We start from the raw sequence: 230,686 nt of genomic DNA, 5'->3' as shown, positions 1-230,686 counted from the left end.
CGGCGTCGTCGGCGGCGTTGCGTAGTGACACGGACCGTGTCGAGAGCGGCGAATATCGGGGCGACACCGTAGTGCTTGTGTGACCCACATAACCCGCAAAGAGGTCTCTCGTTACGGAGAGTATGAACTACCCCCGTGAATTGTCACCGCCCCCGGTGTATCCCCCCACCCCGCCGGGTCTCGGGGGAGCCGGCCGGGACGTGTGGGTCGCGGCGGCCGAGAGCCCGCAGTTCGAGGAGCTCCGCGGCCGCCTGCTGCGATTCGTCCTCCCCGCGACGGCCGGGTTCCTGCTCTGGTTCTTCGTCTTCATCGGGCTCACCGCCTGGGCCCCCGGGCTGATGGGCACCAAGGTCGTCGGGGACCTCACGCTGGTGCTGGTGCTGGCCGTCGCCCAGTTCGTCTCGACCTTCGCGCTCACCGCCGCCTACGTCCGGTACGCGAACCGCCGGCTCGACCCGCTCGCCGACGAGATCCGCGGCCGGCTCGAGGGGGTCCGCACGTGAGCGACCCGATCCTCGCCGCGGCGGTGCCCGCACCGGGGGACCCGGTGCTGAACATGGCCGTGTTCACCGCGTTCATCCTGTTCGCCTTCGTCCTCGTGATGCGGGTCCGGCGACGGTCGGGGGTGGCGACCTCGGACTACTACACCGCGGGGAGCCGGTTCTCCGGGACGGAGAACGGGCTCGCCCTGTCCGGCGACTTCCTCTCGGCCGCGACGTTCCTGGGCATCGTCGGCGCGGTCGCCGTCGCCGGCCCGGACGGGTACATCTACGCGGTGGTGGCCTTCGTGGCCTGGCTGGTGGCGCTGTTCTTCGTCGCCGAGCTGCTGCGCAACACCGGCCGCTACACGATGGCCGACGTCCTGGGGTACCGGTTGCGGAAGCGGCCGGTCCGGGCCGCGGCAGCCACCTCGGCGGTGGTGATCTCGACGCTCTACCTGCTCGGGCAGCTCGCCGGCGCGGGCGGTCTGATCGCGCTGCTGCTCAACGTCACCGACCGCGCCGCCCAGTCCGCGGTGATCGCCGGCGTCGGTGCGGTCGTGATCGGCTACGTCCTGGTCGGCGGCATGGCCGGCGCGACCTGGATCCAGATCGTGAAGGCCTGCCTGCTGCTCGTCACCGGCCTGGTGATGGCGGCGTTCGTGCTCGGAGCCTCCGGCCTGAGCCTGCCCGCCCTGCTCACGTCGGCGGTCGAGAACCACCCCGGCGGCGAGGCGGTCCTGCAGCCCGGGCTGCTCTACGGCGGCAGCCTCACCGCGAACCTAGACCTGCTGTCACTGGCGCTCGGGGGAGTGCTCGGGGTGGCCGGGCTCCCGCACATCATGATGCGCTTCTACACGGTTCCCGACGCCCGTCAGGCCCGGCGGTCCGTGGTGTCGGCGATCTGGATCATCGGCACGTTCTTCCTGCTGGTGCTCGTCCTCGGCTACGGCGCCACCGCGCTGGTGGGCCCGCAGGCGATCCTGGCCGCGCCCGGCGGCGTCAACTCGGCCGCGCCACTGCTGGCGCTGCAGATCGGCGGGCCGGTGCTGCTCGCGCTGGTCTCGGCGGTGGCGTTCGCGACGATCCTCGCCGTCGTCGCCGGACTCATGATCACCGCGGCCGCGGCGTTCGCGCACGACGTCTACGCGCAGCTGATCCGCAACGGCAAGGCCACCGCCGAGGAGGAGGTCCGGGTCGCGCGCCGGGTCACGCTGGTCATCGGCCTGGTCGGCATCGCGGGCGGGATCCTCGCCAACGGCCAGAACATCGCGTTCCTGGCGGCCCTGACGTTCGCCATGGCCGCGTCGGCGAACCTGCCGACCCTGCTGTACTCGCTGTTCTGGAAGCGGTTCACCACCACCGGCGCGGTGTGGAGCATCTACGGGGGACTCACGGTCACCCTGACCCTGATCGTCTTCTCGCCCGCGGTGTCGGGCACGCCGGGATCGATGCTGCCCGATCTCGACTTCGCGTGGTTCCCGCTGAGCAACCCGGGCCTGGTCTCCGTACCGGCGGGCTTCCTGCTGGGCTACCTCGGCTCGGTGCTGGGAGCCGAGCGGCCCGACGCCGCGGGCTTCGCGCAGATGTCGGTCCGGGCGCTGACCGGGGCCGGGGTGCAGCGCGCGGTGACCGGCGACGCCGCCTCCCCGCCCCCGCTCGGACGGCACCGCCCCGGTGCACCCGGCCGGGACCCGGTGGCGCAGCGCGGCCACCCGGAACCGGCGGGGGCGAGGGGCCCGGCCGCCCCGGCCCGCGGCCCCGGGCGGCCGGGGGTCCCCGGCCCGGACCCCGCGCTCCGGCTGGGCCGGGACCGGCCGTACCGCCCCGGGGAAGGCGGACCCGGCGGATCCGGCGGACCGGCCGGACCGGGCGGACCGGGCGGACCTCGGCGGTGATCCGGTGCCGGCGTCAGGCGCCGCGCAGGCGCTTCAGGGCGCCGTGCACCTTCTCGACGTCGGTGGTCTCCCAGAACGGCGGCAGGCTGGCCCGGAGGAACCCGCCGTAGCGGGCGGTCGCGATCCGCGGGTCCAGGATGGCGACGACGCCGCGGTCGTCGGTGGAGCGCAGCAGCCGGCCCGCACCCTGGGCCAGCAGCAGCGCGGCGTGCGTGGCCGAGACCGACAGGAACCCGTTCCCGCCCCGGGAGTCGGTGGCCTTCTGCCGGGCCGCGACCAGCGGGTCGTCCGGGCGCGGGAACGGGATCCGGTCGATGATCACGCAGGAGAGCGACGGGCCGGGCACGTCGACCCCCTGCCACAGCGACAGGGTGCCGAACAGCGAGGTCTCCTCGTCCTCGGCGAACCGCTTGACCAGCAGCATCGTCGAGTCGTCGCCCTGGCAGAGCAGCGGGGTGTCGAGCTTGCCGCGCAACGCCTCGGTGGCCTGCTTCGCGGCCCGGGTGGAGGAGAACAGGCCCAGCGTGCGGCCGCCGGCGGCCCGGACGAGGCCCTCGATCTCGTCGAGCGTCTGCGGGGCCAGGCCGTCGCGGCCCGGGGCGGGCAGGCGCTTCGCGAGGTAGAGGATCCCCGACTTCCCGTGCGCGAACGGGGACCCGACGTCGAGGCCCTGCCAGCGCGGGGCCTCCGGATCCTGGACCGGGCCGTGTCCCACCGGCTCACCGGGCGGCGTGTCGCCGGCCTCCTTCGGCTGCGAGGCTGGCAGGCCCCACTGCCGGGCCAGCGCGTCGAACGACCCGCCGAGCGCGAGGGTGGCCGAGGTCAGCACCGTCGTCCGGGAGTTGAACAGGCGCTCCCGCAGGAGCCCGCCCACCGACAGCGGGGCGACACGGACCACCTTGTACCGGCTGCCGTCGGGGCCCTGCTCGCCGAGCCACACGACGTCGCGCCGCTTCGCGGGATCCGTCTCGGAGAACGTGTCGACCAGCCGGACGCAGGTCTCGGACACCTCGTCGAGCACGGCGAGGGCGAGCTTGCGGGCGGCGGCGCCGTCGGGATCGGCGTCGTCGGCGCGGCGCTGGCCTCCCATCGCCTGCCGGCAGCCCGCGGCGGCGGTGAGGATCGCGTTCAGGGCTCCCGACGCCGGGGTCGGCAGCGACTCCCAGCGGGCCGGCGGCAGATCCTCCAGGACCGCGCCGAGCCCTTCGCCGGCCTCGCTGAGCCGGTCGGCCAGTTCCTGGTCGACGAGCTTGCCGCAGCGCCGCGCCGCGGTCGCGACGGTGCCCGCGGTGAGCTCGGCGGTGGCGGCGCCGGTGACCCGGTCGACGAGCTCGTGCGCCTCGTCGACGATCACGACGTCGTGCTCGGGCAGCACCTGCGCCTCGCCCATGGCGTCGATCGCGAGCAGCGCGTGGTTGGTGACGACGATGTCGGCCCGGCCCGCCTCGGCCCGCGCCTTCTCCGCGAAGCAGTCCTCGCCGACCGGGCAGCGGCTCGCGCCCAGGCACTCCCGCGCGGTGACGGAGACCTGCCGCCACGCCGTGTCGGGGACGCCGGGGACGAGCTCGTCGCGGTCGCCGGTCTCGGTGTCGGAGGCCCAGTCGTGCAGCCGCTTCACGTTGCGGCCCAGCGCGGAGACCGCGAACGCGTCGAAGAGCTGGTCCTCGAGGGGGTCGTCGTCCATGTCGCCGTGGAGCTTGTTGAGGCACAGGTAGTTGCGGCGGCCCTTGAGGATCGCGAACGTCGGCTCCCGCCCGAGCACCTTCTTCAGGCTCGTCGCCACTCGCGGCAGGTCGCGGTCGACGAGCTGGCGCTGCAGCGCGATCGTCGCCGTGGACACGACGACCGTGGTGTCGCGGGCGATCGCGTGCCGGATCGCGGGCACCAGGTAGGCCAGCGACTTGCCGGTGCCGGTCCCGGCCTGGACGGCGAGGTGCTCGCCGGACGACAGCGACCGGCGCACGGCGTCGGCCATCCGGTCCTGGCCCTCGCGGCGGGAACCCCCCACCGAGGACACGGCGGTCTCCAACAGCTCGTGCACGCCGGGCAGGTCGCGGGTCTGCAAGGGAGCGGGCACACGAGGAGGTTACCGAGCACCCCCGACGGTCACGGTCGGACGGGGGAACCCGACACGCGCACGCTGTGTCACAGCGATGCTCACCACGTGTGATATCGGGCAGCCGGTGGCCGGTGAGCGCAGACACAGCGTCACGATGGAGGGCGTGACAGCTGCAACCACGACTGAGAACCCGACGGTTCCGCTGCCGGGCGAGTTCCCGGTGCTGATCGAGCACGAGGCGCGCTACGCCGACCTCGACCCGAGCCGGCGGATCGGCCGCGACGCGCTGGTGCGCTGGTTCGAGGACGCCCGGGTCGCCGTCGAGCGCGACACCTTCGGCGCCGACCTCGTCGCCCGCCTGCAGTCCCGGGTCCGCCTGCTCCTGGCCGCGATCCGGGTCGACGTGCTCGCCCCGCTGCGCGTCACGGGCTCCTACCGGATCGGCGTCGGCGTCTCCCACATCGGCACGACGTCGTTCTCCTACCGCTACGCCGTGTTCGCCGGTGACGAGTGCGTCGCCACCGGCGAGTCGACCTCGGTGCACACCGACGGTGAGAAGCCGGCCCCGCTGACCGACGAGGTCCGCGACGCGCTGGCCGCGCTGCGGATCGACGCCCCGGCCCCGGCCCGCCCCGAGCGCGGGGACGACCGCGCGGTCCGCGAGAACTACCCGTTCCGCTGGGACGTCCGCACCCGGTTCACCGATCTCGACACCAACCGGCACGTCAACAACGTCGCGCTGGCCTCCTGGTACCTCGACGGCCTGGCGGAGCTGCACTCCGACGTCCTCGGCTACCCGGCGGGCGGACCGCTGGACGGCCTCTCGCCGTCGTCGCTGTCGGTGCAGTACCTCGACGAGGTGCACTACCCGGGCATCTACCAGCTGCGGGTCGCGGTCTCCGAGATCGGCGAGGACACCGTCCGCTACGTCTGCGCGCTGTTCGACGAGCGCCGCCTGATCGGCCTCGCCGAGGCGGAGGGCTTCCACCACGCCCCCGGCGAGGACGGCGACCCGGTGCGGCTGGCCGAGGCGCTGGCCCCGTTCCGCTTCAGGGACTGACCCACCCCGCAGGGACCGACCCACCCCGCGTCGTGGAGCCGGACCGGCTCCACGACGCGGCCGCTCCGTCAGGCCGCCGGGACCAGCCGCACGACGACCCACTTCGAGGTGGGCGTGCCCGACTCCAGGGCCTGCGAGTCCAATGGCACCAGCGGGTTCGTCTCCGGGTAGTACCCGGCGACACAGCCCTTCGGGGTGTCGTAGGAGACGAGCCGGAACCGTGGGGCACGCCGCTCGATCCCGTCCTCCCACTCGGACACGATGTCGACGTGGTCGCCGTCGGCCAGGTCCAGCTCGCGCAGGTCGTCGGGGTTCACGAACAGCACGCGCCGGCCCGAGTAGATGCCGCGGTAGCGGTCGTCGAGGCCGTAGACCGTGGTGTTGAACTGGTCGTGGCTGCGGATCGTCTGCAGCACGAGCCGTCCCTCGGGCACCGTCGCGACCTCCAGCGGGTTGACGGTGAACACCGCCCGGCCCTGCGCGGTGGGGAAGGTGCGGGAGTCGCGCGGCGGGTGCGGCATCGTGAAGCCGCCGCGGCGGCTGATCCGCTCCTCGTAGCCCTCGCAGCCGGGCACGACGCGACCGATGCGCTCCCGGATACGGGAGTAGTCGGACGCGAAGTCCCGCCACGGGATGCCGTGGCGGTCGCCGAGCGTGGCGTGTGCGACACCGCAGAGGATGTCGACCTCGGAGCGCAGCAGCGGCCCGGCCGGCGTGGCCCTCCCGCGGGAGGCGTGCACCGCCGACATCGAGTCCTCCACCGTCACCCGCTGCACGAGCCCGCCGGTGCGGTCGGCCTCGGTGCGGCCGAGGGCGGGGAGGACGAGCGCGTCGCGACCGGCGGCCAGGTGGCTGCGGTTGAGCTTGGTCGAGATCTGCACGGTGAGGTCGGCGGACCGCAGCGCGGCCTCGGTGACCCCGGTGTCCGACATGGCCGCGGCGAAGTTGCCGCCGAGCCCGACGAAGACGCGGACGTCGCCGTCCCGCATCGCACGGACGGTGGCCGCGGCGTCGTGACCGTGCTCGCGGGGCGGGTCGAAGCCGAACTCGGTGCCGAGCGCGTCGAGGAACGCGTCGGGCGCCTTCTCCCAGATGCCCATCGTGCGGTCGCCCTGCACGTTGGAGTGGCCGCGCACCGGGCACAGGCCGGCGCCCGGCTTGCCGATCATGCCGCGGGCCAGCGTCACGTTGACGATCTCCTGGACGGTCGCGACGCCGTTGCGGTGCTGGGTGATCCCCATCGCCCAGCAGTTCACCGTCCGCTTCGACGAGGCGATGAGCCGGGCCGCCTCCTCGATCTCGGCGCGGGTCAGCCCGGTCGCGGCGAGGACCGCGTCCCAGTCGAGGTCGCGGACGTGCCCGGCCCACGCCTCGTAGCCGACGGTGTGCCCCTCGACGAACTCCCGGTCGATCACGCTGCCGGGGTCGCGCTCCTCGGCGGCGAGCAGCAGGTGCCCGATCGCCTGCCAGAACGCGAGGTCCCCGTTCGAGCGGATCTGCAGGAACAGGTCGGCCAGCTCGGTGCCCCGGCCGGCGAGCCCGGTGGGGCGCTGCGGGTTGTCGAAGCGCAGCAGCCCGGCCTCGCGCAGCGGGTTGATCGCCAGGATCGTCGCGCCGTCGCGCTTCGCGATCTCCAGGGCGGACAGCATCCGCGGGTGGTTGGTGCCCGGGTTCTGCCCGGAGACGATGATCAGGTCCGCCTCGTGGATGTCCTGCAGCGAGACCGTGCCCTTGCCGACGCCGATGGTCCGGCCGAGCCCGACCGAGGTGGACTCGTGGCACATGTTCGAGCAGTCGGGCAGGTTGTTCGTGCCGTAGGCGCGCGCGAACAGCTGGTAGACGAACGCGGCCTCGTTGGACGCCCGCCCAGAGGTGTAGAACGCCGCCGCGTCGGGTGAGGGCAGCTCCCGCAGGTGCCTGCCGACCAGGGCGAACGCGTCGTCCCAGGAGATCGGCTCGTAGTGGTCGGCGCCGTCCCGGCGCACCATCGGGTGGGTGAGCCGGCCCTGGCTCTCCAGCCAGTAGTCGGTGCGCTCGTCGAGCTCGGAGATCGGGTGCTCGGCGAAGAACTCCGGCCCGACGGTGTCGCGCTGACCCTCCCAGGAGACGGCCTTCGCCCCGTTCTCGCAGAACTCGGCGGTGTGCCGGTGTCCCTGAGGGTCAGGCCAGGCGCACGACATGCAGTCGAACCCGTCGACCTGGTTGAGGGTGAGCAGGTTCTTCGCCGTCCGGACCGGGCCCATCTGGCGCAGCGCCCGGGACATCGACACCCGCACGGCTTTCAGCCCTGCTGCGTGGTCGGCGGGGGCGCCGATGCGGAGGTCGGTCTCCTCCTCGTCGATACGGAGGTCGCCGGGTCCGTGCGGGGAAGGCGTGGCAGTCACGTCGGAAGTGTCCCATTTCCGGATCATGGCGGGTCGCTGTGCGGTGCCCGAGCGACGGCCGTCACAGCACCGCGCGGACGGCCCGCTCGAACCCGGTCACGTGCTCGCGGCAGATCGCCTCGGCCCGTGCGGCGTCGCCGTCGGCGATCGCGGTCAGCATGTCCCCGTGCTCGCCGACGTGCCGGTCGACGTGGTCGAGGCGCTCCAGGAACAGGCAGTGGATCCGGGTCGCGAGGTTGTGGTGGTGGGTCAGCGTGTCCTCGAGGTAGGGGTTGCCCGCGGCCCGGTACATCGACCGGTGCACCGCGACGTCCCACCGCATCAGCTCGGTGCGTCCCGTCCGTCCGGGGTCGAGCGCCCGGATCCGCTCCGCGAGCGCGCGGAGCTCCGCGCGCCGGGCGGGCGGGGCGGACTCCGCCGCCCGGCGCGCGGCCAGCGGCTCCAGCGCGGTGCGGACGTCGGAGACGTCGCGCAGGTCCGAGATGTCGACGGCCGTCGCGAACGTCCCGCGACGCGGGTAGGAGACCAGGAGCCGCTCGCTCTGCAATCTCTTGATCGCCTCCCGCACGGGGGTGCGCCCGAGGCCGAGCACGGCCGAGACGCCCTCGTCGTCGATCGGGGCCAGTGGCGGGATGACGAGCATGATCAGCTGGTCGCGGAGGGCGACGTAGGCGCGGTCGGCCATCGAGACCGGGGTGTCGAACTCCAGGAGGAGGTCGGGGTGGGCCGCGGAGTGGGGGAGCGCGGTCACCTCAGCACTCCACGATGGTGAGCGCGAGCCCGCCGCGGGCGGTCTCCTTGTACTTGTCCTTCATGTCCGCCCCGGTCTCCCGCATCGTTGTGATCGCCTTGTCCAGTGAGACGTGGTGCGTGCCGTCGCCGTGCAGCGCCATCCGGGCCGCGGTGATCGCCTTGACCGACGCCACCGCGTTGCGCTCGATGCACGGGATCTGCACCAGCCCGCCGACGGGGTCGCAGGTCAGCCCCAGGTTGTGCTCGATGCCGATCTCGGCGGCGTTCTCGACCTTCTCCGGGGTCGCGCCGATGATCTCGGCCAGCCCGGCCGCCGCCATCGCGCAGGCCGAGCCGACCTCGCCCTGGCAGCCGACCTCCGCCCCGGAGATCGAGGCGTTCTCCTTGAACAGCGCCCCCACCGCGCCCGCGGTGAGCAGGAAGCGGACGACGGCGTCGTCGTCGACACCGGGGACGAACCTCGCCGCGTAGTGCAGCACCGCGGGCACGATGCCGGCGGCGCCGTTGGTCGGGGCGGTGACCACGCGGCCGCCCGCGGCGTTCTCCTCGTTGACGGCCAGCGCGTAGAGGGTCACCCACTCCATGGCGTGCAACGCGTCCGGCTCGCCGGTCGCCGCCTCCAGGTGCGCGCGCAGCGCGGCGGCCCGGCGCCGCACGCGCAGCCCGCCGGGGAGGACGCCCCCCGTCGTCGTGCCCCGTTCGACGCACTCCTGCATCACCGACCAGATGTGCAGCAGCTCCGCGCGGACCTGCGCCTCGGTCCGCCAGGACAGCTCGTTGGCGAGCATGACCTGCGAGATCGGCAGGCCGTGCGTGCGGGTCAGGCCGAGCAGCTCGTCACCGGTGGTGAAGGGGTACGCGACCGGGGTGTCGTCCTCGACGAGGGCCGGGCCGTCCGCCGTGCCGGGGTCGAGGACGAACCCGCCACCCACCGAGTAGTACTCGCGGCGCTCGAGCACCGTGCCGTCGGCGGCGCGGGCGTGCAGCAGCATGCCGTTCGGGTGGAGGTCGAGACTCCGGTTCCGGTGCAGCACGACGTCGTCGTCGACCGCGAAGGCGATCTCGTGGGAGCCGCCGAGCCGGAGCCGGCCGTCCGCGCGGACGGCGTCGACCAGCGGGCCGGCCCGGACCGGGTCGACCAGGTGCGGCTCGTGTCCGGCCAGCCCGAGGACGACCGCCGGGACGCTGCCGTGCCCGTGCCCGGTCGCGCCCAGGGAGCCGAACAGCTCCACCCGGACCGACGCGGTCCGCGCCAGGAGACCGGACGCGGCCAGCCGGCCGACGAACAGGTGGGCGGCCCGCATGGGCCCGACGGTGTGCGAGCTCGACGGCCCGATGCCGACCTTGAACATGTCGAACACGGAGATGGTCACGAGGGCTCCCGTCGCCGCCGGACGCTGGACGTACAGAAGATACTAGACTGATATATCAAACCTGCCAAGAGTGTGCCCAGCACCGGGGCGGCGTCAGTGCGGGCGGTGCCTGCGGGGCTGCTCCATCGGGATCCCGTCCGCCGAGAGCGGTGGCGGTGGCAGGTCCGCACTGGAGGTCAGCGGAGCCGCGCCCGCCAGCGGCCTGCCCGCGGACTCCTGCAGGAACAGCACGCTGACCACGCCCACCACGCCCGCGCCGACCAGGTAGTAGCCGGGCCAGTCGAGATCACCGGTGGTGGTCACGGCGGTCTCGATGATCGTGGGCGCGGTACCGGCGAAGATCGAGACGAACAGGTTGAAGACGACACCGAGGCCGCCGTATCGGACCATCGTGGGGAACTGCGCGGGCAGCGTCGAGGGGGCGACGGCGGCGAAGCACGCCAGGATCGTTCCCACCATCAGCAGGCCGATCGTCTGGCCGAGCAGGCCGTCGCGCATCAGCCACACCGCGGGCAGGCCCAGCACGACCAGGGCGAGGCCGCCCGTCATGAGGATCGGCCTGCGGCCGATCCGGTCGCTCAGCCTGCCGACCGGGACGACGATGCCGAGCACGAACAGCATCACCGCCACCTGCATGGCCCCGGCGGCGCCGGTCGCGCCGTCCTCGCCGTAGCGGGGCAGGGTGCTCGTCAGGTAGGTCGGCATGTAGTTGGTGAGCACGTAGTTGGTGACGTTCCACGCGACGACGAGGCCGCCGGCCACCAGTGCCGGGGCCCGGTACCGGGTGAGCAGGATCTGCATCGCGCGCCGGTAGGGCATCGTCGAGAGGGCGGGGGAGCGGTCCATGAGCTGGCGGAAGGCCGGGGTGTCCTCCAGGCGCATCCGCAGGTAGATGCCGGCGACGCCCAGCGGCAGGGCGAGGACGAAGGGGATCCGCCAGCCCCAGGCGAGGAGGTCCTCCTCGGGCAGCACGGCGACCACCGTGCCGCAGACACCGGCCCCGAGTGTGTAGCCGGTGATCGTGCCGAACTCCAGCCAGCTGCCGAAGAACCCGCGCCGCCGGTCCGGTGCGTACTCGGCGACGAGGGTGAGCGCGCCGGTGTACTCGCCGCCGGCCGAGAAGCCCTGCAGCATCCGGATGAACAGCACCAGCAGCGGTGCGGCGATCCCGATCGTGTCGTGGCTCGGCACCAGGCCCAGTGCGAGGGTGGCCACCGTCATCAGCAGCACGGTGAAGGAGAGGACCCGGGTCCGTCCGATCCGGTCACCGAGCGGGCCGAACACGAACCCGCCCAGCGGGCGCACGACGAAGGCCGCCGCGAACGTCCCGAGGGTCAGCACGCCCGACCACTCGCCGGCCTCCGGGAAGAGCACCCGGTTCAGCACGACCGCGGCGAGGTAGGAGAAGAGCCCGAAGTCGTACCACTCGGCCACGTTCCCGATCGACGCCGCGGTGGCCGCGCGGCGGACCGTGCGCTCCTCCTCGACCGCCGGAGCGGGCCCGCCCCGCGGGCGTCTCCGCGGGCTGCTGGTCATGGGGTCCCCTAAGGTCGTAGGTGTTCGGGGTTGGTGCCCCGGATGCCCGGGACGACGGGGTGTGGCTGATGAGGTGTTGTCGCTTCGGTGGCTCGGAAGGAATGGCCGCCCCGTCGTGCTGGACAGGCCTGGCCACTGATTCGGATCTGTGCGGACCGTCGCTGATTAGGGACCTGATGGCGGGTTGTCCACGGGCGTGACCTGCAACGACAGGAGCCTGCGCGTGGCGCAACGGCCAGTGATCTGGATCGGGATCGACGTCGGGAAGAGGACGCACCATGCGTGCGCGATCGATACCGACGGCAAGGTGGTGTTCTCCCGCAAGGTCAGCAACGACCAGGCCGCGATCGAGGCGTTGCTGGCCCGCGCTGCGGAAGCGGCCCAGGACGTGCGGTGGGCCATCGACCTGACCTGCAGCTATGCGGCGCTGCTGCAGGTGGTCCTCACCGCGGCCGACCAGCAGGTGGTCTATGTCCCCGGTCGGGTCGTCGACCGGATGAGCGGCGTGTTCCGGGGCGAGGCCAAGACCGACGCCCGTGACGCGAAGGTCATCGCCGAGACCGCCCGCATGCGCGGCGCCGACCTCACCACGGTCACCGCCACTGATGAGACCACTGCCGAACTGGCCCGGCTCGTGGCCCATCGCGAGGACCTGATGGCCGACTGGGTGCGCGGGGTCAACCGGCTGCGTGACCTGCTCGGGTCGATCTTTCCCGGTCTCGAGGCGGCATTCGACTATTCCACCCGCAGCGCTCTGGTGCTGGTCACCGGGTTCCAGACACCCCAGGCCCTCCGGGACGCCGGCGAGGCAGGGGTGATCGAGTACCTGCGTGCCCATCGGGCGTGGGCACCGGGTATTGCTGCGATGGCCGCCACCGCGGTCGAGGTCGCCCACGCCCAGACCGTGGCACTGCCCAGCGAGACGCGGACCGCGATCCTTGTTGCCGGCCTGGCCCGACGACTGCTGGAACTCGACCGGGAGATCAAGGACACCGACAAGCTGATCACCACCGTGTTCCGCTCCCACCCGGACGCGGCGATCATCGAGTCGCCGCCCGGTCTCGGACCCATCCTGGGCGCGGAGTTCCTCACCGCCACCCACGGCGGTGTCGGCCCTGAACTGGGCGGATTCACCTCTCCAGGGCGGCTGGCCTCCTACGCCGGACTCGTCCCGGTGCCCCAGGACTCCGGCCGGATCAGCGGGAACCTGCGTCGCCCACGACGCTACAACCGCCGCCTGCGGCGAGTGTTCTACATGGCCGCACTGTCCAGCCTCAAGGTCAATGGCCCGTCCCGGGCCTTCTACCAGCGCAAACGCAGCGAAAGAATGCTTCATACCCAGGCTCTGCTCGCCTTGGCCAGACGCCTGGTCGACGTCCTGTGGGCCCTGCTGCGTGACCGGAGGATGTTCACCATCACCGCACCACAACCCGCTATCGCGGCTTGACACGGTCATTCGGATTCCTTCCGGCGCTGGAGGCACGTCGCGGCGCAGTGTCGCAACCCGGCCATCGTGGCCGACATGTCGTACGTGGTCCATCAGTGATATATCTTTCATCCGGTCGGCGGGGTCCTGCGGTCCGTGGCGCCGTGTGGTCCCCCGTCCGCCCCCGTCGTCGTCCGACGGCGAGCTGGTGAGCCGTGTCCCGAGTGGATCCCCTGGTGGCCGACCCCTTGTGCGACAGCCGGAGTCGATCCGGTGCGCCGGGCGGTCCCCGCGCGGCCGTCCGGGCGCCCGGACAGTCGGCCGACGCGGGGACCCGTGTGTCACCGGTCTGCTCCGGACGTGTGACGCCGGTGTTTCGGCTGCTCCGGACCCGGTCGCGCGGCGAAATCACTCGTTGACGACCGGCAGTGCCGGCCCCATCCTACGGTTGCGCATGAGATGGCGAGTTTCGCGATAGGCAACACAGGAGGAACCATGATCTTCGTGGGCGAGCTGTCCGACATCCCGGTCGGAGAGTCCGTTCGTGTCCTGGGGACGGTGGCGATCGCGGTGTTCAATGTCGACGGCGAGCTCTTCGCCATCGACGACACCTGCACCCACCAGGACGCCTCGCTGTCCGACGGCTGGCTCGAGGGCTGCGCGGTCGAGTGCCCGCTGCACGCGGCCTGCTTCGACCTCCGCACCGGCCGGCCGAGCGGCCCGCCCGCCAAGACACCCGTCCGCACCCATGCCGTGGTCGTCGACGACGACCGGGTCTTCGTCGACGAGTCCGTCCCGGCCGGCGCCGAGACGGCCGGGCTGGCGACCGGGGTCGCGCCCTGATGCGCGACGTGACCGTGGTCGGGGCCTCGCTCGCCGGGCTCGCGACCGTCCGGGCGTTGCGCGAGCAGGGCTTCGACGGCCGGATCGTGGTCGTGGGCGACGAGAAGCACGCCCCGTACGACCGGCCCCCGCTGTCGAAGGAGTTCCTCGCGGGCTCCGCGTCCGAGGAGGACATCGCGCTCGCCGGGCCGGACGACGCCGAGCCGGCGGCCGAGTGGCGGCTCGGCCGCACGGCGATCGCGCTCGACGGTCCGGGCCGGGTCGTCACCCTCGACGACGGCGAGCGCCTGGCCTCCGACGCCGTCGTCCTCGCCACGGGGGCCCGGGCCCGCACCCTCCCGGGCGAGCTCCCCCGGGGGGCGCACACCCTGCGCACCCTCGACGACGCCCGCGCCCTGCGGGCCGATCTCGTACCGGGCAGGCGGCTGGTCGTGATCGGAGCCGGGTTCGTCGGCGCCGAGGTCGCGTCGACCGCGGCCGGGCTCGGGCTCGACGTCGACGTCGTCGAGGCCGCCCCGGTCCCGCTGCACCGCGCGCTCGGTCCGGAGCTGGGGGCCGCCTGCGGCCTCCTGCACGAGCACAACGGGGTGCGCCTGCACCGGGGGACCGGCGTCGCCGGGCTCGGCGGGTCGCCCCGGGTGACCGCGGTCCGGCTCGACGACGGCCGGGAGCTCCCGGCCGACGTGGTGGTGGCCGGCATCGGTGCCGCGCCCAACGTGGAGTGGCTGGCGGGGTCCGGGCTGGAGCTCGACGACGGGGTCGTCACCGACTCCCGCGGGGTGACGGCGCTGCCCGGGGTCGTCGCGGTCGGGGACTGTGCCCGGACGCACCGCGACTACACCGGGAGCCGGCTGCGGCTGGAGCACTGGACCAACGCCCTGCAGCAACCCGCGGTCGCCATCGCGGCGCTGCTCGGGACCACGCACACGCTGCCGTCGCACCACGCCGTGCCCTACTTCTGGTCCGACCAGTACGGCCACCGGATCCAGTTCGCCGGGCACCGCGCGGCGGACGGGACGGTCCGGGTGGAGGAGGGCGACCCCGCGGAGCCCGCGGCGGGTCTCCTGGCGCTCTTCCTGGACGCCGCGGGCGAGCCCGTCGGCGTCGTCGGGATCGACCGGCCCCGCCCGTTCGGCCGGTGGCGCCGGGAGCTGGCCGGACGCCTGTAGCCGGTGGTCGCGCGTGTGGTGCAGGTCCCCGGCGGGCCTGCACCACACGCATGCCCGGGGCCCGCAGCAGGCCGCCCGGCGATGCGTCCGAGTCGCCCCTGACGGCCTCTTGACCGTGCAGAACCAGGCGTGCCAGTCTCGTGCGTGTTGATATATCAATCCTCTTGTTCAGATATGTGGAGGTGGCCATGACGACGTCCGCCGTGGACCGGATCGGGACCGGGCCGGGTGCGTCCACCGGCCCGCTGGACGGGTCGCTGCAGCACACCGACCCCGAGGTGCACGCCGCCGTCGCCGCCGAGCTCGGCCGCCAGCGGCGGACCCTGGAGATGATCGCCAGCGAGAACTTCGCGCCGCAGGCGGTCATGGAGGCGCAGGGGTCGGTCCTGACCAACAAGTACGCCGAGGGCTACCCGGGCCGGCGCTACTACGGCGGCTGCGAGCACGTCGACGTGATCGAGCAGCTGGCGATCGACCGGTTGACGGAGCTCTTCGGGGCCGGGTTCGCGAACGTCCAGCCGCACTCCGGGGCGCAGGCCAACGCCGCAGCGATGGCCGCGCTGCTCGACCCGGGCGACACGATCCTCGGCCTGGACCTCGCCCACGGCGGGCACCTCACACACGGGATGCGGCTGAACTTCTCGGGCCGGCTCTACGACGTCGCGGCGTACCACGTCCGCCCCGACGACCACCGGGTCGACATGGACGAGGTCGAGCGCCTGGCCCACGAGCGACGGCCGAAGCTGATCGTCGCCGGGTGGTCGGCGTACCCGCGGCACCTCGACTTCGCCGCGTTCCGGCGGATCGCCGACGCCGTCGGCGCGTACCTGATGGTCGACATGGCGCACTTCGCCGGGCTCGTCGCCGCCGGGCTGCACCCGTCGCCGGTGCCGTACGCCGACGTCGTCACCAGCACCACCCACAAGACCCTCGGCGGCCCGCGCGGGGGCGTGATCCTCGCCAGGGCGGAGCTCGCGAAGAAGCTGAACTCGACGGTCTTCCCGGGGCAGCAGGGCGGCCCGCTGGAGCACGTGATCGCCGCCAAGGCCGTGGCGTTCCGGCTCGCCGGGACGCCCGCGTTCGCCGAGCGCCAGCAGCGCACGCTCGACGGCGCGCAGCTCATCGCGTCCCGGTTGCTCGACGAGTCCGGCGTCGGCGTCGTCTCCGGGGGTACCGACGTGCACCTCGTCCTGGTCGACCTGCGCGAGTCCGAACTCGACGGCAAGCAGGCCGAGGACCGGCTGCACCGGGTCGGGATCACCGTCAACCGCAACGCCGTCCCGTTCGACCCCCGGCCGCCGATGGTCAGCTCGGGCCTCCGGATCGGCACCCCCGCCCTCGCCGCCCGTGGCTTCGGCGCCGGCGAGTTCGCCGAGGTCGCCGACGTCATCGCCCGCACGCTGCGCCCGGGCGTCACCGGGTCCGAGCTGGACGTCCTGTCCGGCCGCGTCACCGCACTCGCCGACCGCCACCCCCTCTACCCGGAGCTCTGACGCCGTGAGCACCACGACCGCGACCGCCGGCGACCCTCCCGGCGCGGACCTGCCCGAGCACCCCGACTTCCTCTGGCGCAACCCGGAGCCGAAGCGCTCCTACGACGTCGTGATCGTCGGCGGCGGCGGGCACGGCCTGGCCACCGCCCACTACCTGGTGCGCAACCACGGGATCACCAACGTGGCGGTCCTGGAGAAGGGCTGGCTGGCCGGCGGGAACATGGCCCGCAACACCACCCTGATCCGGTCCAACTATCTCCTGGACGAGTCGGCGTTCGTCTACGAGCACGCCCTGAAGCTGTGGGAGGGGCTGGAGGAGGACCTCGACTACCCGATCCTGTTCTCCCAGCGCGGGGTGCTCAACCTCGCCCACACCGAGCAGGACGTCCGCGACTCGGTCCGCCGGGTCGAGGCGAACAGGCTCAACGGGATCGACGCCGAGTACCTCGGCCCGGACGACGTCGCGAAGATCTGCCCGATCCTGAACGTCTCCGACGACATCCGCTACCCGGTGCTCGGCGCGACCTACCAGCCGCGGGCCGGGATCGCCAAGCACGACTACGTGGCCTGGGGCTTCGGCCGCCGGGTCGACGAGGCGGGGGTGGACCTCATCCAGGACTGCGAGGTCCTGGACTTCCTCACCGAGGGCGACGTCGGTGACGGCACCGCCCGGGTCACCGGCATCCGCACGTCCCGCGGCGACATCGCCTGCGGGCAGGTCGCGCTCTGCGCGGCCGGGCACACCTCCACGCTGCTCGACCGGCTCGGGGTGCGCACGCCGCTGCAGTCGCACCCGCTGCAGGCCCTGGTCTCCGAGCTGCTCGAGCCGGTGCACCCGACGATCGTCATGTCCAACGCGGTGCACGTGTACGTCTCCCAGGCGCACAAGGGCGAGCTGGTGATGGGCGCCGGCGTGGACTCCTACAACGGCTACGGGCAGCGCGGGGCCTTCCACGTCATCGAACGGCAGATGGCCGCCGCCGTCGAGCTGTTCCCGGTCTTCGCCAGGGCGCACCTGCTGCGCAGCTGGGCCGGAATCGTCGACGTCACCCCGGACGCCTCGCCGATCGTCGGCCGGACCCCCTACGCGAACGTGCTGGTCAACTCCGGCTGGGGGACCGGTGGCTTCAAGGTCACCCCCGGCCTGGGCTGGTGCCTCGCGCACACGATCGCCACCGGCGAGCTGCACCCCCACATCGCCCCGTTCGCCCTCGACCGGTTCGTCACCGGCGCGCTCGTCGACGAGCACGGCGCCGCCGGCGTCGCCCACTGACCCCGCACCGTCCACACAGGAGCCCACCGTGCAACTGATCACCTGCCCGTGGTGCGGGCCCCGCGAGGAGCTCGAGTTCCACTACGGCGGCCAGGCCCACGTCGCCTACCCGGAGGACCCCCAGGAGCTGACCGACGAGCAGTGGGCCCACTTCGTGTTCTTCCGGGACAACCCGAAGGGGCCCTTCCCGGAGCGCTGGGTGCACGGCGCCGGATGCCGGCGCTGGTTCAACGCCGTCCGCGACACCCGTACCTACCAGTTCCTCGCGGTCTACCGGATCGGCGAGGCCCAGCCGCAGATCCCGGGGGCCACCACATGAGCCGCGTCCACGGCTACGGCCGCGTCGACCGCACCCGCACCGTCGCCTTCACCTTGGACGGCACCACCTACACCGGCCACCCCGGGGACACGCTCGCGTCGGCGCTGCTCGCGCACGGTGTCCGCGCCGTCGGCAGCAGCGTCACGCTCGGCAGGCCGCGCGGGATCGGTGCCGCCTGGACCGACGACCCGACCGGCCTCGTGCAGATCGAGGAGCCCTTCCCCGAGCCGATGCTGCAGGCCGCGGTGGTCGAGATCCACGACGGCCTGGTCGCCTGCGGGGTGAACGGCCGGGGCCGGCTCGCCGCCGTCGCCGACACCGCCCGCTACGACCACCGCCACGCGCACTGCGACACCCTCGTGATCGGGGCGGGCCCGGCCGGGCTGCTCGCCGCCCGCACCGCCGCGCGGCGGGGTGACCGCGTCGTCCTGGTCGACGACCGCCCGGAGGCCGGCGGCAGCCTGGCGCCGACCGACCGCATCGACGGCCGGGCGGCCCTGCGCTTCGTCGCCGACGTCGTCGCCGAGCTCGACCGGCACCCCGAGGTCCTGCACCTGCAACGCACCACCGCGTTCGGCCACTACGACGACGGGTTCGTGCTGGCGCTGGAGCGGCGCACGACAGGAACGAGCACCGAGCACCGGGGGACCGACGAACCGCGGAACCCGTCCCGGCAACGGGTGCACCGGATCCGGGCCGGGCGGGTCGTCGTCGCGGCCGGTGCGATCGAGCGCCCGGTCGCCTTCGCCGACAACGACCGCCCCGGGATCATGCTCGCCTCCGCGGCGCGTGAGTACCTGCACCGCTACGGCGTGCTCGCCGGGCAGGAGATCGCGGTCTTCACCACCGACGACGCCGCCTACGCCGCGGCCGCCGACCTCGCCGGTGCCGGGGCCCGGGTCACCCTGCTCGACGCCCGCGGCACCGCCCCCGCCGAGCGCGCCGCGACCTGCCGCGAGGCCGGTGTCGAGGTCCGCACCGGCACCGTCGTGGTGGGCACCGACGGCGGCGCCGACGGTGCCGTCACCGCCGCGCACACGGCGGGCCCGGACGGCGCCGGGACGGTCCCGTGCGACCTGCTGCTCGTCTCCGGTGGCTGGACGCCGTCCGCGCACCTGTTCAGCCACGTCCGCGGTGAGCTCGTGTACGACCCGGCACTCGGGGCCTTCCGGCCGGGCCCGGCGCTCGCCGGCACCGAGGTCGTCGGCGCCGCGAACGGCACGCTCGACCTGGCCGGATGCCTGTTCGAGGGTGCCGGGGGCGACGCCCCGAGCGTGCCGCCGGAGCCGCCCCGCACGCCCACCGCGGTGCTGTGGCGGACCCCGGGCGACCCGGCCCGCCAGTTCGTCGACCTCCAGCGCGACGCGACCGTCGCCGACATCGAGCGTGCCGTCGGCGCCGGCATGCGGTCGGTCGAGCACGTGAAGCGCTACACCACCATCGGCACCGCACACGACCAGGGCCGGACCTCCGGGATGATCGCCTCGGGGATCACCGCCGAGCTGCTCGGCCGCCCGGACGGCGACCTCGGGACCACGACGTTCCGCCCGCCGTTCACCCCGGTCGCGTTCGCCGCGCTGGCCGGACGCGAGCGCGGTGTGCTGTTCGACCCGGTCCGCACGACCGCCGTGCACCCCTGGCACGTCGCGCACGGCGCGGTGTTCGAGGACGTCGGGCAGTGGAAGCGCCCGCGCTACTACCCGCACCCCGGTGAGGACATGGACACCGCGGTGCTGCGCGAGTGCGCGGCCGTGCGGCGCGACGTCGGGATCCTCGACGGCTCCACCCTCGGCAAGATCGACGTGCAGGGCCCGGACGCCGGCGAGCTGCTCGACCGCGTCTACACGAACATGATGAGCACCCTGAAGGTCGGCCGGGTGCGCTACGGCGTCATGTGCGGCAACGACGGCATGGTCGTCGACGACGGCACCGTCCTGCGGATCGGTCCGGAGCGGTTCCTGCTCACCACCACCACCGGCAACGCCGCCGCCGTCCTCGACAGCCTCGAGGACTGGGTCCAGACCGAGTGGCCGGACCTGCGGGTGCACCTCGCGTCGGTCACCGAGCACTGGTCGGTGTTCCCGGTCGTCGGCCCGCGCTCGCGGGAGCTGATCGCCGAGGTCTTCCGCGACCTCGACGTCTCGAACGACGCCTTCGGGTTCATGAGCTGGCAGGACACCACGCTCGACGGGGTCCCGGTCCGGCTCGCCCGGATCTCCTTCTCCGGCGAGCTGGCCTACGAGGTGAACGTCGACTCCCGCTACGGCCTCGCGCTGTGGGAGCGGCTCGTCACCGTCGGGGCGCTCTGGGGGATCACCCCGTACGGGACCGAGACGATGCACGTCCTCCGCGCCGAGAAGGGCTACCCGATCATCGGCCAGGACACCGACGGCACGGTCTCCCCGCACGACCTCGGCATGAGCTGGGCGGTGTCGAAGAAGAAGGAGGACTTCGTCGGGAAGCGGTCCTTCACCCGCGCCGAGAACCTCGATCCGCTGCGCAAGCAGCTCGTCGGCCTCCTCCCGACCGACTCCGCCACCCGGCTGCCCGAGGGGTCGCAGATCGTCGAGTTCGCCGCCGACGGCGCCCTGCCGCCGCCCCCGGTGCCGATGCTCGGCCACGTCACCTCCAGCTACCACAGCGCCGAGCTGGCCCGGCCGTTCGCGCTCGCACTGGTCGCGGGCGGCCGGGACCGGATCGGCGACGTCGTGCACGTCCCGTACCGCGGCGCGCTCGTCCCGGTGGAGATCACCGGAAGCGTCCTCGTCGACCCGGAAGGAGCCCGCCGTGATGGCTGAGACCCGCCCGCTGGAACCCGCCCGCCCCCTGGAGGCGTGGGAGCCGGAGTTCACCGCGCTGGCCCGGGAGACCGGCGGCGACCTGACGATCGAGGTCGAGGACGTCGGGCTGGCCACGAACCTTCGGCTGGACCCGGAGTCCCGCACCCGCGCCGTGGCGTCCGCGTTGCTCGGCGCGGAGATCCCGACCCGGCCGAACACCTGGGTCTCGACGTCCGACGGCGAGATCGTCTGGCTCGGCCCGGACGAGTGGCTCGTCACCAGCCGGCACGCCCGCCCGCACGCGGGGGAGGAGTCGCTGCGCTCGGTCGTCGCCGAGCACGGCGGGTCGGCCGTCGACGTGTCCGGGCAGCGGGTCGTGCTGCGGCTCCGCGGCCGCCTCGCCCGCGAGCTGCTCGCCCTCGGGTGCGCGCTCGACCTGCACCCGTCCGAGTTCCCGGCCGGCCGCTGCGCGCAGACCGTCGTCGCGCAGACCGGCGTGATCCTGGTGGCCCTCGGCCACGCCGACGACTACCTGCTGCACGTCCGCCCGTCGTTCGCCGGCCACCTCGCCGACCGGCTGCTCGACGCGGCGACCGAGTTCCGGGCCGCCCCAGCGCGGTGACCCGCCACCTCTCACCGGGCCGCCCGCCGCCCGCCGCCCGCGCGGCCCGGTGAAGAACAGGAGACCACCATGAACACGACCTCCCGTGTCGTCGTCATCGGAGCCGGGATCGTCGGGACCAACCTGGCGGACGAGCTCACCGCACGCGGCTGGACCGACGTCACCGTCGTCGACCAGGGGCCGCTGCCCCTGACCGGCGGATCCACCTCGCACGCCCCCGGGCTGGTCTTCCAGACCACCGGCTCGAAGACCATGACCGCCTTCGCGACCTACACCGTCGAGAAGCTGAAGGGCCTCGACACCGGCGACGGCGACGGCGGGTGGTGCTTCAACCAGGTCGGGGGCCTGGAGGTCGCGACCACCCCGGAGCGCCTCGCCGACCTGCACCGCAAGCAGGGCTGGTCGGTGTCCCGGGGCGTGCCGGCCACCGTCGTCGGGCCGGACGAGTGCGCCCGGCTGCACCCGCTCCTCGACCGCGACCGGGTGCTCGGCGGGCTGCACACCCCGACCGACGGCCTCGCCAAGGCGTCCCGCGCGGTCGTCGCCCTGACCCGGCGGGCGCAGGCCCGCGGCGCGGTGTTCCGCGGCTCCACCCGGGTCACCGGCATCGCGCAGGCCGGCGGCCGGGTGACCGGGGTCGAGACCGACGCCGGGGACACGATCCCGGCCGACGTCGTCGTGTCCTGCGCCGGGTTCTGGGGCCGCGAGCTGGGGAAGCTCGTCGGGATGCGGGTGCCGCTGCTGCCGCTGGCCCACCAGTACGCGCGCACCGGGCAGGTGGAGGACCTCGTCGGCCGCAACGACGAGCGGATCGAGGCCCGGATGCCGATCCTGCGCCACCAGGACGCCGACCTCTACTACCGCGAGCACAACGACTGCATCGGGATCGGCTCCTACGCGCACCGTCCGATGCCCGTCTCGATCGCCGAGCTGCCCGAGATCGGCGACGACGTCAGCGAGTCGGCCCAGCCCTCGATGCTGCCCTTCACCGAGGAGGACTTCGCAGCCCAGTGGGAGCAGAGCCGCGCGCTCCTGCCCGCGCTGCGGTCCGCGAAGGTCGAGACCGGGTTCAACGGCGTCTTCTCCTTCACCCCGGACGGCGGCCCGCTGATCGGGGAGTCGGCCGAGGTCGCCGGCTTCTGGATCGCCGAGGCCGTGTGGGTCACGCACTCGTCCGGTGTCGCCAGGGCGGTGGCCCAGCTGCTCACCGACGGCCGCAGCGACCTCGACCTGCACGGCTGCGACGTGCACCGGTTCGACGAGATCGAGACCACCGACGCCTACGTCGACGAGACCTCCCAGCAGAACTTCGCCGAGATCTACGACGTCCTGCACCCGCTGCAGCCCAAGCTGTCCCCGCGCGACGTGCGGGTCAGCCCGTTCCACGCCCGGCAGCGCGAGCTCGGCGCGTTCTTCCTCCAGGCGCACGCCTGGGAGCGCCCGCACTGGTACGAGGCGAACGCCGGCCTGGTGAAGGACCTGCCGCACGACTGGCGTCCGCCGTCGCGCGACCCGTGGTCGGCGATGTTCCACTCGCCGGTCGTCGCGGTCGAGGCGTGGAAGACCCGGACCGCCGTCGCGATGTACGACATGACCCCGCTCAAGCGGCTCGAGGTCACCGGGCCCGGCGCCTGCGCGTTCCTCGACGGGCTCGTCACCGGGAAGATGGACAAGTCGGTCGGCTCGGTGACCTACACCCTGATGCTCGACGAGGCGGGCGGTGTCCGCAGCGATCTCACCGTCGCGCGGCTCGGCGAGCAGCTGTTCCAGGTCGGGGCGAACTCCCACCTCGATCTCGATCACCTGCGCCGGTCACTCCCGGCCGACGGGAGCGCCCGGGTCCGGGACATCACCGGCGGTACCTGCTGCATCGGGGTGTGGGGCCCGCTCGCGCGGGACCTCGTCCAGCCGCTGACCGGCGACGACCTCTCGCACGAGGGCCTGAAGTTCTTCCGGGCGAGGGCCGCGCACATCGCCGGGATCCCGGTGACCGTGATGCGGCTGTCCTACGTCGGCGAGCTCGGCTGGGAGATCTACACCGGCGCCGAGTACGGGCAGAAGCTGTGGGACGCGCTGTACGCGGCGGGGCGCCCGCTCGGCGTCGTCGCCGCGGGCCGGGCCGCGTTCAACAGTCTCCGCATGGAGAAGGGCTACCGCTCCTGGGGTGCGGACATGACCACCGAGCACGACCCGTACGAGGCCGGTCTGGGTTTCGCGGTACGGCCGCAGACCAAGGGCGACTTCGTCGGGCGCGCCGCGGTGGAGGCGCTCGACCCGGAGGCGGTCACCCGGCGGCTGACCTGCCTGACCGTCGACGACGGCCGCAGCGTCGTCCTCGGCCACGAGGTCGTGCTGGTCGACGGCGAGCCCGCCGGTTACGTCACCTCGGCCGCGTACGCCTACACGCTCGGCGCCCCGGTGGCGTACGCCTGGCTGCCGGCCGGGCTGCCGGTCGGGGCCGGCGTCGAGATCCAGTACTTCGACCGCCGGATCCCGGCGTCGGTCGCGGCCGAGCCGCTGGTCGACCCGGAGATGACCCGCATCCGGCGCTGACCCGCCGGACCCTGCCCGCCGAACCCTGCCCGCCGCACCGCCTGCCCGCCGCACCGCCTGCCCGCCGCACCGCCTGCCCGCCGCACCGCCTGCCCGCCGCACCGCCTGCCCGCCGCACCGCCTGCCCGCCGCACCGCCTGCCCGCCGCACCGCCTGCCCGCCGCACAGCCGCACCGAAGGACCTCCATGCGCTCCGACACCCTCGACAGGTTCCTGTGGGACCTCGCCGCCCGCGTCCCCGCCCCCGGCGGTGGCGCGACGGCCGGCCTGCACCTCGCCCAGGCCGCCGCGCTGCTCGGCATGGTCGCCCGCTACAGCGACGGCGACCGCTACGCCCGCGACGCCGACACGATCTCGTCCGTGCGCAACCGCGCCGACGAGCTCCGCGTCGTCGGGATCGGGCTCGCCGAGGACGACGCCCGCGCCTTCGCCGCCGTCACCGCCGCCTACGCCCTGCCCCGGGGCACCGAGGAGGAGAAGGCGGCCCGGTCGTCGGCCATCGGGTGGGCGCTGGTCGAGGCGGGACGCGTCCCGGCCCGGGTCGTCCGGGAGGCCGGGCAGGTGGTCGACCTCGCCGAACGGCTGCGGCCGATCGGCAACCCGAACGTGATCACCGACGTCGGGGCCGCGGCCGACGCCGCCCGCGCGGCGGCGAGCACCGCCCGGCTCAACGTCGAGATCAACCTCGCGGGCATCACCGACCCGCTCGCGCGGATGGAGCTCGCCGAGGCTCTCGACGGGGTCGACGACGTCCTCCGCCGCGCCGACAAGGTCACCGCCGACGTACGGGAGCAGATCCGCCGATGACCACCACGTCCACGTCCGCGCCCGCCGCGGCCGTCCTCGACGGGACCGGGCTCGCGCGGGAGATCCGCGCGCGGGTCGCGGCCGGTGCGGCCGAGTCGGCCGGACGGGGCGTGCCGGTCCGGCTCGCCGTCGTCGTCGCCACCGACGACGAGGGCGCCGGCTGGTACGTCCGTTCGCTGTCCGGCGCGGCCGGCCGGGCCGGGATCGTGTGCGACGTCGTCGCGCTCGCCCCGGACGCCGACGCCGGGACGATCCGGCGCACCCTGGCCGGGCTGAGCGCCGACGACACGGTGCACGGGATCGTCCTGCAGACCCCGCTGCCCGACGGGGTGCGGGTCTCCGAGCTCGCCGCGGAGATCGTGCCCGAAAAGGACGTCGACGGGGCCAACCCGCTGTCCGTGGGCCGGCTCGCGGCGGGCCTGCCCGCCCACCCGCCGGCGACGGCGGCCGCCGTCCTGGCGCTCCTCGACCATCACGGCATCGCGCTCGCCGGCCGCAGCGCGGTCGTCGTCGGGCGGTCGCTGGTGGTCGGGAAACCCACCGCGCAGCTGCTGCTGCAGCGCGACGCCACGGTGTCGATCTGCCACCGGCACACCAAGGACCTCGCCGAGCACACCCGCCACGCCGACGTCCTGGTCGTGGCCGTCGGGCTGATCGGCCTGGTGCGCGCCGAGCACGTCGCGGAGGGCGCGATCGTCGTCGACGTCGGGACCAACACCGCCCCGGACGGCAGCCTCGCCGGCGACGTCGATGCCGCCGACGTCGCGACCCGGGCCGGGGGGATCACGCCCGTGCCGGGCGGGGTCGGCCCGGTGACGACGGCGCTGATCCTCGACCACACCGTGCGGTCGGCCCGGGCGCACGGCTGACCCGGTCGGGCGCGGTGGCTCAGACGACCGCGCGGATCGCCTTCTCGAACCCGATCACGTGGTCGCGGGCCCGCTGCTCGGCCTCGTCGGCCCTGCGCTCGCCGATCGCCCGGAGCAGGCCGGTGTGCTCGCCGACGTGCTGGTCGAAGTGCGACATCCGGTCCAGGAACAGACAGAAGATCCTGGTCGCCAGGTTGTCGTAACGGATCAGCGTGTCCTCGAGGTGCGGGTTCGCCGCGGCCGCGTAGATCGCGCGGTGCACGTGGAGGTCCCAGCGCATCAGGGAGTCGCGGTCGAGGGTCCGCACGTCGAGACCGTCGATCGTGTCGGCCAGCTCCACGAGGTCGGCGAGCACGGCGGTGCCCGCCGACTCGGCGGCCCGGCGGGCGGCGAGCGGCTCGAGCTGGACCCGGATCTCGGAGATGTAGGCGAGATCGGTGATGTCGACGCCGGTCGCGAACGTGCCGCGGCGCGGGTAGGAGATCACCAGACGGTCGATCTCGAGCCGCTTCAGCGCCTCCCGGACGGGGGTGCGGCCGACCTCCAGCGCCTTGGCCAGCGCGACGTCGTCGATCGCCGTCATCGGCGGGATGTCGAGCATGATCAGTCGGTCCCGGATCGCCGTGTAGGCCTTGTCGGCCAGGGAGGCGTACTCCGGCTCACTGACATCGGGAAGAGCGGTCACTACCGCATGGTAACCCCGCACACCGATCTGACAGTGCACCGTCAGTCCGCCGACTCTTGACGACAGTTGATATATCAATGCAGTATCTCCCGGGCGGGTCCTGTCGCCACGGCCCGCCCGGAGGACGCGGAAGCCCGAGGAGACACCGTGACCCGTTCGTTCATCCTGACCCTGAACTGCGCCAACCGCACCGGCATCGTGCGCGCGGTGAGCGCCTTCCTGTTCGAGCACGGCTGCGACATCGGGGAGTACCAGCAGTTCGACGACCCGATCCGCGAGCGGCTGTTCCTCCGCACCCAGGTCGTGGCCCCGGAGGGCGTCGACCTCGGCACGGTGGCCCGCGCCTTCGAGCCGGTGGCGACCGAGTTCGGGATGGACTACGCCTTCTCCGGCGACGCCCCGGCCCGGATCCTCGTGATGGTGTCCCGGCTGGGCCACTGCCTCAACGACCTGATCTTCCGGTGGCGGGCGGGCAACCTGGGCGCCGACATCGTCGCCGTCGTGTCGAACCATCCCGACCTGCGACCGATGGCGGAGGCCGCCGGCCTGCCGTTCGTGCACATCCCGGTGACGCCGGAGACGAAGCCGGAGGCCGAGGCACAGCTCCTGCGGACGGTCGACGAGTTCGACGCCGAGCTCGTCGTGCTCGCCCGCTACATGCAGGTGCTCTCCGACGAGACCTGCAAGGCGCTGCACGGCCGCGCCATCAACATCCACCACTCGTTCCTGCCCGGCTTCAAGGGCGCCCGGCCCTACCACCAGGCCTACGACCGCGGGGTGAAGCTGGTCGGTGCCACCGCGCACTACGTGACCCCCGACCTCGACGAGGGCCCGATCATCGAGCAGGAGGTCATCCGGATCGACCACGGTCACCACCCGACGGCGCTGCAGATGGTCGGCCGCGACGCCGAGGCCCTGGCCCTGTCCCGCGCGGTGCGCTGGCACTGCGAGCGCCGGGTCCTGCTGTCGGGGACGAGCACCGTCGTCTTCCGCTGACCCGACGCTCACAGGATCCGCTGACTCTCACGGGATCCGCTGACTCTCACGGGATCTGCTGACGCTCACGGGATCCGTGGACGCTCGCGCGATCGCGTGAGCAATACCGGGTTCGGTGAGCGTCTCGCCGGATCCGTGGTGCTTCGGGGCCTCGTCGACGCGCACCGGGTCCCGGACGCTCACAGAGCCTGTCGGCGCTCACGCGTTCCGCGGGCGCTCGCGGGATCCGTGGACGCTCGCGCGATCGCGTGAGCGGTGCCGGGTTCGGTGAGCGTCTTGCGGGATTCGTGGGTGCGACGGGACCTCTGACGCTCGGAGGGCCCTGGCCGCTCACGGGATCGGCGAGCGCGTCCGCGGGTTCTGCCGACGCTCGCGGGGCTGTCGACGCTCCCGGGGCCTGGCGACGCGCACGCGATCTGTCGGCGCTCGCGGGATCCGTGGACGCTCGCCCGATTGCGTGAGCAGTGCCGGGTTCGGTGAGCGTCTCGCCGGATCCGTGGTGCTGACGGGCCTGCCGACGCCCAGAGGATCCGCCGGCGCTCACGGATCCGCTGGTGCTCACGGATCCGCTGGCTCGCACGCGATCTGACGGCGCTCACCTGGTCTGTCGGCGCTCACACGATCTGTGGGCGCTCGCGGGATCCGCTGGCGCTCGCACGATCGCGTGAGCGACGGCGGGTTCGGTGAGCGTCTCGGCCGGCTGCGGAGCGGAGCCTGGGGACCGGAGGCAGGTGAGCTGGGGTGGGCGGGCGGGAGTGGGTCGGTGGGACTGGGCGTGGGGCGGCCCCGTCACTCGCCGGGGTGGCGGGTGACGGGGCCCTCGGGGGTGCTCAGCCGAGGCGCTCGCGCACCCAGTCGTGGAACTCGCCGATGTGGTGCTCGCTCGGGACCAGGACGCCGCCGTCGCGGTACGAGCGCGAGTCCATCGCCACCTGGCAGCGCTCACAGGCCTCGAAGTCCTGCAGGTTGACCCGGTGGAAGAGCTCGACGGACCGGTCGATGTCGGCGCCGGAGTCGACGACCTCGGGCAGGTAGAGCCAGTCGCAGACGACCATGGTCCGCTCCGCCGTCAGCGGGAACATCCGGTGGAAGACCACATGGTCGGGCACCAGGTTGATGAACACCTGCGGCCGCACGGTGATCGCGTAGTAGCGGCGGTCCTGGTCGGCGCCGACCCCCGGGATCGGGGCGAGCCCGGCCGAGCCGTCCACGGTGAAGCCCTGGACCTCCTCGCCGAACTCGGCGCCGTGGCCGACGAAGTACTGCGCGGCGAGGCCGTCGGCGAACTCGGGCAGCACCTCGGTGAGCTCCGGGTGGATCGTCGCGCAGTGGTAGCACTCCATGAAGTTCTCGACGATCTGCTTCCAGTTCGCCTTGACGTCGTAGGAGATGCGCCGGCCGAGCTTCAGGTTCTCGACGTCGTAGCCGACGATCGCGTCCGGCGAGCCGAGCCGGGCGGTGACGTCGCCGATCACCGTCTCCTCGAACGGCGGCGGGTCCTCCGCCAGGCACAGCCAGGCGTAGCCCAGCCACTCGCGGACGTGCACCGTGTGCAGGCCGTACTCGACCTTGTCGACGTCCGGCATCGCGGTCAGGTTCGGCGCGGCGACGAGCTTGCCGTCCAGGCCGTAGGTCCACGCGTGGTACGGACACTGGAAGGAGCGCTTCACCTCGCCGCTCTCCTCGGTGCACAGCCGTGCACCCCGGTGCCGGCACACGTTCAGGAACGCCCGGACCGCACCGTCGCGGCCGCGGGTCACGATGACGCTCTCGCGTCCGATCTGGACGGTCTCGAACCGGCCGGGCCGGTCGAGGTCTGCGCTCAGGACGGAGCAGAACCATCCTGTGTGGAAGATGCTGTCCTGCTCGGCCCGGAAGATGTCCGGATCGGTGTAGTAGTGGCCCGCCAGGGTCTCTCGCAGGCTCTCCGGCAGGGCCTGACCGCGGGTGGAGGGGGACAGCTCACCGGTCGTCATGGCAGTGCTCCTCGTGCAGGACATGGGTGCCCGCGGCTCGGGCCCGGGGCGGGGGAGAGGTCGATCGGGTGTGCGGGACCTGCACGCCGGTGCTCCGCGTGCGCGAGAAATGAGAAGGAAAAGCAGGGCAACCGTTGCGTGACAAGCAACCGGTCGCTCAATGTGCACCATGATGGGAGCGCGACCCCGGGGGTCCTGTCAAGAGTCGATTCGGGCGACGATCCGCAGGTCGTCGCGCCTGTCGTGGCAGATCGGGCCGGGACTTCCCGAGGGCGGTGTGGGACGCGTGGCGGCTCCCGGGTCGTCGGCGTCGGAGGGCGGGCGCCGACCTTGACCGGCGCTCGTGCCGGATCTTAGGCTGATCAGATATATTAGTCGAGTATCTGATGGGTGCCGTGAGGTGGCCCCTCCCCGGCGATCACCGCACGACCTCCCGGCACGCACCGCCCGCCCCGCTCCGCGCGGATCCCGATCAGCGTCGATCCGCCGCCCGGATTCCCGAACAGAGGTGGACACCGTCATGGCAGACGTCGAACCGCGGTCCCGGACCGCGGACCTCCCCGAGCCCCCGGTGAGCCCGGAGAGCCCGGTGACCGCGGGCCGCACCGACCGGACCGTCTTCGGCGTGGGCGCGGCCCTGGCGCTGCTCTTCGTGGTGTGGGGTGTCGCGGACCCGCAGGGGCTCGGCGACGCCGCGAGCACCATGATCGACGGCCTGATGCGGGCCGGGGGCTGGGGCTTCATCCTCGCCGCGACCGGCTTCGTCGCGTTCGCGCTCTTCCTCGCGTTCAGCAGGTTCGGCCGGATCAGGCTCGGTGCCGACGACGAGCAGCCCGAGTTCCGGACGGTGTCCTGGATCGCGATGATGTTCTCCGCCGGCATGGGCATCGGGCTGATGTTCTTCGGCGTCACCGAGCCGCTGTCGTTCTACGCGTCGCCGCCCCCGGGGTCCGCCGCACCGGGGACGACCGAGGCGATGCAGACGGCCATGGCGACCTCGCTGTTCCACTGGACGCTGCACCCGTGGGCGATCTACGCCGTCGTCGGGCTGGCCATCGCGTACTCGACGTTCCGCAGGGGGCGCCGTCAGCTGATCAGCCAGGCGTTCGTCCCGCTGATCGGGCGCCGGGCCGCGGAGGGTCCGGTCGGCAGGACGATCGACATCCTGGCGATCTTCGCGACGCTGTTCGGCTCGGCCGCCTCGCTCGGTCTCGGTGCCTTCCAGATCGGTGGCGGCATGCAGGCCGTCGGCTGGGTCGACGGCGACGTCGGCGCCCCGGTGCTGGCCGCGATCGTCGTCGTGCTGACCGCGGCCTTCGTCCTGTCCGCGGTCTCCGGCGTCGCCCGGGCATCCAGTGGCTGTCGAACACGAACATGGTGCTGGCCGCCGCGCTGGCGCTGTTCGTGTTCGTCGTCGGCCCGACGGTGCTCGTGCTGGACATGATCCCGACGTCGCTGGGCGCGTACTTCTCCCAGTTCTTCGACATGGTGGCGCGCACCGAGGCCGTCGGCGGCGAGCCGATGCTCGAGTGGCTGTCCGGCTGGACCGTCTTCTACTGGGCCTGGTGGATCTCCTGGACGCCGTTCGTCGGGATGTTCCTGGCCCGGATCTCGCGCGGGCGCACGATCAAGGAGTTCGTGGGCGGCGTGATCCTCGCGCCGAGCCTGGTCTCCCTGGTCTGGTTCTGCATCTTCGGCGGTACCGCGGTCGAGCAGGCGCAGACGGGCGCGCGGTTCTCCGGCGACGCGAACGTCCAGCTGTTCGAGATGCTCGGGGCCTATCCGTGGGCGACGGTGACCGGGTTGCTCGTGATGGTCCTGGTCGCGATCTTCTTCGTGTCCGGTGCGGACGCGGCGTCGATCGTCATGGGGACGCTCTCGCAGCGCGGGACCATCGAGCCGAGCCGGTGGGTGGTGGTCTTCTGGGGAGCCGCGACGGGCGCGGTGGCGGTGCTGATGCTGGTCACCGGAGGGGAGGACGCGCTCTCCGGGATCCAGGACCTCACGATCCTGGTGGCCGCGCCGTTCGTGGTGATCATGGTCCTGCTCTGCGTCGCCCTGCTGCGCGACGTCCGGCGGGACCGGGTCGTCCTCCGCAGCATCAAGAGTGTCGAGGTGATCGAGCAGGCGGTGGACTGGGCCACCGACAGACACGGCGACGACTTCTACGTGAAGGTCGGTGCGTTCACCACCGAGGGCGGCGAGGACGAGGAGGGCGGCGAGGACGGCGCGGACCCGGACGGCGCGGACCCGGACGGCGCGGACCCGGACGACGAGGCCCCACCCGTGCCCGCCGAACCGCAGGCGGAGCCGCCGCCTGCCGACCCGGCACCCGCCGACCCGGCACCCGCCGAGCCGGCGCCCGCGGTGGAGCCGGTCACACCTCGGTGACGGTCACCCCGGCCTCGCGCAGCTGGGCGAGGGCCCGGCCGGTCGTCTCCTGCGCGACCCCGGCGCAGTGCTCGAGCAGCACCGTCGTCGTCAGGCCGAGCCGGGCCGCGTCCAGCGCGGTCGCCCGGACGCAGTGGTCGGTCGCCAGGCCGACGACGTCGACCTCGCCCACTCCGCGGGCGTCGAGCCAGTCGGCCAGCGGCAGGCCCGACTCGTTCTCGCTCGCGCCCTCGAACCCGGAGTACGCGCTGGAGTAGGCGCCCTTGTCGAAGACGCACTCGATCGGCGCGACGTCCAGCGCCGGGTGGAACGACGCCCCGGGCGTCCCGGCCCGGCAGTGCGGCGGCCACGAGTCGACGAAGTCCGGGGTGTCGGAGAAGTGCGGGCCCGGGTCGACGTGCACGTCCCGGGTGGCGACGACGTGGTCGTAGGAGCCCTCGGCGGCGAGCCGCCCGATCCGGGCGGCGACCGCGGCGCCACCCGCCACGGCCAGCGCCCCGCCCTCGCAGAAGTCGTTCTGGACGTCGACGACGATCAGTGCTCGGGCCATCTCACCCCTCCGTGGCGGGCGTGACGAAGCTGGTCGGGATCGCGGGCTCGCCGCGGGAGAGCTTCAGACCCTCCCACGGTACGGCCACCAGCGCCGCGCGGAGCCGCTCGCGGGCGTCGGGCAGCGAGCCCGTCCCGTCGACCAGCTCACCGCCGCGGACGAGCGGCACCGGCAGCACGCGGTCGTGGTCGCCGAGCTCGGGCTCGGAGCCGTGCGGGAACACGACCTCCTCCACCGCGGTGCCGGTCGGCTTGAACCGGCGCAGCGCCGACTTCCGCCCGCCCCGCGACTCCTTCGCGCTGGACCGCTTGCTCACCGGGCGCCCGTCGACCTCGACGAGCTTGTAGACCATCCCCGCCGTCGGGGCACCGGACCCGGTGACCAGCGACGTCCCGACGCCGTAGGAGTCGACGGGCTCGGCGCGCAGCGACGCGATGGCGTACTCGTCCAGATCACCGGAGAGCACGATCCGGGTGCCGGTCGCGCCGAGCGAGTCGAGCTGGTCCCGGGCCTGCCGCGCGAGCTCGCCGAGGTCGCCGGAGTCGATCCGGACCGCGCCGAGACCGGTGCCGGCCGCCTCGACGGCGTTCGCGATGCCCTTGCGGATGTCGAAGGTGTCGACGAGCAGGGTGGTGCCCGTCCCCAGTGCCGCGACCTGGCTGCGGAACGCGGCGGGCTCGTCGTCGTGCAGCAGGATCCAGGCGTGCGCGGCGGTGCCGGCGGTCGGGATGCCGAACCGCTGCCCGGCGGCGAGGTTCGACGTCGTGGTGAACCCGGCGAGGTACGCCGACCGGGCGGCCGCCACGGCCGCCTCCTCGTGGGTGCGCCGGGACCCCATCTCGATCAGCGGGCGTCCGGCCGCGGCCGTGACCATCCGGGCCGCGGCGGAGGCGATCGCGCTGTCGTGGTTGAAGATCGACAACGCGAGGGTCTCGAGGAGGACGGCGTCGGCGAACGTCCCGGTGACGGTGAGGACCGGGGAGCCGGGGAAGTAGAGCTCCCCCTCGGGGTAGCCGTCGACGTCGCCGGTGAAGCGGTAGTCGCGCAGCCAGCCCAGGGTGTCGTCGTCGACGACGGTCGCCAGCGTCTCCAGGTCGGCGGGGCCGAACCGGAACCCGCGCAGGGCCTCGAGCAGCCGCCCGGTCCCGGCGACGACGCCGTAGCGGCGGCCGTCCGGGAGGCGGCGGGCGAAGAGCTCGAACACGCAGTGCCGGTCGGCCGTGCCGTCGGCGAGCGCGGCGGCCACCATCGTCAGCTCGTAGCGGTCGGTCAGCAGTGCCGTGCCCGGTGCCGGGGCGGGCGGGGGGACGGAGCCGGTCATGGGACGGAGCCTATGCCCGCCTGTGTCACCATGGTGCGCATGACCGCGCCGTCCCCGTCGCCCACCGAGCAGGTCTCGCCGGACACGGACGATGCCACCAGTCCTGACACCCCGTGGCAGGCGATCGTGTGGAACGATCCGGTCAACCTGATGTCGTACGTCACGTACGTCCTGCAGAAGGTCTTCGACTATCCCGAGCAGACGGCGAACGCGCTGATGCTCGACGTGCACCACAAGGGCAAGGCCGCCGTCTCCTCCGGTGACAAGGACACCGTCGAGGTGCACGTGGCGAAGCTCCACGCGGCCGGCCTGTGGGCCACCATGCAGCGCACATGAACGGCTGGAAGCGCAGCGGCCGCGGCGACCGCGTCCGGTTCACCTCCGGCTTCTCCGGGGAGGAGGCCGCGGTGCTCCGCGGCCTGTTCACCGAGGTCCGGCAGATGCTCGCCGACCGGGCCTCGCTGGCCCCCGAGGACGAGCTCGCCACCCTCACCGGCATCCGCACCGGGCCCACCAGCCGGCCCACCGACCGGGTGCTGGCCCGGCTGCTGCCCGACTTCACCACCGAGGACTCGGACCTCGCGGGTGGACTGCGCTCGCTGCACGAGCCGGAGCTGATCGAGGCCAAGGACAAGGCGGCGGAGACGGTGCTGGACACCCTCCCCGAGTCCGGCGGCCGGCTCGAGCTGTCGCCCGACCAGGCCGACGCCTGGCTGGCGGCGCTCAACGACGTCCGGCTCGCGCTGGGCACCGCGCTCGACGTCAGCGAGGACATGCCCGACCAGCTGCCCGACGACGACCCGCGGGGCCAGCACCTGGGCGTCTACCACTGGCTGACCTTCGTCCAGGACTCCCTGGTCCGGGTGCGCCTCCGCGCCTGACCGGGGGTCAGCCGCGCCCGATCCGGTCCGTCGGCGGTGCGGTGAGCCGCGGCGCCGCCCCCAGGTGGGCGACGAGCGCGTCCAGGTCGACCGGGCCGCCGACCAGGTCGGTGCCCGCGGAGAAGGCGTCGAATCCGTCGCCGCCCGCGGACAGGAAGTTGTTCACCGCGACCCGGTACGGGCGGTCGTCCGCGATCGGGACGCCGTCCACCTCGACGCGGCCCACCCGCTCCCCGGCCACGGCGTAGCGGACGTTCGACGACGTCTGCAGGACCGTCGGCCCGTCCTCCACCGTGAACTGCTGGTCCAGCACGGCCCGCAGCTGCGCGCCGGTCAGCGTCATCGTCTGCAGGACGTTGCCGAACGGCTGGACGGTGTAGGCCTGCCCGTAGGTCACCCGTCCCTCCGCGTCCGGGACCAGGTCGGCGCGGACGCCGCCGGGGTTGGTGAGCGCGAGCTGCGCGCCGTCGCCGCGGGAGGCGGCCAGGTGCGCGTCGGCGATCACGGTGCCGAGCGGGGACAGCCCGGACGGCGCCGCCGCCCGGGGGAGCGGTCCGGCGAGGGTGCCGACCGGGCGCTCTGCGAGCGGGGCCGACCCGGCAACGGCCCGGTCGACGATCTCCTGCGCGGCCGGGTCGGGCTCCACGTCGTGGGACACGATCTCGTTGCGGGCGGTGGTGGCGGCCCGGTCGACGTCGCCGTCGGCGGTGATCGTGAGGTCGAGGACGGACAGCAGCCTGCCGAACGACAGGCCCTGCACGAACGGGCGCGGTGCACCGGCCGGGTCGGTGGCGCTGCACACGTACTGCTGGTGCGAGTGGGCGGAGAGGACGGCGTCGACGTCGGCGGAGACGGCCGCGGCGATCCGCGAGCCCGGCCCGCCCGGTTCCAGCGCACAGGAGTCCGGGCCGCCGTCGGAGTCGTCGCCCTGGTGCAGCAGCAGGACTTGGGCCCGCACCCCCTGCGCGGTGAGGTCGCGGGACGCGGCGTCCACGGCGGCGACCTCGTCGCCGATCTCCAGGCCGCGCAGGCCGTCCGGCGAGACGAGCCCGGGCAGCTCGGTGAGCGTCGCGCCGATGATCCCGATCCGGGTGCCACCGGCCTCGACGACGTGGGTCGCCGGCAGCGCCGGGCCGCCGCCGTCCTCGGTGACGTTCGCGGCGAGGACCGGGAAGGACGCGCCGTCGAAGGACGGGGTGAACCGGCAGCCGTCGGACGGGTGGCAGCCACCACCCGCGATGCGGCGCAGCTCGGTGATGCCCTCGTCGAACTCGTGGTTGCCCGCCACCGAGGCCGCCACGCCCATCCCGTCGAGCACCTCGATCGTCGGCTCGTCGCGGAACAGCGCCGACGCCAGCGGGGAGGCGCCGATGTTGTCGCCGGTCGAGAGCAGCACCGAGTCCGGCTCCTCGGCGCGCAGCCGTTCCACGTGCGCGGCCAGGTAGGCGGCGCCGCCGGCGTCGACCTCGGCGCCGTCGTCGCCGGTCACCCTGGCCGAGGACCCCGTCGGCGGCTCGAGGGTGCCGTGCAGGTCGTTGAACGCGATGACCCGGACCGTGCCGGGATCGCCACCGGCGTCCGGACGGCCGGCCAGGGTGCGGGACTCGGCGGCGACGGCCACCACGAGGACCGACGCGAACACCGCTGCCAGGACGATGCCGGTCCGGCGGGAGGAGGAGGCGGGCACGCCGCGCAGTATCGCCGCGGCGCGCCCGCCGGCACCGTGGCGTGGGTCACGAACGGGGGCGTCCGGCGGATGAACGTTGTGAGCCGCGCCGAGCGATGTGCGACGGCCCGGACCGGGCCCGTATCCTCGGCTGCGTGCTGGCCATCCGAGCGGACCTCGTCGACGAGATCGTCGCGCACGCCCGGCGGGACTTCCCGCTGGAGGCGTGCGGTCAGCTCGTGGGGCCGGAGCACGGCGAGCACGCCGAGCGCTACGTCCCGATGACCAACGCCGACGAGATCGAGAGCGACTTCGCGTTCTCCCCCGTCGAGGACATCAGGCTGGAGCGCGCGCTCGACGCCGCCGGGGAACGCCGGATGCTCGTCGTCCACTCGCACACCCGCGTCCCGCGCCGCCCGCTGACCGACACCGGACTGCCCGAGGCGTACCCCTCGGTCAAGGACGTCGCGCAGATGGAGTGGACCCCCGACCAGCACTGGCTGATCGTCGGGCTGGCCACGGCCGACGGCGAGCCCGAGGTGCGGTCGTACCACCTCGCCGGTGGCGAGATCGTGGAGGACGCACTGCAGGTGGTGGAGTCCTACATGTTCTCCCACACCGGTTCCGACGACGTGCCCGACCGGGCCTGAACGACCCTCCCGCGCACCCGCGCCGGAGGTCACGCGGGAATGTCGCCGTACTCCGGTTGCGTTGTCGCGTGACGAAACGTCCACGGCAACGCAACCCCCAGGAGTGATCACCGAGATGGCCGTCTCCGTCTCCATCCCCACCATCCTTCGCACGCACACCGGCGGCGAGAAGACCGTCGAGGCGAAGGGCGACACCGTCGCAGGAGTCATCGACGACCTGGAGTCGCGGCACAGCGGCATCAAGGGCCGCCTGATCACCGACGGCAAGCTGCACCGCTTCGTCAACATCTACGTCGACGACGAGGACGTCCGCTTCGCCGGTGGCCTCGAGGCCCCGGTCAAGGAGTCCTCGACCCTCACGATCCTCCCGGCCGTCGCCGGCGGTCGCTGAGCCCATCGTCGGCGGGTGCCGGGCGGCGACGCCCGCCCGGCACCGCCCCGTGAGGAGATCGTCAGTGCGTTACGACTCGCTGCTGGACGCCGTCGGCGACACCCCGCTCGTCGGGCTGCCGTCGCTGTCGCCGTCGGAGGACGTGCGGCTGTGGGCCAAGCTGGAGGACCGCAACCCCACCGGCTCGATCAAGGACCGGCCCGCGCTGGCCATGATCGAGGACGCGGAGAAGCAGGGTCGGCTCACCCCCGGCTGCACCATCCTGGAGCCCACCTCGGGCAACACCGGCATCTCGCTGGCGATGGCGTCGAGGCTCAAGGGCTACCAGCTCGTCTGCGTGATGCCGGAGAACACCTCCGAGGAGCGCAGGCAGCTGCTCGCCATGTACGGCGCGCAGATCATCTCGTCGCCGGCGGCGGGCGGTTCGAACCAGGCCGTCGCCGTCGCCAAGCAGCTGGCCGCGGAGCACACCGACTGGGTGATGCTCTACCAGTACGGCAACCCGGCCAACACCGACGCGCACTACCGCGGCACCGGCCCGGAGATCCTGCGTGACCTGCCCTCGATCACCCACTTCGTCGCCGGGCTCGGCACCACCGGGACCCTCGTCGGCGCCGGTCGCTACCTGCGCGAGCAGAAGCCCGACGTCCAGGTCGTCGCCGCCGAGCCGCGCTACGGCGAGCTGGTCTACGGCCTGCGCAACCTGTCCGAGGGCTTCGTCCCCGAGCTGTACGACGAGACCGTCCTGACCGGCCGCTTCTCGGTCGGCTCCTACGACGCGCTGCGCCGCACCCGTCAGCTCGTCGAGGAGGAGGGGATCTTCGCGGGCATCTCGTCCGGGGCGATCCTGCACGCCGCGCTCGGCGTCGCGAACAAGGCGCTCGAGGCCGGGGAACGCGCCGACGTCGTGATCGTCATCTGTGACGGCGGCTGGAAGTACCTGTCCACCGGCGCCTACTCGGGCGACCTCGGTTCGGCCGCGCAGGGCATCGACGGGCACCTCTGGGCCTGACCGCCGCCCTAGTGGTGGTCGTGTCCGGCCCCGGCACCGCCCGGCGCCGGCGGCGGGACCGCCGCCGGGGCGCCCGGTAGCGGCGCTGCGGGGGTGGGCCGGACGCCGTCGGACCCGGGCGCGGCCGGCTCGGCCGGGACGGCGGGCACCGGGACGGCAGGGCTCCCGCCGGCCGGGGGGATCCCGGCCTCCGGAACGGTGGGCGCCTCGCTCGTGACGACGACGGCGCCGGGCGGCGTCCCGCCGGAGGTGCCGTAGAGCAGCCCGCCACCGGCGGCGGCCGCCACGACGAGCACGCCCGCGCCGAGGACGACCCGGCCGCGACGACGGCGGTCCGGCGCGGCCGCCCCGCTCCCGGCACCACTCGTTCCACCGGCCTCACCCGGATCCCTCGTTCCACCGGCACCACCCGGGCCGCCGGCACCGCCCGGACGATCGGCGCTCCCCGGACCACCGGCACGTCCCGGGGCACCGGTGCGCTCGGCGCCCCACGACGCGGCCCCGAGCGCGACGGCGTGCTCCGGGTGCCTGCCCACCGAGGGTGGCCTGCCCAGCCCGGCCACGGCCCCGGCCATCGCGGGGATCCGGGCGGAGCCACCCGTCAGCAGGACCGTGTGCAGGTCGTCCGGGGTCACGTCCGCCGAGCGGAGCGCGCGGCGCAGCACCGCGACCGTCGCACCGACCCAGGGCCGGATCATCTCCTCCAGCTCGCCGCGGGTCAGCAGGACCGCGGTCTGCACCGACGGCAGTACCACCGGGATCACCGTCTCGGTGTCGGTGGAGAGCGCCTCCTTCGCGAGGACGCAGTCCTGCCGGAGCCGGACGACGGCGGCGGCCGCCCGGGCGTCGGCCGGATCGTGCGCGGAGACCGCACCGTCCAGTGCCCGGTCGACGTGCGCGAACACCACGTCGTCGAGGCCCGCGCCGCCGAGTCCCGGTGCGCTCCCGGGCACGCCGAGGACGGTGGCCCCGGCACCGCCGACCCGCAGCACGGTCGCGTCGACGCTCCCGCCGCCCAGGTCGTGTACGGCGACGAGGGCACCGTCGGGCACCCGGCCGGTGGAGGCGAGGTGCGCGACGGCCGCCTCCGGCTCGGTCAGCACCCGGGCGTCGTCGATCCCGGCCGCCCGGTGCACCTGCCCGAACCGCTCCCGCTCGTACGGGCCCCAGGCCGCCGGGTGGGTCAGGGTGACGGTGTCCGGGGCGGCGCCCTCCTGCGTCCCCACCATCCGGAGGACGTCGCGCAGCTGGTGGGCCATCAGCTCCGGCACCGGGTGCGGGGTACCGCCGACGAGCACCGGGACCGGGTCGCCGAGCCGCGCCCCGACCCCGCGGACCACCCGGTCCGGTGCACCGGCGGCCCCGCGCTCGGCCGCGTCACCGGTCAGGACGGTCCCGTCGGGACGCAGCAGCACCACCGACGGCACGGCCGTGGTCCGGTCGCCCAGCGTCGCCGTCCCGACCCGGCCGTCCCGCTCCACCGCGGCGGTGGTGCAGGTCGTACCGATGTCGACGGCCAGGCCGTATCCCATCGCGCCCGCCCTCCTCCCCGGGGAGCCCGTCCGGCCCGGGGTCGTCACGCACCGTCCCGGCGTTGCCGGGTGCACGCCTGATTCGCCCGATCGGCCGCACCCGTCGTCGGTACCGTCGAGGCCATGACCGCTCTCCCGTCCGGCCGTGCTCGCGTGCGCGTGCTCCCGCCCGCTCCGGCACGGGCCGCGGCGATCATGCTGCTGTTCACGGCCGCGCTGTACATCGTCGAAACCGTGGATTCCGCCTCCGACGGCATGGTGGAGCGGGCCGGGGCGATCTACCCGCGCGACACCGACGGGCTCGCCGGGATCCTCACCGCGCCGCTGCTGCACGGCGACTGGGCGCACCTCGTCGCGAACACCGTGCCGTTCCTGGTGTTCGGCTTCCTCGCGATGTCCGGCGGGGTCGGGCAGTGGTTCGTGGTGACCGCGACGATCTGGGTGGTCAGCGGCGTCGGGGTCTGGCTGATCTCCCCGCTGCCGGTGATCGGGGCGTCGTCGATCGTGTTCGGCTGGTTCCTGTTCCTGCTGGTCCGCGGCTTCTACGCGCGCAACGGGCGGCAGATCCTGCTCGCCGTCGTGCTGTTCCTCGTCTGGGGTTCGCTGCTGTGGGGGGTGCTGCCGTCCGACCCGATGGTGTCCTGGCAGGGCCACCTGTTCGGCGCGGTCGGCGGCGTGGTCGCCGCGTCCTGGGTGGCGAAGGCCGACCGCCGCGCCACGCCTACCCTGGGGGTGTGAGCAGCGAGCGGGGGATCGACGCACCGATCGGGATCTTCGACTCCGGCGTGGGTGGTCTCACCGTCGCCCGCTCCGTGATCGACCTCCTGCCCGCCGAGCAGATCGTCTACGTCGGCGACACCGCGCACAGCCCGTACGGGCCCCGCACGATCGCCGACATCCGCCGGCTCGCGCTGCAGATCGGCGACGAGCTCGTCGAGTCCGGGGTGAAGGCGCTGGTCATCGCCTGCAACTCGGCGTCGGCGGCCTGCCTCGCCGACTTCCGCGAGCGCTACCCGGTCCCGGTCGTCGAGGTCGTCCGCCCCGCCGTGCGACGTGCCGTCGCCGCCACCCGCAACGGCCGGATCGGCGTCATCGGGACGCAGGCGACGATCGCCTCCGGCGCCTACGCCGACGCCTTCGACGCCGCCCGCGACACCGAGATCACCTCCGTCGCGTGCCCCCGCTTCGTCGACTTCGTCGAGCGCGGCACCACCAGCGGCCGGCAGGTGCTCGGCGTCGCCGAGGGCTACCTGGAGCCGCTGCAGCGGGCCGGGGTCGACACCGTCGTCCTCGGCTGCACGCACTACCCGCTGCTCACCGGGGTCCTGGAGATCGTCCTCGGCCCGGACGTGACGCTGGTGTCCTCGGCCGACGAGACCGCCCGCACCCTCGTGCGCACCCTGCACACCCGTGACCTGCTGCGCGACGACACCGCACCGGCGGCGGCGCACCGTTTCCTCGCCACCGGCGACCCGGAGCCGTTCCGCCGGCTCGGCCGCCGCTTCCTCGGCCCGGAGATCGGTGCCGTCGTGGGGCGGGCCGGGTCGGAGCCCCTCCCCGGGGCCGGGGTAACGTCCGCGCCGTGATCGGTGCGCTGGTCCTGGTGATCACGGTGGCCCTGTCGGCCACCGCGCTGTTCGGGCTGGTCACCACGGTGACGAACCGCCCCCCGGGCGCGGTCCACCGGATCGCGGTCGGGGTCTGCACGGCACTCGTCGTGGTGCAGGCGGCCATCGCCGCCTACCAGGTGCTCGTCGGCGGTGTCACCCTGCCGGAGCAGAGCACCTTCCTCATCTACCTCGTCGTCGCGATCTGCGTCCCGCCGGTCTCGTTGCAGTTCGCCACCGCCGAGCCCAGCCGGTGGGGCGGCACGGTGATCGCCGTCGGCGCGCTCGGCACCCTCGTCGCGGTGCTCCGCCTGCAGGGCCTGTGGGTGCCCGGTGCCTGAGCCGGGGGAGGTCCGCGCCACCGCGACCGGGCCCGGCCGCATCCTCATCGCCGTCTACGGGGTCTTCGCGGTCGCCGCGACCGCGCGGGCCGGCGTCCAGATCGCGGAACGGTTCGCCGAGGCGCCCCTGGCGTACACACTGTCCGGCCTCGCCGGGATCGTCTACGTCCTCGCCACGATCGGCCTCGCCGGGACCGGACCGGGCTTCCGGCGCCTCGCCTGGGCCGCCGTGCTGTTCGAGCTGACCGGGGTGCTCGTCGTCGGGGCCTTCACCCTGCTCGTGCCCGGTGACTTCCCGCAGGACACGGTCTGGTCCTGGTTCGGCGTCGGGTACGGCTTCATCCCGCTCGTCCTGCCGTTCGTCGGGATCTGGTGGCTGCGGCGCACGGCGCGATCGGGTTAGTGTCGCGCATGCGGCTGATCGTGCTCGGGTGCTCCGGCAGCGGTCCCGGTCCCGGCTCCCCGGCGTCCGGCTACCTCGTGGAGGCCGGTGCCACCCGGTTCACGCTCGACCTCGGCAACGGCACACTCGGTGCGCTCCAGCGGCACACCGACCCGTGGGGCCTCGACGCCGTCGCCTTCAGCCACCTGCACGCCGACCACTGCTCGGACTTCGCCTCGCTCGTCGTGCACCGCCGGTACCACCCGCGGCCGCCGTTCGACCCCGCCGGGTCCCCGTTGCCGGTGCACGCCCCGTCCGGCGCGCACGCCCGCTTCGCCCGCGCCTACGCGCCGTCGGAGGAGGAGCTGCACGGCACCGACCTCACGGACGTGTTCACGTTCCACGACCTCGCCGCCGGCGGCTCCTTCACCGTCGGCACCGGCGCGGACACGGTGACGGTCACCGCCCACCCGGTGGTGCACCCGTGCCCGTCGTTCGCCCTCCGGGTCGAGCACGCGGGGACGGTCCTCGCCTACTCCGGGGACACCGGCGCCTGCGACGGTCTCGTCGACGCGGCCCGCGACGCCGACCTGTTCCTGTGCGAGGCGAGCTGGCCGCACGACGACGCCAACCCGGCCGGCGTGCACCTGTCCGGCCGGGAGGCCGGGGCGCACGCCGCCGCGGCCGGCGCCCGGCGGCTGGTCGTCACGCACGTCCCCGCCTGGTACGACCGCGAGGAGCTCGCCACCGAGGCGAAGGCCTCCTTCGGCGCCCCCGTCGAGCTCGCCGCCCCGGACGCCGTGTTCGACCTCTGAGCGCCCCGGGACCGGAGCGGCCCGGCGGGCCCGGCCACGGGTTCCTAGGATGTCCGGGTGACACGATCTGAGGGCAGGACGGACGGACGCGCGGACGACGAGCTCCGTCCGGTGACGATCACCCGGGGCTTCCAGAAGCATCCGGCCGGATCGGTGCTGGTGGAGTTCGGGGACACCAAGGTGCTGTGCGCGGCCAGCGTGACCGAGGGGGTCCCGCGCTGGCGCAAGGGATCCGGCCTCGGCTGGGTCACCGCCGAGTACGCGATGCTGCCCTCGTCGACCGACACCCGGTCGTCGCGGGAGTCGGTGAAGGGAAAGATCGGCGGTCGCACCCACGAGATCTCCCGCCTGATCGGCCGGTCGCTGCGCGCCTGCATCGACCTGCGCGCGCTCGGCGAGAACACCATCGCGATCGACTGCGACGTGCTGCAGGCCGACGGCGGCACCCGGACCGCGGCCATCACCGGCGCCTACGTCGCGCTGTGCGACGCCGTCACCTGGCTCGGCGAGCACGGGAAGCTGACCGACCCCAAGCCGATCTCCTGCCAGGTCGCGGCCGTGTCCGTCGGCGTCGTCGACGGCCGGGTCCGGCTCGACCTGCCCTACGAGGAGGACTCCCGGGCCGAGGTCGACACCAACGTGGTGGCGACCGAGACCGGCACGCTCATCGAGGTCCAGGGCACCGGTGAGGGGGCCACGTTCGCCCGCAAGACCCTCGACGCGATGCTCGACTCCGCGCTCGCCGGGATCGCCGGCATCGCGCGGATGCAGATCGAGGCGCTCGACGCCCCGCCCCCCAAGCTCGAGGCGGAGAAGGCCGCGGCCGAGGCGGCGGAGGGCGCCGAGTGACCGCGGCCCGGATCCTGCTGGCCACCCGGAACGCCAAGAAGCTCGTGGAGCTGCGCCGGATCGTCGACGCCGCCGGGCTGGCCGGTGTCGAGATCGTCGGGCTCGCCGACGTCCCCGAGTTCCCCGAGGCGCCGGAGACCGGGGCGACCTTCGCCGAGAACGCGCTCGCCAAGGCCCGGGACGCGGCCGCCGCGACCGGCCTGCCGGCGATCGCCGACGACTCCGGCATCACCGTCGACGCGCTCAACGGGATGCCCGGCATCTTCTCGGCCCGCTGGGCGGGGCGGCACGGCGACGACGACGCCAACCTGCAGCTGCTGCTCGGGCAGACCGGGGACGTGCCGGACGACCGGCGCGGCGCCGCCTTCGTGTGCGCGGCCGCGCTCGTGACCCCGGACGGCGCCGCCGCGGACGCACCCGGCGCCGACGGCAAGACCCCCGGCCGGACCGTCGTCCACGGCACGTGGCGGGGCACCCTGCTGCGCGCGCCGCGGGGCGGGAACGGCTTCGGCTACGACCCGATCTTCGCGCCGGAGGGGGAGACCCGGTCCTCGGCGGAGCTGTCCGCCGCGGAGAAGGACGCGGCGTCGCACCGCGGGCTCGCGCTGCGCGCCCTCGTCCCGCACCTGCAGGCCCTGCTCGCCCAGGCGTGACACCGGCGGAACCGGCCCCGGGTCACTCCGGGGCCGGTTCCGCCAGTACCTGCTGGGCGATCTTGAAGGCGGAGTTGGCGGCCGGGACACCGCAGTAGATCGCGGTCTGCAGCAGGATCTCGACGATCTCGTCGCCGCTCAGCCCGTTGCGCCGGGCGGCCCGGACGTGCAACTCGAACTCGGCCCAGTGCCCGTGGGCGACCAGGGCGGTCAGCGTCACGGCGGACCGCATCCGCCGCTCCAGACCGGGCCGGGTCCAGATCTCGTTCCACGCGTAGCGGGTGATCAGCTGCTGGAACTCGGCCGTCGTGCCGTCGACCTTCGCCAGCGCCGCCTCGACGTAGCCGGCGCCGAGCACCTCGCGCCGCACCGCGAGCCCCTCCTGGTCCAGGTCGGCGGGATCCATTCCGTCGGTCGCGGCGCTCATGACGGCACCTTCTCACGGTTCCGCGGCCCCGCCGGTGAGCGGTGCGCCACCCGTTCCGGGACGTGACGACGGTCGCGGCGGCGTGCTGAGTACCGTGGCCGGAGTGCGGTGGTGGCGTCCTCTCCTGGCCTGTCTCGGGCTGGTGCTCCTGGCGAGCCTCGTCGTACTCGTGGCCCGCGCCTACGGGGTCTCCGTCGTCCCGCAGTTCGGTGAGGTGCGCCGCGTCGTCGAGGCCTCCGGGCCCTGGGGACCGGTCGTGTTCGTACTGCTCCAGGTGCTGCTGAACGTCCCGCCGTTCCCCCGCACGGTCTTCACCGTCTCCGCCGGTGTGCTGTTCGGCGCGGTGTCGGGGACGCTGCTGACCCTGGTCGCGACCGCTCTGGCCGCGATCGTGGCGTTCCTCCTGGTCCGGGTCACCGGCGGCCGGATGGTCGCGCGCTGGGCCGAGCACCCGCGGGCCGTGTGGGTGCGGCGCAGGCTCGACCACCACGGGACCCTGGCCGTCACCTCGCTCCGGCTGATCCCGATGGTGCCGTTCGCGGCGATGAACTACCTGGCCGGGCTGTCCGCCGTGCGGTTCTGGCCCTACCTGGTCGGCACGATCCTCGGCTCCGCTCCCAGCACGATCGCGATGGTCGCGCTCGGCGACGCGGTGACCGGGCACCTGCCGCCCTCGCTGCTGCTCGTCTCGGGGGTCTGCGCGCTCCTCGGACTGGGCGGTGTCCTACTGGCGGCCCGGCGCCCGCTGCCGGACGAGCCCGCGGCCTGACGAGCCCCGGCCTGACACATCCCCGGCCCGACTATCGGTCGCAGCGCGGCCGTGGGTGGTCGCCGGGCACCGGCCCGGCGACCACCCGACGTGTGCCGACGGCGGGATTCGAACCCGCACTGACACGGACCTAAACCGTGGGCCTCTCCCGTTGGGCTACGCCGGCTAGTTCTTACGGGTGCACCACGTCTCCGTGAGTGCATGGCAGTTCGGGCACAGGATACGGAGGTTCTCCAGCCGGTTGTCGGTGTGGTCACCGTTGACGTGGTCCAACTCGAACGGGATCGGGCGCCCGCGCCAGTCGAGGAGTCCGCACTCCTCGCACCGCTGTTCCTTCACGCCTTCGGCGATCAGCCGGCGACGCAGCGCGGCGCTGCTGTAGTAGGTCGAGCCCCGTACGAGTATCTCGGTGAGCGGGCGCGCGCGGCGCTGGAGCGGGAACCGTCTGCCCTCCGCCCACGCCTGTCCGGTGAAGTGTGAGGTGTCGAGACCGCGTGAGCTGATGTGGCTCCGGATGAAACGGTGCATACCCCCGCTCGGTGCGTAGCCCAGCCGCCGCAGCACCTCCGCGAACGAGACCGACGCCCGCACCGCCTCGGTGAGCTGCGCGTCCGTCCAGTGGTGGCGCCGTCGCGCCTCCACCGGCCCCGCCAGGTGACCCGCGTCCGCCCCGACCCGCTCGATGTGGGCCCGGAGCACGTCGTACCGGCCCGGCCGGATCCCGAGCCGCCGGCAGACCTCGGCCAGCGTGGCCGACGTCGCCACGGCCGCGACGAGCTGCTCGTCGATCCACCGGCGGGCGCGGGGCATCACCCACCGCCCGCCGGGCGGACCCGCGGCACTAGATCTTCCAGTCCCGCCGCAGCTTCGCCACGTGCCCGGTGGCCTTCACGTTGTACCGGGCGTCGGTGACCGTGCCGTCCTCGCCGATCAGGAACGTCGAGCGGATGACCCCGGTCACCGTCTTGCCGTAGAGCTTCTTCTCGCCGTAGGCGCCCCACGCGGTGAGGACCTGCTTCTCCGGGTCGGACAGCAGCGGGAAGGTCAGCCCCTCGGCGTCACGGAACTTCGCCAGCTTCGCCGGCGTGTCCGGCGAGATGCCGAGGACGTCGATGCCCGCCCCGTTCAGCTCGGTGAGGTTGTCGCGGAAGTCGCAGGCCTCGGTGGTGCAGCCGGGCGTGCTCGCAGCGGGGTAGAAGTAGACGATCACCCTGCGGCCGCGGTGGTCGGCCAGCGAGACGGGCGTGCCGTCGGCGTCGTCGAGGGTGAAGTCGGGGGCGGGGTCTCCCGCCTGCAGCCGGTCGCTCATGACGATCAGCCTGCCACCCGGTGTGCACGCCACCGTCCCGAGCACGCCGCCTGTGGACAACTCGGCCGATCGGGGGCCGGTTGTGGACAGGTGGCCGCGACGCGCCGCCGCCGGGTGGCCACGCTGCGCGCGGGGTGCGGGCGATGGCTACGGTGTGTGCCACGCCGCCCGCAGCACACCCCGGCGGGCGCGAGCAGCAGGAGATCCCGGGCGCGCTGCGCGTACCGGCCGAGTCGGAGGAGACGTGGTGGCCCGCGACCCCGAGAGCATCCAGCACGAGATCGAGCAGACCCGGGACGCGCTGGCCGAGAGCCTGGACGCCCTGGCCGACCGTGCGAACCCGAAGAACCTCATCGAGGGCGGCAAGGAGCAGGTCGCCGAGAAGCTCGCCGACCCCAAGATCAAGTACACGCTGATCGCGGTCGGCGCGCTCGTCGGGCTGGCGCTGGTCCGCTCGATCCTGCGCTGAGCCCCGCCGGGCCCGGCCGGCCGGGAGGCCCGGCCGGCGCCCCGGTCAGGACAGGGTGTCGCGGAACTCCAGCAGCGCGGCCCGGTCCACCCCGTCGGAGAGCGGCCTGCGGTAGCGGGCGATCAGCCGGGCCGCCCCGAACCCGGCGACCGCGACCAGGGTGTCCCCGCGCAGGTAGCCGAGCACGGTGCCCTTCACTGCGCCCCCGTCGAGGCCGTCGCCGTGCAGCGTCAGCACCTCGTCCGCCGCGCCCGGCCGTCCGATCAGCTGGATCTTGAGGCCGAACTGGTCGGACCAGAAGAACGGCACGGTGGCCGGCGGCGGGTCCCCGCCCGCGATGTCCGCGGCGACGGCTGCGGCCTGCTCGGCGGCCGACGTCCAGTGCTCGAGCCGTGCCCGGTCCCCGGTGCGCGGGTCGGTCCACGCCGCGGCGTCCCCGACCGCCCAGACACCGTCGAGCCCCTCGACCCGGCCGCGCTCGTCGCACGGGATGCCGCCGGACAGGTCCGGCCCGCTGCCCTCGAGCCAGCCCAGGTCCAGCCGCCCGCCGATCCCGACGACGGTCTCGTCCGCGGACACCGTCGAGCCGTCGGACAGCTCGGCCCCCGTCGCCGTCAGCGACGCCACCGACACCCCGGTCCGCAGGTCGATCCCGGCGTCCGTCATCAGCCGGGCCACCAGGGTGCCCCCCCGCTCGCCGAGCAGGCGCTCCATCGGCACCGGCGCGGTCTCGACGACCGTCACCGCCAGCCCGCGGTCGACCGCGGTGCTGGCCACCTCGGCGCCGACGAACCCGGCCCCGACGACCAGCAGCGACGAGGCGTCCGCCAGTGCGTCCCGCAGCCCGTCGGACTCGTCGACGCTGCGCAGCACGTGGATGGATCCGGGCTGGCCGTCGAGGGTGCGGGAGGTGACACCGACGGCGAGCACGATCGCGTCGGCGTGCAGGGTGGCGCCGTCGTCGAGCTCGACCTCGCCCGGCCGCAGCGCGACGGCGGCGCGCCCGAGGTGGGTGCGGACGCCGAGCTCCTCGAGGTCGTCCTCCGAGGCCAGCTCGATCCGCGACCGGTCCCACTCACCGGCGAGGTACTGCTTGGACAGCGGCGGCCGGTCGTAGGGGAGGTGCTCCTCCGCCCCGACCAGGCTGAGCCGGCCCTCGTAGCCCGCCCGGCGCAGTCCCTGCACGGTCCGCAGGCCGGCCAGGCCCGCTCCGATCACCAGCACGTGTTCCGGCACGCTCATCGCGCTCCTCCCGATCGCGCCGCGGCCAGCCGCGCCACCGCGGTCCCTCGCACAGGATCTTCGCCGACACCGGCCGGCCCCGTCCGCGCGGGGCGGGGTCTACAGCGTGCGGTCGTCGGGTTCGAGTCGGTTGCGCAGCCGGGACAGCGTCTGGGAGAGCAGCCGGGACACGTGCATCTGCGAGATCCCGACCTCGTTCGCGATCTGCGTCTGGGTCCGGTTCCCGAAGAACCGCAGCATGACGATCGTGCGCTCGCGCGGCGCGAGCTCGGCGAGCAGCGGGCGGAGCGACTCGCGGTAGTCGACGCGGTCCAGCTCGGCGTCGGCGTCGCCCACGAGCTCCCCGACGGTGGCGCCACCGTCCTCCGAGGACAGCATCTCGTCGAGCGACGAGCTGCGGTAGGCCTCGGCGGCCTCCAGCCCCTCCAGCACCTCCGGTACGGGCAGGCCGAGGTGCTCGGCGATCTCCGAGGGCCGCGGGGAGCGGCCCAGGGTCTGGGACAGCTCGGACACCGCCCCGTTGATCGAGACGTGCATGTCCTTGAGCCGGCGCGGGACGCGCATCGACCAGCTCTGGTCGCGGAAGTGCCTGCGGACCTCGCCCGAGATCGTCGGCACCGCGAACGAGAAGAACTCGCCGCCCTTGTCCGGGTCGAACCGGTCGATGGCGTTGATCAGGCCGACGGTGGCGACCTGGACGAGGTCGTCGAGCGGTTCGCCGCGGTGGTTGAAGCGGCGCGCGATGTGCTGGGCGACGGGCAGGTACCCGGTGACGAGCCGGTCGCGCAGCTGCTCCCGGCGCGGGTCGTCCACCTCGAGGCCGCTGTACTCCGACAGCAGCGGGGTGAGGTGTGCGTACTCGGGGTCCGCCGTCACAGGCCGGGTCCGGCGAGCTTGTGCAGCCGGATGGTGAGGGCGGAACCGCCCCCGTCCTCCTCACCGGTCTCGACCGCGACCTGGTCGGCGAGGGTCTGCAGCACCCGCCAGCCGAAGCTGTCGGTGGGCAGCTCCGCGTCCGCTCCGGTGTGCACCCGTGCGGAGACGTCGATCCGCTCGCCGTGGACGTCGAACGTGCAGCGCAGGGACGATCCGGGGGCGGCGAGCCCGACCAGCGTCGCGCACGCCTCGTCGACCGCCATCCGCAGGTCGGAGATCGCGTCGAGGTCGAAGTCCGCGCGCGCGGCGAGGTCGGAGGCGACTGCACGGACCGTCGGGATCAGCGCGGCGCGTGCCGCCGTCCGGATCTCGACGGTGGCGGCGCCGGATGCCTGGTCGGTGGGAGCGCTCGAGGTGTCCTCGTGGGCCACGCTGGGTCGTCCTTTCGGTCGGTGTCGCGCCCGGCGCCACCGGCGCCGGCCGTCGGGCGGGTCCCCGTCGTGCCGGGAGTGCCCCGCTCAGGGCCCGGGTATGCCGGTCTGGTCGGCCAGGACCGTGAAGAGCTGGGCGGAGCCGGTCACCTCGAGCGGTCGCAGGACCGCCCGGTTGGTGGCGACGACGTAGAGACGCCGGTCGTCACGGGCGGCCCGGCGTGCGGTGTGGATGAGGACGCCGAGCCCGCTGGACGCGAGGAACGTGACGCCCTCGAGGTCGACGGCGACGTCGCGGTCGTCGCCGTCGCCGTTCGCGGGACGGTCCAGCAGTTCGTCGAGCGCGACGCCGAGCCGGGGCGCGGTCAGCGTGTCGACCTCGCCGCGGACGGTGAGCACGGTGAGTCCCCGGCGGGGGGACGAGAACGTCACGCCGAGGTCGGCGCTGTCGTCCGGGTGCTCGACGCCGTCCCCGCGGGACGGCGGCGGGGATCCGGGCAGGGGGATCACCTCCGGGAACGGGCGCGCTGAGGCGCGTCGTCGGGGCGGGCGCCCCCGCCGTGTTCTCGACGGGGTCTCGCAGGTACGTGCGCGGGCTCCGCCGGGCGGGGCCGCGCGATCAGACGATACCGGCCGGTCCCGGCGCACCACGGACGGTGTCCGGCCATCGGCTCGCTGGGCCGTCCGGGTGGTCCGGGTCGCCGGCCGGACGGGGACCCGCCGGGTGGACGCCCCGGTCGCGCGGGGTCGGGCCGGTGGGTCCGTTGCCGCCGGAGGGGTGACGGCTCACCGGTGTGCCGTACCGCCACCCGAGGGATCACATCGACCGCCGGGCGGGCGTACGGCACCGCTCGACCGCCGGACCGCCGGCGGGGACCGGCGGCCGTCGGCGGCGCCGGGTGGTGCTGCGTACCAGCGGATGTGGTGGAGGACGGCGCCGTCCGAGATCCGCTCGCGGCGCGCGTGGCCCCACTCGTCCGTACGGGGCCCGGTCCAGCGCGCATCCGGGGCCGCCGCCGGGGTTCACTGTGGCGGAGAGAGCAGATCGTCCCGGAAGGCACGTGATCGTCGTGGTGCAGGACGTGGCCCGGCCGCGCAGGCTGGTGGCCGTCGCGCTCACCGAGTCCGAGTCCGCCCGGGCCGGGGGCGCCCTCGCCGAGCTGTCCGGCAGCGCGGGTGAGACCGACCTGCTCGTCGTCCGCAACGACCCGGCGGACCGGCTGCGTCGTGCTGAGCCCGTGGAGGCCGAGGACTACCCGGGGGACGACCCGGCGACCGACCCGGACGACTCACCGATCACGATGCCGGTGTCGCGGATCCCGTCCGGTCCGGTGCGGTTGCACCGGCTGGGTCTGCGCTGGGTGGTGCAGGACGCGGACGAGCCGGACCTCGTGGCGGCACTGTCCGAGCTCGTCGGCTTCGACCCGGACGGTGACACGTACTGCGTGGCGCCTGCCTCGACGGGCGTGGTCGCGGATCCGGAGATCGAGGTCGTGCGACGGGCGGTCCGCCGGGTGGCGCGGGTCTACGGGCTACCGGTCCTGCCGTACCGCGCTCCGGCTGCCGGTGCGGCGTCGCTGCCCACCTGGCTGGCCGAGGAGGCCCCGGGGGCCTGACCCCGGCACGGGACGGACGGGTGCGGCGGTCAGCCGGCGGCGGCGACGAGTCCGGGGGCCTCGGCCGCGATGTGTCCGGCGTCGCGGCGTTCGAGGATCGCCCGGCGTTCGGACTCGCCGAGCCCGCCCCACACGCCGAACGGCTCGCGGCTCGCGAGGGCGAAACGCCGGCACTGCTGGACCACCGGACAACCCCGGCAGACCTGCTTGGCCCGCTCGGTGCGCCGGGAGCGTGAGGGGTTCCGCTCGCCGTCCGGGTGGAAGAAGACCGCGCTGTCCATCCCGCGGCACGCGCCGAGGCGCTGCCACTCCCACTGGTCGTCCATCGGGCCGGGAAGCCGGGAAACATCGCTCACGTGCTCACCTCGTCGGTCGGGACCCGGCGGCCCGGGCTGACTTGTCTCCCGGTTCCCGAGGGCCGCGACGGGCAAACCTGCGGCCCGGGCCGATCGGTGCTATGAGGCCGTCCGGCGCGGTGGCGGGCCGGATCGGGCGACAGAGGGTCCCGAATTGTCGTCGCATGTCACGGGTGGTCTGCAGGTCCCCGCAGGTGGGCGTGACCGGGCGCCCTGACACGATGGTGTGATCTGGGTCACATCGTCAGGAGTCCAGTGCCGCCTGGACTCCCTCGTGGATGTCGAACAGGTGGTCCAGACCGGCGATGCCGAGCGGGCGCAGCACCCGTCGTTCGGCGCAGGCCAGCCGGAGCTCGACCCCGGCCCGGTGCGCCTCCTCGCGGATCTCGATGAGCGCCGCGAGCCCGCTGGTGCCGAGGAACTGCACGCCGTCCAGCTCCAGCACCACCAGCGTCGCGTCCGGGATCCGGGCGGTCACCGCGGTCCGGAGCCCCGGACCGGTGAGGATGTCCAGCTCGCCCTCGACCGCGATCACGACGACCCCGCCGGGCCGGGTCGTGGCGGCGAGCCGCAGCCCGTCGCCGCTGTCGGTGATGTCGGTGGCCCCGGTGTCCCCGGGGCCGGGTGCCGCCCCGGTCCCGCCGGATCGGCCGCGGGCGGTGCCGGGGCCGGGCGGACGCGAGTCGGTCATGGGCCGACGGTAGGCACGGTGCTGCGCCGCCGCCACTCGGAGCCGGGGACCGCGGTCCCCGGCGTCCGGTGTCAGCGGAGGCGGTGCCCACCCGACGGGGTCCGGACGGTCCGTCCGGTGCGCCCCAGCAGTTCCAGCAGCGGGACGACGACTCGTCTGCTGGTCCCCAGCGCCTGCCGTGCGGTGCTCGCGGTGAACTCCTCGCCGAGCCCGCGGAGCACCTCCAGTGCGCGCTCCGGGGCGTCGGGCAGCAGCACCACGTCGGGGGTCAGCCGCAGCAGCTCCCCGGCCCGCTCCAGCGCGGCGAGCTCGCGCTGCCCCAGGCCCAGCCCGGCCAGGCGGTCCGCCTTCGGCGCGGTGAACGGGCGCGCGGCGAGGTCCGCCCGCAGCGCCGCCGCGGCCGCGAGGACGTGCTCCGGCGGGCCCGCGTCGGCGGCCGGGCGGACGCGGCCGTCGCGCACCACCAGACGGGGTTCCGCGGCCCGGGCCAGCGCGGCCTCCACCAGCCCGGCGTCGGGCAGCCCGGCCTCCCGCCGGGCCGCTGCGAGCGGCAGCCCCGGGTCGAGCGGGTCCGATGCGTCGTGCGCGGCCACGGCCCGCTCCAGCGCGGTGACGGCCGCGTCGGCCGCGGCCGGATCGAGCAACCAGCCGGCCGCTCCCGGTACCCGGGTGCCCAGCGCGGCGACGGCGTCGCCCGGCACGCCCCACCGCACGAGGTCGGCCGCCGGTACGGCGCCGCGCCGGGCCAGCTCCGCCGCGGCGTCCGGAACGCCGGTCGCCGCCGCCAGCTCACCCGCCCGGCGCCGCGCGGCGCCGCGGCGGCGCAGCGGGGGCGGCGCCGGGTCCAGGACGGTCACCCCCGCCACGATCCGGTGCGCCCCGGGATCGCGCAGCACCGCGCGGTCGCCGATCCGCAGCGGCAGCGGGTGCTCCGGGCGGATCCGGACGACGTCGTCGCCGAGCGGCCGCACCCGGACCGGGACGGCGGCCGAGCCGGCGTGCAGGGTCAGCCCCGTCGGGGAGGTGAGCTCCGGCGGCGGCCCGCCGACGCCGTGCAGCCGGACGTCGGCCTCGGTGGTGACCGGCCACGCGCCGCGGGCGAGCAGGACGTCCCCACGCCGCACCCGGTCCCGCGGGACCCCGCGCAGGTTGAGCGCGACCCGGGCCACCGCACCGGCGGCGTCGACCGGGGCACCGAGCTCCTGCACCGCCCGCACGGTCACGACGTGCCGGCCGTCGGCGCCGTCGAGCTCCAGCTCGTCGCCGGTGCGCACGGTGCCGCTGCCGAGCGTCCCGGTGACGACGGTGCCCGACCCGCGGACGGTGAAGGCCCGGTCCACCCAGAGCCGCGCGGCGCCGTCCGGGGCGGCCGGGGGCAGCGCCGCGACCAGCTCGACGAGGGCCGCGCGCAGGGTGTCGAGGCCGTCCCCGGTGGCCGCGGAGACGGCGACGGCGGGCCACCCGCCGAGCCCGCGGGCGGCGAGCCCGGCGCGGGCGTCGTCGAGGGCCAGCTCGGGGTCGAGCAGGTCGGTCCGGGTCACGACGAGCAGCCCGCGGGTGATCCCGGCGGCGGCGAGTGCGTCGGCGTGCTCCCCGGACTGCGGCATCCAGCCCTCGTCGGCGGCGACGACGAACAGTGCGGCCGGGACCGGACCGGCACCGGCGAGCATGGTGGTCACGAACCGTTCGTGTCCCGGGACGTCGACGAACGCCACGGTGGCCGGCCCGCCCGGCCCGGTCAGCGTGGTCCAGGCGAAGCCGAGGTCGATCGTCATCCCGCGTCGCCGTTCCTCGGCGTAGCGGTCGGGCTCCATCCCGGTGAGCGCGCGGACCAGCGTCGACTTGCCGTGGTCGACGTGCCCGGCGGTGCAGAGGACGTGCACCTACCGGACCTCCCGCACCGCGCGGGCCAGGACGGCGTCGGCCGCCGGGGGCAGCGCCCGCAGGTCGAGCAGGCAGCGGTCGTCGGCGACCCGGCCGAGCACCGGCGGGTCCCCGGCGCGCAACGCCGCGGCGTAGCGGGCGGGGAGCGCGATCCCGGCGCTGGCCAGCTCCACCCCGGGGGCCCCGCCGCCACCGACCCCGGCCACGGTGTCGACGGCGGTGGCGTCGACACCGTCCGCGGCGAGCGCGGCGGCGAGCGCGTCCGCCCGGCCGCGCAGTGCGGCCGGATCGGCGTCGAGGAACTCCCGGACGGGGGTCGGCGGCCCGGCGACCGAGGCCTCCAGCGCGGCGAGGGTCAGCTTGTCGACCCGCATCGCGCGGGCCAGCGGGAACCGGCGGACGGTCTCGACCAGTGCCGTCCCGCGTTCCCCGCCGCCGAGCAGCAGGCCGGCCTGCGGCCCGCCGAGCAGCTTGTCGCCGGACGCCGTCACGAGGTCGGCGCCGTCGGCGAGGGTCCCGGCCGCGTCCGGCTCGTCCGGCAGCAGCGGGTGCGGGGTGAGCAGTCCGGAGCCGATGTCGGCGACGACCGGGGGCCCGAGCCCGGCCAGCTCGCCGATGCCCACCGTGGAGACGAAGCCGCTGACGACGAAGTTCGACGGGTGCACCACCAGCACGAACGCCGTGTCCGGGCCGATCGCGTCGGCGTAGTCGCGCAGGTGGGTGCGGTTCGTGGTGCCGACCGGGCGGAGCCGGGCGCCGGTCGACTCGATGAGCTCCGGGATGCGGAACCCGTCGCCGATCTCGACGAGCTGGCCCCGGGACACGACGATCTCGCGGCCGGTCCCGGCGAGGGCCGCGCAGACCAGCGCGAGCGCGGCGGCGCCGTTGTTGGCGACCCACGCGGCGCCCGCACCGGGGACCGCGTCGCGCAGTGCTGCGACGGCCCCGGCGCCGCGGGTGCCGCGCCTGCCGGTCGCGAGGTCCAGCTCGACGTCACAGGTTCCGGCGGCGGCACCGAGCGCGGCGACGGCGGCACCGGAGAGCGGAGCCCGGCCGAGGTTGGTGTGCAGCAGGACGCCGCTGGCGTTGAGCACCGGACGGATCGCGGTCGCCGCCGCCGGGAGCGCGGCCAGCACGTCCGTGGTGACGTCCGACGGGTCGATCTCGCCGTCGCGGGCGCGCTGCTGGGCCGCGGCGACGGCGCGCTTGACCCGGGCGCGGCCGAGCCGGTCGATCGCGCCGGCGAGCTCCGGTGCGGCGAGGACGGCGTCGGTCCGCGGGATCCGGCGGCGCGGGTCCGCCGCGGCGTGGCGCGCGGTGGTCATCGCCGCACGGTAGCGCTCAGCCGGGGCCGGTGTCCCCGGACGTCCGGGCGGGCTCGGCGTCCCCGGCCCGCGGGGTGCCCTCCGCGGCGGAGCCGTCCTCAGGGCCGTCCTCAGGGCCGTCCTCGGGGCCGTCCTCCGCACCGGCGACGGGCGCGCTGTCCGCCGCCCGCTGCTCGGGCAGGGACACCGCGGGAAGGTCCCCGGTCGCGGGCTCGGAGATCGCGGGCTCGGCGGTGGCGGGTTCGGCGGGGGCCGGCTCCCGCAGGGTGTGCGCACCACCGCCGCCCGGCGCGCGGGCCGGGGGGACCGCGGGCGGCGGGTCGGTGTCGCGGGAACGCCCGGGCGACGGACGCGCCGGCCCGTCGAGCCTGCCCAGCTCCGCGCCGAGCAGCGAGTGCAGCCGCGCGATCTCGTCGCGCACCGAGCTCCGCAGCTCGGAGACGTGCGCGTGCATCGACGCCGCGGTGTCGGCGACCAGCTCGGAGTTCCGGCGGGCCGCGACCCCGGCCGCCCGCTGCCGCTCGTGCTCACCGGCGGCGTCCACCGCGAGCCGCTCGGCCTCCGCCCGGGCCGCCGCGGTCGTCCGCTCGGCCTCGGCGTGCGCCGCCGCCGTGATCCGGGCAGCCTCGGCGAGCGCCTGCCGGCGCAGCTCGCCCGCTTCCTGCTCGGCGGCTCGGCGCCGCTGCGCCGCCTCGTGGTCGGCCATCCGGAGCACCTTGTCGGCGCGCATCCCGAACGTCTCGGCCGGCCGGCCCGGGCCTCGTCCAGCGCGGCGGCGAGTGCGTCGGCCCGGCGGACGGCCTCGTCCCGGGCGGCCTCGGCCCGGACACGGGCGCGCTCCGCGTCGGCGAGCCGGGTGCCGGGGTCCTCGGGTGCCTGCTCGCCGCCGGTCACCTCCGCCCGGGCGCCGTCCCCGCCCCGCGACGGGGACGGGCTGCGCCGGGGGAGATCGGGGGCGGTGTCCCCGGCGCGGGTCGTCTCGTCGTCGCGGACGTCCTCGGCCACTCCGTCGTTGTCGACCACGTCGCCGCTCGTCCTCCTGTCGTGCTCCGGTGCGGAGCATCGCCGGCCTGTCCGGCCGGGTCGTTCTCGTGCCCCGCGCTCACGGTGGGTCAGTGTCGTTCGCCGGACCGTGCCCGGACAGCCCCCGTTCGGCGGACGGATCCGGGGCGGCGACCGACGGCGCGCTCCCGACGGTAACTCCCGGGGGGCGGGTAGCGTTCCCGAGGTGACCAGGTCGTTTCCGAGGGGGGAACGCATGTCCGACCGTGCGACCACGCGCCGGCTCACCGAGTACAGCCACGGCGCGGGCTGCGGGTGCAAGCTCGGCCCGGGACAGCTGGCCGAGGTGCTCGCCGGGGTGACCCCGCCGTCGCACCCGGACCTGCTGGTGGGGACGGACACCGGGGACGACGCGGCCGTCTGGCGGCTGTCGCCGGACCGTGCGCTGGTCGCGACCACCGACTTCTTCACCCCGATCGTCGACGACGCGCGCACCTGGGGGGCGATCGCCGCGACCAACGCCGTGTCGGACGTCTACGCGATGGGCGGCACCCCGCTGTTCGCGCTGAACCTGGTGTGCTGGCCGTCGGAGGACCTCGGCCCGGACGTGCTCGCCGAGGTGCTCGAGGGCGGCGCCGGCGTCGGCCGGGACTGCGGGTTCGCCGTCGTCGGCGGGCACACGATCGACGACCCGGAACCGAAGTACGGCCTCGCCGTCGTCGGGGAGGTCCACCCGGAGCGGGTGCTGACCAACGCGGGCCTGCGCCCCGGCGACGAGCTGGTCCTGACCAAGCCGCTCGGGATCGGCGTCGTCACCACCGCCGTGAAGCGCGGTGTCCCGGCCGCGGTCGAGGCCGCCGTCGCCGCGATGACCACCCCGAACGCCGACGCCGCGCGGGCCGCCCGGGACGCGGGTGCGACCGGCTGCACCGACGTCACCGGTTACGGGCTGCTCGGCCACCTCACGAAGATGACCGTCGCCTCCGGTGTGGACGCCCGCGTCGACGCGGGCGCCGTGCCGCTGCTCGACGGCGTCCGGGAGCTCGTCGCCGGCGGCGTCGTCCCCGGCGGAACGCTGCGCAACCGGCAGTGGGTGGACGACCGGATCGTGCGCACGTCCGCGTCCGACGACGAGGTGCTGCTGCTCTCCGACGCCCAGACCTCCGGCGGGCTGCTGTTCGGCGCCGCGCCCGGCGCCGCGGGCACGGCCGTCCGGTGGCTGCGCGAGCGGGGGCACCCGGCCGCGGTGATCGGGTCCGTCACCGCGGGGACCGGTCTGGTCCACGTCTAGGGTCGGACGGGTGGAGCCCGTCGACCGCAGCTGTGCCCGCACCCGAGCCTGGACGGACGAGGCGATGCGCCGGGTCCAGGCCGACGCGAACCGCTCCGCCGACACGCACCTGCACGTGCTCGACCTGCCCGCCGAGTGGGGCGTGCACGTGTACCTCAAGGACGAGTCGGTGCACCCCACCGGGAGCCTCAAGCACCGGCTGGCCCGGTCCCTGTTCCTCTACGGGCTGGCGTCGGGCTGGATCACCGAGGGGACGACGGTCGTCGAGGCCAGCTCCGGGTCGACGGCGGTCTCCGAGGCGTACTTCGCGCGGCTGCTGGGGCTGCCGTTCGTCGCGGTGATGCCGCGCTCGACGAGCCCGGAGAAGGTCGCGCTCATCGAGCGCGAGGGCGGCCGTTGCCACTTCGTGGAGCACGGCGGCCAGGTCTACGCCGAGGCCGAGCGGCTCGCCGCCGAGTCCGGCGGCCACTACCTCGACCAGTTCACCTACGCCGAGCGGGCCACCGACTGGCGGGGCAACAACAACATCGCCGAGTCGATCCTGGCCCAGCTCGCCGAGGAGCAGCACCCGGTCCCGGAGTGGATCGTCGTCGGTGCCGGCACCGGCGGGACGTCCGCGACGATCGGCCGCTACCTGCGCTACCGGCGGCTGCCCACCCGGCTCGCGGTCGTCGATCCGGAGGGCTCGGCGTTCCTGCCCGGCTGGCTGGCGGGCGACCCGGCCCACGAGACCGGGATGGCGTCGCGGATCGAGGGGATCGGCAGGCCCCGGATGGAGCCGAGCTTCGTGCCGTCGGTGATCGACCGGATGTTCCCGGTGCCCGACGCCGCCAGCGTCGCCGCCGCCCGGCACCTGCGGGACCGCACCGGCCGCTGGGTCGGCGGCTCGACCGGCACCAACCTCTGGGCGGTCTACCAGCTGGTCGCCGAGATGCTCCGCAGCGGTCGCTCCGGCAGCGTCGTCACGCTGATCTGCGACGGCGGCGAGCGCTACCGGCACAGCTACTACGACGACGGCTGGGTCGCCGCGCAGGGCCTCGACCTCGCCCCGCACACCGCGGCCCTGGAGACGTTCGTCGCGACCGGACGGTGGGAGCCGCCCGCCTGACACCCGTCAGGAACCGCCGAGCAGCTCCGCGGTGGCCAGCAGCCGCCGCTCCGACCCGGGCCGTCCGACCAGCTGCACGCAGGCCGGCCCGCCCGCGGTGGGCACCGGCGCGACCAGCGACGGCAGTCCGGCGAGGTTCCACGCGGCCAGCCCGGTCGTCCCGGCCCCGGTGGGGCCCGAGGTCACGGGCAGCAGCCCGGCCTCGGCGCCGGCGTCGTCGAGCCAGCCGACCAGCCGCTGCCGCCAGGACGCGGGGGTGGCCGGGCGGAGCCCGCCGAGCCGCCGCACCCGGCGCCCGCGGCGCAGCGCGCTGCGCGCCGTGCGGGGGAGCCCGGCCGGATCGAGATCGAGGTCCTCCACCCGGCGGGCCAGCCCGGCGTGCCTGCGGCGCGCGCCGTGCACCGGCAGGACCGCGCGGTACGGCGGGTCCGCGGCGAGCAGCCGCACGGCGGTGGTGCCCAGCACCCGGATCGCGGCGTGCACGGCGGCCGCCGCGGCCGGGTCGGCGAGCCGGGTCCGGCCGGTGCGCAGCGAGCAGGCCAGCGAGCCGACCGGTTCCCCGCCGTCCGCCGCGGGGGCGGCCGCCGGAGCGGGAGCCGGGCCGAGGGCCGTGGCGCCGGGGAGACCGCCCGTCACGGCCGGGGCGCGGCGTGCGGGGGCGGCCAGCACGTCCAGCGCCGCCCGGAGGTCGGCCGGTCCGGCGGCGACGACGGTCGTCTCGGCCAGTCCCGCCCACCGCCGGTCCGCGCCGGGGGGCAGCGGGAGCACGCGGCGCCCGGGCTTCAGCGCGGCCAGGCCGTGCGCGGCCGCGGCGGCGCGCAGCGCGCCGTCGCCGTCCACCCCGATGCCGAGGGGGACGGTGCCCGTCGCGACGGCGGCCGCGGTGGCCCGGCCGCCGGGGGACCCGTCCGGGCCGATCCCGAACTCGGCGGTGCGCGCACGGCCCGCGACCAGCGCTCCCGCGCCGCGCAGCCGCCGTACCGGTTCGTCGCCGCGCCCGGTCGTCGAGATGCCCTCCTCGACGGCGACGAGCACGCCCGCGAGCGGCAGCGCGAACCGGTCGGTGCGCCGGTCCAGCGCGGCGGCCGCCGCGCGCAGCGACTCGGCGTCGACGGCGAGCAGCCCGGCGGCACCCCCCGCCCGGTCCAGCAGGGCACACGCGTACTCGGCCGCGGTGCGCTCGCCGGCCCGGACCGCACCGGCCGTGGCCGGAACGCCGGTCGGTGCGGTGCCGGGCGCGGGGAGGATGCTCATCGTCGATACTGCGGTTCTGCGGAGGCGGACGGGAATCGAACCCGCCTGGCCGAGGTACTCGGCCACGTCGGTGTTGAAGACCGCGGGGGCCACCAGGCGCCCATACGCCTCCAGGTCTCAGGCCGTGCGGAGTGCCTCCGGCACACCGTCGGCGACGTCGAACAGGGACAGCAGGTTCGTCGCCTCGAGGGCGCGGGTCACCGCGTGCGACCCGCACACCAGGCGCAGCCTGCTGCCGTCGCCCTCCGCCTTCTCCTTGGCCTCGACGAGTGCGGCCAGCCCGGCCGATCCCAGGAAGGTCACCCGGGTCAGGTCGACCACCAGCAGGCTCGCGGCCGGGATCTGCCCGGCCAGGCGTTGCCGCACGACCGGAGCGGTCATCGTGTCGATCTCGCCGTCGACGTGGACGACGACGGCGCCGTCCCCGTGCTCGACCACCTCGAAGCGGACGACCTCGCCGACGTCGGGGTCCTGGTCGTCCCCCACCCCGGTGGGCGTCTCACTGCTCATGTGTCTCGTGCTCCCTCGACAGTCGTCGCCGGTGGCTCGGCTCCCGGAATCCCGGGAGCTTCACCGTGAGTGACGACCGGCCGCCGTTGCTTGACGGGCCGCCCGTGCTGCTCCCGCTCCAGCCTAGTCAGGAGGACGTCCCACCCTACGACCGCGGTCGCGGGTCGCACAAACGTTCCGCGGCACCGGCCCGGCGGTCGCCCACGGACGGTCGGGGGAGATGCCAGGGTGGCGTCCATGAGCGCAGTGCAGCCCGGGCGGTTCACGGTCCGGATCGGTGTCCGTAGCTACGAGGTGGACGTGAACGGGCACGTCAACCACGCGGTGTACCACCAGTACGCCGAGCACGCCCGGATGGAGCACCTGCGGGCGGCCGGGTTGTCCCAGCCGGCCCTGGACGCCGCCGGGATCACGGTCGTCCTCCTGTCGACGACCGTGCACTTCCGGGCCGAGCTCCGCGTCGGCGAGCAGGTGGAGATCGACTCGGAGATCGGGTTCACCGAGCGGAAGCCGTTCACGATGCGTCACCGGCTGGTGCGCGAGACCGGCGACGGCCGCGAGCTCGCCGCGGAGGCGGAGTGCACGATGGGTGTGCTGGACGTCGCGACCCGGCGGCTCGTGGCCGACCCGTACGGCCGGCTGGTGGCGGCGGCGTCCGCACCGGAGGTGCTGGGGCCGGGCCCGGCCCGGCAGGCCGCGACCGGCGCGTGACGGGCCGCCTGCGGACCGGCGGCGGCCCGCGGGTGTGACGCCCGCGGTCAGGCCGGGACGACCGGGTCGGTGCCGGCGCGCTCGCCGTCCTCCGCCGGCTGCTGCCCGGCCGCCGGGAACGCGCCGGATGCGGTGACGGTCCGGTGCCCCGGCACGACGGCCGGTCCGACGAACCCCATCAGGGGCGGGACCGCACCGCCGGCGCGGCGCACCGCCCGCCGGGACTGCAGGTAGGCCCGCGGCCCGTTGAGCATGCCGCGGGTGCGGGTCTGGTCGGCGTCGGCCGGCATCGCGTCGCCGGCACCGGCCTCGCGGGCGGAGATGTGGCGCAGCCGGGCGACGGCGGCGGGCAGCCGGCGCAGGGCTGCGGAGCGGCCCTGCGGGGACAGCGCGACCTTGGCCAGGAAGCTGCCCAGGCCGACCGCGTAGCCCTCCATCTGCTTGCGCAGGGCCTCCTGGTCGGGGCGGTGGTGGTGCCACAGGTAGGCGCCGGGCAGGTAGCCCAGGACGTGCCCGGCCAGGATCATGCGGACCAGGAACTCACCGTCCTCGCCGCCGTGGGTGGGGGTGCCCGGGCCCATGGCCTCGTCGAAGCCGCCGACCGAGCGGGCGGCGGTGGCGCGCACGGCGAGGTTGGCGCCGATGCCGAGCAGGCCGGGGGCGAACGGGAAGATCGGGGAGTCCGGCGGGGGCGCGGCCAGGGAGAAGCGGCGGGCGGTGAAGCCCTTGTTCCAGGCCAGGGCGGTGTCGGCGGCGCGTTCCTCGGGGCTGCCCAGGCGGGCGGCGAGGACGGGGCCCGACACGCAGGCCAGGTCGGGGTCGGCGGCGAAGGCGCCGGCGATGCGGGAGGCCCAGGCGGGGTCGACCTCGGTGTCGTCGTCGGTGAAGGCGACCAGGTCGGTGCGGGCCTCGGCGAGGCCGCGGTTGCGGCCGACCGAGGCGCCGCGGCGGGGTTCGCGGACGTAGCGGACCCGGGGTGAGCCGGTGGCGGTGACGGTCTGCTGGGTGCGTTCGTCGTCGGGGTCGTTGTCGACGACGACGACCGAGAGGGCGGGGTGGTCGGAGGCGAGCACGGCGCGCAGGCAGCGGGCGAGGGACTCGGGGCGGTTGCGGGTCGCGACGACCACGGTGACCGGGTCGGACCCGACCGGCGCCGGCACGACCGCCTCGGGCGGGCCGAGCGTGATCAGGGCGGCGTTGAGCTCCGCGATGGTGGCGTGCCCGTTCCGCAGCGGCACGGTCACCTGCCCCTGCGGTGTGCCACCGACGGTGACCAGCAGACGGGCGGCGTGGAACCCGGGGCCGACCCGCAGGTCGCGCAGCGGCGCGAGGCGGTCGAGTTCGCCGACCCAGGTCACGGCGTCGGGCGTCGCAGACTTCCCTGACATGTCGGACAGTCTCGTGCACGCGCCCTGAGACCACACTGAGAGCGCCCGTCGGCCGGGATCCGGCTACGCTGCGTGCTCGCCGGTGGCCGGTTCACCGGTACCGGTGTCAGTGCTTCGTGTCGACGCAGGCCACGATCTCGTGAGCGTCGACGCGAGACCGGATCGGCCGCCCCGGGCGACCGTCCGACGCCGCGACGAGCGCGCTGCTTCGAGCGGGGACACGCTGTGTCGGCTCTGTCGTCGGCGTGTCCGACGGGACGGTTCGACACGAACGGGTGACCACACGTGCAGGCGCTCGGGTCCGGTGTCCCCACCAGCGTCGATCACGGTCGCGCTGACCACGATCGGGTGAGCACCGTGTCCGGTTCGGGGCTGTCCCGGGTGTTCTGCCCGGTTCGACCACCGCCGCCGGGTGGAACCGGGTGCCCCGCCACGCGCGCGGGTAGGTTCGGATCATGAGTGAGTCCCGCCCCACCGCGTCCGTGCTGGTCACCGGCAGCGAGCTGCTGACCGGCCACGTCGCCGACGCCAACGGCCCGTTCGTGGCGCGCTCGCTCGGCGACCTCGGCTTCGCTGTGCGCCGGGTGCTGCTGGTCGGTGACCGCCCCGAGGACCTGCGCACCGCGCTGGAGTTCGTGGCCGGCGACGATCTCGTCGTCACCTCCGGTGGGCTCGGCCCGACCGCCGACGACCTGACCGCGGACGTCGTCGCCGAGTTCGCCGGCGCGCCGATGGAGGTCGACACCGCGCTGCAGGAGCGGATCCACGCGCGGGTCGCGGGCTGGGCGGCGCGCGCGGGCTGGGACGGCCCGGCGCTGGACGCCGCGACCGCCAAGCAGGCGCGGGTGCCGCGCGGGGGCAGTGTGCTGGAGCCGGTCGGGACCGCGCCGGGACTGGCGGTGTCCCGCGAGGGCGGGCCGCTCGTCGTCGTCCTGCCGGGGCCGCCGCGCGAGCTGACCGGGATGTGGCCCGCGGCGCTCGCCGCGGAGCCGGTCGCGGCGCTGCTCGCCCGGACCCCGCACGCGGAGCCGACCCTGCTCCGGTTCGCCGGGCTGCCGGAGTCCGAGATCGCCGAGACGCTGCGGGTGATCGGCACCGATCTCGACCTGTCCCGGGTCGAGATCACGACCTGCCTGCGCCGCTCCGAGCTCGAGGTGGACCTGCACCCGCTTCCCGGCGCGGAGCCGGTCGCCCGGGACCTCGCGGAGCGGATCGTCGACCGGCACCGCCGGAAGCTGATCAGCGACGACGGCAGCACCACCGACGAGCTCGTCGCCGACGCGCTGGCAGGCCGGGGCTGGACGGTCGCGACCGGCGAGTCCTGCACCGGCGGACTGCTGGCCGGGCGGCTGGTCGACCGGTCCGGCTCGTCGGCCTACGTCGCCGGGGGCGTGGTCGCCTACTCCGACGCGGCGAAGACAGCCCTGCTGGACGTGCCGGCGGCGCTGGTCGCCGAGCACGGTGCGGTGTCGCCGGAGGTGGCCCGGGCGCTGGCCGACGGCGCCCGCGCACGGTTCGGGGCCGACGTCGGCGTCGGCATCACCGGTGTCGCCGGGCCCGGGGGCGGGACGGAGGCCAAGCCCGTCGGCTACGTCTGCTTCTGCGTCACGACGGCCGACGGCCAGGTGATCGCCCGCGACCCGCAGCTGCCCGGCGGTCGGGCCGACGTCCGGGAACGGTCGGTCGACCTGGCGATGCACCTGCTGCTGCGCGTGACCGGGGTGACGGGGCCGGACGCGCACCGCTAGGCCCCGGACACACGCGCGCCCCGCCCGGAACGGTCCGGGCGGGGCGTGGGCGCAGGCGGTGTCAGCCCTTCGCGGCGGCGAAGCGCTCGGCGGCGTCCGCCCAGTTGACGACGTTCCACCAGGCCTTGACGTAGTCCGGCTTCACGTTCTTGTACTGCAGGTAGAACGCGTGCTCCCACATGTCGAGCAGCACGATCGGGGTCTGCCCGGCGGGGAGCTGGGACTGCTGGTCGTAGAGCTGGTGGATCAGCAGCTTCTGCCCGAGCTGGTCGAAGCCCAGGATGGCCCAGCCGGAGCCCTGGATGGTGGTGGCGGCGGCGGTGAAGTGCGCCTGGAACGCGTCGAACGACCCGAAGTCGTTGTCGATCGCGGAGGCGAGGTCACCGGTGGGCTTGTCGCCGCCGTCCGGGGAGAGGTTCTTCCAGAAGGCGGAGTGGTTGACGTGCCCGCCGAGGTTGAACGCGAGGGTCTTCTCCAGGCCGACGACGGCGCCGAAGTCGTTCTTCTCCCGGGCCTCGGCGAGCTTGTCGATGGTGCCGTTGAGGCCCTGGACGTAGGTGTTGTGGTGCTTGGAGTGGTGCAGCTCCATGATCTCCGGCGCGATGTGCGGAGCGAGTGCGCCGTAGTCGTACGGCAGATCCGGGAGCGTGTACTCGGCCATCGGTTGTCTCCGACCTCCTCGGTCACGGAAAAGCGTGGCGGTCGGCCACGCACGAACACGTGCCACTATGTCGCACCACACCCCTACCCGCGACGGCGGACGACTACGCGTCCACGGACCGGAACGGCGGTGTGCGTCACCCCGGGAGTCACCCCAGGAGCTCGAGGAGCTTCCGGACCGTGGCCCAGTTCCGGGCGGTGCCGCCGCCGTCGGCGGCGCCGGTCCGCGCGGACAGCCGGGCGGCGAGCCGGCTGCGCCCGATCCCGTCGGGAAGGTGCAGGTAGACCACCCGCCCGACGACGGCGGCGTCGCCCGGGCCGCCCTGCTCCCGTTCGACGGCCAGCGCGGCCTCCAGCCGGGCCGTCCCGGCGTCGTCCGGGGGTTCGGCCAGGAACACCGCGTGCAGCTGCTTCGGCTCGCTCGCCTGCGGGAACGGGTTCGCCGCGACGGCGGCGGCGTACTCGTCCCGGCCGAACGCGACGACCGGGCGGTCGAGGCCGAAGTCGTCCTGCAGGATCCCGGCGATCTCGTCGGCGATCGTGCCGGGATCGGGATCGGTGCTGGTCAGGACCACGTTCCCGGACTGGATGTAGGTGGCGACGTCGGTGAACCCGCGCCCGGCGAGCACCCGCCGCAGGTCGGCCATCGGGACCTTGCCGGTCCCGCCGACGTTGATCCCGCGCAGCAGCGCGACGTGGGTGCGCACGCCGCGATCCTGCCGCAGCGCGGGTCAGGTGCGCAGCTCCCGGAAGAAGTCGCGCAGCTCGTCCACGAACACCTCCGGCTGCTCCATCGACGCGAAGTGCCCGCCGACGTCGGGCCGGGAGAACCGGCGCAGGTCGGTGAACCGCCGCTCCAGCCAGTGCCGCGGCAGCTTGGTCATCTCGTGCGGGAACTGGGCGACCCCGGTCGGGACGTCGACCTCCTCCAGCCGCCGGCGGGCGAAGCTCTCCCAGTAGAGCCGGGCCGAGGAGGCGCCCGTCCCGTTGAGCCAGTACTGCATGACGTTGTCCAGCAGCCGGTCCCGGCCGATCACGTTCTCCGGGTGTCCCGCGCAGTCGGTCCAGTCCCAGAACTTCTCGACGATCCAGGTGCACTGGGCGGCGGGGGAGTCGACGAGCCCGTAGCCGATGGTCTGCGGGCGGGTGGTCTGCTCGGCGGAGTAGCCGCTGCCGTAACGGTCGAACGCCTTGGAGAAGCGGATGTCCTCCTTCTCCTGCTTCGTCAGCACCCGGTCGTCGTCGTCCGGCTTCGGGGCGAGCGCCATCGTGAGGTGGATGCCGTACAGCATCTCCGGCGCCGCGGTGCCGAGCGCGGAGGTGATCATCGAGCCCCAGTCGCCGCCCTGCGCGGCGAACCGGTCGTAGCCGAGCCGGTCCATCAGCTGGGCCCACGCGACGGCGATGCGCTCGACGCCCCAGCCGGTCACCGCCGGCTTCCCGGAGAACCCGAACCCGGGCAGCGTCGGCAGCACGACGTGGAACGCGTCGGCCGGGTCCGGCGGGTCGGTCAGTGCGGTCAGGAGGTCGAGGAACTCGACGATCGAGCCGGGCCAGCCGTGGGTGAGCAGCAGCGGCATCGCGCCGGGGTGCCGCGAGCGGGCGTGCAGGACGTGCACCTCGACGGAGTCGTCGCCACCGCCGTCGAGCCCGGTGCGGTACTGCGGCCAGGCGTTGATCTCCGCCTCGACCCGGCGCCAGTCGTAGCGGGTGCGCCAGTACTCGCAGAGCTCGCGGGCGTAGTCCAGCGGCACCCCCTGGTTCCAGCCCTCCACGGTGGCAGGCTCCGGCCAGCGGGTCCGGGCGAGCCGCTCGCGCAGGTCGTCGAGCTCGGCCTCGGGGATCTCGATGCGGAAGTCGCGCACCCCGTCACGGTGGCACGGTCGGCGCCGCCGCGTCCCGGTGGCCGGGGCATCGGAACGATCACGATGCGGCGCCCCCGCGGGCCAGCGCCCGGCTGATCCCGCGGGCCGCCGCCCGGACCGCGGGGACCCAGGTGTGCGGGTTGGTGCCGTCGGCCGGGACGACGATCGACAGCGCCGCGACGACCGGCCCCTCGCCCGCCCGGACCGGCGCCGCCACCGACAGCGACACCGCCTCGATCTGCCGGTCCGAGATCACGAACCCGCTGGTACGGGCCCGGGCCAGCAGGGTGCGCACCCCGTCGGGCTCGCAGACGGTGTGCGCGGTGAACCGGCGCAGCGGGCGGGCCAGCACGGCCTCCGCCGCCTCGGGCACCGCGTGCGCCAGCAGCACCAGCCCCACACCGGTCGCGTGCGAGGGGAGCCGGGAGCCGGAGCGGGTGACGATCGAGACGGCGTCGTGGCGGGAGAGCCGCTCCACGTAGACGACCTCGCCCGGGTCGTCCGGGTCGAGGACGGCGAGCTGGACGTTGTGCCGGGTCACCTCGTGCAGATCCTCGAGGAACGGCATCGCCGCCTCGCGCAGCCCGTGGCTGGCGGGGGCGAGGTGGCCGATCTCCCAGAGCCGCAGCCCGATCCGGTAGCGGCCGTCACCGCCGCGGTCCAGCGCGCCGCCCGCGGCGAGCTCGCCGACGATCCGGTGCACGGTCGTCAGTGGCAGCCCGGTCCGGGTCGCGATGTCGGTGAGGGCGAGGACCGGTGTCGTCGCGCTGAACGCCCCGAGCACGTCCAGCACCCGCGCGGTGACCCCCGAACGGACCGGCCTCGATCCCATGACCGGGCATTCTTCCGCAGGGCGGAAGTCGTGTCGAATGCGGGAGCGCCGCTGCGGGAACGTCCCCACCATGACGACGCAGCGGCGCGAGCACCGGACCCGGGTCGGCATCGTGGGGGCAGGCCCCGCCGGGCTGGTCCTGGCGGCGCTGCTGGCGCGGGAGGGCATCGACTCGGTGGTGCTGGAGGCCCGCAGCCGTTCCTACGTCGAGGCCCGGGTCCGCGCCGGCGTCCTGGAGGCGCCGACCGTCGAGCTGCTGCGCGGGATGGGCGTCGCCGGGCGGCTCGACCGCGAGGGCATGCCGCACCACGGGATCTCGCTGCGGTTCGCCGAGGCCCCCGGTGAGCCGGCCCGCGACCACCGGATCGACTTCGCCAACCTCGTCGGGACCGGGATCACCGTGTACGGCCAGCAGGAGGTCGTGAAGGACCTGCTCGCCGACCGGGTCGACGACGCGGGCCTGCCGGTCGAGTTCGACGTCTCCGGGGTGGCGGTGCACGACGTGGACACCGCGTCGCCGTCGATCACCTGGACCGGCGCGGACGGCGCCGAGAACCTGCTGCGCTGCGACGTCGTCGCCGGCTGCGACGGGTTCCACGGCATCACCCGGGAGATCGTCGGGGACGGCGGGGGGCTCACCGTCGCCGAGCGCGTGTACCCGTTCGGCTGGCTGGGCGTGCTGGCGAAGGCCGCGCCCACCACCGACGAGCTCGTCTACGCCCACCACGACAACGGCTTCGCGCTCTACTCGATGCGCAGCCCCGAGGTCACCCGGCTCTACCTGCAGGTGCCGCCGGAGACCGACCCGGCCGACTGGTCCGACGCCCGCATCTGGGACGAGCTGCACACCCGGCTGGCCTGCGAGGGCTTCACCCTGAACGAGGGCGAGTTCCTGGAGAAGCCGGGCGTCACCGGGATGCGGAGCATGGTCGCCTCCCCGATGCGCCGCGGCCGGCTGTTCCTGGCCGGGGACGCCGCGCACATCGTCCCGCCGACCGGCGCCAAGGGCATGAACCTGGCGATCGCCGACGTCCGGGTGCTGGCCGAGGCCGTCACGCGGTTCCGCGCGGACGGTGACGAGACCGGCTTCGACGGCTACTCGGCGACCTGCCTGCGCCGGGTCTGGCGGGCCGAGCACTTCTCCTGGTTCATGACCTCGATGCTGCACCGCTTCGACCCCGCCACCGAGGCGGGAGACGCGTTCGGCGTCGGGTTGCAGCGCTCCCAGCTGCGCTACACCGTCACCTCGCGGGCCGCCGCGACCAGCCTGGCCGAGAACTACGTCGGCCTCCCGCACGGCGCCTGCTGACCGCGGCCCGAGCCCGAAACCCACCACGAGAGGCCCGCCGATGACGTCGTCCGTCACCCGCCCGGCCGGCTACCGGCCGGCCCCGGAGGGCACCCACGCGCCGCTGCTGTCCCCTGGCTACCGCAGCACCGGGCTGCGCGCCCCGCAGCAGCAGCCGGTGATCCTCCCGCACCGCCTCACCGAGGTCACCGGCCCGCTGCTCACCGGCCCGCTCCGCCTCGGCGACGACGACCTCACCCTCGGCGAGCACGGTGAGGCCCAGGGGCAGCGGATCGTCGTCTTCGGCCGGGTACTCGACTCCGACGGCCGCCCGGTCCCCGACACCCTGGTCGAGGTCTGGCAGGCCAACGCCGCAGGCCGCTACGCGCACCGGTGGGACGACTGGCCCGCGCCGCTGGACCCGAACTTCACCGGCGGCGGCCGGGTGCTGACCGACCCGCTCGGCCACTACTCGTTCACCACGATCAAGCCGGGTGCCTATCCGTGGGGCAACCACCACAACGCCTGGCGCCCCGCACACATCCACTTCTCGCTGTTCGGCCGCGCCTTCACCCAGCGCCTGGTCACCCAGATGTACTTCCCGGACGACCCGCTGTTCGCCCAGGACCCGATCTACAACTCGGTCCCCGAGGGAGCCCGCGGGCGCATGGTGTCCACCTTCGACCTCGACGCCACCCGTCCCGGGTGGGCACTGGCGTTCCGGTTCGACATCGTGCTCCGCGGCCGCGAGCAGACCCCGTTCGAGGAGCCGCACGCATGAGCCGCCACGACCCCACCCCGTCCCAGACCGTCGGGCCCTACCTGTCGCTCGGACTGCCGTGGCCCGACGGCGCGGACGTCGTCCCCGAGGGCACGCCGGGCGCGGTGACCGTCGGCGGCACCGTCCACGACGGCGACGGCGACCCCGTCGTCGACGCCCTGATCGAGACCTGGCAGGCCGACCCGGACGGACGCTTCGACCACCCCGACGACCCCCGCGGCGCGCGGAGGCCCGCGGTGGCCGGGTTCCGCGGGTTCGGCCGCGTCCCCACCGGCGACGACGGCTGCTGGAGCCTGCGCACCGTGCTGCCCGGTGCGCTGCCCGTCCCCGGCGAGGACGGCGTGTCCGAGGCCCCGCACCTCGACGTCTCGGTGTTCGCCCGCGGGCTGCTCGACCGCGTCGTGACCCGGATCTACTTCCCCTGCTTCGCCGAGGCCAACGCCGCAGACCCGCTGCTGGCGGTGGTGCCCGCCGAGCGGCGCGACACCCTGGTCGCGGTCGCCGAGGGCGCCGGCCGCTACCGGTTCGACATCCGGCTCCAGGGCGCGGGCGAGACGGTGTTCCTGCGGATCTGAGCGTCCGGACGGGTGGCTGTGTCACACGTCCCGCCGATTCGTCTCGTCCGGGCCGGGTAGTCCCTGCGAAGATCCTCGTGAGGATGTCCGTGGGAGGGCCGGTGGACGCAGCATCCACCCCGGGACCGGGGGAGGGCGGGACGGCTCGGGCCGGTGCGCCCGGCGGTGCCCGGATCCGCGCGGCCGCCCGCCGGCTCGGCGCCCGCCACCCGCTCGCCGTCCAGCTGGCCCGCTACGCGGTGATCGGCGGCGGCGCGACCGCGCTGAACGCGGCACTGTTCCTGCTCGTCCGGCCGTGGCTGGACGCGGTCCCGGCCAACCTCGTCGCGCTCGTCCTGACCACCGCGGTGTCCACCGAGGCGAACCGGCGCTTCGCCTTCGGCGGCGCCCGCGCGCACCGGCTCCGCGAGTGGGTGCAGGACGTCGGCACGGTCGCCTTCTACGCGACCTACACCTCCACCGTGCTGATCGGTCTGGAGTGGATCCTCGTCCGCCCGACGCCCGCCGAGGAGGCCACCGCGGTGGCGCTGGCGAGCGTCGCGGGCGGGCTGCTGCGGTTCGCGGTGCTGCGGTTCTGGGTGTTCGACGTCCACGGGGGACGCGCCGGTGACCCGATCCACCACCCGGAAGGAGCCGAGGAGTGTTCGGCGATTTCACCACCTTCGACCTGACCGTCGGCCCGGACCGCGTACCCGTCCACGGGGTGCGCGGCGGCGACGGCCCGCCCGTCCTGCTGCTGCACGGCTTCCCGCAGACCCACGCGATGTGGGCGCCGGTCGCCGAGGAACTGGCCCGCGACCACACCGTCGTCTGCACCGACCTGCGCGGGTACGGGGAGTCCGGCCGCCCGGAGTCCGGTGCGGACCACCTCGGCTACTCGTTCCGCGCGATGGCGGGCGACCAGGTCGCGGTGATGGCCGAGCTCGGGTTCGACGAGTTCGCCGTCGCCGGGCACGACCGCGGCGCGCGGGTCACGCACCGGATGCTGCTCGACCACCCGGCCGCGGTCACCCGCGCCGCGCTGCTCGACATCCTGCCGACCGCGTACGTCTACGGGCACGTGGACCGCGCGCTGGCGACGGCGTACTACCACTGGTTCCTGTTCATCCAGCCCGCCGACGTCCCGGAGCGCCTCATCGCCGGGGACCCGATCGCCTACCTGCACTCGCTGCTGGGCGGCTGGGGCTCCGGGCTGGACGCGCACCCCCCGGAGGCGCTGGCGTCCTACGAGCGCGCGTTCGCCGATCCCGCGGCGCGGCACGCGATGCTGGAGGACTACCGGGCCGGCGCGTCGATCGACCTGGAGCACGACGCCGCGTCGGTCGCGATCGGGCAGCGGATCGGCGCCCCCGCGCTCGTCCTCTGGGGCGGTGCCGGGGTCGTCGGCGCGAACGCCGAGAGCCCGCTCGACGTGTGGCGCCGCGAGGCGGTCGAGCCGGGTCTCGTCACCGGGCGGGGGCTCGCCGGTGCCGGGCACTTCCTCGTCGACGAGCGGCCCGCCGACGTCCTGGCCGAGCTCAGGACGTTCCTCACGTCCTGAGCCGCCCGGCGTTCCGGACAATCCTGGAACACTCGGACCCATGCGACGTACAACCCTGTCCCGGGCGGCGCTCGGCGTCCTCGCCGCGCTCGCCCTCGTGTTCACGACCGCCGGTGCCTGTGGTGGCGGTGACGCCGCGCCCGCTCCCGGCCAGCAGCAGGAGCAGCAGCAGGGCGACGACGACGGCGACGACCAGGACGACCAGGACGACGACCAGGGCGGCGGTCAGGAGGACGAGCAGGACGACTGAGCACCGGCCCCCGCCCGGCCACGGACACGACGAGGGCCCGGCACCCCGCTCACGGCGGGTGCCGGGCCCTCGTCGTCGTACCGGTCCTTCTCAGCCCTTGACGGCGTGCACGACGCCCCAGGTGAGCTTGCCGGCGTTGCCGCCGTCCACCCAGTGCTGCAGGCCCGCCTTCATGTTCGCGATGTAGGTGCCGGAGATGGCCGCGGCGAGCTCCTGCTCGCGGGCGACCAGCTCCTCACGGACCCGCCGGTAGTGCGTCGGCAGCTGCGCGGCGTGGTCGTGGAACGTCACGGACGTGAAGCCGCGCGTCTCGAGCCCCTCGGTGTAGAAGCCGGGGGTCGCCATCGTCGCCAGCTGGATGCGGTCCAGGATCGGCTGGATCGAGGACTGGTCGAGCCCGTCGACGGCCATCGGGTCGGTGAACACGACCTGCCCGCCGGGCTTCAGCACCCGGGCGACCTCGCCGAGCACGGTCTCCCGGTCGCCGGAGTGCAGGAACGCGTCCTGCGACCAGACGACGTCGACCGAGGCGTCCTCGACGGGCACGTCCTCGAACGTCCCGGTCGCCACCGTCACGAGTCCGTCGAGCCCCTGCTCCTTCGTGAGCCGGGCGTTGCGCTCGTTCTCGACGGGGGACAGGTTCAGGCAGTGCACGTGCGCGCCGAGGTTGCGCGCGAGCTGGCGGGCGGCGCCGCCGTAGCCGGAGCCCAGGTCGAGGACCCGGGTGCCGGACGTGATGCCCGCGATCTCGCCCATCCGCGCGACGGTCCGCCGGCTCGCGGCGGCGATCTCCTCGTCCGGGGTCTCGTAGAGGCCGACGTGGATGTCCTCGCCGCCCCAGACCCGGGAGTAGAAGTTGTCGGCGTCCTCGGAGTCGTAGTAGCTCCGTGCGGTGGTCTCCGCGGCCTGTGCCTGCGTCACGCCGGGACCTCCCCGTCGAGGGCCTCTTCCAGGTACGCCTTCTCCGCGATGTGGACGAAGAAGTCCGGCTCGTCGTCGGAGTAGGTCGACTGGAAGTCGCCGTAGGTCTCGATCTTCTGGAACCCGACCTCGTGCATGAGGCGGCGCGTGTAGTCCTTGCGCAGCGGGAACATGTTCAGGTGGTACTCGGAGCCGTCCGAGAACTGGTACCGGAACCGGGCCAGGCCGTCGTCGACGTGCTCCGGCTCCGCCACGACGCCGTCGCCGCAGTAGTAGTACTGGTGCTTCGACGAGAACCCGTTGTCCAGGATCGAGTCGTAGTTGCGCTGGTCCAGGATCAGGACGCCGTCGTGCTTGAGCATCGCGTAGAACTCGGCGAGCGCCTTGCGGCGGTCCTTCTCGGAGAACAGGTGCGTGAACGAGTTCCCGAGGCAGATGATCGCGTCGTACTCGCCGTGCACGTCACGGTTGAGCCAGCGCCAGTCGGCCTGCACGACGCGCAGGATGTGCCCGCCGTACTTCATGCCGTTGTCGAACGCCTTCGCGAGCATCTCGGCGCTGCCGTCGGCGGAGACGGTGTCGAAGCCCTCCTCGAGCAGCCGGACCGAGTGGAACCCGGTGCCGGTGGCGACGTCGAGCACGCTCTTCACGCCACGCTTGCGGAGCTGCTCGACGAAGAACTTCCCCTCGCTCTCGTAGCGGGCACGCCAGTCGATCAGCTCGTCCCACTTGTCGACGAACGTCTGCACGTACTCGTGCTTGTAGTGGGTGGACTCCCGGACCTCGGTCGGTTCGTCACCGAACTCCTGGACAGTCCTTCCGAGCTCGGGCAGCTCGCTCTCGGTGCGGTGGTCGGCCGTCATGTACCGCGTCTCCTCGACAAGGTTCGGGTGCAGCGGGTCGAGTCGACGTTAGATCGGGAGCCGCCGGTCCGTCCGGGTCCGGCGCGGGGGGCTTTATCGCTCGCCGAGGTTGTGTTATACGCAACTCACGCCCGATCAGGCGTGGGTTTCCTCACATTACGAGCATGTTTCCGGGCCTCGTGGTGGGGTGCGGAACCCGCGCTCCCACCAGTGTCGTTCGCCGGTCGTCGATCGCGGGGACGCGCCCGGGGTGCGCCCGGAGTCCGCGGTGAGGTCGCGCACCGCGACCGGAGGGCCCGTGGAGCCTGCGCGCGCCCGGAGAGACGGTGTGATACCGCTCACGCCATGGATTCGAGGTTCACTCGTTCGCGCCAGCGGTGCCACTCCACAGGACGTCGAGCGCACGCCGACGCTCGTCCCTGCCCAGGCCACGCAGGTCCGCGGTGCCCCGTTCGGTGACGACGACGTCGACGTCGTGTGACGGAGTGCTGACCGGCCCGCCGAGCCGCTCGACGAGCGTCGGCCCACCCCGGTGCGACGACGGCAGCGCGATCACCGAGAGCCCCGGCCCGCGTGCCGCCGCGGCCGCGAAGTCCGGGTGGCCGCCGATCATCCCGGCGGCAGACCCGGCGACGCCCTCGACGTTGACCTGCCCGTGGACGTCGATCTCCAGCGCGGTGTTGAGCGCGACCAGCGGGCCCGGGTCCGTGCTCAGCCGCGACAGGTCGTGGGTGTACTCGATCGGCCGGACGACACCGGACCGGCCGGGCCCGCCCGCCCAGGAGTACAGCCGCTCGCTGCCGCAGAGCGCGGTCGACGACGGGGTCCCGAGCAGCAGCCCCCGCTCGTCGAGATCGACGACCGCGTCGGCGAGCAGGCCCGAGTCGACGTGCACCGGGACGTCCAGGGCGGCGACCAGCGCCCCGGCCAGGCGACCGGGCCCGAACTGGATCCGGGCGCCCGCCGGGACGAGTGCGGCGACCTGCTCGGCGATCGCCCGGTCGGCGTCGGTCGGCGGGGGAGCCGTCACGACGTGCGGGAGCCCGGCCGGCCCGTCGACGCGGCCGACGACGGTGACGTCCGGCAACGGCGGCCCGGCCTCGGCGTGCGGCGCGGTCCCGGAGACGACCGCGGCGACGGGCACACCGTCGTCGGCGAGCCCGCGCATCCACGACGACTCGGCGCCGAACCGGTAGCCGTCGGCGTCGGCGACGACGGTGGCCAGCAGCAGGTCCGGCCGCAGCGGCCCGGCCAGCAGCGCCGGGACCGCGGAGAGCCGCGCCGGCACCCGCTGCGCGGCGCCCGAGTCGAGCAGCGCGCGGGCGCCCGGACCGCCGACGACCGTGCGGATGTCGACGAAGGCGGCCGGATCGAGGTCCGGTGCCGGGCCGGGGATCCAGCCGAGCACCAGGCGGACGCCGTCGCCGTCGTCGCGGCGGCGGGCGGCGACCCGGCTCAGCGGGCCGGCGAGGGCGTAGGGCAGGCCGCACGCGTCGGCGACCGCGACCCGGGCGCCGGGGCGCACCAGCTCGTCGAGCGCCCGTTCCGTCTCGTCGGTCATGCCGCCATCCGATCATGTCCGTGACCTGCACGGCAGTGTGTCCGCCACTACCGTCACCGACCATGGCGACCGAGCAGGACAGCGGAGAGTTCGTACGCGGGCCCCTCGGGGTCGCGGAGCGCATCACGGCGGACGGGTCGTCGCCGTGGCCGGTCGCGGCGGGCCGGTACCGGCTGGTCGGGGCACGGGCCTGCCCGTGGGCCAACCGGGCGATCATCACCCGGCGGCTCCTCGGCCTGGAGGACGCGATCTCGCTGGGCATCGCGGGCCCGCTGCACGACGAGCGCAGCTGGCGCTTCCACCTCGATCCCGGCGGGGTCGACCCGGTGCTCGGCATCGAGTACCTGCGCGAGGCCTACGAGACGGCGGTCCCCGGCTACGACGGCGGCGTCACCGTCCCGGCGATGGTCGACGTCGGCTCCGGCGCGGTCGCGACCAACTCCTACGCCGACCTCGAGTACGACCTGGCCACCCAGTGGCGGGAGCACCACCGCCCCGGCGCCCCGGACCTGTGGCCCGCCGCCCACCGCGACGAGATCGAGAGCCTGGGCGAGGGGATCTTCCACGACGTCAACAACGGCGTCTACAAGTGCGGGTTCGCCACCTCGCAGCGCGCCTACGAGCGGGCCTACCGCGCGTTGTGGGAGCGCCTCGACGCGCTGTCGGAGCGGCTGTCGACGCGTCGCTTCCTGGTCGGGGACACGATCACCCAGGCCGACGTCCGGCTGTGGGTGACGCTGGTCCGCTTCGACGCCGTCTACCACGGCCACTTCAAGGCGAACCGGCACAAGCTGACCGAGCTGCCGGTGCTGTGGGCCTACGCCCGGGACCTCTTCGGGACGCCCGGGTTCGGCGACACGATCGACTTCGAGCAGATCAAGCAGCACTACTACGGCGTGCACACCTCGGTGAACCCGTCCGGGGTCGTGCCGCTCGGCCCCGACCCCTCGGGCTGGCTCACCCCGCACGGCCGCGAGGAGCTGGGCGGGCGCCCGTTCGGTGACGGCACCCCGCCCGGCCCGCCGCCCGCGGGGGAGCGCGTGCCGGCCGTCGGCTGACCACCCGGCCGGGCGACCGTCCGCCGCTCGGTGGCGTCGTCCTGGCGGACCGGACGCCGGCACCCACCGTGTCGCCGCACGGGCGGGCGCCCGGTGCGTCACGATGGTCGGCGATGCGAGGACCAACCATCCGCCGCCGTCGCGGTGTCGGGCTGCTGACCGCGGCCGTCGTGGGCGCGCTGGCGGCGGGCACCGTGGCCGTCACGACGCCGGTGCTGACGGCGAACCGTGGTGACCCCGGGCCCGGTTCCGCGGAGCCGCAGGCCGCTCCGGCGAGCGTCGAGCAGGCCCCCGCCGACACCTGCGTCCCGATGGTCGCGGCACTGTCCACCCGGGACCGGCTCGCGCAGCGGCTCATGGTCGGGGTCGACGCCTCCGACCCGGCCGGCGCCGCGGCGATCGTGAAGGAGTCCCAGGTCGGCGGCGTGTTCCTCGGCGGCAACGAGACCGCACTGCTGCAGGGGAACCGGATGCAGGCCCTGCAGGACGCCTCGCGCACCCCGCTCGCCGTCGCCGTCGACGAGGAGGGCGGCCGTGTCCAGCGGATCGACGACCTCGACGGCGACATCCCCAGCGCGCGGGAGATGGCCGCGTCGAGGACCCCCGAGCAGGTCACGGAGATCGCGCGCGAGCGCGCCGGGCAGCTGAAGGCCCGGGGCGTCACCTGGAACCTCGCGCCGTCGGTGGACACCTCCGACCAGCCGCGCTCGTCGGTGATCGGGGACCGGTCGTTCTCCGACGACCCGGAGACCGCCACCCGTTACGCCCAGGCGTGGGCCGAGGGCCAGCAGGCCGGGGGCGTGTACGGCGTGCTCAAGCACTTCCCCGGGCACGGCCACAGCTCCGGCGACTCGCACAAGGGCTCGGTCACCACCCCGCCCCTGGCGGAGCTGGAGCAGAAGGACCTGAAGCCGTACGCGGCGCTCGTGGGGCCCGGCAAGCCGCTCGACGGCCGGATCGGCGTCATGCTCGGGCACCTGGAGGTCCCCGGGCTCACCGGCGGCAACCCGACCAGCGTCGACCCGGCCGCTTACCGGCTGCTGCGCGAGCAGTACCGGTTCGACGGCGTCGTCATGACCGACGACCTCGGCGCGATGAAGGCGATCACCGACCGGTTCGGGCTGGCCGAGGCGACCACCCGGGCGCTGTCGGCGGGCGCCGACATCGCGCTGTTCTCGAACGTCACACCGGTCGGCCCGCTGCTCGACGCCGCCGAGAAGGGCCTCGCCGAAGGCCGGATCACGCCGGAGGCGAACGACGCCGCCACCGCCCGCGTCCTGGAGTCGAAGGGCCTCTGCTCCCGCTCCTGACACCGCCGCCCCCGCACCCGGTGGGTGCAGGGGCGGCCGGTGGGGGGACGGGTCAGGAGGCCATGTCCAGGCCGCCGTTGACGCTGATCACGGACCCGGTCACGTAGCCGGCGCGGTCGTCGACCAGGAACGACACCGCGCGGGCGATCTCGTCGGCCTGCCCGAGCCGCCCGACCGGGATCTTCGCGAGGATCTTCTCCATCGCCTTCTCCGGCACGGCGGCGACCATCTCGGTCTCGATGAAGCCCGGCGCGACGCAGTTGACGGTGATGCCCTTGCGGGCGACCTCCTGCGCGAGGGACTTCGAGAAACCGATCAGGCCCGCCTTGGACGAGGCGTAGTTGGCCTGGCCGATCGACCCGGTCTGGCCGATCACCGACGAGATGTTCACGATCCGGCCGAACTCGTTGCCGGACATGTGCTCCAGCACGGCCTTGCTCATGTAGAACGCGCCGGAGAGGTTGATCCGCAGCACGGCGTGCCAGTCGTCGACGGTCAGCTTGCGGACGGTCTTGTCGACGGTGATCCCGGCGTTGTTGACCAGGTAGTCGACCCGGCCCCGCTGCTCGAGCACCTCCTGCACGACGCGGGAGCAGTCCTCCGGCGCGCCGACGTTGCCCTGGTGCACCGACACCGATGCGCCCTCGGCGCCGAGCTTCTCGCGCAGGTCGTCGGCGGCCTTCGAGTTCGACGAGTAGCCGGCGGCGACGTGCACGCCCTGGCGGGCGAGGGTGGTGGTGATCGCGGCCCCGATGCCGCGCGCCCCGCCGGTCACGATCGCGACGCGCTGCTCCGGGTTGGTGTCGGTGATGGCGGTCATGTCTGTCGTCCTCCAGTGGTGTCGCCGGTGCGGCGGTCGAGAGTGCGCTTCATGCCCCGTGCCACGGCGTCGGCCAGGTAGGGCCGCAGCTGGTCGGGGGTGACGATCCGGTGCACCGAGCCGACGCTCTGCGCCCGCTCGATGGAGTGCTTGGTGTCGAACTCGTCGGCGACCTGGCCGAGCTTCTCCGACCGGACGTCCGGGCGGAGCGCGGCGAGCTCGCCGCGCAACCGGGCCGCGACGGCCTCGTCGCCGGCCTCCGAGGCCTCGGCGATCCGGCCCTCCAGGACGGTGATCCGCTCGGCGGCGGCGACCCGGTTCTTGACCTCGCCGGCGAAGACGACGGCGGCAGCCGGCGCCCCGCCGAGCACGGAGGCGTAGGAACCGGTGATCGCGGCGACCTCCATGTTGTCGTTCAGCGTCCCGGAGAAGACGACGAACGCGCCGCCGTGGTACCGCGACACGACGCAGAAGACGATCGGCCCGTCGAAGTTGACGATGGCCCGGCCGATCTCGGCGCCGTTCTCCAGCTGCAGCCCGCGCAGCGACTCCGGCGAGCCGTCGAACCCGGAGAGGTTCGCCAGCACCACCAGCGGCCGGTTGCCGGACGCCGCGTTGATCGCCCGCGCGCACTTGCGCGACGAGCGCGGGAACAGCGTCCCGGCGGTGAACTGCGACGGGCCGTCCACCGGGCGCGGGCCGCGGCGCGGGATCGGCCGCGACTCGATGCCGACCATGGCGATCGGCTGGCCGCCCAGGTGCGCGTCGAGCGCGACGACCGACTCGGCGTCGTGCATGTCGGCCCAGCGCTCGGAGGTGACGTGGTCGGCGTCGGCGACGCCGCGCAGCACCGAGCGGATGTCGAACGGCTTCTTGCGCTCGCCGTTGGTGGCCTCCGCCCAGATCTCCCCGAGCGTGGTGAACTCGCAGTTCGGGCCGGCGTGCGGCGCGGTCGTGACGTCCCGGGAGACCGGGTCGGTGGTCGGCGCGGGCCGCGGGAACCGCTCGCCGGGCAGCGCCCAGGTGTGCGCGTAGTGGCGCAGCAGCACCTGCACCGCGCCGGACAGGTCCGGCGCCCAGTACTGCGCCTGCCCGTTCGGGCCCATGATCCGGTCGTAGCCGCCGATGCCGAAGTTGTCCTCGGCCGAGACCCCGCCGGAGTAGTCGAGCGACTGCTTGCCGGTGAGCACCATGGCCGAGTCCGGCGTCATCACCAGGATGCCCCTGGTGTGCATGAGCATCGTCGCCTCGGCGTTCCAGTAGGGCTGGGCGCCGACGTTGATGCCGGTGACGACGACGTTCATCTCGCCGCCCGCCTGGGTGAACTCGATGATCCCGCGCAGCACCCGGGAGATCCAGTCCATGTTCTCGGTGCCGGAGTCCATCGCGATCTTCGCGCCGGCGGAGACGGCGAACCACTCGACGGGCACGTCGAGCTCGCGGGCGAGGTCGATGGCGGCCAGCACCCGGCGGCACTCGGGCTCGGCGATCGCGCCGAGCGCCCGGGTCGGGTCACCGAGCAGCACGACCCGCTTCATGCCCTCCGGGTAGCGGCGGGTCGGCACCGAGACGACGCCGAGCACCAGGTTGGCCCGGTTGCCGCCGGGCGCCCGGTCGACCGGCAGCGGCCGTGCCGGGTCGTCCGGGTCGACCAGGTCGTACTCCTGCCAGGTGCCCTCGCCGGCGTCGATCGGGGCGGTGAGTAGCGGGACGATCTCGTACGGGTAGACCGCGCCGCGGCGACGGGCCTTGAGGACCTTCTGGTCGTAGTCGTCGAGCTCGCGCATCGGCTCGGTCGGCGGCTCGTCGAGCCGCAGGGTCAGCCCGGCACCGGGGGGCCGGGACATGCGCAGCAGCATCGACTTCTGGCCGCCCTGCCCGCCGGTGACCGACGCATCGGCCGTGCGGAACTCGACCAGCACCTGCTCCAGCCCGAGGTGCGCGGTGCGCGGCGCGAGCCGCCGGACCACCTGGTCGAGCTCGGCCAGCGGGACGTCGACCTCCGGCCAGACGTAGAGCGCGATCCGGTTCCACGACAGCCGGGCCAGGTTCCGGTCGTTCGCGCGGGCGGACCGCAGCGAGTTGATGCAGGCGTCGAGCGCGCGCTCGAACTGCGGCAGGGACCGGATCCGCCCGGTCTCCTCGTCACGGAGCACGGTCAGCTCGCGGACGTCCGCCATCGCGACCAGCCGGTCGTCGCCCGGGACCTCGCGGCCGACGGCGCGGAACAGGTGGACGTCGGTGGCGGCCGGCACACGGGTCAGCTCGAAGTTGCGGAAGCGCCACAGCCGCAGCCGGTCGGCGACCAGCGGGTGCATGCCGCGCAGCGTCCGGTCCTCGACGAGCTCGCCGGTCTCGTCGGGGCGGAAGGTGAACCAGGTCGGCGCCTCGGCCTCGGCCTCCGCGGTGTGCTCGGCACGCGGGTTCGGGCGGACGGCGACGGCGACCCGGTGCAGGATGGCGGGCACCCGGCCGAGCGCTGCCCGGACCCGCTCGGCGCGGGCGTCGGGGTCGCCGCCGTCGTCGGCCTTGGTGGAGGTGACGTAGAGGTCGACGAGCGCGGTGCGGTCGCCGTCGAGCTCGCCGACGCGGCGGCGCAGCTCCTCGGCGACCGCCACGGCGGCGGCCGGGTCGTTGTTGTCGATGACCGAGGCGAACAGCGTCCGGTCGTTGCCGAGGTGCTGGTAGCGCGCCGTCAGCAGCGGCTTGCCGGCGTGCTCGGTGAGCTCCAGGTCGCGCAGCGGCCGCACCCGGTAGTAGCGCCGGGTCATGACCTCCAGCAGGACGGCGTCGTGCCGCTCCCCGAAGACGCCGAGGATCGACTCCGACGACGCGACCAGCGCGTCGATCCGGCGGGCCCGGTCCGGCGTCGCCGGGTCGGTGGCCAGCACGTCCAGGCTCTCCCGGAGCTCGGCGAGCGCGTGCGAGCGCTCGGCCGCCACGACCGGCGCGTCGAACGCGCGGTAGCGGACCAGCCGTGCGGTGTCGCCGACGACGGGGTGCCGCAGCTGGGTGGCGACGACGAGCTCGTCGAGGGTCCGCAGGTAGTCCTCCCGGGCCGCGGACGACAGCCCGGCGAGCGAGCGGGGGTGCTCGAGGCGCCAGTTGAGCAGGTGCAGCACGACCGGCACCTGCTGCGGGGCGCGGCGGTGTGCCAGGAACATCCGGTACAGCGCCGGGCCGAGGTCCGGGTCGGACGAGATGTCGGAGACGCCGTAGTGCGCGAGCGCGGTGCGCAGCTTGGCCTGGAACGACTCGGGCAGGCCCTCGTCGTCGGCGTCGCGGCTGCGCAGGTACGCGTAGAGGTACTCCTGCGGGTTGCGCTCGGTCTCGCCGGTGACGTCGTCGGTCTCGGAGCGGTTCCGGGACAGCGCGCACAGGTCACCGAAGATCCTCAGGACGGCGACCTCGCCGGCGAGGACGGCCGGGTCGTCGTCGGCGAGGCGCGCGCGGGCCCCGGCGAGGCGGCGCATCTGCGGCCGGGCCTGGCTCTCGTCGACGTCGAAGCCGAGCACCTGGTAGCGCAGCGCGGACAGCGCGTCGGCGGCCGTGGCGGCGGGATCGTCGTCGGTGCCTGCCGCGGTGAAGGCGGCGAAGTCGGCGCGGTCGGCGGTGGGGGCCGCGACCGCCTCGGCGTCGGCCGAGGGCTCCAGCCGGACGAGCTTGGTGCCGCCGTCGACCTGGGTGTTGGCCGGGACGAGCAGCTCGGCGACGGTGCCGTCGAACGGCGCCCGCAGCGAGGTCTCCAGCTTCATCGACTCGACGATGGCGACGGTGTCGCCCTCGGAGACGACGTCGCCGGGGGCGACCGGCAGCGCGACGACCATCGCCGGGGCGGGCGCGCGCACGATGCCGGCCTCGCCGCCGGAGATGCGGTGCACGGCGCCGTCGACCTCGACCAGGTAGTCGGACTCCTGGGCGACCGACAGCACGGTCCAGCTCTGCTCACCGACGGTGATCCGGCGCTCGTAGGCGCCGTTGCGCTCGACGTCGACGTCGACCGAGGTCCCGTCGAGCTCGACGCGGTAGCGGCCGGCCCGGGTGCGGGCGACCCGCAGCTTGTACGACTGCCCGGCCACCGTCACGTCGGTCTGGTGCCAGGTCTCGTAGCCGACCTCGGGGCGGCCGGCCTCGGCGGAGCGGAACAGCCGGTCCTGCTGGCGGGCGACGTGGCCGTCGTGCGACTGGATCGCGGTGGCCAGCAGGGCGACGTCGATGCGGCGCGGCGGGGCGTAGCCCTGCGCCATCATCCCGTCGAGCCAGGTGGTCTGCACATCGCCGGCGCGCAGCTCGTCGCGGTCGAGCAGGTCGAGCAGGAACGCCTTGTTCGTGGAGCCGCCGTCGATCACCGCGGCGGTCTGGCGCAGCGCGCGGGAGAGCCGGGCGCGGGCCTCGTCGCGGTCGCGGCCCCACGCGATCACCTTGGCGATCATGGAGTCGAACTGCGGCGGGATGACGTCGCCCGCCGCGACGCCGGTGTCCACCCGGATGCCGGGGCCGCTGGGCAGGGCGAGGTGCTCGATCCGGCCGGGGGCGGGCGCGAACTCGCGCTCCGGGTCCTCGGCGGTCAGCCGGGCCTCGATCGCCCAGCCGGATCCTGCCGGCACCGAGGTCGCGACCTCGGCCAGCGCACCGCCCGCGGCGACGTGCAGCTGGAGCTTCACGATGTCGACGCCGGTGCACGCCTCGGTGACGGGGTGCTCCACCTGCAGCCGGGTGTTGACCTCGAGGAAGGAGAGCAGCTTCTCCTCGGGCTGGTAGAGGAACTCCACGGTGCCTGCGTTGACGTAGCCGGCGGCGCGGGCCAGGTCGGCCGCGGAGTCGCGCAGCAGACGCTCCTGCTCGGCGTCCAGCGCGGTCGACGCCGACTCCTCGATCACCTTCTGGTTCCGGCGCTGCACCGAGCAGTCCCGGACCCCCAGGGTCCACACGTCCCCCGTCGCGTCCGCGACGACCTGGACCTCGACGTGCCGCCCGCCGGCGACCGCGCGCTCCAGGAACACCGTCGCGTCGCCCGCCGTCCGCGACGCCTCGGACGCCGCCCGCTCGAAGGCCTCGTCCAGGTGCTCCGGGCCCGCCACGAACCGGATGCCGCGGCCGCCGCCGCCCGCGGTCGCCTTCACCATCAGCGGGTAGCCCACGGTCTCGGCGGCCTTGCGGGCCGCGTCGAGATCGGCGACCGGGCCGCCGGACCACGGGGCCATCGGCACGCCGACCGACTCGGCCAGCTGCTTGGAGGCGATCTTGTCGCCGAGCCGGCGCATCACCTCGGCCGACGGGCCCACGAAGGTGATCCCGAGCCGTGCGCAGAGCTCGGCGAACTCGGCCTTCTCGGAGACGAAGCCCCAGCCCGGCCAGACCGCCTCGGCCCGCGACACCCGCAGCGCCCGCTCGAGCTCGGCGAGGTCGAGGTAGGGGCTCGCACCCATGTGGTCCGGGTCGTCCGGTCCGATCAGGACGGCCTCGTCGGCCTCCCGGACGTACATCGCACGACGGTCGACGGCGGTGTGGAGCGCGATGGTGCGCAGCCGGCGGTCGGGTCCGTTCTCTGCGTTCCACTCACGGACGGCGTTGATCAACCGCATGGCGGGTTCGCCGCGGTTGACGATGGCGATGCGCGAGAACACGGGTTTCACTGCTCCTGGTGGCTGCGGCGGCGTTCGGTGACACGGGCGGTGCCCCCGGGCCGGTGACGGGACGAGGTTCGCTCGCCCTGTCCTACCGGTGGGGCCCCAACCCTGTCACTCGCCGAACGCGATACGGACGTCGTCGGACGTGGGGGCCGCCACGGCGGCCGCCTCGGGCGCGGCCGCCGGGTCGAGGACCACCTCCGGGGCCATGACGGCCGGATCGACCTCGAGCACCGCGTAGCCGCCGACGGCCCCGGCGCCGAAGCCGGGAGCGAAGACCCGGGTGCGGCCGGTGACGGCGCCGTCGGTGCAGGCGTCGTGGAGCGCGATCGGGATGGACGCCGCCGACACGTTGCCCATCGAGCCGATGTTGAAGTACAGCTGCTCCGCCGAGAGGCCGGCCTTCGCCGCGAGCTGCAGGATCATCGTCTTGTTGGCCTGGTGCGGGACGATCAGGTCGACCGCGTCGAGCATCGTGCCCGTGCCGTCCGGGCCGACCTGCTCGGTCAGCTCGCCGATCATCTGGGAGAGGTAGCGGGCGACGAGCGCCTTCACCTCGGGCCCGTAGACGGTGATGTCGTTGTCGAACTCCGGGTTCGGCCAGATGATCGAGTTGACCTGGGAGACGGGGCCCGACGCGTAGGTCTGGAGGAGGTCGACGTCGCCGCGCTCGCCCTCGGCCGCCGGTGCGACCACCATGGCCGCGGCGCCGTCCCCGAAGATCATCCGGGAGGTGCGGACGTTGCCGATCTTGTCGGAGAACTTCTCGACGCAGACCAGCAGCACCGGGCGCCGGACCTCCTGCAGCTGCCGGACGGCCTCGGCCAGGCCGTAGGGCAGGCCGGCGCAGGCGGCGACGATGTCGGCCGAGCAGTGCGTCTGCAGCAGCCCCAGCTGACCGGACAGCCACGTCGACAGCGACGGGATCAGCCGCTCGCTGGTGCAGGTGGCGACGAGCACGGCTCCGATCTCGGACCGGTCGCGCCCGGAGTGCTCCAGCGCCCGGACCGCCGCGGCCCAGGCGAGGTCCTCGATGTCCAGCTCGGTGTAGCGGCGCTGGTCGATGCCGGTCTTGGTGGAGATCTCCTCGGCGCTCATCGGCGACCAGGAGAACGCGGAGTTGCGCACGACGTCGTCGTTCGAGCAGACGTGCTCGCCGCGGACGACCGCGAGGGCCTCCACCTTCGGCTGGACCGCGAACGCCTCGCGGACCCGCACCGGCGGCAGCGGGCGCTCCGGCTCGACCGGCTCGGCCTGCGTCGCGATCCGGCCGCGGCGGGCCGGGCGGGCGCCGGTGGCGCGGTCGAGGAAGGCCGCCACGTCGCGGTTGCGCGGGTGGAACGCGATGACGTGGTCGTCGTCGCCGATCTCGTCGGCGGTGCGCAGCTCGGTGGCCGCGCGGTCCCACGGGTACTGGTTGTGCAGGACCATCGCCCAGCGGGTCAGCGCCTCGAGCTCGGGCCGTTCGGCGTGCGCGTCGAGGATCTCGCTCCAGGAGAAGACCGGGTAGTCCGGGTCGTGGTGCGGCACGACGAAGGTGCGGGCGCCCGGGGTGGTCAGGAACTGCTCCACCGTGGGCTTGACCGCCGGCAGCTCGGTCGCGTGGTGGCGACGGTTGCCGTAGACGTCGAAGAGCAGGTCGAAGATCTTCTCCTCGACGCCGTCGTCCCAGGTGGAAGGCAGCACCGCGAAGGCCTCCTGCACCGCGCGGACCTTCTTGTCGCCGTCACGCCAGGGGGTGAGGGTCGGGAGGAAGACGTCGCCCCGGTGCCGCGGCAGGTCGCGCCAGCGGGTGGGCCGCTTCTCGAACATGGTCAGCGTGTACCGGTTGACCCAGAACAGGTTCTGGCTCATGTCGCGCAGCAGCGCGAAGCGGCTCCGGTAGGCGCCGGTGGTGACGCGCTCCAGGATGTCGGTCCCGGTAGGGGCTTTCGCCTCGAAATCGCGGCCGACGATTGCGGTGAACTGTTCGAGATCGTCGATCACCGAAAAGTCGAGCTCGCCGAGGAAATTGGCGGGAAAGACCAGACGGTCGTGGCTGTTGACCACGAACGGCTTCATGTGACGACCTCCTGGAGCGGCGTCAGCCAGATGAATCACCAGGCCGGACGCGAATGCGGACCGGGTGATCGGATCGGTAGCGGTGCCGATGACGGTATCGGTGAACAGGCACGATCGGAATGTGATCCGGCCCCGGAGTGTGCGCGCTCACGCATTGTCGGTCAACTCGGACTGTTACCGGCGAGAATGTTACCCGCGGGTCTACTCGCGGGTTCTTATTACATTCTTGTTGTCTCCGCAGGTGGGCGCCCGCGCGGTGTCCACACTGGAATGATCACTGGACGTGCCCGCGCCGTCTCCCGGCGTGCACATGCAGCGCGGGGGTGTGGCGCGGTCGATGGCGACACCGGGTCCGCCGTAGGTCCGCGCCGGGCCGCGGGCCGCCGCGCGGCGGGCCGGGCGCAGAGGGATCCATAGTGGACGGGACGGTCACCGGACCGGCGTCCGTCCCGGTGCCCGGAACGCGACACGGACGCAATTCCCGTGACGGGTGGGAACGGTGGGCGGGACCGCGCCGGAACGCGGGTCAGGAGGCGGTGGTGACCGGCTCCCGCGCGACCGACGGCGCCGGTGTCAGGGCGACGAGGACCGTCGCCACCAGCGCCGCGACACCGGCCGCGGCGAACGAGATCGTGTAGGCCGAGGCGGCGGGCAGGGTGCCGCCGTCGAGGACCAGGGCCGTCGTCACCGCGGCGACGACGGCCGTGCACGAGCTCGTCCCCAGCTGGCGGGCGAGGGTGTTGAGGCTGTTCGCCGCGGCCGTCTCCGACTCCGGCACCGCCTGCATGATCGTCAGCGGGATCGCCGAGTAGGCCAGCGCCGCCCCGACCGCCGCGACGGTGGACACCAGCATGAGCAGCCACACGGTGCCCGGGATCAGGGCGAACCCGAGGTTGCCGGCGCCCAGCAGCAGCGTGCCGAGCACCAGCGTGGTGCGCGGCCCGCGGACCCGGGACAGCCGGGCCGAGGCCGACGAGAAGACCACCATCGAGCCGCCCATCGGCAGCAGGACCAGACCGGCGACGACCAGCGACAGCCCGAAGCCGTACCCGGTCGCGACCGGCGCCTGCAGGATCTGGGTGGCGAGCACGAAGCCCGCGAACATGGCGAAGCCGACCAGCACCGACGCGAGGTTCGTCAGGAGCACCGCCGGCCGCGCGGACACGCGCAGGTCCACCAGCGGGCCCGGCACCCGCAGTTCGTACCGCCCCGTCACCAGGGCCAGCACGACCGACGCGGCGAACAGGCCGAGCACCAGCGGCGAGGCCCAGCCCCAGTCGTTGCCCTTCGACACCGCCAGCAGCAGGCACACCAGGGCGGCGCCGACACCGAGCGCCCCGACGGTGTCGAACCGGCCGCCGCTGCGCAGGTTCGACTCGGGGACCAGCCGCCGTACCACCAGGATCTGGAACACGGCGATGACCGCGGCCCCGGCGAACAGCCAGCGCCAGCTGGTGAACTGCGCGACGACGCCGGTGATCGGCAGCCCGATGGCGCCGCCGAACCCGAGCGACGACGACATCAGCCCGACCCCGGACCCGACGCGGTCGGCGGGCAGGACGTCACGCATCAGGCTCATCCCGAGCGCGATGACGCCGAACGCCGCGCCCTGCAGCACCCGCGCCACCAGGAGGAGACCGATGCCGGGGGCGACCGCGCCGAGCAGCGAACCGGCACCGACCAGGCCCAGGGCGACCAGCAGCATCCGCCGCTTGCCGTACATGTCACCGAGCCGGCCGAGGACCGGCGCCGACACGGCACCGGCGACGAGGTTCGCGGTGATCAGCCAGGACGCCGTCGACGGGCTCACCGACAGCAGCTCCGGGAAGCGCGGCAGCAGCGGGACGACCATCGTCTGCACCAGCGAGACGAGCAGGCCGCACGAGGCGAGCACGGTGATCGCGACGGCCGGCCGGTGCCGTGCCTCCTGTGCGGGGGCTCCGGGGGACGCTCCTGCGGATCGACGGGCCCGGAACACACGACCTCCGACGCTGCTGTTGTGGATGTGCACGATCAGGTGAGCACGTCCCGCATGTCGGCGGCAACCGGGAAGTTTGCATTGCCAGCTTTCTCACCGGTGCCCGCCCGGCCGGGTTCAGCGGGGTGGCACCGGCTCCGGTGGCGGCGGGCCCACGTAGGTGGCCGACGGACGGATCAGCCGACGCTGCTCCGCCTGCTCCAGCACGTGGGCGCACCAGCCGACGACCCGGCTGGTCGCGAACGTCGGCGTGAACATGCTGCGCGGGATCCCGCAGCCCGCCATCACCACTCCGGCGTAGAACTCGACGTTCGCGTGCAGCGGGCGGTCCGGGCGGAGCTCGGCGAGGGTGGCGGCGACCCGGCGTTCGACGTCGGCGGCGCGGGCGGGCAGCGGCCCGCCGAGCCGCTCGGCGACCTCCCGCAGCAGCGCCGTGCGCGGGTCCGGCCCGCGGTACACGGCGTGTCCGAACCCCATGATCCGTTCGCCGGCGGCGAGCCGGTCCGCCACCCAGCGCTCGGGCGAGCCGCCGGCGTCGCGGTCGATGGCGTCGAGGCCCTCCAGCGCGCGGTCCGGCGCGCCACCGTGCAGCGGGCCGGAGAAGGCACCGGTCGCCGCCGTCACCGCGGACGCGACGTCCGCGCCGGTCGACGCGACGACGCGTGCAGTGAAGGTGGAGGCGTTGAACCCGTGGTCCAGCGTGCTGACCAGGTAGGCGTCGACGGCGCGGGCGTGCCCAGGGTCGGGTTCGGCGCCGGTGAGCATCCACAGCCAGTCCGCCGCGGGTTCCAGGTCCGGCCGGGGCGGCACCGGGTCGAGGCCGGACCGCAGCCGGTGCAGCGCGGCCAGGATCGTCGGCGTCGCCGCGCAGACGGTGAGCGCGTCGTCGGCGCCGCGCTCCGGGCCGGCGTCCCACACCGGTCGCATGCCGTGCAGCGGGCCGAGCACCGACAGTGCGGCGCGCAGCCCGGCGAGCAGGTCGTCGCCGCACGCCGCGGCGATGCCCGGCAGCAGCGCGGACAGCGCGGCGGGCAGCGCCCGGCGCTGCGCGATGCGGGCGGCGAACGCGGCCCGCTCGTCCGGGTCGGGCAGCCGTCCGCGGGCGGCGAGGAACCAGGCGCAGACGAACGTGCGGGTCCGGGCGAGCTCGACCGCGGAGTACTGGCGGTAGTGGTAGAAGCCCTCGTCGCCGCGGACGTCGCCGAGGGTCGTGGTGGTGACGGCGACGCCGCGCAGGCCCGGTGGGACCTCCGGCACGGCGGCCCTCTCGGTCGTGGTCATGCCGCGGACGGTCCGCCCGGCGACAACGCTTGTCAATATTGATCCGGTCAATGTTGATCCGGTCCCGTAGGGTGCCGTCGTGGAGTTCCTGAACGCCGCCGAGACCGCGGAACGGCTCGGGGTGAAGCGCGAGACCGTGTACGCCTACGCCAGCCGCGGGGGAGCCGGTTCGCCCAGGACGAGGTGGAGGCGCTCGCCGCGCGCGGCCGGGAGGCGGGCGAGCCCTCCGGCGCGGTCGAGCGGATCCGGACCCGGATCACACTCGTGGCCGACGGCGGTCCGTGGTTCCGCGGCGTGCCCGTGGGCGAGCTCGCCGTGGCCGGGACCCTCGGGGACGCGGCGGCCGTGCTCTGGGAGACCCCGGGCCCCGTCGCGTTCGACGCCGATCCGGCGCTGCTGCCCGTGGCCCGCGGTGCGCTGGCGGCGCTCCCGGGCGGGGCGCGCACCACCGACCGGTTCCGGGTGGCGGTCGCCGCGCTCGCCGCGGCCGACCCGCTCCGCGCCGACGTCGCGCCCGCTGCGGTCGTGCGCACGGCGTCCGGGCTGCTGGGAACGGTCGTCGACGCGCTGGCGGGCGGCGGGGACGGCCCGCTCGCCGCGCGCCTGTGGCCCGCCCTGGCCCGTGACCCGGACGGCGAACCCCCGCCCGCGGCGCTCGACCACGTCCGCGCCGCGCTGGTGCTGCTCGCCGACCACGGCCTGGCCGCGTCGACGGTGGCGGCCCGGGTCGCCGCGAGCACCCTCGCCGACGTGCACGCCGTCGTCTCCGCCGGGCTCGGCGCGCTCGACGGCCCGCGGCACGGCCTCGCGAGCGGGCTGGCCCACCGGTTCCTCGCCGGCGCCCTGGACGACCCCCGCGGCGCGCTCGCCGAGCGGCTGCGCGCCGGCGAACGCGTGCCCGGCTTCGGGCACACGGTGTACCGGGGCCCGGACCCCCGCGCGACGGTGCTGCTGGACCGCCTGCGCGACGACCCGGCCGCGGAGCGGGTGCTCGCGTGCGTGGACGCGGTGGCCGGGGACCTCGACCGCGGCGGCGAGGGCCCCGCCCCGAACGTCGATCTCGCGCTGGCCGCGTTGCTGCACGCCCACGGCCTGCGGCGCGACGCCGGCGAGCTGCTGTTCGCCACCGCCCGCACCGTCGGCTGGGTGGCGCACGCCCGCGAGGAGTACGCCGAGCCCGGCCTGCGGTTCCGGCCGTCCGGCGTCTACACCGGGCCGCGACCGGGGAGCCGGGAGCACCCGCCCGGGACCGCGGGGTGAGGATGGCCGGATGACGCGACGACGTTCCCTCTCCGACGGTGTGTCCGACCGCTTCCGCGAGCTCTGGTCGGAGCGCCGCCCGTGCGTCCTGGTCACCCCGCGGCGGGACGGCACGCCGCACGCCGTGCCGGTCGGGGTGACCGTCGACGTGGAGGACGGGATCGCCAGGGTCCTGTCCAGCGGCGGCTCGCAGAAGGCCCGCAACGTCGCCGCCGCCGGGCCGGACGGGGCCCGGGTCACCGTCACCGCGGTCGACGGCCGGACCTGGTCGACCCTCGAAGGGGTCGCCGTCGTGGATCCCACCCCGGAGGGGGTGCACGCCGCGGAACGCCGCTACGCCGCCGAGTACAAGGAGCCCCGGGTGAACCCGCAGCGGGTGGTGCTGCGGATCGTCGTCGACCGCGTCCTCGGCAACGCCTGATCCCCGCCGCCGCGCCGGCGGGGATACTCGACGGCGTGGACCTGCCGGAGACGACCTTCCTCGGGCACAGCACGCTGCGGCTGCGCCTCGGCGGGCGCACCGTGCTCACCGACCCGGTGCTGACCTCCGCGGTCGGGCCGCTGCGGCGGATGGCGCCCGCGGTCGATCCCGCGGGGCTCGACGGCGTCGACCTGGTCCTGATCTCGCACCTGCACGCCGACCACCTGCACCTGGGCTCGCTGGCGCTGCTGCCGCGCGACACCGAGGTCGTGGTCCCGGCAGGGGCGGCGGCGTGGCTGCGCCGGCGCGGCGTGGCCCGGGTGTCGGAGCTGGCCGTCGGGCAGCGGCGGACGTTCGGCGGGCTGCACGTCACCGGCACCCCGGCCGACCACTCCGGGCACCGCTGGGGCCCCCGGCTGACCCACGGCCCGCAGGCCGACGCGATGGGCCACCTGCTGGAGGGCGACGGCCTGCGCGTCTACGCCGCCGGGGACACCGGACTGTTCCCGGGCCTCGGCGACGTCGCCGCCCAGGGCCCGATCGACCTCGCCGCGCTGCCGGTGTGGGGCTGGGGCCCGAGCCTCGGCCCGGGACACCTCGACCCGGCCGGTGCCGCCGAGGCCGTCCGGCGGCTGGCGCCCCGGGCCGCGCTGCCGGTGCACTGGGGCACGCTCGCCGTCACCGGGCTCTGCTCGGTCCCCGGGCGGACCGGCGGGCGGATGCGGGAGCTCCTCGTGCGGCCGCCGCACGACTTCGCCGCGGCGGTCGCCGCGGCCGGGCCGCCGGCGCGCACCCTGGTCGTCCCGCCCGGCGCCGCGGTCGGGGCGGCGGTGTGAGCGTGCTGGGCGCCGTGCTGCAACCGGCCACCGAGGAGTGGTTCACCGCCGAGCTGAGCCCGGACGCCGGCCGGGTCGCCTACCTCGTCGTCGGGGGCGGGGTGCTGTTCGGCTCGATCCTGCCGGTGGTGCCGACCGGGGCCATCGTCGGTGCCGCCGCGGCGACGGCGATGACCTCCCCGGCGCTGTCGCTGCCGGTGGTGCTCGTGCTGGCCTTCGCCGCGGCGCTCGCCGGGGACCTGGTGACCTACGCCGTCGCCCGCCGGGGGAGCGTCCCGGTGCTCGACGCGGTGGCAGGCGGCCGGTTCGGCGGGGCGCGCACCGGCGAGCGGGTGGCCCGGGTGCGGGCCGCGTTCGCCGACCGCGGCTGGCTGCTGGTCCTCGTCGGCCGGGTCGCCCCCGCGGGACGGGTGCCGACCCTGATCGCGGCCGCCGCGTCCGGGATGGCCTGGTCGGTGCTGCTCCCCGCGGTCGCGGCCGGCGCGGTGCTCTGGACGCTGCTCTACGGCGTGCTCGGGGTCCTCACCGGCAACCTCACCGACTCACCGCTGGTGGCGGCGGGGCTGGCGGTCGGGCTCGTCGCCGTCGTCGGCGCGGTGACGGCACTGGTCGGCCGCCTGCGGTCCCGGCGCCGCGAGCGGCGGGCCCACTCGCCGGGAGAGCCCGCCCACGACCGGTGACGGGTGCGGTCAGGTCCGTCCCGCACGCTCCTGCAACGCGGCGTCGATCTCCTCCAGGCTGCGCCCCTTGGTCTCGGGCATCAGCCGGTGGAGGAAGACGAACCCGGCCACGCCGATCACCGCGAAGATCGCGAACAGCCCGGACTCCCCGAGCGTGGTGATGAGCGTCAGCGTCGTCGACGCGATCACCAGGTCGATGCCCCAGTGCGTCGTCGCGCCGAGCCCGGCGGCCTTGCCGCGGACCGCGGTCGGGAACACCTCGGAGTTCACCAGCCAGATCGCGATGCCCAGGCTCGCGGCGAACGCGGCGATGTACACGCAGAGCGCGACGACGACGAGGACCCCGACGATGCCGTCCTGTGAGGGCAGCAGGAACAGCACGACCAGCGCGACCAGCGCGGCGACGACGACGGCGAGCCCGCCGAGCAGCAACGGCCTGCGGCCCCACGAGTCGATCCGGGCCAGCGCCACCGCCGTGACGACCGTGTTCACCACCCCGATCCCCACCGTCGCCAGGAGCGCGCCGGTGTCGGAGCCGAACACCCCGGACAGGATCGTCGGCGCGTAGTAGATGACCGCGTTCACCCCGACCAGCTGGTTCACCGCGGCCACGCCGATGCCCAGGGTCAGCGCGGGACGCAGCTGCGGGCGGCGCAGGTCCGACCAGGTCCAGCGGGCCTCGTCGCGGGCGGCGGCGCGGATCTCGGCGATCTCGGCGTCGGCCTGCTCGGGCGTCCGGCCGGCGAGCGCGGCCCGCGCCTCGTCGACCCGCCCGCGCAGCACCAGCCAGCGCGGCGACTCCTGCGCCCCGGCCAGCCCGACGAGCATCGCCAGCGCCGGGACACCGGCCAGCAGGAGCGGCCAGCGCCAGCTCTCCGCCTCCGCGAACAGCGAGTTGACCAGGTAGGACAGCAGGATCCCGACCGTGATCAGGAACTGGTTCATCGAGACCAGGCGCCCGCGTGACTCCTTCGGCGCGATCTCGGCGATGTAGAGCGGCACGCAGACCGAGGACACGCCGATCGCCAGCCCCAGCAGCACCCGGGCGCCGAGCAGCACCCCGGTCCCCGGGGCCAGCCCGGAGAGCACCGCGCCGAGAAGGAACACCGCGGCGACGCCGACGAGCGTCCGCCGCCGGCCGAGTGCGTCGGTGATCGCCCCGCCGGCCAGCGCGCCTACCAGCGCGCCTACCAGCAGCCCGGAGACGAGCAGCTGCTGGCCGGCCTCACCGAGCCCGAACTCGGGTGCGATGAACAGCAGCGCCCCGCTGATCACCCCGGTGTCGTAGCCGAACAGCAGTCCGCCCGCGGCGGCGACGGTGGTCGCCAGGCCGATCCCGCGTCCCTGCCGCGTGCGGTGGCCGGTGTCGCCGGTGTCGCCGTGTGTCGTCATCGACAGCCCCTCCCGGTCGGGTCGCGCGACGGGTGCGCCACGCAACAACGGCGACCAGGGTTGCCGTATCGGTCCGTGACTGTCCACCGTTCGCCGCAATGCGGGCCGGAACCCACACGATTCCGGACACAGACGGAACCGGCCGGGCGCGACGGGAGGGGGTACGTCGCACCCGGCCGGAGACCGGTGGGGGAGGGGTCAGTTCCCGCCGCCCCCGAAGGGATTGATCCCGAACGGCGCGGAAGGTGCGGAACCGCCGCCCTGCCCGGAGCCCTCCGGCGTGGTGAGGGCGCCCTGCCGGGCAGTGGCCGCCTCGGTGTCCTGCGCGCTGCCGAGGGTCACCGGGACCTGGCGGGCGTCCGCCCCGCTGCCGATGGTCAGCGTGACCTGCTGGCCGGGGGTGAAGTTGCCGACCCGTGCGATCAGGTCCGCGAAGCTCGACACCGGGTACTCGTCGACCTTGGTGACGACGTCGCCCGCCGCCACGCCCGCGTTCGCCGCGGGCGAGCCGGGCTCGACGGCCGCCACCTGCGCGCCACCGGTGCCCGCGGTCTCGGAGCCGGAGGCCGACACCGACCCCTGGACGCCGAGCTGCGGCTTGGTCGCGACGCCGTCCGACATCAGCTCCTGGGCCACCCGCTTCGCGGTGTCCACCGGGATCGCGAAGCCGAGACCGATCGAGCCGGCGTTCTGCCCGCTCGTCGCGATCGCCGAGTTGATGCCGACGACCTGCCCGGCGAGGTTGACCAGCGGACCGCCGGAGTTGCCCTGGTTGATCGGTGCGTCGGTCTGCAGCCCGTTGTAGACGACCGGGGTGCCGCCGTCGCCACTGGCGGAGACGGTGCGGTTCAGCGCGGACACGATGCCGGCGGTGACGGTGCCGGAGAGCCCCTGCGGGGACCCGGTGGCGACCACCTGCTCGCCGACCTGGACCCCCGAGGACTGGCCGAGCGTGGCGGCCTTCAGGTTCGAGGCCCCCTCCAGCCGGATGACGGCGAGGTCGTAGCTGGGGGAGGTGCCGACGACGGTCGCGCGGTGCTGGGTGCCGTCGGCGGTCGAGACCGTGATCTGCCCGCCATCGCCCGCCCCGGAGACGACGTGGTTGTTGGTGAGGACCTCGCCGTCGGCGGTGAGGATCACGCCCGACCCCTCGGCGGTGCCCTGCGCGGTGCGGACCTGGATGTCCACCGTGCTCGGGGTGATCGCGGCGGCCGCGCCGGCGATGGAGCCGTCGGCGGCCTGGGCGGGGGTGCCCGGGGCGGCGGAGCTGGACAGCGTCGCGGTGCTCGAACCGGTGTCCCCGCCGAGCACGGCGTAGGCGCCACCGAAGCCGACGCCGCCCCCGACCAGTCCCGCCGCGACCGCGACGGTGACCAGGCCGGCGCCGAAGCGCCGCGGCGGCTTCGGGGCAGGGGCCTGCGCCGGGAACGGCGGGTACACCGAGGTGGGCGGGCTGCCGGCACCGTGCGCCGGGATCGTGGGGTTGCTCGCGGAGGCCCACGGCGGCGGGGCCTGCTCCTGCTGCCTCCGGTGGTCGGTGTCGGTCACGTCGGTCGCCTCCTGAGCGCTCCTGCCGTCGGCGTGCCCGGGGCCGTCCCCTGCCGCACGCGGATCGGGCCGGGTGGGGTCCGTGGCGCCGCCCCCGGTGGAGGTCTCCCCGTCGGCGCGCCCGCCGGTGCCCGGCCCGTACTCGGTCATGGGAGCAACTGTGCGGCGTGACCCTGAGACGAGCCTGTGATCGCGCTGGGAATCCCGCGCGCGTTCGGTGTGGACCGGTGGGGCCGCGCTCAGGTCCCGCGCCTCAGGTCACCGCGCCTGCGATCGTCAGGACCAGCCCCAGCAGGACGAGTGCGGCGCCGCCGCGGGCCCACCACCGCTGGCTGCGCCGGTCGGTGGCGGTCAGCTCGTCCTCGGTGCGGGTGGACAGGACGAACGGGTGGGACGTGTCCTGGGGGCCCGGATCACCAGCGGACCGTCACGGTCGTCGACCTCGCCCAGGACGTACATCCGCACGCCGGGGCGGAGCACCCACTCCTGGTTGCGGTAGCCGAGCGTGCGGTCGCCGCGGGGGCCGCGTTCGTCCGCCGGGTCGAAGCGGTCCAGCACCAGCTCGACCGGGTCGGGACGCCGCCCGCCCGGGTCGACGCCGATGGTGTGCCCGTCGCGCAGCAGCGGCCAGCCGTGCGGTGACACCCGCTCGGAGACGGTCTCGGTGTGGGTGGAGGTGCGCATCCGGCCCTCGGAGTCGCGCTCGCGGCGCTCGAACCGGCGCTCGACCCGGTGGGCGTGCCAGACGCACTCGACGCCGGCGAGCTCGGAGCGCAGCAGGCCGACCGGGGCGGGCGCGGCCTCGCCCACGACCTCGCAGACCTTCCGGAACCGGCCCGGCCCGCCGTTGAGGTCCGCGGCGATCCCCGCCTCCTCCAGCAGCCGGGGGACCGGCAGCGTCTCCGCCGCCATCATCGCGTGCACCCGGCGCTGGGTGTGGACGGCGGCCCAGAAGCACCCGGCACCGGCGAGCAACGCGATGATCCCGATCCACAGCACGACGGGAACCTAGCCGACGGTCACACCAGCTCGACGACCGTCGCGTTCGCCGTGCCGCCGCCCTCGCACATGGTCTGCAGCCCGTAGCGGATGCCGCGGTCGCGCATGTGGTGCACGAGCCGGGTCAGCAGGATCGTGCCGGAGGCACCCAGCGGGTGCCCCACGGCGATCGCGCCGCCGAGCGGGTTGAGCCGGGCGTCGTCGGCGCCGAGCTCCGCCTGCCAGGCCAGCGGGACCGGCGCGAACGCCTCGTTGACCTCGAACGCGCCGATGTCGCCGATCGCCAGCCCGGAGCGCTTGAGGACCTTCTGGGTCGCGGGGATCGGCCCGGTCAGCATCCGCAGCGGGTCGGCCCCGGACACCGCGCCGGAGTGGTAGCGGACGATCGGGGTCAGTCCCAGCTCCGCGGCCCGCTCCGGCGTCGTGACGAGCACGGCGGACGCGCCGTCGGAGATCTGCGAGCTGTTCCCGGCGTGGATCACCCCGGTCCCGGAGAACACCGGCTTCAGCGCGGCGAGGGTCTCGGCGGTCGTCCCGCGGCGCAGCCCCTCGTCGGCGGCGAACCCCGGCGCGCCCGGGACGTCGACGAGCTGCCCGTCGAACGCGCCCGAGTCGATCGCGGCGGCGGCCAGCTCGTGCGAGCGGGCGGCGTACTCGTCGAGCCGGGTCCGGGACAGCCCCCAGTCGCGGGCGATCCGCTCCGCGCCGACACCCTGGTTGAAGTCGTCGTTCGGGAACTCTCCCGAGGTCAGGTCCTCGCGGTAGCGGTCGCGCACCAGCGGGCCGTAGGGCCGGCCCAGCTCGCGGCCCGCGCCGAGCGGTACCCGGGTCATCGACTCCACCCCACCGGCGACGACGACGTCGTACTGCCCGGCGAGGACCATCCCGGCCGCGAAGTCGAAGGCCGACTGGCTCGACCCGCAGGCCCGGTTGATCGTCACGCCCGGCACCGTCTCCGGCCATCCGGCGGCCAGCAGCGCGTACCGGCCGATCTGGGCGGCCTGGTCGCCGACCTGGTTGACGCAGCCCCAGACGACGTCGTCGACCACGCCGGGGTCGATCCCGGTCCGCTCGGCGAGCGCGGTGAGCACGGCGGCCGACAGGTCGACCGGGTGGACCTCGGACAGCGATCCCTTCCGCTTGCCGATCGGTGTGCGGACGGCCTCGCAGACGACGGCCTCGGGCATGGCGGGTTCCTCCTCGGTCGGCGGTGACAGGGGCGGTGCGGTTGCTTCGCGACGCTAAGCCATCCCGGTCGGCACGTGCTGAGAGTGCGGTCACATCGATCCGCGACGGTCGAGCCGGACTGGATCGATGAGGTAACGTCAGGACCCGTACGCGAAGGGGAGTAGCTCCCAACGCTGCGCTCGACATACTGGTCCGCCCCGATCACGAGGGCCGGCCCGGGCGCAGGGCCTGGCCACCAGGTGAGCGAGACCTTCGATCCGGATGATCCGGATCGAGGTCACCCGTACCCCTCGATCCGGAGCGAGATCGAGGGATGGACATGGACGGATTCCTGGCTGCGTTCGCGGTCAGCTTCGGCGTCATCTTCGTGGCCGAGCTCGGGGACAAGTCCCAGCTCATGGCCCTCACGTTCGCGACGCGCTTCAAGGCGATCCCGGTGCTCGTCGGGATCACGATCGCCACGTCGGTGACCCACCTGGTGTCGGTCGCCGTCGGGTACGGCCTGGGCGCGTCGATCCCGACCGGCTGGATCGCGCTGGTCGCGTCGGTGGCCTTCGTCGCGTTCGGCGCCTGGACCCTGCGCGGGGACTCGCTGACCGACGACGAGGAGCAGAAGGCCAAGCGGGCTGGCGGGTCCGCCGTCGTCGCCGCGTCGGTCGCGTTCTTCCTGGCCGAGCTGGGCGACAAGACCATGCTCGCCACGATCACCCTGGCCACCCAGTACAGCTGGTTCGGCGTGTGGCTCGGTTCCACGCTGGGCATGGTCGCCGCCGACGCGCTGGCCATCGTCGTCGGCCGCAAGCTCGGCCAGAAGCTCCCCGAGCGGGTCATCTCCGTCGGTGCCGCGATCATGTTCTTCGTGTTCGGCGCCTGGCTGTTCGCCGAGGCCGTCCCGCAGGTCTGGGGCGACGACGCCTGGGCCCGGCTCGCCGACGCGATGGGTCACCAGGGATTCGGCTGGGCCGCGCTGGCGCTGGGTCTCGTCGCCGTCGGGACCGGGCTCGTCGTCCGCGGCCGGGCGCACCGGGCCCGCGGGGAACGCCGGCTCGACGTGGCCAGGGCCCCGGGCAGTCCGGCCTGGTGGGCGCGGACGCTGTTCGTCGTCGCCGCCGTCCTCGGCTTCGGTGCCCCGCTGCTGGTCGCGCTGGACGTGCTCGAGCCGATCTCGGTGCTGTCCCGGCCCGCCGTGGCGGTCGTCGGTGCCGGTCTGCTGCTGCTCGGGTTCGCCGTCGTCGCGGTCGCCATGCTGCAGCTCGGCACGGTGTGGCGGCGCAGCGCGACCGAGGCGGGCGCCGCGGCCGCCGGGGACCCGGACGCCGCGCGACGCCCGGTGCTCGCGACCGGTGGGCTCTACCGCCGCGTCCGCAACCCCGCGCTGACCGGGCTGATCGTCGGCTGCGCCGGGATGCTGTTCATGGCCCCGACCCTGCTCGGGGTGCTCGCCGGGGTGCTGATCCTCGTCGCGGTGCAGATCCAGGCCCGCGCGGTGTACGAGCCCGGGCTGGGCAGCGCGCTGGGGCCCGAGTACGACGCCTACCGGCTGCGCACCGGCCGGTTCCTGCCACGGGTCCGCCGGACCGGGGCGGACGGCGACGCCACGGCCGGGGACGACCACACCCGGGTCGGCTGACCTCGTCCCGGTACGCCGTACGGTAATTCCGGTACGGTGTACGACGTCAGGGGGCCGCGGTGGCGCGGCCCCGGCGTCGGAGGGAGAGCCCATGACGATCCTGGTGACCGGGGCGACCGGGAACATCGGCCGGCTGGTCGTCGACCACCTGATCGCCCGCACCGGTGAGCCCGTGCGCGCGCTCACCGTCGACCCGGTGCGGGCCGCGCTGCCCGACGGCGTCGAGGCCGTGCGCGGTTCGGTCCGGCGGCCGGCCGCGCTGGACGGGGCGTTCGACGCGGTCCGCGCGATGTACCTCGCCCCGTACGAGCCGACGGCGGCCGAGGTGCTCGCGGCGGCCGCGGACGCCGGGGTGGAGCACGTCGTGGCGCTGACCGGTGAGCCGGACAGCTGGTGGGGGACCGTGACGAAGGCCGTCGAGGCCGCCGGCCCCGCCTGGACGCACCTGTGGCCCGCCGACTTCGTCGAGAACTACGAGATGTGGCTCCCGCAGATCCGGGCCACCGGGGTCGTGCGCGAGCCGTGGCCTGCGCTGGCGAGCACGCCGACGGCGATGACCGACATCGCCGAGGTCGCCGCCGTCGCCCTGACCGCGCCGGGCTACACGGGCCGGGCCCTCACGCTGACCGGCCCGGAACCGGTCAGCCGTCGTGACGCGGTGGCCGCGATCGCCGAGGCCACCGGCGTCGGGATCGGGTTCGAGCAGGTCACCCCGGACGAGGCCGTCGCGGCGCTGGAGCCCTCGGCCGGCCGGGACGCCGCCGAGATGGTCGTCCACACGATCCTGGGTTTCCTGCACGACGCCGAACCGGCCCCGAACGGCGTGGTCGAGGAGGTGACCGGCCGTCCCGCGACGACCGTCGCCGCCTGGGCGCACTCCCACGCCGACCGCCTGCGCGCCGCGATCACCTGACACACCGCACCCGACCCCGCACCCCCGCTCCTCGGCCACGGCCGCGCTCACGGGGTACGGCCGCGCTCACGGGATCGGGCGAGCGTGGGCGGAACCGGTGAGCGTCTGCGGGCCTCGCAGCGCAGGACAGCGCGGGGCAGAGCAGGACGAGGCGGGGCGCTCACGCGACAGGGCCCCGCTCATGCGATCGGGTGAGCGCGGCCGGAACCGCTGAGCGTCTGGGTGCCGCGCCGGGCCGCTCACGGAATGCGGCCCCGCTCGTGCGATCGGGTGAGCCTGGCCTGAACCGGTGAGCGTTTGCGGGCCGGGCCGGGCCGGGCCGGGGCGGGCGCGGTGGCGGAGCGCCACCGCGCCCGGGTGGGCGGTCAGGTGTACCAGGTGGGCTGCGGCAGTTCGTCGCGCAGCAGGTGGGCGCCGACCTCGCGGCGCTTGTAGGCCACCGGATCGTGCAGGGTGTGCGTGCGCACGTTGCGCCAGAACCGGTCGAACGCGAGCTCCGCGGACGTCGCGCGGGCGCCGAGCCCCTCGAAGATCCCGGACGTGATCTCCAGCGCGACGTCGGTGGCCCGCGCCTTCACCGCGGCGACCCGGACCTCGTGCTCGCCACGCTGCTCCTCGGTGACGTTCCAGGCGTCGCGGTGGATGGCGAGCCCCTCCTCGGCGACGGCGTCGGCCAGTGCCTCGACGGCCCACAGCTTCGAGCGGTAGTCGCCGTAGAGGTCGAGCTGGTAGGGCTCGTCGACGGCGCGCTCGGCGTCGCCGTGCAGCCAGGGCCGGGTCACGGTGCGGGTGTACCGGGCGCCGGTCTCGAGCGCGCCCCGTGCGATGCCCAGGTAGAAGTTGACGAACACCAGCTGGATGGTCGGCACGTTGAGCGTGTTGTAGACCCGCGGCTGGAACGCCTTGTCGGTGAATCCGGCCGCCGAGGCCCACGGCACCCGGACGTCGGTGATCGTCACGCTGCCGCTCTCGGTGAGCCGCTGGCCGATGTTGTCCCAGTCGTCGTGGAAGACGATGCCGTCCTGCTCGCTGGGCACGATCGCGAAGACGTGGGTGTCGGTGCCCTCCAGCACCCCTTCCAGCACCGTGACGTCGGAGATCGTGCTGCCGGTGGAGAAGCTCTTCCGGCCGTTGTAGACGATCTCGTCGCCCTCGTCGCGGATCAGCAGGTCGGAGTCGCGGGGGTTGACCGCGCCGCCGAAGAACCAGCGGTTCCGGGTGGCGTCGGCCTCGACCGCCTCGATCTGCTCGGGCGTGCCGACCAGCCGGGCCGCCCAGAACCACAGCAGGTGGTAGCCGAGCAGCTGGCCGATCGAGCCGTCGCCCGCGGCGACCTCGCGGATCACCCGGTAGGCGGTCGGCCACTCCTGGCCGCCGCCCCCGTGCTCGACCGGGCCGAGCAGGGTGACGAGCCCGGACTCCTTGAGCAGGGCGACCTCGTCGTAGGGGGTGGCGCCGGCGCGGTCGCGGGCGGCGGCGTCGCGCTCCAGGATGCGGCGGACCTCGCCGGCCCGGCGCAGCCAGCCCGCCTCGTCGGTGGGGGCGGGCGCGGCGGTCCAGTCGACCACCTCGGCGACGGTGGCGGTGCCGGAACGGTTCTCGGTCGTGGTCATGCGTGTCTCCTCGTCGGGGAGAGAATGCGTCCGGGCAGGCGCCGGTCACTGTTTCCGCACATGTGACCCGGCGGTTCCGGGGTGTGCGGGAACGGTGATCCGGTGCCCGTCCCAGGACGGCGGGGATCCGTGTCGGGTGATCACCGGCGGGCGCGGCGGGAACCGGGCTCCGACGGCTGCGCCGCAGGTCGGCGACGGTGCGGCGCGGCGGTGATCAGCGACAGATCGACGAGTTCACGCGGGACAGGTCGACGTGGCGTCGACGGGTGAGCTCGGTGGACTGCACGATTCCCAGTGTTCGCGAGAATGCGCGAGGACGTCAATGGCGCGTCCCCCGCACTGGGATTCACGGGGGGTTGTCCGGACCGGTTCCGCGTCCGGACGCGGACGGGCCCGGCGAGCGTGCCGCCCGCCGGGCCCGTCGGTGGATCGGCTCAGACCGTGACCGGCCGCGGCTCGCGGGCGGCGAGCTCGGCCTCCTTCTCCCGGATGATGGGGAGGACCTTCTCGCCGAAGTACTCGACCTCCTCCTGGAAGTGCAGGAAGCCGAGCAGCAGCAGGTTGGCGCCGCGCCGCTTGTACTCGATGGCGCGGTCGGCGATCTGTTCCGGCGTGCCGATGAGCTGGCTCTTGAAACCGTCGTTGTACTGGACCAGGTCGGAGAACGACGAGTCCGCCCACATGCCGCGCTTGTCGCCGGTGGAGTTCCCGGCCTGCTGGACGGCGTCGCGGAAGCCCTCGACGGCGGGCTTGTTCGCCTTCTCGATGATCTCGCGCAGGGTGTCCCGGGCCTCCTTCTCGTCGTCCCGGGCGATCATGAAGCCGTTCAGCCCGAACCGGACGGGCTGCAGCCGCGGCGCGGTCTTCGCGTGGCCGAGGACCTCCTCGACCTGCTCGGTGAAGCCGTCGTAGTCCTTGCCGTTGGAGAAGTACCAGTCGGAGACGCGGCCGCCGTTGCGGCGGGCGGCCGTCGAGTTGCCGCCCTGGAAGATCTCCGGGTGCGGGCGGCCGGGGACGTCGACCGGCTTGGGCTTCAGGTCGAAGCCGTGCACCCGGTAGAAGTCGCCGGCGAACTCGGCGCCGCCGTCGCCCGCGGTCCAGATCTCGCGCAGCACCCGGATGAACTCGTCGGTGCGGCGGTAGCGCTCGTCGTGCTCCAGCCACGGCTCGCCCATCGAGGTGAACTCGTCCTTGAGCCAGCCGGAGACGACGTTGACCGCGATCCGGCCCTTCGTCAGGTGGTCGGCGGTGGCGATCCACTTCGACAGCACGGCCGGCTGCCACAGGCCCGGGTGCACGGCGGCGATGACCTTGAGCCGCTCGGTGGCCAGGCCCAGCGCGAGCGAGAAGCTCGTGGCCTCGTGCTGGTGGTCGGCGCCGTAGCTCGCCATGTAGCGGATCTGGGAGAGCGCGTAGTCGAAGCCGTTGTTCTCGGCGGTCTGCGCGAGCTTGACGTTGTAGTCGAAGCCCCAGTCGGTGCGCTGCTCGATGGTGCTCGTGACCAGGCCGCCGGAGACGTTCGGCACCCAGTAGGCGAACTTCAGCGGCTCACTGATCTGTGCGTTCAGTGTGGTGTCGAGATTGTCGGCGGTGGTGTCGGTCATGGGGGATGAACTCCAGGGTGTCGTCCGCCGGACATGCCGGGCATGCCGGGCATGCCGGACACGGCGGAGTGGGCGTGCTCGGACGCCCGTGGGAGGAAACGGAGGAAAGAGAGGAAACGGACCCGCGGATCAGCAGATCAACGACAGGCCTGGCTCGTGACGACCAGGTGATCGACGTGACGGCGTCGCGTCAGCAGGAAAGCGACCACACCACCACCGAACCCGCGGGTAGGTGCGTTGTCAACCGGTGGGGGGGCGAGGTCACCGCCCGGACGGGTCGGCCTGCCCGTCCGCGCAGGTCCGCAGGGCCTCGGCGTGCGGGCCGTCCGCGCCGCCGCCGACCAGCTCGACCACCCGCGGGTCGAACCCGCGCGCGCCGAGGAACCGGGCGGCGTCACGGACCGGGTCGCCACTGCGCCGGACGACGGGGGAGTGCCCGACCGGGTGCAGGATCGCCGCCGTCATCAGCAGGTCCCGGTCCAGGCCGCGCTCCTCGGCGAGCTCCCGGGCCCGGATCGCGGCCCGCTGCGCCCGCACCCACAGCTCCGGGCGCTGGTGTGCGAGCAGCGTCTCGGCGAGCGCACGGGCGGCGTCGAATCCCACCCGGCGAAACTAGCCCGCCAGGGACGCGAGCACGAACACGACGCAGGACAGCGCGAACCCGACCAGCGAGATCAGCGTCTTGATCACGCTCCAGGTCTTGAACGTCGTCGGGACGTCCATCCCGAGCAGCCGCCCGATCAGCCAGAAGCTCGCGTCGTTGACGTGCGGGAAGATCGAGGACCCGGCGGCCAGCGCCAGCACGACGGCGACGGTCTGCACCGGACCGAGCCCCGCCTCGACCACCGAGGCACCCAGCAGCCCGGCCGCGGTCGTGATCGTCACGGTGGCGGTGCCGAGCGCGATCCGCAGGATCGCCGCGACGAGGAAGACCGACACGATCACCGGCAGGCCGGTCGCGCCGAGCGTCCCGGCGAGCGCGTCGCCGATCCCGCTGGCGATCAGCACCGCACCGAACATGCCACCCGCCCCGGTGATGAACACGACCGGCGCGATCGGCTTGAGCGCGTTGTCCAGCAGGTCCTCGACGAAGGCCGCCCGGCGCCCGCGGCGCGTCGCCAGCACCCAGGTCGCCACCAGCACGGTGATCAGCAGCGCGACCGGGGTCGCCCCCAGGAACTGGGGAAGCACGACCCATGGGGCCTCGGGGTCGACGGCGCCGGTGTCCGCCAGGGTCGCGGCCAGCGTGTTCGCGAAGATGAGGACCAGTGGCAGCAGGAGCAGCCCCACCACGACCCGCGGCCGGGGCGGCGGGCCGGTCTCGTCGTCGTCGGTCTGCGGGCCACCGGTGAGCAGCTCGGGGACCGGCAGCACGATGCGGCGGCCGATCCAGACGCTGTAGAAGTACGCGCCCAGGTACCAGGTCGGCACCGCGACGAGGACGCCGATGAGCACGACCAGCCCGACGTCGCCGCCGAGCAGCACGGTCGACGCGACGGCCCCGGGGTGCGGCGGCAGGAACACGTGCATCGTGGACAGTGCCGCGGCCGCGGGCAGGGTGTGCACGAGCACGCCGCCGCCGACCCGGCGGGCGACCGTGAAGATGATCGGCAGCATCACCATGAAGGCGGCGTCGAAGAAGATCGGGAAGCCGAACAGCAGCGAGGCGACGCCCAGCGCGAACGGCGCCCGGCGGTCCCCGAACCGGCTCACCAGGGCGTCCGACAGGGCCCCGGCGGCCCCGCTGACCTCGGCGAGCCTGCCGAACATGGCGCCGAGCCCGACCAGCAGGGCGACCTCGCCGAGGGTCTCGCCGAAGCCGTCCACCAGCACGTCGAGGACCGCGTCGGCGGGGATCCGGGCCGCGAAGGCGGTCAGCGCGGAGACGACGGTCAGCGCCAGCAGCGGGTGGATCTTGAACCGGATGATGGCCACCAGCAGCACGACGATCGCGCCGAGCGCGATCCCGAGCAGCGGTCCGGTGCCCAGCGGCGATGTCCAGTTCTCCACGAGGTCCCTTCCGACGACGGCGTCGACCGGTCGTCGGGGAACAACGCGCCGGTGCGAGAGGTGACGTTCCGCTCGAAACGATCACTCCGTACCGCGTGGACGGTCCAGCTTGCGGACACGAACGACATTGCGGAACTTGTGGTCACGGCCGGGACGGGCCGGCGCTCCTCAGCCGAGACCCAGGCCCGTGAGCACCCGGCCGACGCGCTCGTCCTCGCTGCGCAGGAAGGTGCCGAACTCCGGGCCGGGCAGGTAGGCGTCCTGCCAGTTGTTGCGGCGCAGCACGTCCTGCCACTGGGGGGTGCGGACCATCGCGGCGAAGCAGTCGTCGAGCCCGCCCACCTGGCCGGGTGTCAGACCGGGCGGGGCGAGGATCCCGCGCCAGTTGGTCACCTCGAGGTCGATGCCGGCCTCGCGCAGGGTCGGCGCGCCGACGCCGGGGATCGGCGCGCCCGCGGTGATCGCGAGGATGCGCAGCGCGCCGGACGCGATCTGGTCGGCGAACTCGCCCAGCCCGGACACCCCGAAGGTGACCTCGTCGGCGAGCAGCGAGGCGAGCAGCTCGCCGCCTCCGTCGTGCGGGACGTAGCCGACGCGCCGGGGCGGGACCCCGGCACTCTCCGCGACCAGCATCGTCGCCAGGTGGTCCGGTCCGCCGGTCGACGACCCGCCCCCGACGGCGTTGCCCGCCGGGTCGGCGCGCCACGCGGCGAGCAGCTGGGGCAGGTCGCGGAACGGCGAGTCCCGGGCCACCACGACGATCTCGGTCTCGCGGGTCAGCCGGGCGAGCGGTGTCGCCGCGGTGAGGAGCCCGGTGGCGTCGGTGGAGCGGGCGGCGCCGACCAGGCCGAGACCCATGCTCAGCACCAGCCGGTCGTTGCCCGCCTCGTTCACCACCCGGCCCAGTCCCGCGATGCCGCCCGCCCCGGGCAGGCTGAACACCTCGGCCGGGCCGGTGATGCCGGCGTCGGACAGGGCCTTGGCCGCGCTGCGAGCGGTCACGTCGTACCCGCCGCCGGGCGCGTTCGGGACGAGGAACCGCAGCCCGCGGACGGGTTCCGGGCCGCCGCAGCCCGCGGCCGCGCCGGTCGCGAGCGCAACGAGCCCCGCGGCGAGGCCCGCGCAGAACGCCCGCCGGGACGGGCGGGCGGGACCACCGGTGGCGGTGTCGGTCATGGGCTGGGTCCTGTGGTCGGTCCGGCAGGGTGCGCCGGGCACACCCGGACCAGCCTAGTCTGGGCCGGTGGGACGGCGTGGCGGCACGAGGACCCCGCTGGCGCGCCAGTTCCTGGTCTGGCAGCTGGTGGTCGTCCTGGTGCTGCTCGGTGCGGTCGCGGCGCTCGCCGCCGTGCAGTCCGCGGAGTCGTTCCGCGAGACGCAGGGCCGCCGGATGCTCTCGGTCGCCGAGGACGTCGCGTCGGTCCCCACGGTGCGGGAGGCCCTGCAGCGCCGCCAGTACGACCTGCTGCCGTCGTTCGCGCGCAGCGCGGAGAACCTGTCGGGCGCCGACGAGATCGAGATCGTCGACGCGGGCCTGGTCGTGCGCACGTCGCCGGACCCGTCCCGGGTCCGCGAGCGGTTCGATCCCGGGGCGAGCACCGCGCCGGCCGGCCGGGCCTGGGTCGGCGCCCCGGACGGCCGCACGGTGGTCGCCCAGGTCCCGGTGATCGACGACCGGGGTGCGGTGGCCGGGCTGGTGTCCGCCGGGATCCGGGCGCCGTCGCTGTGGGAGTCGCTCGCCGGGGCCCGCACCGAGACGGTCGCGCTGCTCGGGCTCGCGCTCGGCGTCGGCGTCGCCGGGTCGCTGCTGCTCGCCCGCCGGGTCCGCCGGCAGACACTCGGCCTGGAGCCCGGCGAGATCGTCGAGCTGGTGCAGCGGCGGGAGGCGATGCTGCTGGGGATCAAGGAGGGCGTGGTCGGGCTGGACACCGCCGACCGGATCACCCTGCTCAACCCGGTCGCCCGTGAGCTCCTGGAGCTCCCCGGCGCCCGGCCCGGCGACCCCGTCGCCGATCTCGGCCTGGACGACCGGCTGCGCGAGGTGCTCACCGGCGCCGCCGCCGGGGAGGACCAGCTGGTGCTGCGCGACACCCGGGCGCTGGTGCTGAACCGGATGCCGGTGCGCCTCGACGGCCGCGAGGTCGGCGCGGTGGTCACCCTGCGGGACCGCACGGAGCTGACCACCCTGCAGCACCGCCTCGACGCCTCGCACACCGTCACCGACACGCTGCGCGCGCAGGCCCACGAGTTCTCCAACCGCCTGCACACCATCGCCGGACTGACCGAGCTCGGCGAGCACGAGGAGGTGCGGCGGTTCGTCGCGGGGATCGTCGCCGCCTCGGAGGGCTGGCGGCGGGAGGTGTCGTCGCGGGTGGGCGACGCGGCGACGGCGGCGCTGCTGGTCGCGAAGAACAGCCGGGCCGCCGAGCGCGGTGTCGAGCTGACGTTCGACCCGGACTCACGGCTGGAGCCCACCGACCCGGAGCGCGACCCGGACCTGTCCGCCGACCTCGTCACCGTGCTCGGCAACCTGATCGACAACGCGGTCGACGCGACGGCGGGCCGGTCGGGTGAGCGCCGCGTGCAGATCGGGCTGAGCGGTGGCGGGGACGACGACGGCGGCGAGGTCTGGATCGAGGTCCGCGACTCCGGCCCCGGCGTGGCCTCCGAGCTCGCCGAGGAGGTGTTCCGGGCCGGGTTCAGCACCAAGGCCGCCGAGATCGGCGGCCGGGGCCTGGGCCTGGCGCTCGCCCGGCAGGCGTGCCTGCGGCGCGGTGGGATGATCGCGGTGCAGGACGCGGCGGAGGGCACCGGAGCGGTGTTCGTGGCCGTCCTGCCGGTGGCCGGCAAACCGGCGACGACGGGAGAGGAGGTGCAGCGGTGAGGGTGCTCGTGGTCGACGACGACTTCATGGTCGCCAAGGTCCACTCGGGATACGTGGAGCGGATCGAGGGCTGCACCGTCGTCGGGGTGGCGCACCGCGGCGCGGAGGCCCTGGAGCGGGCGGCGGAGCTGCGCCCCGACCTGGTGCTGCTCGACGTGTACCTGCCCGACATGTCCGGCATCGAGGTGCTGCGCGGGCTCCGGACCGGCGCGGCGGACGACCCGTTCGTGCTGGTCGTGACGGCCGCGGACGACCCGGACACGGTGGCCGCGGCACTGCACGGGGGCGCCCTGCACTACCTGGTGAAGCCGTTCGACTCGGCGGCGCTGGCCGCGCAGGTGCACCGGGCCCGGCGACTGCGCCGCGACCTGGACCGGGTCCGCGGCCAGTCCGACATCGACCGCCTCTTCGGCGGCACCGGCGGGATGCCCGCCGGGTCCGCCGGTGGCCCGGAACGGATGCCGAAGGGGCTCACCACCCCGACCGCGGACCTGGTGGCGCGCACCCTGCGCGAGCACACCGGCGCCGGCGACGCCGACCTGTCGGCCACCGAGTGTGCGGAGGCCACGGCGCTGTCCCGGGTCAGCGCGCGCCGCTACCTCGAGCACTTCGTCACCACGGGCACGGCGACGGTGCGGCTGCGCTACGGCGGCACCGGGCGCCCGGAGCGCCGCTACCGCTGGGTCGGCTGACCCGGCGCTCCGGCGGCCTCGTCCTCGGCCTCCGCCGCGTGCTCCAGCAGCTCCCACGCGAGGGGCTCCAGCACCGCCGACGGCAGCGCGTGGCCCATCCCCTCGATCGACACGAGACGGACGGGCGGCGCGGCCCGGCGGCCCGCGATGCGCTCGGCGAGGAACGCCGCGTGCGGCGGCGGGTTCACCGGGTCGGCCGGGGCCTCGACGACGAGAGTCGGGACGGTGATCGACCCGAGCTCGTCGCCGCGGTCCAGCCCGCCCGGGTCGGCCTGGGCGTGCGCGGTCGGTGCCTCCACCCGGCCGGAGTGGGCCATCACGCGTCGTTCGAGCTCCTCGAACTCGGCCGGCTCGAACGGCAGCGCCCCGCCCGAGAGCCGCCGCCAGTGCTCGACCCGCCAGGCGAGCTCGCTGCGCTCGTCGCGCGGGTCGTGCATCTCCTGCCACATCCGCAGCACGTCCCGGGGCGGCCCGGGCAGGCCGGCGAGATCCGCGCCGAGCGCGGCCGTGCAGAGCAGCGCGGCGCTGGCGAGCCGGTCCGGCGCGTCCAGGGCGAGCAGCTGCACCAGCACCCCACCCATCGACATGCCGACGACGTGCGCGCGGCCGATGCCGCACGCGTCCAGCACGGTGAGCGCGTCCCCGGCGAGGTCGGCGATGCCGTACGGGTGGTCCTCGAACGCGTGCGAGGACCGGCCGGTGTCGCGGTGGTCGTAGCGGACCACGCGGTGCCGCTCACGCAGCAGCTCGACGAGGGCGTCGGGCCAGCCGATCCCGGAGGCGTTCGCACCCATCACGAGCAGGACGGGGTGCGCGGGGGTCTCGCGGTGGGCGGGGAGGTCCTCCACCCACAGGGTCACGCCCGGCTCGATCTCGACCTCGCGCTCCACGTGCGCAGCCTGCCAAAGGACGATCACGGGCCGGCGGCCGGGCCCGGACGCGCGACGGCCCGGTCCGCGGGAGGCGGACCGGGCCGTCGCGCGGCACCGGGCTGGCCCGGCGCCGGGTGGCGCTACGAGGGGTCGGTCAGCCGACCTTCTCGATCAGGGCCTGGCGCTGACGCTCGCCGAGACCGGCGGCGCGACGCGAGGCGTCGATGCCGGCCTCCTCCATGACCTTCGAGACCTTCGCCGGGCCCCAGCCCGGGACGCTCTTCAGCAGGTCGGCGACCTTGGTCTTGCCGACGATCTGGTCGGTCTTCGCGCGACCGAGCACCCCGGGGATCGTCTCCTCACCGCTGGCGATCTTGTCGCGGAGCTCCTTGCGGGCGGTGCGCGCGGCGGCCGCCTTCTTCAGCGCCTCGGCACGCTGTTCCGGGGTCAGGGTGGGCAGGGCCATCGCTGACGCCTCCTCTCGGTTCCCAACACCCCGTACCGGGGTGGATTCCCATCGCGGATCGCGGTACAGACTGGCAGAGACCCCCGCGCGACCTGCAGGAACCCCCTCCACGGGGCGTGTCGGACGCCCGCGGAGACCGCTTCCGGGCTGCTCGGCGCAGCTCGGCGACCGCCCGTCGCACCGTACGGGGGATTCCCTGTTCCCGCAGGTCAGAGGCATGAGTGCGGGACGACCGGTCAGAACCCCAGCGTGGTGCGGAGCCCGGCGACGTCCCAGAGGGTGCGGAGCTCGTCGATCCGGCCCTGCCGGACCCGCACCAGCTGGACCGCGTGGACCTCCACCCGGCGTCCGGTGGGGGCGACGCCCGGCAGCAGCCAGGGCAGCTCGTGGTCGTGGGTGAAGGCGAACCGGACCTCGTCGGCGATCCGGCGCACGTCGAGCGTGCGGGACAGCCGGGTCCGGGTGCCGCCGCCGGGCAGCGACGCGGCGACGACGGCGAGGTGCCCGCCCATCGCGTCCGGCCCGGTGCCGCCCGCGCCGGTCGGCAGCTCGGTCCACACCACGCCGTCGCCGAGCACCGCGGTCGCCGGGGCGGGATCACCGCGGTCGTAGAGGCCGTCGGCGGCGTCGTCCCAGAGCCGCGCGACGTCGCGCATGAGCGTCTGCATCGCCGGGGTCACCCGGGAACCGTGCCACGGCGCGGGCCCGCCCGGATACCGGAACGCCCGGGTGGCCGGTGCGGCCACCCGGGCGTTCCGGGACGGGGGAGGGGTCAGGCCGACGCGGCCGGCTTCTCCTCGGGCGGGGCCGGTGTGCCCGGCGCGGTGCGCGGGTCCACCTCGCTCCGGTGCTCGGCCTTCTCGGCGGGGAGACCGGCGTCGCCGTGGTGCGGCTCGGCCTTGTCGTACGACGCGGTCACGCTGATCAGGCGGTGGCCGCGGTAGCGGGCGTAGCGCAGCGACCGGACCCAGTTGTAGAGCGTCCCGAGGCGGTTGCCCCAGCCGATCAGGAACATGACGTGGACGTAGCACCACATCAGGTAGCCGAGCCAGCCGGTGAACTTGACGCCGCGCACGTCGGCGACGGCCTCGCGGGCGCCGATGGTGGCCATCGAGCCCTTGTCGAAGTACGTGAACGGGGCCGGGGTGGTGTCATCGCCCTTGGACCGGGCCTTGATGAGCTTGCCGACGTAGGTGCCCTGCTGCATCGCGACCTGCGCGACGCCGGGCAGCCGGTCGATGGTCGAGACCATGTCGCCGATGGCGAACACGTCGCGCCGGCCGGGCAGGCTGCAGTCCGGGTCGACGGAGAGCCTGCCCGCGCGGTCGACCTCGCCACCGGAGGCCTTCGCCAGCAGCTCGGCCAGCGGCGAGGCCTGCACGCCGGCGGCCCAGACCTTGGTGCGGGCGACGATCCGGTCGGTCCCCTGGGGGCCCTTGACGGTGATCGAGTCGGCGTCGATGTCGGTCGCCATGGTGTTCAGGCGGACCTCGACGCCCTTCTTCTCGAGGGTCTTGCGCGTGTAGTTCTGCAGCTTCTTCGCGAACGGCGGCAGCACGGCGGGCGCGGCGTCGAGCAGGATGATCCGGGCGTCGCGGGTGTCGATCGCGCGGTACTCGCGGGGCAGCACGTGGCGGGCCAGCTCGGAGAGCTGACCGGCCAGCTCGACGCCGGTGGGGCCGGCGCCGACGACGACGAACGTCGTCCAGGCCCGCTGCTCCTCCTCGGTCGGGGCGACCTCGGCCAGCTCGTAGGCGCCCAGGATGCGGGAGCGGAGCAGCCGGGCGTCCTCGATGGACTTCATGCCGGGGGCGTGCTCGGCCCACTCGGGGTGGCCGAAGTAGGCGTGCGTGGCGCCCGCGGCGACGACGAGGGTGTCGTAGGGCAGGTCGATGTGCTGCCCGTCCGGCGAGGCGGCGTGCACGATCTTGGTCTCGAGGTCGATCTCACCGACCTCGGCGAGCAGCGTGCGGACGTTGTCCTGCTTCTTCAGCACCCGGCGCAGCGCCGGGGCGATCAGGCCGGGGGACAGGATGCCCGTCGCGACCTGGTAGAGCAGGGGCTGGAAGAGGTGGTGATTGGTGCGGTCGACGATCGTCACGTCGACGTCGGCGCCCTTGAGGGCCTTGGCCGCCTGCACGCCGCCGAAACCACCGCCGACGATCACGACCTTCTGCCGGCCCGTGCCTTCGTCGTGCCCTGCCGTGCTCACCTGAGTCCGCCCCTCGTCGGTCGGTCCTGGCGCGGGGTCTCCGCGCTCTGCTCGGTGGCCGGTGCTGGGTCCTCGCCGCCGGAGGTGAGAGGGCGGTGAACGACGGCCGTACCGGCCGATGACTACGACGGTATTGACCGCGGGACCCCGGAGCAAACCTCATCGACCCGGAAACGCCTTCCAGAGTCCGAACTCACACGTCGATCATGCACAAGCGAGATGCGCACCCCTCGGGACATGGGACGATGGTCACCATGTGCGGGATCGTCGCCGCGTTCGGCGGGACAGCGGTGGGAGCACCGAAGGACTTCGAGAAGTACGAGCGGATGCTCGCCAGGGTGGCGCACCGCGGACCGGACGACACGGGTGTACAGGTCGTCGGGAACACCTGGCTCGGGCACCAGCGCCTGTCGATCATGGATGTGAGCGGCGGGCACCAGCCGATGTCGGACGCCGACGAGACGGCCTGGATCGTCGGCAACGGCGAGATCTACAACCACGAGCGCATCAGCAAGGCGTTCCCGGACGGCACCGTCCGCACCAAGTCCGACACCGAGGCCGCGCTGCACGCGGTCATGTGGGACGGGCAGGTCGCGGTGGCCTCGCTGAACGGCATGTTCGCCGTCGCGATGGGCCGTGAGGACGGGTCCGGCCTGGTGGCGCGGGACCCGTTCGGCGTGAAGCCGCTCTACTGGGTCCCGCCGGCCGACGTCGGCGGCACCGACGTGCCCTACACCGCCCCGGACCCCGAGGCGACCGTGCTGTTCGCCAGCGAGCTGCGCGCCTTCGACGAGGAGGACCGGCCGTACGTCGAGTCCTTCCCGCCCGGGTGCCTGTGGAGCCCGTCGTCGGGCCTGGTCCGGTTCGCCGAGGCGGTGCCGGTCGAGGTCCGGCCGTCGCGGCGCGCGATCCGCCCCGGCTGGGACGAGGCCGACCTGTCCCGGGTCCGCGAGGCCGTCGTCTCCGCGGTGCGCCGCCGGATGATGTCCGACGTCGGCGTCGGGGTCTTCCTCTCCGGCGGGCTCGACTCGGCGCTGGTCGCGGCGATCGCCGCCCAGGAGGCGCGGGCCCGCGGCGAGCAGCTGCCGACGTTCGCGGTCGGCACCGCCGACTCCGGCGACCTGATCGCGGCCCGCAAGGTCGCCGCGCACATCGGATCGGACCACCACGAGATCATCGTGACCGCCGAGGACATCGGCGAGGCCCTCGACCACGCCGTCGAGGTGATCGAGCACTACGACCCGGCGCTGGTCCGCAGCTCGGTGCCGAACCTGATCCTGGCCCGCGAGGCCGCGAAGAAGGTCAAGGTCGTGCTGACCGGGGAGGGCGCCGACGAGCTGTTCGCCGGGTACTCCTACACCCACACCGACGACTACGCCGACCCCGACACCCTGCAGGCCGAGCTGGTCCGCTCCCTGGAGCAGCTGCACCACCTGAACCTGCAGCGCTGCGACCGCACGACGATGTACTTCGGCCTGGAGGCCCGCGAGCCGTTCCTGGACTCCGGCCTCGTCCGCACCGCGCTGGCGCTGCCGCCGGAGTGGAAGCAGCGCACCGACGGCCGCCCCGAGAAGGCGATCCTGCGGGAGGCGTTCGAGGGCTGGCTGCCCGAGGACCTGCTGTGGCGGGGCAAGGAGCAGTTCGGCGACGGCTCCGGCGCCGGCACCGTGCTCGCCGAGCTGGCCGGCCGCAAGGCCGCCGAGGCCCGGGAGTCCGGGGAGACCCGGTCGGTGCCCGAGCAGCCGGAGTACTCGTGGCCGCTGCGCAGCGAGGAGGAGTACCTCTACTACGAGATCTGGCAGTCGCACTTCGCCGGGATCCGCCCGGACCGCGTCCTGGGCGCGTTCGCGACCGCGTGACCGCGCGCGGCCCGGACCCCGCCGGTCCGGGCCGCGACGGCACTCAGTCACGCGTGGCGCGTGCGGCCGCGGCCAGCTCCTTCGAACTCGGGACGCCGGACGGGTCCGCCCAGTCCTCCGGCCGCCACGTGCCGGACGTGCGCAGGGCCCGCCCGCAGTGCACGAACGTCTCCTCGACGTCGACGACGATCGCCAGCTCCGGCGGGTCCTCCCACAGCCCGAGCACCTCGGCGTCGCGCACCACCCGGCCGTGCCCGTTGACCCGCAGCACGTGCTCGACCCGCGGGACGCAGAACGTCAGCCCGATCCCGGACCGGTCCAGCAGGTTGCGCAGGCTGTCGAGGCGCCGGTTGCCGGGCCGCTCGGGCAGCGCGATCCGCCGTCCGCCGTCGAGGACGCGGGGGCCGTCGCCCGGCGGGTTGCCGCGCGGGGTCACCGTGACCGACCCGGAGGCGCCGACGGTGCCGACGAACGCGAGCGTCGCCGCCGCGACGAACGACGCGGCGACGTCGTCGATCCGGTCGGCGGACTTGTCCAGCACCAGCGGGTGCGGCTCCCCGACGACCTCCCGCAGGTCGGACTCGGTGCGCGGCCCCGGCCCGTCCGCGGTGCGCGGGCCGGCACCGGGGGCGGGGACGGGAAGGTGCCGTCCGGCAGGGACGACCATCGGCGTCCCCGTGACCGGGTCCGGCACGACCTGCGACTCCATCGCGAACACCCGCCGGACCAGGTCCACGGTCATCGTCGCCGCGGGCGGGCCCTCGGCGACGACCGCGCCGTCGCGCATCGCGATCAGGTGGTCGGCGTAGCGGCACGCCAGGTTCAGGTCGTGCAGGACGACGGCGACCGTCGTGCCCTCCGCCCGGTTGCGGTCGACGAGCAGGTCCAGCACCTCGACGGCGTGGGTCATGTCGAGGAAGGTCGTCGGCTCGTCGAGCAGCAGCACGCCGGTGTCCTGGGCGAGGACCATGGCGATCCACACCCGCTGCCGCTGCCCGCCGGACAGCTCGTCCACCGGGCGGTCGGCGAGCTCGAGCACCCCGGTCGCCCGCATGGCGGCGGCGACGGCGGCGTCGTCGGCGTCCCCGTGGCCGCCGAACCAGCCCTGGTGCGGTGACCGGCCGCGCTCGACGAGATCGGCGACGGTGATCCCGTCCGGCGCCACCGGGGACTGCGGGAGCAGCCCGAGCCGGCGGGCCAGCTCGCGGCCGCCGATCTCGCGGACGTCGGTGCCGTCGAGGGCGACGTGCCCGGCGGCCGGGGTGATGATCCGGCCGAGGCCGCGCAGCAGCGTGGACTTGCCGCACGCGTTCGGCCCGACGATCGCGGTGATCCGCCCGGGTGGCAGCCGGACCGTCAGGCCGTCGGCGACCACGCGGTCGTCGTAGCGCAGGACCAGGTCGTCCGCGGTCAGGCTCATGTCGTTCCCCTCGTACGGGCGCGGGCCAGCAGCCACAGCAGGTAGGGCGCGCCGACCGCGCCGGTGACCACACCGACCGGCAGCGCGACGTCGTTCACGAGATGGCGGGCCACCAGGTCGGAGACCAGCACCACCAGCGCACCGATGCCGGCGGCGTGCGGGAGCGACCCGTTCCCCGGCCCGGCCGCACGCGTCGCCAGCGGGCCGCAGACCAGCGCCACGAACGACACCGGCCCTGCCGCGGCCACAGCGGTCGCGACCAGGAGGACTCCGACCGCGATCAGGGCGAGCCGGGCCCGCCCGACCGGCAGCCCGAGCGCGGTCGCGGTGTCGTCGCCGAGCTCCAGCCGGGGCAGTGCCCGGGCCAGCACCAGCGCGAGCGGGACCAGCACCGCGCAGGCCGCGACGAGCGGCACCGTGCGCGACCAGTCGGCCTGGTTGATGCTGCCGGTCAGCCACACCAGGTTCTCCTGCGCGCTGGTCAGCGACGCGCGGATCATCAGGAACGACACGACGGCCAGCAGCCCGGTGCCGATCCCGAGCCCCACCAGCACGAACCGGACGCCGTGCAGGCCGTCGCGGTGGGTCAGGGCGAGGATCAGCACCGTCGTCGCGACCGCACCGAGCACCGCCGCCACCGACACACCGGCCGCGGACAGGCCCAGCAGCACGGTGCCGGCGACCGCGGCGGCGCTCGCCCCGGCACTGATCCCGATGATGTCCGGGCTGGCGAGCTGGTTGCGCAGCAGCCGCTGGAACAGCGCCCCGGCCAGCCCGAGTGCCGCGCCGACCAGCACGGCGGTGAGCGCGCGGGGCAGCCGCAGCCGGAGCACCACCAGCTCGGTGCGCGGCGATCCGGAGCCGAGCAGCGCGGCGACGACGTCGGCGGGCGGGACGAGCTGTGCCCCCGCCGAGAGCGTGACGACGAACGCGGCGAGCACCGCGGCCGCGACGACCGCTCCGGAGACCAGGACGCGTCGCCTCCGACGGGCACGCAGCCCGCGCAGGACCGCGACCCCGCCGGTCGCGTCGGTGGTGTCGGGCGGGGCGCTCACCGGACGAACTTCCGGCGACGCACCAGCGCCACGAACAGCGGCACGCCGACGACGGCGGTGACCACACCGGCCTGCACCTCGGCGGGCGGCACCACGACCCGCCCGAGGACGTCGGCGAGCAGCAGCAGCGACGGGCCCGCCAGTACCGCGAGCGGCAGCAGGGTGCGGTGACCGGGGCCGGTCAGCGCGCGCAGCACGTGCGGGACGGCGAGCCCGACGAACGCGATCGGCCCGGCCGCCGCCGTCGCCGTCCCGGCCAGCAGGACGAGCGCGAGCCCGCACACCAGGCGGTCGGCGCCGGGGCGGCGGCCGAAGGAGCGGGCGACGTCGTCGCCGAGCGCCAGCGCGTCGAGCCGCTGCCCGCAGGTCAGAGCCAGTGCCAGCCCGGCCACGACGAACGGGGCCGCCTGGGCCGCGATCGACAGGTCCCGGCCGGCGACCGAGCCGACCTGCCAGAACCGGTAGTCGTCGAACAGCGTCGGGTTGGTCAGCAGGAACACGGTGATCACCGAGCCGAGCCCGGCCGCCACCGCCGCGCCGGCCAGCGCCAGCGCGGCGGGGGAGACGGTGCGGCTGCTGCGCCCGACCCCGGCGACCCCGCCGACGACGACCGCGGCGAGCGCCGCCCCCAGGAAGCCGAACCACACGTAGCCGGTCAGGGTGGAGACACCGAACACCCCGATGCCCAGCACGACGGCCAGCGCCGCGCCGGTGTTCAGGCCGAGCAGGCCGGGCTCGGCGATCGGGTTGCGGGTCATGCCCTGGGCGAGCACCCCGGCGACACCGAGTGCGGCGCCGGCGAGCAGGGCGAGCACCGTGCGGGGCAGCCGGACGTCGGTGACGACCAGGCTCTCCGGCGTCACCGGCCCGTCGCCGAACAGGGCGTCGGCGACGGTCGCGGGCGCCAGCATCCCGGCGCCGACGAGCATGCTCGCCGTCACCGAACCCGCCAGCAGCACCACCAGCACGACGGCGGCGCGCCGCACCCGTGCCCGCCGGGCCGCGGCGGGCGGGGCGTCCGGCTCCGCCACGGCCGGCGCGGCCGGGCCGGCGGTCACGGTGCGGCCGCGGCCGCGTCCGCCAGGCGCGGCACCGTGCGGTCCAGCGCGAACGTCCAGCCCTGCACCGACGCGGCGGAGAACGCCTGCGACACGTCCCGGTCGGACAGCAGCACGCCGCGGCCGGCGGCGACCGACGGCACGGCCTGCCACAACGGGTCGTTCTCGATCTCGGTCGCGTCCTTGCCGATCGGCTGCATGACGGTGACGTCGGCGTCGAGCAGGTTCATGCGCTCCCGCGAGATCGGCGTCGAGAAGCCCTCGGTGGGCAGCGCGGCGATCTGCGGTGCCAGGGTCATGCCCAGCTCCTCCAGGAACTCCATCCGCCCGGAGCCCGCGGTGTAGGCGGCGTACTCGCCGAGGGTGTTGCGGGCCCCCGACACGACGGTGGCCCCGGCCAGCTGGGGGTGCTGCGCGCGGGCGTCGGCGAAGCGCTGCTCCAGGCCGGACTGCAGCTGGGCGGCCTCCCCGGGGCGGCCGACCGCGGCCCCCACCATGCGGAGCTGGTCGCGCCAGTTCGTCAGGTAGTTCTCCCCGCCGGCCGGGATCGAGACGACCGGCACGCCGAGCTGGGTCAGCCGGTCGTAGCGGTCCCGGGTGCCCGCGGCGCGGGTGTCGAGGATCAGGTCCGGGTCGAGCGCGGCGACGGCCTCCAGGTCGACCTCCAGGGTGCCGAGCACGGTCGGCGGGGTCGTGTAGTCCTGCGGCACCCACGGCCCGAGCCCGTCGCCGCCGACGGCGAGCCAGTCGGCCGCACCGACCGGCTCGACGCCCAGGGCGAGCGCGGTCTCGGCGTCGCTCCAGCCCAGCGCGACGACCCGCTGCGGTTGCTCGGGGACGGTGACCTCACCGAACGCCGTCGGGATCGTGACCGGGAAGGCTCCGTCGGCGGCGGGCGCGGTCGCGCCCTCGCCGCCCGGTGCGGGATCGGAGCCGGAACCGCAGCCGGCGAGGAGGGCGAGGGCCGCGAGGAGCGCGGCGAGGACGGAGGGCGTCCGACGGAGCACGGGGGGTCAGCCTTTCCGGTGATCAGGTTTCGCTTACCTAACCAAACCCGGACGGGCGAAAGGAAGGGAGCGTGTCGGTCGCCTCGGATCGGACGTCCGGAGCAACCCGGGCGGGACTCAGTACTCGTCGGGGCGGATGCCGCCGACCGGGCCGAGCCCGGTGGTCGTCGTGCCCGAGCCGGAGTCCTCGGCGCTCTCCGCCGCGCCCTGCTCCTCCTCGGACGGGACGTCGGCCGCGCCGGTGCTCGCGCAGGAGTCCTCCACCGACTGCGGGGCGGTCGAGGCCGGCTCCGGCGCGGCGGACGACGACGGTGCCCCCGACTCCGACGACGACGGGGCCTCCGACGACGGGGCCGCCGGTGCCGGCGCAGGTGCCGGGGCGGCGAGCGCCGGGTCCGGGGGCGGCGGCGGGTCGGCGATCGCCCCGCGGACGACCTCGCGCATGTAGTCGGCGTCCGGGTCGGCGGTGACGAAGTAGCCGGTCGAGGAGTTCGGGTCCGGCAGTGACGGGTCGAACGCGACGCTCTCCAGCCGGAAGCCCTCGTCGGCCAGCACCGCCAGCGACGGCAGCACCTGCTGCGGCATGTCGGTCGAGACGTTGTCCCGGGTCACCGCGGCGATGCTCTGGAACCGGCCGATCAGCTCGGTCGCGCTGGTCTCGCTGATCACCGCCTGGATCAGGCAGCGCTGCCGCCCCATCCGCTGGTAGTCGGTGCCGTCCCGGCGGGACCGGGCGAACCACAGCGCGTCCTCGCCGTTGAGCGTCTGCATGCCCGGGGGGATGTAGCGGTCGGGCGTGACGTACCGGCCGAAGGCGGTGACCCCGCCGACCGGGATCGGCTCCTGCCCGACGTTGACCGTGACCCCGCCGACCGCGTCGATCATCGACGAGAACCCGGCCATGTTGACCTCCAGGTAGTAGTCGATCGGGAGGCCCGTCATGTACGAGATCGTCGACTGCAGGAGGTTGAGGCCGGGCTCGGCGGTGGGCGTCGGCGGCGCGATCTCCGGGTTCTGCTCGCCGTAGGCGAAGACGCCGTTGAGCAGGTAGTCGCCGGACAGCGGCTGCGAGGAGTCGTGGAAGCCGTCCGGGAACTCCTCGGCTGCCGGTGACCCCGGCGGGAACTCGGCACGCTGGATGTTCCGGGGGAGGCTGAACAGGGTCGTCCGGCCGGACCGGGTGTCGATGCTGGCGACCATCATCGTGTCGGTACGGGTGCCGCTGCGGTCGTCGCCGGCGTCGCTGCCGAGGAGCAGGACGTTCAGCCGTGGCTTCCCGAGCGCCTCGGCCGCGGACGTCCCGCCGCCCTGGAACAGGGAGTCCAGCAGCCCGCGCTGGGAGTTCAGCAGCTCCACGCCGTACCCGAACGGCACGGCGACCGTGAGGCACAGGAGTGCCGCGGTCCCGGTGCCGATGATCTTCTGGCCCAGTGGCAGCGTCCGTGGCCGCGCGAGCGCGTAGGTGCGGGCGACCTGGGCGATCCAGCCGATCCCGCCGAGCACCAGCGCGCCCGCGATGACGGTCAGCGTGGTGGTCGACAGCAGGTTCTGCAGCAGGACGGACCGGCGCGTCAGCAGCACCAGGACCGCGAGCCCCACGACGACCGCCAGCAGCGTGCCGAGGATCAGCCCGCCGGTGCGGCGACGGCGCAGCGCGAGGTGCCCGCTGCCGGGGAGGACGGTCGAGGCCGCGGTGAGGCCGAGCGCGGCGCCGAGGGAGGCGCGCGCGGTGTCGAGGGTCCGCCGGCGGCCGGGGGGACGGTCGTCCTCCTGCCGGTCCTCGTCGGCGGCGCCCGGCCGGCCGGTGCGTCCCGGTGCGACGGCTCCGGGTGCGGCCCCGGCCGCGGCTCCGGCCACGGCGGTGCCGCCTCCGGCGCTCGCCGCGGCCGCGGCGGCACCCGCAGCGGGGGCCGCGCCGCGGGGCGGGCGGGCCGGCGCGGGGCGGCCGGGGCGGTCCGGCGGGCGCGCGCCGTCGGGACCGGGCTCGCGCCGGGTCGCGTCGGCGGGACGGGCGGGCGGGGCCGCCGCGGCGGCACGGGTGGGGGCGTCGGCCGGGCGGCCCCGGCCGGGAGCACGGGGACCGGGCGGGCCACCGGGTCCTGCGGGCGTACCGGTGGTGCCCGGTCCGCCAGAGCGACCGGGTCCGCCCGGTCCGCCAGAGCGACCGGGTCCGCCCGGACCACCGGACCCGCCGGGCCCACCGGACCCGCCGGGACCACCGGGCGCAGCGGGCCCACCGGACCCGCCGGGGCCACCGGGCGCACCGGGTCCACCGGAGGGCCCGCCGGGGCCACCGCCCGGACCACCGGGCCCGGGGGCCGGTCCGGGACGGCCGGCCGGTCCGCCGGGTCCGCCTCCGGGGCGCACCGGAGGTGCGCCGGGGGGCGCGCCGGGGCCGCCGTTCGGGGTGTTCGGGCGTGCGGGCGGGGGGCCCGCCGGGGGAGGGGGCTCCCGGCGGGAGCGGCGCGGGACCACCGGCAGCTCACCGCTCAGCCGGGCGGCGCGGTCGCGCTCCTCCGGCGGGACGTCGGGCTCGGCGGCGCGGTGCCGTCGTCGTTCGGCCGCGGCCTCCGGACGGCCGGGGGTCCGCAGGGTCTCGCCGATGCCGCGGCTGGCGGCGCGGATCGAGCGGATGTCGGTCGGGCGGCTGTCGCTGTGCCCGCTGGACGCCGTGTCGCGTGCCCGGCGGGACCAGGCCGCGGCCCGCTCGGCCTCGGCCGCGGCGTCGCGCTCGCGGCGGCGCAGCCAGGGTGAGTCGCCGTCGTCGTCCGCGTTGCCGGGGCCCTCCGGGCCACCGGGTCCGCGCCGGGGGCCGGGCGCGCGGTCCCGCCCACGTCCGGGGGGCGGAGTGCCGGGGCGCTGCTCCGGACCGGTCGCCGCCGGGGGGCGGGGCTCACCGGGGGACCGGCGGTCCCGCGGGCCACCGGACGGCGGCCGTCCGCCCGGGGGCGGGCCGGGACGTCCGTCGGGGGTGCCGCGAGGGGGCCCGGGAGGTCCGCCGGGAGCGTCACCCCGGGACTCGCCGCGCAGGTGCGGTCGGTCGTCGCGGCGCGGGCGCCCGTCGTTGCGGGAGCGGCCGGAGCGGCCGGGAGGAGGGGTGCCGTCAGGCGGTCGGTCGTCCACTCGGGCACCCCCTTCACTGATCGGCACGGATGGGTACCTGTGACGGCTGTGGAACCGGCACGGTGCGTGTGCCCGGCGACGGCTCCGGCGCCCGGGTCACCCGAGAGTACTTGCCGTGATCGTGATCTCGGTGGCCGCCCACCCACCCCTGTGGGTGTCTCCGGACAGGGTGGACATACCCGTCACTGGTAGGAGACGAAGACCGGTGACTCGGGGCGGACGTCGTAGGTCCGGCGGGGTGTGAACGTCGGTGTGTCCTCGTCGAGGAAGTTCTTCCAGCCCCACCAGAGGCCCTCCGGCCGGGGTGCCGAGTGCAGCACGTTCCAGGTGTCGAGCTTCTCCTGCGGGGTGCCGTAGCCGTCGGCGTGCAGCACGGTCGCGAGCTCGGGGTGCGAGGTGACGACCGCCTGCCGGTCGGCGATCATCGGGACGCGGAACTGGTGCATCAGGAACACCTTCTGCGGCAGCCCGCGTTCCCGGACCAGCCCGGCCAGCCACGCCGACGTGGCGTTGACCTCGGCCGCGTCCACCGATCCGATCTGGTCGCCGTGCCGCTGCCCGGGTTCGAGCCGCCACTCCGGATCCAGGGCCAGGCCGACGTGCGGCTGGGCCAGCAGCTCGGTGTAGCGCTTCGCCTGGGTGAGGAAGTCGGCGCGGCCCGGCTGGAGGTCGATGACCACGTAGACCCCGGCCTTCCCGGCCTCCGTGACCCACGGCCGCAGCTCGTCGACGCTCATCTCCGCCGAGTAGTCGCCGTCCGCCCCGGGGACGCTGTCGGCCACCGTGGCGATGATCTCGAACGCCGGGACGACGGGCTCGCGCACCAGCGGCTGGAAGTCCGCGGCGAGGTCCCGGGCGCGGGCGATCGAGCGGGGCAGGTCCTGCTCGCCGAGCACGCCCATCGACGGGGTGCCGGGATGACCGTAGAGGGCCGCCATCCGGCGTCCGGGGAACACCTCGGTGCCGCCGCCCGGTAGCTCGGGCACCGGCGGCGCGGCGTCGGCGGGCGGCGCGGCGGGCGCGGGCGGCGGGGGCTCCGCGGCGGCGGGTGGATCGGACGTGCAGCCGGCGAGGACGGCGCACAGCGCGAGCACCGCGGTGAGGACGGCGGCCGGCCGCACGCGGGCGGACGACCGGTGACGGAGGGAACGGGACACCGGGACACGAAGGAGAGACACCGGTCACCAGGTTAGGTGACGGGCCGGGTTCCGGCCGTGCGGAGCGTGACGGCGTGTCGCCGCTCCGGAGTCCACGCCGTCCGCAGCGGTGGCGGGGCCCTACCGGGGCAGGACGGGGCCGTCCGGCCCGTCCTCCGGGCCGCGCTGCGGCCGCGGCGGTCGTCCGCGCAGGATGCGCTTCAGCCCGGCGGTGTGGCGGCGGCTCACCGGCAGCTCGACGGCGGTCGGCCCGTTGCCGAGCCGCACGACGTAGCCCGAGCCCGCCATCCGCAGCTCCGTGATCAGCTGCAGCGCCACGAGGTAGGCCCGGTGGATCCGCACGAACCCGGCGTCGCCCCAGCGGTCCTCGAGCACCGACACCGGGATCCGCACGAGGTGGCTGCCCTCGGCGGTGTGCAGGCGGGCGTAGTCGCCCTGGGCCTCGACGAACCGGATCGACGACCGCGGGACCAGCTTCGTGGTGCCGGCCAGCTCGACCGGGACGACCTCGTCGTCCGTGGTGGCGACCGGGGCAGGTGCCCCGCGACGGACGGCCGGGCCGGGTGCGCCGTGCGGGACGGGCGGGGCGCCGGGGGGCGGCCCGGCGGCGTCGGCACGGCGCGCCGCACGCAGCGCGACGGTCCGGTCCAGCGACCCGGACAGGCGCTCGCTGCGCAGCGGCTTGAGGAGGTAGTCGACGGCGCCGACCTCGTAGGCGTCGACGGCGCGGTCGTCGTGGGCGGTCACGAAGACCACCGGCGGCGGGTCGGCCATCGCGTTGAGCACCCGGGCGAGCTCCAGGCCGTCGAGGCCCGGCATCCGGATGTCCAGGAACACGACGTCCACGCCGGGCGTGGAGCTGTCGGACTGCGAGCCGTGCAGGATGCGCAGCGCCTCGGTGGCGTCCGGCGCGGTCAGCACGGTGTCCACCCGCGGGTCCTCGCCCAGCAGGTGGGCGAGCTCGAGGAGGGCGGGCTCCTCGTCGTCGACCGCGAGGACGGTCAGCAGGTTGCCGGTCCCCGCGGGCGCCGGGGCCTGCGGCGGCTCGGGGCTGCGGGACTGCCCGGGCAGCCCGATCGGCCGGTGGTGGCTCGCGCCGTACTCGGGAGGCGCTCCGTACCCGGTGACGCCGGAGACGACCGGCGTCGCACCGGAAGCGTGCCCACCCCGCGCGTGGCTGTACACGGCTCCTCCTTGCCGCGGGCCCGTCGCCCGCTGACCGGTGACTGCGGGCACACCGTAGCGAGACTGCGCAGCGTCACCGACGGCCGGTCCTCCGTCCGGGCCTCCACGAACCGGGGTGGGCCGTTCCCGTGGCGCCGGTCGCGCTCCGTGAGATGGAGGTGCGGCGGACCGGGTGACGGTCCACCGGACGGTGCCCGGAGCCGTGCGGGGCGGCGTCGTGGCTGGTCGGGCGGACGGTACGGCCCCCGCCGATCGGACGGGGTACGGGCACGCCGGATTGTGGCACCGGGTGCCGAAACGATAGCGTGCGTGAAGCCCGTCACGTGACGACGTGACGTGACAGCGACCACGAGCACCACGGACTGCGAAGGGGCAGGCATGGCGAGCACGAAGGACTGGTTCGAGACGGTCGCGGAGGCGCAGCGCCGGGCGCGCAGGCGCCTCCCGAAGTCGGTCTACTACGCGCTGGTGGCCGGGGCGGAGCAGGGCATCACCCTCGCCGACAACGTGGCCGCCTTCGACGAGATCGGTTTCCGCCCGCACATCGCGGGCCTGCCGCCGCAGCGCGAGCAGAGGACGAGCGTCCTCGGACAGGAGATCGACTTCCCGGTCGTGATCTCGCCGACCGGTGTCCAGGCGGTCGACCCGGAGGGCGAGGTCGCCGTCGCGCGGGCCGCGGCGAGCTCCAACATCCAGAACCCGCTGAACCCCGAGCAGACGGTCTCGACGGCGATGGGCCTGTCGTCGTTCGCGTCGCGGTCGGTCGAGGACGTCTGCGCGGTCAACGACAAGGTCTTCTTCCAGGTCTACTGGGCCGGGTCCCGCGAGGACATCCTGGCCCGCGCGATGCGGGCGAAGCGGGCCGGCGCCAAGGGACTGATCGTCACCCTGGACTGGACCTTCGCCACCCGGCGCGACTGGGGCAGCCCGCCCATCCCGGAGAAGATGGACCTCAAGGCGATGATGCAGTTCGCGCCCGAGGTGATCAACAAGCCCCGTTACCTGCTGGACTGGGCCCGCTCCGGGAAGCTGCCGGACCTGAAGACCCCGAACATGGCCCCGCCGGACGGTGGCGACGCGCCCACGTTCTTCGGCGCCTACGGCGTCTGGTGGACCAGCCCGCTGCCGACCTGGGAGGACCTCGCCTGGCTGCGCGAGCAGTGGGACGGCCCGTTCGTGATCAAGGGGATCATGCACCCGGACGACGCCCGCCGGGCCGTCGACGCCGGCGCCACCGCGATCTCGGTCTCCAACCACGGCGGCAACAACCTCGACGGCACCCCGGCCGCGATCCGGGCGCTGCCCGCCGTCGTCGACGCCGTCGGTGACCAGGTCGAGGTGCTGATGGACGGCGGGATCCGCCGCGGCGCCGACGTCGTCAAGGCGCTCGCGCTCGGCGCCCGCGCCTGCCTGATCGGGCGTGCGTACCTGTGGGGGATGGCCGCGCAGGGCGAGCGCGGCGTCACCAACGTGCTGTCGATCCTCTACAAGGGCATCGACGAGGCGTTGCTCGGGCTCGGCAAGTCGTCGATCCACGAGCTGAGCCGCGACGACCTGATCGTCCCGGAGAACTTCACGCGGACCTCCAAGCTCTGACCGCGGTCCGCCGGCCCGGTGCACCACGTGTGGTGTGCCGGGCCGGCGCTACACCGGGAAGGCGACCTTCGTCAGCTCCTCGGCGCGCTCCCACAGCGCCGCCTGCACCCGCCGGTCGTGCGACGCGGCCGTCGACCCGACCGGGCGTGGGTGCCCGCGGGCCTCGCCGATCCCGTCCGGGCCGATGTAGGCCCCGCCGGGCAGGTCCGTGACGGTCGCGGCGAACAACGTCGGCAGGGCACCGGCCGCGGCGGGCTGGGCGACGATCCGGTTCAGCACGCCCATCACCGCGTCCTGGACCGACTCCGTCCGCGACTGCAGGTTCGTCGCGGAGTAGCCGGGGTGGGCCGCCGTCGACCGCAGCCGGGAACCCGCGGCGACGAACCGGTGCTCCAGCTCGTAGGCGAACATCAGGCAGGCCAGCTTGGACTGGCCGTAGGCGGTCCAGCGCTCGTAGCGGCGGCGCCGGAAGTTCAGGTCGTCCAGGTCGATGCGGCCGATCCGGTGCATCACGCTGGACAGCGTCACGACGCGGTCGGTGATCCGGTCGGCGAGGAGGCCGGTCAGCGCGAAGTGCCCGAGGAAGTTCACCCCCAGCTGGGTCTCGAACCCGTCGGCGGTGCGGCTCTGCGGGACCGCCATCAGCCCGGCGTTGTTGACGAGCACGTCGATCGGTCCCTCGACACCCGCGGCGAACTCCCGCACCGACGTCAGGTCCGCGAGGTCGAGCCGCCGCACCGTCGCCGCGCCGCCCAGCTCGCCGGCGACGGCGTCCCCCTTCGCCGTGTCGCGGACGGCCAGCACGACGCGGGCACCCGCGTCGACCAGCGCGCGTGCCGTCTCGAGACCCAGGCCGCTGTTCGCGCCCGTGACGACCACGGTCCGGCCGGACTGATCGGGGATGTCGGCGGCGGTCCAGGGAGCGGGTGAGTTCCGGAACACGGGGGGCTCCTTCGCGGACGGGGGCGGGATCGCTGCGTCCGGTCTACCCGTTCCCGCCGGCCGCTGCCCGTCACGGAGGGGTGGGACCGGTGCGGGCCGCGGAGCGGGGGCGCGGGCGGGGCCCGGGAGCTGCTCTGGGTGGAGGGGGTTCTGTGGATTCGCTGCCTGAGGAAGCGATTCCGCGACAGGGGTCCTCCGGGGTGGGCAGCGGAGCGGGGGCGCGGGCCGGGCTCGGGAGCTGCTCTGGGTGGAGGGGGTTCTGTGGATTCGCTGCCTGAGGAAGCGATTCCGCGACAGGGGTCCTCCGGGGTGGGCAGCGGAGCCGGGGCGCGGGCCGCGCCCGGACGCGAGTGGACCCGGGGCGGCGGCGCGGACCGGCGCCGCCGGGCCCGATCACCCCACCGGGCCCGATCACCCCACCGGGCCCGGCCGGCCCACGGGATCCGGACTCTGGTCCCCGGCGCCGGCCCCGCGCCGCGCGGTGAGCGCCGCGTCGAGCAGCAGGAACAGGATCAGCGAGACCCCGAGCACCGGCAGGACGATCCCGACGACCACGGCGAGGCCCGCGAGCAGCGCCACCGACGCCGGTGACGGCCGCTCCCGCGAACCGGGCGGTCCCGCCCCGGCCCCGCGCACCGCGGGCCTGCGCAGCCACCACATCCGGTAGCCCCAGACCACCAGGACGATCAGGGCCAGCGCGAGTGCCGCCAGCGCGATCATGTTGACGGTCCCGAAGAGCAGACCCATGTGGGCGTCGACGCCCCAGCGGGCCAGCTTCGCCGCGACCGGCCAGTCGGCGAACGCGAGCCGGTCGGTGACGACGCCGGTCGCGGGGTCGACGGCGACCGAGTCCTGCTGCTCCGGCCAGCTCCGGACCGCCTGCTGCACGCGCCAGGCCTCCCCGGCGTCGCCCGGGGCGATCTCGACCGGCCCGCCGAGGCCGTCGGCGCGGGCGGCGTCGAGGACGCGCTGTGCGGTGGCCGCCGGGTCCGTGCCCGCGGACCCGCCGGGGCTCCCTGTGTCCCCGGAGCCGCCGGAGCCGCCGGGCGCCGCGTCCGGCAGCGTGCTGCTGACCGACGGTGTCGTCCAGTCCATGGCCTGGCGCAGCTGGGTGACGTTCGACCCGGCGAACAGCGACCAGGTCAGGCCGGTGGCGGCGAGGAACAGGAACCCGACCGAGGCCCAGAGCCCCACCGCGCCGTGCCAGGAGCGCAACCGCGCCCGCTGCGAGCCGGCGGCCCGCGGGACGAACCGGTCGCGGCGGGCCCGCACCCGCCGGCTCAGCTGGACGACGAGCCCGGACAGCGTCAGGACGGCCAGCCACGAGGCGGCCAGCTCGGTGTACACCTGCCCGGGCGGCCCGAGCAGCAGCGACCGGTGCAGGTTGTCGATCACCCCGCGGACCGGGAGCCACTCGGCGTAGGTGTCCAGCGTGGACACCGGCTGCGCGGTGTAGGGGTCGACGAACACCGTCCGCGCGTAGCTCTCCGGGAGATCGGCGTCGAACGAGACGCGGGTGGTGGTCCCCGGCTCCGGTGACGGCCTGACCTCCGTCACCGTCAGGCCCGGCTGGGTCGCGAGGGCCGCCGAGACCTGGTCGCCGATCGGCCGCTCCGGCCCGGACACGGGGACCGTCAGCGCGTCGGCGTGCACCCACCGCTCGATCTGCGGCGACACCGTGTACAGCAGCCCGGTCACCGCGGCGACGAGCAGGAAGGGACCGACGAACAGGCCCGCGTAGAAGTGCACCCGGGTGATCAGGGGCTTCAGCCCGCGGAACAGCGGCCCGCGCTCCGGCGGCGGGGTGGGCGCGCCGGGCCGGGTCTCGAGGTCGGCGCTCACCAGCCCGCCACCATCGCGGCGAGCATCACGACCATGCCGACGCTCATCACGGCGTGGCAGGCGGCGTCGGTGCGGGCACCGAGCCGGGACGCCGCCGGTGTGGCGGCCGGGCGCTCCGCGAGCACCGTCGCGGTGCCGGCGGCCGCGCTGTCCGCGCGGGCCGGAACGTCGGAGTCCACGCCTGCCGGGGCGGCCGCCGTCGCGGCGTCGGTGCCGGGCGCGCAGCCGTCCGGGCAGCCGACCGCCGCGCCGCCGGTGACGTCGTCGTCGGGGGTGAAGGGGTCGCCGGAGCGGGTGCCGTGGCTCAGCGCGCGCACCGCCCAGAACCCGGCGACGGCGAGCAGCGCGGCGCACAGCACGACCGTCGCCGCGACCGCCCAGCCCGCCTGGCCCGCGTGCATCGCGTGACCGGCGTCGCCGGAACCCCCGCCGTGGCCGGCGTGGCCCGCGTGCCCGCCGCCACCGGACGACGCGGCGGCCACCGGCATGATCACCGGCATCGCGGCGAGCATCCAGACCATCGCCGCCGCCATCAGCGCGTGCGCCGCGCCGGCGACCGGCCCGGTCGGTCCGCAGTGGATCCCGCGAGCCGCGGTCACGACGAAGAACAGCGCGAAGACCGCGAAGAGCGCGATCTGGACGGCGAGACCGGCGGTGCCGGACCAGGTCCAGGTCATCAGGACCATCGCGGCGCTCATCACGACGTGGGCCAGCTCCGCGGTGCGGTGCGCCGCCGAGCGCCGTGCCGACACGGCCTCCGACCAGCGGGCCAGCGCGTAGCCGCCGGTGGCGGTGAAGAGCGCGGTGAGCGCCCACGCGAGCGGCACGGACGTGATCACGTGTCCTCCTGGGTCGTCCGGGACGTGGGCCGCGGTCGCGCGGTCACGTGGAGGAGTGGTCGTCGCCGGAACGATCGTGGTTCCCGGTGCGACGCTCGTCACGTGGGCCCGGGACGTCCGGGCGCCGGCTCAGCTCGGTGCGGAGCGTGCCGCCCGGCCGGCGCGTTCCGTGCGGGTCCCGCCGTCGGCGTCGAGCGCCCGGACCAGGTCCTCCCGGGCCCGGGCGACCCGGGACCGGATGGTGCCGACCGGGCACCGGCAGACCTCGGCGGCCTCGGCGTAGCCGAGATCGAGGACCTGGGTGAGGACGAACGCCTCCCGCCGGTCCGCGGCGAGGTCGTCGATCAGCGCGCGGAGCAGCACCGCCTCGTGGGCGCCGGTCCGCGGGAGCGCCCGCTCGATCACCTCGGCGGTGTCCTCGCCCAGGTCACGGGTGCGGGGGCGCCGCACCGCCGTACGGACGGCGTCCACCGCCACCCGGCGGGCGACCGACAGCAGCCAGGTGCGCGCGCTGGACCGGGCCTCGAACGTCGGCAGGGTCCGCAGCGCCCGCAGGTAGGTCTCCTGGGCGAGGTCCTCCGCGTCGGCACGGCCGTTCAGGTGCACCAGGAACCGGTGCACGTCGGCCTGTGTCGCCCGCACGAACGACGACAGCGCGGCCTGGTCGCCGGCGCCTGCGGCCAGCGCCCACGCCGTCACCGTGGCATCGTCGGGACGTCGGGACACGGGGCCACGGTAGCCCGCCCCCGACGGCCCGCGTCCGCCGACCTGGTGACCGTCCGCGAGATGGGATCACGTTCGGTGATCGACCGGAGCTGTCCGGACAGACCCGGGCGCCGATCCCGGCTCCCGGGCGATCATGTCCCGGAGCACCGCCATCCCGGCGTGCACCTCGGCGAACGAGGTCGACAGCGGCGCCGGGCCGATCCGCAGCCCGTCCGGCTCCCGGAAGTCGGGGATCACCCCGGCCGCGTGCAGCGGCGCGAGCAGGCCGGCGAACCCGGGGCGGGTGAGCATGACGTGGCCGCCGCGGTGCCGCGGGTCGCGCGGCGAGGCGACGGTGACGCCGAGCGGCTCCAGCCAGGCGTCGGCGAGGTCCAGCACGTACGAGGTGAGCCGCAGCGACTTCTCCCGGACCGCACCGGTCCCGGCCTCGGCGAGCATCTCCAGCGAGACCTGCAGCGGCACCGTGGCGAGCACCGGCGGGGTGCCGGACAGCAGCCGCCGGATCCCGGGATCGGGCGCGAAGTCCGCGTCCATGGCGAACGGCTCGGCCCGGCCGACCCAGCCGCGGACCGGGTTCTCGATGCCGGGCAGCAGCCCGGCGCGGGCGTAGCCGAACGCGGGGGCGCCGGGCCCACCGTTGAGGTACTTGTAGCCGCAGCCCGCCGCGAGGTCGGCGCCCCAGCGGTCCAGCTCGACCGGCACCGACCCGGCCGAGTGCGACAGGTCCCACAGGACGAGTGCGCCCGCGTCGTGCGCGATCCGGGTGATCGCGGCGGCGTCGGCGATCCGGCCGGAGCGGTACGCGACGTGGCTGAGGCTGACCAGCGCCGTCCGCTCCGACACGGCCGCGGAGACCTCCTCCGGCGTGATCCCGCCGGCCGGGTCCGTGTCGATCCGGCGCAGCCGCAGGCCGCGCTCGGCGGCGATCCCGGCGAGCAGGTCGCGGTCGGTGGGGAAGTCCGCGGCGTCGGTGACGATCTCGTCGCGGCCCGGCCGGAGCGCGACGGCGGCCCGGGCCAGCTTGTAGAGCAGCACCGTCGTCGAGTCGGCGACGACGGTCTGTCCCGGTGCGGCCCCGAGCGCCAGCGCGCCGAGCCGGTCGCCCAGGTCCTCCGGCCGGGTCCACCAGCCCTCGTCCCAGCCGCGGATCAGCCGGGTGCCCCAGTCCTCGCGGACGAAGCGGGCGAGCCGCTCGGCCGTCGCCGCCGGCGGGCGGCCGAGCGAGTTGCCGTCGAGGTAGGCGACGACGCCGGGGGCCGGGGCGAACCGGTCCCGGAACCGGGCGAGCGGGTCGGCGTCGTCGTGGGGAGCGGGATCGAGCGGGCCGGTCACCCGGCGCAGTCTGCCGGTGCCCGCACGCTCCCGCCGCCCGGGATCAGCCGGCGATCCGCCCGGCGAGCAGCCGGAACGCCGGGGTCGGCAGCTCCGGCGCCAGGTCGACCGCGCAGGTGCGGGCGAGGATCTCCAGGGTGCGGGGGCAGGCCGTCGGACCGTGGTCGATGTCCGCGTCGACCGCCGCGTACTGGTCCAGCGCCGGGTGCACCGGGTTGCGGGCCTGCAGCGAACGCCAGTTCGTGTAGACGTGGCGGCCGGTGTCGATCAGCCGGTGCACGCCGCGGTTCCCGGCGAAGGCGGTGGCCGACCGGACCGGGTCGGCCGCCCCGTCGAACCGCACGGCCAGCCCGGCGGCGGCGAGCGGGTCGTGGTGCGGGACCGGCTCCAGGTCCTTCCGCGACGCCAGCGCGTCGAGGACGATCGTGCGGTGCCGGCGGCGCCGGGCGATCTGCCGGTCGAGCCCGGCGAGCTGCGGGCGCAGCACCGCCGCGGACAGCTCCGGCATCCGCAGGTTGACCCCGACGATCAGGTCGGCGTCGTTCCCGGCCCAGCCGGGCCGCTCGTAGCTGCCGACGTCGTGGTACATCGACGCCCGCTCGAACAGCGCGGCGTCGTTCGTCACCAGCGCCCCGCCCTCACCGGCGCGGATGTTCTTGTGCTGGTTGAAGCTGAAGCAGCCGGCGTGCCCGATCGAGCCCACCTTCCGGCCGCGGTAGGACACACCGATCGCCTGGCACGCGTCCTCGATCACGACGAGGTCGTGCGCGGCGGCCACCTCCATGATCGCGTCCATGTCGGCGACCTGGTTGCCCATGTGCACCGGCACCACGGCGCGGCTGCGCGTCGTGATCCGGTCCTTGAGGTCGGCCGGGTCCATCGTCAGCGACCCGTCGATCTCCACGAGCACCGGGACGGCGCCGACGGCGAGCGCCGCCGCGGCCGTCGACACCCAGGTGTAGGCGGGCACGAGCACCTCGTCGCCCGGCCCGATCCCGGCACCGACGAGCGCGGCGACCAGCGCGCTGGTCCCGCTGTTCACGGCCAGCGCGTGCCCGGTGCCGACGTGGGCCGCGAGCTCGCGCTCGAAGCGGGCCACCTCGGACCGGTCGCCGCCGGTGAACCGGCCCAGCTCACCCCGTCCGAGCACGCGGACGGTGGCGGCCATACCCCTTGCGGTCGTCGCCGCGGCGGCGAGTCCCATAATTGTCCTCCTGGACCGCTTCACCGGAGCTCTTCCGGCGAGAATCGGTCGAACGCAACGAAACACACCCGATTCGGGTTCCGCACAACCCTGCGGAACCGGACAGACGGTACCGAGCACGTCTGTCCCCTGCCCCCGGGGGACACGACCGGAAGGATCCGCGCCGCAATGCTCATCGACACCCGACGAGCGCTCCCCGGTTCCTGGTTCGAGGCCGAGGTCTGCGTGATCGGCAGCGGCCCGGCGGGTGCCGCGGTCGCCGCGGAGCTCGCCGACCGCGGCCTGCGCGTCGTCGTCCTGGAGGGCGGCGGCCCCGGCCTGGGACGCACCGCCCGCGACACCTACCGCGGCGTCACCGGCCGGGGCGCGCACGACCCGGTCGACGCCGTCCGGCAGAAGCGGCTGGGCGGGACCTCGATCGTCTGGGGCGGGCGCTGCGCCCCGCTCGACGACGTCGACTTCGCCGAGCGCGACTGGCTGCCCGGCTCCGGCTGGCCGATCTCCCACGACGAGCTGCAGGGCTGGTACGCGGTCGCGCAGCGGCACCTCGACGCCGGTGCCTGCGAGTACTCCGCCGCCTCGTCCGGCTTCCCGCTCACCCCGTCCGGGGTGTCGTCGGACGTCCTGCGCTGGGACGACCTGTGGCGCTGGAGCCCGCCGACGTCGTTCGCGCCGCGGGTCGAGGCGATGGCGAGGGCCGGCCGGATCCGGCTGTTCCTGCACGCCACCGTCACCCGGCTCGAGCGCGACCCGGTGTCGGGGGCCGCGACCGAGGCCGTCGTCGTACCGCGTCCCGGGCTGGAGGTGCGGGTCCGGGCCCGGCACTTCGTCGTCGCCGCCGGCGGCCTGGAGTCCACCCGGATCCTGCTCGCCTCCGACGGCTACGGCGGCACCGGCATGGGCACCGGCATCGGCGACGAGTACGGCCAGGTCGGCAGGCACTACATGACGCACCCGGTCGGCGAGGTCGGCCGGCTGCGGCTGACGAAGGCCGGCCGGTCGCTCGGCCTCGGCTACCTCCCGACCGACGACGGCGTCTACGCCCGCCGGATGCTCTCGCTCACGCCCCGGGCGCAGGCCGACCACCGGCTGGGCAACCTGAAGGCGGCGCTGTGGTTCGCCGACCCGAAGGACCCCGCCCACGGCGACGCGCTGCTGTCCACGTTCGCCCTGACCTACTGGGGGATGGGGCGGATCCGCACCGGGTTCAAGGCGGCGGGCACGCACGCCCAGTACGCCCGCACCACCGGCATTGGCAGGCACGTGCGCAACGTCGCGGCCGACCCCCTGCGGGTGGCCCGCTTCGCCCGCGGGTGGGTCCGGCCCCGGATCACCGGTGAGCGGCGGGTCCCGTCGTTCATGCCGCTGGACACCGGGCACTGCCGGCTGCGGTTCGACGCCGAGCAGACCCCGGACCCGGCCAACCGGGTCACCCTGGACCGCGAGCGGGACGCACTGGGGCAGCACCGGCTGCGCGTCGACTACCGGGTCTCCGCCGCCGACCGGGACGCGATCGCGACCTCGCTGACGCTCATCGGCAAGGAGCTCGAGCGGACCGGCCTGGCGCACGTCGACCTGTCCGACGTCGAGCAGGTGCACTCGATGGACATGACCGACGGCACGCACCAGATGGGCCTGCTGCGGATGTCGGACTCGCCGCGCACCGGTGTCGTCGACCCGGACTGCCGCGTGCACGGCACCCCCAACGTGCACATCGCGTCCAGCGCGGTGTTCCCGTCGGCCGGGGCGGTCGGTCCGACACTGGCGCTGGTCGCGCTGGCCTGCCGGTCGGCGGAGGGCATCGCGCTGGAGTCCTGAGCGGCCCGGTCGGTGCACCGCCGTCAGCCCCGCAGCAGGGTGACGCCGGTGCCCGCCGCGCCGTCGAGCGCCGCCCACAGGGCGTCGAGCGGGAGCGGCCGGTCCCGGGTCCGGGTGATCACCGCGTGGCACGGCGTCGGCACGAACGGGAACGCCGAGGACAGGCCGGCGACGCTCTCGCAGAGCCGCCGGGCGGTACCGGCGAGCGTCCGGACGTCGAGCCCGGGCAGCACGAGCAGGAACTCCTCGCGGCCGACCCGGACCGGCCGCCCGGTGGCGCCGGTGTGCCCGCCGAGCAGCCGGGCGACGCCCTGGAGCACCGAGGACTCGGCCCGGAACCCGTGCATGCGGTTCACCGTGCCCAGGCCGTGCACCCGCAGCAGCACCAGCCCGAGCGGCAGCGTCCCGGGCGCCGAGCCGTGCATCCACCGGTCCAGGAACGCCCGGGTGGGCAGGCCGCTGCGCGGATCCCGCTCGGCGCCCGGCTCGTGCGCGTCGAGCCGGTTCTCGGCCAGGTCGGCCCGCCGGCGCTCGTCCGACAGGCTGCGCGCGAGCCGGTCCGCCGCGGCGTCGTAGCGGTGGTCGGTGGCGGTGCCGGGGATCGGGACGACGCGGGACAGCACCTCGTCGAGCGCGCCGGTCCGGCGGGGTCCGAGCCGCGGCCCGAGCTCCCGGCGCAGCCGCAGGAGCTCGGCGTGCGCGTCGGAGTGCCGGAACGACCAGCGTGCGGTGAACAGCCGCCCGCGCTCCAGCGACCGGGCCGACCCGTCGACGGCCTCCAGGTCGTGCGCGACGACGGTGGCCCCGGACCGCGGGGTGAGCACCGTGACGCTCCACTCCCGGGCCGCCGGTTCGCCGTCGGCGAGCGGGACGTAGCCGAGCCCCGGTGGGAGGCCCTCGGGCGGCTCCCCGGCGACGGCGACGACCGCGCCGTCGCCGCACCGCTCGGCGATCCGGGCCCACGTCCCCAGGTGCGGTTCCAGGTAGCCGGCGCGCTGCACGAGCCCGACGACGGCCGTGGGACGGTCCCGGGACGGGGCGAGCGCGAAGTCCTCGACGGCACGGGAGACTGCGGCGAGCAGCGGAGTGGTGACCGTGCGTGAGGGTCGACCCGCGTCGTCGGCGACGGTGACGGGCTCGGGACCGGCTCCGCGCACTCACACCTCACACGTTTGCAGTAACGCCTTTGTAGTGACCGGCGCAGCCCGTGTCCTGCCGAGGTGACCTATGTCGCGTCGGAACGCCGCAACAGTGCAGCGGCGAGTACGGCTCCGACCACGAGGAGTGCCGACGCGATCGTCATCGCGACCCCGAACCCCGGGCCGAACGACGCCGCGTCCGCCGGCCCGTCGCCCCGGATGCCCGCCACGGCGGGCACGACGGCGACGGCCAGCAGCCCGGCCGCCCGTGCGATCGCGTTGTTCACCCCGGAGGCGACGCCGGCGTGCCGGTCGGAGGCGGCGTCGAGCACGGCGGTCGTGAGCGGGGCGACGGCGGCGGAGAGCCCCAGCCCCACCAGCGCGGTCGCGGGGAGGACGTCGAGGAGCCAGCTCGCGCCCGCGTCGAGCCGCCCGGCGAGGAACGCACCCGCTGCGGCCAGCAGCAGCCCGGTCGTCACCAGCGGGGCCGGTCCGGTCCGGGTGGCGAGCCGCCCGGCGCGCGGTGACAGCAGCAGCATGAGGACGGTGACGGGCAGCGTCGCGGTGCCCGCCAGCAGCGGCGAGAACCCGGCCACCACCTGCAGCTGGACCGCGATCAGCACGAACAGCAGCGACAGCGCCGCGTAGACGGCGACGGTCACGAGGTTGGCGCCGGTGAACCGGCGGCCCGCGCTGCCGGTGAACAGGTCCGGCGGCACGAGCGGGGACGGGCTGCGCCGCTCCGCCAGCGCGAAGGCCACCAGCGCGACCACGCCGGCCGCGCCCGCGGCCCACACCGCCGGGCCGGGCGTCCCACCGGTCCCGGCCGCGGTCCCGGCCCAGGTCAGCAGTGCCAGCCCGGCCACGGCGAGCACACTGCCCGGGAGGTCCGGACGGTGTGGCGCCTCCGGGTCGCGCGACTCCGGCACGTGCCGCAGCGCGACCGCGACGACGACCGCCGCGAGCGGCAGGTTGATCAGGAACACCGCCCGCCAGGACCACTCGACCAGCGTCCCGCCGACGAAGGGGCCGAGCGCCCCCGCGACCCCGCCGAGGCCGGACCAGGCGCCGATCGCCGCGGCGCGGTCGGCGCCGTGGAACGACGCGGAGATCAGCGCCAGGCTGCCCGGCGTGAGCAGCGCCCCGCCGACGCCCTGCAGCGCCCGCGCGACCGCGAGCAGTTCCACGGTCGGGGCGAGCGCGCACAGCAGGGACGCGACCGCGAACCACACGGCCCCCGTCACGAACACCCGGCGCCGCCCGAACCGGTCACCCAGCGAGCCGCCCAGCAGGATGAGCCAGGCCAGGGTGAGGGTGTAGCCGTTGACCGTCCACTGCAGACCGGCGAAGCCCGCGCCGAGCTCCTCGCCGATGCGCGGCAGCGCGATCGTGACGACGGTGTTGTCGAGCATCGCCATGCCCGAGCCGAGGACGCAGGCGAGGATCACCCACCGCCCCGCGGCGGTGCCGGTGCGCAGTCCGGTGTCGGTCACGCGGGCCTCAACGCGTGCCGCCCCGCCCGGATTCCTGGCCCGCCCCGTCGCCCCGGGCCGGTCAGGAGGCTGCGCCGGCCCGGCTGCCGGCCGCCGCCAGCCGGGTCGCGAGCGTCGCCGCGGCCGCCTCGTCGACCTTGCCGACGCTCAGCCGCAGCATCCGGCGGTCGTCGGGCAGGAACGCCGTGCCGGGGATGGTCAGGGTGTCGTGGCCGAGCACCAGCTCACGGACGACGTCGAGTGTCGGCGTGCCCTCGAACGGGTGCCGCACCCACGCGAAGAACGCGCCCAGCGCCACGACCTCGAAGCCGCCCGGCCGGTCCGCCAGCGCCGCGCCCAGCCAGGCCCGGCGGCGCGCGACCTCGGCGACCCGCTCGGCCCGCCAGGTCCCGGCCCGGGTGAGCCCGGCGAGCGCCGCCTCCTGCCCGACGCGCGGCGCGCAGATCGCGACGCAGTCGAGCAGCTTGAGCACCTGGCGGGTGAGGTCCGCCCCGGCGACCACCGACCCGGCGCGGTAGCCGGGGATGGCCAGGTCCTTGGAGTAGGAGTGCAGGCTGACGACGGTGTCGCGCCAGTCCGGGTCGGCGAACAGCGGGTGCGCCGGCTCGTCCGCGGCGTCGCGGAACGAGCGGTAGGTCTCGTCGACGACCAGCGCGATGCCGTGCCGGCGGGCCAGCCCGGCGAACGCCACGATCTCCGACGGCGGCACGGTGACCCCGCTCGGGTTCCCGGGCGTGACCAGCACGATCGCCCGGGTGCGCGGGGTGATCAGGGCCTCGGCGTCGGCGGCGCGGGGGACGAGCTGCTCGTCCGGCTCCAGGTACACCGGGCGCACGCCGCGCATCGTCAGCCACATCTGGTGGTTGAAGTAGTACGGCAGCGGCATGATCATCTCGTCGCCGGGGCCGGCGAGCGCGTCGGCGACGACGGCGAACGCCTGGTTGCAGCCCGCGGTGACGGTCACGTCGTCCGGGGTGACGGTGCCCGCGTAGTCGCGGGAGAGCTCGTCGGCGATCGCCCGCCGCAGCGGCGGCAGCCCCGGCACGGGCGCGTAGCCGAGGGCCGCCGGGTCCTGGGCGGTCGCGACGACCTGCTCGACGACCTCCGGCGCCGGTGGGTAGGCCGGTGCGGCCTGGGAGAGGTCGAGCAGCGGGTGCTCGGCGTCGCGGGCGGGGTCGCGTTCGCCGGCCAGCGCGAGCGCCGCGCCGATGGGGGAGTCGCTGCCCGCTGCCGTGGTGGGGTCGAGTCGCACCGCTGCGCGCCGTCCTTCCGGTTCTTCAGACGATCGTCGGCTGTCCGACGGGCAGTCTAGGTGGCGCGCCGCTACGGTCCTCCGGGCGAACGGTTGCGAGGTGAGACGTCCGGTGCACGACCCGGTGCCGCGCCGCCGCGTGCTGGCCGTGCTGTGCCTGACCGAGCTCACCAGCTGGGGCGTCCTCTACTACGCGCTGCCGGTGCTGGCCCCGGCGATCTCGGACGACACGGGCTGGTCGCACTCCGCCGTGACCGGCGCGTTCTCCGCCGGGCTGGTGGTGTCGGCGCTGGCCGGGATCGGCGTCGGACGGGTGCTGGACCGGTGGGGCCCGCGGTGGCCGATGACGGCCGGGTCGCTGCTCGCGGTGCCTGCCGTCGTCGCGATCGCCTGTGCGGGGTCGTGGCCGTGGTTCCTGGCCGCCTGGCTGCTCGCCGGGCTCGCCCAGTCCGCGACGCTCTACCCGCCGGCGTTCGCGGCGCTGACCCGCTGGTGGGGCACCGACCGGGTGCGGGCGCTGACCTGGGTCACCCTGGCCGGCGGGCTGGCGAGCACGGTGTTCGCGCCGCTCACGGCGGCGCTGCTGGAGCCGTTCGGGTGGCGCGGGACCTACCTGGTGCTCGCCGTCGTCCTCGGGGTGGTGACGGTCCCCGCGCACCTGTTCGGGCTGCGCGGGCCCTGGCCGGAGGCGCCGGAACCGCCGCGCGGCGCCCGGCCGGGCGCGATCACCCGCAGCCCGGCGTTCCTGCTGACGGTCGCCGCGGTGTGCCTCGGCGTGTTCTGCAGCTTCGCGGTCGCGGTGAACCAGGTGCCGCTGCTCATCGAGCGCGGCCTGGACGTGCAGACGGCGGCCTGGGCGCTCGGCCTCGGCGGTCTCGGCCAGGTCGCGGGCCGGGCGTTCTACGCGCGGACGGTCGGGCGGCTCGGGGTGCGGACCCGTGCGGTCGTCGTCCTCGCCGGGCTCGGTGCCACGACGGCGCTGCTCGGGCTGCTGCCCGGACCGGCGTGGCTGCTGGTCGCCGTGGCCGTCCTGACCGGCGCCGCCCGCGGGATCACGACGCTGCTGCAGGCGACGGCGGTGTCCGACCGGTGGCCGTCGCGGTACTACGGCCGGCTCAACGGCCTGCTGTCCGCCCCGGCGACGGCCGCCGTCGCGATCTCGCCGTGGGCGGGCGCGGCGCTGGCCGGGCCGCTCGGCGGGTACCCGGCGCTGTTCGTGGTCCTCGCGGGGGCGACGACGCTCGGCGCGCTGCTGGCACTCGGGTCGCGGCCGCCGTCGTCCCGCTGAGCCCGCACCGGCAGTGCCGGTCCGGGGATCCGCGGAACCCGGTGCGCCGGACGGCGCGGGCCGCGGGCTCACACGACGAGCCCCAGGACGACGATCAGGGGCAGCGCCACGACCGACGCCAGTGCGGTGACGAAGGTGAGCGCCTTGAGCGCCCCGCGGGTCGTCACGCCGAGCAGCGCCTGGAACATCCAGAAGAAGTTGCTGTTGACGTGCAGCGCGAACAGCGAGCCCGCGCCGATCGCGAGCCCGATGATCAGCGGCTGGACGTCGAGCTGGGCGAGGATCGGGCCGATGATCCCGGCCGCGGTGATCGCGGCGACCGAGATCGACCCGATGGCGAGGTGCAGCACGGCGGCGATCAGCCAGGCGACCAGGATGCTGACCACCACCGGGGAGGCGGCGTCGGCGGAGAAGAGGCCGGCGAGGACGCCGTCGAGGTCGGTCTCGCCGATGACCGCGCCCAGCGAGCCGCCGACGCCGGTGATGAGCAGGATCTGGCCGGTGGTGGCGAGCCCCCGGCCCATCGCGGAGTCCGTTGCCGCGCCACCGATCGTCGCCTTGGCCAGCGCGTAGGCGCCCACCAGGCCGACGAACAGGGCCAGCGCCGGGTCACCGAGGAACGCGATGAAGGGCGTCGAGAACCCGGCGGCCTCGGCGACGGCCCCGAACGCGATCAGCAGCAGCGGGACCAGCACCGGGAGCAGCGAGACCGGCAGCGACGGGATGCGGCCGGAACCCGGCGCGGGTGCGGCCTCGGTGCCGGTGCCGGTGCCGGTGTCCTGCCCGGTCCGGGCGAGCTCGGGGGGATCGACCTCGTCGCGCTCGGGGTTCCAGAAGCCCGCCGCGACGATTCGCCGGTAGAGGAACACCGTGAGCACCGCGGTGGCGACGCCGATCAGCAGGCCGTAGCCGAGCATCTGGGCGAGCGGGACGCCGAGCAACCCGGCGATCGAGATCGTCCCCAGCCCGGGGACGACGAAGACGTACCCGACCAGGATCCCGGTGGTGAGCGCGCCGGCCATGATGCCCAGCCCGCGCGGGCCCAGCCGGGGCGCTGCCTGCCGGGCCAGCGGGGCGGCGAGCACGAGCTGGACGTCCACGTAGATCGACGGGAACAGGGCGGTCATCACCGCGGCCATCGCGTACGGCAGGCGGCGTGCGCCGAGCCCGTCCAGCAGCAGCCCGACCAGCCGCTGGAGCGCCCGCATCGCGAACAGCAGGGACCCGATCAGGACGCCGAAGCCGATCAGCAGCCCGACCTCGGCCATGATCGAGCCGAAGCCGTCGACGATCGCCCCGAGCGTGGCCTCGAAGCCCAGGCCGGACGCCAGGCCGAGATAGAGCGACCCGGTGATCAGCGAGATGATCGGGTCCACTTTCAGCGCCATGATGAGAAGGACGACCGCGATAATCGCGATCGTCGTGTGGACCACGATCATCCTTGCTCCTGTGCAGTGGGGTTCGTCGGGTCGGGAAATGGGAATCGTGTCCGGGTGGCCGGACAATGGTCACGTACGATGCCGGACGTGAATCTGGGGCCGGCGCACACACCCACGAAGGCGGAGGTCGCCTACACGGTGCTGCGCGAGGCGATCCGGTCCGGCCGGTTGGCGCCCGGCGAGCGGGTGACCCTCAACGGGCTCGCCGAGCAGTTGGAGATGAGCCTGACGCCGGTCCGCGAGGCGCTGCGCCGGCTCGCCGAGCACGGGCTGGTCGAGCAGGTGCCGAACCGCGGCACCGTGATCGCCCGGCACAGCGCGGAACGCGTCGCCGAGATCTACCGGCTGCGCCTCGCGCTCGAACCGATGGCGGCCGAGCGGGCCGCCGGGCTGGTGACCGACACCGACGTCCGCGAGATCGAGGCGGCCCTCGGCGCGGTCGACGAGGCGACCCGGGCGAACGCGGACATCTCGACGGTCGGCGCGCGCAATGCGGAATTCCACCGTCGCGTGTACCGGGCGGCCCGGTCGCCGATGCTGGAGGAATTCGTCGCGCGATTGTGGAACGCATTGCCGTTCCAGGCCGTCGTCCTCGAGAACCGCTACGAGACGTCCGCGCGGGAACACCGCGAGCTCGTCGACGCGCTGGCCCGCCGGGATCCGGCGGCCGCGCGGGAGATCCTGCACCGGCACATCACCGACGCCGCGGCGAGCGCGGCCGACTGGCTGGACCGCGACTGACCGCCGGCGGGTCTCAGGAACCACCGGTGCGGGCGGACAGCTCGGCGCGCACCGCGTCGGTGTGCTCGCCCAGCGCGGGGACCGGCGCCATCCGCGGCTCGCGCCCGCGCACCGTGATCGGGGGCAGCAGCGCCGGGACGGGACCGCCCTGGGTGCCGACCTCCCGGATCCGGTCCCGGGCCGCCAGCTGCGGGTGGTCGAACAGCTCGCCGACGTCGCGCAGCTGGGAGTTGGCGATCTGCGCGCGGTCCAGCCGGTCGACGACCTCGGCGGCCGTGAGGGTCGCGAACCGCTGCTCGACGAGCTCCTGCACGGCGCCCCGGTTCCGGTACCGGACGTCGTTGGTGACCAGGTCGGCGCGGTCGGCCAGCTCCGGCTCGCCCAGCACGACCTCGCAGAACCGCCGCCACTCCCGGTCGTTCTGCACGGACAGGTAGACGGCGCCGTCGGCCGTCGCGAACGGGCCGTACGGCGCGATCGCGGCGTGGTGGAGCCCGGACCTGGGCGGCGCCGAGCCGGTGAACCGGGAGAAGTAGGCGGCGTAGCCCATCCACTCGGCGAGCGCCTCGAACAGCGTCACCTCGAGAACCTGGCCGCGGCCGGTGCGCTCGCGCTCGTAGAGGGCGGACAGGATCCCGGAGAACGCGTACATGCCCCCGGCGATGTCGGCGACCGGGATCCCGGCCTTCACCTGCTCGTCCGGCGTCCCCGTCACGGACGGCAGCCCGGCCTCGCACTGGACCAGCAGGTCGTAGGCCTTCTTGCCGCCGTAGGGCCCGTCCTCGCCGTAGCCGGACAGCTCGCAGACGACGAGCCGGGGGTGGGTCTCCGACAGCGTCGCGCCGTCCAGCCCGAGCCGGCCCACCGCGCCGGGGGCCAGGTTGGACGCGAAGACGTCGGCCTCGTCCAGCAGCGACCGCAGCGCGGCCAGCCCGTCGGGGTCCTTGACGTCGAGCTCGACCGACTCCTTGCCCCGGTTCACCCAGACGAAGTGGCTGGACTGGCCCAGGACGGTGGTGTCGTACTGGCGGGCGAAGTCACCCGTGCCGGGACGTTCGATCTTGATCACCCGGGCGCCGAGGTCGGCGAGCTGGCGGGTGGCGAACGGGATGGCGATGGCCTGCTCGAGGGCGACGACGGTGACGCCGTCGAGAGGGAGCGGGGTCACGGCGGTGCCTCCGGACGTCGGACGGGGTGGTCGGCGGGACCGTACCGAATAATTTATAAATCAACAACGACGACGCGGCCGCCCCCGCGGGTGCCGTCGCCGCCCGGCCGGGCCGGTCGTCGTCGGACCGGGGGCAGCGGTGCCCGGAGCTGGTAGACATCGAACGGACGACGCCCCACCACCCGGGAGAGCCGTGACCGTTCCCGCAGCGCCCACCGTCCCCGCCAGTGACGTCGACCTGTTCTCCGAACCGGCGCGGATCGACCCCTACCCGATCTACGAGGAGCTCCGGGAGCTCGGGCCCGTGGTCCGGCTGACCCGGGACGGCCTCTACGCGCTGCCGCGCTACGACGAGGTCCGCGCGGCCCTCATGGACTGGCGGACGTTCTCGTCGGCCCGGGGAGTGTTCGTCGACCCGCAGGTCAACGCGCAGCTCGAAGGCATCACGCTGTGCAGCGACCCGCCGGACCACACGATGATGCGCTCGGTCCTCGGACGCCCGCTGCGCCAGGACCGGATGCGCGAGATCGCCCCGCGCATCGAGGCCGAGGCCGCGACGATCGTCACCGAGCTGGTCGACCGCGGCCGGTTCGACGCCGCCACCGAGCTCGCCGAGCACCTCCCGATGGCCGTCGTGTCCGAGCTGGTCGGGCTCCCGGACCGGGGGCGGGAGAAGATGCTGGAGTGGGCGGCCGCCATCTGGAACGTCCAGGGGCCCGCCAACGAGCGGTTCACCGCGTCGCAGCCGTCGGTCGACGAGTTCATGGCGTTCGCCGTCGAGGAGGCGGTGCCGGGCCGGCTCCGCCCGGACGGCTGGGCGGCGCACCTCTACGAGGCCGCCGACCGCGGGGAGATGCCGCACGACAAGTGCCCGGTGATGATGCTCGACTACGTCACGCCGAGCCTGGACACGACGATCCTGGCCATCTCGAACACCGTCCGGCTGTTCGCCGAGCACCCCGACCAGTGGGACCTGCTGCGCGCGGACCGCTCGTTGATCCCGCACGCGATCAACGAGTCGCTGCGTCTGGAGACGCCGGTGCCGCAGTTCTCCCGCGTCCTCACCGAGGACCACGAGATCGGTGGGGCCCTGCTCCCGGCGGGGTCGCGCGTCGCCCTGCTCTACGGGTCGGCGAACCGCGACGACCGGCACTACCCCGATCCGACGCGGTTCGACATCACGCGGCGGCCGTCGGACCACCTGGCCTTCGGCCGGGGTGAGCACGTCTGCGTGGGCATGCACCTGGCGCGGCTGGAGATGACGGCTCTCCTGGACCGGCTGGCCGACCGGGTGCGCCGGTTCGAGATCGTCGAGTCGCGCCCGATGGTCAACAACGGGTTGCGTGGGCTGGAGAGCCTCGTGGTCACGGTCTCCTGACGGTCCGTAGTGCACGTTCACTGGCACGAGCGTGGGGCGTTCGGTGAGCTCCCGCCAGAAGACCGTTGTCTCGACCTGCTCGGCGAAGCCGCGGTTCAGTTCGTCTTCGATCTCGAACAGGACATCGATTGCCGGACGGGCAGCGGAGCTGATGTTGTCGTCGAGGAACCCAGAGATGTCGAGCTGACTCAAGACGTCCATCACTTCGTCGCTGCTGAAGCGAGCGGAGGAGCTGAGCTGTTCGACGTCACGTGTGCCGTCCAGAGCTCCAAGAAGCTCCATGAGTTGAGCGGGGACGGGGTGCTCGACAGCGAACTCGGTATGGCCGAGGCTCAGCTCAATTCGGTGGTCACCCAGCCGGGGTGGGGGGCCAACGAGGACCGGGAAGTTCGGCAGATGGGGGGATTTGTTCCTCCCGCGTGGGTCGGTGGTTTCGAACTCCGGAGCCGGGTTTCCGGGGCGAGCTGAGCCCGCCCCGGAAGTCACGACCCGCATCAGAGATGCACGGCGACCGCGACGATGACATTCTTCTCCGGCTTGCTTGTCATGTGGCTCGCCTCCTCACCTGTCCGGTTCCGGTTCGACGACGACACCGGTCGATGCCGCCTGCTCGGTCCGGCGAGTGGCAAGAGCAGCGCCAACGAAGATCAGGGCGATCCCGAAGACAGTGCGGACGCCGATCCGCTCGTCGAGTAGCAGCGCGCCGGCCGCCACTGCGACGATCGGGGCGACGTAGGTGATGAGGGCTGCCCGGGTGGCGTCAGCATGAGCGATCAGGGTGAAGAACGTCCAGAAGCCTCCGGCCGTACAGGCGAGGCCGAGCGCAGCGACGGCACCGAGACCGGTCCAGGTCGGCGCCGGGAGTGGCTCGACACTGATGGCGATTGCTATCAAGATCGGCGCCGCGAGAAGAATCATGGACGAGACGACTCGCAAGGGTGGGACGTCGGAGAACCAGCGTCCGACCAGCACCGCACCGAGTGCGTACGACGCCGAGGCGACGAGCACGAGAACGGCGCCGGGGCCGGCGCCGTCGACGCCGAGGAGCACAACCACGCCGCCGAATCCCACTGCCACCCCGAGCAATGCAGCTGCGCTCGTGGGAGCCCTCCGGCTCAGCACCATAATGATGAGCAAAACGAAGATTGGCTCGGTTGCGATGATGATCCCGGATAGTCCCGAGGATACCGTCAACCCGCCCAGCGAGATCATGCTGAAGGGGATAACCACCTCGACCACGGCCAGTACGGCGAGCCGCCCGAAGCGGAGTCGGATCAGCTGGCGAGCATTGCTGGATAGCGCAGCCGGAAGCAGTGCGGCCGCAGCAAGAACGACTCGTCCTGCGGCAGTCGTTATCGGGCCGATCCCCTCTCGGAGCGACATTTCAATGAAGAGGTACGGGACGCCCCACAGTACGGAGGCGCCGCCGAAGAGTAGCCAGGTCCGAGCGTTCATCCTGAGTCAGTATACGTTCGACTGGTTGGCGCGTGACATAGCTCTTGTGACGCTACAACCACAAAACACCTGTCAACTGATCGCACTTTGGGGCATTATGATTCACATGAGCGACCTGGATGGCGTCGATCGTCAGCTGCTGATGCTTCTACAGGACGACGCGCGTCGTGGGTTCCGCGAGCTAGGACGCATCATCGAGATGAGCCCACCGGCTGTGGCGGCTCGAGTGCGGCGACTGGAGAGGCTCGGCGTGATCAACGGATACAGTGCCCGTGTCGACCCAACGGCGGTCGGTTTCGCCACCCAGGCGTTCATCGTCGTGACAACGTCGGGCCGTGCTCAGTCCCTGAACGTCCTCCGGTTGGCGCGGAACGAGCCTACGATCATTGAAGACCATCGGGTCACCGGGAGTGAGGACCACTTCCTCCGGGTAGTAGCTGAAGACCTCGGCTCCCTGGAGCCGCTCATCGACCAGCTCAACGAACTCGGGAAACCGGCGACGTCGATCGTGTTGTCCTCGCCCAAGCCGTGGTCCCCAGTCCCCTCTCCGCGGTCGTAGGCGATCGTGCACGGAATAGGCTAGCGACTGGCGGATAGCGTATCGAGTAGCGATGCCACATGCTCTGGGGTGGCTGTGGCTCCGACCAACCCGATTCGTGCGGCGGAGGGCAGTGGTTCGAGTCCGCTGGCCACCGTGATGCCTCCGCGCGCTGCGCGAGCGACGAGCTCACCGGCACCGGAACCGGTCACTACGGTGATCATGCTGGCGGCGGTGTTTTCGGGCGCGAACGTCTCGAAGCCGAGGTCCCGCAGTCCGCTGCGAAGCTGCGCGGCAAGTCGACGCCGACCGTCGACCCAACTCTCAATGCCGGTGGCCGCGATGCGGCCGACGGACTCGGCCAGAGCACGGACCACGGCCGTCGGCATCGTCACAGGGTGGGGTTCCCAAGGATCCTCGGCCCTGGCTCGCGCCCACCGGCCCAGATCGAAGTACCAGGATCGGGGACGGGCGCGTGCGGCACGCTCGGCCCCGAGGTCATCGAAGGCGACCACAGCTAGCCCGGGTGGGCCCCCGAGACCCTTCTGCGATGCGCTGACGAACGCGTCGATCCCGTCCGCCCGAAGCTGGACAAGTTCGCTGCCGGCCGAGGCCACGCCGTCCAGGACCACGACCAGGCCGCCTGCCCGCGCACGCTGGGCCATCTCTCGGACGGGGTGCCGGATTCCGGTGGTCGATTCGACGTGTACACAAGCGAGGCCATCTGCCCCGGAGAAGTGCCGCGCCAGCTCGTCGACGTCCACCGGTTGTCCGAGATCTTGTTCGACGACCCGTACCCGCAGGTCGAGGGCGGCAGCGATCTCAGCGAGCCTTGCACCGAAGAAGCCCGTGTCCGGGACCACGACCGTCTGGCCCGGTTCCAGCTGGTTCCGGAGCGCTGCCTCGAGCCCCGCGGATCCGCTCCCCGGCAGGATGTAGGCGCTGTGCGCATCGAGCAGAGTGCCCAACTCGTCAAGCACCCCCGAATAGAAGGCTGACCATTCCTCGCCGTAGTGCGCCCGGGTCTGCTCGGCGAGCCTCCCCAGGTCGTCTGGGTGCAGTGCGCAAGGCCCGGGGATCATCAGAGTGGGCTCCGAACGAGCTCCGAGGGCTGTCGGCTTCGCTACCGGGAGGGGATGGCGCACGACAACTCCTGTCCGTCCAGCACGGCGGTGTCGACCGGTCGTTCCAGCGCGGTTTCGATGCGACCCTTCAGGTCGACGGAGACCTGCTCGGCCACATCCGAACCGACCTCAGCCGCCCATTCCCCCACGGACATGTCCCCGCTCGGTGGACCCGGCGTGGTGGTACAGCATCAGATAGGCGGTACCCGGACTGGACGGCCCAGCGGCGACTCCCGTGATGCCATCGATAGCGAGCGGAGCCTTTACCGCCTCTGACTCAAACCAGGAATCGAGATGGTTACGGGCGCTATCGAACATCACTGAGAACAGATTCCGTAGGTCAGAGTCCGACATGTCGACGGCACGATGAAGGATGCTTCGGAGCTGTTCCGGGTTCGATGCCACGGGCTCCCGCGAGGGCCCCGTGAACAGCGACTTCACCTCACTCCACAGCCGGTGCATCATGTCACCGTATTCGCTGTATTGCGCGGCGTCGCGACCTGAAAATTTGGCAATCTCTGCAGCGTCGGACTCGGGGTCGCGACCCAGTATTAGATGGGATCCGTCGGGTACTAGAGACGTGACAGAGGGAGAGCGCGGCATAACGGCTAGCCCATGACTTCGGAGATTGAGGTCCTCGATAATCGATTGCTGGAAGAGCGACGTCACAAGGCTCGCGGTCGAGAACTGGTAGCCATTCACCAGCTCCTCTGAGACGCACGCACCACCCACAGCGGAGCGCCGCTCCACGATAGCGACCTTCTGGCCGGCTCTGGCCAGATAAGCAGCGCAAACTAGCGCGTTGTGACCTGCTCCGATGATGACCGTGTCGAAATATTCAGTGCTCACCTGATCTGCTATCCGGTCGGGGGCGATGTCAATGCCGGGGCTGTCGGGATGGGAACCGAAAGACGCCGCCTGTGTTTCCGGTTGTTCCCGATCGTGCGATTGATACGGTAGCGATCTATGGGCGCTAAGTAAAGACCTCATGATGCAGCAAGCAAGGGCGCTTTCCTCTCATATGAAAGGCGACCTGCCCTTCTGGCTTTACGAAAGCGACTTGGCTGCGGCCTCGCTGTGGTAACGAGCAGTTTTGCACACTCTGTGGGGCAAGTCCGCCTAGGCGAGGACGGAGTGAACCGTCCTGGGTGGTGGAGAGGTTCCTGATCTAGCAAGGAGACTGGAGTCGTGGGAGCACCTCGGTAGCTCGATGAGGAGACCCGTGCCCGCGCGGTCCACCTCTACCTGGACCGTCTGCGTGATCACAGCGAGTCGAAGCTGGCCGCGCGCCGGCACGTCGGTGAGTTGCTGGACGTGAACCCGGCGACGATCTGGAACTGGATCGAGGTTGAGGAGCGCGATTCCGGTTATGGGTCGGACGCGGTCGGGCTCGACGCCGATCTAGCTGCTGAATTGCGGAGACTCCGCACGGGGAATGCTAAGTTGCGGCGGGGGAGAACGAGATCCCGAAGACTGCTTCGGCGTTTTTCGCGCAGGCGGAGCTGGACCGTCGGCTCAAGTGAGGCTTCTGTTCGTTCACGAAGATCGAAGTCGTTTCAGGGTCGAGCCGATCTGTGCCGTGTTGTCCGAGCACGGCGTGCAGATCGCTCCGCAAGCGTATTATCGCTGGCGGGTCTGACCGGTGATCGACGATCACTTGGGCGAGGCGTATCTGGTGAACCGGTCGTGGATCTCTATCGAAAGAACAGGTGCGTGTACAGGCTGCGGAAGATGCGGCGTTCGGTGAGACGGGAAGGGCTGCGGATCGGCCGCGACCAGGTGGGGCGGCTGATGCGTGTCGCCGGAATCCAGGCGTGTGCCGCGGGGCGCATCTTACGGCCACGACGACGCGCGACCAGCACGCTGATAGGCACCTGACCTGGCCAAGCGGGTCTGGGCGGCCCGACTCGACCGGATGCGCTGTGGGGCGCGAATTTCACCTACGTGTGGACCGCGTCCGGATTCTGCTACGTGTCGTTCGTGACTGACTGTTGGTCGCGGAGGACACTCGGATCGAAGGGGTCGATGAGTAGAACCAGTGATCTCCTCTCCAGTGCCCTGGCGCAAGCGTTGTCCCCGGCAACGGGCGGTCAGTGCGTTTACTGCGGAAGGTTTGAGCCATCATTCCGATGCCGGATCTCGGTACACATCTCTGGCGTTCACGGAGCAACTCGCCGATGCCGGGGTCGCCAGCTCGATCGGGACCGTCGGCGACGTGCTGGACAACGCACTGATGGAATCCACGTCGGGTTGTGCAAGTCCGCGCTGATCACGCCGTACGCCCATTTTTGGAACTGGAGCATGCCTTCGTGAGGTGGAGCAGGATGTCGCCGAGGGGTCATTGGTACAATGGAGTGGACTCCTCTCCTCTATTGATCAAACACCCCGATTGAACGGGAAATTGTGCACGCTACGACCATTGCCCAACAAGGTGCGGTGATCTAAACCTCAGCCTCTCGCTGGCCCCGGACGGTAAAGTCCTGCCCCTCCTGGATGAGTGGCTTTTTGGCTTGTTTCATCCGCATGAGATCGACCGGACAGTGTCCGTTCTCCGTCGCGGGCAGCCGCGAGACGACGTCGACGGCGCGCAGCTCGGGCGAGCTCAGCTTGCCGAGCGTGATGCCAAGCTCCCCCGTTACCGGTCGGCGCTAGAAGCTGGGGTTGACCCGGCACTGGTGGCTGGTTGGATTGCCGAGGTCCCGGCCCGACTGGCCGAGCTGGACGCGCAGCACCAACTGCGGGGCGCGTCGGGCCGGATGAGCGAGGCTCAGACACGGGACGTCATCGGGGACAGGCTTCAGCCCGTGAAATCCTGCTCGTCGCCGACGAGGAAGCCAAGGGTCGATCTACCAGCAGCTGGGGCTGCGGTTGATCTATCGCCCGAAAATTCGGACAGTGAGCGTCCAGGTCAACCGGGGCCCCAACCGGGACGGCTGGGGTTAGGGTCGGTGTCCGAGGGGGGACTTGAACCCCCACCCCCTAATACGGGGACTAGCACCTCAAGCTAGCGCGTCTGCCATTCCGCCACTCGGACGCCACGATCTCTCGATCGCGTCGGGGAGAAGCATAGCCGAGCCCTCCGGGCGGTCTGCGCCCGGGTGTCCACCCCGGGTCTCGGCAGGTCGGCCCCGGTACGCGGTGGTAGGAAGGCGCCCATGACCGCTTCACCGGACGAGAGCCCCAGCAGTGCCGAGGCGGAGGTCGTCCAGCTGTGTTCCGAGCTGATCCGGATCGACACGACGAACACCGCGGACCCCGAGACCCTGGCCGGTGAGGCCGAGGCCGCCGACTACGTCGCGGAGAAGCTGCGCGAGGTCGGCTACGACGTCGAGCTGGTCGAGTCCGGCATGCCGAAGCGGATGAACGTGATCGCCCGTCTGGAGGGCGCGGACCGGTCGCGGGGTGCGCTGCTGATGCACGGGCACCTCGACGTCGTCCCGGCGGACGCGAGCGAGTGGTCGGTGCACCCGTTCTCCGGGGCGGTGCAGGACGGCTACGTCTGGGGCCGCGGCGCCGTCGACATGAAGGACATGGACGCGATGATGCTGGCGGTCGCGCGCCGCTTCAAGCGTGAGGGCGTGGTCCCGCCGCGGGACATCGTGTGGGCGTTCGTCGCCGACGAGGAGGCCGGCGGCAAGTGGGGCGCGCAGTGGCTGGTGGAGCACCGGCCGGACCTGTTCGCCGGGTGCACCGAGGCCGTCGGCGAGGTCGGCGGGTTCTCGCTGACCCTGGGCGAGGACCAGCGCGCCTACCTGATCGAGTCCGCGGAGAAGGGCATCGCCTGGATGCGGCTGCGGGCCAAGGGAAAGCCGGGGCACGGCTCGTTCCTGCACGACGACAACGCCGTCACCATCCTGTCGGAGGCCGTGGCCCGGCTCGGGAACCACACGTTCCCGCTGACGATCACCGACACCGTGCAGGCGTTCCTGGACCGGATGACCGAGCTGACCGGCGTCGAGTACCCGGAGGACGACCTCGAGGGTGCCCTGGCCAAGCTCGGCCCGATCGCGCGGATCATCGGGGCGACCGTCCGGGACACCGCGAACCCGACGATGCTGAACGCCGGGTACAAGGCGAACGTCATCCCGTCGACGGCGGAGGCGGTCGTCGACTGCCGGGTGCTGCCGGGGCGGGAGGAGGAGTTCCTGCGCGAGGTCGACGAGCTGCTCGGGCCGGACGTCGAGCGGGAGTGGGTCACCGACCTGCCCGCCGTCGAGACGCCGTTCGAGGGCGCCCTGACCGACGCGATGCAGGCGGCGCTGCGCACCGAGGACCCGGCCGCGGAGATCGTCCCGTACATGCTGTCCGGCGGGACCGACGCGAAGGCGTTCTCGACGCTGGGGATGAAGTGCTACGGCTTCGCCCCGCTGCGGCTGCCCCCGGAGCTGGACTTCGCGTCGCTGTTCCACGGCATCGACGAGCGTGTCCCGGTGGACGCGCTGACCTTCGGCACCCGGGTGCTGGACCGCTTCCTCAGAACGGTCTGAGGGGGAGCGCCGCCTCCGCGGTCACGGTGTCAGGATCCGGCGCAGCTGCCGGGCCGCCCCTCGCGGACGGGTCGTGAGGGCGCCGTGCCCGCCGGGCATCGGCACCGCCGGCCGTCCGAGTGCGGCCGCGAGTGCCTCCGCGCAGCGTCGGTCCCAGCCGCCGGGCACGTCCGCGCCCACGGACGGGACGAGCGTGACGGGCACGGGACGGAGGCGTGCGGCGTCGAGCGGGTTGGCGCGCACCGCCGGGAAGTCGTGCGCGAAGAACCACCGCAGCCCGGCGTGGAGATCGCCGGCCGGCCGGGGCGCCCCGGCGCCGGGCTCGGGATCGCTCCTGTCGGCGACGAGCCGGCCCATCGCGCCGATCGCGGCCACGACGTCGGTCCGGGCGAGCTCCGCGACGTGGTCCAGCCCGGCCTCGCGCTCCGCGTCGTGGACGACGGCGGGCAGCGGTGGCTCGTGGACGACGGCCGTGCCGACGAGGTCCGGCTCCTCGACGGCGAGCTGCAGCGCGACGACCGCGCCGATGCTCGCCCCGACGACGGACGCGGGCCGGTCGGTGAACCGCCGGAGCACGGCGGCCGCGTCGAGCGCGTGCCGGTGGAGGGCGTCCGGGGGTGGCTCGCCGGGGACCGGGGCCGGGCTCCTGCCCAGCCCGCGCCGGTCGTAGGAGACCACCGTGAAGGTGTCCGCCAGCTCGGCGGCCAGCCGCGTGGTGGCGGACGCCTCGGAGATCCCGCCCTGGAGCAGGAGCACGACGGGGCCGGTGCCCGTCCACTCGACGTGCAGGGCGGTGCCGTCGTCCGCGATCGCGTGGTCCTCCATCCCCGCACGATCGCAGCACGCTCCCGCCCGGACGAGAGGCCGGGCCGCTTCCGGCGGGTGGTCCGCATGGGGCAGGGTGGCCGTCATGGATCTTTCGGGCAGGGTCGCCCTGGTCACCGGCGGCGCGTCGGGCATCGGCGCGGCGGCGGTGGACCGGCTGGTGGCGGCGGGGGCACGGATCGTCGTGGTGGACCGGGACGCCGACGCGGCCGCGGCCGTCGCCGGCCGGTCGGACGGTCTGGCGATCGGCGCGGATGTCACCGATCCCGGGGCGATGCCGGCCGCCGTCGCCGCGGCGGAGGACCGGTTCGGCCGGCTCGACGTCGTCCTCCTCAACGCCGGTGTGACCGCGGGCCAGTCCGGCATCGAGGACCTCGACCTGGACGACTACCGGCGCATCCTCGGGGTCAACCTCGACCACGTCGTGTTCGGGCTGGCCGCGGCCGTCCCGGCGCTGCGCCGGGCGGGCGGCGGGCACGTGGTGGCGACGTCGTCGCTGGCGGGGCTGGTCGGGATGCCCGGCGACGCGCTGTACACGGCGACGAAGCACGCCGTCGTCGGCTACGTCCGGTCCGCCGCGCCGACGCTCGCGCCGGAGGGGATCCGGGTGAACGCGGTCTGCCCCGGCTTCGCCGACACCCCGCTGATCGCGCGGGTGCGCGACCGGTTCGGGGAGTTCCCGATGCTGACCGCGGACGACGTCGCGGGCGGGATCGAGGACATCCTCGAGCGGGGCGAGCCGGGGGAGTGCTGGTTCGTGCAGCCGGGGCGGGAGCCTGCGCCGTACGGGTTCCGCGGGGTGCCGAGCCCGAAGGGCGCGGGGAAGCCGCCGGAGATCGGCTGGCAGGACCACTGAGCGGGACCCGCCGGGGAACGGCCCCTTGACCTCGACCGAGGTTCAGGTCGCAGGCTCTCCGGCATGGCACAGCTGAACCACACCATCGTCCACTCGCACGACAAGCGGGCCGGTGCCGCGTACCTGGCCGCGGTCCTCGCGCTGCCGGAGCCGCAGCCGTTCGGCCCGTTCCGAGTCGTCGAGACCGCGAACGGCGTGAGTCTCGACTACCTCGACGCCGGCCCGGGCGCCGACGTCGTCTCCCAGCACTATGCGTTCCTGGTCTCCGACGCGGAGTTCGACGCCGCGTTCGGCCGGATCCGGGACCGCGGCCAGCAGTACTGGGCGGACCCGGGCCGGTCCCGTCCGGGCGAGGTCAACACGAACGACGGCGGGCGCGGGATCTACTTCGAGGACCCGTCCGGGCACCTGCTGGAGATCATCACGGTGCCGTACGGCGGCTGAGGCTCAGAACGTCGGCTCGGGCAGGAGCCCGTGCGCGTGGCTGATCCTCCGCCGGAGGACCACCTTGCGCACCCCGCCCGGGTAGAGGCGCAGCCGGGAGAGCTCCCAGCCGGAGAACTCGGCCTGGATGGCGAGCCGGACCGCGGCCGTCAACCGGGGGACGTCGCCGTCGATCCGCACGGGGCGGTACTCGTACCGGTCGTCGATCCAGCCCTCGCCGTCCCGAGTCCCGGCGTACCGATTCCCTTCGGCTGCCGACTCCTCCGGTCCGCTCTCCGCCATCCGTGCCTCCCGGTCGCGCTGTCACGGCGCCGCCCGCCGGGTGAACGGCGGGTGGTGCTGGCGTGACCACGATAGGCATGCAGCTCGGTCCCCGGCCACCACGAACGTCCCGCATCCCCGGGGCCTGCGGGCCGCGTCACGTCACCGGACGGGGTCGCTCACGTCGTCGAGTGCGGTCCGGATCTCGGCGGGCAGGGTCACGTCCTCCGCCGCGAGCGAGGCCAGCAGCTGCGCCGCGTCCCGCGCACCGACGACGGCGCTCGCCACCCCGGTCCGGTCGCGCACCCAGGTCAGGGCGACGACGAGCGGGGACGTCCCGAGCCCGTCGGCCGCGGTCAGCACCGACTGCACGATCCGCGCGGAGTGCTCGGTGCGGCGGGCCTCGACGTAGGAGGCCAGCAGCGTGCTCGCGCCGCGCGAGTCGGCCGGGGTGCCGTCGGTGTACTTGCCGGTCAGCACCCCGCGGCCCAGCGGGGCCCACGCGAGGATCCCCAGTCCGTGGTGCCGGGCCGCGGGCAGCAGCTCCGCCTCCGGCTCCCGCGCCAGCAGCGAGTACTCCACCTGGGTCGACACCGGCCGGCACACGGCCGGGTCCGGCCCGCCCGCCGCGGCACCGGCCACCGTGGCGAGCTGCCAGCCCTGCGGGGCGACCAGCCCGGTGTAGCGGACCCGGCCCGAGTAGACCGCCACCTGCACCGCGGACAGCATCTCGTCCAGCGGGACGTGCGGGTCCCAGCCGGGGAACTGCCACAGGTCGAGATGGTCGACGCCGAGCCGGCGCAGGGTCGTGTCCAGCGAGCGCAGCAGCGTGGCCCGGGACGCCCGCCCGCCCGGCCCCGCCGTGCCGGCCGTGCTGCCCCGCCCGGCGATCACGAGGTCGTCCCGGGGGACCGTCCGGCGCAGCAGCCCGCCGAGCACCTGCTGGGCCGCGCCGCCGCCGTAGTCGTCGGCGGTCTCGACGAGGGTGCCGCCGGCGTCGACGAAGACCCGCAGCTGCTCCGCCGCCTCCGCGGGCGAGGTGTCCTCGCCCCACGTCATCGTGCCCAGCCCGACCCGGGACACCTCCAGGCCGCTGGCGCCCACCGGTCTGCTCAGCACGGTCCCCGAGCCTAGGCGGGTTCACCCCCGCCACCGTCGAGGGCGCGCGTAGTGACCCCCGTCTCCACGCGTACGGTGACGGCCCGTGACCGATCAGGCCGCACTGCAGCCGGTGCCCCTCGTCCGGGGGCGCCGATGAGCTGGCTCGAGGTGATCGTCCTCGGCCTCATCCAGGGACTCACCGAGTTCCTGCCCGTGTCGTCGTCCGGGCACCTCCGGATCACGTCCGAGGTGTTCTTCAACAGCGATCCCGGGGCCGCCTTCACCGCGGTGACCCAGCTGGGGACCGAGGCCGCGGTGATCGTGTACTTCGCGAAGGACCTGTGGCGGCTGTTCGTCACCTGGCTCCGCGGGTTCCGCGACGCCGAGGTCCGCCAGACCGACGACTACCGGCTGGCCTGGCTGGTGATCGTCGGCTCGATCCCGATCGCCGTCCTGGGCGTGCTGCTCAAGGACCAGGTCGAGACCGTGGCACGGAACCTGTGGCTGGTCGCGACGATGCTGGTCGTCTTCGGGATCCTGCTCGGCCTGGCCGAACGGTTCGGGAAGCAGCGCAAACCGATCGAGAAGATCACCTGGCGGGACGGCATCGTGCTCGGGTTCGCGCAGGCCATGGCGCTGGTCCCGGGGGTCTCCCGGTCCGGGGGCACGATCACCGCGGGACTGGCGCTCGGCCTGACCCGGCCGGCGGTCGTCCGGTACTCGTTCCTGCTGGCGATCCCGTCGGTGTTCGGTGCGGGCCTGTTCACGCTGCCCGACGTGTTCGCGGGCGACGGACCGTCGGCGGCCCAGATGGTCGTCGCCGTCGTGATCGCCTTCGTCGTCGGCTACGCGGTCATCGCGTGGCTGCTGCGGTTCGTGCAGAACAACACCGTCTACGTCTTCGTGGCGTACCGGATCGCGCTGGGTGTCGCCCTGCTGGCGGCGCTGGCGATCGGGGCGGTCTCCGCGACCTGAGCGGGCCCGGGGCTCCCGCCCCGGTCCGCGCACGTCACGTAGCCTCGCCCGCGTGACGACCTTGATCCTGCTGCGGCACGGGCGCTCCACGGCGAACACCGCCGGGGTGCTGGCCGGGCGCACCCCCGGGGTCGAGCTCGACGACCGTGGCCGCGAGCAGGCCGCGAAGGTCGTCGACCGGCTCGCCGACCTGCCGATCGCCTCCGTGGTCACCTCGCCGCTGACCCGCTGCCGGGAGACCGTGGCGCCGCTGGCGGCCGCCCGCGGGCTGGAGCCCGTCGTCGAGGACGACCTGGCCGAGGTCGACTACGGCTCGTGGACCGGCCGGAAGATCTCCGAGCTGACCTCGGAGGACCTGTGGAAGGTCGTCCAGGCCCACCCGTCGGCGGCGGTGTTCCCGGACGGCGAGTCGCTCGCCGGCATGCAGGCCCGGGCGGTCGCGGGCGTCCGCAGGCACGTCGCGCGGGTGCGCGCCGAGCACGGCGACGACGCCATCGTGCTCGCGTGCAGCCACGGCGACGTCATCAAGGCGGTACTGGCCGACGCGCTCGCCTGCCACCTCGACAACTTCCAGCGGATCGTCGTCGACACCTGCTCGGTGAGCGTCGTCGCCTACACCCAGCTGCGCCCGTTCGTCGCGCGGATGAACGAGCAGTCCGGCGACGTGGCGAGCCTGATCCCCAGGCCGGCGGAGGAGAAGCCGTCGTCGGACGCGGTGGTCGGAGGCGCGACCAACGCGTGAGGTAAGGTGATCCTTCTCCCATCGTTCCTGGTGACAGCGCTGTCGGCCGACGGTGGGGATGCCCCCGGTTCCCGTCTCGCCTACCCTGGGAAGGGTCATGGCACGCGTCATCCACGTCTTCCGCCGCCCGGACCGCTTCGTGGCCGGCACCGTCGGTGAACCCGGCGACCGCGCTTTCTACCTGCAGGCGATCGAGAGCTCGCGCACGATCAGCGTGCTGCTCGAGAAACAGCAGGTCTCGGTGCTGGCGGAGCGGATCACCGCGCTGCTCGGCGAGGTGTCCAAGCGCTTCGGCGAGGAGAACCTCCCCGAGGGCGACGAGACGCCGGGCTCCGACAACGACCCGTTGAACGTCCCGCTCGAGGAGGAGTTCCGGGTCGGCACGATGGGCCTGGGGTGGGACGCGGACTCCAGCTCGATCGTCGTCGAGCTCCTCGCGGTGTCGGAGGAGGAGATCGACGAGTCGGTCGTCCTCGACGACACCGAGGAGGGGCCGGACGCGTTGCGCGTGTTCCTCTCACCGAACGCGGCGAAGGCGTTCGCCGACCGGGCCGAGAAGGTCGTCGGCGCGGGTCGCGCGCCGTGCCCGCTGTGTGCCGAGCCGCTCGACCCCGAGGGCCACGTCTGCGTCCGGCTGAACGGCTACCACGACCGCAACCCCGTGGCCGGGTCCTCCGAGTGAGCAGGGTCGAGTGAGCCCGGCTCCCGGACTCCGCGACCCGGCCGTGCTCGAGATCCTCGACCGGGGGCGGCTCGAGGTCACCGGACGGATGGTCGACGCGTCCAACGCCACCCTCTTCGGCACCGTCACGCTCGACGGGACCGAGCTGCGCTGCGTCTACAAGCCGGTCCGCGGGGAGCGCCCGCTCTGGGACTTCCCGGACGGCACGCTCGCCGGGCGCGAGGTCGGCGCCTACCTGGTGTCCGAGGTCTCCGGGCTGAACGTCGTGCCGCCGACGGTGCTCCGGGAGGAGGCCCCGTTCGGGCCGGGAATGGTGCAGGCCTGGGTGTCGTCCGGCGACGAGAGCGCGCTGACCGACCCGGGCTCGGAGGGCGACGAGCTCGACGGGGAGCTCGACGAGCAGACCCTCCACCTGGCGTCGGAGTCGCTGGTGGAGCTGTGCGAGCCCGGCGACGTGCCGGGCGGCTGGCTGCCGGTGCTGCGTGCCCGTGACGGCGCCGGTGACCCGGTCGTCCTCGTGCACGCCGACCACCCGCAGCTGCGCGCGATGGCGGTGTTCGACGTCGTCGTGAACAACGCCGACCGCAAGGGCGGGCACGTCATCGTCGCCGGTGACGGCGGCGTCTACGGCGTCGACCACGGTCTCACCCTGCACACCGAGCCCAAGCTGCGGACGGTGCTGTGGGGCTGGATCGGCGACGGCATCGGCGAGGAGCGCACCGCGCAGCTCAAGGAGCTGCGATCCCGTCTCGCCGGGGACTTCGCCGACACGCTGGGGGAGCACGTCACCCGGCGGGAGGTGGCCGCGCTGCGCTCCCGCATCGACCACCTCCTCGCCGAGCCGCACTTCCCCGGGCCGGACGGGTTCGGGCCGGCGATCCCCTGGCCCGCGTTCTGATCCTCCGCCGCCCGGCCCGGGCCGCTCAGTCCGCCGGGCGCAGCAGCCCGAGCCGCCGGGTCGCCCGGGTCATCGACACGTAGAGATCGGCCGGGTTCCCGGCCCGGACGCGCTCCGGATCGACGATCACGACGGCGTCGAACTCCAGGCCCTTCGCCGACACCGGTGTGTGCACCTGCGCCGGGAGATCGTCGAGACCGGTGGTGTCGGCGGCGATCACCGCGACGGTCCCGTCGTCGAGCCGGGCCGCCTCGGCCTCGACCGCCTCCCGCACCGCGTCGGCGAGGCCGGCCGCGGGGACCGTGCGGTCCCACGGGTGCTCGCCGGTCTCCCGCACCGAGTCCGGTGGCCGGTGCCCGGGCGCGAACGACGCCAGGACCTCGGCCGCCGGGTCCATGATCTCGGTGGGGGTCCGGTAGTTCACCGTGAGCGTGCGGTGCGTCCACCGGTCGTCGAGGTGCGGGGCGAGCACGTCGGTCCAGCTGCGGGCCCCGGCGGGTGCGCTGCGCTGGGCGAGGTCGCCGACCGCGGTGATCGAGCGCGACGGGCACCGGCGCAGCAGGACGTGCCAGTCCATCGCGGACAGTTCCTGCGCCTCGTCGACGACGAGGTGCCCGAACCGCCAGTCCCGGTCGGCCGCGGCCCGCTCGGCGACCGTCCCACCGATCCCGGCCACGTGCCGTCCGGCCAGGACGTCGGAGGTCACGAAGTCGGTCGGGCGCAGCTCGTCGGCGTCCTCACCGGCGAGGTCGCGGTCGGCGGACTCCAGGATGGACAGGACGTCGGCCGCGTAGCGCCCGTCCGGCTCCTCGGCGGTGGCCGCCGCACCGGGCGGGTCCCCGAGCAGCTCGGCGAGCTCGTCGAGCAGCGGTGCGTCGGCCACCGTCCACGGTGCGCCCGCGGCGCGGTGCAGGCCGGTGAGGTCGGTCCCGCCGGCCGCCGCCGCGAGGCGCCGCCGCGACGCGTAGAGGTCGGCGAGCGCCCGCTCCGGTGTCAGCACCGGCCAGAGCTGCTCGACGGCCGCGTGGAAGCCGGGCTCCGAGCGCAGGTTCGCGCGCAGCCCCTGCCGCATCTCCGCCGACACCTCCGCCGCGCCGGCCGGCTCGATCTCCGGCAGGTCGCCGAGCCCGGCGAGGAGCTCGGCGACCTCGGGCGGGTCCTCCAGGCTCGCGCCGAGCGCCTCCAGGCCCTGGTCCACGAGCAGACCGCCGAGCGCGTCGCGGAACGTCACGCGGGCGACGTTGTGGGCCGACCCGGTGGCCCGTGCCCGCCGCCGGGCCTCCGCGACCATGGCGTCGTCGATCTCGACGGTGACGTCGTCGAGCTCGATCGCGATCCGGCCGCCCGGCAGCTCCTGCCGGTCGGCGACCGCGCGGCGCAGCACGTCCACCATCGCGAGGTCGCCCTTGGTGCGCGCGACCTCCGGCGGGTCGAGGGCGCCCGCGACGACGCCGTGCCGCAGCTGGCCGGGCGTCGTGAACACCACGGCCGACTCACCCAGCGCCGGGAGCACCCCGCCGACGTAGTGCACGAACCCGGCGCTCGGCCCGACGACGAGCACACCGCTGCGGGCCAGCCGGTCGCGGTGCGCGTAGAGCAGGTAGGCGACCCGGTGCAGCGCGACGGCGGTCTTGCCGGTGCCCGGGCCGCCCTCGATCACCGCGGTGCCCGCCAGCGGGAGCCGGATGATCTCGTCCTGCTCGGCCTGGATGGTCGTCACGATATCGCGCATCTGCGATCCGCGGGGCGCGTTCAGTGCGGCGAGCAGCGCCGGGTCCGACGCCGACCGGGCGTCGGTCCCGGCCAGGGCCGAGCGGTCCAGGACGTCGTCGTTGTACGACGCGACGCGCTCGTCGGGGGCGGTACCGGCGATGCGGAAGTGCCGCCGCCGGGTCACCCCGAGCGGGGTGACGGGGGTGGCGCAGTAGAACGGCCGGGCCGCCGGCGCCCGCCAGTCGACCAGCGCGCTCTCCCCGTCGGCCGGGTCGGTGAGCCCGATCCGGCCGACGTAGGTCGCCTCCCCGCCGGTGTGGTCGAGGCGCCCGAAGCACAGCCCCGCCCGGGCGGCCTTGAGCGCCGTGACCCGCTCCGACCAGCGGTGCACCGAGACGTCCCGCTCCCAGCGGGCGCTGAGCTCCTCACCGGTCGGTGCGGCCTCGCCGCCGCGTGCGCGGGCCGTCGCCTCCGCGAGCTCGGTGGCGAGCAGTGCGTGCAGTGCGCGGACCTGCCCGGTCTCCGCGGTCAGTTCCTGGTCGGCGAGGGCTCTGTTCACACTCTTCCCATCCGTGGTATGCTGAAAGCGCGGAGCTACGATGTCTTCGTCAGGTCGCACCCTTCATGGTAGCGCCTCCGCGCCCCCTCACGCACGTGTGCGCAGCAGCTGGACGATCTCCCGGACCGCCATCGCCGTCGCGAACGTCCCGAACACCAGCCCGAGCACGACGGCGTCGAGCGACAGCCCCAGCGCCGCCCCGGCGACCGTCCCCGGGGCCGCCGTCACCGCGAGCAGCCGCCCCCACCGGCCCGACGCCGTCCCCTGGCGCAGGTGCACGACCGTGCCGACGATCGAGTTCGGGATGAACATCAGGAGCGACGTCCCCGCGGCGACGTGCAGGTCGGTCCCGAACAGCAGCACCATCGCGGGCACCGCGAGCAGCCCGCCGCCGAGCCCCATCGCCCCGGCCCACGCGCCGATGACCAGCCCGACGGCCGTCGTCACCGGGTACAGGAACCACGGGTCGTCGATCAGCTCCTGCGGCACGAGCGCACCGTCGAACAGGGGGAGCGCGAGCGCGTCGACGGTGAGCTTCACGGCCGTGAGCAGGAGGATCCCGATCAGCAGGACGCGCAGCAGGGTCTCCGACGCCCGCGCCAGCAGCGCCGGCCCGACCAGCCCGCCGACCGTGCCGCCGATGATCAGTCCGACGCCGGCCCGCAGGTCCAGCACCCCGCCACCGGCCGCGTAGGCGGCGGCCCCCGCGACGCACACGCCGATGTTGGCGATCGTCGACGTGCCGTGGATCCGGGCCCGCGACATCCGGGTGAACCGGTCGAGCGCCGGGACGAACAGCACCCCGCTCCCGCCGCCGATCAGACCGCCGACGACGCCGCCGACCAGCCCGATCGTGCCGACCAGCCCGCTGCGCCCGCCCTCCGCGCCGCTGTCGTCGGCCTGTCCGCCCGCACCCGGCGGTCCGATCGCGTCGCTGCGGGCCATGGGCCCATTCTCGATCGGCCCGGCACCCCGCGCCGGGGCGGTCCCACGAACCGGGATCCGGCCGCGGTGCCCCGCGCCGGCGATCACCGCCTAGCGTGCGGGGGACAGGTCCCGGACATCCACCAGGAGCGACGCATGGCCCTCCCCGCACCGCAGCGGATCACCGTCCCCGGCACGACCCGGCCCGAGACCACCCTGTCGGTGCACGACACCGGTGGGCCGGGCGAGGTCGTCGTCCTGCTGCACGGCTGGCCGGACCGGGCGACGCTGTGGGAGCCCCAGGCCGAGGTCCTCGCGGCGGCCGGCTACCGGGTCGTCGTGCCCGACCTGCGCGGGTTCGGCGAGTCGGACCGGCCGGAGGGGACCGAGCACTACCGGATGAAGGCGCTCCGGGCGGACGTCCTCGGCGTCGCCGACGCGCTCGGGATCGACCGCTTCGCCCTCGCCGGGCACGACTGGGGCGCGGTGCTGGGGTGGACGCTGACGCTCGCCTCGGACCGGGTGACCCGCTACGCCGCGTTCTCCGTCGGGCACCCCGCCGCGTTCGCGACGGCCGGGTTCGGGCAGAAGGCGATGTCCTGGTACATGCTGTGGTTCCAGTTCCCGGGCGTCGCCGAGGAGGTGCTGCCCGCGCACGACTGGCAGTTCCTCCGGGCCTGGGCCCAGGCGTCGTTCCCGGAGGGGCACCCGCTGCCCGCGCAGCAGATCGCCGACCTGTCCCGGCCGGGTGCGCTGACCGCGTCGCTGGAGTGGTACCGCGCCAACGTGGACCCGGCGACGTTCGTGGCCACCGAGATCCCGCAGGTGCCACCGGTCCGGGTCCCGGTCCTCGGGGTGTGGAGCGACGGCGACATGGCGCTGACCGAGGGGCAGATGCGGCGCTCGTCGGAGTTCGTCGAGGACTTCCGGTTCGCGCTCGTCGAGGGCGCCGGGCACTGGATCCCGCAGGAGGCACCGGAGGAGGCGGGCCGGCTCCTGCTGGAGTTCCTCCGCGGCCGATGACCGCCGTGACCAAGGGGACAGCGGACGCACCGCGCGCGGCGGACGCCGGAAGGGCCAGGATGGTGCCCGGTCCGCGGCTCGCGCGGGGGTATCGCGCGCGACGCACGCACACGGCAGAGCGAGACGGAGGAGTTCGATGGCGGAGAAGAGCCGGATCGGGGTCACCGGGCTGGCGGTGATGGGGGCGAACCTCGCCCGCAACATGGCCCGCCGCGGGTTCGGGGTGGCGGTGCACAACCGCACCACGTCGAAGACCACCGAGTTCATGAAGGACTACGGCCACGAGGGCTCCTTCACCGGTGCCGAGTCGCTGCAGGAGTTCGTCGACGCGCTGGAGACGCCGCGCAAGATCGTCGTCATGGTGAAGGCCGGCAAGCCGGTGGACGCCGTCATCGACGAGCTCGCGCCGCTGCTCGACTCCGGCGACATCATCATCGACGCCGGCAACTCGCACTTCCCCGACACCGACCGCCGCGCCGCCTACTGCGCCGAGCGCGGGCTGCGGTTCATGGGGATCGGCGTCTCCGGCGGCGAGGAGGGCGCCCTCAACGGGCCGAGCATCATGCCCGGCGGGCCGGTGGAGGCCTACGGCGAGGTCTCCGAGATCCTCACCGCGATCGCCGCCGAGGTCGACGGCACCCCGTGCTGCACGCACGTCGGGCCGGGCGGGGCCGGGCACTACGTCAAGATGGTGCACAACGGCATCGAGTACGCCGACATCCAGCTCATCGCCGAGGCCTACGACCTGCTCAGTCACGTCGGCGGGCTCTCGGCGCCGGAGATCGGCAAGATCGTCGAGCAGTGGAACACCGGTGACCTCGAGTCGTTCCTCATCGAGATCACCGGCATCGTGCTCGCGAAGACCGACGAGAAGACCGGCACGCCGCTGGTCGACGTCATCACCGACCAGGCCGAGCAGAAGGGCACCGGCCGGTGGACGGCGATCGACGCGCTCGACCTCGGCGTCCCGCTGACCGGCATCACCGAGGCCGTGTTCGCCCGGACGCTGTCGGCGCTGCGTGACGAGCGGAAGGCCGCGTCGACGACGCTGGCCGGGCCGGCGCAGCAGCGCACCGCGAACGTCGACCAGCTGGTCGAGGACGTCCGCCAGGCGCTCTACGCGTCGAAGGTGGTCGCCTACGCGCAGGGCTTCGCGCAGATGCGGGCCGCGTCGCAGGCGAACGGCTGGGACCTCGACCTGGGTGCGATGGCCCGGATCTGGCGCGGCGGCTGCATCATCCGCGCGCAGTTCCTCAACCGGATCACCGAGGCCTACGAGACCCACCCGGACCTCGACAACCTGCTGATGGTCCCGTACTTCACCGAGGCCGTCGGCGCGGCGCAGGACGCGTGGCGGCGGGTCGTGGTGACCGCGACCGAGAACGGCGTCGCGATCCCCGCGTTCTCCTCCAGCCTGTCCTACTACGACGGCTACCGCCGCGAGCGGGGCCCGGCGAACCTGATCCAGGGCCTGCGCGACTACTTCGGCGCGCACACCTACGAGCGCATCGACGCCGACGGCAAGTTCCACACCCGCTGGAGCCAGGACGGCGCCGAGGTCCGCACCGACTGACCGGCACCACCCGCCCCGGAGCGCTCCGGGGCGGGTCACTCGCTCACGAGATCACGACGGTCGGTTGCGTTCTGCAACGCGACCGGGCCGGTCTAGGGTCGCGCCATGACACGACCGGCGGCCGAGCAGGCCCGGTGGACCGAGCGGCTGTTCCGGATCGCCCTGGTGGTCAAGGGTGTCGACGGCGCGGCCGAGCTGCTGGCCGCGGTCGCGCTGCTGCTGGTGTCCGGGGACTGGCTGCACCACGTGGTGGCGCGGATCCTCGCCCGCGACCTCGTCGGGCCGCCGGACGGCACCCTGGCGCGGCACCTCGTCGCCGGGACCGACGCGTTCGCCGGCGGCGACCGCACCTTCGCCGTCGTCTACCTCGCCCTGCACGGGGCGATCAAGCTGGCGCTGGTGGGGGCGCTGCTGCGCAAGTGGCAGCCGGCGTACCCGCCCGCGATCGTCGTGCTGTCGCTGTTCGTGGTCTACGAGCTGGTGCACGCCTGGCACACCGGGTCGCTGCTGCTGCCGTTCCTCGCCGCGCTCGACGTCGCGATCATCGTGCTGGTGCTGCGCGAGTACCGGCTGCTCAGCCGGGAACGGCGGGAGTGACGGCTCAGGCGGCCGCGCTGTCCCGGTCGCGCAGCCCGGCCAGCACCGCGCGGGCGGCGGCCCGGCCCGCCCGGTCCGCGCCGATCGTGCTCGCCGACGGCCCGTAGCCGACCAGGTGCACCCGCGGGTCGGCGACGACGGTCGTGTCCAGCGGCTCACCCAGCCGGATCCCGCCACCCGGCGACCGGAGCCGCAGCAGCGCGAGGTGCCCGGTCGCGGGCCGCCACCCGGTCGCCCACAGCAGGACGTCGGCGGCCTCGTGGGTGCCGTCGTCCCAGGTCACGCCGTCGGGGGTGATGCGGGCGAACATCGGCCGCCTGCGCAGCACGCCGCTCGCGATCCCGGCCCGGACCTCCGGCGTCAGGCCCAGCCCGGTGACGCCGACGACGCTGCGGGGCGGCAGCCCGGCCCGCACCCGCTCCTCCACGAGCGCGACGGCGGCGCGGCCGTGCCCGGCGTCGAACGGCCCCTCGTGCCAGACCGGCTCGCGCCGCGTCACCCAGGTCGTCGACGCCGCGTACGGGGCGATCTCCAGGAGCAGCTGCACCGCGGTGATCCCGCCGCCCACCACGACGACCCGCTTCCCGGCCATCGCCTCCGGGCCGGTGTGGTCGCGGGCGTGCAGGGCGGTCCCGCGGAACGTCCCGGCGCCCGGGTAGGACGGCACGAACGGCCGCGTCCAGGTGCCGGTCGCGTTGATCAGGTGCGGGGCCGTCCAGGTGCCGGCGTCGGTCCCGACGGTGAGCTCCCCGTCCCGGCCGGCCACGTCGTCCGCGTCGCGCACCGCGTGCACCCGGACCGGGCGCACCACCTGCAGGTCCCAGGCCCGCTCGATCGCGGCGAAGTAGCCGGGGACCGCCTCCCGGGCGGGCCGGTCGGGATCGGCACCCGGGTCGTCGAACCCGGACCGGACGCCGGCGACGTCGTGGATCCCGTTGACCGTGCGCATCCGCAGCGTCGGCCAGCGGTGCCGCCACGCGCCGCCGGGGCCGTCCTCGCCGTCGAGCACGACGAACCCGGGGCCGGGCTCCAGCCCGCCGCGCCGCAGCCCGGCCGCCGCGGACAGCCCCGCCTGCCCGGCGCCGATCACGACCACGTCCGTCCGCTGCTCCACGCCGGACTCAACGCCGGGGAGCCGCCCCGCCATCCCGGCCGGTCAGGCGGGTGGCCGCGCCGCGCCCACCACGTCGGCGACGTCGGCGTTCGCCCCGCAGACGACCAGGGCGAGCCGGGCGTCCGGGTGCCGCGCGACGACGGTGCGGGCGCCCGCGACCAGGCACCCCGCGGCGGGCTCGGCCCAGATCCCGGCGTGCTCGGCGAGCTCGACGCTGCCGCGGACGGCGTCGGCGTCCGGCACGACCAGCACGTCGTGCACCAGCTCGCGGACGTGGTCGTAGGTCAGCTGCGAGACCGACGGCGCGGACAGCGTGGTGATCGCCGAGGTGATCGTCACCGGGACCGGGCCGCCGGCGGCGAGCGCCGCGGACATCGCCTCGGCCCCGACCGTCTCCACGCCCCACACCCGGGTGTCCGGCAGCAGCGCACGCACGGCGGTCGCGACCCCGGAGAGCAGCGCGCCGCCGCCGATCGAGACGAGGACGTCGGTCGGCGGCTCGCCGAGCGTGGCGGCGTCGCGGGCCAGCTCCAGCCCGGCCGTGCCCTGCGCGGCGAGCACGACCGGATCGTCGAACGGGTGCACCAGCGTCGCCCCGGCCGCCTGCAGCTCGCCGGCCAGCGCGAACGCGGCCGGGATGTCCGCGGTGAGCCGCACGTCGGCACCCGCCGCCCGGGCCGCGGCGACCGAACGGGCCGGCGCGTTCTCCGGCATGACGACGACGGCTGCGACCCCCGCCGCGCCCGCGACCTCCGCGACCGCGAGGCCGTGGTTCCCGCCGGAGACGGCGACCAGCCCGGCGTCGCGCTCGGCGGCGGACAACGTCGCGAGCTTCGCGAGCACGCCGCGCGGCTTGAACGACCCGGCCCGCTGGAGCTGCTCCAGCTTCAGCAGCACCGGGGCGCCCAGCAGGGGGGCGAGGCCGGGGGAGGGGACGGTCGGGGTACGGACCACGCCCCCGGCGATCCGCTCCGCCGCGGTCTCGATGTCGTCGAGGGTCACCAGGTCGGCCATGCCCCCGACGGTAGTGACCCGGTCAGCCCATCGACCTCCGGCCGTCGATCGTCTCCCGGATGATGTCGGCGTGCCCGCTGTGCTGGGCGGTCTCGCCGACGATGTGCGCGAGCGCCTGACGGGCGCTCCACCACGCCTCCCCGGGGAACCACGGTGCGGGCGGGAGCTTGTGCGCGACGTCGAGGTCCACGGTCGCGACCAGCTCGTCGGTGCGGGCCGCGGTCGCCGCGTACCGGGCGAGCAGGGACTCGCACGTGTCGTCGGGCCCGACGGCGAAGTCCGCACGTTCGGCGTCGGGGTCCGCGGCGACGTCGGCCCACGTCTCGGCGCCCTCGACGACGCCGGTCCGGATGAAGTCCGTCCAGCCCCGCTCGACGCCCTCGACGTGCTTCAGGATCCCGGCGAGGGTCAGCGCGCTCGCCGTCGGGCGCCGCCGGGCGTCGGACTCGGAGAGTCCGTCCACGGTCTGCCGCAGCAGCATCCGGTGCTTCGCGAGGGTCTCCAGGATGCAGGCCCGCTCGCCGGACAGGCCGCGCGCGGCGGAGCCCAGCAGTTCGGTCATCGACTCGGCGGTGTCGTTCATCGCCTGCCCCCTCAGCCCATCGTCCGCGCGCCGTCGATGGCCTCGCGGATGATGTCCGCGTGCCCGGAGTGCTGGCTGATCTCGGCCAGCATGTGCAGCGCGACCCGCCGCACGGACCAGGCGGCGCCCGGCTCGAACCACGGTGCGACGGGCAGGTCGTGGACGACGTCGAGGTCCGCGGTCCGCAGGATCTCCTCGGTCCGCCCGGCGACCTGCTCGATCCGCGCCCGCAGGAACTCCAGGGTCTCGTGGTCCGCCAGCACGAACCGGGTGTCGGTCCACTCGGAGTCCGACCAGTCGCCGCCGTTGCTCTCGCCCTCGGTGGCGACGGCGTCCCAGTCGACGTCGTCGGTGTAGACGGCGGTGAAGGCGCTCGCGCCCTCCAGCGCGAACCGGAACCACTGCTCCTCGGTGTCGGCGACGTGCTTGAGCAGCGAGGCGATGGTGAGGGCGCTGACCGTGCTCGCCGTACGGGCCTGGGACTCGGTGAGGCCCTGGGCGGTCTGCAACAGGAAACCGCGGTGCCGCTCCAGCAGGGCGACCAGCTCGGCGCGCTCGCCGGTCAGGGCCTGGGACTCGGTGGTGGCGTTCATGGGCCCGCCTCTCGGGGGTTCTCCGGCCGGGGGCTGTTCCCCGGCCCGACGAGAACGACGGTAGGACCTCATGCGGACAGGTCCGGTCCTCGATGACCGGGCTCCTCAGGAGAGTTCGCGCAGCGCGTCCTCCCAGCGGTCGCGCCGCTCGCCGAGCCCGAGCCCCCACCACGGCGTGCCGCGCTCGCCCAGGCCGTGCTTGGCCGCGTCGACGCGGGCGCGTGCGGCGGTGACCCGGTCGTCGTCGCCGGTCCGCCGCCCGGCGCCGACCTCGGCGCGGGCCTGCCCGAGGTGCTGCTGCAGCCGGGACCGGACGTCGTCGGGCAGCTCGGGATCGGCGGCTCGCCACCGGCGGCCCCGGACGACCACGTACCGGCCGTCCGGGGTCCGCCCGGGCTCGCTCACGGCGGGCTCAGCCGCTGACCGGCACGACGTCCGGGGCGCCGAGCCGGGCCGCGTCGGCGGTGGCGTCGTCGGGCATCTTCTGGCTCTCCCGCTCGGCCTCCACCCGCTTGCGGTAGTGGTCGACCTCGCGGGCGACCTGCTCCTCGTTCCAGCCGAGGACCGGGGCGACGAGCCGGGCGGCCTCCTCGGCCGCACCGACACCGCGGTCGAACGTCTCGATCGAGATCCGGGTGCGGCGGGCGAGGATGTCCTCGAGGTGCCGGGCGCCCTCGTGCGACGCGGCGTAGACGACCTCGGCGCGCAGGTAGTCCGGCGCGCCGGCGAGGGGCTCGGTGAGCGTCGGGTCGTCGGAGGCGACGCCGAGCACCTCCTGGATCAGCGAGCCGTAGCGGCCGAGCAGGTGCTCGATCCGGGCCTTGTGCAGGCCCGACTGCGTGGCCAGCCGCGCGGTGGCGTTGGTCAGCGCGTGGAAGCCCTCGGCGCCGAGCAGCGGCACGTCCTCGGTGCACGACTCCGGGACCTTCGCGTCCAGGCTGTGCACCGCGGCGTCGACCGCGTCCTTCGCCATCACCCGGTAGGTCGTGTACTTCCCACCGGCGACGACGACGAGGCCGGGCACCGGCGTCGCGACCGCGTGCTCGCGGGACAGCTTCGACGTGGAGTCCGACTCGCCCGACAGCAGCGGGCGCAGGCCCGCGTAGACGCCCTCGACGTCGTCGTGGGTGAGCGGCTGCTCCAGCACGGCGTTGACGTGTTCGAGCAGGTAGTCGATGTCGGCCGCGCTGGCAGCCGGGTGGGCCTTGTCGAGGTCCCAGTCGGTGTCGGTGGTGCCGATGATCCAGTGCCGGCCCCACGGGATGACGAACAGCACCGACTTCTCGGTGCGCAGGATCAGCCCGGACTCACCGCGGATCCGGTCGCGGGGCACCACCAGGTGGATGCCCTTCGAGGCCCGCACCTTGAACAGGCCACGCTCACCGGCCAGGCCCTGGGTGTCGTCGGTCCACACGCCGGTCGCGTTGATGACCTGCTTGGCGCGGACGTCGACCCGCTCGCCGGTCTCCAGGTCCTGCACGGTCGCGCCGACCACACGGCCGGCGTCCTTCAGCAGCCCGACGACGCGGGCGCGGGTCGCCACGTGCGCGCCGTACGCGGCGGCCGTGCGGGCGATCATCATGGTGTGCCGGGCGTCGTCGACCTGGGCGTCGTAGTACTGCAGGGCGCCCACGAGGGCGTCCTTGCGCAGCGACGGGACGACCCGGCGCGCACCGCGACGGGTGAGGTGCCGGTGGTGCGGGACGCCGCGGGACCGGCCCGAGAGGAAGCCGAGCGTGTCGTAGAGCGCGACGCCGGCGCCGGCGTAGAGCCGCTCCCAGCCGCGGTGCTGCAGCGGGTAGAGGAACGGCACCGGGCGGACCAGGTGCGGGGCGAGGTGCTGGATGAGCAGGCCGCGCTCCGCGAGCGCCTCGGCGACCAGCCGGAAGTCCAGCATCTCCAGGTAGCGGAGACCGCCGTGGACGAGCTTGGACGAGCGGCTGGACGTGCCGGACGCGAAGTCGCGCGCCTCCACGAGGCCGACCGACAGGCCGCGGGTCGCGGCGTCGAGCGCGGAGCCGGCGCCGACGACGCCACCCCCCACGACGAGCACGTCGAGCTCGCGGTCGCCCATCGCCTGCAGTGCCGCGGTACGGGCCTCCGGGGAGAGCTCCACCGATTTCATGATCAGACCTTCCACTCGTGTCGTCCTGCAGGGGACTACCCGTTCAACGCCCGGGACGTGCGCCGTTGTGCCCGGTGTCGCCCTGTCGTGGGGGCGGCACCGGGCACAGGGGTCACTCGACGTCGACCCAGTCGAGCGTGCGCTCGACGGCCTTCTTCCACTTCGCGTAGCCCTCGTCACGCTGGGCGGCGTCCCAGTGCGGCTCCCAGCGGCGGGCCTCGTTCCAGTTCTCCCGCAGCTCGTCGGTGTTCTTCCAGAACCCGACCGCCAGCCCGGCCGCGTAGGCCGCGCCGAGCGCCGTCGTCTCCGCGACGACCGGCCGCGACACCGAGACACCCAGGACGTCCGCCTGGATCTGCATGCAGAGCTCGTTCAGCGTGACGCCGCCGTCGACCTTCAGGACGTCGAGCGAGACGCCGGAGTCCTTCGTCATCGCCTCGGCGACGTCGCGGGACTGGTAGCAGATCGCCTCCAGGGTGGCCCGGGCCAGGTGCGCGTTCGTGTTGAACCGGGACAGCCCGACGATCGCGCCGCGGGCGTCGGACCGCCAGTACGGCGCGAACAGCCCGGAGAACGCGGGCACGAAGTACACGCCCCCGTTGTCCTCGACCTGGCGGGCCAGCGACTCGGACTGCGATGCGCCGGAGATGATCCCGAGCTGGTCGCGCAGCCACTGCACGGCCGACCCGGTGACGGCGATCGACCCCTCCAGCGCGTAGACGACCGGCTCGTCGCCGAACTTGTAGCAGACCGTCGACAGCAGCCCCGACTCCGAGCGGACGAGCTCGTTGCCGGTGTTGAGCAGCATGAAGTTGCCGGTGCCGTAGGTGTTCTTCGCCTCGCCCGGGGCGAAGCACACCTGCCCGACGGTCGCGGCCTGCTGGTCGCCGAGGTCGCCGGTGATCCGGACCTCGCCGCCCAGCGCGCCGTTCGCCAGCGTCGTGCCGAAGCCGTCGGCCGACGACGACGGCTTGATCTCCGGCAGCATCTGCCGGGGGATGCCGAAGAAGCCGAGCAGCTCGTCGTCCCAGTCGAGCGTCTCGAGGTTCATCAGCATCGTGCGGCTCGCGTTGGTCACGTCGGTGACGTGCCGCCCGCCGTTCGGGCCGCCCGTCAGGTTCCAGATGACCCAGGTGTCGGTGTTGCCGAAGATCGCGTCGCCCGCCTCGGCGGCCTCCCGGACGCCGTCGACGTTCTCCAGGATCCACTGGATCTTGCCGCCGGAGAAGTACGTCGCGGGCGGCAGGCCCGCCTTGCGCCGGATGACGTCGCCCTTGCCCTCACGCTCCAGGGCGGTGGCGATCCGGTCGGTGCGGGTGTCCTGCCAGACGATCGCGTTGTAGTACGGGCGCCCGTTGCGCCGGTTCCACACGACGGTGGTCTCGCGCTGGTTGGTGACGCCGAGCGCGACCAGGTCGTCCGCGGTCAGGTTGGTCGCGTTGAGCGCGGACTGCAGGCAGGCGTTGGTGCGTTCGATGATCTCGACGGGATTGTGCTCGACCCAGCCGGGCTGCGGCAGGATCTGCTCGTGCTCCAGCTGGTGCCGGCCCACCTCGTTGCCGGAGTGATCGAAGATCATGAAGCGGCTGGAGGTGGTGCCCTGGTCGATGGCGCCGACGAACTCGGCCATTGAGCTCTCCTTCTGCTGTGCGGTCGGTGGGGCCGGGCGTCAGACCCGTCCGATCTCCTGCGGGGCGTCCTCGGCCGGGATGTAGCGGTCGATCAGCAGCTTGAACAGGCCACCGCCGACGACGGCGCCGAGCAGCGGCGCGACGATCGGTAGCCACCAGTACGGCGTGCCGTCACTGGTGACCCAGGCGGTGTCGTAACCGGTGATGAAGGAGGCCAGCCGCGGGCCGAAGTCACGGGCCGGGTTGATGGCGTAGCCGGCGTTCGCACCCCACGCCATGCCGATGCCCACGACCAGCACGCCGATCATGAACGGCGCCATGTTGGCCAGCGGACCCTTGTTCCGCGGGTGGACCAGCGAGAAGATCACGAAGATCAGGATCGCGGTGCCGACGACCTGGTCGAGGAACGCCGTCGGGATCGACACCGGGTCACCGGGCGAGGTGGAGAAGATCCCCTGGGTCTCGGTCAGGTTCGGGTCGACGGACCGGATGAAGTCGGCGTAGACGACACGGACGATCAGTGCGGCGACGAACGCGCCCAGCACCTGGGCCAGCACGAACGGTGCGACCTTGCGCCACGGGAAGCCCTCGTAGAGCGCGAAGGCGAGGGTGACGGCCGGGTTGAGGTGCGCGCCGGAGGTACGGCCGGCCACGTAGACACCGAGCATGACGCCGATGCCCCATGCCCAGGCGATCGAGTCGTACTGCCCGTTGGACCCGTCGGGCGTCGTGGTCACCTGAGCGACGACGCCGACCCCGAAGAGGATCAGGATCATCGTGCCGGCGAACTCGGCGCTCATCTCGGCGATCAGTGACAGGCCCTTCGGCGCGGGAGCCGCCTCGGTTTTCTCGGTCTTCTCGGAGCTCGTCATCGAACCCCCTCCTCCTCGAGTTCCCCCTCGCGGGACCGGACGGCCCCGCCGTGGGCGGAGACGCTAGGAGCGGAGCGGTGAGGCGGCAACGCAAACCGTTCGACGATGTCGAACGTTGCGGGTCGATCAGCGCATGATCGGGTGGCGGTCGGCCGCAGCGGGCGTCGCCGTCGCGGTCCACGGCCCCCTAGGATCGGGCGTCGTGGCCCGGCAGATCCAGTCCGTCGAGCGGGCGGCCGCGCTGCTGCGGCTGCTCGGTGGCGCCGGGCGCCCGCTCGCGCTCGCGGAGCTCGCGGCCGCGGTGGACCTGCCCCGGCCGACCGTCCACGGCATCCTGCGGACGCTGCGCGACGAGGGGCTCGTCGCGCAGGACCAGGCCAGTGGGCGCTACCTCCTGGGGGAGGGGCTGGACCGGCTCGGCACCCCGTGGGACCGGCACGACCTGCGGTCGCGGGCGATGAACTGGGCGGACGCGCTCGCCGCGGGAACCGGGTGCGCGGTGTACCTCGGCGTCCCGTCCGTCGACGGCCGCGGGGTGGACGTCGTGCACCACGTCTTCCGGCCGGACGGGAGCCCGCAGACGTTGCGCACCAACACCGTGCAGCCGCTGCACGCGACGGCGTGGGGGCTGTGCCTGCTGGCGTTCGCACCGGCGTCGGTGCGGGTGCCGGAGCCGCTGGACCGCTACACCCGGCGGACCCTCACCGATCCGGCGGCACTGACCCGGGAGCTGACGGCGTCGCGCCGGCGCGGCTGGGCGGCGGATCCCGGCGGCTGGGAGCCGGGGACCGGCGGGCTCGCGGTCGCGGTGCGCAGCGGCGGCGGGCTGACCGTGGCCGCGCTCGGCATCGGCGCCCCGGCCGAGCAGCTGTTCAGCTCCGACGGCAGGCCCCGCCCGGATCCGCTGGTCCAGCTGACCGGCGCGGCCGCCGAGATCGCCGACGGGCTGGAGGGACTGCGATGAGCACGGTGCCGTCGTCGGAGCGGGTGGTCGCGGCGATCGACCAGGGCACGACGTCCACCCGCTGCCTGCTCTTCACCCGCTCCGGGCGGATGGTCGCGGTCGCGCAGCACGAGCACCGCCAGCACTTCCCGAGCCCGGGGCGTGCCGAGCACGACGCGGCCGAGATCTGGCGCGCGGTCAACCGGGTGGTGCCCGCGGCGTTGCGCCGGGCCGGGCTCGGTCCGCAGAACGTCGCGGCGCTCGGCATCGCGAACCAGCGCGAGACGACTGTCATCTGGAACCGGCACACCGGCGTCCCGCTGTCGCGGGCGATCACCTGGCAGGACACCCGCACAGGTGGCATCGTCGCCGGGCTGGCCGCCGACGCCGGGATGTACGCCCAGGTGTCCGGGCTCGGCCCGGCCACCTACTTCGCCGGGCCGCGGCTGCAGTGGCTGCTGGACCACGTCCCGGGCGCCCGGGAGGGCGCGGAGCGGGGGGACGTGCTGTTCGGGACGATCGAGAGCTGGCTGATCTGGCAGCTCACCGGCGGCCCGGACGGCGGGGTGCACGTCACCGACGTCACCAACGCCAGCCGGACGATGCTCATGGACCTGCGGACCCTCGAGTGGTCGCCGGACCTGTGTGCCGCGCTGCGGGTCCCACCGCGGATGCTGCCGCGGATCGTGCCGAACTCGCAGGTGTACGGCCGCTGCGTGGACCTGCTGCCCGGCGTCCCCGTCGCGGGGGCGCTCGGTGACCAGCAGGCCGCGCTGGTCGGGCAGACCTGCTTCGCGCCGGGCGAGGCGAAGTGCACCTACGGGACGGGCGCGTTCCTCCTGAAGAACACCGGTTCGCGCATCGCCGGGTCGGAGACGGGCCTGATCCCGACGGTCGGGTACCTGCTCGGTGACGAACCGGTCTACGCCCTCGAGGGATCGATCGCGATGACCGGGTCGCTGGTGCAGTGGTTCCGCGACAACCTCGGGATGATCTCCACCGCGGCCCGCATCGAGACGCTGGCACTCACCGTGCCCGACAACGGCGGCTGCTACGTCGTGCCCGCGTTCTCCGGTCTCTACGCGCCACGGTGGTACCCGGACGCGCGCGGTGTGATCGTCGGGCTGACGTCCTACATCCACCGCGGGCACCTGGCCCGGGCCGTGCTGGAGGCGACGGCGTGGCAGACCCGCGAGGTGCTGGACGCGATGAACGCGGACTCCGGCCTGCCGGTCACGCGGTTGAAGGTGGACGGCGGCATGACGGCGAACCACCTGCTCATGCAGTGCGTCGCCGACGTGCTCGACCTGACGGTCGAACGCCCGCTCGGCTCCGAGGCGGTCTCGCTCGGCGCCGCCTACGCGGCAGGCCTCGCCGTCGGGTACTGGCCGGACCAGGAGGTGCTGCGCCGCAACTGGCACCGGGCCGCGGCCTGGGAGCCTGCGATGGACCCCGCGGTGCGGGACCGCGAGCACGTCAACTGGCAGCGCGCGGTGGAACGGAGCGCCGGCTGGGCGCGGTGAGCGCGCGCCGTGCTGCCGTGCTGCCGTGCCGCGGTCCTACCGGCCGCGGCGCCGCTCGCGGGCGCGGCGGTCCTGCAACGCCTGGACCCGGCGGACGCCCAGGTCGGTGAGGCGGCCGAGGAACCCGGTCGCCCAGCCGATCCGGTCCGTCGGGACGACGGCGAACATCTGCGTGGCGTCGACGTCGGTGAGGTCGTGCCACAGCAGCTCACGCGCCTCGTCCGACGCGGACACCAGCAGCCGGCGCCCGTCGCCGGGATCGGGGTCGCGCACCACCAGGTCCCGCTCCTCCAGCCGCGCGAGCAGCCGGGCGGCCCCGCCACTGCGGAGTCCGGTCAGCTCCGCGGTGGCGGCGCCGTCGAGCGGCCGGGAGCGGAGCAGCAGCTCGGCCAGGACGACGAGCTCGTTCAGCGACAGCTCGTGCCGCTCCGCCAGGTCGCGCAGCCGGTGGTGCGCGACGAGCTCCCAGCGCGGCAGGATCCCCCGCAGCTCCTCGGCGGCCTCGTGCAGGGCGGCGGCGCGCGCGGTGGCGTCGTCCACGGGAGCGCCGTCCACGGGAGCGCCGTCGGCGCCGGGGTTCACGGGAGCTCCTCCGGACCCGGCGCCGCCGGCACCACCCGAGTCGCCGGCACCACCCGAGTCGCCGGCACCGCCCCCGTCGCCGGCGCGGCCGGGAGCCGACGGCGGGGCCCGGTCGCCCGGGCGCCGGCACACGGACCGTCTCGCCCTGCGCCGGCGACCCCTGCGTCGCGAGCGGCCGGGGTGATCCTCCTGGAGAACCGCTTCCCCAGGAAGCGATTCCGCAGAACAGGAGGCCGGTGGTGCCGGGGTGCGGGTGGGACGAGCACACCGGGCGTGCCGTCCGGGACGACCGGGCCCCTCCCACAGGAGTGTGTTCCCGGAGATCGCTGCCTGGGGAAGCGAATCCAGAGAAGTGAGGGGCGGGGTGCGCCTTCGGCGTGAAGCTGCATCCCGGTGAAGTAGCACGACGGGGACCTCGACCGGGGTGGATCGGCGAATCCGGCGCTCACGGCCGCCGATCGCGGGCCGCCGATCGCGGGCTGCCGATCGCGGGCCGCCGATCGCGGGCTGCCGATCACCGGCTGCCGATCACGCGCGGCCGGCCGCCGGGGTGGGGCGGGCTCGGTGGGTGCGGGTCACCGGGTGAAGGCGCCGTCGTCGCCCAGGTCGGCGGTGCGGGTCTCGTGCAGGGCCCAGATGCTCAGCCCTGACACCGCCGCGAGCCCGGCGACCAGCAGCGACACCGGCCAGGACGCGCCGGCGGCGGCGGTCAGGCTGGTCGCCAGCAGCGGGGTGATCCCGCCGCCGACGATGCTGGAGGCGTTGTAGCCGATCGAGGCGCCGGTGTAGCGGTAGCGGGTCGCGAAGAGCTCCGGCAGGAACGCGCCCATCGGGGCGAACACCCCGGCGAAGGCGATCATGGCGACGGAGAAGCCGATCGTGATCAGGATGCCGTTGCCGGTGCCGAGCAGCCAGAACAGGGGGAACGCCCACAGCACGGCCAGGGCGCACGCCCACAGGCAGACGCGGCGGCGCCCGGTCCGGTCGGACAGCACGGCGAGGATCGGGGTCGCGACGCCCATCACGGCGGCCGCGACCATGGCGGCGACCAGCAGCATCGTCCGGGACAGGTCCAGCACCTGGGTGCCGTAGGACAGGCTGAACGTCGTCACCGTGTAGAAGATCGTGTGCGTGATGATCATGCCGCCGGTCGCGAGCAGCAAGGAGCGCGGCTGGCGCCGCACGACGTCCGCGATCGGCGCCCTGGCCTTCTCCTGCTCACGCATCGCCTTCTCGAACACGGGCGTCTCGGCGATCCGGAGCCGGATGTAGAGACCGACGAGGACGAGCACCGCGCTGGCCAGGAACGGCACCCGCCAGCCCCAGGCGGCGAACTGCTCGTCGCTCAGGCCGGCGGACAGCGCGAGGAACGCGCCGCTCGCCACGACGAACCCGACAGCGGGCCCGAGCTGCGGGAAGCTGGAGTACAGGCCGCGCTTGCCCGCCGGTGCGTGCTCGGTCGCCATCAGCACGGCGCCGCCCCACTCCCCGCCGAGGCCGAAGCCCTGCAGGAACCGGCACAGCACCAGCAACAGCGGCGCCAGGATCCCGACCGACGAATACGTGGGCAGCAACCCGATCACGACGGTGCCGACACCCATCGTCAGCAGCGAGACGACCAGCGTCGCCTTGCGCCCGATCCGGTCGCCGAAGTGCCCGAACGCCACCGCGCCGACCGGCCGGGCGACGAACCCGACGCCGAACGTCGCGAACGCCGCGAGGGTGCCGGTGAGCGGGTCGAGATCGGGGAAGAACAGCGACCCGAAGACCAGCGCGGCCGCGGTGCCGTAGATGTAGAAGTCGTAGAACTCGATCGCGGTGCCGATGAAGCTGGCCAGCGCGATGCGGCGGGCCGACATCGCCGGTGCCCCGGTGTCACTCCCGGTCGTGTCGCTCACTCTTCCCCCTGTCCCGGTAGCCCGGCCGGAGTACTCTCCGCCCCCGTTCGGCGCACTGTCAATGGCCGGACGGGTCCGGCGGGTCGCCCGTCGTGACCGAGCGAGGCTTGCCCACGATGTGGGTCGTTTGCCACGATGCGGCCCGTCGCCCGGTCACCGCCGTCCGGGCCGGTCGACCCGAGGAGCCGCGCGGATGGGGCCCGAGATCGTCTCGATCGTCGTGCTGGTGGTCATGTTCGTGATCGCCACGACGATGCCGGTGAACCTCGGCGCGCTGGCGCTGGTCGCGGCCGTCGGGGTCGGCGTCGGCATGCTGGGCCTGAGTCTCGACGAGGTGATCCTCGGCGTCCCGGACGGCGACGAGATCGCCGGCGGGTTCCCCGGTGACCTGTTCCTGCTCCTCGTCGGGCTGACGTACCTGTTCGCGCTGGCGACGGCGAACGGCACCGTCGATCTCATCGTGCACGGGGCGATGCGGCTGGTCCGCGGACGCCTCGCGCTCGCCCCGTTCGTGTTCTTCGCGATCTCCTGCGGCCTGTCCGCGCTCGGCGCGCTGTTCGCGGTGGCGATCGTGGCGCCGCTGGCCCTGCCGTTCGCCCGTCGCTACGGGGTGAACCTGCTGCTCATGGGCATGATGGTCGTGCACGGCGCGCTCGGCGGGGCGTTCTCGCCGATCACCGTCTACGGCGCGTTCGTGAACTCGACGATGGCCCGCGTCGGGCTGCCCGGCGATCCGGTCGTGCTGTTCCTGACCCCGCTGGTCGTCAACGTCGTCATCGCGGTCGGGATCTACCTGCTGCTCGGGGGCCGCTCGCTGCTCGGCCGGTCGGTCGACCAGGAGGTCACGGAGAGCGGTGACCTCCCCGACCTCCGGATCGGCCCGGAGCGCGGTGTGACCCTCGCCGGGATCGTGCTGATGGCCGTCGGCGCGGCGGCGTTCGGGTGGGACGTCGGCGTCGTCGCCCTCGCCGTCGCGATCGTGCTGCGGCTGATGAACCCGAAGCGTCCCGACGTCGTCGGGCAGGTCTCCTGGTCCACCGTCCTGCTGATCTGCGGTGTGATCACCTACGTCGGCGTCCTCATCGCCGCGGGGACGGTCGACTTCGTCTCGTCCGGCATCACGGCGATCGGTGCGCCGCTGCTCGCGGCCCTGCTGCTCTGCTACCTCGGCGGGGTCCTGTCGGCGTTCGCGTCGTCGGTGGCGATCCTCGGCGTCGCGATCCCGCTGGCCGTCCCGTTCCTGCAGCAGGGGCAGGTCTCGGCGATCGGGATGGTCGCCGCGCTCGCCGTCGCCGCCACCGTCGTCGACGTCAGCCCGTTCTCCACCAACGGTGCGCTGGTGCTCGCCAACGCCCCCGCCGGCGTCGACCGGGACGCCTTCTACCGGCAGATGATGGTCTACGCCGGGGTCGTCGTGGTCGTCGGACCGTTGCTGGCATGGGCCCTGCTCGTGCTCCCCGGGGTGCTCTGAGGTGCGCCCGGACGGCTCAGCCGGGTTAGCGTCCGGAGCATGAGCACCGACAGCGTCGTCGCCGCGGGCCGCCTGGCCCGCGGCCTCGAGCCCCTGCACGCCCAGATCTACTTCGCCCCCGAGGCCGAGCCCCGCTACCGGAGCGCCGGGCTCGAGGAGGGGCGGATGAGCTACTTCGCGCCGCGCGCCGCCCCGATGGGGGCGGTCGGCCCCTCGGTCGTGACGGCGACCTTCTACAACTTCTCGCCCCGCCTGGTCGCGGCGTCGATCCCGCGGGCCTGGGAGCTGGTCTCCCCGTCGGACCTGGTCGCGGCCCGGTTCGAGGTGGCGGACGCGTCGCTGCGCAGGCTGCTGGGCGACGACGGCGTCGGCTCCCCGGAGATGGCCGAGGCCGCGGCGCTCGCCCGCACCGCCGCCGAGGCGGTCCCCGCGGACGGCCGCCCGCTCGCCGCCGGGCATCTCGACGTCGAGTGGCCCACCGCGCCGCACCTCGTGTTCTGGCACGCGCTGTCGATCCTGCGCGAGCACCGCGGCGACGGGCACATCGCGCTGCTCGTCGAGGCCGGGCTCTCCGGGCTGGAGGCCCTGCTCACCGCGACCGCCACCGGCACCGGGTTCACCGTCGGCTTCGCCCGGGCCAGCCGCGGCTGGTCGGCCGGCGAGTGGAACGACGGCGTCGCGCGGCTCGCCGGCCGCGGCCTGCTCGAGCAGGCGGACCCGTCGGACGAGGTCGTGACACCGGTGCTCACCGAGGAGGGGTCGCTGCTGCGCAAGCGCCTCGAGGACGACACCCACCGGCTCGGCTCGGAGCCCTGGGCGGCGCTGGGCGCCGACGGCGCCGGCCGGCTCGGCGAGATCGGCGGCGCGTTCGTGCGGACCGCGCTCGCGAACGGGGCGTTCCCGTCCGACGGCGTGTTCGCCCGGTAGACCGGGTCCGGCGGGACCGATCGTCCCGGCCGGCGACGGGCCGGTGCGTCACGTGCGGCGGAACGTCCGCCGTGACCGATATGGTGCGTAGCGCAACCGGCTCGTCCCGGCCGGAACGATGATCCCGTACGGAGGAGACCCGGTGCTCGAGATCAGCGGCCTGGAATGGGCCATCACGATCGGTGCGATCATCGCCCTGCTCGCGGTCGACCTCGTACAGGGCTGGTTGCGGCCGCACAAGGTCGGCTTCAAGGAGGCGACCGCCTGGTCGGTCTTCTACATCGGGATCGCGATCGCGTTCGGCGTGATCTTCGCGATGGTGCACGGCTGGGACTTCGGCACCCAGTACTTCACCGGCTACATCGTCGAGAAGAGCCTCTCGGTCGACAACCTCTTCGTCTTCGTCGTCATCATGACGACGTTCGCGGTCCCGGAGGAGCACCAGCAGAAGGCGCTGACCTTCGGCATCGTCCTGGCCCTGATCATGCGCGCCATCTTCATCGTGGTCGGTGCGGCGCTGCTGAACCTGTTCTCGTTCATGTTCCTGGTCTTCGGCGTGCTGCTGCTCTGGACCGCAGTCCAGCTGTACCGGCACAAGGACGAGGAGCCGGACATCGAGGACAACATGGTCGTGAAGGGCGCCAAGCGGCTCTTCCCGGTCAGCACCGAGTACGACGGCGGCAAGCTCTTCACCCGGGACAACGGCAAGCGCGTCGCCACCCCGCTGTTCCTGGTGCTCGTCGCGATCGGCGGCATCGACCTGCTGTTCGCGCTGGACTCGATCCCCGCGGTGTTCGGCGTGACCCAGGAGGCGTACATCGTCTTCGCGGCGAACGCGTTCGCCCTCCTGGGTCTGCGGGCGCTGTTCTTCCTGGTGAAGGGCCTGCTGGACCGGCTGGTCTACCTGTCGACCGGGCTGGCGATCATCCTGGGCTTCATCGGTGTGAAGCTGGTCCTGCACTGGCTCCACGTCGACATCAACCCGGCGGTGCCGGAGATCCCGACCGTGCTCAGCCTGGTCGTCATCCTCGGCATCCTGGCGATCGTCACCGTGGCCAGCCTGATCAAGACCAAGGGCGACCCGACGGCGAAGGCCAAGCCCGGCTCGCTGAAGGCCCGCAAGGAGCGGTCCGAGCAGCAGAACTGACCCGGGCCCTCAGGCGAGGCCGGGGCCGCCCAGCGGGGTGACCTCGATGTAGTCCGGCGGCGCGGCGAGCAGCTCGAGCACGTCGCCGAGCCCGGCCTCGCCGAGGTCCCGGCCCAGCGCGGCCTCGGACGAGGCCGCGTCGGACCACATCTCCGTCACCCAGACGGCGTCCGCCTCGTCCGGCGTCGCGTTCACGACGTACGCCAGGCAGCCGGGCTGCTGCGCCATCCCGTCCGCCACCCGGAGCAGGGCCTTGGCCAGCTCGGGGCCCTGGCCCTCCACGGCCACCATCCGCACGTACCTGCCGACCCGCTCGTTCGTCTCCACGGCGGCGACCGTAGACGGCCGCCGCCGGGCGGGCTCAGCGGGCCGGGTCGTCGGTGGCCTCCTCGTCGGTGTCCTCGACGTCGAACCGGCGGCGCACCGGTGCCGCGGGGTCCCAGGCAGGCCAGCCGGGGTCGCCGTCGGCGGCGAACCGGACCCACGAGGCGCGCATGCGGTCCGACAGCGCGGCGGGCGGGGCGTCGCCGGCCAGGCCGGACGGGCCGGACGCCCGGTCGAGCGTCCCGAACACGAACGGCAGCTCGGTGGCGTGCGCCGCCCCGAGCCGGCCGCCGCAGGCGGTCGAGCGGTACCCGAACAGGTAGCCGAACCGCCGTCCGGTGTGGGCGTCGAGCAGCCGCCGGGTGGGGCCGGCGAACACCAGCTCGGTCATCAGACGGCTGTAGCGCTCGCCGGGGCTGCCGTCGCCGGACAGCGTGGCGCCCGGCGCGACGGCCGCCACCACCGTCCGGGCCTGGTCCTCGGTCAGCGCGTCGAGGGCGCCGGTGGGGACGAGATAGAGGTTCATCTCGTCGGCGTTCGACCCGGCGACGAGATCGACGTCCGCCCCGGCGCCGGCGCGCAGCGCCGTCAGCGGGTCCTCGGGCAGCACGTCGTCGCCGAGGACGGGCAGGAAGCCGGTGATCCCGAAGCCGGGGTCGCGGCCGTCGGCCTCCCGCAGGTCACCGCGGCCCCCCGGGACGTCGACGCGGCCCTGCGCGGCAGCGACGTCCTCGACGGGGAACCCGCGGAAGGCCTCCGCCGACGCCGGCGCGCCCAGCCCGGCGGCCAGCGCGGCCGCGAACGGCGCCGCCCGCTCCGGCCCCGACCGGGCCATCTCGGCACCGCCGGACTGGACGACGGCCCGCCGGAACAGTCCCGCCGACAGCGGCGAGGCGAGCAGCAGACCGATGCTCATCGCCCCGGCGGACTCGCCGAACACGGTGACCCGGCCGGGGTCGCCGCCGAACGCGGCGGCGTTGTCCCGGACCCAGGCGAGTGCGGCGAGCTGGTCGCGCAACCCGACGTTGGTGGCGCCCCCGTCGAGCGGCAGGAAGCCCTCGGCCCCCAGCCGGTAGTTCACCGACACCAGCACGACGCCGTCCGCCGCGAGGGCCGTGCCGTCGTAGGCGGGGGCCGACGCCTCCCCGGCGACGAACGCGCCGCCGTGCACGAACACCAGCACCGGCAGACCACCGGCGGCCGGGTCGGGCGTCCACACGTCGGCGGTGAGGAAGTCCGCGCCGGGCCGCCAGCCGGTCCCGATCACCGGGCTCATGTCGAGCCCGCCGGCGATCGCGCGGACCGGCTGCGGGGCGTTCGGGCCGGGCCCGCCGCCGGCGTCGCGGACGCCGTCCCACCCGGGGACGGGCGCCGGGGCCGCGTAGCGCAGCGGGCCGGTGGGCGGCGCGGCGTAGGGGACGGACCGGAACCGGACGACGCCGCCGGTGCGGGTGCCGCGCACCCGGCCGGAGGTCGTCCGCACGACGGGCGCGGAGTCGGGAGAGGTCACGATCTCCGGTCTACTCCGGCGGCGGCCCCGCCGTCGAGGACGGGACCTGTCCTCGGTGCGGTGCAGACTGGGCGGCGTGATGGAGACGTCGGCACGGCTGCTGCGCCTGCTCGGGCTGCTGCAGGTACCGCGGGACTGGACCGGTCCGGCGCTGGCCGAGCGCCTCGACGTCGACGTCCGCACCGTGCGGCGTGACGTCGACAAGCTCCGCACCCTCGGCTACCCGGTGCACTCGACGCCGGGCACGACCGGCGGCTACCGGCTCGGCGCCGGTGCCGCGCTGCCCCCGCTGCTCCTCGACGACGACGAGGCGGTGGCCGTCGCCGTCGGGTTGCGGACCGCGGCCGGCGGCACCGTCTCCGGGATCGAGGAGACGTCGGTCCGGGCGCTGGCCAAGCTGGAGCAGGTCCTGCCGAACCGGCTGCGCCGCCGGGTCGCGGCGCTGGGCGCGGCCACCGCGACCCTGGTCGGGCGCGGCCCCACGGTCGACGCCGACGACCTCTCCGCGCTGGCCGCGGCCTGCCGGGACCGGGAGCGGGTCCGCTTCGACTACACCGGGGGCGACGGCAGCGAGACCCGCCGGATCGTCGAGCCGGAGGGGCTCGTGCACACCGGCCGGCGCTGGTACCTGGTCGCGTGGGACACCGGCCGCGACGACTGGCGCACCTTCCGGGTCGACCGGATGCGGCTCCGGCTCCCCGCCGGGCCGCGGTTCGCGCCCCGCGACCCACCGGAGGGCGGCGTCGCGGCGTTCGCCCAGCGGGGGATCTCCACCGGCGCCTACCCGTACCGGGCGCGGGTGGTGTTCGAGGCGCCCGCGGAGCAGGTAGCGGAGTGGGTGACACCGGCGTCGGGCACCGTCACCGACCTCGGCGACGGCCGCTGCGAGCTCGTCGCCGGTGCGTCCGGTCTGGACACGCTCGCCGTCTGGATCGGGTTCTTCGGCGTCGACTTCCACGTGTTGGAGCCGCCGGAGCTCGTCGAGCACCTGGACGCGGTCGCCGCCCGGTACCGGCGGGCCGCCGCGGCGTCCCGGGCGGCGGCGCCCCCGGACGAGGGGTCCGGGGGCGCCGGTACGGGACCGCCGGGCTGATCCGCGGAGCGGTGGTCAGGGCTGTGGTACGAGCCGGACGGCCCCGACCGGCTCGCCGTGGCCGAGCACCTCGACCCGCCCGGCGGTGTCCAGCGCGGGGGAGTGCACGCCCCAGCCGGCGAGGAGACCGGCCGCGACGACCGGCAGCGGGCGGGCCGCCCCGTCCAGCACGGTGACGGCGAACGCGCGCCCGTCCGGCAGCGCGGCCGCGAGGACGCCCTCGGCGCCGTCCTTCGCGACGAGGCCCGGGACGGCCTGCGCCAGCCGGGTCACGGCGCGTCCGGTGCCGCCGACCCACCACGGGTGCTCGCGCATCGCCGCGGCCACCCGGCCCTCCGGGGTCCCCGGCGCGGCGGTCGCGATCCGGGCGAACGCCCGGGCCAGCCCGGCCGGGGTGGATCCGAGGAGCGGGGCGCCGCACCCGTCCACGGTGGTGACGGCGGGCTCGACCCCGGTCAGATCGGCGACCGTGTCGCGGACGAGCCGCTGCAGCGGGTGCCCCGGGGCGCGGTAACCGGTCGTCGGCCACCCGGCGGCGACGCAGGCGGCCAGCATCGCGGCGTGCTTGCCGGAGCAGTTCTGCAGCACCGGCGCGGGGCCGCCACCGGATGCGCGCACGCCCGCGGCGGCGTCCGGGTCGAGCGGCAGGTCCGGGGTGTTGTCCAGGTCGTCCTCGGTGAGCCCGGCGCCGGCGAGGATCCGGCGGACGCCGTCGACGTGCGCGGGCTCGCCGGAGTGCGACGCGCAGGCCAGTGCGAGCAGCTCACCGTCGAGATCGAGGCCCGCGCGCAGCAGCGCGACCGCCTGCACGGGCTTCAGCGCGGACCGCGGGAGGAACGCGACGTCCGGGTCGCCCCGGCCGGTCAGGCCGCCGCCGGCGTCGAGCTCGGCGACCGTGCCCAGGTGCACCGACTCGACGGTGCCCTCGCGCTCGACGTACGCCAGCGGGACGGCGGCGGCGAGGACGGGCGGGGCGGTCGTGGCGGCGGGGGAGGTCACCCGTCGACGCTACGTCAGGCGGGGCCGGGCGCCGGGCGCAGGCCGAGCGCCCGTTCCAGCTCGGGCGTGGGGTGCACCGGCACCGGGCCGTACGCGTTCCGCCGGGCCGAGCGGCGCCGGACCGCGGGCAGCCGGGTCAGCAGCCGCAGGAACCCGGGCGGTGTGACGGCGCGACCGCGCTCGCGGGCCCGGGCGACGGTCCGCTCCACCCGCACCTGCTGGTCCTGGACGGTGACGATCGCCGGTTCCCGCTCGGCCTGCACCGCGGCGAGCACGTCGTCGCCCGGTGTGCCGGCCCGCAGCGCCGGGACCAGGTGGTTCGCCGCGGCCAGTGCGTCCTGTGCGGCCATCAGGATCCCGTTGCCCCCGACCGGGGAGATGACGTGCGCGGCGTCGCCGAGCAGGAGCAGGCCGGGGCGGTGCCAGACCGGCACCCGGGAGATGTCCACCGACAGCAGCGTCGCGTCGTTCAGGTCGGTGAGCAGCCCGACCCGGTCGGCCAGCCACGGCACGCGCTCGGCGACCTCCCGGCGGACGTACCCGACGCCCGCCTCGCGGATCGCCGGGTAGCCGCCCTTCGGCAGGGAGAGCCCGACCTGCCAGCGGCCGGGACCGCCGAGCAGGCCGACGTAGTGCCGCTCGCCGAAGAAGAGGTCGACGTCCGCGTCCGGTGGGTCGTCGTCGCGCTGGGGGAGCGCGAACCACAGCAGGTCGGTGGTGGCGCCCTGGGAGACGGCCGTCGCCCCGGCGAGGGTGCGGATCCGGGAGAACCGGCCGTCGGCGGCGACGACGAGATCGGCCTCGACCTGCTCGCCGGAGCGCAGCGTCACGCCACGCACCGGGTCACCGGCCGTCCCGGTCCCGAGCAGGCCGTTCACCGCGGCACCGGTGCGCAGCGCGAACGACGGCAGCGCGGCGGCCTCCCCGGCGAGGAAGTCGAGGAACCGGGCCTGCGGCATCAGCGCGACGTAATCGTAGGGGGTGTCGAGCAGACCGTAGTCGGAGGTGGTGACCAGCCCCTTCGGCGTCCGGAACCGGAACTGCCGGGCCTTGACGTGCGGGAGCTCCAGCAGCCGCCCGGCGAGACCGAGCCGGTCGAGGAGCTCGAGGGTCCACGGGTGCAGGGAGTCGCCGCGGAAGTCGCGGTCGAAGTCCTGGTGACGCTCGAGCAGCGTCACCGGCAGCCCGGCCCGGGCCAGCAGGTAGGCCAGCAGCATCCCGCCCGGCCCACCGCCGGCGACGACGGTCCTCGCGGGGGTGGTCACGCCCGCAATACTAGCTCGCCGATCGAGTGTCTCGCTCGTCGAGAGAGTTGAACTGCGGGAGCGGGCGGCGGCAGAGGAAGGTCCGCGCGGGTGGCGGGTTGCGCCACTCGGTGGCGGTCTCGACGACCTCGTCGAAGTGGGTGTCGAGCAGGTCCCGCAGGTCGCGCACCCGGTTCGGCAGCGCCATCCACGTGATGATCATGCTCATGACGCCGTCCGGCACGAGCCGCCGTGCGATCACGCCCATCACCGACAGGCGCAGCGTCTGCGGGAACACCGCCCAGGGCAGCGTGGAGACGAACGCGTCCACCCGGTCGATCCCGGCCTCGTCGAGGATCCGCTCCAGGTCGGCGACGTCACCCTCGACGACCTCCAGCCACGGCTTGTGCTCCCGCAGGTGCGCGACGAGCTCCGGGTCGATCTCGATGGCGAGGTAGCGGGCGTTCGGGCCGAGCCGGGCGCGGATCGGCTCGGCCAGGACGCCGGGCCCGGCCCCGAGCTCGACGACCACGCCGTTCGTGCCGTGCGGGACGACCTGTGCCAGCTGCCGGCACAGTCGCCGCCCGGTGAGGAACGGTGTCGCGAGCTGGTCCATCTTGGAGAAGGACCGCTTGAGGAAGACGGTGTGGTCGGGACGGGCCATACGGACATCGTGGCGGGTCCGCGGCCTCCGGTCATGTGGAGGCGACCGGCGTCACGACGGCCGCGCGGCCCCGGGGACGCGAGAAGGCCCGCGACCGGATGGTCGCGGGCCTTCTCGTCACGGTGCGCCGTCAGGGACTCGAACCCCGAACCCGCTGGTTAAGAGCCAGCTGCTCTGCCATTGAGCTAACGGCGCGTACGGTGAATTCTCACCGGGTCTCGCGATGTGGAGTTGTGGTGCGCCGTCAGGGACTCGAACCCCGAACCCGCTGGTTAAGAGCCAGCTGCTCTGCCAATTGAGCTAACGGCGCGTATTCATTTCTGTCGTCGTGCTGTCGCGCGCCCCGGGCGAGAACGACCCCGGAAAATTAGCACGATGCTTTCCGGGATCGACCGCCAGGGGGGCGACCGGGTGAGTGACGGGACTTGAACCCGCGGCCCCCTGGACCACAACCAGGTGCTCTACCAACTGAGCTACACCCACCATGCGAACTCCCCGGCCGTGGCCGGAAGCGCTGATACAGCATAGCCCCCGGTGTGCGGCCGGTTGCGCGGGGGTTGGCTCACCCCGTCGCGCCGCCCCCTGCCTGCGGGTTCGCCGTCGTGGCCACGTCGGCGACCGCGGCCGCGGCGGCCTGGGCCTGCTCGGTGCTCGGCCCGGGCGGGGCCACGAACAACGCCTTCCGGTAGTACGCGAGCTCCCGGATCGACTCCTGGATGTCGGCCAGCGCGCGGTGCGCCAGCCCCTTCTCCGGCTTCGCGTAGAACACCCGCGGGAACCAGCGGCGGGCCAGTTCCTTCACCGAGCTGACGTCGATCATCCGGTAGTGCAGGTAGGCGTCGAGCTCCTGCATGTCGCGGGCGAGGAATCCGCGGTCGGTCGCGATGGAGCTGCCGGCGAGCGGCGCGGTGCGGGCGTCGGGGACGTGGGCGCGGATGTAGGCGAGCACCCGTTCCTCCGCCTCGGCGATGGTCACCGTCGCGGCCCGGACCTCCTCGGTCAGCCCGGAGCGCGCGTGCATGTCACGCACCACGTCGGGCATCGCGTCGAGCTGCGCGTCGTCGCAGGCGATGACGACGTCCACGCCCTCGCCCAGGACGTTGAGGTCCCCGTCGGTGACCAGCGCCGCGATCTCGATGAGCGCGTCGGAACCGAGGTCGAGCCCGGTCATCTCGCAGTCGATCCACACCAGCCGGTCGGTCATCGGTGCAGACTATGTGACATCCGTGCACACGGCGCGCGCCCCGCGGGTCACGGCGGTGTGAGTGCCCTACGCTCCCGGTCCGTGGCCGACAACGCAGATTCCGCTGCAGATCACACCGCCGCCCGCACCATCGCCGAGGGGTACGCCACCGACGGCGCCGCGCTGGAACTCGGCACGGTGCTCGTCGACGGTGTCTGCGACCCGGAGGCGCGGGTCCGGATCCCGCTGGCGACGCTGAACCGGCACGGCCTCGTCGCCGGCGCCACCGGTACCGGCAAGACGAAGACGCTGCAGGCGCTCGCCGGGCAGCTCTCCGACGCCGGCGTCCCGGTGCTGCTGGCCGACGTCAAGGGCGACCTGTCGGGCATGGCGCGGGCCGGCGAGCCGGGCGCGAAGATCGACGAGCGGGTGCGCGACACCGGCGACGACTGGACGCCGACGGCCTACCCGGTGCAGTTCCTGTCGCTGGGCGACGGCGGCGTCGCCGTCCCGGTGCGGGCGACGATCACCCAGTTCGGCCCGATCCTGCTGGCGAAGGTCCTGGGGCTCAACCCCACCCAGGAGTCGACCCTCGGGCTGATCTTCCACTGGGCCGACCAGCGCGGGCTGCCGCTGCTCGACACGAAGGACCTGCGCGCCGTCATCCAGCACCTGACCTCCGACGAGGGCAAGGCCGACCTCAAGGGGATCGGCGGGGTGTCGTCGTCGACGGCAGGGGTGATCCTGCGGGCGCTGGTGAACCTGGAGGCCCAGGGCGGGGACACGTTCTTCGGCGAGCCCGAGTTCGAGCCGGCGGACCTGATGCGCGAGATCGAGGGGAAGGGTGTCGTCACCCTGCTCGAGCTCGCCGAGCGGGCCGCGAACCCGATGCTGTTCTCGACGTTCCTCATGTGGCTGCTGGCCGAGCTCTACGAGGACCTGCCCGAGGCCGGCGACCTGGACAAGCCGAAGCTGGTCTTCTTCTTCGACGAGGCGCACCTGCTGTTCGCCGACGCGTCGAAGGCGTTCCTCGACCGCATCGAGCAGACCGTGAAGCTCATCCGGTCCAAGGGTGTCGGGGTGTTCTTCTGCACCCAGCTGCCCACCGACGTCCCGAACGAGGTGCTGTCGCAGCTCGGCGCGCGCGTCCAGCACGCGCTGCGGGCCTTCACCCCCGAGGACCAGAAGGCCCTCAACCGGACCGTCAAGACCTACCCCCGGTCCGACGTCTACGACCTGGAGTCGGCGCTGACGTCGCTGGGCACCGGCGAGGCGATCGTGACCGTGCTGTCCGAGCGGGGCGCCCCCACCCCGGTGGCGTGGACCCGGCTGCGGGCGCCGCGCTCGATGATGGCCGCGCTCGGCGAGGACGACGTCCGGCAGGAGGCGGCCGCGTCGTCGTTGCAGGCCAAGTACGGCGAGATGGTCGACCGCGACTCCGCCTACGAGCGGCTGACCGGCCGGATCGCGTCCGGTCCCGGCGGGGACGCCACCCCCGTCGAGGCCCCGGCCCCGCAGGCCCCGCCGCCCGGCGAGGCCGCCCCGCCGCCGCCCCCGCCGCAGCCGCAGGACTCCAGCGAGCAGGGCTGGTTCTCCAAGGTCGGTGACTTCCTGCAGTCCCCGACCGGGCGGCAGATCACGAACACGGTCACCCGGGAGATCACCCGGAGCCTGTTCGGGACCCGCCGCCGGCGCTGAGGATCAGGCCCGGAAGCCGCGCACGGCGTCCGGCGAGATCTCCGCCATCAGTGCGACGGCGTCGGACGGGGCCAGGTCGAGCACCTGCACGGCGCCGTTGCCCGCCGCCGTCGTCGCCTCCAGGGTGACGACGCCGGCCCGGCGCTGGAACAGGCTCTGCCGGACCCGCCAGCCGATGACGCCGTCGCGGCGCAGCGCCGCCGTCGTCCGGAGCAGCGAGCCGCTGCGGGCCACCAGGTAGCGCTCGTCGAGCCGGTGGCCGAGCGCGCGGTAGCGGTCCAGCCCGAGCGGGACGGCCACGACGACCAGCAGGGCCGCGACCACCAGCGGCCAGGACGGGCCGCCCAGGTGGGCGAGGACGGCGGCCGCCACCGGCAGCACCAGCGCCGGGCCGACCGCCCGGACCAGGCGCCGGGTGCGGGCCCGCCGCGGGTGCGCCGTCAGCGGGCCGTCGGTGACCGCGGACCCGGTCCGGGCGGCGGTCGTCGCGATGCGGTGCGCGTGCGCCCGCGGGACCGGCGGGCCGAGCGCACCCGCGTGGCTCGCCTCGCCGTCGGCGCCGGCCAGCCCGACGGTCAGCGCCCCGGCCTGCGCGCCCTTCCCGATCGCGCGCACCAGCAGCGGCTCGGTGACGGTGACCCCGCGCAGCCGCTGCTCGGACACCGACAGCGAACGCCGGGTGAGCAGCCCGCGCCGGACCCGCAGCGTGCCGTCGGGCTCGCGGGTCAGCCGGAACCCCCACCAGCGCTCGACGAACAGCACGATCGACCCGGCGACCATCAGGAACAGCAGCAGGACGACGCCGACCAGCACCGACGCCCAGACCGGTGCGGAGGTCAGCTCCCCGGCGACGGCGTCCGCGCCGGGGAGGGTGCGGGGATCGACGTCCGCCTCGCGGAGCAGGTTCCAGAGCGCGGCCGCGGCGGCACCGATCGCGGCCAGCGAGCTGACGGTCAGCGGGGCGTAGCGCAGCGACGCCCAGTCGATGCGGTCCAGCTCCTCGCCGGCCTCCGGCTCCGCTGCCGGCCCGGGAGCACCGGCCGTGGGCGGGTGGGTGCCCGCGGCGGGGCGGGAGAGCAGCTCGCGGCGGAGACGCTCGGCCTCGGTCGTGGTGACGGCGTCGAGATCGAGGCCGGACTCCTTGCCCGCGCTCTGCCCGGACCCGACCTTCACCACGCTGACCCCGACGAGCCGGTGCAGCAGCGGCGCGGTCAGGTCGACGGTGCGGATCCGGTCCCGCGGGACCGAGCGGCGCTGCCGGTTGAGCAGCCCGCTGTGCAGCTCGACGCGCTCCTCGGTGATGCGGTAGCGGGTGGTCCGCCAGCGGACCACCCCGGCACCGACGGCGAGCACGGCGATCCCGGCCGCGATCCACAGCTGCACCGCGTTCCCGCGTCCGGCGCCGAACAGCAGCAGGACGACCAGGGCGGGGGCCAGCTTCAGGAGTGCGGTGGCGGGGGCGACGACGAGCATCAGCGCCGGTAGGCGCCGCCAGCCGTCCCCGGGGGCCGTCGCGGTACCTGCGGGTCCGGGGGCCGGGGTGTCGTGGCCGTCGAGCGCGGTGCCGGGTGCCTCGGTGCGGCTCCAGGGAGGCGGGACACCGCCGGACTCCCGGAGCGTCGGACGGTCCGGGGCCGGGACGACCCACCGGGAGCCCGGGTCGGGGGACCCGGTTCCGTCGCCGCTCACGTCGCGTCCCCGGAGTGCCGGCCGGTCGTCTCGGTGAGCCGCCGGGCCAGCTCGCGGGCCTCGTCGGCGTCGAGACCGGCGATGCGGACCGGGCCGCGGGCCGACGCCGTCGTCACCGTGACGGTCCCCAGCCGCAGTGCCTGCTGCAGCGGGCCGTGCTCGGTGTCGACGGTCTGCACCCGCGGGATCGGCGCGATCCGCCACTCCCGGACCAGCCAGCCGGAGCGGGTGTAGACGGCCTCGTCGGTGACCTCCCAGCGGTGCAGCCGGTAGCGCAGGGTCGGGACCAGCAGCGTGGCGACGAGCAGCCACAGGACGGTCAGCGTGATCGTCGCGATGAGCAGGCCGTGCCACGGCTCGCGCGGGAGCAGGGCCCAGCCGACCCCCTGGGCGACGAGCAGCACGACCGGCGTCGGCAACCCGCGCAGCCGCCACCACCAGATCGCGCGCCCGTCCACCCGGTGCGCCGGTGGGCGCAGGGGGAGCGGGAGCTGCTCGGTGCCGTCGGTCGGGTCGCCGGTCGTGAGGGGGCCGGAGGCGGTCATGGGCACACTCTGCCGAACGAGGACGCCGCTCGGCATGCGGCCGCGCCGCCCGGTGCGCGGCTGTGGCCGAAAGAGGGGTCCCGGAGCCACCGAGTGGCACACCGTGCACCCCGGGAGCCCGGGACGGCGTGCACCGTGTGCCACTCGGCTGATGTCTCGGCGGGTGCCTCAGCGGGACGGGGCCGCGAGGTCGTAGACGGTCGTCCCGTCGACCGTGGTGGCGGTGTAGTGCGCCGCCACCCACTCGGTGATCGCGGCGCCGACGCCGCGATCGCCACCGGGCCCACCACCGTCGCCGGCGACGAAGTACCGGATGTCGCCCTGTGCGACGTACTGCCGGAACTGCTCCAGGGTCGGGAACTCGTCGCTGCCGGGCCAGCCGCCGATCGCCATGACGGCCGTGTCGCCGCCGGCGGCGAGCATCATCGACGCGGCGCCCTGCGAACCGATCGTGGCCGCGGCCCAGCGGGCGTCGCCGGCGTCGGCCAGGAGCGCGGCGACCTCGGTGTTCGTCTGCGCGCCGCCGGGCCCGCCCGGACCCCGCCCGCCGTCGCGGACGTCGCGGCCGCCGACGCCGTCCTGCGAGCCGGAGACCTGCGGTCCGGCCGTGGGGATCGAGCCCTCGTGCACGGTCGCGGCCGTCTGCACCGCGTAGGCCGCCGGTGCCGCGATCCCGGACAGGACCGCCACCCCGAGCACCACCGCGAGCACCCGCCTCCCGCCGTACCGGACCAGCAACGCCACCCCGGCGACGACGCCGAGCACCAGCACCACCCACCGCAGCCACGGCAGGAAGTCGGGCGACCGGCCCAGCAGGACGAACGCCCACACCGCGGTCCCGGCCGTCGCGACCGCGAGCACCGCCCGCGCCCACCAGCGGTCCCGGTGGGCGAGGACCTCGCGGCTGCCGACCGCGACCAGCGCCGCGATCCCGGGGGCGAGTGCCACCGCGTAGTACGGGTGGATCGTGCCCTCCATGAAGGAGAAGACCAGCGCGGTGACCAGCGTCCAGCCGCCCCACAGCAGCAGCGACGCGCGTACCGGGTCGGTCCGGGACGCCCGCCCGCGCAGCACCAGTGCGGCGACGACCAGCAGCAGCGCCGCCGGCAGCAGCCAGGACACCTGGGTGCCGAAGGCGGCCTCGAACATCCGCAGGACGCCCGTCCCGCCACCGAACGCGGTGTTCCCGCCCGTGCCGCCGGGACCACCGCCCGTGCCGCCGGGCGGCATCATCCCGCCGCCGGGCGGCGTCGCACCGGCCGTGCCCGCCGCGCCGGCCGCGTCGGCACCGGCCGTCGCACCGGGGGCTCCCGCGGCACCGCCACCCGGCGTCCCGCCACCGCCACCCGGCGTCCCGCCACCGCCGTTCCCGTCGCCGCCGAGGATCCGGCCGAGGCCGTTGTAGCCGAAGGCCAGGCCCAGCGGGGTGTTGTCACCGGACCCGCCGATCCAGGGCCGGGACCCGACCGGCCAGAGCGCGACCGCGAGCAGCCACCAGCCGGCACCGGCGACGATCCCGGCGCCACCGGCGAGGAGCTGCCACACCCGCCGCAGCGGCCGTCCGGGAGCGGCCCACACCCAGGTCAGGGCCAGCGCCGGCAGGACGACGAATGCCTGCAGCGACTTGGTCAGGAAGGCGAACCCGACGACGAGCCCGGCCGCGACGATCCACCGGGTACGGCCGTCCTCGACACCGCGGACCACCAGGTAGGCGGCGGCGACGAGGAGCAGGGTGAGCAGCGCGTCGGGGTTGTCGAAGCGGAACATCAGGGTCGCGACCGGGGTCAGCGCGAGTGCGGCACCGGCGAGTAGCCCGGCGCCGTGCCCGGAGACCCGGCGCACGGCCGCGTACAGCAGCCCGACCGCGGCGACCCCCATGAGCGCCTGGGGGACGAGCAGGCTCCAGGAGCTGAACCCGGCGACCCGGGCGGCGATCTCCATCGGCCACAGCGCGGCGGGCGGCTTGTCGACGGTGATCGCGTTCGACGGGTCGAGGGAGCCGAAGAAGAACGCCGTCCAGTCGTTCGCCCCGGCCTGGACCGCGGCGGCGTAGAAGGAGTTGGCCCAGCCGGACGCGCCCAGGTTCCACAGGTACAGGACGCCGGTCGCGACCAGCAGGGCGGCGACCGAGACCGGCCGGTGCCAGGGCCGGTGGGGCGGGGGTGTGTCGTCGTCGGTGCGGGGCCGTGCGGACGGCCCGCGGTCGAGCGTGGTGGTCACCGGGCGGCTGCCTTCTCGAGCGTGGGGACGGGGGTGGTCTCGCGGCGGAAGATCCAGGATCGGAACAGGACGAAGCGCAGCACCGTCGCGACGAGGTTGGCCGCGACGATCACCGCGACCTCGACGGCCAGGTGGGCGCCGGGGGCGGCGAGGGTGAGCAGGCCGAGCGCGCCGGTGGTCAGTGCCAGGCCGAGCCCGAACACGACCAGTCCCTGGAACTGGTGGGTGACGGCTCGTTCGCGCCCGCGGACGCCGAAGGTGAACCGCCGGTTCGCGGCGGTGTTGACCACCGCGCAGATCACCATCGCGGCGACGTTGGCGGTGATCGGGCCGAGGATCCCGCGGAAGGCGAGGAACAACAGCAGGTTCGCCACGGTCGAGGCGACGCCGATCGCCGCGAACCGGGCGAGCTGGAACGGCATCGCCCGCGGGACGCCCGGCACCGGCGCCGGTTCCAGCGGTGCCCGGCCGAGCTGGGCGCGGATGTCGGCCAGTGGGAGCGCGCCACGGGCCAGCGCCCGGCCGACCCGCCAGACGCCCTTCAGGTCGGCGACGGCGGTCGCGACGATGTCGACGCTGGAGTCGGGGTCGTCGACCCAGTCGACCGGGACCTCGTGGATGCGCAGGCCGGCGCGTTCGGCGAGGACGAGCAGCTCGGTGTCGAAGAACCAGCCGGTGTCCTCGACGAGGGGCAGCAGGCGGTGGGCGACGTCGGAGCGGATCGCCTTGAAGCCGCACTGGGCGTCGGAGAACCGGGCGGACAGCGCGCCGCGCAGGATCAGGTTGTAGCTGCGGGAGACGAACTCCCGCTTGGCCCCGCGCACGACGCGGGAGCCGCGGCCGAGCCGGGTCCCGATCGCCAGGTCGGAGTGCCCGGAGACCAGCGGCGCGACCAGGGGGAGGACGGCGCCGAGGTCGGTGGAGAGGTCGACGTCGCAGTAGGCGAGTACGTCGGCGTCGGACGCGGACCAGACCTGCCGCAGCGCCCGGCCGCGGCCCTTCTGCTCCAGCCGGACCGTGCGGACCTCGGCGATCTCGGCGGCCAGCCCGGCCGCGATGACGGGGGTGGCGTCGGTGCTGGCGTTGTCGGCGATCGTGATCCGGAAGGTGTAGGGGAACCCGCCGGTGAGGAAGGCGTGCAGCCGCCGCACCGAGGACTCCACATCGGACTCCTCGTTGAACACCGGGACGACGATGTCCAGCACGGTTCGTCCGGGCCGCTGCGGTGGCGGCGGCACGTCGGGTCGGGTCACGGTCTCGGGGCCGGTGACGACTGGGGTCATGGCACCGACGGTCGTCCCCGGCTCTGTCGCGGCCGTGTGATCGACCTGTGCGCCGGCTGTGAGCACGTGCCCGCCGGTCACGACGCCGCCCCAGACAGGTCGTAGAGGGTGACGCCGTCGACGGTCCGGGCCGGGAACGACGCCTGCACCCACTCCGCGATCCGGGTCGCCGCGTCACTGCCGCCGGTGTCCGAGCTCGCGATCATGCCGCCGCCGGAGCCGCCGACGAACCAGTGCACCCGCCCGTCCGCCACCATCTGCCGGAACGCGTCGAGTGTCGGGTACGGGTCGGTGCCGTTGAACCCGCCGAGTGCGAGAACGGGGCCACCGGACGCCAGCTGGTACCCGGCCGCCTGGTTCGAACCGACGGCCGCCGCGACCCAGGTGTAGTCCGCCGCGTCCTCCTGCAGCAGGGCCGTGACCTGTGCGGACGGTGTGGGGGAGCCGAGGATGCCGCCGGGCCCGCCACCCGGTGCGCCACCGTCGGGGAGGCCGTTCGCGGGCCCGCCCGCACCGCGACCGTCGCGCATCCCGCCGGGGCCGCCGCGCCCGCCCGGCCCGGACCCGTGGCCCTCCGGCCCGGAGGTCGGGATCGCGCCCGTGTGCGGCGTCGCCGCCGTGGCCACGGACCACGCGGCGGTGCCGCCCAGCCCGGCCAGCACCGCCGCCACCACGACGCCCGCGGCGAGCGCCCGCGGCATCCGGTGCACCCCGGTCAGTGCGGCGGCCGCGACCAGGCCGAGGCCCAGCACCGTCCAGCGCAGCCACGGCAGCCAGCCGGCCGCCCCCGCGAGCAGCGCGGACGACCATCCGGCGGCGAGCAGCACCGTCGCCGCCAGCAGCAGCCGCGACGCGAGCGACGCCCGGTCCCGCCACAGCGTCACGACGCCGATGCCGGTCAGCGCCGCGACCGCGGGGGCCAGTGTGACCGTGTAGTAGCTGTGGATGATCCCGGCCATCAGGCTGAACGTCAGTCCGGTGACCACGAGCCAGCCGCCCCACAGCAGGGCGGCGGCCCGCGCCCGGTCGGTGCGGGGTGCGCGCCGGGACCGCCACAGCAGGACGCCGAGCAGCAGCATCGCGACCGGCAGCAGCCACGACGCCTCCCGGCCCATCTCCGAGCCGAACAGCCGCAGCAGCCCGGTCTCACCCCAGCCACCACCGGCACCGCCCCCGACCGAGCCGACCTCGTCGCCGGTCAGCCGTCCGACGCCGTTGTAGCCGAACACCAGCTCCAGCACGCTGTTCCCCTGCGACCCGCCGATCCAGGGCCGGTCGGCCGCCGGCCACAGCTCGACGACCAGCACCCACCAGCCGGCGGACACCAGCAGCGCGACGCCGGCGGCCAGTAGCCCGCGGACCCTCGGCCACCAGGCGACCGGCGCGGCCAGCAGCCAGACCAGCGTGAACGCGGGCAGCACCAGGAACGCCTGCAGCATCTTCGCGAGGAACCCGTACCCGACGAGCGCACCGGCGAGGACGAGCCAGCGGGTCCGGCCCTGCTCGACGGCCCGGGTGACCGCGTACGCCGCGCCGGTCAGGACCAGCACGAGCATCGCGTCCGGGTTGTCGAAGCGGAACATCAGCACGGCGACCGGGGTCAGTGCCAGCACCGCCCCGGCGAGCAGACCGGCGGCGTGACCGGCGACCCGGCGCACCGCCGCGTGCAGCAGCGCCACCGAGCCGACACCCATCAGCGCCTGCGGCACCAGGACGCTCCAGGAGGACAGCCCGAACAGCCGGACCGACAGTCCGATCGGCCACAGCGCACCGGGCGCCTTGTCGACGGTGATGCCGCCCGCGGCGTCGGACGCGCCGAAGAACCACGCCGACCAGCTCTGCGCACCGGCCTGGGCGGCGGCCGCGTAGAACGCGTTCGCCCAGCCGGACTCCGACAGCCCCCAGAGGTAGAGCACCGCCGTCCCGGTGAGCAGGGCGGCGAGCGGCACGTGCCGCCGCCACCCGCGTGGGGGCGCCGGCTCCCGCGCGGGGACCGGCCGGGAACGCTGCAGGGTGCTCGTCACGCCCGCCGACGCTGCCGGGGCCCGCTGTGCCGTCCCGGTGATCGACCTGTGCGGGGGCTGTGTACCGCCCGGGCTACCCCGCCAGCGCGCCCAGCTGCGCCGCGCGCACCGGTGCGGTCTGCGCCTGCACCAGGTAGAACATGGCTTCCCGGGCCCAGCGCTGCTCCGGGCTCGACGCCAGCAGCGCCGACCCGGCGCGGGCCGCGACCAGCCCCTGCGCCGCCCGCACGGTGAGCGCCGCGAGCTCGCCGCGCAGCGCCGTCCGCTCGGCGGTCCGCTCCCGCAGCGGCACCCCGGTGAGCAGGGCGTACACCTCCGCGCGGCGCCGGGCGGCCTCCGGTGCCAGCGCGGCGGCGAGGTCCACGGCCTCCGGGCGGTCCCGCTCCCGGCCCAGCCGGTCGAGCTCGGCCAGCACCCGGCGCAGCAGCCCGATCGAGGCGGGGGTCGCGTTCGCGGTGCGGGCGGCGTCGAGCTCGCGGTAGGGGGCGCCGTCGATCTCGGCGAGCACCGCGTCGCCGCCGACGGCCAGGTCGTCGAACTCGACGGCGACGGTGCGGGTCCCGCCCATCACGCTCAGCGGCAGCGGCGCCCCGGCCCGCAGCCCGGGCGTCTCCCGGGCGGGGACGAGGACGAACAGGTACCGGTCGCCGGGCGCCACGGCGCCGATCATCAGCAGGTCGGTCAGTCCCCACCCGGTGCACCAGTCGGAGCGGCCGCGCAGCCGCCACCCGGTGCCGTCCGGCTCGGCCGTCACCGCAGGCGGGCCCGGCCGGCGCAGGTGCGCGATCGCGATCCCGGACCGGCGGGCGCCGGAGTCCAGGTCCGCCCGGTGCAGTGCGGCGGCAGGTCCGGTGCGCACGGTCCCCTCCGGCAGCTCCGCGGGCCCGCCCCGGGCGAGCTGCTGCGGGGTGCGGTGCTGGGTGCCGACGAACCAGGTCGCCCCGCACGCCCCGGCCAGCAGCTCGACCGTCTCGGCGTCGACCCGGGCGTCGCCGCCGAGGCCGCCCTCGGCGACCGGGACGGCGACCGAGAGCAGCCCCGCCCGCGCCACCGCCTCGCAGGACTCCCGGGACACCCCGCGCGCCGGGTCGTCGGCCGCGGCGGCTCGCGGGGCGAGGACGGTCCCCGCGATCCCGGACGCCGCGACGACGGCCGGGTGCGCGGCGAGCTCGGCCGGGGGAGCGAACGGATCGGTGCCGGTGGACGCACTCACCCGGGCACCGTCGCACGGGCGCCGTCGCGGCGGGCCGGTACCGGGCGGATCCGCACCCGACGTCACACCTGCCGCGAACCCGGTGGCGGGCGGCGCGGCGCGCGGGGAGGATCCGCCGGTGCCCGAACCGCGGACCCCGGTGCCCGACCTGACGACCCCGAGTCTGCTGCTGCGCCGCTGGAGTCCCGAGGTCGCGGCCGCCGTCGTCGCCGGGGCCCGGCGGGACGGCTGGGCCGCCGACTTCCCCGCCTGCGGCGACCGGGAGATCGCCCGGCTCCTCGCCCGCGACCCGGGCGGGCCCGGCTGGGGGCGGCACGGCCACCGGCTGCTGGTGGAGCGGGCGACCGGCCTCGTCGTCGGCGGGGCCGGCCTGTTCCCCGACGGCGACGGCGGCCTGGAGCTCGGGTACGGCGTCGTCGTGTCGCGGCGCCGGCGCGGCTACGCCACGGAGGCCGCCCACGCGCTGGCCGCGCTCGCGCTGGCCGACGGCGTGCCCCGGGTCGTCGCCGGTGTTGAGCCGGGCAACCCGGCGTCGGTCCGGGTGCTGGAGCGCATCGGGATGCACCGCACCGGCTCCGCCGACGGGGCCGTCCGGTACCGGCTGGCGGCGACATAGGCTCTCGTGCTGTGACCCGACCCCGACTGGTCGCCCTGGACATCGACGGCACGATCGTGCACGGGAAAGCGACCCCCGTCCGCCGCCGTTCTCGACGCGATCACCGCCGCCGGCCGGCACGCCGTGGTGATGCTCTGCACCGGCCGGACCGTCGTCGGCGTCGCGCCCGCGCTGGACCGGATCGGTCTGGACACCGGGGTCACGCTGACCTCGAACGGCGCCGTCGAGATGGACACCGCCACCCGCCGGGTGCTGTCGGTGTCGCGGTTCGACGTCGGCGCGGGCCTCGCCCGGCTGCGCGAGCACTTCCCGGGGGCGGTGTTCGCGGGGGAGCACGTCGGCGTCGGGCAGCGGGTGAGCGGCCCGTTCCCGGACGGGATCCTCGCCGGGAACGTGACGGAGGTCGGCGTCGAGGGGCTGCTCCGCGAGCCCACCCCGAAGCTGATCATGTACTGGCCGGGCCGGACCCCCGCCGAGACGGCCGAACGCGCCGCCGGACTGGAGTTCGACGACGCCACGATGACCCTCGACCACGAGCTGCCCTGGGTGACGCTGGTCCCCGCCGGGGTGTCCAAGGCGTCCGGGCTGGCCCGCGTCGCGGCCCGGCTCGGGATCGACCGGGCCGACGTCCTCGCCGTCGGCGACGGCGACAACGACCGCGAGATGCTGCGCTGGGCCGGGCACGGCGTCGCGATGGGCCAGGCCCCGCCGGAGGTGCACGCCGACGCCGACTCCAGCACCGCGACCGTCGCCGAGGACGGGCTCGCGGCGGCGCTGCGGCGCTGGTTCTGAGGGACCTACCGGCCGAGCTCGACCGGCACGCCCGCGACCAGCGGCTCCGCCGGCTCCAGCACCGCCCCGCAGGACGGCGGCCGCGGCGGCAGCCCCCCGTCGGGGAGGACCTTTACCGACCAGGCACGACCGTCGGTGCACCGCACCGTGACCGGGCCCGGCTCGTGCGCGGCGTCCACGTGCAGGGCGCCGGCGTGACCGATGCCGGTGTGCTCACGGACGGCGAGCTCCGCGACCTGCTGCACCGGCTCCAGCCCGGCGTGCCCGCGGCACGACCACGGGTCGACGCCGCCGCCGGCCGCCGCCTTGAGCGCCGCCAGCCCGCTACCGGTGTCGAGCCGGCCGTAGGCGTACCCGGTGGGCAGGACCAGCGCGGTCGGCGCGAAGCGGTGCCCGCCGAGGTGGGTGCACTCCCAGACGTCGGCGCCCTCGGCGCCGAGGTCGGCGGCGAGCGCGCGGCCGCGGACGGCGCAGCAGACGTCGCGCCTGCCGTGCGCGCACACCAGCATCACCGGGTCGGTGACGGGCTCGCCGGCGTCCGGGTCGAACGTGATCCGGGCGAGGTCGTCGGTGCTGCGGACGGACTGCCGGGTGACCCGGGACGCGCCCGGGGCCAGGTCGGCGACGTAGACCGTGCGCGCGCCGTCGCAGTCCCGCCCGGCCCGCCCGGTCCGGCGGAGGAGCAGCAGCAGGACGTCCTCGTGGCGCAGCCGCGTGTACAGCTCGGCGACGTCGGGATCCGGGTGGTCGGCGACCGTGCGCGGCCAGGCACCGACGTGCTCGACGGCGACCAGCCGGCGAGCGGCGGGTGCGGTCCCGGTCAGCGGTTCACCGGCGTCCTCGCTGAGCGCGGCGCAGCCGGCGCGCAGGGGAGCCCCCGCGGCCCGCGGGCCTGCGAGCGGGGAGGTGACCGTCATCGGGTCAGTGTAGGGAAGGTTGACCTAACTTCAAGCCGGACCCCCCGGTCGGGCGGTCCGTACCCCCGGTCGTGATCAGGAACGACCCGGGAGCTCGGCACGCAGGACCTTGCCGGTCTGGTTGCGCGGCAGCTCGTCGAGGAAGTGCACGTCCCGCGGGACGGCGAACTTCGCGAGGTCGGCCTTGACCCGGTCGCGGACGGCGTCGGCGGAGACGTCGGCGCCCGGCTCGAGGACGACCCAGGCGGCGAGACGCTGGCCGTAGTCGTCGTCGTCCACACCGAGAACGCAGGCCTCGCGGACCCCGTCCATCCCGGAGACGAGGTCCTCGACCGGGCCCGGGTGCACGTTCTCGCCACCGGAGACGATCATGTCGTCGGCCCGGCCGGTCAGGAACAGCCGTCCCGCCTCGTCGAGGTGCCCGACGTCGCCGGTGCCGAGCAGGCCGTCGCGCTCCTCGAGGCCCTCCTCGCCGCCCGTGTAGCCCTCGAACGGGAGGTCGTTGCCGACGAACACCCGGCCCTCGACGCCCGGCGCGGCGGCCCGGTCGTCGTCGTCGAGGACGAGCAGGGTGGTGCCGGCCGGGGCGCGGCCCGCGGTGCCGGGGGCGTCGCGCAGGTCCTGCGGACCGGCGATCGACACCCAGGACACCTCGGTCGAGCCGTAGAGGTTGTAGAGGCAGTCGCCGAAACGGTCCATGAAGTCCTGCGCCTGCCCGCCGGGCAGTGCGGACCCGGAGACGGCGACGATCCGCGGGGCGTGGCCGGACGTCCAGCCCGCTGTGCCGGACTCCAGCACCCGCTGCAGCATCACCGGGACCGCGAACACCGTGGTGCACCGGCGCTCGGCGACCGCGTCGAGCAGGCCCTCCGGGGTGAACTTACGGCGCAGGACGACCGTCGCGCCGTGCAGCGAGGCCAGCAGCAGCCCGGCGTTGCCCCAGGTGTGGAACAGCGGCGCGGCGATGTGCACCGGCTCCGCGGCGCGCAGCGGGATCGCCGAGAGGATCGACGCGGCCGGGGCCAGGCTCGACGGGTGCGGCCGCCGGGCGCCCTTCGGCGTGCCGGTCGTACCGGAGGTCAGGACGATCTGCTTCGACGGCTCGGGCCGGAAGGGGAGCTCGCCCGGCCCGCCCCGCGCCACCATCACCTCGAGGTCGTCGAGCACCCGGTCGCCGGCGGCTCGCGGCCGGTCGGGGGTCGACGTCAGCACCGCGCGCGGGCCGTCCGGGACGATGCCGAGGAAGTCCGGGTCGGTGACGATCGTGTGCAGCTGCTGCTGGTCCTGCACGCCGCGCATCTGCTCCGCGGACAGCCCGGTGTTGACGAGCACGACGTCGGCGCCCGCCTTCCCGGCGGCGATCATGGCCTCGATCGGCGCCCGGGCGTTGCGGCAGAGCACCCCGACCGGTGCGCCCGGCCCGGCTCCGGAGTCGAGCAGCGCGAGCGCGAGCCGGTCGGTGCGCTGGTCGAGCTCGGCGTAGGTGGTGACGCCGTCGTCGTCGACGACCGCGAGCCGGTACGGGTGCCGGGCCGCGCCGACGGCGAACGCCGCGGTGATGCTGTGGCCGTACCGCACGAACGCGCGGCCCATCCCGTAGAGCCGGCCGGGCCCGAGCGGACGCACCACGCCGGACCGGGTCAGGGCGACGGCCGCGCGGGCGGTGCCGCTGCCCAGCTCGTAGGCCGAGCGTGCGGTGCCGGACAGGTTCTGGAGCAGCGGGGAGGCGGCCATGCGCCGCAGTCTCGCAGTGCTCTCCCCGGCGTCGCCGGGTCCGGTGGCGGGTGATGTGTCAGAGGTCACGGCGAGCACCTGTCATGTTCCGGGGTGTGACGACGATGTCTCCGTGGGTGACCCACAGGTCACCGCTCACGTCAGCACACCGTCGGGGATCCTGATGCGCCTGTACCTGCCTGCCCGCACGCCCGCCTCCGGCCGCACCCTGGTCCGGGCCGGTCGTCCCACGAAGACCATGCCCGGCTTCGGCGGTCTCGCCGGCGTCTGCCGGTGCGGCGCCGCCCGCCCCGCCGACTCGCACGCGCTGCCGTGGCGCGACTGCCCGGCCTGCGTCCCGCAGCGGGCGCACGCCACGCGCTGAGCGGCGGCCGGGCCGCGATCTCGTAGGTTCCGGGTCGACGACGTCCGATCGATCGGCCCGGAGGCCTGCGTGACGCCCCCCACCCCGGACATGCGGCTGCGTGCCCTGGAGCGCGACGACCTCGCGTTCGTGCACGAGCTCTCCAACGACTCCGGGATCATGTCCTACTGGTTCGAGGAGCCCTACGAGGCGCTCGTCGAGCTGCAGGACATCTACGACCGGCACGTCCACGACGTCCGCGAGCGCCGGTTCGTCATTCAGCTCGCCGCCGCCGGCGGCTCCGGCGACGATCCTGCCGTGCGCGATGGCCGGGCCGGCCTCGTCGAGCTGGTGGAGATCGACTACATCCACCGCAAGGCCGAGTTCCAGATCATCGTGCACCCGGCGTTCCAGGGCCGGGGTCTCGCCGCGCGTGCGACGTCCGCCGCGCTGGACTACGCCTTCGGCGTGCTCAACCTGCACAAGGTCTTCCTCGTCGTGGACGTCGACAACACCCGCGCGGTGCGCGCCTACGAGCGCACCGGGTTCGTCGTCGAGGGCGAGCTGCGCGAGGAGTTCTTCGCGAGCGGCCGCTACCGCGACGCCTACCGGATGGCGATCCTCCAGGACCAGCACCTCGGGCGGTCCTGACCCCGGACGCCGGTGTGCCGGGACCGGACCGGCCGGCAGGGAGGGGGACCCGTCGGCCGGTCCGGTGGGTGCCGGCCGCGGGCATGCGGCCGGGGCCTTCGCCGTCACCCGGGCGCGTGGACCGTTCCCCCGGCGGGGGCCGATCCGCGTCCTCGGTCGTGACGTCGACACGGCCGAACAGTACTATCCGAAGAAGAGGTCATGTCAAAGTCTTCGGGAGGCACGGCGATGAGCAGCAGAAACAGGGTCTGGATCGGCGTGGCGCCGATGTCGCCGTCATGGAACACCGACTCGTGTCACCGTTGATCGTCCGTCTCTCGTGAGTCGCGGCGGCGGACGGCGCGGCACCGCCCGATCCGGCTGCGGTCCCGCCGTGGGACGCCGCCCCCACCGCCTTCCCCGGGTAGGGTCCGCACCGATGTCCGGATCGCCGCCCGCCGGGGACGAGTACCCCATCGACCAGCTCGCCGCGCGGGCCGGGATGACCGTGCGCAACGTGCGCGCACACCTGTCCCGTGGCCTGCTGCAGGCAGGGGAGATGCGTGGCCGCACCGCCTGGTACGGCCCCGAGCACCTCGCCCGGCTCGACCTCATCGCCGGGCTGCAGCGCCGCGGCTTCTCCCTCGCGGCGATCGGCGTGTTGATCAACCAGACGCCGTCGGGCAGCGCCGAGGAGGCGCTGCGGCTCTACCGCGGCATGCTCGCGCCCTGGCAGCCCGAGGAGCCCGTCGAGATCGACGAGAGCGAGTTCGTCGAGTGGGCGGGTGCCGAGCTCCCGGCGGAGTCGCTCGCCCTCCTCGCCGGGTCCGGGCTGCTGGAGTGGCCGTCGGAGGGGCGCCTGCGGATCCTCAACCCGTCGATGGTGCGGGCCGGGGTGCACGCCATCGCGCTCGGCCTGTCGCCGGAGTCGGTCGTCGAGGTCGGGGTGGCGCTGCGCGGGCGCACCCGGGAGATCGCGGACATGTTCGTCGCCCTGTTCCGCGACCAGGTGTGGCAGGCGCACGTCGACGCCGGCCTGCCCCGCGACGGCGTCGCCGACCTGCGGACGGCCGTCGAGGCGTTGCAGCCGGTCGCGACCCAGTCGCTGCTCGGCGCGTTCCGGCAGACGATGCAGGAGGCGATGGACGACTTCATCCGCCAGCTCTCCGGGGACCTCGCGCCGGACACCCCGGCCACCGGCGACCGGGACTGACCGGCACTCACGCGCCCGGCAGCTCGACGGTGAAGACCGTCCGCCCGGGCTCGCTGTCCACCGACACGGTGCCGTCGTGCGCCGCGACCACCGCGGACACGATCGCCAGGCCGAGCCCGGTGCTCGGGGTGTCGTTGCCGGCCCGGCTGCGGCCCTCCGCCCCGCGGGCGAACCGCTCGAACACCCGGGGCAGGACCTCGGGCGGGATGCCCGGGCCGTCGTCGCCGACCCGGAGGCGGACGCGGCCGGGGGCCGGCCGGTCCAGGCCGACGGTCACCGACGTGCCCGGCGGGGTGTGGGTGCGCGCGTTCGCCAGCAGATTGGTGACGACCTGCGCGAGCCGGTGGGTGTCGCCGGTGACGGTGACGGGGTCGTCGGGCAGCCGGGGGTACCAGCGGTGCTCCGGGCCGGCGACGTGGGCGTCACCGACGCCGTCGAGCACCAGGCGGGTCAGGTCGACCTCGGTGCGTTCGAGGGGGCGGCCGGAGTCGAGACGGGCCAGCAGGAGCAGGTCCTCGACGAGGGTGCTCATGCGCTCGGCCTGGGAGGTGATCCGGGTCAGGGCGTGGGTGGTGCCGGCCGGGACGGGGTCGGGTTCGCGGCGGGACAGCTCGGCGTAGCCGCGGATGGCGGCGAGCGGGGTGCGCAGCTCGTGGCTGGCGTCGGCGACGAAGCGGCGCAGCCGGGTCTCGGACTCCTGGCGTGCGGCGAGCGCGCCCTCGACGTTGTCGAGCATGTGGTTCAGGGCGGTGCCGACCTGGCCGACCTCGGTGCGGGGATCGGGATCGGGGACGCGCGCGGCCAGATGTACCTCGCCGCGGTCCAGCGGCAGCGCGCCGACCCCGGCGGCGACACCGGCGACCCGTTCGAGGGGTCGCAGTTCGCGGCGGACGAGGACGACGGCGCCCAGCCCCGCGAGCACGACGGCGGCGCCGAGCACGATCACCTCGGTGACCAGGAGCCGGTCGACGGTCTCGCCCGCACTGTCGGGCTGCGCGACGACGTAGGTCCTCGTGCCGGCGACGTGCGCGACCGCCCGGTAGTTCCCCGGCGAGAGCGCCGTGTCGTGCGGGGCGCCGTCGGCAGGGACGGTCTGCAGGGCCGCGACGTCGGTGTCCGCGACCGAGGTGCCGGTCCCGCCCCGCTCGGCGCGTTCGGCGCGCTCGACCCGGCCGGCGTCGAACACGGCGGCCATCGAGCCGGGCCCCTGACCGGGACCGATGAGGAACCCGTCGCCCGGGACGGCCGGCAGCGGCGAGCGCCCCGGCCCGGGTGCGCCCGAGCCGGCGTCCGGCGCGGTGCGGTCCCCGGACGGGTCGGCCACCGACCCGGGCGGCTGCCCGGTCTGCCGGGAGACGAAGCCGTCGAGGGCGAGGACGAGCTCCCGGTCCTGCCGGGACGACAGGTAGCGGTCGAGGGAGAGCGTCGTCGTCACGCCGATCGCCACGCAGGCGACGGTGAACACCAGCAGGACGGTGATCACCAGCCGGGCGCGCAGGGAGCGCACCCGCCCGGAGACCCGCGTGACGACCATGCGACCCGTCCTACTCCGCCGCGGGCCGCAGTACGTAACCGGCGCCGCGCACCGTGTGGATCATCGGGGCGTACCCGGCGTCGATCTTCTTGCGCAGGTAGGAGACGTAGAGCTCGACCACGTTGGACTGGCCGCCGAAGTCGTAGTTCCAGACGCGGTCGAGGATCTGGGCCTTCGACAGCACCCGGCGCGGGTTGCGCATCAGGTAGCGCAGCAGCTCGAACTCGGTCGCGGTGAGCTCGATCGGGCGGTCGGCGCGGCGCACCTCGTGCGCGTCCTCGTCGAGCACCAGGTCCCCGACGACGAGCTCGGACGAGCGCTGCGCGGCCGCCATCCCGGCCCGGCGCAGCAGCCCCCGCAGCCGGGCGACGAGCTCCTCCAGCGAGAACGGCTTGGTCACGTAGTCGTCGCCGCCCGCGGTGAGGCCGGCGACCCGGTCCTCGACCGCGTCGCGCGCGGTCAGGAACAGCACCGGCACCTCGGGGGTGCCTGCCCGGACGCGGCGCAGGACCTCGAAGCCGTCGACGTCGGGCAGCATGACGTCGAGGACGATCGCGTCCGGCCGGAACTCCCGGGCGTGCCGCACCGCGGTCGCACCGTCACCGGCGGTCCGGACCTCCCAGCCCTCGTAGCGCAGCGCCATCGAGAGCAGGTCCGACAGGGTCGACTCGTCGTCGACGACCAGCACCCGGATCGGGCTGCCGTCGGCGCGGCGCAGCTGGTCGGCTCCCCGGTCGATCACCTCGGTCATGGTGCCAGCACACAGCCCCGACCTGTGCGACGGCTGTGGGCCGGCTGTCGGCATGCTGCGACCGGGTCAGCGGGCCCGCCAGTACCCGGTGGCGTAGACGGCGCGCCGGTCGAAACCGCGGTCGCCGAGCAGGTGCGCGCGCAGGTCCTTCACCGCCGCGGACTCGCCGGACAGCCACGCCTGCCCGCGCCCGGCGGGCAGCTCGGCGGCGTGCACGGCCGCGACCAGCGGCTCGCCGGCCGGGTCGGACCCGCGGTGCACCCAGTGGACCTCGGCGTCGCCGGGCAGCGGCTGCTCCTCGTCGGGCCCGGAGACCTCGACTATCGCCCGGACGGGCACCGCCGGATGCTCCTCCGTGAGCGTCTCCAGCACGGTGGCGAGGGCGGGCAGCGCCGACTCGTCGCCGATGACGACCTGGTGCTCGGCCGCCGGGTCCGGGGCCCAGCGGCCGCCGGGCTCGGACACCCCGACCCAGTTCCCGGGTTCCGCCGCCACCGCCCAGGCCGCCGCCGGGCCGTACCCGGCGTGCACGACGAAGTCGACGTCGAGTTCGCCGTGCGCCCCGGCGCCGGGGGAGAAGCGGCGCACCGTGTAGGTCCGGATCGCCGGGCGGGCCTCACCGGCGGGCCACACCGGACCGCCGGTCGACGCGCGCGGCACCGCGGGGCGCTCCTGCCCCTCGACCGGGAAGAACATCTTGATCCGGCGGTCCGGGCCGTGGCCGGGGAAACCGGCCAGCTCCTCGCCGGTGAGGGTCACCCGGATCATCCCGGGCGTGACCCGCTCGGTGCGGGTCACCTGCAGCAGGCGGGGCGCGGTCGTGCTCATCGCCGACCAGTCTCCCGGACGGACGCCTCAGCGGTTCCGGCGGAGTCCCGCCAGCCCGGTCCAGGCGACCTCCATGAGGTAGTCGGTGGCCTGCTCGGCGGTGACGCGCTCGTCCTGCCCGCGCCAGACGGCGAGCCGCTCCCCGGCCCCGACGATCACCTGCGCCCAGCCGGTGAGCCGTTCCGGCTCGGTGCCCGGCACCTGGGCGGCGAGCAGCCCGGCGATGAAGTCGGTCTGCTGGGCGCGGATCTCCTCCAGCGCGTCGTCGGCCACCCCGGCCTCGGAGCAGAACAGCTGCCAGGCCGGTGCCCTGCGGTCCAGGTAGGTGAAGAACGCCAGCGTGCCGCCGCGCAGCATCGACTCCGGGTCGTGCGCGGCGCCCGCGGCCTCCGCGACGACCTCGAGCAGCTCGGCCCGTGCCCGCGCGATCGCGGCGAGCAGCAGGCCCTCCTTGGAGCCGAAGTGCGCGTAGAGCACCGGCTTGGTGACACCGACGCGCTCGGCGACGGCCTCCATCGACGTGTTCGCGTAGCCGCGCTCGCCGAACACGGCGACGGCGGCGTCGACGATCTGGCGCTCCCGTTCGGCCCGGGGCACGCGGCGCCGGGGTCCCGGAACGGTCTGCGTGGTCACGGCGGGGACCCTACCCGCAGTAAGTTACCCGTGGTAGGTTACCGCCGGTAACAGTGATGTGAGCCGACGTGATCCGGAGGGGACGCATGTCCGAGCAGGTCGACACGCTGATCGTCGGGAGCGGATTCGCCGGGCTGGGTGCCGCCATCCGGCTGGACGGGGCCGGGCGCCGCGACTGGCTGATGCTGGAGAAGGCGGAGACCCTCGGCGGCACCTGGCGGGACAACGTCTACCCGGGCTGCGCCTGCGACGTGGAGTCGCACCTCTACTCGTTCTCGTTCTTCCCGAACGACGACTGGAGCCGCACCTTCGCCCGGCAGGCCGAGATCCGCGCCTACCTGGAGGACGTGGCCGACCACTACCGGCTGCGCGACCGGATCCGGTTCGGCGCGCACGTCACCGGTGCCGAGTGGGACGGCGCCGCCTGGGACGTCACGCTCGCCGACGGCACGCTGCTGCGGGCGCGCTACGTCGTGTTCGGCACCGGCGCCCTGCACGAGCCGTCGGTCCCCGAGATCGAGGGCCTGGAGGAGTTCGCCGGCACCGCGTTCCACTCGGCCCAGTGGGACCACGGCACCGACCTGCGCGGCAAGCGCGTCGCCGTGATCGGCACCGGCGCCTCGGCGATCCAGTTCGTCCCGGCGATCGCCCCGGAGACCGAGCACCTCACGCTGTTCCAGCGGACCGCACCGTGGGTGCTGCCCAAGCCCGACAAGCCGATCCGGGAGCGCACCCGGCGCGCGTTCCGCCGGGTGCCCGGGCTGCGGCGGGCCTACCGGACGGCGCTGTACTGGCGGCACGAGGCGATGGTCCTCGGCTTCATGCACCCGCGGATCATGAAGCTCGCCGAGCGCGCGGCGCGGCTGTACCTGCGGCGGACCTTCGCGGGCGACCCGGAGCTGCGCCGGAAGGTCACCCCGGACTTCACGATGGGCTGCAAGCGCGTCCTGATGAGCAACGACTACTACCCGGCACTGCGCCGCGACGACGTCTCCGTCGAGACCACCGGCATCGACCGGATCACCGCGCGCGGCGTCGTCACCACCGACGGCGTCGAGCACCCGTGCGACGTCATCGTGTTCGGCACCGGGTTCCGGGTCGGCGACGGCATGAGCCGGATGGCGATCACCGGCCGCGACGGCGTCAAGCTCGCCGACGCCTGGCGGGACGGCCCGCAGGCGCTGCACGGCACGACGGTCTCCGGGTTCCCCAACCTGTTCGCCGTCGTCGGGCCGAACACCGGGCTGGGGCACAGCTCGATGGTGCTGATGATCGAGTCGCAGCTGAACTACGTCCTCGACGCGATGGAGCTGGTCGACCGCAACCGCGCCGTCGCGATCGACACCCGCGCCGAGGTGCAGGACGCGCACAACGCCGACCTGCAGGACCGTCTGGGCGCGGCCGTCTGGGGCTCCGGCGGGTGCGCGTCCTGGTACCTCGACGAGCACGGCCGCAACCGCACGCTGTGGCCCGGCTACACCTTCACCTTCCGGAACCGGACCCGCCGGGCCGACCCGGCCGCGCACGAGCTCGTCGCCTAGCTTGGGCGGGGTGGACGACCCCGTCTGGACCTACGCGCTGCCCATGACCACCCGGTTCCGCGGGATCACGGTCCGGGAGGGGCTGCTGCTGCGGGGGCCTGCGGGCTGGGGCGAGTTCTGCCCCTTCGCCGAGTACGACGACCGCGAGGCCGTCGCCTGGCTGGCCGCGGCCCGGGAGGCGGCCCACGAGGGCTGGCCGGAGCCGGTGCGCGACCGGATCCCGGTCAACGCGACCGTGCCCGCCGTCGGCCCCGAGCACGCGCAGCGGATCGTGCGGGCCTCCGGCGCCACCACGGCGAAGGTCAAGGTCGCCGAGAAGGGCCGGCCGGCGGCGGAGGACGAGGAGCGGGTCGCCGCCGTGCGGGACGCGCTCGGCCCGTCCGGCCTGGTCCGGGTCGACGCGAACACGGCGTGGACGGTCGACGAGGCGGTCGCCGCGATCGCCCGGCTGGAGAGGGCCGCGGGCGGGCTGGAGTACGTCGAGCAGCCCTGCGCCTCGGTGGAGGAGCTCGCCGCGGTGCGGCGCGCCGTGGACGTGCCGGTGGCCGCCGACGAGTCGATCCGCCGCGCGGAGGACCCGATGCGGGTGGTGCGTGCCGAGGCGGCCGACGTCGTCGTCCTCAAGGTGTCGCCGCTCGGCGGGGTGCGGCGGGCGCTGCGGATCGCGCAGGAGTGCGGGCTCCCGGTCGTCGTGTCGTCGGCCGTCGAGTCCGGGGTCGGGCTGGCCGCCGGGCTCGCGCTGGCCGGGGCGCTGCCCGAGCTGCACCACGCCTGCGGGCTCGGGACGGCGTCGCTGCTGGCCGCCGACGTCGTCGCCGAGCCCTACCTCCCGGACGGCGGGTTCCTCCCGGTGCCGCGCCGGGCCCCGGAGCCGGTGCACCGGGACGGGGCCTCGGCGCCGCCGGACCGCGACGCCTGGTGGCGGGCCCGGTACGACCGCGTCGCGGCGCTCAGTACTGGTTGACCTTCGCGTCCCGGCGCAGCGCGACGTCGATCGCCTTCGCCGGGCCTGGGATGCGGTACTGCCCCTTCACCAGCTTCCCGGCGGTGGGCACCTCGCCCTTCGCGGGCCACGTCGAGGAGTCCCACAGCGACGACCGCAGGAACGCCTTCGCGCAGTGCAGGAACAGCTCGTCGATCTCGACGACGATCGCCACGTCGGGCGTGGACCCCTTGACCTCGAGCCGGTCGGCGAAGTCGGGCTCGTGCACGATCCGGGCGCGGCCGTTGATCCGCACCGTGTCGTTGGACCCCGGCACGACGACGATCATCCCGACCCGCGGGTCGTGCAGGATGTTGCGCAGCGAGTCCAGCTTCCGGTTCCCCTTGCGGTCGGCGAAGGCCACCGTGCGCTCGTCGAGCACCAGGATGCAGCCGGCGGGGTCGCCCCGCGGCGAGACGTCGACGCCGTCCGGTCCGGTCGTCGCGAGCAGGAAGAACGGCGACGCCGCCAGGAAGTCCGCCGTCACCGGGTCGACCCGGTCGCGGGCCTTGTCCCGGATCGCGGCGCTCGTCTCGCCGATGACCTCGCGCAGCCGCGCCTCGTCGGTGATCTCGTCCATGTGCTCCCCCCAAGGTCTTAGGACACCCTAACCGTGAAGGGCTTCACGGAAACGGCGCCCGGCTCACACCACGGCGGACAGTGCGAGCAGGAGCAGGAAGGAGACGACCGAGGAGATCGACGGGCCGAGCGTGTACGTCTTCAGCGCACCCCGGACGGACAGGTCGAACACCGACTTGAACAGCCAGAAGCCGTTCGCGTTCGGCAGGCCGCCGAACAGCGCCCCGGACAGCGCGGCGAGTCCGATGAGGACGGCCTCGCCGGGGCCCGCCGCCTGGGCGACGGGGGCGACGATCCCGACCGCGGTCAGCGCGCCGAGCGTGATGGACCCGACCGCCGCGTGCAGGACCGCGGCGATGATCCAGGTGAGGACGATCGGGGAGCCGAACCCCGAGCTGAACAGGCCCGACAGGTAGTCGCCCGCGTCCGTCCCGCCGACCAGCGCCGCGAAGCTGCCGCCGACGCCGGTCAGGACCAGGATCGACCCGCTGGTCCGCATGCCGCGGCGGACCGCCTCGTCCAGCTCCTCGGTGGCCAGCACCCGGCGGGCGACGACGTAGGCCACGCAGACGCCGGTGAACAGGGCGGTGCTGACGTCGCCGAGGACGTCGACGACCGTGCCCTGCACGCCCGCCGTGGTGAGACCCGCCCCGGCCAGGATCATCACGACGGTGACCAGCAGCGGGGCGGCGAACAGCCACAGTGGACCGTCGGGGAGCCGTGCCGGGGCGTCCGCACCGGTCGTGCCGACCGCCGCCCGGCCCGCCGGCTCCGGGGCGACGCCGTCGCCGTCGGGCGCGCGCGACCCACCGTCGTCGACGGGACCGGAGCCGGTGTCCGGCCGCGGCGCGGAGGCGCCGTCGCCGGGGTCCCCGTCGGGGAAGAGCTGGTCGCGCGCGGCGTTCCAGAGCCCGTAGCGGATCAGTGCGCTGTAGACGGCGACGGTGACGACGATCGTGAGCACGCCGACCGGCAACGCGTAGAGCAGCGCCTGCCCGACCGGGATGCCGAGCACGCCGATCACCGCCATCAGTGCGGTCCCGGGGACGACGAACGTGAGCCCGGCGGTGATGCCGATGATCGCCGTCCCGGAGAGCAGGCCGTGCCCGTCGCGGCCGAGCCGCGGCGACGCGTGCCGGGTCAGCGGACCGGCCAGCACGATGAGGACGTCCGCGAACACCGAGGCCAGCACGACGCCGAGGGACAATCCGTAGGCGTAGGGCACGCCGCCCCGCCCGAACGTCCGCAGCATCGCCTCGGCGATGCGTTGCGGCACACCGAGTGCCTGGACGAGCGAGCCCAGCAGGACACCGAACGCGATCAGGAGCCCGATCTCGCCCATCACCGAGCCGAAGCCCTCGGCGACGGCCGTGCTGGTCCCCTCGACCCCCTGACCGGTCGCGAGTCCGAGGTACGCCGCGCCGAGCACGAGCGCGATCACCGGCTCGACCCGGAGGAGGACGATCGTGCCGACGATGCCGGCGACCGCGATCGCTATGTGCAGGATCGCCATTGATCCGATCACACCGTTCTCGCTTTCTCTGCGGTTCAGCCGGCCTGCCGGCTCCGGTCGGGGAAGTCGCCCGCGGCGAGCAGCGCCGAGGGCAGCGGTCGTTCGAGCACGGTCTCCAGCCAGCGGGCGCAGTACCGGAGCAGCTCCAGGTCGTGGCCCACGTCGATCCCGCTGCGCCGCAGGGCGTAGACGAGGTCCTCGGTCGCGACGTTCCCGGTCGCGGCGGGCGCGAACGGGCACCCGCCCGCGCCGCCGATGCTGCTGTCGAGCACGGTCACCCCGGCCTCGACGGCGGCGAGCGCGTTGGCGCCGGCGGTGTTGCGGGTGTCGTGCAGGTGGATCCGCAGCGGGGTGCCGGGGGCGGCCTCGCGGGCCAGCGCGACGCGCTCGTGCACGTCCCGCGGGACGGCGACGCCGATGGTGTCGGCCAGCGCGATCTCCGCCGGTCCCGCGTCCGCGACCGCGGCGAGGCACGCGCGTAGCCGGTCGAGCGGGACCTCGCCCTCGAAGGGGCATCCGAACGACGCGCCGAGGGTCACCGTCACCGGGACGCCCGCGGCGCGCGCCCGCGGCACCAGCCGGGCGACCAGTGCCAGGGCGCCGGCGGTGTCCGTGTTCTGGTTCCGGCGGCTGAACGTGTCGGTCACGACGGCGACGACGTCGATCTCGTCGACCCCGCAGGCGAGCGCGCGGTCGAGCCCGCGGTCGTTCATGACCAACCCCGCGTACCGCACGCCCGGGCGGCGGGGGACCTGCGCCATCAGCTCCTCGGCGCCGGCCATCGCCGGGACCCGCGCCGGGTTCGCGAAGCTGACCGCCTCGATCCGCCGCGCGCCGGCGTCGACGCAGCGGGCGACGAGCTCGAGCTTCTGCGGCACCGTCAGGTGGACGGCCTCGTTCTGCAGGCCGTCGCGGGGCGCGACCTCGACGAGCGTGATCCCGTGATCCGCGCCCATCTCAGACGACCCCCCGCGCGCGGAGCTCCGCGATCCGGGCGTCGTCCAGGCCGAGGACCGACGACAGGACGGCGTCGGTGTGCTCGCCCAGCTCCGGGCCGAGGCTCCCGACCCGGCCGGGGGTACCGGACAGCTGCGGCACGACGTTCTGCATCGGGAACGGGCCGAGCGCGGGATGGGTGAGCCGGACGATCGCCTGCCGGGCGGCGAAGTGCGGGTCGCGGAGCATGTCCTCCGAGCGGTAGGCGAGCCCGGCCGGGACGCCCGCGTCGTGCAGCGCGTCGAGCAGCGCCGCGCTGTCCCGGGTCGCCGTGATCGCCCCGATCAGGGCGTCGAGCTCCGCGCCGTGCTCGCCGCGCGCGCCGTGGGTGGCGAACCGGTCGTCGTCGAGCCAGTCCTCGCGGCCGAGCACCGAGGCCAGCCTGCGGAAGACGGTGTCGCGGTTCCCCGCGATGAGCACCTCGGCGCCGTCCCGGGTGGGGTAGACGTTGCTGGGTGCGACGCCCGGCAGGGTGCTCCCGCTGCGTTCCCGCTGGAAACCGGCCAGCTCCCACTCCGGGAGCGATGCCTCCATCAGCGCGAGCACGGCCTCGTAGATCGCCGAGTCCACGACCTGGCCGACGCCCGTGCGCTGCCGGCCGACCACGGCCATCACGGTGCCCAGCGCGGCGAACGTCCCCGCGAGCGAGTCGCCGAGGGAGACGCCGATCCGGCCCGTCGGGCGTCCGGGCTCGCCGGTGAGGTGGCGGATGCCGCCCATCGCCTCGCCGATCACGCCGAACCCGGCACGCTGGGCGTACGGCCCGGTCTGCCCGTAGCCGGTCACCCGGGTCATGATGATCCCCGGGTTGGTCCGGCTCAGGTCCTCGTAGCCGCAGCCCCAGCGCTCCATCGTGCCGGGGCGGAAGTTCTCCACCACCACGTCGGCGCGCTCCGCGAGGCCGCGGAGGATCTCCTGTCCCTCGGGGCTCCGCAGGTTGCAGGTCACGGACTTCTTGTTGCGGGCGATGATCGGCCAGGACAGCGAGTGGCCGGACGGCCGGCAGCTGCCCCACTGGCGCATGGGGTCGCCCGCGCCCGGGTCCTCGATCTTGATGATCTCGGCGCCGAAGTCGCCGAGCAGCTGGGCACAGAACGGGCCCGCGATGAGCGAGCCGGTCTCCACCACCCGGAGGCCGGCGAGCGGCCCGTCGGTCGTGGTGCCGGCAGCGGCGCTGCCGGGGGTCGTCGACGTCGTCGTCATGGGGCTCGCCGGTCTCCTCCGCGTCGAGGCAGATCGCGTGGTGTACGCCACGTCAGACTGCAAGTTGTACACATGATTCGTCAAGAGTTCGTTCTTTCCTGGGGATTACTTCCCGGAACGGCATTGATTGTGTACATTCGGCCGCCGGGACGTGCCCGTGCACGACCGCCTAGGCTGCGGTCGGGGCCGGGACGCCGGCCGTGCCGCGACTCCGGCGGAGGTGAGGGCGAGCCCATGGCGACGGGAGCGGAACGCGCCTACGAGGCCGTCCGTGCGGCGATCCTGGAGGGGGAGTTCCGGCCGGGCGACAAGCTCGCCGAATCCTCGCTGGCGCAACGGCTCGACCTCAGCCGGACCCCGGTCCGGGAGGCGCTGCGCAGGCTGAGCCTGGACGGGCTGGTCGAGATCGAGGCCAACCGCGGCGCGCGGGTCATCCGGTGGGACGCCGACGACCTCGGCGAGGTCTTCGCGCTGCGTGCGGTCCTGGAGAGCCACGCCGCGGGCCGGGCCGCCGAGCTCCGGACCGACGAGCAGCTCGCCCGGATCGAACGGGCCCTCACCGCGATGGACGCCCTCGGGGACCGGACCGACCCGGAGGCGATCGAGCGGCGAAGCGTGCACAACGCGGAGCTGCACGACGGGATCGTCGAGGCCGCCCGCAGTCCCCGGCTCCCGCAGCTCCTGCAGCAGCTCGTGAGCGTCAACGCGATCGCCCGGAACTTCGGCCAGTACTCGCCGGCCGAGCTGGAACGCAGCCAGCGCCAGCACCACGACATCGTCTCGGCCATCCGGCGGCGCAACGCCGAGCTGGCGCGGGCCGCCATGACGACGCACCTGCTCAGCTCCTCCGAGGTGCTGGCCGACCTGCCGGAGGACGACGGATGAGCGCGCCGCGGGTGGTCGTCGTCGGGGCCGGGATCGCCGGGGTGACCTGTGCGGGGGAGCTGGCGGCACGCGGCGCCGACGTGACCGTGCTCGAACGGGCCCGCGGAGCCGGGGGACGGCTCGCGGTGCACCGGCACGACGGCCGGCCCGCCGACATCGGGGCCGCCTACCTCACGGTGTCCGACGACGCGTTCGCCGACCGGGTGGACCGCTGGCGCCGTGACGGCCTGCTCCGCGAGTGGACCGACACCCTCGCCGTGTTCGACGGCGGCACCCGCGCCGCCGACGCCCCCGGCCCGATGCGGTGGGCGGCACCCGGTGGGCTGCGGTCGCTCGTCGCCGACGCCGCGCGCGACCTGACCGTCCACACCGGACGTCTCGTCACGGCCGTGCGGCCGGGACCGGACGGGAGACCGCTGGTCGACGGCGAGCCCTGCGACGCCGTCGTGCTCGCGATGCCGGACCCGCAGGCCGCCCGGCTGCTCGATCCGGGAACCCCGGCCGGCGCCGCCGTCGCGGGACGAAAGTGGAACCCGGTGCTCGCGCTGACCCTCGGCTTCGCCCACCACGACTGGCCCGCGCTGCCCGCCGCGTTCGTGAACGAGCACCCCGTGCTGTCGCTCGTCGCCGACGACGGCGACCGCCGCGGCGACGACGCCCCCGTCCTGGTCGCGCACTCCACCGGCGACGTCGCCCGCCGCCACGACGCCGATCCCGCCGCCGCGGTCCCCGCCATGACGGCCGCGGTGCAGGAGCTGCTCGGGATCGGCCCGGGTCCGGAGTGGACCCACGTGCACCGCTGGCGGTACGCGGCCCCCGCGGACCAGCGCTCCACGGCCTTCCACCTCGACGACGAGAACATCGCCCTCGCCGGCGACGGCTGGGGACGATCCCGGGTCGAGACGGCCTGGCTCTCCGGCCGGTCCCTCGGCCACGCCCTGGCCACCCGCCTCGCCCTCTGACCGCCCGGCTGGTCCGCCGCCGCGCCGCCGCAGCGGTTCTGCTGCAACCGCACAGACCCGGCGGCGGCCGTGTACCGGATCGCGCAGTCTCGACCTGCCGGCCCCCGGCCACTCCGCGGTCGGAGGACTCGTCCGTGCCGCCAAGGTCGTGCGGCGGCACACAGCTCCTTCGTCCCGTTCGGGCGCCACCGCTGCGGGCAAGGCTCCGCCGCCGCCCAGGTCGTGCTGCCGCCCAGCCCTTCGTCCCGTACAGGTCCTGCCGCTAGGGGGAAGGTGCCCCCGCCGCACAGGTTCTGTCCCAGCCGCACAGGCTCGGCCGGAGCCGCACACCTACTTGTGCTCCCGCACGGTCCATGTCTCGTGCGGGAGCCACGGAACCTGTGCGGTCGTGGAGGGAGCTCGGCCGCCGCACAGGTTCTGTCTCAGCCGCACAGGCTCGTTGTCGGCTGCACGGATCTGGTGTCGGCCGCGAAGGTCCTGCTCCTCGCGCGGGCCCCCTTCTCCGCACCCGAGCCCTGCAACCGCACAGGTTGCGCAGCAGCCGCGCACATTGCGGTGCTCTCGCACGGTTCGTGTCTCGTGCGGGAGCGGTGAGACCTGTGTGGTTGCGGCGGGAGGCGTGCGGGAGCGGCGCGCGGCCGTTGCGGAACCTGTGCGGCGGTGGCGGGAGCGGCGCGCGGATGTGCGGAGAGCCCATGCGGGCGCGGTACCAGCCGGTGCGGTTACGGGGGGCATGTGCGGGAGGGTCACGAGCTGTGCGTGAGCGACAGAGCGTGCGCGGTTGCCGGAGGAGCTGCGCGGGTGCCGCTGACTGTGCGGCACCCCCCGCCGAGATGCAGCTCAGCGCTGTCCGCGACACCCCGCCACGACGCTGAGCTGCATCTCGGCGCCCCGTGCCCCGTGCCTCGCGCCCCGCGCCCCGCGGGGTGCGGCGGTGCGACGGGGGAGCGGATCAGGGTGCGGGGGCGGGTTCCCGGGAGAACCGGCGCGACCCCGGGGCCAGCATCGCCAGGGCCGGTCCGAGCAGGCACATGATCGCGCACACCAGCAGCACCGGCCGCAGCCCGAACGCCTGGATCGCCGGCGCGATCAGGGCGAGCCCGAGCGGGGCCAGGCCGTAGGACAGCAGGAAGTCCAGCGACGACACCCGCGCCAGCTTCGACGGCTCGACCTCGCGCTGCACGGCGGTGAACCACGGGACGTTGAACAGCTCGATCCCGATCCCGCACACCACGTAGGCGCCGACCACGACCCACACGGGCAGCGGGGTCAGCAGCGACAGCGGCGCGACGGCGTAGACCGCGAGCCCGGCGAGCGCGACCCGGCCGCGAGCCACCGGCCGCCACCGCGCGACGATCACCGCGCCGACCAGCGCACCCGCCGTATAGCCGGTGAGCGCCGCGGCCAGGACCGCCGAGCCGCCGTAGCTCTCGGCGCTGACCAGGGGCAACGCCACCCCGGTCGCGGAGTAGCCGGTCGCGATCACGGCGGTCAGCGCGCCGAGCCCGGCGAGGAACCAGGGGTGCCGGCGTGCCTCGGTGAGGCCTTCGGCGAACTCGGCGACGAACCCGGCGCGGGGCCCGGCGGGCACCGGCCGGTGCGTCCCCGGCCCGGGGACGGCGGCCGCGACGACCCACAGCGCGGTGATGCCCAGGGTGACCCCGGCGACCGGGAGGACGGTCGCGACCAGCGCGGTCAGGGCCGGTGCGACCAGGGTGGTGCCGCGCACGGCGAACGTCATCGCGGCGTTCGCCTCCTGCCGCCGGTCGCCGTCGACGATCTCGGCGACCAGCGCCTGGAACGCCGGCCGGCAGGCCCCCTGCCCGACGCCGGCCAGCGCGCACCCGGCGAGCAGCAGCGCGAGCCCGCCTGCGCCGGTCAGGGCGAGCGCGGTGGCCGCGGACCCGGCGGCGGCGAGCGCGCCGGACCAGGCGACCGTCGTCCGGCGGGAGTAGCGGTCGGCGAGCACACCGCCGGCCGGCATCGCGGCGAGGAACCCGGCCGTCCGCACCCCGAGGGCCAGCCCGAGCTCGACGGCGGTCAGCGCCCCCTGGACGACGCCGAGGCCGAGCACGAACGGCAGCGCCCAGGTGGCGAGGCCGGACGCCGTCGTCCCGGTCCACAGCCGGAGGAACGCGACGTCGCGCAGGACGGTCCGCGCGCCCGTCACCGGCGGAACTCCCGCAGGTAGGCGCCGAAGCGCTCCAGGCCGTCGATGTTGCGGGGGCCGCTGATGCCCTCGTTGTAGTCGAGCACGAAGAAGTTCCGCTCCGCGATCGCAGGGACGCTGCGCAGCTGCGGCAGCGAGGTCAGGTAGTCGATCTTCTGCTCGGCGCTCTGGTCGCCGTAGTCGAGGATCATGATGATCTCCGGCTGCCGCTCGACGACGGTCTCCCATCCGACGTCGGTCCAGCGGGCGTCGACGTCGTCGAGGACGTTACGGCCACCGGCGAGGGAGATGATGTCGTTCGGCGGCACCTGGTTGCCCGCGGTGTTCGGGCGGTCGGTGCCCGAGTCGTAGAGGAACACCGACGGCGGCGGGTCCTGCTGCGGCGCGGCCGCGGTGACGGCGTCGACCCTGGCCTGCATCCCGGCGACGACGTCGTCGGCCCGCTCGGGCACCCGGAAGATCGCGCCGAGCCGGCGCATGTCCTCGTAGAGGCCCTCCAGCGGCGTGACCCGCTCGGGGAAGCCGGGGTAGTTCCAGCAGGTCTCGGTGTGCATGAAGCTCTGAATGCCGAGCCGGTCGAGCAGCTCCGGGGTGATGCCGCGCTCGTCGGAGAACCCGGACCGCCAGCCCGCGACGACGAGATCGGCGCCCGCGTCGACGACGAGCTCGCGGTTGAGCAGGTCGGTGGAGAGCTCCTCGGTGGCGGCGTAGTCGGCGGCCCAGGGGGACTCGGAGACGGGCGGGTTCGCCGGCGGCATGACGTAGCCGCGCACCTTCTCGCCCAGCCCGAGCGCGAACAGCTTGTCGGCGCTCCCTGCCTCGTAGGCGACGGCGCGCTCGGGGGCGCGGTACTCCACCGGCTGCCCGCAGCGGGGGACCGTGGCGGTCTCCGCCGTCGACCGCTCGACCTGCGCGCCGCAGGCGGTGGCGGCGAGCAGGGTGGCGAGCAGCAGGGGTACGGCGCGGGTCGTGCGCACTCAGATCTCCTCGGTGTCGGGACGGACCGGGTCGCCCGGCAGGGCGTAGAGCAGCCGGGTCCCACCGGTGACGGGATGGGTGACGACGTCGGCGCGCACGCCGAACACGTCGGCCACGAGCGCGGGGGTGAGCACGTCGGCGGGGGCGCCGGAGGCGACGAGACGCCCCTCGGACAGCACGCCGATCCGGTCGCACACCGCGGCCGCGAGGTTCAGGTCGTGCAGCACGACCAGCACCGTCGTGCCGATCTCGCGCAGCAGGGCGAGCAGGCCCAGCTGGTAGGAGATGTCGAGGTGGTTGGTCGGCTCGTCGAGCACCAGAACCTCGGGCGTCTGGGCCAGCGCGCGGGCGGCGAGCACCCGCTGGCGCTCGCCGCCGGACAGCGTCAGGACGCCGCGGTCGGCCAGGTGGGTGACGCCGACGCGGTCCATCGCCTCGCGGCAGATCTGGAGGTCGCCGGGTCCGGGCCCACGGTGCCCGGCCAGGTGCGGTGTCCGGCCGAGCGCGACGAGCTCGGCGACGGTGAAGTCCAGGTCGGACGCGTGGTCCTGGGTCATCGCGGCGACCCGTCGTGCGCTCTCGCGCAGCGAGCCGGTGGTGAGGTCCTCGCCGTCGAGCAGGACGGTCCCGCGCAGCGGCCGCAGCGTCCGGTAGACGCAGCGCAGCGCGGTGGACTTGCCGCTGCCGTTCGGGCCGACCATCCCGACCACGGAGCCGGACGCGACGTCGAGGGACAGCTCCCGGACGATCTCGCGGCCACCGGCGGCGACGGTGATCCCGGACAGCGACAGGCCGGACATCTACACGCCCCCGAACACGTAGCCGCGGCGGCGCAGCAGCACGACGAACACCGGGACGCCGACGAGCGCGGTCACCACGCCGAGCGGCAGCTCCCGGGGGGCGACGACGGTGCGCGAGAGCAGGTCGACCCAGACCGCCAGCACCGCGCCGACCAGCGGCGCCAGCACCAGGACCCGGGCGTGCACGGCGCCGGTGACCATCCGCACCAGGTGCGGCACGATCAGCCCGACGAACCCGATGGCCCCGCTGACCGCGACCATCGCCCCGGTCATGACCGACGTCAGCACGAACAGCTCGCGGCGCAGCCGGCCGGTGTCCACACCGGAGCTCGCGGCGGTCTCGTCGCCGAGGGCGAGCACGTCCATGTCCCGCGCCCGCAGCCGCAGCAGCACGATCCCGGCGAGCACCACGACGACGACCAGCGGCAGTGAGCCCCAGGTGGCGGCGCCGAACCCGCCGAGGGTCCAGTAGAGGACGGTCGCGGTCGCCTCGCCCTGCGGGACCAGGTAGATCAGCAACGCCATCGTGGCCTGGAACGCGTACGCCATCGCCACGCCGGTCAGGACCAGGCGCAGCGGGCTCGTCCCGCCGGGGCCCCGGCGCCGGGCGGCCAGGTGCACCAGCAGCGCGGCGACCAGCGCACCGGCGAACGCGCCGACCGACAGCGCGTAGATGCCCGCGACGGCCAGTGCCCCGGTGACCAGCACCGAGACCGCGCCGACGGCGGCACCGGAGGAGATCCCGAGGACGAACGGGTCGGCCAGGGGGTTGCGGACGAGCGCCTGCACCCCGGCCCCGACCGCGGACAGCCCCGCCCCGACGACGGCGGCGAGCAGCACCCGGGGCGTGCGCAGCTGCCAGACGATCTCGTAGGTCGCGACCTCGTCGAGCCGGATCGTGCCGCCGGTGAAGGCGGCGCCGAGGTAGCGCAGCGTGTCGGCGGGGGAGACGGGGGCGGGGCCGAGCCCGATCGCGAGGACGACCGACACGACCAGGGCCACGGCGAGACCGACTGTGCATCTGATGAACATGATTGTCGTATGTAGTAACACTCGGGCGAGCGATCCGCCAGCGTCCGGACCGAGTCGTGATGCACGCCGCGTCACCGTTGTCCGGTCAGGTCTCGAAATGGTATCCGTTTTCATTATGACGCAGAGTGTTCCCGTGACGCCGCAGGAGCTGCCGGCACCGCTGCCGGCCGAGACCGTGTCGGCCCTCAACCGGCCCGACGGCACCCTCCACACCACCCGCACCCGGCACTGGAACGGCTGGGACCTCGAGGTCCCGCCCGGCGTGTTCCGGCCCGGCCTGACCAGCGAGATGATCGCCGACCGGGTGCTCTCCGGGGAGATCGAGACCCGCGGTCGCCGCTACCTCGCCATGGGCTGCGGCCTGGGGCTGGAGGTGATCGCCGCGGGGGTGCGCGGGGCCGCGCACACCTACGCCGTCGACGTCCACCCGGCGAGTGTGGAGACCGCCGTCGGCCACCTCGACCGTCTGGCCGGCGGTGCCGCGCGCACCGGGATCGTCGCCGACCTGCTCGACGGCGTCCCGGACTCCACGGTCGTCGACGTGGTGACGTTCAACCCGCCCGCGGTGAGCGTCCGGGTCGACGACGACCCCGACGTCGTCCGCAACGTCTGCGAGGGCGCCCCGTTGCCGGAACGGTTCTTCGCCCAGCTGGCGGAGCGCGACGTGCTCGCCCCGGACGGGGAGGTGTTCGTGATCGCCTCCAACACCGCCGACCTGCCTGCCCTGGTGGACAGTGCGATGCGGCACGGTTTCGACGCCGGTCTGGCGCTGCGCCACGACTGGGGCGACGGTGTGATCACCCACCTGTTCCGCTTCACCCGTGCCGGAGGCGCCCGATGACCCGCACGGTGGACGACCTGGTCGCCGAGGTGCTCGCGGGCGGGCACGGCCCCGACCCGGCGGAACTGACCGCGACCAGCGTGTTCTGGGCGGGGCACGGCACCCGGCTGGCCGGGGGACCGGTGACCTACCGCAACCGCTACGTCCTGGTCCGGTGCGGTGCCGCGTTCGGTGCGGCGTCGGCGCGGGACGGTGAGCTCGATCCGGTCGCCTGCCAGGACCTCTCCGGCAGCCCGCTGGCCGCGCTGCTCGGCGACGACGTGCCCGCCCCGGTCCGGACCGCCGCCCTCGACGCCTACCTCGCCGGGGTGCGGCCGTTCCGCGACGACCCGGGTGCGGAGCGGGTGGAGCTGCCCGCCGGGACGCCGGAGGAGCGTGCGGTGGCCCGCGACGCCGCCGTCGCCGGGCTGCTCGACGTGCCCGCCGGTGCCCGGGTCGCGCTGATCGGGGTGGTGAACCCGCTCGTCGCGGCCATCCGCGAGCGGGGCGCCGAGTGCCTGCCCTGCGACCTCGACCTGCGCACCACGCAGTGGGGCGACACGGTCTCCGACTCCGCCGACGAGGTGATCGACTCGGCGGACGCCGTCGTCGCCACCGGGATGACCCTGGCGAACGGCACCTTCGACCCCATCGCCGCCCGATGTCGCGACCGCGGGATCCCGCTGACCGTCTACGCGCAGACCGGAGCCGCGGTGGCCAGGGCCTTCCTCGGCGACGGCGTGTCCGCGCTGTCCGCGGAGCCGTTCCCGTTCTCCCAGTTCAGCGCCGACACGACCGCGCTCTACCGGTACCGGGCGGCCTCGTGAGACCCGGCCGGGGGAGCGCACCGTGCCACCACGGCGAGCTGCTGCAGGGGTTCTTCCGGGACTCCTCCGGCGCGGCCCGGCCGGGGCTGGTCACGCTGCCGTCGCCGGTCGCGGGGGTGCGTGCGGAGTTCCGGCCGTCGGGCACCGGCACCGAGGTGACGGTGCGGCCCCCGGGCCGGGTGAAGGCCGCCCGCGCGGCCCGCCTCGCGCTCGACGCGGTGGCCGGCCCGGGGACCGGGGGCGGGCAGCTGACCCTGCACGGCGCCGTCCCACCGGGACTGGGGCTGGGCTCGTCGACGGCGGACGTGGTCGCCTCGGTGCGTGCGGTCGCCGACGCCACCGGCACCCGGATCGCGCCGCACACCCTGGCGCGCCTCGCCGTCGCGGCCGAGGCGGCCAGTGACCCGCTGATGTTCGACGACGCCCGGCCCCGCCTGTTCGCCCAGCGCGACGGCGACGTCCTCGAGGTCCTGCCCGGCGAGCTGCCGCGGCTGCTCGTGGTCGGCTGCCTGCTCGACGGCGGACGCCCGGTGGACACCCCCGCCGTGCGCCCGCCCGAGCCCCCGGCCCCGGTCGTCGGCACCTACGAGGAGCTGCGGGCCGAGTTGCGCGCGGCGCTGGCCGCCGGCGACCCGGCCGGGATCGCACGGGTCGCGACCCGCAGCGCGCAGCTGCACCGCACCGACGGCGAGGTGGACCGGCTGCGGGCCGCGGTCGAGGGCCCCGGCGTGCTCGGGGTGCAGATCGCGCACAGCGGCAACGTGGCCGGGGTGCTGCTCGCCCCGGGAGACGGCGTCGCCGCGGACCGGGTGACGGCGGCGCTGCGCGCGGCCGGGCTGGTGCCGACCGGGCGGTTCACCGCCGGCGGGGCCGCGCACCTCCGGCCGGTCGCGGCGGCCGGGGGCACCCGGTGACCGGCGCGGTCGACACCCACGTCGCCGACGCCGTCGGACGCCCCGACCTGGTCCGGCTCGACGACGGGCTCGTCTGCCTGCGGTTCGAGACCATGAAGGTGCTCAGTGCCGACGCCGCGGTGCGGCGGCTGCTCGACACCGGCCGGATCGCGCCCGGTGACAGCGTCGTCGACAGCTCCAGCGGGATCTACGCCTACGCCCTCGCGCTGGCCTGCCACCGGCACGGCCTGCACTGCCACATCGTCGGTTCCACCACCGTCGACGACGCCGCCCGGATCCAGCTGGAGCTGCTCGGCGCCACCCTCGAGCGGATGCCGCCCAGCGACGACCTGAAGCTCGACCAGAGCCGCCGGGTCGCGCGGATCCGGGAGCTGCTCGCGGCCGACCCCCGGCTGCACTGGATGCGCCAGTACCACGACGACGTCCACTACCTCGGCTACCGGCCGGTCGCGCAACGGCTGCGGGAGGCGCTCGGACCGGTGCCGCTGACCGTCGTCGGCGGGGTCGGGTCCGGGGCCTCCACCGGTGGCCTCGCCCGGTACCTGCGCGCCGGTGACCCGCCGGGGGGCCCGACCCGGCTCGTCGGGGTGCAGCCGTTCGGCAGCGTGACCTTCGGCAGCGAGCACGTCGCCGACCCGGACATCATCATCGCCGGGATCGGCAGCTCGATCCCGTTCGGCAACGTCGACCACCCCGCCTACGACGTCGTCCACTGGACCGGGTTCACCGCCGCCCTGTCCGGAGCGGTGGCGTTGCTCCGCGGGCACGCGGTGTTCGCGGGCCTGTCGGCGGGCGCGTCGTACCTCGCCGCGCGGTGGGAGCGCGCGCGGGACCCGGGTCGCACCGTCGTGCTGATCGCCGCCGACACCGGCCACCGCTACGTCGACGGCGTCTTCGCCCGGCACACCGAGGCGGTGCCGCTGGACACGCTCGCCCCGCACCCGGTGACGGGCACCGACGAGCTGGCGCTGCCGTGGTCCCGGATGGCGTGGGCGGGGGCGGAACCACCTGCGGACGCGGTGCACACACCGGTTCCACTGGCCCGGCGCCCCGGCGGCCGCCTACCGTCGCGGTCATGGTCGAGCGCGCATCCACCGACGGGGAGCTGACCGAGGGCACCCCGGTCGTCGTCGAGCCGGAGGGGCGGCCGTTCAGCGGGTCCACGGCACCGGCCGAGCTGGACCGGTCGGTGCCCGACGCCACCGGCCGTGCCCTGCTCGCCGAGCTGGCCGCCGTGCTCGACGCCGACCGGGTCCTCACCGATCCCGACACCGTCCGCCCCTACGTGCACGACGAGGCGGAGTGGGCCGAGTACGGCACCCCGCTGTGCGTCGTGCGGGCCCGGACCACGGCCGACGTCGCCGCCACCGTCGCCGCCTGCGCGCGGGCCCGGGTGCCGGTCGTCCCGCGCGGGGCCGGGACCGGGCTGTCCGGCGGCGCGAACGCGGTCGAGGGCTGCGTGCTGCTGTCGCTGGAGCGGATGACCGCGATCCGGGAGATCTCCGCCGGGGAGCGGCTCGCCGTCGTCGAACCGGGGGTGGTGAACGACGACCTGCGCGCCGCCTGCGCGGACCAGGGCCTCTGGTACCCGCCGGACCCGGCGTCGGCGCCCTGGTCGACGATCGGCGGCAACGTCGCCACCAACGCGGGCGGGCTGTGCTGCGTGAAGTACGGCGTGACCCGCGACTACGTGCTCGCGCTCGAGGTCGTCACCGCGACCGGTGAGATCGTGCGGGTCGGGCGGCGGACCGCGAAGGGTGTCGTCGGCTACGACCTGGCGGGCCTGCTCGTCGGGTCCGAGGGCACCCTCGGTGTGATCACCGAGATCACCGTGAAGCTGCGCCCGGCGCGCCCGTCCGCGCCGCGCACCGTCGTCGGGTTCTTCGACTCGCTCGCCGACTGCGGGGCCGCGGTCGCCGCCGTCACCGAGCAGGGATTGCAGCCCGCCGTGTTCGAGCTCGTCGACCGCGAGTGCCTGACCGCGGTCAACAACTGGCGCAACGCCGGACTGCCCGAGGACGCCGCCGCGCTGCTGCTCGCCCAGACCGACCTGCCCGAACCGGCCGCCGAGGCCGAGGCGGACGCGATCCTGGCCGCGTTCGAGCAGCACGGCGCGACCGAGGCCATGGCCTCCACCGACGAGACCGAGGCCGAGGCGCTCTTCGCGGCCCGCCGCATGGCCTACCCGGCGCTGGAGCAGCTCGGGATGGGCATGCTCACCGAGGACGTCTGCGTCCCCCGCCCCCGGATGGCGGAGATGCTCGCCCGGATCGAGGAGATCGGCACCCGGCACCGGGTCCGCATCGCCACCGTCGCGCACGCCGGCGACGGCAACCTGCACCCGCTGATGCTCACCCCGCACGACGACCCGGGCGCGCGGGCCCGGACGAGGGCCGCGTTCGACGAGATCATCGCCGCCGCCGTCGAGGCCGGGGGGACGGTGACCGGTGAGCACGGGGTCGGCCTGCTCAAGCGCGACGGGATGGAGCGCGAGCTCGGCCCGGGCGCACTGGCCCTGCAGCGGGCGGTGAAGGTGGCCCTCGACCCGCACGGCATCCTCAACCCCGGCAAGGCCGTCTGACACGCCCGGTTCGCCCGGACGGCCCCGTATGGACCGCGGGCCCGCGGGAACCCTCCGGGATGAGCGAACCCGGCGACGCGACACGGACGGCAGGCCCGGCGGTGGAGGAGCAGCTCCCGCCCGACGCCCTCACCTACACCGGGCCCGCGCACACCGGCGCGCCCCGGCTCGGCGGGTCCGCCGGCATCCACGGTGTCCGGCCCGTCACCGAGGCGGAGGTGCGTGAGCACGAGCGGTTCGACACCGCCGACCTGCGCCTGTTCGCGGTCGGCGTCGAGCTCGCCGTCGAGCGGATCGTCCCCGACCGCGGCGCGCCGGTCGCGCCCAGCGTCACCTGGGTGCTCCGGCTGCCCGACGGCGACCCGGTCGAGGAGCTGCGGGTGCCGCAGGCCGGCGGCGGGATCGAGGGCGTCGACCCGGAGGGCGTCCCGCCGGAGATCGACGCGCTGCTCCGCCGGGTCCGCGGCGACGCCGAGCTCCGCCCGGTCGGGCGGGTGCGGATCGTGCGGTCGGTGGGCCTCCTGCACGACGCCGCCGGGCGCGAGCTCGCGTCGCTCCAGCGCGACCAGGTGCAGGCCGGGACGCTCGGCGGATCGACGTCGGGGGAGGCCTGGAGCGAGGCCGTCGTCCGGCCGGGGACGGCGGGCACCGACGTGCTGCAGGAGATCGACGGCGCGCTGCGCGACACCGGACTCGTCCGCGGGCCGAGCCAGGCCCGCCGGACGCTCGCCGCGCTGTTCGCCGCCGCCGGGCCCGCCGAGCCGCCGCGCCGCCGGGGCCGCAAGGGCACCGCGGGGCGCGCGCTGCTCGACCACGTCGCACGGCAGGTGGACACCCTCGCCGCGCGCGAGGCCGACCTGCGTGCCGACCGGCCCGACGCCGTGCACCAGATGCGGGTGTCCGCCCGCCGGATCCGCAGCGCGCTGCGGACCTTCTCGCGGGTCTTCGAGGGGCCGCGGGTGCCGCACCTGGTCGCGGAGCTGCGCTGGCTGGGGCGGGCCCTCGCCGGCGAGCGTGACGCCGAGGTCCAGGAGGCCCGGCTGAACGGCCGCCTCGACGACCTGGACCCGGAGCTGCTGCTCGGTCCGGTGCAGGCCGCCGTCACCCGCCACTTCGCCCGCACCCGCGCCGAGACCGGCGCGGCGGTGACCGAGGTCGTCGACGGCGAGCGCTACGCCGCCCTGCGCGGGGCGCTGCTGCGGCTGCTGGCCGACCCGCCGCTGTCGTCGCGTGCCGACCGGCCGGCACGGGAGACGCTGCCGCGGATGGTCGGCCGGACCGCCCGCAAGCTGGAGCGGCGGATGGAGGCCGCACTCGCCGACCTCGACGCCGGGCACGTCGCGCCGACCTCCCTGCACGACGCCCGCAAGACCGGCAAGCAGCTCCGCTACGCCACCGACGTCGCCCGTCCCGCCGTCGGGAAGGACGCGCGGGCCTTCTCGAAGCAGCTCAAGAAGGTGCAGACCGTGCTCGGCGACCACCAGGACGCCGTGGTGTCCCGGGAGCTCCTGCGGACCCTCGGCGCCCGCGCCGGCGCGGAGAGCCGCAACGGGTTCACCTTCGGTGTGCTGCACGGGCGGGACACGGCGGCCATGATCGGGCTGGAGGAGCGGCTGCCCGGGGTCTGGGAGCACGTGTGGACCACGAGATCCCGCCGCTGGATGCGG

Annotated in this window: 199 protein-coding genes, 6 tRNA genes, 5 pseudogenes and 1 other annotated feature (1 of these 211 running past the window's edge); of the genes and pseudogenes, 91 read left to right on the top strand and 119 right to left on the bottom strand. The window is 74.4% G+C overall.

The window, feature by feature from the left end; all coding sequences use genetic code 11:
• Nucleotides 1–200: 200 nt before the first annotated feature.
• Both AD017_RS07400 and AD017_RS07395 read left to right on the top strand, forming a co-directional pair.
• Nucleotides 201–503, top strand: coding sequence for a DUF485 domain-containing protein (locus AD017_RS07400; protein ID WP_082399101.1), 303 nt, complete (start codon nt 201–203; stop codon nt 501–503).
• Between the two features lie 53 nt (nt 504–556).
• Nucleotides 557–2,110 (top strand): annotated as a pseudogene (locus AD017_RS07395) (cation acetate symporter); the annotation flags it as partial.
• Nucleotides 2,111–2,390: 280 nt separating this feature from the next.
• Here the strand turns inward: AD017_RS07395 and AD017_RS07390 are convergent.
• A complete protein-coding gene (locus AD017_RS07390) occupies nt 2,391–4,454 on the bottom strand; it encodes an ATP-dependent DNA helicase (RefSeq protein ID WP_060573689.1) in 2,064 nt (687 codons plus the stop codon).
• A gap of 145 nt (nt 4,455–4,599) precedes the next feature.
• On the opposite strand from AD017_RS07390, the gene AD017_RS07385 reads away from it, so the two are divergent.
• Nucleotides 4,600–5,496 carry a thioesterase family protein gene (locus AD017_RS07385; protein ID WP_145984109.1) on the top strand — a complete coding sequence of 299 codons (897 nt, stop codon included), beginning with the start codon at nt 4,600–4,602 and terminating at the stop codon, nt 5,494–5,496.
• Nucleotides 5,497–5,564: 68 nt separating this feature from the next.
• Here the strand turns inward: AD017_RS07385 and AD017_RS07380 are convergent, their stop codons facing one another.
• The 4 genes from AD017_RS07380 to AD017_RS07365 form a co-directional block, all read right to left on the bottom strand.
• Entirely contained in the window at nt 5,565–7,880 is a 2,316-nt protein-coding gene (locus AD017_RS07380; protein WP_060573687.1) for an FdhF/YdeP family oxidoreductase, read from the bottom strand.
• A 61-nt stretch (nt 7,881–7,941) separates the two neighbouring features.
• A complete protein-coding gene (locus tag AD017_RS07375) occupies nt 7,942–8,631 on the bottom strand; it encodes a GntR family transcriptional regulator (protein WP_010240846.1) in 690 nt (229 codons plus the stop codon).
• A 1-nt stretch (nt 8,632) separates the two neighbouring features.
• Nucleotides 8,633–10,006: an L-serine ammonia-lyase gene (locus AD017_RS07370; protein ID WP_060573685.1), complete on the bottom strand. Its 1,374-nt coding sequence runs from the start codon at nt 10,004–10,006 to the stop codon at nt 8,633–8,635.
• A 93-nt stretch (nt 10,007–10,099) separates the two neighbouring features.
• A complete protein-coding gene (locus AD017_RS07365) occupies nt 10,100–11,542 on the bottom strand; it encodes an MFS transporter (protein WP_060573683.1) in 1,443 nt (480 codons plus the stop codon).
• A 223-nt stretch (nt 11,543–11,765) separates the two neighbouring features.
• Between AD017_RS07365 and AD017_RS07360 the strand changes: the two genes are divergently transcribed.
• From AD017_RS07360 to AD017_RS07310, 11 genes are all read left to right on the top strand, one after another.
• A complete protein-coding gene (locus tag AD017_RS07360; RefSeq protein WP_060573681.1) occupies nt 11,766–12,989 on the top strand; it encodes an IS110 family transposase in 1,224 nt (407 codons plus the stop codon).
• A 474-nt stretch (nt 12,990–13,463) separates the two neighbouring features.
• The gene (locus tag AD017_RS07355) at nt 13,464–13,811 is read left to right on the top strand and encodes a bifunctional 3-phenylpropionate/cinnamic acid dioxygenase ferredoxin subunit (RefSeq protein ID WP_060573679.1); all 348 of its coding nucleotides are present in this window, start codon (nt 13,464–13,466) and stop codon (nt 13,809–13,811) included.
• Entirely contained in the window at nt 13,811–14,980 is a 1,170-nt protein-coding gene (locus AD017_RS07350) for an NAD(P)/FAD-dependent oxidoreductase (protein WP_060573677.1), read from the top strand. The genes AD017_RS07355 and AD017_RS07350 overlap by 1 nt, the downstream gene beginning before the upstream one ends.
• Before the next feature lie 188 nt (nt 14,981–15,168).
• A complete protein-coding gene (gene glyA, locus AD017_RS07345) occupies nt 15,169–16,473 on the top strand; it encodes a serine hydroxymethyltransferase (protein WP_082538351.1) in 1,305 nt (434 codons plus the stop codon).
• A 4-nt stretch (nt 16,474–16,477) separates the two neighbouring features.
• On the top strand, nt 16,478–17,746 hold the full coding sequence (locus AD017_RS07340) for a sarcosine oxidase subunit beta family protein (protein ID WP_060573675.1): 1,269 nt from the start codon (nt 16,478–16,480) through the stop codon (nt 17,744–17,746).
• Nucleotides 17,747–17,774: 28 nt separating this feature from the next.
• Entirely contained in the window at nt 17,775–18,065 is a 291-nt protein-coding gene (locus tag AD017_RS07335; RefSeq protein WP_010240838.1) for a sarcosine oxidase subunit delta, read from the top strand.
• Nucleotides 18,062–20,863 (top strand): 2Fe-2S iron-sulfur cluster-binding protein, encoded by a 2,802-nt coding sequence (locus AD017_RS07330; RefSeq protein ID WP_060573674.1) that lies wholly within the window; start codon nt 18,062–18,064, stop codon nt 20,861–20,863. The genes AD017_RS07335 and AD017_RS07330 overlap by 4 nt, the downstream gene beginning before the upstream one ends.
• Nucleotides 20,856–21,467, top strand: a complete 612-nt coding sequence (locus AD017_RS07325) for a sarcosine oxidase subunit gamma (RefSeq protein WP_060573672.1) — start codon at nt 20,856–20,858, stop codon at nt 21,465–21,467. The genes AD017_RS07330 and AD017_RS07325 overlap by 8 nt, the downstream gene beginning before the upstream one ends.
• Nucleotides 21,468–21,536: 69 nt before the next feature.
• A complete protein-coding gene (locus tag AD017_RS07320) occupies nt 21,537–24,020 on the top strand; it encodes an FAD-dependent oxidoreductase (protein WP_060573670.1) in 2,484 nt (827 codons plus the stop codon).
• Nucleotides 24,021–24,206: 186 nt separating this feature from the next.
• Nucleotides 24,207–24,827, top strand: a complete 621-nt coding sequence (locus tag AD017_RS07315; RefSeq protein ID WP_060573668.1) for a cyclodeaminase/cyclohydrolase family protein — start codon at nt 24,207–24,209, stop codon at nt 24,825–24,827.
• Nucleotides 24,824–25,696 (top strand): bifunctional 5,10-methylenetetrahydrofolate dehydrogenase/5,10-methenyltetrahydrofolate cyclohydrolase, encoded by an 873-nt coding sequence (locus tag AD017_RS07310; RefSeq protein WP_060573666.1) that lies wholly within the window; start codon nt 24,824–24,826, stop codon nt 25,694–25,696. Before AD017_RS07315 ends, AD017_RS07310 begins: the two co-directional genes overlap by 4 nt.
• A gap of 19 nt (nt 25,697–25,715) precedes the next feature.
• Here AD017_RS07310 and AD017_RS07305 read toward each other — a convergent pair whose 3' ends face one another.
• The gene (locus tag AD017_RS07305; protein ID WP_060573664.1) at nt 25,716–26,381 is read right to left on the bottom strand and encodes a GntR family transcriptional regulator; all 666 of its coding nucleotides are present in this window, start codon (nt 26,379–26,381) and stop codon (nt 25,716–25,718) included.
• Between the two features lie 147 nt (nt 26,382–26,528).
• Between AD017_RS07305 and purU the strand changes: the two genes are divergently transcribed.
• Nucleotides 26,529–27,377, top strand: a complete 849-nt coding sequence (gene purU, locus AD017_RS07300; RefSeq protein WP_060573662.1) for a formyltetrahydrofolate deformylase — start codon at nt 26,529–26,531, stop codon at nt 27,375–27,377.
• A gap of 830 nt (nt 27,378–28,207) precedes the next feature.
• Here the strand turns inward: purU and AD017_RS07295 are convergent.
• Nucleotides 28,208–29,353 carry an aromatic ring-hydroxylating dioxygenase subunit alpha gene (locus AD017_RS07295; RefSeq protein WP_060573660.1) on the bottom strand — a complete coding sequence of 382 codons (1,146 nt, stop codon included), beginning with the start codon at nt 29,351–29,353 and terminating at the stop codon, nt 28,208–28,210.
• Between the two features lie 520 nt (nt 29,354–29,873).
• Between AD017_RS07295 and AD017_RS07290 the strand changes: the two are divergent.
• Nucleotides 29,874–31,744 (top strand): annotated as a pseudogene (locus AD017_RS07290) (BCCT family transporter).
• On the opposite strand, the gene AD017_RS07285 reads toward AD017_RS07290, so the two are convergent.
• Nucleotides 31,731–32,294, bottom strand: coding sequence for an isochorismatase family protein (locus AD017_RS07285; protein ID WP_010240817.1), 564 nt, complete (start codon nt 32,292–32,294; stop codon nt 31,731–31,733). The pseudogene AD017_RS07290 and the gene AD017_RS07285 overlap by 14 nt on opposite strands.
• A gap of 1 nt (nt 32,295) precedes the next feature.
• Nucleotides 32,296–33,615 (bottom strand): nicotinate phosphoribosyltransferase, encoded by a 1,320-nt coding sequence (locus AD017_RS07280; protein ID WP_010240816.1) that lies wholly within the window; start codon nt 33,613–33,615, stop codon nt 32,296–32,298.
• A gap of 39 nt (nt 33,616–33,654) precedes the next feature.
• On the opposite strand from AD017_RS07280, the gene clpS reads away from it, so the two are divergent.
• Together clpS and AD017_RS07270 are read left to right on the top strand one after the other, a co-directional pair.
• Nucleotides 33,655–33,951: an ATP-dependent Clp protease adapter ClpS gene (clpS, locus tag AD017_RS07275; protein ID WP_029239928.1), complete on the top strand. Its 297-nt coding sequence runs from the start codon at nt 33,655–33,657 to the stop codon at nt 33,949–33,951.
• Nucleotides 33,948–34,496: a DUF2017 domain-containing protein gene (locus AD017_RS07270; RefSeq protein WP_010240814.1), complete on the top strand. Its 549-nt coding sequence runs from the start codon at nt 33,948–33,950 to the stop codon at nt 34,494–34,496. The genes clpS and AD017_RS07270 overlap by 4 nt, the downstream gene beginning before the upstream one ends.
• 7 nt (nt 34,497–34,503) lie before the next feature.
• Here the strand turns inward: AD017_RS07270 and AD017_RS07265 are convergent, their stop codons facing one another.
• Nucleotides 34,504–36,183 (bottom strand): bifunctional UDP-sugar hydrolase/5'-nucleotidase, encoded by a 1,680-nt coding sequence (locus tag AD017_RS07265; RefSeq protein ID WP_082399098.1) that lies wholly within the window; start codon nt 36,181–36,183, stop codon nt 34,504–34,506.
• A gap of 134 nt (nt 36,184–36,317) precedes the next feature.
• Here AD017_RS07265 and AD017_RS07260 point away from each other — a divergent pair, with 134 nt between their 5' ends.
• The 3 genes from AD017_RS07260 to AD017_RS07250 all read left to right on the top strand — a co-directional run bounded on the left by AD017_RS07260 (nt 36,318) and on the right by AD017_RS07250 (nt 38,215).
• Nucleotides 36,318–36,812: a Mov34/MPN/PAD-1 family protein gene (locus AD017_RS07260; RefSeq protein WP_033200458.1), complete on the top strand. Its 495-nt coding sequence runs from the start codon at nt 36,318–36,320 to the stop codon at nt 36,810–36,812.
• A 115-nt stretch (nt 36,813–36,927) separates the two neighbouring features.
• Nucleotides 36,928–37,203, top strand: a complete 276-nt coding sequence (locus AD017_RS07255) for a MoaD/ThiS family protein (RefSeq protein WP_010240811.1) — start codon at nt 36,928–36,930, stop codon at nt 37,201–37,203.
• Nucleotides 37,204–37,267: 64 nt separating this feature from the next.
• The gene (locus tag AD017_RS07250) at nt 37,268–38,215 is read left to right on the top strand and encodes a PLP-dependent cysteine synthase family protein (RefSeq protein WP_010240810.1); all 948 of its coding nucleotides are present in this window, start codon (nt 37,268–37,270) and stop codon (nt 38,213–38,215) included.
• Between the two features lie 8 nt (nt 38,216–38,223).
• Here AD017_RS07250 and AD017_RS37195 read toward each other — a convergent pair whose 3' ends face one another.
• Nucleotides 38,224–39,747 (bottom strand): Hsp70 family protein, encoded by a 1,524-nt coding sequence (locus AD017_RS37195; protein WP_060573656.1) that lies wholly within the window; start codon nt 39,745–39,747, stop codon nt 38,224–38,226.
• Between the two features lie 123 nt (nt 39,748–39,870).
• Between AD017_RS37195 and AD017_RS07240 the strand changes: the two genes are divergently transcribed.
• From AD017_RS07240 to AD017_RS07210, 7 genes are read left to right on the top strand one after another with little or no spacing between them, the layout of a single operon-like run.
• Nucleotides 39,871–40,485 (top strand): rhomboid family intramembrane serine protease, encoded by a 615-nt coding sequence (locus AD017_RS07240; protein ID WP_029239133.1) that lies wholly within the window; start codon nt 39,871–39,873, stop codon nt 40,483–40,485.
• Complete coding sequence (murI, locus tag AD017_RS07235) at nt 40,482–41,333, top strand: glutamate racemase (RefSeq protein WP_060573654.1); 852 nt, start codon at nt 40,482–40,484, stop codon at nt 41,331–41,333. Before AD017_RS07240 ends, murI begins: the two co-directional genes overlap by 4 nt.
• Nucleotides 41,330–41,695 (top strand): hypothetical protein, encoded by a 366-nt coding sequence (locus AD017_RS07230; RefSeq protein WP_010224053.1) that lies wholly within the window; start codon nt 41,330–41,332, stop codon nt 41,693–41,695. Before murI ends, AD017_RS07230 begins: the two co-directional genes overlap by 4 nt.
• Complete coding sequence (locus tag AD017_RS07225; RefSeq protein ID WP_060573653.1) at nt 41,688–42,098, top strand: hypothetical protein; 411 nt, start codon at nt 41,688–41,690, stop codon at nt 42,096–42,098. The genes AD017_RS07230 and AD017_RS07225 overlap by 8 nt, the downstream gene beginning before the upstream one ends.
• 8 nt (nt 42,099–42,106) lie before the next feature.
• Nucleotides 42,107–42,892 (top strand): MBL fold metallo-hydrolase, encoded by a 786-nt coding sequence (locus AD017_RS07220; protein WP_060576280.1) that lies wholly within the window; start codon nt 42,107–42,109, stop codon nt 42,890–42,892.
• Nucleotides 42,893–42,949: 57 nt separating this feature from the next.
• Nucleotides 42,950–43,741, top strand: a complete 792-nt coding sequence (gene rph / locus AD017_RS07215) for a ribonuclease PH (protein ID WP_060573651.1) — start codon at nt 42,950–42,952, stop codon at nt 43,739–43,741.
• On the top strand, nt 43,738–44,394 hold the full coding sequence (locus AD017_RS07210; protein WP_060573650.1) for a non-canonical purine NTP pyrophosphatase: 657 nt from the start codon (nt 43,738–43,740) through the stop codon (nt 44,392–44,394). Before rph ends, AD017_RS07210 begins: the two co-directional genes overlap by 4 nt.
• Nucleotides 44,395–44,416: 22 nt before the next feature.
• Here AD017_RS07210 and AD017_RS07205 read toward each other — a convergent pair whose 3' ends face one another.
• Nucleotides 44,417–44,821 carry a carboxymuconolactone decarboxylase family protein gene (locus tag AD017_RS07205; protein WP_010226235.1) on the bottom strand — a complete coding sequence of 135 codons (405 nt, stop codon included), beginning with the start codon at nt 44,819–44,821 and terminating at the stop codon, nt 44,417–44,419.
• A 94-nt stretch (nt 44,822–44,915) separates the two neighbouring features.
• Between AD017_RS07205 and AD017_RS07200 the strand changes: the two genes are divergently transcribed.
• Nucleotides 44,916–45,590, top strand: a complete 675-nt coding sequence (locus AD017_RS07200) for a TVP38/TMEM64 family protein (RefSeq protein ID WP_227013364.1) — start codon at nt 44,916–44,918, stop codon at nt 45,588–45,590.
• A 93-nt stretch (nt 45,591–45,683) separates the two neighbouring features.
• Here AD017_RS07200 and AD017_RS07195 read toward each other — a convergent pair.
• The 3 genes from AD017_RS07195 to bcp form a co-directional block, all read right to left on the bottom strand.
• Nucleotides 45,684–45,756 (bottom strand) — tRNA-Leu (locus AD017_RS07195).
• A complete protein-coding gene (locus AD017_RS07190; protein ID WP_060573646.1) occupies nt 45,756–46,400 on the bottom strand; it encodes an HNH endonuclease signature motif containing protein in 645 nt (214 codons plus the stop codon). The genes AD017_RS07195 and AD017_RS07190 overlap by 1 nt, the downstream gene beginning before the upstream one ends.
• A gap of 31 nt (nt 46,401–46,431) precedes the next feature.
• A complete protein-coding gene (bcp, locus tag AD017_RS07185; protein WP_010226241.1) occupies nt 46,432–46,899 on the bottom strand; it encodes a thioredoxin-dependent thiol peroxidase in 468 nt (155 codons plus the stop codon).
• A 247-nt stretch (nt 46,900–47,146) separates the two neighbouring features.
• On the opposite strand from bcp, the gene AD017_RS07180 reads away from it, so the two are divergent.
• Nucleotides 47,147–47,368 carry a DUF3618 domain-containing protein gene (locus AD017_RS07180; RefSeq protein WP_029239290.1) on the top strand — a complete coding sequence of 74 codons (222 nt, stop codon included), beginning with the start codon at nt 47,147–47,149 and terminating at the stop codon, nt 47,366–47,368.
• 45 nt (nt 47,369–47,413) lie between these two features.
• On the opposite strand, the gene AD017_RS07175 is transcribed toward AD017_RS07180, so the two are convergent.
• The 4 genes from AD017_RS07175 to AD017_RS07160 all read right to left on the bottom strand — a co-directional run bounded on the left by AD017_RS07175 (nt 47,414) and on the right by AD017_RS07160 (nt 50,427).
• Nucleotides 47,414–48,610 (bottom strand): NAD(P)/FAD-dependent oxidoreductase, encoded by a 1,197-nt coding sequence (locus AD017_RS07175; protein WP_060573644.1) that lies wholly within the window; start codon nt 48,608–48,610, stop codon nt 47,414–47,416.
• 99 nt (nt 48,611–48,709) lie between these two features.
• Nucleotides 48,710–49,486: an RNA polymerase sigma factor SigF gene (locus AD017_RS07170; RefSeq protein ID WP_010226247.1), complete on the bottom strand. Its 777-nt coding sequence runs from the start codon at nt 49,484–49,486 to the stop codon at nt 48,710–48,712.
• Nucleotides 49,483–49,917 carry an ATP-binding protein gene (locus AD017_RS07165; protein ID WP_010226249.1) on the bottom strand — a complete coding sequence of 145 codons (435 nt, stop codon included), beginning with the start codon at nt 49,915–49,917 and terminating at the stop codon, nt 49,483–49,485. The genes AD017_RS07170 and AD017_RS07165 overlap by 4 nt, the downstream gene beginning before the upstream one ends.
• 87 nt (nt 49,918–50,004) lie before the next feature.
• Complete coding sequence (locus AD017_RS07160; RefSeq protein ID WP_010226251.1) at nt 50,005–50,427, bottom strand: STAS domain-containing protein; 423 nt, start codon at nt 50,425–50,427, stop codon at nt 50,005–50,007.
• 551 nt (nt 50,428–50,978) lie between these two features.
• Between AD017_RS07160 and AD017_RS07155 the strand changes: the two genes are divergently transcribed.
• Nucleotides 50,979–51,533 (top strand): hypothetical protein, encoded by a 555-nt coding sequence (locus AD017_RS07155; protein ID WP_060573642.1) that lies wholly within the window; start codon nt 50,979–50,981, stop codon nt 51,531–51,533.
• Between the two features lie 29 nt (nt 51,534–51,562).
• On the opposite strand, the gene AD017_RS07150 is transcribed toward AD017_RS07155, so the two are convergent.
• The 5 genes from AD017_RS07150 to AD017_RS07130 form a co-directional block, all read right to left on the bottom strand.
• Nucleotides 51,563–51,889, bottom strand: coding sequence for a WhiB family transcriptional regulator (locus AD017_RS07150; protein ID WP_075299983.1), 327 nt, complete (start codon nt 51,887–51,889; stop codon nt 51,563–51,565).
• A 244-nt stretch (nt 51,890–52,133) separates the two neighbouring features.
• Nucleotides 52,134–52,580, bottom strand: coding sequence for an STAS domain-containing protein (locus AD017_RS07145; protein ID WP_060633805.1), 447 nt, complete (start codon nt 52,578–52,580; stop codon nt 52,134–52,136).
• Nucleotides 52,581–52,651: 71 nt separating this feature from the next.
• On the bottom strand, nt 52,652–54,463 hold the full coding sequence (locus tag AD017_RS07140; protein ID WP_060573638.1) for a SelB C-terminal domain-containing protein: 1,812 nt from the start codon (nt 54,461–54,463) through the stop codon (nt 52,652–52,654).
• On the bottom strand, nt 54,464–55,789 hold the full coding sequence (gene selA / locus AD017_RS07135; RefSeq protein WP_060573636.1) for an L-seryl-tRNA(Sec) selenium transferase: 1,326 nt from the start codon (nt 55,787–55,789) through the stop codon (nt 54,464–54,466).
• A 16-nt stretch (nt 55,790–55,805) separates the two neighbouring features.
• Nucleotides 55,806–56,495, bottom strand: a complete 690-nt coding sequence (locus AD017_RS07130) for a hypothetical protein (protein ID WP_145986080.1) — start codon at nt 56,493–56,495, stop codon at nt 55,806–55,808.
• Between the two features lie 552 nt (nt 56,496–57,047).
• Here AD017_RS07130 and selD point away from each other — a divergent pair.
• The gene (gene selD, locus AD017_RS07125; protein ID WP_060573632.1) at nt 57,048–58,082 is read left to right on the top strand and encodes a selenide, water dikinase SelD; all 1,035 of its coding nucleotides are present in this window, start codon (nt 57,048–57,050) and stop codon (nt 58,080–58,082) included.
• A gap of 64 nt (nt 58,083–58,146) precedes the next feature.
• Complete coding sequence (locus AD017_RS07120) at nt 58,147–59,190, top strand: PLP-dependent cysteine synthase family protein (protein ID WP_202969030.1); 1,044 nt, start codon at nt 58,147–58,149, stop codon at nt 59,188–59,190.
• A gap of 6 nt (nt 59,191–59,196) precedes the next feature.
• Here the strand turns inward: AD017_RS07120 and AD017_RS07115 are convergent, their stop codons facing one another.
• From AD017_RS07115 to AD017_RS07105, 3 genes are all read right to left on the bottom strand, one after another.
• Complete coding sequence (locus tag AD017_RS07115; RefSeq protein ID WP_060573628.1) at nt 59,197–60,444, bottom strand: amidase family protein; 1,248 nt, start codon at nt 60,442–60,444, stop codon at nt 59,197–59,199.
• A gap of 17 nt (nt 60,445–60,461) precedes the next feature.
• A tRNA-Sec gene (locus tag AD017_RS07110) sits at nt 60,462–60,556 on the bottom strand.
• A 5-nt stretch (nt 60,557–60,561) separates the two neighbouring features.
• Entirely contained in the window at nt 60,562–60,954 is a 393-nt protein-coding gene (locus AD017_RS07105) for an STAS domain-containing protein (protein ID WP_227012685.1), read from the bottom strand.
• 237 nt (nt 60,955–61,191) lie between these two features.
• Between AD017_RS07105 and AD017_RS07100 the strand changes: the two genes are divergently transcribed.
• Nucleotides 61,192–61,665 (top strand): thioesterase family protein, encoded by a 474-nt coding sequence (locus AD017_RS07100; protein WP_075314013.1) that lies wholly within the window; start codon nt 61,192–61,194, stop codon nt 61,663–61,665.
• Nucleotides 61,666–61,712: 47 nt separating this feature from the next.
• Here AD017_RS07100 and AD017_RS07095 read toward each other — a convergent pair whose 3' ends face one another.
• A complete protein-coding gene (locus tag AD017_RS07095) occupies nt 61,713–63,053 on the bottom strand; it encodes a glycosyltransferase family 2 protein (protein WP_082539060.1) in 1,341 nt (446 codons plus the stop codon).
• 455 nt (nt 63,054–63,508) lie between these two features.
• Between AD017_RS07095 and AD017_RS07090 the strand changes: the two genes are divergently transcribed.
• Nucleotides 63,509–64,801: a competence/damage-inducible protein A gene (locus tag AD017_RS07090; protein ID WP_060573619.1), complete on the top strand. Its 1,293-nt coding sequence runs from the start codon at nt 63,509–63,511 to the stop codon at nt 64,799–64,801.
• Nucleotides 64,802–64,862: 61 nt separating this feature from the next.
• Here the strand turns inward: AD017_RS07090 and AD017_RS07085 are convergent, their stop codons facing one another.
• The 4 genes from AD017_RS07085 to AD017_RS07070 form a co-directional block, all read right to left on the bottom strand.
• Nucleotides 64,863–65,462 (bottom strand): superoxide dismutase, encoded by a 600-nt coding sequence (locus AD017_RS07085; protein WP_060573617.1) that lies wholly within the window; start codon nt 65,460–65,462, stop codon nt 64,863–64,865.
• 148 nt (nt 65,463–65,610) lie between these two features.
• Nucleotides 65,611–66,168, bottom strand: coding sequence for a DUF1697 domain-containing protein (locus tag AD017_RS07080; RefSeq protein ID WP_082399096.1), 558 nt, complete (start codon nt 66,166–66,168; stop codon nt 65,611–65,613).
• A 24-nt stretch (nt 66,169–66,192) separates the two neighbouring features.
• Nucleotides 66,193–67,326, bottom strand: coding sequence for an epoxide hydrolase family protein (locus tag AD017_RS07075; RefSeq protein WP_060573615.1), 1,134 nt, complete (start codon nt 67,324–67,326; stop codon nt 66,193–66,195).
• A gap of 58 nt (nt 67,327–67,384) precedes the next feature.
• On the bottom strand, nt 67,385–68,158 hold the full coding sequence (locus tag AD017_RS07070) for an IclR family transcriptional regulator (protein ID WP_010242759.1): 774 nt from the start codon (nt 68,156–68,158) through the stop codon (nt 67,385–67,387).
• A 70-nt stretch (nt 68,159–68,228) separates the two neighbouring features.
• On the opposite strand from AD017_RS07070, the gene AD017_RS07065 reads away from it, so the two are divergent.
• From AD017_RS07065 to AD017_RS07040, 6 genes are all read left to right on the top strand, one after another.
• Complete coding sequence (locus AD017_RS07065; protein ID WP_060573613.1) at nt 68,229–69,467, top strand: 4-hydroxybenzoate 3-monooxygenase; 1,239 nt, start codon at nt 68,229–68,231, stop codon at nt 69,465–69,467.
• Nucleotides 69,468–69,507: 40 nt separating this feature from the next.
• Nucleotides 69,508–70,227: a protocatechuate 3,4-dioxygenase subunit beta gene (gene pcaH / locus AD017_RS07060; protein ID WP_060573611.1), complete on the top strand. Its 720-nt coding sequence runs from the start codon at nt 69,508–69,510 to the stop codon at nt 70,225–70,227.
• Nucleotides 70,224–70,802, top strand: coding sequence for a protocatechuate 3,4-dioxygenase subunit alpha (pcaG, locus tag AD017_RS07055; RefSeq protein WP_060573609.1), 579 nt, complete (start codon nt 70,224–70,226; stop codon nt 70,800–70,802). Before pcaH ends, pcaG begins: the two co-directional genes overlap by 4 nt.
• A 101-nt stretch (nt 70,803–70,903) precedes the next feature.
• Nucleotides 70,904–71,473: a GtrA family protein gene (locus AD017_RS07050; RefSeq protein ID WP_060573607.1), complete on the top strand. Its 570-nt coding sequence runs from the start codon at nt 70,904–70,906 to the stop codon at nt 71,471–71,473.
• Complete coding sequence (locus tag AD017_RS07045) at nt 71,443–72,342, top strand: alpha/beta fold hydrolase (RefSeq protein ID WP_060573605.1); 900 nt, start codon at nt 71,443–71,445, stop codon at nt 72,340–72,342. Before AD017_RS07050 ends, AD017_RS07045 begins: the two co-directional genes overlap by 31 nt.
• A gap of 40 nt (nt 72,343–72,382) precedes the next feature.
• Nucleotides 72,383–72,592 (top strand): hypothetical protein, encoded by a 210-nt coding sequence (locus AD017_RS07040; RefSeq protein ID WP_060573603.1) that lies wholly within the window; start codon nt 72,383–72,385, stop codon nt 72,590–72,592.
• A 90-nt stretch (nt 72,593–72,682) separates the two neighbouring features.
• On the opposite strand, the pseudogene AD017_RS37370 reads toward AD017_RS07040, so the two are convergent.
• Nucleotides 72,683–74,376, bottom strand: a pseudogene (locus AD017_RS37370) (methyltransferase domain-containing protein).
• A 358-nt stretch (nt 74,377–74,734) separates the two neighbouring features.
• Nucleotides 74,735–75,937, bottom strand: a complete 1,203-nt coding sequence (locus AD017_RS07025; protein WP_060573601.1) for an acetyl-CoA hydrolase/transferase C-terminal domain-containing protein — start codon at nt 75,935–75,937, stop codon at nt 74,735–74,737.
• A gap of 62 nt (nt 75,938–75,999) precedes the next feature.
• Between AD017_RS07025 and AD017_RS07020 the strand changes: the two genes are divergently transcribed.
• A complete protein-coding gene (locus AD017_RS07020) occupies nt 76,000–76,995 on the top strand; it encodes a glutathione S-transferase family protein (protein ID WP_060573600.1) in 996 nt (331 codons plus the stop codon).
• A 113-nt stretch (nt 76,996–77,108) separates the two neighbouring features.
• Complete coding sequence (locus AD017_RS07015; protein ID WP_010242737.1) at nt 77,109–78,305, top strand: glycoside hydrolase family 3 N-terminal domain-containing protein; 1,197 nt, start codon at nt 77,109–77,111, stop codon at nt 78,303–78,305.
• Nucleotides 78,306–78,357: 52 nt separating this feature from the next.
• Here AD017_RS07015 and AD017_RS07010 read toward each other — a convergent pair whose 3' ends face one another.
• The 5 genes and pseudogenes from AD017_RS07010 to AD017_RS06990 form a co-directional block, all read right to left on the bottom strand.
• The gene (locus AD017_RS07010) at nt 78,358–79,125 is read right to left on the bottom strand and encodes a beta-ketoacyl-ACP reductase (protein ID WP_010242735.1); all 768 of its coding nucleotides are present in this window, start codon (nt 79,123–79,125) and stop codon (nt 78,358–78,360) included.
• Nucleotides 79,122–84,752: a biotin carboxylase N-terminal domain-containing protein gene (locus AD017_RS07005; protein ID WP_060573599.1), complete on the bottom strand. Its 5,631-nt coding sequence runs from the start codon at nt 84,750–84,752 to the stop codon at nt 79,122–79,124. The genes AD017_RS07010 and AD017_RS07005 overlap by 4 nt, the downstream gene beginning before the upstream one ends.
• 114 nt (nt 84,753–84,866) lie before the next feature.
• A complete protein-coding gene (locus AD017_RS07000; protein WP_060573598.1) occupies nt 84,867–86,816 on the bottom strand; it encodes a 3-oxoacyl-ACP synthase III family protein in 1,950 nt (649 codons plus the stop codon).
• Nucleotides 86,817–87,345: 529 nt separating this feature from the next.
• Nucleotides 87,346–88,794: pseudogene (locus AD017_RS06995) on the bottom strand (MFS transporter); the annotation flags it as partial.
• A 117-nt stretch (nt 88,795–88,911) separates the two neighbouring features.
• A complete protein-coding gene (locus AD017_RS06990) occupies nt 88,912–90,075 on the bottom strand; it encodes a citrate/2-methylcitrate synthase (RefSeq protein ID WP_060573595.1) in 1,164 nt (387 codons plus the stop codon).
• A 183-nt stretch (nt 90,076–90,258) separates the two neighbouring features.
• On the opposite strand from AD017_RS06990, the gene AD017_RS06985 reads away from it, so the two are divergent.
• The 4 genes from AD017_RS06985 to AD017_RS06970 are packed head-to-tail and all read left to right on the top strand — an operon-like array spanning nt 90,259 to nt 93,272.
• Nucleotides 90,259–91,335 (top strand): citrate/2-methylcitrate synthase, encoded by a 1,077-nt coding sequence (locus tag AD017_RS06985; RefSeq protein ID WP_227012683.1) that lies wholly within the window; start codon nt 90,259–90,261, stop codon nt 91,333–91,335.
• Nucleotides 91,336–91,345: 10 nt separating this feature from the next.
• A complete protein-coding gene (locus tag AD017_RS06980; RefSeq protein WP_060573593.1) occupies nt 91,346–91,756 on the top strand; it encodes a TIGR03618 family F420-dependent PPOX class oxidoreductase in 411 nt (136 codons plus the stop codon).
• Nucleotides 91,757–91,791: 35 nt separating this feature from the next.
• A complete protein-coding gene (locus AD017_RS06975) occupies nt 91,792–92,592 on the top strand; it encodes an MBL fold metallo-hydrolase (protein ID WP_060573592.1) in 801 nt (266 codons plus the stop codon).
• Nucleotides 92,589–93,272, top strand: a complete 684-nt coding sequence (locus tag AD017_RS06970) for a DedA family protein (RefSeq protein WP_227012682.1) — start codon at nt 92,589–92,591, stop codon at nt 93,270–93,272. The genes AD017_RS06975 and AD017_RS06970 overlap by 4 nt, the downstream gene beginning before the upstream one ends.
• A 9-nt stretch (nt 93,273–93,281) precedes the next feature.
• Here the strand turns inward: AD017_RS06970 and AD017_RS06965 are convergent, their stop codons facing one another.
• The 4 genes and pseudogenes from AD017_RS06965 to AD017_RS06950 form a co-directional block, all read right to left on the bottom strand.
• Entirely contained in the window at nt 93,282–94,664 is a 1,383-nt protein-coding gene (locus tag AD017_RS06965) for a sugar porter family MFS transporter (RefSeq protein ID WP_060573591.1), read from the bottom strand.
• Between the two features lie 198 nt (nt 94,665–94,862).
• Nucleotides 94,863–96,362: a S1C family serine protease gene (locus AD017_RS06960; protein ID WP_060573589.1), complete on the bottom strand. Its 1,500-nt coding sequence runs from the start codon at nt 96,360–96,362 to the stop codon at nt 94,863–94,865.
• 103 nt (nt 96,363–96,465) lie between these two features.
• A pseudogene (locus AD017_RS06955) lies at nt 96,466–96,896 on the bottom strand (GIDE domain-containing protein).
• A 335-nt stretch (nt 96,897–97,231) separates the two neighbouring features.
• Complete coding sequence (locus AD017_RS06950; protein WP_010242245.1) at nt 97,232–98,398, bottom strand: thiolase family protein; 1,167 nt, start codon at nt 98,396–98,398, stop codon at nt 97,232–97,234.
• Between the two features lie 320 nt (nt 98,399–98,718).
• Here AD017_RS06950 and AD017_RS06945 point away from each other — a divergent pair, with 320 nt between their 5' ends.
• The gene (locus tag AD017_RS06945; protein ID WP_050802561.1) at nt 98,719–100,029 is read left to right on the top strand and encodes a TMEM165/GDT1 family protein; all 1,311 of its coding nucleotides are present in this window, start codon (nt 98,719–98,721) and stop codon (nt 100,027–100,029) included.
• 91 nt (nt 100,030–100,120) lie between these two features.
• Nucleotides 100,121–100,942, top strand: a complete 822-nt coding sequence (locus tag AD017_RS06940; protein ID WP_060573588.1) for an NAD(P)H-binding protein — start codon at nt 100,121–100,123, stop codon at nt 100,940–100,942.
• 365 nt (nt 100,943–101,307) lie between these two features.
• Here AD017_RS06940 and AD017_RS06935 read toward each other — a convergent pair whose 3' ends face one another.
• The 6 genes from AD017_RS06935 to AD017_RS06915 form a co-directional block, all read right to left on the bottom strand.
• The gene (locus AD017_RS06935; RefSeq protein ID WP_010229352.1) at nt 101,308–102,555 is read right to left on the bottom strand and encodes an acyl-CoA dehydrogenase family protein; all 1,248 of its coding nucleotides are present in this window, start codon (nt 102,553–102,555) and stop codon (nt 101,308–101,310) included.
• A 214-nt stretch (nt 102,556–102,769) separates the two neighbouring features.
• On the bottom strand, nt 102,770–102,841 hold the full coding sequence (locus tag AD017_RS37365; protein ID WP_369821704.1) for a putative leader peptide: 72 nt from the start codon (nt 102,839–102,841) through the stop codon (nt 102,770–102,772).
• 148 nt (nt 102,842–102,989) lie between these two features.
• Nucleotides 102,990–104,159, bottom strand: coding sequence for a dimethylsulfone monooxygenase SfnG (gene sfnG / locus AD017_RS06930; RefSeq protein ID WP_010229351.1), 1,170 nt, complete (start codon nt 104,157–104,159; stop codon nt 102,990–102,992).
• A 261-nt stretch (nt 104,160–104,420) separates the two neighbouring features.
• Nucleotides 104,421–104,762, bottom strand: a complete 342-nt coding sequence (locus tag AD017_RS37190) for an HD domain-containing protein (RefSeq protein WP_060573586.1) — start codon at nt 104,760–104,762, stop codon at nt 104,421–104,423.
• Nucleotides 104,763–104,771: 9 nt separating this feature from the next.
• Nucleotides 104,772–106,169, bottom strand: a complete 1,398-nt coding sequence (locus AD017_RS06920) for a GntP family permease (RefSeq protein WP_060573585.1) — start codon at nt 106,167–106,169, stop codon at nt 104,772–104,774.
• Between the two features lie 168 nt (nt 106,170–106,337).
• Nucleotides 106,338–107,345: a tripartite tricarboxylate transporter substrate binding protein gene (locus AD017_RS06915; RefSeq protein WP_060573583.1), complete on the bottom strand. Its 1,008-nt coding sequence runs from the start codon at nt 107,343–107,345 to the stop codon at nt 106,338–106,340.
• Between the two features lie 67 nt (nt 107,346–107,412).
• Between AD017_RS06915 and AD017_RS06910 the strand changes: the two genes are divergently transcribed.
• Nucleotides 107,413–109,053: a sensor histidine kinase gene (locus tag AD017_RS06910; protein WP_060573581.1), complete on the top strand. Its 1,641-nt coding sequence runs from the start codon at nt 107,413–107,415 to the stop codon at nt 109,051–109,053.
• Nucleotides 109,050–109,745, top strand: a complete 696-nt coding sequence (locus AD017_RS06905) for a response regulator (RefSeq protein ID WP_060573579.1) — start codon at nt 109,050–109,052, stop codon at nt 109,743–109,745. Before AD017_RS06910 ends, AD017_RS06905 begins: the two co-directional genes overlap by 4 nt.
• Here the strand turns inward: AD017_RS06905 and AD017_RS06900 are convergent.
• The 4 genes from AD017_RS06900 to AD017_RS06885 form a co-directional block, all read right to left on the bottom strand.
• A complete protein-coding gene (locus tag AD017_RS06900; protein WP_060573577.1) occupies nt 109,727–110,635 on the bottom strand; it encodes an alpha/beta fold hydrolase in 909 nt (302 codons plus the stop codon). The genes AD017_RS06905 and AD017_RS06900 overlap by 19 nt on opposite strands.
• Before the next feature lie 136 nt (nt 110,636–110,771).
• A complete protein-coding gene (mihF, locus tag AD017_RS06895) occupies nt 110,772–111,083 on the bottom strand; it encodes an integration host factor, actinobacterial type (RefSeq protein ID WP_010236095.1) in 312 nt (103 codons plus the stop codon).
• Nucleotides 111,084–111,319: 236 nt separating this feature from the next.
• On the bottom strand, nt 111,320–111,763 hold the full coding sequence (locus tag AD017_RS06890; RefSeq protein WP_145982682.1) for an ester cyclase: 444 nt from the start codon (nt 111,761–111,763) through the stop codon (nt 111,320–111,322).
• A 92-nt stretch (nt 111,764–111,855) separates the two neighbouring features.
• Nucleotides 111,856–113,295, bottom strand: coding sequence for an NAD(P)/FAD-dependent oxidoreductase (locus AD017_RS06885; protein ID WP_010236091.1), 1,440 nt, complete (start codon nt 113,293–113,295; stop codon nt 111,856–111,858).
• Between the two features lie 254 nt (nt 113,296–113,549).
• Here AD017_RS06885 and asnB point away from each other — a divergent pair, with 254 nt between their 5' ends.
• Nucleotides 113,550–115,154 (top strand): asparagine synthase (glutamine-hydrolyzing), encoded by a 1,605-nt coding sequence (asnB, locus tag AD017_RS06880; protein ID WP_060573572.1) that lies wholly within the window; start codon nt 113,550–113,552, stop codon nt 115,152–115,154.
• A 43-nt stretch (nt 115,155–115,197) separates the two neighbouring features.
• Here the strand turns inward: asnB and AD017_RS37360 are convergent, their stop codons facing one another.
• The 7 genes from AD017_RS37360 to AD017_RS06845 all read right to left on the bottom strand — a co-directional run bounded on the left by AD017_RS37360 (nt 115,198) and on the right by AD017_RS06845 (nt 124,979).
• Nucleotides 115,198–116,574: an ATP-binding cassette domain-containing protein gene (locus AD017_RS37360; RefSeq protein ID WP_060573569.1), complete on the bottom strand. Its 1,377-nt coding sequence runs from the start codon at nt 116,572–116,574 to the stop codon at nt 115,198–115,200.
• Nucleotides 116,571–117,629 carry an iron chelate uptake ABC transporter family permease subunit gene (locus tag AD017_RS06870; RefSeq protein WP_010236084.1) on the bottom strand — a complete coding sequence of 353 codons (1,059 nt, stop codon included), beginning with the start codon at nt 117,627–117,629 and terminating at the stop codon, nt 116,571–116,573. The genes AD017_RS37360 and AD017_RS06870 overlap by 4 nt, the downstream gene beginning before the upstream one ends.
• On the bottom strand, nt 117,626–118,687 hold the full coding sequence (locus AD017_RS06865; RefSeq protein WP_082399094.1) for an iron ABC transporter permease: 1,062 nt from the start codon (nt 118,685–118,687) through the stop codon (nt 117,626–117,628). The genes AD017_RS06870 and AD017_RS06865 overlap by 4 nt, the downstream gene beginning before the upstream one ends.
• Nucleotides 118,684–119,694 carry an iron-siderophore ABC transporter substrate-binding protein gene (locus AD017_RS06860; RefSeq protein WP_060573567.1) on the bottom strand — a complete coding sequence of 337 codons (1,011 nt, stop codon included), beginning with the start codon at nt 119,692–119,694 and terminating at the stop codon, nt 118,684–118,686. The genes AD017_RS06865 and AD017_RS06860 overlap by 4 nt, the downstream gene beginning before the upstream one ends.
• A 117-nt stretch (nt 119,695–119,811) precedes the next feature.
• Nucleotides 119,812–122,817 (bottom strand): LCP family protein, encoded by a 3,006-nt coding sequence (locus tag AD017_RS37185; protein WP_060573565.1) that lies wholly within the window; start codon nt 122,815–122,817, stop codon nt 119,812–119,814.
• Between the two features lie 182 nt (nt 122,818–122,999).
• Nucleotides 123,000–123,938: a hypothetical protein gene (locus tag AD017_RS35190; RefSeq protein WP_060573563.1), complete on the bottom strand. Its 939-nt coding sequence runs from the start codon at nt 123,936–123,938 to the stop codon at nt 123,000–123,002.
• 156 nt (nt 123,939–124,094) lie between these two features.
• Nucleotides 124,095–124,979: a LytTR family DNA-binding domain-containing protein gene (locus AD017_RS06845; RefSeq protein WP_082538392.1), complete on the bottom strand. Its 885-nt coding sequence runs from the start codon at nt 124,977–124,979 to the stop codon at nt 124,095–124,097.
• 558 nt (nt 124,980–125,537) lie between these two features.
• Here AD017_RS06845 and mftD point away from each other — a divergent pair.
• The gene (mftD, locus tag AD017_RS06840; RefSeq protein WP_060573560.1) at nt 125,538–126,755 is read left to right on the top strand and encodes a pre-mycofactocin synthase MftD; all 1,218 of its coding nucleotides are present in this window, start codon (nt 125,538–125,540) and stop codon (nt 126,753–126,755) included.
• A 48-nt stretch (nt 126,756–126,803) separates the two neighbouring features.
• Here the strand turns inward: mftD and AD017_RS06835 are convergent, their stop codons facing one another.
• The 6 genes from AD017_RS06835 to AD017_RS06810 all read right to left on the bottom strand — a co-directional run bounded on the left by AD017_RS06835 (nt 126,804) and on the right by AD017_RS06810 (nt 133,604).
• The gene (locus AD017_RS06835) at nt 126,804–127,697 is read right to left on the bottom strand and encodes an oxidoreductase (protein ID WP_010235877.1); all 894 of its coding nucleotides are present in this window, start codon (nt 127,695–127,697) and stop codon (nt 126,804–126,806) included.
• A gap of 411 nt (nt 127,698–128,108) precedes the next feature.
• Entirely contained in the window at nt 128,109–129,539 is a 1,431-nt protein-coding gene (locus AD017_RS06830; RefSeq protein ID WP_060573557.1) for a PepSY domain-containing protein, read from the bottom strand.
• The gene (locus AD017_RS06825; RefSeq protein WP_060573556.1) at nt 129,536–130,378 is read right to left on the bottom strand and encodes a DUF5134 domain-containing protein; all 843 of its coding nucleotides are present in this window, start codon (nt 130,376–130,378) and stop codon (nt 129,536–129,538) included. Before AD017_RS06825 ends, AD017_RS06830 begins: the two co-directional genes overlap by 4 nt.
• Before the next feature lie 129 nt (nt 130,379–130,507).
• Nucleotides 130,508–131,104 (bottom strand): sigma-70 family RNA polymerase sigma factor, encoded by a 597-nt coding sequence (locus tag AD017_RS06820; RefSeq protein WP_060573554.1) that lies wholly within the window; start codon nt 131,102–131,104, stop codon nt 130,508–130,510.
• Nucleotides 131,105–131,170: 66 nt separating this feature from the next.
• A complete protein-coding gene (locus AD017_RS06815; RefSeq protein WP_060573552.1) occupies nt 131,171–132,436 on the bottom strand; it encodes a kynureninase in 1,266 nt (421 codons plus the stop codon).
• A 43-nt stretch (nt 132,437–132,479) separates the two neighbouring features.
• A complete protein-coding gene (locus AD017_RS06810; protein WP_060573550.1) occupies nt 132,480–133,604 on the bottom strand; it encodes a DegT/DnrJ/EryC1/StrS aminotransferase family protein in 1,125 nt (374 codons plus the stop codon).
• 204 nt (nt 133,605–133,808) lie between these two features.
• Between AD017_RS06810 and AD017_RS06805 the strand changes: the two genes are divergently transcribed.
• Nucleotides 133,809–135,458: an FAD-dependent oxidoreductase gene (locus tag AD017_RS06805; RefSeq protein WP_060573548.1), complete on the top strand. Its 1,650-nt coding sequence runs from the start codon at nt 133,809–133,811 to the stop codon at nt 135,456–135,458.
• Between the two features lie 23 nt (nt 135,459–135,481).
• Here AD017_RS06805 and AD017_RS06800 read toward each other — a convergent pair whose 3' ends face one another.
• The 3 genes from AD017_RS06800 to AD017_RS06790 form a co-directional block, all read right to left on the bottom strand.
• Nucleotides 135,482–136,615 (bottom strand): DICT sensory domain-containing protein, encoded by a 1,134-nt coding sequence (locus tag AD017_RS06800; RefSeq protein ID WP_060573547.1) that lies wholly within the window; start codon nt 136,613–136,615, stop codon nt 135,482–135,484.
• 68 nt (nt 136,616–136,683) lie between these two features.
• Entirely contained in the window at nt 136,684–138,090 is a 1,407-nt protein-coding gene (locus AD017_RS06795; protein WP_060573545.1) for an MFS transporter, read from the bottom strand.
• Between the two features lie 61 nt (nt 138,091–138,151).
• Nucleotides 138,152–139,342, bottom strand: coding sequence for an aminotransferase (locus AD017_RS06790; protein WP_060573543.1), 1,191 nt, complete (start codon nt 139,340–139,342; stop codon nt 138,152–138,154).
• A 100-nt stretch (nt 139,343–139,442) separates the two neighbouring features.
• On the opposite strand from AD017_RS06790, the gene AD017_RS06785 reads away from it, so the two are divergent.
• The gene (locus tag AD017_RS06785) at nt 139,443–140,630 is read left to right on the top strand and encodes an MFS transporter (RefSeq protein WP_227012680.1); all 1,188 of its coding nucleotides are present in this window, start codon (nt 139,443–139,445) and stop codon (nt 140,628–140,630) included.
• Between the two features lie 68 nt (nt 140,631–140,698).
• On the opposite strand, the gene AD017_RS06780 is transcribed toward AD017_RS06785, so the two are convergent.
• On the bottom strand, nt 140,699–142,069 hold the full coding sequence (locus AD017_RS06780; RefSeq protein ID WP_060573540.1) for a GntP family permease: 1,371 nt from the start codon (nt 142,067–142,069) through the stop codon (nt 140,699–140,701).
• A gap of 87 nt (nt 142,070–142,156) precedes the next feature.
• On the opposite strand from AD017_RS06780, the gene AD017_RS06775 reads away from it, so the two are divergent.
• Nucleotides 142,157–142,810, top strand: a complete 654-nt coding sequence (locus AD017_RS06775; RefSeq protein WP_202968834.1) for a GntR family transcriptional regulator — start codon at nt 142,157–142,159, stop codon at nt 142,808–142,810.
• Nucleotides 142,811–142,823: 13 nt separating this feature from the next.
• On the opposite strand, the gene AD017_RS06770 is transcribed toward AD017_RS06775, so the two are convergent.
• A complete protein-coding gene (locus AD017_RS06770; protein WP_060573536.1) occupies nt 142,824–143,978 on the bottom strand; it encodes a CaiB/BaiF CoA-transferase family protein in 1,155 nt (384 codons plus the stop codon).
• A gap of 193 nt (nt 143,979–144,171) precedes the next feature.
• Between AD017_RS06770 and AD017_RS06765 the strand changes: the two genes are divergently transcribed.
• Both AD017_RS06765 and AD017_RS06760 read left to right on the top strand, forming a co-directional pair.
• Nucleotides 144,172–145,356: a cytochrome P450 gene (locus AD017_RS06765; protein WP_060573534.1), complete on the top strand. Its 1,185-nt coding sequence runs from the start codon at nt 144,172–144,174 to the stop codon at nt 145,354–145,356.
• 9 nt (nt 145,357–145,365) lie between these two features.
• On the top strand, nt 145,366–145,824 hold the full coding sequence (locus AD017_RS06760) for a hypothetical protein (protein WP_060573532.1): 459 nt from the start codon (nt 145,366–145,368) through the stop codon (nt 145,822–145,824).
• 93 nt (nt 145,825–145,917) lie between these two features.
• Here the strand turns inward: AD017_RS06760 and AD017_RS06755 are convergent, their stop codons facing one another.
• Complete coding sequence (locus AD017_RS06755) at nt 145,918–146,811, bottom strand: DMT family transporter (protein ID WP_082399093.1); 894 nt, start codon at nt 146,809–146,811, stop codon at nt 145,918–145,920.
• Nucleotides 146,812–146,917: 106 nt separating this feature from the next.
• Between AD017_RS06755 and AD017_RS06750 the strand changes: the two genes are divergently transcribed.
• The gene (locus tag AD017_RS06750; protein ID WP_168170507.1) at nt 146,918–147,370 is read left to right on the top strand and encodes an Lrp/AsnC family transcriptional regulator; all 453 of its coding nucleotides are present in this window, start codon (nt 146,918–146,920) and stop codon (nt 147,368–147,370) included.
• 20 nt (nt 147,371–147,390) lie between these two features.
• Here the strand turns inward: AD017_RS06750 and AD017_RS06745 are convergent, their stop codons facing one another.
• The 3 genes from AD017_RS06745 to AD017_RS06735 form a co-directional block, all read right to left on the bottom strand.
• Nucleotides 147,391–148,329, bottom strand: coding sequence for an alanine--glyoxylate aminotransferase family protein (locus tag AD017_RS06745; protein ID WP_168172830.1), 939 nt, complete (start codon nt 148,327–148,329; stop codon nt 147,391–147,393).
• A gap of 273 nt (nt 148,330–148,602) precedes the next feature.
• Nucleotides 148,603–149,322, bottom strand: a complete 720-nt coding sequence (locus AD017_RS06740; protein WP_168170506.1) for an NAD(P)/FAD-dependent oxidoreductase — start codon at nt 149,320–149,322, stop codon at nt 148,603–148,605.
• Nucleotides 149,323–149,953: 631 nt separating this feature from the next.
• Nucleotides 149,954–150,085, top strand: a sequence feature (AL1L pseudoknot).
• A gap of 1,337 nt (nt 150,086–151,422) precedes the next feature.
• Nucleotides 151,423–151,507, bottom strand: a tRNA-Leu gene (locus tag AD017_RS06735).
• A gap of 121 nt (nt 151,508–151,628) precedes the next feature.
• Here AD017_RS06735 and AD017_RS06730 point away from each other — a divergent pair.
• Nucleotides 151,629–152,960 carry a M20/M25/M40 family metallo-hydrolase gene (locus AD017_RS06730; RefSeq protein ID WP_010227125.1) on the top strand — a complete coding sequence of 444 codons (1,332 nt, stop codon included), beginning with the start codon at nt 151,629–151,631 and terminating at the stop codon, nt 152,958–152,960.
• Between the two features lie 21 nt (nt 152,961–152,981).
• On the opposite strand, the gene AD017_RS06725 is transcribed toward AD017_RS06730, so the two are convergent.
• Nucleotides 152,982–153,785: an alpha/beta fold hydrolase gene (locus tag AD017_RS06725; RefSeq protein WP_060573521.1), complete on the bottom strand. Its 804-nt coding sequence runs from the start codon at nt 153,783–153,785 to the stop codon at nt 152,982–152,984.
• An 85-nt stretch (nt 153,786–153,870) separates the two neighbouring features.
• Between AD017_RS06725 and AD017_RS06720 the strand changes: the two genes are divergently transcribed.
• Both AD017_RS06720 and AD017_RS06715 read left to right on the top strand, forming a co-directional pair.
• The gene (locus tag AD017_RS06720; protein WP_033199097.1) at nt 153,871–154,641 is read left to right on the top strand and encodes an SDR family oxidoreductase; all 771 of its coding nucleotides are present in this window, start codon (nt 153,871–153,873) and stop codon (nt 154,639–154,641) included.
• Between the two features lie 63 nt (nt 154,642–154,704).
• Complete coding sequence (locus AD017_RS06715; RefSeq protein ID WP_060573519.1) at nt 154,705–155,085, top strand: VOC family protein; 381 nt, start codon at nt 154,705–154,707, stop codon at nt 155,083–155,085.
• Nucleotides 155,086–155,088: 3 nt separating this feature from the next.
• Here the strand turns inward: AD017_RS06715 and AD017_RS06710 are convergent, their stop codons facing one another.
• Both AD017_RS06710 and AD017_RS06705 read right to left on the bottom strand, forming a co-directional pair.
• The gene (locus AD017_RS06710; protein WP_010227137.1) at nt 155,089–155,367 is read right to left on the bottom strand and encodes a DUF5703 family protein; all 279 of its coding nucleotides are present in this window, start codon (nt 155,365–155,367) and stop codon (nt 155,089–155,091) included.
• A 141-nt stretch (nt 155,368–155,508) separates the two neighbouring features.
• The gene (locus AD017_RS06705; protein WP_060573517.1) at nt 155,509–156,465 is read right to left on the bottom strand and encodes an aldo/keto reductase; all 957 of its coding nucleotides are present in this window, start codon (nt 156,463–156,465) and stop codon (nt 155,509–155,511) included.
• Between the two features lie 135 nt (nt 156,466–156,600).
• Here AD017_RS06705 and AD017_RS06700 point away from each other — a divergent pair, with 135 nt between their 5' ends.
• The 4 genes from AD017_RS06700 to AD017_RS06685 all read left to right on the top strand — a co-directional run bounded on the left by AD017_RS06700 (nt 156,601) and on the right by AD017_RS06685 (nt 159,744).
• Nucleotides 156,601–157,422, top strand: coding sequence for an undecaprenyl-diphosphate phosphatase (locus tag AD017_RS06700; RefSeq protein WP_010227141.1), 822 nt, complete (start codon nt 156,601–156,603; stop codon nt 157,420–157,422).
• Between the two features lie 52 nt (nt 157,423–157,474).
• Entirely contained in the window at nt 157,475–158,164 is a 690-nt protein-coding gene (locus AD017_RS06695) for a histidine phosphatase family protein (RefSeq protein WP_010227142.1), read from the top strand.
• A 97-nt stretch (nt 158,165–158,261) separates the two neighbouring features.
• Complete coding sequence (locus AD017_RS06690) at nt 158,262–158,846, top strand: DUF3090 domain-containing protein (protein WP_010227144.1); 585 nt, start codon at nt 158,262–158,264, stop codon at nt 158,844–158,846.
• Nucleotides 158,847–158,856: 10 nt separating this feature from the next.
• Complete coding sequence (locus AD017_RS06685; RefSeq protein WP_010227145.1) at nt 158,857–159,744, top strand: SCO1664 family protein; 888 nt, start codon at nt 158,857–158,859, stop codon at nt 159,742–159,744.
• 25 nt (nt 159,745–159,769) lie between these two features.
• On the opposite strand, the gene AD017_RS06680 is transcribed toward AD017_RS06685, so the two are convergent.
• Both AD017_RS06680 and AD017_RS06675 read right to left on the bottom strand, forming a co-directional pair.
• A complete protein-coding gene (locus AD017_RS06680; protein WP_060573515.1) occupies nt 159,770–162,016 on the bottom strand; it encodes a UvrD-helicase domain-containing protein in 2,247 nt (748 codons plus the stop codon).
• An 87-nt stretch (nt 162,017–162,103) separates the two neighbouring features.
• Nucleotides 162,104–162,961 carry a sulfite exporter TauE/SafE family protein gene (locus AD017_RS06675; RefSeq protein WP_010227147.1) on the bottom strand — a complete coding sequence of 286 codons (858 nt, stop codon included), beginning with the start codon at nt 162,959–162,961 and terminating at the stop codon, nt 162,104–162,106.
• A 135-nt stretch (nt 162,962–163,096) separates the two neighbouring features.
• On the opposite strand from AD017_RS06675, the gene AD017_RS06670 reads away from it, so the two are divergent.
• From AD017_RS06670 to AD017_RS06660, 3 genes are all read left to right on the top strand, one after another.
• Nucleotides 163,097–163,963 carry an alpha/beta fold hydrolase gene (locus AD017_RS06670; protein ID WP_060573513.1) on the top strand — a complete coding sequence of 289 codons (867 nt, stop codon included), beginning with the start codon at nt 163,097–163,099 and terminating at the stop codon, nt 163,961–163,963.
• A gap of 136 nt (nt 163,964–164,099) precedes the next feature.
• Nucleotides 164,100–165,536 (top strand): NADP-dependent phosphogluconate dehydrogenase, encoded by a 1,437-nt coding sequence (gene gndA, locus AD017_RS06665; protein ID WP_010227149.1) that lies wholly within the window; start codon nt 164,100–164,102, stop codon nt 165,534–165,536.
• 105 nt (nt 165,537–165,641) lie between these two features.
• On the top strand, nt 165,642–166,133 hold the full coding sequence (locus AD017_RS06660) for a DUF2127 domain-containing protein (protein ID WP_060573511.1): 492 nt from the start codon (nt 165,642–165,644) through the stop codon (nt 166,131–166,133).
• 4 nt (nt 166,134–166,137) lie between these two features.
• On the opposite strand, the gene AD017_RS06655 is transcribed toward AD017_RS06660, so the two are convergent.
• The 8 genes from AD017_RS06655 to AD017_RS06620 form a co-directional block, all read right to left on the bottom strand.
• Nucleotides 166,138–167,280, bottom strand: coding sequence for an NAD(P)/FAD-dependent oxidoreductase (locus tag AD017_RS06655; protein ID WP_060573510.1), 1,143 nt, complete (start codon nt 167,278–167,280; stop codon nt 166,138–166,140).
• Nucleotides 167,281–167,289: 9 nt separating this feature from the next.
• A complete protein-coding gene (locus AD017_RS06650; RefSeq protein ID WP_227013363.1) occupies nt 167,290–168,261 on the bottom strand; it encodes a pyridoxal-phosphate dependent enzyme in 972 nt (323 codons plus the stop codon).
• A gap of 22 nt (nt 168,262–168,283) precedes the next feature.
• A complete protein-coding gene (locus tag AD017_RS06645) occupies nt 168,284–168,844 on the bottom strand; it encodes a DinB family protein (protein ID WP_060573508.1) in 561 nt (186 codons plus the stop codon).
• 11 nt (nt 168,845–168,855) lie between these two features.
• A complete protein-coding gene (locus tag AD017_RS06640) occupies nt 168,856–169,437 on the bottom strand; it encodes a DinB family protein (protein ID WP_060573506.1) in 582 nt (193 codons plus the stop codon).
• Nucleotides 169,438–169,542: 105 nt separating this feature from the next.
• Nucleotides 169,543–169,842 (bottom strand): hypothetical protein, encoded by a 300-nt coding sequence (locus AD017_RS06635; protein ID WP_060573505.1) that lies wholly within the window; start codon nt 169,840–169,842, stop codon nt 169,543–169,545.
• Between the two features lie 7 nt (nt 169,843–169,849).
• Nucleotides 169,850–171,562, bottom strand: coding sequence for a glycerol-3-phosphate dehydrogenase/oxidase (locus AD017_RS06630; RefSeq protein WP_010231847.1), 1,713 nt, complete (start codon nt 171,560–171,562; stop codon nt 169,850–169,852).
• Between the two features lie 112 nt (nt 171,563–171,674).
• Nucleotides 171,675–173,192 carry a glycerol kinase GlpK gene (gene glpK, locus AD017_RS06625; RefSeq protein ID WP_010231844.1) on the bottom strand — a complete coding sequence of 506 codons (1,518 nt, stop codon included), beginning with the start codon at nt 173,190–173,192 and terminating at the stop codon, nt 171,675–171,677.
• Nucleotides 173,193–173,231: 39 nt separating this feature from the next.
• Nucleotides 173,232–174,065 carry an MIP/aquaporin family protein gene (locus AD017_RS06620; RefSeq protein ID WP_010231841.1) on the bottom strand — a complete coding sequence of 278 codons (834 nt, stop codon included), beginning with the start codon at nt 174,063–174,065 and terminating at the stop codon, nt 173,232–173,234.
• Between the two features lie 202 nt (nt 174,066–174,267).
• Between AD017_RS06620 and AD017_RS06615 the strand changes: the two genes are divergently transcribed.
• The gene (locus AD017_RS06615; protein WP_060576274.1) at nt 174,268–175,029 is read left to right on the top strand and encodes an IclR family transcriptional regulator; all 762 of its coding nucleotides are present in this window, start codon (nt 174,268–174,270) and stop codon (nt 175,027–175,029) included.
• On the top strand, nt 175,026–176,531 hold the full coding sequence (gene glpK, locus AD017_RS06610; RefSeq protein WP_060573504.1) for a glycerol kinase GlpK: 1,506 nt from the start codon (nt 175,026–175,028) through the stop codon (nt 176,529–176,531). The genes AD017_RS06615 and glpK (AD017_RS06610) overlap by 4 nt, the downstream gene beginning before the upstream one ends.
• Nucleotides 176,532–176,567: 36 nt before the next feature.
• Here glpK (AD017_RS06610) and AD017_RS06605 read toward each other — a convergent pair whose 3' ends face one another.
• Complete coding sequence (locus tag AD017_RS06605; protein WP_060573502.1) at nt 176,568–177,113, bottom strand: MarR family transcriptional regulator; 546 nt, start codon at nt 177,111–177,113, stop codon at nt 176,568–176,570.
• A 575-nt stretch (nt 177,114–177,688) separates the two neighbouring features.
• Nucleotides 177,689–178,972, bottom strand: coding sequence for an MFS transporter (locus AD017_RS06600; RefSeq protein ID WP_060576273.1), 1,284 nt, complete (start codon nt 178,970–178,972; stop codon nt 177,689–177,691).
• Between the two features lie 232 nt (nt 178,973–179,204).
• Here AD017_RS06600 and AD017_RS06595 point away from each other — a divergent pair, with 232 nt between their 5' ends.
• From AD017_RS06595 to AD017_RS06585, 3 genes are all read left to right on the top strand, one after another.
• The gene (locus AD017_RS06595) at nt 179,205–180,482 is read left to right on the top strand and encodes an SLC13 family permease (RefSeq protein WP_060573500.1); all 1,278 of its coding nucleotides are present in this window, start codon (nt 179,205–179,207) and stop codon (nt 180,480–180,482) included.
• A 39-nt stretch (nt 180,483–180,521) separates the two neighbouring features.
• Entirely contained in the window at nt 180,522–181,409 is an 888-nt protein-coding gene (locus AD017_RS06590; RefSeq protein ID WP_010234737.1) for a hypothetical protein, read from the top strand.
• A gap of 142 nt (nt 181,410–181,551) precedes the next feature.
• Complete coding sequence (locus AD017_RS06585; RefSeq protein WP_010234740.1) at nt 181,552–182,556, top strand: TerC family protein; 1,005 nt, start codon at nt 181,552–181,554, stop codon at nt 182,554–182,556.
• Between the two features lie 9 nt (nt 182,557–182,565).
• On the opposite strand, the gene AD017_RS06580 is transcribed toward AD017_RS06585, so the two are convergent.
• Both AD017_RS06580 and AD017_RS06575 read right to left on the bottom strand, forming a co-directional pair.
• Nucleotides 182,566–182,883 (bottom strand): putative quinol monooxygenase, encoded by a 318-nt coding sequence (locus AD017_RS06580; RefSeq protein ID WP_010234743.1) that lies wholly within the window; start codon nt 182,881–182,883, stop codon nt 182,566–182,568.
• 34 nt (nt 182,884–182,917) lie between these two features.
• Nucleotides 182,918–184,390, bottom strand: coding sequence for a carboxylesterase/lipase family protein (locus AD017_RS06575; RefSeq protein ID WP_082399088.1), 1,473 nt, complete (start codon nt 184,388–184,390; stop codon nt 182,918–182,920).
• A gap of 76 nt (nt 184,391–184,466) precedes the next feature.
• Here AD017_RS06575 and AD017_RS06570 point away from each other — a divergent pair, with 76 nt between their 5' ends.
• Nucleotides 184,467–185,483 (top strand): YafY family protein, encoded by a 1,017-nt coding sequence (locus tag AD017_RS06570; RefSeq protein WP_060576272.1) that lies wholly within the window; start codon nt 184,467–184,469, stop codon nt 185,481–185,483.
• A 15-nt stretch (nt 185,484–185,498) separates the two neighbouring features.
• Here AD017_RS06570 and AD017_RS06565 read toward each other — a convergent pair whose 3' ends face one another.
• The 7 genes from AD017_RS06565 to orn all read right to left on the bottom strand — a co-directional run bounded on the left by AD017_RS06565 (nt 185,499) and on the right by orn (nt 189,594).
• Nucleotides 185,499–186,482 (bottom strand): asparaginase, encoded by a 984-nt coding sequence (locus tag AD017_RS06565; protein ID WP_060573499.1) that lies wholly within the window; start codon nt 186,480–186,482, stop codon nt 185,499–185,501.
• Between the two features lie 14 nt (nt 186,483–186,496).
• Nucleotides 186,497–187,699 carry an FAD-dependent oxidoreductase gene (locus AD017_RS06560; protein ID WP_050802361.1) on the bottom strand — a complete coding sequence of 401 codons (1,203 nt, stop codon included), beginning with the start codon at nt 187,697–187,699 and terminating at the stop codon, nt 186,497–186,499.
• 58 nt (nt 187,700–187,757) lie between these two features.
• Nucleotides 187,758–188,390 carry a class I SAM-dependent methyltransferase gene (locus AD017_RS06555; RefSeq protein WP_010229911.1) on the bottom strand — a complete coding sequence of 211 codons (633 nt, stop codon included), beginning with the start codon at nt 188,388–188,390 and terminating at the stop codon, nt 187,758–187,760.
• 123 nt (nt 188,391–188,513) lie between these two features.
• A tRNA-Lys gene (locus AD017_RS06550) sits at nt 188,514–188,585 on the bottom strand.
• Nucleotides 188,586–188,624: 39 nt separating this feature from the next.
• Nucleotides 188,625–188,700, bottom strand: a tRNA-Lys gene (locus AD017_RS06545).
• A gap of 100 nt (nt 188,701–188,800) precedes the next feature.
• Nucleotides 188,801–188,873, bottom strand: a tRNA-His gene (locus AD017_RS06540).
• 79 nt (nt 188,874–188,952) lie between these two features.
• The gene (orn, locus tag AD017_RS36065) at nt 188,953–189,594 is read right to left on the bottom strand and encodes an oligoribonuclease (RefSeq protein WP_060573497.1); all 642 of its coding nucleotides are present in this window, start codon (nt 189,592–189,594) and stop codon (nt 188,953–188,955) included.
• 81 nt (nt 189,595–189,675) lie between these two features.
• Between orn and AD017_RS06530 the strand changes: the two genes are divergently transcribed.
• Nucleotides 189,676–191,271: a helicase HerA-like domain-containing protein gene (locus AD017_RS06530; protein ID WP_060573496.1), complete on the top strand. Its 1,596-nt coding sequence runs from the start codon at nt 189,676–189,678 to the stop codon at nt 191,269–191,271.
• 3 nt (nt 191,272–191,274) lie between these two features.
• Here AD017_RS06530 and AD017_RS06525 read toward each other — a convergent pair whose 3' ends face one another.
• From AD017_RS06525 to AD017_RS06500, 6 genes are all read right to left on the bottom strand, one after another.
• The gene (locus tag AD017_RS06525) at nt 191,275–192,960 is read right to left on the bottom strand and encodes a PH domain-containing protein (protein WP_060573494.1); all 1,686 of its coding nucleotides are present in this window, start codon (nt 192,958–192,960) and stop codon (nt 191,275–191,277) included.
• Complete coding sequence (locus AD017_RS06520) at nt 192,957–193,505, bottom strand: PH domain-containing protein (RefSeq protein WP_060573493.1); 549 nt, start codon at nt 193,503–193,505, stop codon at nt 192,957–192,959. The genes AD017_RS06525 and AD017_RS06520 overlap by 4 nt, the downstream gene beginning before the upstream one ends.
• A gap of 168 nt (nt 193,506–193,673) precedes the next feature.
• Nucleotides 193,674–195,725: a glycosyltransferase family 39 protein gene (locus AD017_RS06515; protein WP_060573491.1), complete on the bottom strand. Its 2,052-nt coding sequence runs from the start codon at nt 195,723–195,725 to the stop codon at nt 193,674–193,676.
• A complete protein-coding gene (locus AD017_RS06510) occupies nt 195,722–197,008 on the bottom strand; it encodes a bifunctional glycosyltransferase family 2/GtrA family protein (protein ID WP_227012677.1) in 1,287 nt (428 codons plus the stop codon). The genes AD017_RS06515 and AD017_RS06510 overlap by 4 nt, the downstream gene beginning before the upstream one ends.
• A 77-nt stretch (nt 197,009–197,085) precedes the next feature.
• The gene (locus tag AD017_RS06505) at nt 197,086–199,032 is read right to left on the bottom strand and encodes a glycosyltransferase family 39 protein (protein WP_082399086.1); all 1,947 of its coding nucleotides are present in this window, start codon (nt 199,030–199,032) and stop codon (nt 197,086–197,088) included.
• Nucleotides 199,033–199,105: 73 nt separating this feature from the next.
• A complete protein-coding gene (locus AD017_RS06500; protein WP_060573489.1) occupies nt 199,106–200,245 on the bottom strand; it encodes an acyl-CoA dehydrogenase family protein in 1,140 nt (379 codons plus the stop codon).
• Nucleotides 200,246–200,363: 118 nt separating this feature from the next.
• Between AD017_RS06500 and AD017_RS06495 the strand changes: the two genes are divergently transcribed.
• Nucleotides 200,364–200,861 (top strand): GNAT family N-acetyltransferase, encoded by a 498-nt coding sequence (locus tag AD017_RS06495; RefSeq protein ID WP_060576269.1) that lies wholly within the window; start codon nt 200,364–200,366, stop codon nt 200,859–200,861.
• Between the two features lie 129 nt (nt 200,862–200,990).
• The gene (locus tag AD017_RS06490; RefSeq protein WP_227012676.1) at nt 200,991–201,653 is read left to right on the top strand and encodes an HAD-IIB family hydrolase; all 663 of its coding nucleotides are present in this window, start codon (nt 200,991–200,993) and stop codon (nt 201,651–201,653) included.
• Nucleotides 201,654–201,658: 5 nt separating this feature from the next.
• Here the strand turns inward: AD017_RS06490 and AD017_RS06485 are convergent, their stop codons facing one another.
• Both AD017_RS06485 and AD017_RS06480 read right to left on the bottom strand, forming a co-directional pair.
• Entirely contained in the window at nt 201,659–202,570 is a 912-nt protein-coding gene (locus AD017_RS06485) for a sucrase ferredoxin (RefSeq protein WP_060573485.1), read from the bottom strand.
• A gap of 75 nt (nt 202,571–202,645) precedes the next feature.
• Complete coding sequence (locus AD017_RS06480) at nt 202,646–204,304, bottom strand: AMP-binding protein (protein ID WP_060573484.1); 1,659 nt, start codon at nt 204,302–204,304, stop codon at nt 202,646–202,648.
• 112 nt (nt 204,305–204,416) lie between these two features.
• Here AD017_RS06480 and AD017_RS06475 point away from each other — a divergent pair, with 112 nt between their 5' ends.
• From AD017_RS06475 to AD017_RS06465, 3 genes are all read left to right on the top strand, one after another.
• On the top strand, nt 204,417–204,668 hold the full coding sequence (locus AD017_RS06475) for a hypothetical protein (protein ID WP_010228833.1): 252 nt from the start codon (nt 204,417–204,419) through the stop codon (nt 204,666–204,668).
• Between the two features lie 69 nt (nt 204,669–204,737).
• Nucleotides 204,738–205,298, top strand: coding sequence for a spermidine N1-acetyltransferase (gene speG, locus AD017_RS06470; RefSeq protein ID WP_212567249.1), 561 nt, complete (start codon nt 204,738–204,740; stop codon nt 205,296–205,298).
• A 418-nt stretch (nt 205,299–205,716) separates the two neighbouring features.
• Entirely contained in the window at nt 205,717–206,490 is a 774-nt protein-coding gene (locus AD017_RS06465; protein WP_010228836.1) for a MerR family transcriptional regulator, read from the top strand.
• Nucleotides 206,491–206,497: 7 nt separating this feature from the next.
• On the opposite strand, the gene AD017_RS06460 is transcribed toward AD017_RS06465, so the two are convergent.
• The 4 genes from AD017_RS06460 to AD017_RS06445 all read right to left on the bottom strand — a co-directional run bounded on the left by AD017_RS06460 (nt 206,498) and on the right by AD017_RS06445 (nt 210,236).
• Nucleotides 206,498–208,024 carry a cell wall metabolism sensor histidine kinase WalK gene (locus tag AD017_RS06460; RefSeq protein WP_060573482.1) on the bottom strand — a complete coding sequence of 509 codons (1,527 nt, stop codon included), beginning with the start codon at nt 208,022–208,024 and terminating at the stop codon, nt 206,498–206,500.
• 10 nt (nt 208,025–208,034) lie between these two features.
• A complete protein-coding gene (locus AD017_RS06455; protein WP_010228840.1) occupies nt 208,035–208,775 on the bottom strand; it encodes a response regulator transcription factor in 741 nt (246 codons plus the stop codon).
• A 66-nt stretch (nt 208,776–208,841) separates the two neighbouring features.
• Nucleotides 208,842–209,603: a siderophore-interacting protein gene (locus AD017_RS06450; protein WP_060573480.1), complete on the bottom strand. Its 762-nt coding sequence runs from the start codon at nt 209,601–209,603 to the stop codon at nt 208,842–208,844.
• 27 nt (nt 209,604–209,630) lie between these two features.
• Nucleotides 209,631–210,236: a TetR/AcrR family transcriptional regulator gene (locus tag AD017_RS06445; RefSeq protein WP_029239470.1), complete on the bottom strand. Its 606-nt coding sequence runs from the start codon at nt 210,234–210,236 to the stop codon at nt 209,631–209,633.
• A gap of 86 nt (nt 210,237–210,322) precedes the next feature.
• On the opposite strand from AD017_RS06445, the gene AD017_RS06440 reads away from it, so the two are divergent.
• Both AD017_RS06440 and AD017_RS06435 read left to right on the top strand, forming a co-directional pair.
• A complete protein-coding gene (locus tag AD017_RS06440; protein ID WP_060573478.1) occupies nt 210,323–211,777 on the top strand; it encodes an NAD(P)/FAD-dependent oxidoreductase in 1,455 nt (484 codons plus the stop codon).
• A gap of 43 nt (nt 211,778–211,820) precedes the next feature.
• The gene (locus tag AD017_RS06435) at nt 211,821–212,741 is read left to right on the top strand and encodes an o-succinylbenzoate synthase (protein ID WP_255358505.1); all 921 of its coding nucleotides are present in this window, start codon (nt 211,821–211,823) and stop codon (nt 212,739–212,741) included.
• Here AD017_RS06435 and AD017_RS06430 read toward each other — a convergent pair.
• The 4 genes from AD017_RS06430 to AD017_RS06415 form a co-directional block, all read right to left on the bottom strand.
• Nucleotides 212,728–213,339: an MSMEG_1061 family FMN-dependent PPOX-type flavoprotein gene (locus tag AD017_RS06430; protein ID WP_010228850.1), complete on the bottom strand. Its 612-nt coding sequence runs from the start codon at nt 213,337–213,339 to the stop codon at nt 212,728–212,730. The two genes, AD017_RS06435 and AD017_RS06430, sit on opposite strands and share 14 nt — an antisense overlap.
• 63 nt (nt 213,340–213,402) lie before the next feature.
• On the bottom strand, nt 213,403–214,851 hold the full coding sequence (locus AD017_RS06425) for a GntP family permease (protein WP_010228852.1): 1,449 nt from the start codon (nt 214,849–214,851) through the stop codon (nt 213,403–213,405).
• Nucleotides 214,852–214,886: 35 nt separating this feature from the next.
• Nucleotides 214,887–215,807 (bottom strand): hydroxymethylglutaryl-CoA lyase, encoded by a 921-nt coding sequence (locus tag AD017_RS06420; protein WP_060573476.1) that lies wholly within the window; start codon nt 215,805–215,807, stop codon nt 214,887–214,889.
• Nucleotide 215,808: 1 nt separating this feature from the next.
• Nucleotides 215,809–217,050 carry a CaiB/BaiF CoA-transferase family protein gene (locus AD017_RS06415; RefSeq protein ID WP_010228856.1) on the bottom strand — a complete coding sequence of 414 codons (1,242 nt, stop codon included), beginning with the start codon at nt 217,048–217,050 and terminating at the stop codon, nt 215,809–215,811.
• A gap of 234 nt (nt 217,051–217,284) precedes the next feature.
• Between AD017_RS06415 and AD017_RS06410 the strand changes: the two genes are divergently transcribed.
• Nucleotides 217,285–217,935, top strand: coding sequence for a GntR family transcriptional regulator (locus AD017_RS06410; RefSeq protein ID WP_060573474.1), 651 nt, complete (start codon nt 217,285–217,287; stop codon nt 217,933–217,935).
• Nucleotides 217,932–218,897 carry an NAD(P)/FAD-dependent oxidoreductase gene (locus AD017_RS06405; protein ID WP_060573472.1) on the top strand — a complete coding sequence of 322 codons (966 nt, stop codon included), beginning with the start codon at nt 217,932–217,934 and terminating at the stop codon, nt 218,895–218,897. Before AD017_RS06410 ends, AD017_RS06405 begins: the two co-directional genes overlap by 4 nt.
• Nucleotides 218,898–219,849: 952 nt before the next feature.
• Here the strand turns inward: AD017_RS06405 and AD017_RS06400 are convergent.
• Genes AD017_RS06400 through AD017_RS06385 form a run of 4 tightly spaced genes read right to left on the bottom strand, consistent with a single transcriptional unit; the run spans nt 219,850 to nt 223,877 of the window.
• Complete coding sequence (locus AD017_RS06400) at nt 219,850–221,067, bottom strand: MFS transporter (RefSeq protein ID WP_060573470.1); 1,218 nt, start codon at nt 221,065–221,067, stop codon at nt 219,850–219,852.
• A complete protein-coding gene (locus AD017_RS06395) occupies nt 221,064–222,044 on the bottom strand; it encodes an ABC transporter substrate-binding protein (protein WP_060573468.1) in 981 nt (326 codons plus the stop codon). The genes AD017_RS06400 and AD017_RS06395 overlap by 4 nt, the downstream gene beginning before the upstream one ends.
• Nucleotides 222,045–222,845, bottom strand: a complete 801-nt coding sequence (locus tag AD017_RS06390) for an ABC transporter ATP-binding protein (RefSeq protein ID WP_060573462.1) — start codon at nt 222,843–222,845, stop codon at nt 222,045–222,047. It lies immediately after the preceding gene.
• Nucleotides 222,846–223,877, bottom strand: coding sequence for an iron ABC transporter permease (locus tag AD017_RS06385; protein WP_082399084.1), 1,032 nt, complete (start codon nt 223,875–223,877; stop codon nt 222,846–222,848). It abuts the gene before it with no gap.
• A gap of 133 nt (nt 223,878–224,010) precedes the next feature.
• On the opposite strand from AD017_RS06385, the gene AD017_RS06380 reads away from it, so the two are divergent.
• The 6 genes in view from AD017_RS06380 to AD017_RS06355 are tightly spaced (at most 59 nt apart) and all read left to right on the top strand, a layout consistent with a single transcriptional unit that may run on beyond the window.
• A complete protein-coding gene (locus AD017_RS06380) occupies nt 224,011–224,718 on the top strand; it encodes a methyltransferase (protein ID WP_227012675.1) in 708 nt (235 codons plus the stop codon).
• Entirely contained in the window at nt 224,715–225,524 is an 810-nt protein-coding gene (locus tag AD017_RS06375; RefSeq protein WP_060573458.1) for a Rossmann-like domain-containing protein, read from the top strand. The genes AD017_RS06380 and AD017_RS06375 overlap by 4 nt, the downstream gene beginning before the upstream one ends.
• A complete protein-coding gene (locus AD017_RS06370) occupies nt 225,521–226,438 on the top strand; it encodes a hypothetical protein (protein WP_060573456.1) in 918 nt (305 codons plus the stop codon). The genes AD017_RS06375 and AD017_RS06370 overlap by 4 nt, the downstream gene beginning before the upstream one ends.
• The gene (locus tag AD017_RS06365; RefSeq protein WP_050802479.1) at nt 226,435–227,547 is read left to right on the top strand and encodes a pyridoxal-phosphate dependent enzyme; all 1,113 of its coding nucleotides are present in this window, start codon (nt 226,435–226,437) and stop codon (nt 227,545–227,547) included. Before AD017_RS06370 ends, AD017_RS06365 begins: the two co-directional genes overlap by 4 nt.
• Nucleotides 227,514–229,019 (top strand): FAD-binding oxidoreductase, encoded by a 1,506-nt coding sequence (locus tag AD017_RS06360; RefSeq protein ID WP_082399083.1) that lies wholly within the window; start codon nt 227,514–227,516, stop codon nt 229,017–229,019. The genes AD017_RS06365 and AD017_RS06360 overlap by 34 nt, the downstream gene beginning before the upstream one ends.
• Nucleotides 229,020–229,078: 59 nt before the next feature.
• A protein-coding gene (locus AD017_RS06355; RefSeq protein WP_060573454.1) for a CHAD domain-containing protein crosses the window boundary here: on the top strand, nt 229,079–230,686 show its 5' portion. It continues 9 nt past the right edge of the window; the window shows 1,608 of its 1,617 coding nt (coding positions 1–1,608); the start codon lies at nt 229,079–229,081; its stop codon lies off the right edge, out of view.

The sequence above is a fragment of the Pseudonocardia sp. EC080619-01 genome, assembly GCF_001420995.1.
Classification (GTDB): Bacteria; Actinomycetota; Actinomycetes; order Mycobacteriales; family Pseudonocardiaceae; genus Pseudonocardia.
Note: the sequence above shows the minus strand (reverse complement) of the source record. Positions and strands in the feature narration are given on the sequence as shown.

Bases quoted from the DNA above. Each gene is read 5' to 3' on its own strand.
- AD017_RS07365 (WP_060573683.1), bottom strand. From the start codon at position 11,542: ATGACCAGCAGCCCGCGGAGACGCCCGCGGGGCGGGCCCGCTCCGGCG.
- AD017_RS07355 (WP_060573679.1), top strand. From the start codon at position 13,464: ATGATCTTCGTGGGCGAGCTGTCCGACATCCCGGTCGGAGAGTCCGTT.
- AD017_RS07350 (WP_060573677.1), top strand. From the start codon at position 13,811: ATGCGCGACGTGACCGTGGTCGGGGCCTCGCTCGCCGGGCTCGCGACC.
- glyA (WP_082538351.1), top strand. From the start codon at position 15,169: ATGACGACGTCCGCCGTGGACCGGATCGGGACCGGGCCGGGTGCGTCC.
- AD017_RS07330 (WP_060573674.1), top strand. From the start codon at position 18,062: ATGAGCCGCGTCCACGGCTACGGCCGCGTCGACCGCACCCGCACCGTC.
- AD017_RS07325 (WP_060573672.1), top strand. From the start codon at position 20,856: ATGGCTGAGACCCGCCCGCTGGAACCCGCCCGCCCCCTGGAGGCGTGG.
- AD017_RS07320 (WP_060573670.1), top strand. From the start codon at position 21,537: ATGAACACGACCTCCCGTGTCGTCGTCATCGGAGCCGGGATCGTCGGG.
- AD017_RS07315 (WP_060573668.1), top strand. From the start codon at position 24,207: ATGCGCTCCGACACCCTCGACAGGTTCCTGTGGGACCTCGCCGCCCGC.
- AD017_RS07310 (WP_060573666.1), top strand. From the start codon at position 24,824: ATGACCACCACGTCCACGTCCGCGCCCGCCGCGGCCGTCCTCGACGGG.
- AD017_RS07295 (WP_060573660.1), bottom strand. From the start codon at position 29,353: ATGACGACCGGTGAGCTGTCCCCCTCCACCCGCGGTCAGGCCCTGCCG.
- AD017_RS07285 (WP_010240817.1), bottom strand. From the start codon at position 32,294: ATGGCCCGAGCACTGATCGTCGTCGACGTCCAGAACGACTTCTGCGAG.
- AD017_RS07280 (WP_010240816.1), bottom strand. From the start codon at position 33,615: ATGACCGGCTCCGTCCCCCCGCCCGCCCCGGCACCGGGCACGGCACTG.
- clpS (WP_029239928.1), top strand. From the start codon at position 33,655: ATGACCGCGCCGTCCCCGTCGCCCACCGAGCAGGTCTCGCCGGACACG.
- AD017_RS07270 (WP_010240814.1), top strand. From the start codon at position 33,948: ATGAACGGCTGGAAGCGCAGCGGCCGCGGCGACCGCGTCCGGTTCACC.
- AD017_RS07255 (WP_010240811.1), top strand. From the start codon at position 36,928: ATGGCCGTCTCCGTCTCCATCCCCACCATCCTTCGCACGCACACCGGC.
- AD017_RS37195 (WP_060573656.1), bottom strand. From the start codon at position 39,747: ATGGGATACGGCCTGGCCGTCGACATCGGTACGACCTGCACCACCGCC.
- AD017_RS07240 (WP_029239133.1), top strand. From the start codon at position 39,871: ATGACCGCTCTCCCGTCCGGCCGTGCTCGCGTGCGCGTGCTCCCGCCC.
- AD017_RS07220 (WP_060576280.1), top strand. From the start codon at position 42,107: ATGCGGCTGATCGTGCTCGGGTGCTCCGGCAGCGGTCCCGGTCCCGGC.
- AD017_RS07205 (WP_010226235.1), bottom strand. From the start codon at position 44,821: ATGAGCGCCGCGACCGACGGAATGGATCCCGCCGACCTGGACCAGGAG.
- AD017_RS07190 (WP_060573646.1), bottom strand. From the start codon at position 46,400: ATGCCCCGCGCCCGCCGGTGGATCGACGAGCAGCTCGTCGCGGCCGTG.
- bcp (WP_010226241.1), bottom strand. From the start codon at position 46,899: ATGAGCGACCGGCTGCAGGCGGGAGACCCCGCCCCCGACTTCACCCTC.
- AD017_RS07175 (WP_060573644.1), bottom strand. From the start codon at position 48,610: ATGAGCGTGCCGGAACACGTGCTGGTGATCGGAGCGGGCCTGGCCGGC.
- AD017_RS07145 (WP_060633805.1), bottom strand. From the start codon at position 52,580: ATGACCGACTCGCGTCCGCCCGGCCCCGGCACCGCCCGCGGCCGATCC.
- selA (WP_060573636.1), bottom strand. From the start codon at position 55,789: ATGACCACCGCGCGCCACGCCGCGGCGGACCCGCGCCGCCGGATCCCG.
- AD017_RS07130 (WP_145986080.1), bottom strand. From the start codon at position 56,495: ATGGCCGACCACGAGGCGGCGCAGCGGCGCCGAGCCGCCGAGCAGGAA.
- selD (WP_060573632.1), top strand. From the start codon at position 57,048: ATGTCCGACCGTGCGACCACGCGCCGGCTCACCGAGTACAGCCACGGC.
- AD017_RS07120 (WP_202969030.1), top strand. From the start codon at position 58,147: ATGCGCCGGGTCCAGGCCGACGCGAACCGCTCCGCCGACACGCACCTG.
- AD017_RS07115 (WP_060573628.1), bottom strand. From the start codon at position 60,444: ATGAGCATCCTCCCCGCGCCCGGCACCGCACCGACCGGCGTTCCGGCC.
- AD017_RS07105 (WP_227012685.1), bottom strand. From the start codon at position 60,954: ATGAGCAGTGAGACGCCCACCGGGGTGGGGGACGACCAGGACCCCGAC.
- AD017_RS07100 (WP_075314013.1), top strand. From the start codon at position 61,192: ATGAGCGCAGTGCAGCCCGGGCGGTTCACGGTCCGGATCGGTGTCCGT.
- AD017_RS07095 (WP_082539060.1), bottom strand. From the start codon at position 63,053: ATGTCAGGGAAGTCTGCGACGCCCGACGCCGTGACCTGGGTCGGCGAA.
- AD017_RS07090 (WP_060573619.1), top strand. From the start codon at position 63,509: ATGAGTGAGTCCCGCCCCACCGCGTCCGTGCTGGTCACCGGCAGCGAG.
- AD017_RS07085 (WP_060573617.1), bottom strand. From the start codon at position 65,462: ATGGCCGAGTACACGCTCCCGGATCTGCCGTACGACTACGGCGCACTC.
- AD017_RS07070 (WP_010242759.1), bottom strand. From the start codon at position 68,158: ATGGGATCGAGGCCGGTCCGTTCGGGGGTCACCGCGCGGGTGCTGGAC.
- AD017_RS07065 (WP_060573613.1), top strand. From the start codon at position 68,229: ATGACGACGCAGCGGCGCGAGCACCGGACCCGGGTCGGCATCGTGGGG.
- pcaH (WP_060573611.1), top strand. From the start codon at position 69,508: ATGACGTCGTCCGTCACCCGCCCGGCCGGCTACCGGCCGGCCCCGGAG.
- pcaG (WP_060573609.1), top strand. From the start codon at position 70,224: ATGAGCCGCCACGACCCCACCCCGTCCCAGACCGTCGGGCCCTACCTG.
- AD017_RS07040 (WP_060573603.1), top strand. From the start codon at position 72,383: ATGCGACGTACAACCCTGTCCCGGGCGGCGCTCGGCGTCCTCGCCGCG.
- AD017_RS07025 (WP_060573601.1), bottom strand. From the start codon at position 75,937: ATGACCGACGAGACGGAACGGGCGCTCGACGAGCTGGTGCGCCCCGGC.
- AD017_RS07020 (WP_060573600.1), top strand. From the start codon at position 76,000: ATGGCGACCGAGCAGGACAGCGGAGAGTTCGTACGCGGGCCCCTCGGG.
- AD017_RS07015 (WP_010242737.1), top strand. From the start codon at position 77,109: ATGCGAGGACCAACCATCCGCCGCCGTCGCGGTGTCGGGCTGCTGACC.
- AD017_RS07010 (WP_010242735.1), bottom strand. From the start codon at position 79,125: ATGACCGCCATCACCGACACCAACCCGGAGCAGCGCGTCGCGATCGTG.
- AD017_RS07000 (WP_060573598.1), bottom strand. From the start codon at position 86,816: ATGAAGCCGTTCGTGGTCAACAGCCACGACCGTCTGGTCTTTCCCGCC.
- AD017_RS06990 (WP_060573595.1), bottom strand. From the start codon at position 90,075: ATGACCACGACCGAGAGGGCCGCCGTGCCGGAGGTCCCACCGGGCCTG.
- AD017_RS06980 (WP_060573593.1), top strand. From the start codon at position 91,346: ATGACGCGACGACGTTCCCTCTCCGACGGTGTGTCCGACCGCTTCCGC.
- AD017_RS06965 (WP_060573591.1), bottom strand. From the start codon at position 94,664: ATGACGACACACGGCGACACCGGCGACACCGGCCACCGCACGCGGCAG.
- AD017_RS06960 (WP_060573589.1), bottom strand. From the start codon at position 96,362: ATGACCGAGTACGGGCCGGGCACCGGCGGGCGCGCCGACGGGGAGACC.
- AD017_RS06950 (WP_010242245.1), bottom strand. From the start codon at position 98,398: ATGCCCGAGGCCGTCGTCTGCGAGGCCGTCCGCACACCGATCGGCAAG.
- AD017_RS06945 (WP_050802561.1), top strand. From the start codon at position 98,719: ATGGACGGATTCCTGGCTGCGTTCGCGGTCAGCTTCGGCGTCATCTTC.
- AD017_RS06940 (WP_060573588.1), top strand. From the start codon at position 100,121: ATGACGATCCTGGTGACCGGGGCGACCGGGAACATCGGCCGGCTGGTC.
- AD017_RS06935 (WP_010229352.1), bottom strand. From the start codon at position 102,555: ATGACCACGACCGAGAACCGTTCCGGCACCGCCACCGTCGCCGAGGTG.
- sfnG (WP_010229351.1), bottom strand. From the start codon at position 104,159: ATGACCGACACCACCGCCGACAATCTCGACACCACACTGAACGCACAG.
- AD017_RS06915 (WP_060573583.1), bottom strand. From the start codon at position 107,345: ATGACCGACACCGCCACCGGTGGTCCCGCCCGCCCGTCCCGGCGGGCG.
- mihF (WP_010236095.1), bottom strand. From the start codon at position 111,083: ATGGCCCTGCCCACCCTGACCCCGGAACAGCGTGCCGAGGCGCTGAAG.
- asnB (WP_060573572.1), top strand. From the start codon at position 113,550: ATGTGCGGGATCGTCGCCGCGTTCGGCGGGACAGCGGTGGGAGCACCG.
- AD017_RS37360 (WP_060573569.1), bottom strand. From the start codon at position 116,574: ATGAGCCTGACCGCGGACGACCTGGTCCTGCGCTACGACGACCGCGTG.
- mftD (WP_060573560.1), top strand. From the start codon at position 125,538: ATGGCGAGCACGAAGGACTGGTTCGAGACGGTCGCGGAGGCGCAGCGC.
- AD017_RS06810 (WP_060573550.1), bottom strand. From the start codon at position 133,604: ATGGCCGCCACCGTCCGCGTGCTCGGACGGGGTGAGCTGGGCCGGTTC.
- AD017_RS06805 (WP_060573548.1), top strand. From the start codon at position 133,809: ATGCTCATCGACACCCGACGAGCGCTCCCCGGTTCCTGGTTCGAGGCC.
- AD017_RS06780 (WP_060573540.1), bottom strand. From the start codon at position 142,069: ATGATCGTGGTCCACACGACGATCGCGATTATCGCGGTCGTCCTTCTC.
- AD017_RS06755 (WP_082399093.1), bottom strand. From the start codon at position 146,811: ATGAACGCTCGGACCTGGCTACTCTTCGGCGGCGCCTCCGTACTGTGG.
- AD017_RS06750 (WP_168170507.1), top strand. From the start codon at position 146,918: ATGAGCGACCTGGATGGCGTCGATCGTCAGCTGCTGATGCTTCTACAG.
- AD017_RS06730 (WP_010227125.1), top strand. From the start codon at position 151,629: ATGACCGCTTCACCGGACGAGAGCCCCAGCAGTGCCGAGGCGGAGGTC.
- AD017_RS06725 (WP_060573521.1), bottom strand. From the start codon at position 153,785: ATGGAGGACCACGCGATCGCGGACGACGGCACCGCCCTGCACGTCGAG.
- AD017_RS06720 (WP_033199097.1), top strand. From the start codon at position 153,871: ATGGATCTTTCGGGCAGGGTCGCCCTGGTCACCGGCGGCGCGTCGGGC.
- AD017_RS06715 (WP_060573519.1), top strand. From the start codon at position 154,705: ATGGCACAGCTGAACCACACCATCGTCCACTCGCACGACAAGCGGGCC.
- AD017_RS06710 (WP_010227137.1), bottom strand. From the start codon at position 155,367: ATGGCGGAGAGCGGACCGGAGGAGTCGGCAGCCGAAGGGAATCGGTAC.
- AD017_RS06700 (WP_010227141.1), top strand. From the start codon at position 156,601: ATGAGCTGGCTCGAGGTGATCGTCCTCGGCCTCATCCAGGGACTCACC.
- AD017_RS06690 (WP_010227144.1), top strand. From the start codon at position 158,262: ATGGCACGCGTCATCCACGTCTTCCGCCGCCCGGACCGCTTCGTGGCC.
- AD017_RS06675 (WP_010227147.1), bottom strand. From the start codon at position 162,961: ATGGCCCGCAGCGACGCGATCGGACCGCCGGGTGCGGGCGGACAGGCC.
- AD017_RS06670 (WP_060573513.1), top strand. From the start codon at position 163,097: ATGGCCCTCCCCGCACCGCAGCGGATCACCGTCCCCGGCACGACCCGG.
- gndA (WP_010227149.1), top strand. From the start codon at position 164,100: ATGGCGGAGAAGAGCCGGATCGGGGTCACCGGGCTGGCGGTGATGGGG.
- AD017_RS06660 (WP_060573511.1), top strand. From the start codon at position 165,642: ATGACACGACCGGCGGCCGAGCAGGCCCGGTGGACCGAGCGGCTGTTC.
- AD017_RS06655 (WP_060573510.1), bottom strand. From the start codon at position 167,280: ATGGCGGGGCGGCTCCCCGGCGTTGAGTCCGGCGTGGAGCAGCGGACG.
- AD017_RS06650 (WP_227013363.1), bottom strand. From the start codon at position 168,261: ATGGCCGACCTGGTGACCCTCGACGACATCGAGACCGCGGCGGAGCGG.
- AD017_RS06645 (WP_060573508.1), bottom strand. From the start codon at position 168,844: ATGAACGACACCGCCGAGTCGATGACCGAACTGCTGGGCTCCGCCGCG.
- AD017_RS06640 (WP_060573506.1), bottom strand. From the start codon at position 169,437: ATGAACGCCACCACCGAGTCCCAGGCCCTGACCGGCGAGCGCGCCGAG.
- AD017_RS06630 (WP_010231847.1), bottom strand. From the start codon at position 171,562: ATGAAATCGGTGGAGCTCTCCCCGGAGGCCCGTACCGCGGCACTGCAG.
- glpK (WP_010231844.1), bottom strand. From the start codon at position 173,192: ATGGCCGAGTTCGTCGGCGCCATCGACCAGGGCACCACCTCCAGCCGC.
- AD017_RS06620 (WP_010231841.1), bottom strand. From the start codon at position 174,065: ATGACGAGCTCCGAGAAGACCGAGAAAACCGAGGCGGCTCCCGCGCCG.
- glpK (WP_060573504.1), top strand. From the start codon at position 175,026: ATGAGCACGGTGCCGTCGTCGGAGCGGGTGGTCGCGGCGATCGACCAG.
- AD017_RS06600 (WP_060576273.1), bottom strand. From the start codon at position 178,972: ATGTCGGCCCGCCGCATCGCGCTGGCCAGCTTCATCGGCACCGCGATC.
- AD017_RS06595 (WP_060573500.1), top strand. From the start codon at position 179,205: ATGGGGCCCGAGATCGTCTCGATCGTCGTGCTGGTGGTCATGTTCGTG.
- AD017_RS06590 (WP_010234737.1), top strand. From the start codon at position 180,522: ATGAGCACCGACAGCGTCGTCGCCGCGGGCCGCCTGGCCCGCGGCCTC.
- AD017_RS06560 (WP_050802361.1), bottom strand. From the start codon at position 187,699: ATGCTGCTGGCCTACCTGCTGGCCCGGGCCGGGCTGCCGGTGACGCTG.
- AD017_RS06555 (WP_010229911.1), bottom strand. From the start codon at position 188,390: ATGGCCCGTCCCGACCACACCGTCTTCCTCAAGCGGTCCTTCTCCAAG.
- orn (WP_060573497.1), bottom strand. From the start codon at position 189,594: ATGACCGACCGGCTGGTGTGGATCGACTGCGAGATGACCGGGCTCGAC.
- AD017_RS06520 (WP_060573493.1), bottom strand. From the start codon at position 193,505: ATGACCGCCTCCGGCCCCCTCACGACCGGCGACCCGACCGACGGCACC.
- AD017_RS06510 (WP_227012677.1), bottom strand. From the start codon at position 197,008: ATGACCCCAGTCGTCACCGGCCCCGAGACCGTGACCCGACCCGACGTG.
- AD017_RS06490 (WP_227012676.1), top strand. From the start codon at position 200,991: ATGCTCTGCACCGGCCGGACCGTCGTCGGCGTCGCGCCCGCGCTGGAC.
- AD017_RS06485 (WP_060573485.1), bottom strand. From the start codon at position 202,570: ATGACGGTCACCTCCCCGCTCGCAGGCCCGCGGGCCGCGGGGGCTCCC.
- AD017_RS06480 (WP_060573484.1), bottom strand. From the start codon at position 204,304: ATGGCCGCCTCCCCGCTGCTCCAGAACCTGTCCGGCACCGCACGCTCG.
- AD017_RS06465 (WP_010228836.1), top strand. From the start codon at position 205,717: ATGTCCGGATCGCCGCCCGCCGGGGACGAGTACCCCATCGACCAGCTC.
- AD017_RS06460 (WP_060573482.1), bottom strand. From the start codon at position 208,024: ATGGTCGTCACGCGGGTCTCCGGGCGGGTGCGCTCCCTGCGCGCCCGG.
- AD017_RS06455 (WP_010228840.1), bottom strand. From the start codon at position 208,775: ATGACCGAGGTGATCGACCGGGGAGCCGACCAGCTGCGCCGCGCCGAC.
- AD017_RS06450 (WP_060573480.1), bottom strand. From the start codon at position 209,603: ATGAGCACGACCGCGCCCCGCCTGCTGCAGGTGACCCGCACCGAGCGG.
- AD017_RS06440 (WP_060573478.1), top strand. From the start codon at position 210,323: ATGTCCGAGCAGGTCGACACGCTGATCGTCGGGAGCGGATTCGCCGGG.
- AD017_RS06435 (WP_255358505.1), top strand. From the start codon at position 211,821: ATGACCACCCGGTTCCGCGGGATCACGGTCCGGGAGGGGCTGCTGCTG.
- AD017_RS06430 (WP_010228850.1), bottom strand. From the start codon at position 213,339: ATGGACGAGATCACCGACGAGGCGCGGCTGCGCGAGGTCATCGGCGAG.
- AD017_RS06425 (WP_010228852.1), bottom strand. From the start codon at position 214,851: ATGGCGATCCTGCACATAGCGATCGCGGTCGCCGGCATCGTCGGCACG.
- AD017_RS06420 (WP_060573476.1), bottom strand. From the start codon at position 215,807: ATGGGCGCGGATCACGGGATCACGCTCGTCGAGGTCGCGCCCCGCGAC.
- AD017_RS06415 (WP_010228856.1), bottom strand. From the start codon at position 217,050: ATGACGACGACGTCGACGACCCCCGGCAGCGCCGCTGCCGGCACCACG.
- AD017_RS06410 (WP_060573474.1), top strand. From the start codon at position 217,285: ATGGCGACGGGAGCGGAACGCGCCTACGAGGCCGTCCGTGCGGCGATC.
- AD017_RS06405 (WP_060573472.1), top strand. From the start codon at position 217,932: ATGAGCGCGCCGCGGGTGGTCGTCGTCGGGGCCGGGATCGCCGGGGTG.
- AD017_RS06390 (WP_060573462.1), bottom strand. From the start codon at position 222,845: ATGTCCGGCCTGTCGCTGTCCGGGATCACCGTCGCCGCCGGTGGCCGC.
- AD017_RS06385 (WP_082399084.1), bottom strand. From the start codon at position 223,877: ATGTTCATCAGATGCACAGTCGGTCTCGCCGTGGCCCTGGTCGTGTCG.
- AD017_RS06375 (WP_060573458.1), top strand. From the start codon at position 224,715: ATGACCCGCACGGTGGACGACCTGGTCGCCGAGGTGCTCGCGGGCGGG.
- AD017_RS06360 (WP_082399083.1), top strand. From the start codon at position 227,514: ATGGTCGAGCGCGCATCCACCGACGGGGAGCTGACCGAGGGCACCCCG.